General features: G+C 54.1%; 233 protein-coding genes, 3 tRNA genes, 1 other RNA gene, 5 pseudogenes and 1 other annotated feature (1 of these 243 running past the window's edge). Of the genes and pseudogenes, 126 read left to right on the top strand and 116 right to left on the bottom strand.

Annotation, left to right across the window (positions count from 1 at the left end):
* From thrS to selO, 14 genes are all read left to right on the top strand, one after another.
* On the top strand, positions 1–1,617 hold the 3' portion of the coding sequence (gene thrS, locus N5C09_RS07380; RefSeq protein WP_063448978.1) for a threonine--tRNA ligase. 312 nt of this gene lie to the left of the window's left edge; the window shows 1,617 of its 1,929 coding nt (coding positions 313–1,929); its start codon lies beyond the left edge, outside the window; its stop codon occupies positions 1,615–1,617.
* A 3-nt stretch (positions 1,618–1,620) separates the two neighbouring features.
* Positions 1,621–2,163 (top strand): translation initiation factor IF-3, encoded by a 543-nt coding sequence (gene infC / locus N5C09_RS07375; RefSeq protein WP_059287945.1) that lies wholly within the window; start codon positions 1,621–1,623, stop codon positions 2,161–2,163.
* Positions 2,164–2,260: 97 nt separating this feature from the next.
* Entirely contained in the window at positions 2,261–2,458 is a 198-nt protein-coding gene (gene rpmI, locus N5C09_RS07370) for a 50S ribosomal protein L35 (RefSeq protein WP_001124225.1), read from the top strand.
* Between the two features lie 50 nt (positions 2,459–2,508).
* Positions 2,509–2,865 (top strand): 50S ribosomal protein L20, encoded by a 357-nt coding sequence (gene rplT / locus N5C09_RS07365; RefSeq protein ID WP_000124850.1) that lies wholly within the window; start codon positions 2,509–2,511, stop codon positions 2,863–2,865.
* A gap of 117 nt (positions 2,866–2,982) precedes the next feature.
* Positions 2,983–3,107, top strand: a sequence feature (Phe leader region).
* Positions 2,988–3,032: a pheST operon leader peptide PheM gene (pheM, locus tag N5C09_RS07360; protein ID WP_001386830.1), complete on the top strand. Its 45-nt coding sequence runs from the start codon at positions 2,988–2,990 to the stop codon at positions 3,030–3,032. (Overlaps the previous feature by 45 nt.)
* Positions 3,108–3,169: 62 nt before the next feature.
* A complete protein-coding gene (pheS, locus tag N5C09_RS07355; protein WP_193527163.1) occupies positions 3,170–4,153 on the top strand; it encodes a phenylalanine--tRNA ligase subunit alpha in 984 nt (327 codons plus the stop codon).
* Between the two features lie 15 nt (positions 4,154–4,168).
* On the top strand, positions 4,169–6,556 hold the full coding sequence (gene pheT, locus N5C09_RS07350) for a phenylalanine--tRNA ligase subunit beta (RefSeq protein ID WP_063866466.1): 2,388 nt from the start codon (positions 4,169–4,171) through the stop codon (positions 6,554–6,556).
* 4 nt (positions 6,557–6,560) lie between these two features.
* Positions 6,561–6,860 (top strand): integration host factor subunit alpha, encoded by a 300-nt coding sequence (gene ihfA, locus N5C09_RS07345; protein WP_003857805.1) that lies wholly within the window; start codon positions 6,561–6,563, stop codon positions 6,858–6,860.
* A 103-nt stretch (positions 6,861–6,963) separates the two neighbouring features.
* Positions 6,964–7,944: a vitamin B12 ABC transporter permease BtuC gene (gene btuC, locus N5C09_RS07340; RefSeq protein ID WP_279748757.1), complete on the top strand. Its 981-nt coding sequence runs from the start codon at positions 6,964–6,966 to the stop codon at positions 7,942–7,944.
* 33 nt (positions 7,945–7,977) lie between these two features.
* Positions 7,978–8,529 (top strand): glutathione peroxidase, encoded by a 552-nt coding sequence (locus N5C09_RS07335; protein WP_022650905.1) that lies wholly within the window; start codon positions 7,978–7,980, stop codon positions 8,527–8,529.
* Positions 8,529–9,284, top strand: coding sequence for a vitamin B12 ABC transporter ATP-binding protein BtuD (gene btuD / locus N5C09_RS07330; protein ID WP_279748756.1), 756 nt, complete (start codon positions 8,529–8,531; stop codon positions 9,282–9,284). The genes N5C09_RS07335 and btuD overlap by 1 nt, the downstream gene beginning before the upstream one ends.
* A 72-nt stretch (positions 9,285–9,356) precedes the next feature.
* Positions 9,357–9,821, top strand: a complete 465-nt coding sequence (locus N5C09_RS07325; RefSeq protein WP_279748754.1) for an NlpC/P60 family protein — start codon at positions 9,357–9,359, stop codon at positions 9,819–9,821.
* A gap of 292 nt (positions 9,822–10,113) precedes the next feature.
* The gene (locus N5C09_RS07320; protein WP_063448973.1) at positions 10,114–10,827 is read left to right on the top strand and encodes an EAL domain-containing protein; all 714 of its coding nucleotides are present in this window, start codon (positions 10,114–10,116) and stop codon (positions 10,825–10,827) included.
* Between the two features lie 61 nt (positions 10,828–10,888).
* The gene (gene selO / locus N5C09_RS07315) at positions 10,889–12,331 is read left to right on the top strand and encodes a protein adenylyltransferase SelO (protein WP_279748753.1); all 1,443 of its coding nucleotides are present in this window, start codon (positions 10,889–10,891) and stop codon (positions 12,329–12,331) included.
* Here the strand turns inward: selO and N5C09_RS07310 are convergent.
* The 8 genes from N5C09_RS07310 to ppsR form a co-directional block, all read right to left on the bottom strand.
* Complete coding sequence (locus N5C09_RS07310; protein WP_279748751.1) at positions 12,328–13,107, bottom strand: heme ABC transporter ATP-binding protein; 780 nt, start codon at positions 13,105–13,107, stop codon at positions 12,328–12,330. The genes selO and N5C09_RS07310 overlap by 4 nt on opposite strands.
* Positions 13,100–14,092 (bottom strand): iron ABC transporter permease, encoded by a 993-nt coding sequence (locus N5C09_RS07305; RefSeq protein WP_279748750.1) that lies wholly within the window; start codon positions 14,090–14,092, stop codon positions 13,100–13,102. The genes N5C09_RS07310 and N5C09_RS07305 overlap by 8 nt, the downstream gene beginning before the upstream one ends.
* Positions 14,092–14,910, bottom strand: a complete 819-nt coding sequence (locus tag N5C09_RS07300; protein ID WP_279748749.1) for a hemin ABC transporter substrate-binding protein — start codon at positions 14,908–14,910, stop codon at positions 14,092–14,094. Before N5C09_RS07300 ends, N5C09_RS07305 begins: the two co-directional genes overlap by 1 nt.
* Positions 14,907–15,935 carry a hematinate-forming heme oxygenase ChuS gene (gene chuS, locus N5C09_RS07295; protein WP_279748747.1) on the bottom strand — a complete coding sequence of 343 codons (1,029 nt, stop codon included), beginning with the start codon at positions 15,933–15,935 and terminating at the stop codon, positions 14,907–14,909. The genes N5C09_RS07300 and chuS overlap by 4 nt, the downstream gene beginning before the upstream one ends.
* 35 nt (positions 15,936–15,970) lie before the next feature.
* Entirely contained in the window at positions 15,971–17,953 is a 1,983-nt protein-coding gene (locus tag N5C09_RS07290; protein WP_279748746.1) for a TonB-dependent hemoglobin/transferrin/lactoferrin family receptor, read from the bottom strand.
* 76 nt (positions 17,954–18,029) lie between these two features.
* Entirely contained in the window at positions 18,030–18,218 is a 189-nt protein-coding gene (gene hemP, locus N5C09_RS07285; protein WP_279748745.1) for a hemin uptake protein HemP, read from the bottom strand.
* Between the two features lie 198 nt (positions 18,219–18,416).
* Complete coding sequence (gene aroH / locus N5C09_RS07280; RefSeq protein ID WP_203465994.1) at positions 18,417–19,463, bottom strand: 3-deoxy-7-phosphoheptulonate synthase AroH; 1,047 nt, start codon at positions 19,461–19,463, stop codon at positions 18,417–18,419.
* A gap of 151 nt (positions 19,464–19,614) precedes the next feature.
* A complete protein-coding gene (ppsR, locus tag N5C09_RS07275) occupies positions 19,615–20,448 on the bottom strand; it encodes a posphoenolpyruvate synthetase regulatory kinase/phosphorylase PpsR (RefSeq protein WP_063448964.1) in 834 nt (277 codons plus the stop codon).
* A gap of 335 nt (positions 20,449–20,783) precedes the next feature.
* On the opposite strand from ppsR, the gene ppsA reads away from it, so the two are divergent.
* The 3 genes from ppsA (at position 20,784) to N5C09_RS07260 (ending at position 27,176) form a co-directional block, all read left to right on the top strand.
* On the top strand, positions 20,784–23,162 hold the full coding sequence (ppsA, locus tag N5C09_RS07270; RefSeq protein ID WP_017384643.1) for a phosphoenolpyruvate synthase: 2,379 nt from the start codon (positions 20,784–20,786) through the stop codon (positions 23,160–23,162).
* 234 nt (positions 23,163–23,396) lie between these two features.
* The gene (locus N5C09_RS07265; RefSeq protein ID WP_112792895.1) at positions 23,397–24,797 is read left to right on the top strand and encodes an MFS transporter; all 1,401 of its coding nucleotides are present in this window, start codon (positions 23,397–23,399) and stop codon (positions 24,795–24,797) included.
* Between the two features lie 3 nt (positions 24,798–24,800).
* Positions 24,801–27,176 (top strand): glycoside hydrolase family 3 N-terminal domain-containing protein, encoded by a 2,376-nt coding sequence (locus N5C09_RS07260; RefSeq protein ID WP_279748743.1) that lies wholly within the window; start codon positions 24,801–24,803, stop codon positions 27,174–27,176.
* A 5-nt stretch (positions 27,177–27,181) separates the two neighbouring features.
* Here N5C09_RS07260 and rprA read toward each other — a convergent pair.
* An RNA gene (gene rprA, locus N5C09_RS07255) (antisense sRNA RprA) lies at positions 27,182–27,289 on the bottom strand.
* Between the two features lie 209 nt (positions 27,290–27,498).
* Positions 27,499–28,614 carry an AI-2E family transporter YdiK gene (gene ydiK, locus N5C09_RS07250; RefSeq protein ID WP_063866486.1) on the bottom strand — a complete coding sequence of 372 codons (1,116 nt, stop codon included), beginning with the start codon at positions 28,612–28,614 and terminating at the stop codon, positions 27,499–27,501.
* A gap of 197 nt (positions 28,615–28,811) precedes the next feature.
* Between ydiK and N5C09_RS07245 the strand changes: the two genes are divergently transcribed.
* The 3 genes from N5C09_RS07245 (at position 28,812) to N5C09_RS07235 (ending at position 32,555) form a co-directional block, all read left to right on the top strand.
* Positions 28,812–31,868 carry an FAD-binding and (Fe-S)-binding domain-containing protein gene (locus N5C09_RS07245; protein ID WP_279748742.1) on the top strand — a complete coding sequence of 1,019 codons (3,057 nt, stop codon included), beginning with the start codon at positions 28,812–28,814 and terminating at the stop codon, positions 31,866–31,868.
* Positions 31,865–32,275, top strand: a complete 411-nt coding sequence (gene menI, locus N5C09_RS07240) for a 1,4-dihydroxy-2-naphthoyl-CoA hydrolase (RefSeq protein ID WP_279748741.1) — start codon at positions 31,865–31,867, stop codon at positions 32,273–32,275. The genes N5C09_RS07245 and menI overlap by 4 nt, the downstream gene beginning before the upstream one ends.
* A gap of 85 nt (positions 32,276–32,360) precedes the next feature.
* Complete coding sequence (locus N5C09_RS07235; protein WP_063448958.1) at positions 32,361–32,555, top strand: YdiH family protein; 195 nt, start codon at positions 32,361–32,363, stop codon at positions 32,553–32,555.
* A gap of 46 nt (positions 32,556–32,601) precedes the next feature.
* On the opposite strand, the gene N5C09_RS07230 is transcribed toward N5C09_RS07235, so the two are convergent.
* Entirely contained in the window at positions 32,602–33,231 is a 630-nt protein-coding gene (locus N5C09_RS07230) for a helix-turn-helix domain-containing protein (protein ID WP_279748740.1), read from the bottom strand.
* Between the two features lie 77 nt (positions 33,232–33,308).
* Positions 33,309–33,968 carry a winged helix-turn-helix transcriptional regulator gene (locus N5C09_RS07225; protein ID WP_193035673.1) on the bottom strand — a complete coding sequence of 220 codons (660 nt, stop codon included), beginning with the start codon at positions 33,966–33,968 and terminating at the stop codon, positions 33,309–33,311.
* A 355-nt stretch (positions 33,969–34,323) separates the two neighbouring features.
* Between N5C09_RS07225 and N5C09_RS07220 the strand changes: the two genes are divergently transcribed.
* The 6 genes from N5C09_RS07220 (at position 34,324) to N5C09_RS07195 (ending at position 40,362) form a co-directional block, all read left to right on the top strand.
* Positions 34,324–34,854, top strand: a complete 531-nt coding sequence (locus N5C09_RS07220) for a fimbrial protein (RefSeq protein ID WP_279748739.1) — start codon at positions 34,324–34,326, stop codon at positions 34,852–34,854.
* A 62-nt stretch (positions 34,855–34,916) separates the two neighbouring features.
* The gene (locus tag N5C09_RS07215) at positions 34,917–35,594 is read left to right on the top strand and encodes a molecular chaperone (RefSeq protein ID WP_279748738.1); all 678 of its coding nucleotides are present in this window, start codon (positions 34,917–34,919) and stop codon (positions 35,592–35,594) included.
* A 48-nt stretch (positions 35,595–35,642) separates the two neighbouring features.
* Positions 35,643–38,171: a fimbrial biogenesis outer membrane usher protein gene (locus tag N5C09_RS07210; RefSeq protein ID WP_279748737.1), complete on the top strand. Its 2,529-nt coding sequence runs from the start codon at positions 35,643–35,645 to the stop codon at positions 38,169–38,171.
* Positions 38,172–38,180: 9 nt separating this feature from the next.
* The gene (locus tag N5C09_RS07205) at positions 38,181–39,143 is read left to right on the top strand and encodes a fimbrial protein (RefSeq protein WP_279748736.1); all 963 of its coding nucleotides are present in this window, start codon (positions 38,181–38,183) and stop codon (positions 39,141–39,143) included.
* A gap of 11 nt (positions 39,144–39,154) precedes the next feature.
* Positions 39,155–39,667 carry a fimbrial protein gene (locus N5C09_RS07200; protein ID WP_279748735.1) on the top strand — a complete coding sequence of 171 codons (513 nt, stop codon included), beginning with the start codon at positions 39,155–39,157 and terminating at the stop codon, positions 39,665–39,667.
* Positions 39,668–39,708: 41 nt separating this feature from the next.
* The gene (locus N5C09_RS07195) at positions 39,709–40,362 is read left to right on the top strand and encodes a LuxR C-terminal-related transcriptional regulator (RefSeq protein ID WP_279748734.1); all 654 of its coding nucleotides are present in this window, start codon (positions 39,709–39,711) and stop codon (positions 40,360–40,362) included.
* Positions 40,363–40,419: 57 nt separating this feature from the next.
* Here the strand turns inward: N5C09_RS07195 and N5C09_RS07190 are convergent, their stop codons facing one another.
* The 3 genes from N5C09_RS07190 to ycgZ are packed head-to-tail and all read right to left on the bottom strand — an operon-like array spanning position 40,420 to position 41,292.
* Positions 40,420–40,698: a biofilm/acid-resistance regulator YmgB/AriR gene (locus N5C09_RS07190; RefSeq protein WP_022647868.1), complete on the bottom strand. Its 279-nt coding sequence runs from the start codon at positions 40,696–40,698 to the stop codon at positions 40,420–40,422.
* 29 nt (positions 40,699–40,727) lie between these two features.
* Entirely contained in the window at positions 40,728–41,048 is a 321-nt protein-coding gene (locus N5C09_RS07185; RefSeq protein WP_279748733.1) for a hypothetical protein, read from the bottom strand.
* Positions 41,049–41,052: 4 nt separating this feature from the next.
* The gene (gene ycgZ, locus N5C09_RS07180) at positions 41,053–41,292 is read right to left on the bottom strand and encodes a regulatory protein YcgZ (protein ID WP_063448954.1); all 240 of its coding nucleotides are present in this window, start codon (positions 41,290–41,292) and stop codon (positions 41,053–41,055) included.
* Between the two features lie 339 nt (positions 41,293–41,631).
* On the opposite strand from ycgZ, the gene N5C09_RS07175 reads away from it, so the two are divergent.
* Complete coding sequence (locus N5C09_RS07175; protein WP_279748732.1) at positions 41,632–42,852, top strand: diguanylate phosphodiesterase; 1,221 nt, start codon at positions 41,632–41,634, stop codon at positions 42,850–42,852.
* Between the two features lie 188 nt (positions 42,853–43,040).
* Positions 43,041–43,769 (top strand): MerR family transcriptional regulator, encoded by a 729-nt coding sequence (locus N5C09_RS07170; protein ID WP_063867053.1) that lies wholly within the window; start codon positions 43,041–43,043, stop codon positions 43,767–43,769.
* Positions 43,770–43,879: 110 nt separating this feature from the next.
* On the opposite strand, the gene N5C09_RS07165 is transcribed toward N5C09_RS07170, so the two are convergent.
* Together N5C09_RS07165 and N5C09_RS07160 are read right to left on the bottom strand one after the other, a co-directional pair.
* Positions 43,880–44,332, bottom strand: coding sequence for a DUF3828 domain-containing protein (locus tag N5C09_RS07165; protein WP_279748871.1), 453 nt, complete (start codon positions 44,330–44,332; stop codon positions 43,880–43,882).
* A gap of 1 nt (position 44,333) precedes the next feature.
* On the bottom strand, positions 44,334–44,693 hold the full coding sequence (locus tag N5C09_RS07160; RefSeq protein ID WP_279748731.1) for a CHAP domain-containing protein: 360 nt from the start codon (positions 44,691–44,693) through the stop codon (positions 44,334–44,336).
* Positions 44,694–45,199: 506 nt separating this feature from the next.
* Here N5C09_RS07160 and sufA point away from each other — a divergent pair.
* The 7 genes from sufA to N5C09_RS07125 all read left to right on the top strand — a co-directional run bounded on the left by sufA (position 45,200) and on the right by N5C09_RS07125 (position 51,828).
* Entirely contained in the window at positions 45,200–45,568 is a 369-nt protein-coding gene (sufA, locus tag N5C09_RS07155) for a Fe-S cluster assembly scaffold SufA (RefSeq protein ID WP_003857741.1), read from the top strand.
* A gap of 8 nt (positions 45,569–45,576) precedes the next feature.
* Positions 45,577–47,067, top strand: a complete 1,491-nt coding sequence (sufB, locus tag N5C09_RS07150; protein WP_063448951.1) for a Fe-S cluster assembly protein SufB — start codon at positions 45,577–45,579, stop codon at positions 47,065–47,067.
* A 9-nt stretch (positions 47,068–47,076) separates the two neighbouring features.
* Entirely contained in the window at positions 47,077–47,823 is a 747-nt protein-coding gene (gene sufC, locus N5C09_RS07145) for a Fe-S cluster assembly ATPase SufC (protein WP_063448950.1), read from the top strand.
* Complete coding sequence (gene sufD / locus N5C09_RS07140; protein WP_279748730.1) at positions 47,798–49,069, top strand: Fe-S cluster assembly protein SufD; 1,272 nt, start codon at positions 47,798–47,800, stop codon at positions 49,067–49,069. Before sufC ends, sufD begins: the two co-directional genes overlap by 26 nt.
* Entirely contained in the window at positions 49,066–50,286 is a 1,221-nt protein-coding gene (gene sufS / locus N5C09_RS07135) for a cysteine desulfurase SufS (protein ID WP_279748729.1), read from the top strand. Before sufD ends, sufS begins: the two co-directional genes overlap by 4 nt.
* A 14-nt stretch (positions 50,287–50,300) precedes the next feature.
* Positions 50,301–50,717: a cysteine desulfuration protein SufE gene (gene sufE / locus N5C09_RS07130; protein WP_063448947.1), complete on the top strand. Its 417-nt coding sequence runs from the start codon at positions 50,301–50,303 to the stop codon at positions 50,715–50,717.
* A 97-nt stretch (positions 50,718–50,814) separates the two neighbouring features.
* Positions 50,815–51,828 (top strand): L,D-transpeptidase family protein, encoded by a 1,014-nt coding sequence (locus N5C09_RS07125; RefSeq protein ID WP_279748728.1) that lies wholly within the window; start codon positions 50,815–50,817, stop codon positions 51,826–51,828.
* Between the two features lie 60 nt (positions 51,829–51,888).
* On the opposite strand, the gene lpp is transcribed toward N5C09_RS07125, so the two are convergent.
* The 4 genes from lpp to N5C09_RS07105 all read right to left on the bottom strand — a co-directional run bounded on the left by lpp (position 51,889) and on the right by N5C09_RS07105 (position 56,765).
* The gene (gene lpp, locus N5C09_RS07120) at positions 51,889–52,125 is read right to left on the bottom strand and encodes a murein lipoprotein Lpp (protein WP_001082307.1); all 237 of its coding nucleotides are present in this window, start codon (positions 52,123–52,125) and stop codon (positions 51,889–51,891) included.
* Between the two features lie 312 nt (positions 52,126–52,437).
* Positions 52,438–53,859 carry a pyruvate kinase PykF gene (gene pykF / locus N5C09_RS07115; RefSeq protein ID WP_279748727.1) on the bottom strand — a complete coding sequence of 474 codons (1,422 nt, stop codon included), beginning with the start codon at positions 53,857–53,859 and terminating at the stop codon, positions 52,438–52,440.
* A 377-nt stretch (positions 53,860–54,236) separates the two neighbouring features.
* Positions 54,237–55,382 carry a PLP-dependent aspartate aminotransferase family protein gene (locus tag N5C09_RS07110; RefSeq protein ID WP_279748726.1) on the bottom strand — a complete coding sequence of 382 codons (1,146 nt, stop codon included), beginning with the start codon at positions 55,380–55,382 and terminating at the stop codon, positions 54,237–54,239.
* A 12-nt stretch (positions 55,383–55,394) separates the two neighbouring features.
* Complete coding sequence (locus N5C09_RS07105; protein WP_279748725.1) at positions 55,395–56,765, bottom strand: cystathionine beta-synthase; 1,371 nt, start codon at positions 56,763–56,765, stop codon at positions 55,395–55,397.
* A gap of 399 nt (positions 56,766–57,164) precedes the next feature.
* Between N5C09_RS07105 and N5C09_RS07100 the strand changes: the two genes are divergently transcribed.
* The 6 genes from N5C09_RS07100 to N5C09_RS07075 all read left to right on the top strand — a co-directional run bounded on the left by N5C09_RS07100 (position 57,165) and on the right by N5C09_RS07075 (position 61,839).
* The gene (locus tag N5C09_RS07100) at positions 57,165–58,187 is read left to right on the top strand and encodes an ATP-binding cassette domain-containing protein (RefSeq protein WP_279748723.1); all 1,023 of its coding nucleotides are present in this window, start codon (positions 57,165–57,167) and stop codon (positions 58,185–58,187) included.
* Positions 58,180–58,848, top strand: coding sequence for a methionine ABC transporter permease (locus N5C09_RS07095; RefSeq protein WP_063448943.1), 669 nt, complete (start codon positions 58,180–58,182; stop codon positions 58,846–58,848). Before N5C09_RS07100 ends, N5C09_RS07095 begins: the two co-directional genes overlap by 8 nt.
* Positions 58,849–58,871: 23 nt before the next feature.
* Positions 58,872–59,684: a MetQ/NlpA family ABC transporter substrate-binding protein gene (locus N5C09_RS07090; RefSeq protein ID WP_063448942.1), complete on the top strand. Its 813-nt coding sequence runs from the start codon at positions 58,872–58,874 to the stop codon at positions 59,682–59,684.
* 108 nt (positions 59,685–59,792) lie between these two features.
* Positions 59,793–60,002, top strand: coding sequence for a fumarate hydratase FumD (gene fumD, locus N5C09_RS07085; RefSeq protein ID WP_003857676.1), 210 nt, complete (start codon positions 59,793–59,795; stop codon positions 60,000–60,002).
* Between the two features lie 118 nt (positions 60,003–60,120).
* Positions 60,121–60,288, top strand: coding sequence for a hypothetical protein (locus tag N5C09_RS07080; RefSeq protein WP_063867029.1), 168 nt, complete (start codon positions 60,121–60,123; stop codon positions 60,286–60,288).
* A gap of 144 nt (positions 60,289–60,432) precedes the next feature.
* Positions 60,433–61,839 (top strand): DUF1996 domain-containing protein, encoded by a 1,407-nt coding sequence (locus N5C09_RS07075; protein ID WP_279748722.1) that lies wholly within the window; start codon positions 60,433–60,435, stop codon positions 61,837–61,839.
* 56 nt (positions 61,840–61,895) lie between these two features.
* Here the strand turns inward: N5C09_RS07075 and N5C09_RS07070 are convergent, their stop codons facing one another.
* Positions 61,896–62,036 carry a hypothetical protein gene (locus N5C09_RS07070; RefSeq protein WP_003857665.1) on the bottom strand — a complete coding sequence of 47 codons (141 nt, stop codon included), beginning with the start codon at positions 62,034–62,036 and terminating at the stop codon, positions 61,896–61,898.
* Positions 62,037–62,161: 125 nt separating this feature from the next.
* Between N5C09_RS07070 and N5C09_RS07065 the strand changes: the two genes are divergently transcribed.
* Positions 62,162–62,944 carry an MBL fold metallo-hydrolase gene (locus N5C09_RS07065; RefSeq protein ID WP_279748721.1) on the top strand — a complete coding sequence of 261 codons (783 nt, stop codon included), beginning with the start codon at positions 62,162–62,164 and terminating at the stop codon, positions 62,942–62,944.
* 72 nt (positions 62,945–63,016) lie between these two features.
* Positions 63,017–63,652 carry a carbonic anhydrase gene (locus tag N5C09_RS07060; protein ID WP_193033558.1) on the top strand — a complete coding sequence of 212 codons (636 nt, stop codon included), beginning with the start codon at positions 63,017–63,019 and terminating at the stop codon, positions 63,650–63,652.
* Positions 63,653–63,680: 28 nt separating this feature from the next.
* On the opposite strand, the gene N5C09_RS07055 is transcribed toward N5C09_RS07060, so the two are convergent.
* The 4 genes from N5C09_RS07055 to mdtK form a co-directional block, all read right to left on the bottom strand.
* Positions 63,681–65,276, bottom strand: a complete 1,596-nt coding sequence (locus tag N5C09_RS07055; protein WP_279748720.1) for an FAD-NAD(P)-binding protein — start codon at positions 65,274–65,276, stop codon at positions 63,681–63,683.
* Between the two features lie 122 nt (positions 65,277–65,398).
* Positions 65,399–65,475: transfer RNA gene (locus N5C09_RS07050), tRNA-Val, on the bottom strand.
* 4 nt (positions 65,476–65,479) lie between these two features.
* A tRNA-Val gene (locus N5C09_RS07045) sits at positions 65,480–65,556 on the bottom strand.
* Between the two features lie 153 nt (positions 65,557–65,709).
* Positions 65,710–67,083, bottom strand: coding sequence for an MdtK family multidrug efflux MATE transporter (gene mdtK, locus N5C09_RS07040; protein ID WP_107535207.1), 1,374 nt, complete (start codon positions 67,081–67,083; stop codon positions 65,710–65,712).
* Positions 67,084–67,307: 224 nt separating this feature from the next.
* Between mdtK and N5C09_RS07035 the strand changes: the two genes are divergently transcribed.
* Positions 67,308–67,949, top strand: a complete 642-nt coding sequence (locus tag N5C09_RS07035; protein ID WP_063448935.1) for a riboflavin synthase — start codon at positions 67,308–67,310, stop codon at positions 67,947–67,949.
* A gap of 31 nt (positions 67,950–67,980) precedes the next feature.
* On the opposite strand, the gene cfa is transcribed toward N5C09_RS07035, so the two are convergent.
* Together cfa and punC are read right to left on the bottom strand one after the other, a co-directional pair.
* Complete coding sequence (cfa, locus tag N5C09_RS07030) at positions 67,981–69,129, bottom strand: cyclopropane fatty acyl phospholipid synthase (protein WP_279748718.1); 1,149 nt, start codon at positions 69,127–69,129, stop codon at positions 67,981–67,983.
* Positions 69,130–69,426: 297 nt separating this feature from the next.
* The gene (punC, locus tag N5C09_RS07025; RefSeq protein WP_279748717.1) at positions 69,427–70,626 is read right to left on the bottom strand and encodes a purine nucleoside transporter PunC; all 1,200 of its coding nucleotides are present in this window, start codon (positions 70,624–70,626) and stop codon (positions 69,427–69,429) included.
* 113 nt (positions 70,627–70,739) lie between these two features.
* Between punC and punR the strand changes: the two genes are divergently transcribed.
* Positions 70,740–71,651 (top strand): DNA-binding transcriptional activator PunR, encoded by a 912-nt coding sequence (gene punR, locus N5C09_RS07020; RefSeq protein WP_047353996.1) that lies wholly within the window; start codon positions 70,740–70,742, stop codon positions 71,649–71,651.
* 17 nt (positions 71,652–71,668) lie between these two features.
* Here the strand turns inward: punR and purR are convergent, their stop codons facing one another.
* Positions 71,669–72,694, bottom strand: a complete 1,026-nt coding sequence (gene purR / locus N5C09_RS07015) for an HTH-type transcriptional repressor PurR (RefSeq protein WP_006809011.1) — start codon at positions 72,692–72,694, stop codon at positions 71,669–71,671.
* 297 nt (positions 72,695–72,991) lie between these two features.
* Between purR and N5C09_RS07010 the strand changes: the two genes are divergently transcribed.
* Positions 72,992–73,081 carry a YnhF family membrane protein gene (locus N5C09_RS07010; RefSeq protein WP_003857632.1) on the top strand — a complete coding sequence of 30 codons (90 nt, stop codon included), beginning with the start codon at positions 72,992–72,994 and terminating at the stop codon, positions 73,079–73,081.
* Between the two features lie 161 nt (positions 73,082–73,242).
* Positions 73,243–74,409, top strand: coding sequence for an MFS transporter (locus tag N5C09_RS07005; RefSeq protein ID WP_279748716.1), 1,167 nt, complete (start codon positions 73,243–73,245; stop codon positions 74,407–74,409).
* Positions 74,410–74,446: 37 nt separating this feature from the next.
* Here N5C09_RS07005 and sodB read toward each other — a convergent pair whose 3' ends face one another.
* Together sodB and N5C09_RS06995 are read right to left on the bottom strand one after the other, a co-directional pair.
* Positions 74,447–75,028, bottom strand: coding sequence for a superoxide dismutase [Fe] (gene sodB, locus N5C09_RS07000; protein ID WP_063867005.1), 582 nt, complete (start codon positions 75,026–75,028; stop codon positions 74,447–74,449).
* Positions 75,029–75,150: 122 nt separating this feature from the next.
* Positions 75,151–75,909, bottom strand: a complete 759-nt coding sequence (locus N5C09_RS06995) for a C40 family peptidase (protein WP_279748715.1) — start codon at positions 75,907–75,909, stop codon at positions 75,151–75,153.
* A gap of 339 nt (positions 75,910–76,248) precedes the next feature.
* Here N5C09_RS06995 and grxD point away from each other — a divergent pair, with 339 nt between their 5' ends.
* Positions 76,249–76,596 (top strand): monothiol glutaredoxin 4, encoded by a 348-nt coding sequence (grxD, locus tag N5C09_RS06990; RefSeq protein WP_003832760.1) that lies wholly within the window; start codon positions 76,249–76,251, stop codon positions 76,594–76,596.
* 77 nt (positions 76,597–76,673) lie between these two features.
* Here the strand turns inward: grxD and rnt are convergent, their stop codons facing one another.
* The 5 genes from rnt to eptA form a co-directional block, all read right to left on the bottom strand.
* Entirely contained in the window at positions 76,674–77,333 is a 660-nt protein-coding gene (rnt, locus tag N5C09_RS06985) for a ribonuclease T (RefSeq protein ID WP_279748714.1), read from the bottom strand.
* 96 nt (positions 77,334–77,429) lie between these two features.
* Positions 77,430–77,837: a lactoylglutathione lyase gene (gene gloA / locus N5C09_RS06980; RefSeq protein WP_063448928.1), complete on the bottom strand. Its 408-nt coding sequence runs from the start codon at positions 77,835–77,837 to the stop codon at positions 77,430–77,432.
* A 99-nt stretch (positions 77,838–77,936) separates the two neighbouring features.
* A complete protein-coding gene (locus N5C09_RS06975) occupies positions 77,937–79,034 on the bottom strand; it encodes an alkene reductase (RefSeq protein WP_063867000.1) in 1,098 nt (365 codons plus the stop codon).
* Positions 79,035–79,087: 53 nt separating this feature from the next.
* The gene (locus N5C09_RS06970) at positions 79,088–79,687 is read right to left on the bottom strand and encodes a TetR/AcrR family transcriptional regulator (RefSeq protein ID WP_204642079.1); all 600 of its coding nucleotides are present in this window, start codon (positions 79,685–79,687) and stop codon (positions 79,088–79,090) included.
* A gap of 26 nt (positions 79,688–79,713) precedes the next feature.
* Positions 79,714–81,354 (bottom strand): phosphoethanolamine transferase EptA, encoded by a 1,641-nt coding sequence (gene eptA, locus N5C09_RS06965; RefSeq protein ID WP_279748712.1) that lies wholly within the window; start codon positions 81,352–81,354, stop codon positions 79,714–79,716.
* 147 nt (positions 81,355–81,501) lie between these two features.
* On the opposite strand from eptA, the gene N5C09_RS06960 reads away from it, so the two are divergent.
* From N5C09_RS06960 to sodC, 3 genes are all read left to right on the top strand, one after another.
* On the top strand, positions 81,502–81,741 hold the full coding sequence (locus tag N5C09_RS06960; protein WP_063866994.1) for a DUF1289 domain-containing protein: 240 nt from the start codon (positions 81,502–81,504) through the stop codon (positions 81,739–81,741).
* Positions 81,742–81,789: 48 nt separating this feature from the next.
* On the top strand, positions 81,790–82,686 hold the full coding sequence (locus tag N5C09_RS06955; RefSeq protein WP_107535215.1) for an aldo/keto reductase family oxidoreductase: 897 nt from the start codon (positions 81,790–81,792) through the stop codon (positions 82,684–82,686).
* 80 nt (positions 82,687–82,766) lie between these two features.
* Positions 82,767–83,285, top strand: a complete 519-nt coding sequence (gene sodC, locus N5C09_RS06950; RefSeq protein WP_107535216.1) for a superoxide dismutase [Cu-Zn] SodC — start codon at positions 82,767–82,769, stop codon at positions 83,283–83,285.
* Here sodC and N5C09_RS06945 read toward each other — a convergent pair.
* Genes N5C09_RS06945 through N5C09_RS06935 form a run of 3 tightly spaced genes read right to left on the bottom strand, consistent with a single transcriptional unit; the run spans position 83,264 to position 86,396 of the window.
* Complete coding sequence (locus N5C09_RS06945) at positions 83,264–85,297, bottom strand: FUSC family protein (RefSeq protein WP_063448922.1); 2,034 nt, start codon at positions 85,295–85,297, stop codon at positions 83,264–83,266. The genes sodC and N5C09_RS06945 overlap by 22 nt on opposite strands.
* Positions 85,297–86,157, bottom strand: coding sequence for an HlyD family secretion protein (locus N5C09_RS06940; protein WP_063866986.1), 861 nt, complete (start codon positions 86,155–86,157; stop codon positions 85,297–85,299). Before N5C09_RS06940 ends, N5C09_RS06945 begins: the two co-directional genes overlap by 1 nt.
* A 2-nt stretch (positions 86,158–86,159) precedes the next feature.
* Complete coding sequence (locus tag N5C09_RS06935) at positions 86,160–86,396, bottom strand: DUF1656 domain-containing protein (protein WP_279748711.1); 237 nt, start codon at positions 86,394–86,396, stop codon at positions 86,160–86,162.
* Between the two features lie 187 nt (positions 86,397–86,583).
* On the opposite strand from N5C09_RS06935, the gene slyA reads away from it, so the two are divergent.
* On the top strand, positions 86,584–87,024 hold the full coding sequence (gene slyA, locus N5C09_RS06930) for a transcriptional regulator SlyA (protein ID WP_063448919.1): 441 nt from the start codon (positions 86,584–86,586) through the stop codon (positions 87,022–87,024).
* 38 nt (positions 87,025–87,062) lie between these two features.
* Here the strand turns inward: slyA and N5C09_RS06925 are convergent, their stop codons facing one another.
* Both N5C09_RS06925 and slyB read right to left on the bottom strand, forming a co-directional pair.
* Positions 87,063–88,424 (bottom strand): GGDEF domain-containing protein, encoded by a 1,362-nt coding sequence (locus tag N5C09_RS06925; protein WP_279748710.1) that lies wholly within the window; start codon positions 88,422–88,424, stop codon positions 87,063–87,065.
* A 198-nt stretch (positions 88,425–88,622) separates the two neighbouring features.
* Complete coding sequence (gene slyB / locus N5C09_RS06920) at positions 88,623–89,090, bottom strand: outer membrane lipoprotein SlyB (protein ID WP_063448917.1); 468 nt, start codon at positions 89,088–89,090, stop codon at positions 88,623–88,625.
* A 255-nt stretch (positions 89,091–89,345) separates the two neighbouring features.
* Between slyB and anmK the strand changes: the two genes are divergently transcribed.
* The 5 genes from anmK to pdxY all read left to right on the top strand — a co-directional run bounded on the left by anmK (position 89,346) and on the right by pdxY (position 93,928).
* Entirely contained in the window at positions 89,346–90,470 is a 1,125-nt protein-coding gene (anmK, locus tag N5C09_RS06915; RefSeq protein ID WP_063866979.1) for an anhydro-N-acetylmuramic acid kinase, read from the top strand.
* Between the two features lie 87 nt (positions 90,471–90,557).
* On the top strand, positions 90,558–90,887 hold the full coding sequence (mliC, locus tag N5C09_RS06910) for a C-type lysozyme inhibitor (RefSeq protein ID WP_107535221.1): 330 nt from the start codon (positions 90,558–90,560) through the stop codon (positions 90,885–90,887).
* A 57-nt stretch (positions 90,888–90,944) separates the two neighbouring features.
* Entirely contained in the window at positions 90,945–91,601 is a 657-nt protein-coding gene (gene pdxH, locus N5C09_RS06905; protein ID WP_107535222.1) for a pyridoxamine 5'-phosphate oxidase, read from the top strand.
* Positions 91,602–91,726: 125 nt separating this feature from the next.
* On the top strand, positions 91,727–93,001 hold the full coding sequence (gene tyrS, locus N5C09_RS06900) for a tyrosine--tRNA ligase (protein ID WP_193527203.1): 1,275 nt from the start codon (positions 91,727–91,729) through the stop codon (positions 92,999–93,001).
* 66 nt (positions 93,002–93,067) lie between these two features.
* A complete protein-coding gene (pdxY, locus tag N5C09_RS06895; protein ID WP_279748709.1) occupies positions 93,068–93,928 on the top strand; it encodes a pyridoxal kinase PdxY in 861 nt (286 codons plus the stop codon).
* Between the two features lie 60 nt (positions 93,929–93,988).
* Here the strand turns inward: pdxY and gstA are convergent, their stop codons facing one another.
* The 12 genes from gstA to blr form a co-directional block, all read right to left on the bottom strand.
* A complete protein-coding gene (gene gstA / locus N5C09_RS06890; protein ID WP_063448912.1) occupies positions 93,989–94,594 on the bottom strand; it encodes a glutathione transferase GstA in 606 nt (201 codons plus the stop codon).
* Between the two features lie 105 nt (positions 94,595–94,699).
* The gene (gene dtpA / locus N5C09_RS06885) at positions 94,700–96,208 is read right to left on the bottom strand and encodes a dipeptide/tripeptide permease DtpA (RefSeq protein ID WP_193033566.1); all 1,509 of its coding nucleotides are present in this window, start codon (positions 96,206–96,208) and stop codon (positions 94,700–94,702) included.
* Positions 96,209–96,815: 607 nt separating this feature from the next.
* Positions 96,816–97,451: an endonuclease III gene (nth, locus tag N5C09_RS06880; protein WP_279748708.1), complete on the bottom strand. Its 636-nt coding sequence runs from the start codon at positions 97,449–97,451 to the stop codon at positions 96,816–96,818.
* On the bottom strand, positions 97,448–98,134 hold the full coding sequence (locus N5C09_RS06875) for an electron transport complex subunit E (protein WP_063448911.1): 687 nt from the start codon (positions 98,132–98,134) through the stop codon (positions 97,448–97,450). The genes nth and N5C09_RS06875 overlap by 4 nt, the downstream gene beginning before the upstream one ends.
* A 2-nt stretch (positions 98,135–98,136) precedes the next feature.
* A complete protein-coding gene (rsxG, locus tag N5C09_RS06870) occupies positions 98,137–98,757 on the bottom strand; it encodes an electron transport complex subunit RsxG (protein WP_131636783.1) in 621 nt (206 codons plus the stop codon).
* Positions 98,758–98,767: 10 nt separating this feature from the next.
* Positions 98,768–99,820 (bottom strand): electron transport complex subunit RsxD, encoded by a 1,053-nt coding sequence (rsxD, locus tag N5C09_RS06865; RefSeq protein WP_279748707.1) that lies wholly within the window; start codon positions 99,818–99,820, stop codon positions 98,768–98,770.
* Complete coding sequence (rsxC, locus tag N5C09_RS06860; protein WP_279748706.1) at positions 99,821–101,842, bottom strand: electron transport complex subunit RsxC; 2,022 nt, start codon at positions 101,840–101,842, stop codon at positions 99,821–99,823.
* On the bottom strand, positions 101,835–102,413 hold the full coding sequence (gene rsxB / locus N5C09_RS06855; protein WP_193035726.1) for an electron transport complex subunit RsxB: 579 nt from the start codon (positions 102,411–102,413) through the stop codon (positions 101,835–101,837). The genes rsxC and rsxB overlap by 8 nt, the downstream gene beginning before the upstream one ends.
* Positions 102,413–102,994 (bottom strand): electron transport complex subunit RsxA, encoded by a 582-nt coding sequence (rsxA, locus tag N5C09_RS06850; protein ID WP_022647920.1) that lies wholly within the window; start codon positions 102,992–102,994, stop codon positions 102,413–102,415. Before rsxA ends, rsxB begins: the two co-directional genes overlap by 1 nt.
* 76 nt (positions 102,995–103,070) lie before the next feature.
* Positions 103,071–103,511, bottom strand: coding sequence for a DUF2569 domain-containing protein (locus N5C09_RS06845; RefSeq protein ID WP_017693547.1), 441 nt, complete (start codon positions 103,509–103,511; stop codon positions 103,071–103,073).
* Between the two features lie 85 nt (positions 103,512–103,596).
* Positions 103,597–103,812: a transcription modulator YdgT gene (gene ydgT / locus N5C09_RS06840; RefSeq protein ID WP_000217941.1), complete on the bottom strand. Its 216-nt coding sequence runs from the start codon at positions 103,810–103,812 to the stop codon at positions 103,597–103,599.
* Positions 103,813–104,041: 229 nt separating this feature from the next.
* Positions 104,042–104,167, bottom strand: a complete 126-nt coding sequence (gene blr, locus N5C09_RS06835; RefSeq protein WP_151884424.1) for a division septum protein Blr — start codon at positions 104,165–104,167, stop codon at positions 104,042–104,044.
* Between the two features lie 240 nt (positions 104,168–104,407).
* Here blr and N5C09_RS06830 point away from each other — a divergent pair, with 240 nt between their 5' ends.
* On the top strand, positions 104,408–105,448 hold the full coding sequence (locus N5C09_RS06830) for an oxidoreductase (RefSeq protein WP_279748705.1): 1,041 nt from the start codon (positions 104,408–104,410) through the stop codon (positions 105,446–105,448).
* Positions 105,449–105,502: 54 nt separating this feature from the next.
* On the opposite strand, the gene add is transcribed toward N5C09_RS06830, so the two are convergent.
* The 3 genes from add to malX all read right to left on the bottom strand — a co-directional run bounded on the left by add (position 105,503) and on the right by malX (position 109,415).
* A complete protein-coding gene (gene add / locus N5C09_RS06825; RefSeq protein WP_279748704.1) occupies positions 105,503–106,504 on the bottom strand; it encodes an adenosine deaminase in 1,002 nt (333 codons plus the stop codon).
* A gap of 96 nt (positions 106,505–106,600) precedes the next feature.
* Entirely contained in the window at positions 106,601–107,773 is a 1,173-nt protein-coding gene (locus tag N5C09_RS06820; RefSeq protein ID WP_279748703.1) for a pyridoxal phosphate-dependent aminotransferase, read from the bottom strand.
* Positions 107,774–107,822: 49 nt separating this feature from the next.
* Entirely contained in the window at positions 107,823–109,415 is a 1,593-nt protein-coding gene (gene malX / locus N5C09_RS06815) for a maltose/glucose-specific PTS transporter subunit IIBC (RefSeq protein ID WP_063866957.1), read from the bottom strand.
* A 179-nt stretch (positions 109,416–109,594) separates the two neighbouring features.
* Here malX and N5C09_RS06810 point away from each other — a divergent pair, with 179 nt between their 5' ends.
* Complete coding sequence (locus N5C09_RS06810) at positions 109,595–110,623, top strand: Mal regulon transcriptional regulator MalI (RefSeq protein WP_112792992.1); 1,029 nt, start codon at positions 109,595–109,597, stop codon at positions 110,621–110,623.
* An 81-nt stretch (positions 110,624–110,704) separates the two neighbouring features.
* Here the strand turns inward: N5C09_RS06810 and N5C09_RS06805 are convergent, their stop codons facing one another.
* On the bottom strand, positions 110,705–112,231 hold the full coding sequence (locus N5C09_RS06805; RefSeq protein ID WP_064910707.1) for a YdgA family protein: 1,527 nt from the start codon (positions 112,229–112,231) through the stop codon (positions 110,705–110,707).
* A 99-nt stretch (positions 112,232–112,330) separates the two neighbouring features.
* Positions 112,331–113,506, bottom strand: a complete 1,176-nt coding sequence (manA, locus tag N5C09_RS06800; RefSeq protein ID WP_279748702.1) for a mannose-6-phosphate isomerase — start codon at positions 113,504–113,506, stop codon at positions 112,331–112,333.
* 199 nt (positions 113,507–113,705) lie between these two features.
* Here manA and fumA point away from each other — a divergent pair, with 199 nt between their 5' ends.
* Both fumA and fumC read left to right on the top strand, forming a co-directional pair.
* Entirely contained in the window at positions 113,706–115,352 is a 1,647-nt protein-coding gene (fumA, locus tag N5C09_RS06795) for a class I fumarate hydratase FumA (protein WP_063448897.1), read from the top strand.
* A gap of 176 nt (positions 115,353–115,528) precedes the next feature.
* Positions 115,529–116,923: a class II fumarate hydratase gene (gene fumC, locus N5C09_RS06790; protein WP_279748701.1), complete on the top strand. Its 1,395-nt coding sequence runs from the start codon at positions 115,529–115,531 to the stop codon at positions 116,921–116,923.
* Here the strand turns inward: fumC and tus are convergent, their stop codons facing one another.
* The 10 genes and pseudogenes from tus to N5C09_RS06740 all read right to left on the bottom strand — a co-directional run bounded on the left by tus (position 116,924) and on the right by N5C09_RS06740 (position 126,600).
* Positions 116,924–117,853 (bottom strand): DNA replication terminus site-binding protein, encoded by a 930-nt coding sequence (tus, locus tag N5C09_RS06785; protein ID WP_279748700.1) that lies wholly within the window; start codon positions 117,851–117,853, stop codon positions 116,924–116,926. It lies immediately after the preceding gene.
* 74 nt (positions 117,854–117,927) lie between these two features.
* Positions 117,928–119,226 carry a two-component system sensor histidine kinase RstB gene (gene rstB, locus N5C09_RS06780; RefSeq protein WP_279748699.1) on the bottom strand — a complete coding sequence of 433 codons (1,299 nt, stop codon included), beginning with the start codon at positions 119,224–119,226 and terminating at the stop codon, positions 117,928–117,930.
* A gap of 29 nt (positions 119,227–119,255) precedes the next feature.
* Complete coding sequence (locus N5C09_RS06775) at positions 119,256–120,536, bottom strand: site-specific integrase (protein ID WP_074160881.1); 1,281 nt, start codon at positions 120,534–120,536, stop codon at positions 119,256–119,258.
* On the bottom strand, positions 120,536–120,751 hold the full coding sequence (gene xisR / locus N5C09_RS06770) for an excisionase family protein (RefSeq protein ID WP_023296467.1): 216 nt from the start codon (positions 120,749–120,751) through the stop codon (positions 120,536–120,538). The genes N5C09_RS06775 and xisR overlap by 1 nt, the downstream gene beginning before the upstream one ends.
* Before the next feature lie 64 nt (positions 120,752–120,815).
* A complete protein-coding gene (locus tag N5C09_RS06765) occupies positions 120,816–121,058 on the bottom strand; it encodes a DUF4060 family protein (RefSeq protein WP_047365628.1) in 243 nt (80 codons plus the stop codon).
* Positions 121,059–121,096: 38 nt separating this feature from the next.
* The gene (locus tag N5C09_RS06760; RefSeq protein WP_063448892.1) at positions 121,097–122,182 is read right to left on the bottom strand and encodes a RecT family recombinase; all 1,086 of its coding nucleotides are present in this window, start codon (positions 122,180–122,182) and stop codon (positions 121,097–121,099) included.
* 9 nt (positions 122,183–122,191) lie between these two features.
* Positions 122,192–125,389 (bottom strand): RecE family exodeoxyribonuclease, encoded by a 3,198-nt coding sequence (locus N5C09_RS06755; protein WP_279748698.1) that lies wholly within the window; start codon positions 125,387–125,389, stop codon positions 122,192–122,194.
* 140 nt (positions 125,390–125,529) lie between these two features.
* Complete coding sequence (locus N5C09_RS06750) at positions 125,530–125,694, bottom strand: YdaE family protein (protein ID WP_023296471.1); 165 nt, start codon at positions 125,692–125,694, stop codon at positions 125,530–125,532.
* A pseudogene (locus N5C09_RS06745) lies at positions 125,687–125,842 on the bottom strand (hypothetical protein); the annotation flags it as partial. The pseudogene N5C09_RS06745 and the gene N5C09_RS06750, both read right to left, overlap by 8 nt.
* Positions 125,843–126,207: 365 nt before the next feature.
* Entirely contained in the window at positions 126,208–126,600 is a 393-nt protein-coding gene (locus tag N5C09_RS06740) for a helix-turn-helix domain-containing protein (protein WP_063448890.1), read from the bottom strand.
* A gap of 99 nt (positions 126,601–126,699) precedes the next feature.
* On the opposite strand from N5C09_RS06740, the gene N5C09_RS06735 reads away from it, so the two are divergent.
* From N5C09_RS06735 to N5C09_RS06720, 4 genes are all read left to right on the top strand, one after another.
* Entirely contained in the window at positions 126,700–126,927 is a 228-nt protein-coding gene (locus N5C09_RS06735) for a YdaS family helix-turn-helix protein (RefSeq protein WP_022651300.1), read from the top strand.
* Between the two features lie 2 nt (positions 126,928–126,929).
* A complete protein-coding gene (locus N5C09_RS06730; protein WP_063448889.1) occupies positions 126,930–127,481 on the top strand; it encodes a toxin YdaT family protein in 552 nt (183 codons plus the stop codon).
* 84 nt (positions 127,482–127,565) lie between these two features.
* Positions 127,566–128,483, top strand: a complete 918-nt coding sequence (locus N5C09_RS06725; protein ID WP_063448888.1) for a replication protein — start codon at positions 127,566–127,568, stop codon at positions 128,481–128,483.
* Positions 128,480–129,166: a replication protein P gene (locus N5C09_RS06720; RefSeq protein WP_063448887.1), complete on the top strand. Its 687-nt coding sequence runs from the start codon at positions 128,480–128,482 to the stop codon at positions 129,164–129,166. The genes N5C09_RS06725 and N5C09_RS06720 overlap by 4 nt, the downstream gene beginning before the upstream one ends.
* Before the next feature lie 193 nt (positions 129,167–129,359).
* Here the strand turns inward: N5C09_RS06720 and N5C09_RS06715 are convergent, their stop codons facing one another.
* From N5C09_RS06715 to N5C09_RS06705, 3 genes and pseudogenes are all read right to left on the bottom strand, one after another.
* Positions 129,360–129,713: a DUF1304 domain-containing protein gene (locus N5C09_RS06715; RefSeq protein ID WP_063448886.1), complete on the bottom strand. Its 354-nt coding sequence runs from the start codon at positions 129,711–129,713 to the stop codon at positions 129,360–129,362.
* A gap of 67 nt (positions 129,714–129,780) precedes the next feature.
* A pseudogene (locus N5C09_RS06710) lies at positions 129,781–130,976 on the bottom strand (MFS transporter).
* 1,043 nt (positions 130,977–132,019) lie between these two features.
* The gene (locus tag N5C09_RS06705; protein WP_063448884.1) at positions 132,020–133,201 is read right to left on the bottom strand and encodes a diguanylate phosphodiesterase; all 1,182 of its coding nucleotides are present in this window, start codon (positions 133,199–133,201) and stop codon (positions 132,020–132,022) included.
* Between the two features lie 487 nt (positions 133,202–133,688).
* Between N5C09_RS06705 and N5C09_RS06700 the strand changes: the two genes are divergently transcribed.
* From N5C09_RS06700 to N5C09_RS06635, 13 genes are all read left to right on the top strand, one after another.
* Positions 133,689–134,138: a VOC family protein gene (locus N5C09_RS06700; RefSeq protein WP_063448883.1), complete on the top strand. Its 450-nt coding sequence runs from the start codon at positions 133,689–133,691 to the stop codon at positions 134,136–134,138.
* 368 nt (positions 134,139–134,506) lie between these two features.
* On the top strand, positions 134,507–134,731 hold the full coding sequence (locus N5C09_RS06695) for a DinI-like family protein (RefSeq protein WP_063448882.1): 225 nt from the start codon (positions 134,507–134,509) through the stop codon (positions 134,729–134,731).
* 388 nt (positions 134,732–135,119) lie between these two features.
* On the top strand, positions 135,120–135,722 hold the full coding sequence (locus N5C09_RS06685; protein WP_063448881.1) for a DUF1367 family protein: 603 nt from the start codon (positions 135,120–135,122) through the stop codon (positions 135,720–135,722).
* Entirely contained in the window at positions 135,722–135,928 is a 207-nt protein-coding gene (locus tag N5C09_RS06680) for a hypothetical protein (RefSeq protein WP_074160880.1), read from the top strand. The genes N5C09_RS06685 and N5C09_RS06680 overlap by 1 nt, the downstream gene beginning before the upstream one ends.
* Before the next feature lie 2 nt (positions 135,929–135,930).
* Complete coding sequence (rusA, locus tag N5C09_RS06675) at positions 135,931–136,293, top strand: crossover junction endodeoxyribonuclease RusA (RefSeq protein WP_063449446.1); 363 nt, start codon at positions 135,931–135,933, stop codon at positions 136,291–136,293.
* Positions 136,290–137,123 (top strand): antitermination protein, encoded by an 834-nt coding sequence (locus N5C09_RS06670; protein ID WP_063448880.1) that lies wholly within the window; start codon positions 136,290–136,292, stop codon positions 137,121–137,123. The genes rusA and N5C09_RS06670 overlap by 4 nt, the downstream gene beginning before the upstream one ends.
* Positions 137,124–137,699: 576 nt before the next feature.
* Positions 137,700–137,776, top strand: a tRNA-Arg gene (locus N5C09_RS06665).
* Between the two features lie 89 nt (positions 137,777–137,865).
* Complete coding sequence (locus tag N5C09_RS06660) at positions 137,866–138,057, top strand: hypothetical protein (protein WP_063448879.1); 192 nt, start codon at positions 137,866–137,868, stop codon at positions 138,055–138,057.
* Positions 138,058–138,561: 504 nt separating this feature from the next.
* Positions 138,562–138,750: a hypothetical protein gene (locus tag N5C09_RS06655; protein ID WP_074160879.1), complete on the top strand. Its 189-nt coding sequence runs from the start codon at positions 138,562–138,564 to the stop codon at positions 138,748–138,750.
* A gap of 94 nt (positions 138,751–138,844) precedes the next feature.
* Positions 138,845–139,231, top strand: a complete 387-nt coding sequence (locus tag N5C09_RS06650; protein ID WP_063448877.1) for a phage holin family protein — start codon at positions 138,845–138,847, stop codon at positions 139,229–139,231.
* Positions 139,218–139,499, top strand: coding sequence for a phage holin family protein (locus N5C09_RS06645; protein WP_063448876.1), 282 nt, complete (start codon positions 139,218–139,220; stop codon positions 139,497–139,499). Before N5C09_RS06650 ends, N5C09_RS06645 begins: the two co-directional genes overlap by 14 nt.
* Complete coding sequence (locus tag N5C09_RS06640) at positions 139,499–140,128, top strand: glycoside hydrolase family 19 protein (protein WP_063448875.1); 630 nt, start codon at positions 139,499–139,501, stop codon at positions 140,126–140,128. The genes N5C09_RS06645 and N5C09_RS06640 overlap by 1 nt, the downstream gene beginning before the upstream one ends.
* A gap of 7 nt (positions 140,129–140,135) precedes the next feature.
* Positions 140,136–140,411: a hypothetical protein gene (locus tag N5C09_RS06635; RefSeq protein ID WP_063449445.1), complete on the top strand. Its 276-nt coding sequence runs from the start codon at positions 140,136–140,138 to the stop codon at positions 140,409–140,411.
* Positions 140,412–142,010: 1,599 nt separating this feature from the next.
* On the opposite strand, the gene N5C09_RS06630 is transcribed toward N5C09_RS06635, so the two are convergent.
* A complete protein-coding gene (locus N5C09_RS06630; RefSeq protein ID WP_165498405.1) occupies positions 142,011–142,226 on the bottom strand; it encodes a hypothetical protein in 216 nt (71 codons plus the stop codon).
* A gap of 580 nt (positions 142,227–142,806) precedes the next feature.
* Between N5C09_RS06630 and N5C09_RS06625 the strand changes: the two genes are divergently transcribed.
* The 24 genes from N5C09_RS06625 to N5C09_RS06510 all read left to right on the top strand — a co-directional run bounded on the left by N5C09_RS06625 (position 142,807) and on the right by N5C09_RS06510 (position 164,562).
* The gene (locus N5C09_RS06625; RefSeq protein ID WP_063451533.1) at positions 142,807–143,220 is read left to right on the top strand and encodes an Ivy family c-type lysozyme inhibitor; all 414 of its coding nucleotides are present in this window, start codon (positions 142,807–142,809) and stop codon (positions 143,218–143,220) included.
* Positions 143,221–143,671: 451 nt separating this feature from the next.
* Positions 143,672–144,661, top strand: coding sequence for a terminase small subunit (locus N5C09_RS06620; RefSeq protein WP_063451531.1), 990 nt, complete (start codon positions 143,672–143,674; stop codon positions 144,659–144,661).
* Positions 144,639–145,946 carry a terminase family protein gene (locus N5C09_RS06615; RefSeq protein ID WP_063451530.1) on the top strand — a complete coding sequence of 436 codons (1,308 nt, stop codon included), beginning with the start codon at positions 144,639–144,641 and terminating at the stop codon, positions 145,944–145,946. Before N5C09_RS06620 ends, N5C09_RS06615 begins: the two co-directional genes overlap by 23 nt.
* Before the next feature lies 1 nt (position 145,947).
* Positions 145,948–147,336 carry a DUF4055 domain-containing protein gene (locus N5C09_RS06610; protein WP_063451529.1) on the top strand — a complete coding sequence of 463 codons (1,389 nt, stop codon included), beginning with the start codon at positions 145,948–145,950 and terminating at the stop codon, positions 147,334–147,336.
* 1 nt (position 147,337) lies between these two features.
* Positions 147,338–148,429, top strand: coding sequence for a hypothetical protein (locus tag N5C09_RS06605; protein WP_063451528.1), 1,092 nt, complete (start codon positions 147,338–147,340; stop codon positions 148,427–148,429).
* Positions 148,430–148,515: 86 nt separating this feature from the next.
* The gene (locus tag N5C09_RS06600; protein ID WP_017693495.1) at positions 148,516–149,286 is read left to right on the top strand and encodes a hypothetical protein; all 771 of its coding nucleotides are present in this window, start codon (positions 148,516–148,518) and stop codon (positions 149,284–149,286) included.
* A 12-nt stretch (positions 149,287–149,298) separates the two neighbouring features.
* Positions 149,299–150,252 carry a major capsid protein gene (locus N5C09_RS06595; protein WP_015570929.1) on the top strand — a complete coding sequence of 318 codons (954 nt, stop codon included), beginning with the start codon at positions 149,299–149,301 and terminating at the stop codon, positions 150,250–150,252.
* The gene (locus tag N5C09_RS06590) at positions 150,234–150,533 is read left to right on the top strand and encodes an Ig-like domain-containing protein (RefSeq protein ID WP_165602760.1); all 300 of its coding nucleotides are present in this window, start codon (positions 150,234–150,236) and stop codon (positions 150,531–150,533) included. Before N5C09_RS06595 ends, N5C09_RS06590 begins: the two co-directional genes overlap by 19 nt.
* Positions 150,534–150,569: 36 nt before the next feature.
* Positions 150,570–151,052 carry a DnaT-like ssDNA-binding protein gene (locus tag N5C09_RS06585; RefSeq protein ID WP_063451527.1) on the top strand — a complete coding sequence of 161 codons (483 nt, stop codon included), beginning with the start codon at positions 150,570–150,572 and terminating at the stop codon, positions 151,050–151,052.
* Position 151,053: 1 nt separating this feature from the next.
* Positions 151,054–151,314 (top strand): hypothetical protein, encoded by a 261-nt coding sequence (locus N5C09_RS06580; protein WP_032654540.1) that lies wholly within the window; start codon positions 151,054–151,056, stop codon positions 151,312–151,314.
* 3 nt (positions 151,315–151,317) lie between these two features.
* Complete coding sequence (locus tag N5C09_RS06575) at positions 151,318–151,668, top strand: hypothetical protein (protein ID WP_063451526.1); 351 nt, start codon at positions 151,318–151,320, stop codon at positions 151,666–151,668.
* A 1-nt stretch (position 151,669) separates the two neighbouring features.
* Positions 151,670–152,254, top strand: coding sequence for a hypothetical protein (locus N5C09_RS06570; protein WP_063451525.1), 585 nt, complete (start codon positions 151,670–151,672; stop codon positions 152,252–152,254).
* Entirely contained in the window at positions 152,251–152,661 is a 411-nt protein-coding gene (locus N5C09_RS06565) for a DUF4128 domain-containing protein (RefSeq protein ID WP_063451524.1), read from the top strand. The genes N5C09_RS06570 and N5C09_RS06565 overlap by 4 nt, the downstream gene beginning before the upstream one ends.
* Positions 152,662–152,730: 69 nt before the next feature.
* On the top strand, positions 152,731–153,666 hold the full coding sequence (locus tag N5C09_RS06560) for a phage tail tube protein (protein WP_047056312.1): 936 nt from the start codon (positions 152,731–152,733) through the stop codon (positions 153,664–153,666).
* Positions 153,667–153,705: 39 nt separating this feature from the next.
* Positions 153,706–154,017, top strand: coding sequence for a phage tail assembly chaperone (locus N5C09_RS06555; RefSeq protein WP_038419624.1), 312 nt, complete (start codon positions 153,706–153,708; stop codon positions 154,015–154,017).
* Positions 154,014–154,328, top strand: coding sequence for a DUF1799 domain-containing protein (locus N5C09_RS06550; RefSeq protein ID WP_211054515.1), 315 nt, complete (start codon positions 154,014–154,016; stop codon positions 154,326–154,328). Before N5C09_RS06555 ends, N5C09_RS06550 begins: the two co-directional genes overlap by 4 nt.
* A complete protein-coding gene (locus N5C09_RS06545; RefSeq protein ID WP_063451522.1) occupies positions 154,325–157,237 on the top strand; it encodes a phage tail tape measure protein in 2,913 nt (970 codons plus the stop codon). The genes N5C09_RS06550 and N5C09_RS06545 overlap by 4 nt, the downstream gene beginning before the upstream one ends.
* Before the next feature lie 334 nt (positions 157,238–157,571).
* On the top strand, positions 157,572–157,919 hold the full coding sequence (locus N5C09_RS06540) for a phage tail protein (protein WP_017694307.1): 348 nt from the start codon (positions 157,572–157,574) through the stop codon (positions 157,917–157,919).
* Complete coding sequence (locus tag N5C09_RS06535) at positions 157,916–158,671, top strand: phage minor tail protein L (protein WP_063451521.1); 756 nt, start codon at positions 157,916–157,918, stop codon at positions 158,669–158,671. Before N5C09_RS06540 ends, N5C09_RS06535 begins: the two co-directional genes overlap by 4 nt.
* Position 158,672: 1 nt before the next feature.
* Positions 158,673–159,383 carry a C40 family peptidase gene (locus tag N5C09_RS06530; RefSeq protein WP_063132094.1) on the top strand — a complete coding sequence of 237 codons (711 nt, stop codon included), beginning with the start codon at positions 158,673–158,675 and terminating at the stop codon, positions 159,381–159,383.
* Positions 159,384–159,416: 33 nt separating this feature from the next.
* Entirely contained in the window at positions 159,417–160,046 is a 630-nt protein-coding gene (locus N5C09_RS06525) for a tail assembly protein (protein WP_086626444.1), read from the top strand.
* A 51-nt stretch (positions 160,047–160,097) separates the two neighbouring features.
* A complete protein-coding gene (locus tag N5C09_RS06520; RefSeq protein ID WP_279748697.1) occupies positions 160,098–163,628 on the top strand; it encodes a phage tail protein in 3,531 nt (1,176 codons plus the stop codon).
* Positions 163,622–163,924, top strand: coding sequence for a hypothetical protein (locus N5C09_RS06515; protein ID WP_245167763.1), 303 nt, complete (start codon positions 163,622–163,624; stop codon positions 163,922–163,924). The genes N5C09_RS06520 and N5C09_RS06515 overlap by 7 nt, the downstream gene beginning before the upstream one ends.
* Positions 163,921–164,562, top strand: a complete 642-nt coding sequence (locus tag N5C09_RS06510) for a hypothetical protein (RefSeq protein WP_058676442.1) — start codon at positions 163,921–163,923, stop codon at positions 164,560–164,562. Before N5C09_RS06515 ends, N5C09_RS06510 begins: the two co-directional genes overlap by 4 nt.
* On the opposite strand, the gene N5C09_RS06505 is transcribed toward N5C09_RS06510, so the two are convergent.
* The gene (locus N5C09_RS06505) at positions 164,527–164,889 is read right to left on the bottom strand and encodes a hypothetical protein (protein ID WP_165602759.1); all 363 of its coding nucleotides are present in this window, start codon (positions 164,887–164,889) and stop codon (positions 164,527–164,529) included. The genes N5C09_RS06510 and N5C09_RS06505 overlap by 36 nt on opposite strands.
* A 126-nt stretch (positions 164,890–165,015) precedes the next feature.
* Here N5C09_RS06505 and N5C09_RS06500 point away from each other — a divergent pair, with 126 nt between their 5' ends.
* Positions 165,016–166,296 carry a hypothetical protein gene (locus N5C09_RS06500; protein WP_063451519.1) on the top strand — a complete coding sequence of 427 codons (1,281 nt, stop codon included), beginning with the start codon at positions 165,016–165,018 and terminating at the stop codon, positions 166,294–166,296.
* Here the strand turns inward: N5C09_RS06500 and N5C09_RS06495 are convergent.
* On the bottom strand, positions 166,262–167,005 hold the full coding sequence (locus N5C09_RS06495) for a hypothetical protein (RefSeq protein WP_063451518.1): 744 nt from the start codon (positions 167,003–167,005) through the stop codon (positions 166,262–166,264). The two genes, N5C09_RS06500 and N5C09_RS06495, sit on opposite strands and share 35 nt — an antisense overlap.
* Before the next feature lie 130 nt (positions 167,006–167,135).
* Between N5C09_RS06495 and N5C09_RS06490 the strand changes: the two are divergent.
* Positions 167,136–167,703 (top strand): annotated as a pseudogene (locus N5C09_RS06490) (recombinase family protein).
* Between the two features lie 414 nt (positions 167,704–168,117).
* On the opposite strand, the gene N5C09_RS06485 reads toward N5C09_RS06490, so the two are convergent.
* Positions 168,118–168,456, bottom strand: a complete 339-nt coding sequence (locus N5C09_RS06485; RefSeq protein WP_063451517.1) for a hypothetical protein — start codon at positions 168,454–168,456, stop codon at positions 168,118–168,120.
* A 204-nt stretch (positions 168,457–168,660) separates the two neighbouring features.
* The gene (locus N5C09_RS06480; protein ID WP_063451516.1) at positions 168,661–168,888 is read right to left on the bottom strand and encodes a hypothetical protein; all 228 of its coding nucleotides are present in this window, start codon (positions 168,886–168,888) and stop codon (positions 168,661–168,663) included.
* Positions 168,889–169,000: 112 nt separating this feature from the next.
* On the opposite strand from N5C09_RS06480, the gene N5C09_RS06475 reads away from it, so the two are divergent.
* Entirely contained in the window at positions 169,001–169,201 is a 201-nt protein-coding gene (locus N5C09_RS06475) for a YnfU family zinc-binding protein (RefSeq protein ID WP_308464266.1), read from the top strand.
* Positions 169,202–169,446: 245 nt separating this feature from the next.
* Here the strand turns inward: N5C09_RS06475 and N5C09_RS06470 are convergent, their stop codons facing one another.
* Complete coding sequence (locus tag N5C09_RS06470; protein ID WP_063451515.1) at positions 169,447–169,665, bottom strand: cold shock domain-containing protein; 219 nt, start codon at positions 169,663–169,665, stop codon at positions 169,447–169,449.
* A 282-nt stretch (positions 169,666–169,947) separates the two neighbouring features.
* On the opposite strand from N5C09_RS06470, the pseudogene cspF reads away from it, so the two are divergent.
* Positions 169,948–170,159 (top strand): annotated as a pseudogene (gene cspF / locus N5C09_RS06465) (cold shock-like protein CspF).
* Positions 170,160–170,196: 37 nt separating this feature from the next.
* Here the strand turns inward: cspF and N5C09_RS06460 are convergent.
* The 4 genes from N5C09_RS06460 to rstA form a co-directional block, all read right to left on the bottom strand.
* Positions 170,197–170,886, bottom strand: coding sequence for an SOS response-associated peptidase (locus N5C09_RS06460; protein ID WP_279748696.1), 690 nt, complete (start codon positions 170,884–170,886; stop codon positions 170,197–170,199).
* Positions 170,887–171,460: 574 nt separating this feature from the next.
* Complete coding sequence (gene iraM / locus N5C09_RS06455; RefSeq protein ID WP_074161062.1) at positions 171,461–171,829, bottom strand: anti-adapter protein IraM; 369 nt, start codon at positions 171,827–171,829, stop codon at positions 171,461–171,463.
* 311 nt (positions 171,830–172,140) lie between these two features.
* Complete coding sequence (locus tag N5C09_RS06450) at positions 172,141–172,401, bottom strand: hypothetical protein (RefSeq protein WP_193032538.1); 261 nt, start codon at positions 172,399–172,401, stop codon at positions 172,141–172,143.
* Between the two features lie 247 nt (positions 172,402–172,648).
* A complete protein-coding gene (gene rstA, locus N5C09_RS06445) occupies positions 172,649–173,365 on the bottom strand; it encodes a two-component system response regulator RstA (protein ID WP_279748695.1) in 717 nt (238 codons plus the stop codon).
* 127 nt (positions 173,366–173,492) lie between these two features.
* Here rstA and N5C09_RS06440 point away from each other — a divergent pair, with 127 nt between their 5' ends.
* On the top strand, positions 173,493–173,828 hold the full coding sequence (locus N5C09_RS06440; RefSeq protein ID WP_063451511.1) for a GlpM family protein: 336 nt from the start codon (positions 173,493–173,495) through the stop codon (positions 173,826–173,828).
* Here the strand turns inward: N5C09_RS06440 and folM are convergent.
* The 3 genes from folM to ydgH form a co-directional block, all read right to left on the bottom strand.
* Complete coding sequence (gene folM, locus N5C09_RS06435; protein ID WP_064910642.1) at positions 173,825–174,547, bottom strand: dihydromonapterin reductase; 723 nt, start codon at positions 174,545–174,547, stop codon at positions 173,825–173,827. The two genes, N5C09_RS06440 and folM, sit on opposite strands and share 4 nt — an antisense overlap.
* A 39-nt stretch (positions 174,548–174,586) precedes the next feature.
* Positions 174,587–175,969: an amino acid permease gene (locus N5C09_RS06430; RefSeq protein WP_279748694.1), complete on the bottom strand. Its 1,383-nt coding sequence runs from the start codon at positions 175,967–175,969 to the stop codon at positions 174,587–174,589.
* Between the two features lie 185 nt (positions 175,970–176,154).
* On the bottom strand, positions 176,155–177,099 hold the full coding sequence (gene ydgH, locus N5C09_RS06425; protein ID WP_063451508.1) for a DUF1471 family protein YdgH: 945 nt from the start codon (positions 177,097–177,099) through the stop codon (positions 176,155–176,157).
* Between the two features lie 535 nt (positions 177,100–177,634).
* Here ydgH and pntA point away from each other — a divergent pair.
* From pntA to N5C09_RS06410, 3 genes are all read left to right on the top strand, one after another.
* The gene (gene pntA, locus N5C09_RS06420) at positions 177,635–179,164 is read left to right on the top strand and encodes a Re/Si-specific NAD(P)(+) transhydrogenase subunit alpha (RefSeq protein ID WP_279748692.1); all 1,530 of its coding nucleotides are present in this window, start codon (positions 177,635–177,637) and stop codon (positions 179,162–179,164) included.
* A 10-nt stretch (positions 179,165–179,174) separates the two neighbouring features.
* Positions 179,175–180,563 carry a Re/Si-specific NAD(P)(+) transhydrogenase subunit beta gene (gene pntB / locus N5C09_RS06415; protein WP_279748691.1) on the top strand — a complete coding sequence of 463 codons (1,389 nt, stop codon included), beginning with the start codon at positions 179,175–179,177 and terminating at the stop codon, positions 180,561–180,563.
* 107 nt (positions 180,564–180,670) lie between these two features.
* Positions 180,671–181,780, top strand: a complete 1,110-nt coding sequence (locus N5C09_RS06410; protein WP_279748689.1) for a mechanosensitive ion channel family protein — start codon at positions 180,671–180,673, stop codon at positions 181,778–181,780.
* A gap of 40 nt (positions 181,781–181,820) precedes the next feature.
* Here the strand turns inward: N5C09_RS06410 and uspE are convergent, their stop codons facing one another.
* The 3 genes from uspE to ogt form a co-directional block, all read right to left on the bottom strand.
* Positions 181,821–182,771 (bottom strand): universal stress protein UspE, encoded by a 951-nt coding sequence (gene uspE, locus N5C09_RS06405; RefSeq protein WP_003857535.1) that lies wholly within the window; start codon positions 182,769–182,771, stop codon positions 181,821–181,823.
* Between the two features lie 138 nt (positions 182,772–182,909).
* A complete protein-coding gene (gene fnr, locus N5C09_RS06400; RefSeq protein ID WP_000611906.1) occupies positions 182,910–183,662 on the bottom strand; it encodes a fumarate/nitrate reduction transcriptional regulator Fnr in 753 nt (250 codons plus the stop codon).
* Positions 183,663–183,845: 183 nt separating this feature from the next.
* Positions 183,846–184,361, bottom strand: a complete 516-nt coding sequence (gene ogt / locus N5C09_RS06395) for a methylated-DNA--[protein]-cysteine S-methyltransferase (RefSeq protein WP_193527218.1) — start codon at positions 184,359–184,361, stop codon at positions 183,846–183,848.
* A gap of 174 nt (positions 184,362–184,535) precedes the next feature.
* Here ogt and N5C09_RS06390 point away from each other — a divergent pair, with 174 nt between their 5' ends.
* The 4 genes from N5C09_RS06390 (at position 184,536) to smrA (ending at position 188,243) form a co-directional block, all read left to right on the top strand.
* On the top strand, positions 184,536–184,901 hold the full coding sequence (locus N5C09_RS06390) for a GtrA family protein (protein WP_154817052.1): 366 nt from the start codon (positions 184,536–184,538) through the stop codon (positions 184,899–184,901).
* 2 nt (positions 184,902–184,903) lie between these two features.
* The gene (locus tag N5C09_RS06385) at positions 184,904–185,842 is read left to right on the top strand and encodes a glycosyltransferase family 2 protein (protein WP_193032533.1); all 939 of its coding nucleotides are present in this window, start codon (positions 184,904–184,906) and stop codon (positions 185,840–185,842) included.
* Positions 185,829–187,340 (top strand): glucosyltransferase domain-containing protein, encoded by a 1,512-nt coding sequence (locus N5C09_RS06380; protein WP_279748688.1) that lies wholly within the window; start codon positions 185,829–185,831, stop codon positions 187,338–187,340. Before N5C09_RS06385 ends, N5C09_RS06380 begins: the two co-directional genes overlap by 14 nt.
* 339 nt (positions 187,341–187,679) lie before the next feature.
* Positions 187,680–188,243, top strand: coding sequence for a DNA endonuclease SmrA (smrA, locus tag N5C09_RS06375; RefSeq protein WP_063866853.1), 564 nt, complete (start codon positions 187,680–187,682; stop codon positions 188,241–188,243).
* Positions 188,244–188,279: 36 nt separating this feature from the next.
* On the opposite strand, the gene N5C09_RS06370 is transcribed toward smrA, so the two are convergent.
* A complete protein-coding gene (locus N5C09_RS06370) occupies positions 188,280–189,941 on the bottom strand; it encodes a methyl-accepting chemotaxis protein (RefSeq protein ID WP_279748687.1) in 1,662 nt (553 codons plus the stop codon).
* 144 nt (positions 189,942–190,085) lie between these two features.
* On the opposite strand from N5C09_RS06370, the gene N5C09_RS06365 reads away from it, so the two are divergent.
* Entirely contained in the window at positions 190,086–190,952 is an 867-nt protein-coding gene (locus tag N5C09_RS06365) for an aldo/keto reductase family oxidoreductase (RefSeq protein WP_279748686.1), read from the top strand.
* A 46-nt stretch (positions 190,953–190,998) separates the two neighbouring features.
* Here the strand turns inward: N5C09_RS06365 and N5C09_RS06360 are convergent, their stop codons facing one another.
* On the bottom strand, positions 190,999–191,199 hold the full coding sequence (locus tag N5C09_RS06360; RefSeq protein ID WP_102751249.1) for a hypothetical protein: 201 nt from the start codon (positions 191,197–191,199) through the stop codon (positions 190,999–191,001).
* Between the two features lie 622 nt (positions 191,200–191,821).
* Between N5C09_RS06360 and N5C09_RS06355 the strand changes: the two genes are divergently transcribed.
* A complete protein-coding gene (locus tag N5C09_RS06355; protein WP_279748685.1) occupies positions 191,822–194,251 on the top strand; it encodes a glucose/quinate/shikimate family membrane-bound PQQ-dependent dehydrogenase in 2,430 nt (809 codons plus the stop codon).
* An 87-nt stretch (positions 194,252–194,338) separates the two neighbouring features.
* Here N5C09_RS06355 and pqqF read toward each other — a convergent pair whose 3' ends face one another.
* The 8 genes from pqqF to yajD form a co-directional block, all read right to left on the bottom strand.
* Positions 194,339–196,615 (bottom strand): pyrroloquinoline quinone biosynthesis protein PqqF, encoded by a 2,277-nt coding sequence (gene pqqF, locus N5C09_RS06350; protein ID WP_279748683.1) that lies wholly within the window; start codon positions 196,613–196,615, stop codon positions 194,339–194,341.
* A 5-nt stretch (positions 196,616–196,620) separates the two neighbouring features.
* Entirely contained in the window at positions 196,621–197,763 is a 1,143-nt protein-coding gene (gene pqqE / locus N5C09_RS06345) for a pyrroloquinoline quinone biosynthesis protein PqqE (RefSeq protein ID WP_063866848.1), read from the bottom strand.
* The gene (gene pqqD, locus N5C09_RS06340) at positions 197,750–198,028 is read right to left on the bottom strand and encodes a pyrroloquinoline quinone biosynthesis peptide chaperone PqqD (protein WP_063451496.1); all 279 of its coding nucleotides are present in this window, start codon (positions 198,026–198,028) and stop codon (positions 197,750–197,752) included. Before pqqD ends, pqqE begins: the two co-directional genes overlap by 14 nt.
* 2 nt (positions 198,029–198,030) lie before the next feature.
* Entirely contained in the window at positions 198,031–198,786 is a 756-nt protein-coding gene (gene pqqC / locus N5C09_RS06335) for a pyrroloquinoline-quinone synthase PqqC (RefSeq protein ID WP_023306095.1), read from the bottom strand.
* A gap of 2 nt (positions 198,787–198,788) precedes the next feature.
* Positions 198,789–199,706 carry a pyrroloquinoline quinone biosynthesis protein PqqB gene (pqqB, locus tag N5C09_RS06330; protein ID WP_063451494.1) on the bottom strand — a complete coding sequence of 306 codons (918 nt, stop codon included), beginning with the start codon at positions 199,704–199,706 and terminating at the stop codon, positions 198,789–198,791.
* 55 nt (positions 199,707–199,761) lie between these two features.
* Entirely contained in the window at positions 199,762–199,833 is a 72-nt protein-coding gene (gene pqqA, locus N5C09_RS06325; RefSeq protein ID WP_002905689.1) for a pyrroloquinoline quinone precursor peptide PqqA, read from the bottom strand.
* A gap of 137 nt (positions 199,834–199,970) precedes the next feature.
* Entirely contained in the window at positions 199,971–200,990 is a 1,020-nt protein-coding gene (locus N5C09_RS06320) for a dipeptidase (protein WP_279748682.1), read from the bottom strand.
* Positions 200,991–201,157: 167 nt separating this feature from the next.
* A complete protein-coding gene (gene yajD, locus N5C09_RS06315; protein ID WP_006808895.1) occupies positions 201,158–201,505 on the bottom strand; it encodes an HNH nuclease YajD in 348 nt (115 codons plus the stop codon).
* Between the two features lie 205 nt (positions 201,506–201,710).
* Here yajD and N5C09_RS06310 point away from each other — a divergent pair, with 205 nt between their 5' ends.
* Together N5C09_RS06310 and N5C09_RS06305 are read left to right on the top strand one after the other, a co-directional pair.
* A complete protein-coding gene (locus tag N5C09_RS06310; RefSeq protein WP_279748681.1) occupies positions 201,711–202,745 on the top strand; it encodes an LLM class flavin-dependent oxidoreductase in 1,035 nt (344 codons plus the stop codon).
* Positions 202,738–203,685 (top strand): zinc-dependent alcohol dehydrogenase family protein, encoded by a 948-nt coding sequence (locus N5C09_RS06305; RefSeq protein ID WP_279748679.1) that lies wholly within the window; start codon positions 202,738–202,740, stop codon positions 203,683–203,685. Before N5C09_RS06310 ends, N5C09_RS06305 begins: the two co-directional genes overlap by 8 nt.
* Here the strand turns inward: N5C09_RS06305 and N5C09_RS06300 are convergent.
* Positions 203,682–204,722, bottom strand: a complete 1,041-nt coding sequence (locus tag N5C09_RS06300; protein ID WP_063451487.1) for an AI-2E family transporter — start codon at positions 204,720–204,722, stop codon at positions 203,682–203,684. The two genes, N5C09_RS06305 and N5C09_RS06300, sit on opposite strands and share 4 nt — an antisense overlap.
* 420 nt (positions 204,723–205,142) lie before the next feature.
* On the opposite strand from N5C09_RS06300, the gene mdtJ reads away from it, so the two are divergent.
* Together mdtJ and mdtI are read left to right on the top strand one after the other, a co-directional pair.
* Positions 205,143–205,505: a multidrug/spermidine efflux SMR transporter subunit MdtJ gene (gene mdtJ / locus N5C09_RS06295; protein WP_112793265.1), complete on the top strand. Its 363-nt coding sequence runs from the start codon at positions 205,143–205,145 to the stop codon at positions 205,503–205,505.
* Positions 205,492–205,821 (top strand): multidrug/spermidine efflux SMR transporter subunit MdtI, encoded by a 330-nt coding sequence (gene mdtI, locus N5C09_RS06290; protein WP_279748678.1) that lies wholly within the window; start codon positions 205,492–205,494, stop codon positions 205,819–205,821. Before mdtJ ends, mdtI begins: the two co-directional genes overlap by 14 nt.
* Before the next feature lie 5 nt (positions 205,822–205,826).
* Here mdtI and N5C09_RS06285 read toward each other — a convergent pair whose 3' ends face one another.
* The 7 genes and pseudogenes from N5C09_RS06285 to N5C09_RS06255 all read right to left on the bottom strand — a co-directional run bounded on the left by N5C09_RS06285 (position 205,827) and on the right by N5C09_RS06255 (position 211,675).
* Positions 205,827–206,648, bottom strand: coding sequence for a serine protease (locus tag N5C09_RS06285; protein ID WP_063451484.1), 822 nt, complete (start codon positions 206,646–206,648; stop codon positions 205,827–205,829).
* A 278-nt stretch (positions 206,649–206,926) separates the two neighbouring features.
* A complete protein-coding gene (gene asr, locus N5C09_RS06280; RefSeq protein WP_279748677.1) occupies positions 206,927–207,232 on the bottom strand; it encodes an acid resistance repetitive basic protein Asr in 306 nt (101 codons plus the stop codon).
* Between the two features lie 149 nt (positions 207,233–207,381).
* Positions 207,382–208,869 carry a carboxypeptidase M32 gene (locus N5C09_RS06275; protein ID WP_279748676.1) on the bottom strand — a complete coding sequence of 496 codons (1,488 nt, stop codon included), beginning with the start codon at positions 208,867–208,869 and terminating at the stop codon, positions 207,382–207,384.
* A gap of 101 nt (positions 208,870–208,970) precedes the next feature.
* Positions 208,971–209,324: a DUF1493 family protein gene (locus tag N5C09_RS06270; RefSeq protein WP_279748675.1), complete on the bottom strand. Its 354-nt coding sequence runs from the start codon at positions 209,322–209,324 to the stop codon at positions 208,971–208,973.
* A pseudogene (locus N5C09_RS06265) lies at positions 209,309–209,758 on the bottom strand (STM2901 family protein). Before N5C09_RS06265 ends, N5C09_RS06270 begins: the two are co-directional and overlap by 16 nt.
* Positions 209,759–209,769: 11 nt before the next feature.
* A complete protein-coding gene (gene tssD, locus N5C09_RS06260) occupies positions 209,770–210,252 on the bottom strand; it encodes a type VI secretion system tube protein TssD (RefSeq protein ID WP_279748673.1) in 483 nt (160 codons plus the stop codon).
* Positions 210,253–210,421: 169 nt separating this feature from the next.
* Positions 210,422–211,675, bottom strand: coding sequence for an MFS transporter (locus tag N5C09_RS06255; protein WP_279748672.1), 1,254 nt, complete (start codon positions 211,673–211,675; stop codon positions 210,422–210,424).
* 121 nt (positions 211,676–211,796) lie between these two features.
* On the opposite strand from N5C09_RS06255, the gene N5C09_RS06250 reads away from it, so the two are divergent.
* From N5C09_RS06250 to bioD, 3 genes are all read left to right on the top strand, one after another.
* Positions 211,797–212,702, top strand: a complete 906-nt coding sequence (locus tag N5C09_RS06250) for a LysR family transcriptional regulator (protein WP_193032521.1) — start codon at positions 211,797–211,799, stop codon at positions 212,700–212,702.
* 121 nt (positions 212,703–212,823) lie between these two features.
* Entirely contained in the window at positions 212,824–214,044 is a 1,221-nt protein-coding gene (gene mlc, locus N5C09_RS06245) for a sugar metabolism global transcriptional regulator Mlc (RefSeq protein ID WP_193032520.1), read from the top strand.
* A gap of 131 nt (positions 214,045–214,175) precedes the next feature.
* Entirely contained in the window at positions 214,176–214,871 is a 696-nt protein-coding gene (bioD, locus tag N5C09_RS06240) for a dethiobiotin synthase (protein ID WP_063451476.1), read from the top strand.
* On the opposite strand, the gene clcB is transcribed toward bioD, so the two are convergent.
* From clcB to N5C09_RS06205, 7 genes are all read right to left on the bottom strand, one after another.
* Positions 214,806–216,116, bottom strand: a complete 1,311-nt coding sequence (gene clcB / locus N5C09_RS06235; RefSeq protein WP_279748671.1) for a voltage-gated ClC-type chloride channel ClcB — start codon at positions 216,114–216,116, stop codon at positions 214,806–214,808. The genes bioD and clcB overlap by 66 nt on opposite strands.
* Before the next feature lie 104 nt (positions 216,117–216,220).
* The gene (gene osmV, locus N5C09_RS06230) at positions 216,221–217,369 is read right to left on the bottom strand and encodes an osmoprotectant ABC transporter ATP-binding protein OsmV (protein WP_063451474.1); all 1,149 of its coding nucleotides are present in this window, start codon (positions 217,367–217,369) and stop codon (positions 216,221–216,223) included.
* Complete coding sequence (gene osmW, locus N5C09_RS06225) at positions 217,369–218,016, bottom strand: osmoprotectant ABC transporter permease OsmW (RefSeq protein WP_063451473.1); 648 nt, start codon at positions 218,014–218,016, stop codon at positions 217,369–217,371. Before osmW ends, osmV begins: the two co-directional genes overlap by 1 nt.
* 8 nt (positions 218,017–218,024) lie before the next feature.
* Positions 218,025–218,924 (bottom strand): osmoprotectant ABC transporter substrate-binding protein OsmX, encoded by a 900-nt coding sequence (osmX, locus tag N5C09_RS06220; RefSeq protein WP_063866836.1) that lies wholly within the window; start codon positions 218,922–218,924, stop codon positions 218,025–218,027.
* Positions 218,925–218,942: 18 nt separating this feature from the next.
* Positions 218,943–219,653, bottom strand: coding sequence for an osmoprotectant ABC transporter permease OsmY (gene osmY / locus N5C09_RS06215; protein WP_063451471.1), 711 nt, complete (start codon positions 219,651–219,653; stop codon positions 218,943–218,945).
* A 261-nt stretch (positions 219,654–219,914) separates the two neighbouring features.
* Positions 219,915–220,658, bottom strand: coding sequence for a YoaK family protein (locus tag N5C09_RS06210; protein ID WP_279748670.1), 744 nt, complete (start codon positions 220,656–220,658; stop codon positions 219,915–219,917).
* 215 nt (positions 220,659–220,873) lie between these two features.
* A complete protein-coding gene (locus N5C09_RS06205) occupies positions 220,874–222,001 on the bottom strand; it encodes an alpha/beta hydrolase (protein ID WP_279748669.1) in 1,128 nt (375 codons plus the stop codon).
* A gap of 114 nt (positions 222,002–222,115) precedes the next feature.
* Between N5C09_RS06205 and N5C09_RS06200 the strand changes: the two genes are divergently transcribed.
* The 3 genes from N5C09_RS06200 (at position 222,116) to N5C09_RS06190 (ending at position 224,117) form a co-directional block, all read left to right on the top strand.
* The gene (locus N5C09_RS06200) at positions 222,116–223,000 is read left to right on the top strand and encodes a LysR family transcriptional regulator (RefSeq protein ID WP_063866833.1); all 885 of its coding nucleotides are present in this window, start codon (positions 222,116–222,118) and stop codon (positions 222,998–223,000) included.
* Positions 223,001–223,086: 86 nt separating this feature from the next.
* Positions 223,087–223,764, top strand: coding sequence for a type A chloramphenicol O-acetyltransferase (catA, locus tag N5C09_RS06195; protein WP_063866832.1), 678 nt, complete (start codon positions 223,087–223,089; stop codon positions 223,762–223,764).
* Positions 223,765–223,802: 38 nt separating this feature from the next.
* Positions 223,803–224,117: a hypothetical protein gene (locus tag N5C09_RS06190; protein ID WP_063866831.1), complete on the top strand. Its 315-nt coding sequence runs from the start codon at positions 223,803–223,805 to the stop codon at positions 224,115–224,117.
* A gap of 134 nt (positions 224,118–224,251) precedes the next feature.
* Here N5C09_RS06190 and N5C09_RS06185 read toward each other — a convergent pair whose 3' ends face one another.
* The 4 genes from N5C09_RS06185 to N5C09_RS06170 form a co-directional block, all read right to left on the bottom strand.
* Entirely contained in the window at positions 224,252–224,563 is a 312-nt protein-coding gene (locus tag N5C09_RS06185; RefSeq protein WP_063866830.1) for a YebG family protein, read from the bottom strand.
* 108 nt (positions 224,564–224,671) lie between these two features.
* On the bottom strand, positions 224,672–225,286 hold the full coding sequence (gene dmsD, locus N5C09_RS06180) for a Tat proofreading chaperone DmsD (protein ID WP_063866829.1): 615 nt from the start codon (positions 225,284–225,286) through the stop codon (positions 224,672–224,674).
* 44 nt (positions 225,287–225,330) lie between these two features.
* Positions 225,331–226,185 carry a dimethyl sulfoxide reductase anchor subunit family protein gene (locus tag N5C09_RS06175; RefSeq protein ID WP_193527244.1) on the bottom strand — a complete coding sequence of 285 codons (855 nt, stop codon included), beginning with the start codon at positions 226,183–226,185 and terminating at the stop codon, positions 225,331–225,333.
* A gap of 1 nt (position 226,186) precedes the next feature.
* Positions 226,187–226,448 (bottom strand): 4Fe-4S dicluster domain-containing protein (locus tag N5C09_RS06170; RefSeq protein WP_316087670.1); only part of this gene is annotated, 262 nt, incomplete at its 5' end.

The following is a 226,448-nucleotide window of genomic DNA, read 5'->3' as shown; positions in this document are numbered from 1 at the left end:
GACGTTGACCTTGACCACACCCTGACCCAGGAAGATATCGACGCGCTCGAAAAACGTATGCACGAGCTCGCCGAAACTAACTATGACGTCATCAAGAAGAAAGTCAGCTGGCACGAAGCGCGTGAAACCTTCGTGAAGCGCGGCGAGAGCTATAAAGTCTCGATTCTTGACGAAAACATTTCGCATGATGACAAGCCTGGCTTGTACCATCACGAAGAATACGTCGACATGTGCCGTGGACCGCACGTGCCGAATATGCGCTTCTGTCATCACTTTAAACTGATGAAAATCGCAGGCGCCTACTGGCGTGGCGACAGCAACAACAAGATGTTGCAGCGCATCTATGGTACCGCGTGGGCCGATAAAAAAGCCCTGAACGCGTACCTGCAACGCCTGGAAGAGGCGGCTAAACGTGACCACCGTAAAATCGGTAAGCAGCTTGACCTGTATCATATGCAGGAAGAAGCGCCGGGGATGGTGTTCTGGCATAACGACGGCTGGACTATCTTCCGTGAACTGGAAACGTTCGTACGTTCCAAGCTGAAAGAGTACCAGTATCAGGAAGTGAAAGGCCCGTTCATGATGGACCGTGTGCTGTGGGAAAAAACCGGCCACTGGGACAACTATAAAGATGCGATGTTCACCACCTCGTCTGAGAACCGTGAATACTGCATCAAGCCAATGAACTGCCCGGGCCACGTTCAGATCTTTAACCAGGGTCTGAAATCCTACCGCGATCTGCCGCTGCGTATGGCAGAGTTCGGTAGCTGCCACCGTAACGAACCATCGGGTGCGCTGCACGGTCTGATGCGCGTTCGTGGCTTTACTCAGGATGATGCGCATATCTTCTGTACTGAAGATCAGGTACGTGATGAAGTTAACGCCTGTATTCGTATGGTCTACGATATGTACAGCACCTTTGGCTTCGAGAAGATCGTGGTCAAACTCTCAACGCGTCCGGAAAAACGTATCGGCAGCGATGAGACATGGGATCGCGCAGAAGCGGATCTCGCCGTGGCGCTGGAAGAGAATGGGATTCCATTCGAATACCAGTTGGGCGAGGGCGCATTCTACGGTCCGAAAATTGAATTTACCCTGTATGACTGCCTCGATCGCGCATGGCAGTGCGGAACGGTACAGCTGGACTTCTCCCTGCCGCAGCGTTTAAGCGCCTCTTATGTTGGCGAAGACAACGAGCGTCAGGTGCCGGTCATGATTCACCGTGCTATTCTCGGTTCACTGGAGCGCTTCATCGGCATCCTGACCGAAGAGTTCGCGGGCTTCTTCCCGACCTGGCTTGCGCCAGTGCAGGTGGTGGTGATGAACATTACCGATTCTCAGGCGGATTACGTTAAAGAATTGACGCAGAAACTACAAAATGCGGGCATTCGCGTAAAAGCAGACTTGAGAAATGAGAAGATTGGCTTTAAAATCCGCGAGCACACTTTACGTCGTGTCCCGTATATGTTGGTCTGTGGTGATAAAGAGGTGGAAGCAGGCAAAGTTGCCGTTCGCACCCGCCGTGGTAAAGACCTGGGGAGCCTGGACGTAAGTGAAGTGATTGAGAAGCTGCAACAAGAGATTCGCAGCCGCAGTCTTCAACAACTGGAGGAATAAGGTATTAAAGGCGGAAAACGAGTTCAAACGGCACGTCCGAATCGTATCAATGGCGAGATTCGCGCCCAGGAAGTTCGCTTAACAGGTCTGGAAGGCGAGCAGCTGGGGATTGTGAGTCTGAGAGAAGCGATCGAAAAGGCTGAAGAAGCTGGAGTAGATTTAGTTGAAATCAGCCCTAACGCCGAACCGCCAGTTTGTCGTATCATGGACTACGGCAAGTTCCTTTATGAAAAGAGTAAGTCTTCTAAGGAACAGAAGAAGAAGCAAAAAGTTATCCAGGTTAAGGAAATTAAATTCCGTCCTGGTACCGACGATGGCGATTATCAGGTAAAACTCCGCAGCCTGATTCGCTTTCTGGAAGATGGCGATAAGGCCAAAATCACGCTGCGTTTCCGCGGTCGTGAGATGGCCCACCAACAGATTGGTATGGAAGTGCTTAACCGCGTCCGTGAAGATCTGAGTGAACTGGCAGTAGTCGAATCCTTCCCTACGAAGATCGAAGGCCGCCAGATGATCATGGTGCTCGCTCCTAAGAAGAAACAGTAAGGCCTTCAAGCAGCAGAATCTGTGGAGCCTTCGGGCCCCATAGGTTTTGTTCGCCTATGTTTCGTTTATTTAACAATGCGAAGTGGAAGTTATTAAAATGCCAAAAATTAAGACCGTACGCGGTGCTGCTAAGCGCTTCAAAAAAACCGGTAAAGGTGGTTTTAAGCACAAGCACGCTAACCTGCGTCACATTCTGACTAAGAAAGCTACCAAGCGTAAACGTCACCTGCGTCCAAAAGCCATGGTTTCTAAAGGCGATCTGGGCCTGGTCATCGCGTGCCTGCCGTACGCATAAGTCGTTAACGTTTAACTTTTTTAACTTAGAATAGATACAGGAGAGCACACATGGCTCGCGTAAAACGTGGTGTAATTGCACGTGCACGTCACAAGAAAATTTTGAAACAAGCTAAAGGCTACTACGGTGCGCGTTCACGCGTATACCGCGTTGCCTTCCAGGCTGTTATCAAAGCAGGTCAGTACGCTTACCGTGACCGTCGTCAGCGTAAGCGTCAGTTCCGTCAACTGTGGATTGCGCGTATCAACGCAGCAGCACGTCAGAACGGTATTTCTTACAGCAAATTCATCAACGGCCTGAAAAAAGCCTCTGTTGAAATCGACCGTAAGATCCTGGCTGACATCGCAGTATTCGACAAAGTAGCGTTCACCGCTCTGGTCGAAAAAGCGAAAGCAGCACTGGCATAAGCCAGTTGAAAGAGGAGGCTTTGCCTCCTCTTTTCATTCAACACCATCAGAAGATTGACATTTATCCGTGCAGGCTTTTCAATAAGGTCTTAACGGTTTTTACCCTACAAGGTAACGCAAGCATGAATGCTGCTATTTTCCGCTTCTTCTTTTACTTTAGCACCTGACATCAGGAGGCTAGCGCGTGAAAGATGAAACGAAAAACAGCGCCAGATAAGCCTCCCGATGGAGGCTTTTTTTGTGCCTGAATTTGAGAGAATACGTCCAACAATTCGGTGTCTGCACCGACATAATGAGGAAAACCATGTCACATCTCGCAGAGCTGGTTGCCAGTGCAACGGCCGCCATTAACCAGGCCTCAGATGTTGCCGCGTTAGACAATGTCCGCGTCGAATATCTGGGCAAGAAAGGGCATTTGACCCTTCAGATGACTACCCTGCGTGAACTGCCAGCAGAGGAACGCCCGGCAGCAGGTGCAGTGATTAACGAAGCCAAAGAGCAGGTGCAGCAGGCGCTGAACGCCCGTAAAGCCGAGCTGGAAAGCGCCGTACTGAATGCGCGTCTGGCAGCAGAAACCATCGACGTTTCTCTGCCGGGGCGTCGTACTGAAAACGGCGGCCTGCATCCGGTGACCCGCACCATCGATCGTATTGAAAGTTTCTTCGGTGAGCTCGGCTTTACCGTGGCGACTGGCCCGGAAATCGAAGATGATTACCACAACTTCGATGCCCTGAACATTCCTGGCCATCATCCGGCACGCGCTGACCACGACACTTTCTGGTTCGACGCCACCCGTCTGCTGCGTACCCAGACCTCCGGCGTTCAGATCCGCACCATGAAGGAACAGGAACCGCCTATCCGCATCATCGCGCCGGGCCGCGTATACCGTAACGACTACGATCAGACGCACACCCCAATGTTCCACCAGATGGAAGGTCTGATTGTTGATAAAAACATCAGCTTTACCAACCTGAAAGGCACGCTGCACGATTTCCTGAACAACTTCTTTGAGGAAGATTTGCAGGTTCGCTTCCGTCCGTCCTACTTCCCGTTCACCGAACCGTCTGCGGAAGTGGACGTGATGGGTAAAAACGGCAAATGGCTGGAAGTGCTGGGCTGCGGCATGGTGCATCCAAACGTGCTGCGCAACGTGGGTATCGATCCGGAAGTGTATTCCGGCTTTGCGTTCGGTATGGGTATGGAGCGTCTGACCATGCTGCGCTACGGCGTAACCGATTTACGTGCGTTCTTCGAAAACGATCTGCGTTTCCTCAAACAGTTTAAATAAGGGCAGGACAGAACAATGAAATTCAGTGAACTGTGGTTACGCGAATGGGTTAACACCACGCTGGACAGCGAAGCGCTTTCCAACCAGATCACCATGGCGGGCCTGGAAGTTGATGGCGTAGAGCCCGTATCTGGCGCTTTCACCGGCGTAGTAGTAGGTGAAGTGGTGGAGTGCGGCCAGCATCCTAACGCCGACAAACTGCGCGTAACAAAAGTGAACGTGGGCGGTGACCGTCTGCTGGATATCGTCTGCGGCGCACCAAACTGCCGTCAGGGGCTGAAGGTGGCCGTGGCGACCGTGGGCGCGGTACTGCCGGGCGATTTCAAAATCAAAGCCGCTAAACTGCGCGGTGAGCCGTCTGAAGGCATGCTGTGCTCCTTCTCCGAGCTGGGGATTTCCGACGATCACAACGGCATCATCGAGCTGCCGCTGGATGCGCCGATTGGCACTGACATCCGCGAATACCTGAAGCTTGATGATAACACCATCGAAATCAGCGTGACGCCTAACCGTGCCGACTGCCTGGGCATCATCGGCGTGGCCCGCGACGTGGCCGTGCTGAACCAGACCGAGCTGAACGTGCCGGAGATCGCGCCGGTTGAGGCAACCATCAGCGACACGCTGCCAATTCAGGTTGACGCCGTTGACGCTTGTCCGCGCTACCTGGGCCGCGTGGTGAAAGGCATTAACGTTAAAGCGCCAACCCCACTGTGGATGAAAGAGAAACTGCGTCGCTGCGGTATCCGTTCTATCGACGCGGTGGTTGACGTTACTAACTACGTTCTGCTGGAGCTGGGCCAGCCAATGCACGCGTTCGATAAAGATCGTATCGAAGGCGGTATTGTGGTGCGCATGGCGAAAGAGGGCGAAACCCTGGTGCTGCTGGACGGCAGCGAAGCGAAGCTGAACGCCGACACCCTGGTGATTGCTGACCACAGCAAAGCGCTGGCAATGGGCGGTATCTTCGGCGGCGAGCACTCTGGCGTCAATGACGAGACGCAAAACGTCCTGCTGGAATGCGCGTTCTTCAGCCCGCTCTCCATTACCGGTCGCGCGCGTCGTCACGGCCTGCACACTGACGCCTCTCACCGCTATGAGCGTGGCGTAGATCCTGCGCTGCAATACAAAGCGATGGAGCGTGCGACCCGCCTGCTGATCGACATCTGCGGCGGCGAAGCCGGTCCGGTTATCGATGTGACCAACGACGCGACGCTGCCGAAGCGTGCGACCATTACCCTGCGCCGCAGCAAGCTGGATCGCCTGATTGGTCATCACGTTGCCGATGCGCAGGTGACCGACATTCTGACGCGTCTGGGCTGTGAAGTGACAGAAGGTCAGGACGAGTGGAAAGCCGTTGCGCCATCCTGGCGTTTCGACATGGAGATCGAAGAAGATCTGGTGGAAGAAGTGGCCCGCGTTTACGGCTACAACAACATCCCTGACGAGCCGGTGCAGGCGGGTCTGGTGATGGGCAGCCATCGTGAAGCCGACCTGTCTCTGAAGCGTGTGAAAACCATGCTGAACGACAAAGGCTACCAGGAAGTGATCACCTACAGCTTCGTTGATCCTAAGCTGCAACAGCTGATCCACCCGGGTCAGGAAGCCCTGATCCTGCCAAGCCCGATTTCCAGCGAGATGTCAGCGATGCGTCTGTCCCTGTGGACCGGCCTGCTGGGCACTGTCGTTTATAACCAGAACCGTCAGCAAAACCGCGTGCGTATTTTCGAAAGCGGCTTGCGCTTTGTACCGGATACTCAGGCGAATTTAGGCATCCGTCAGGATCTCATGCTGGCGGGCGCCATCAGCGGTAACCGCTATGAAGAGCACTGGGACCTGGCAAAAGGGACGGTTGATTTCTACGATATGAAGGGCGATCTGGAAGCTATTCTCGATCTGACCGGTAAATTATCCGAAATTGAATTCCGTGCAGAAGCGATTCCGGCCCTGCATCCGGGCCAGAGTGCGGCGATTTATTTAGACGGCAAACGCGTTGGTTTCATTGGCGTTGTTCACCCAGAGCTGGAACGTAAGCTGGACCTGAATGGCCGTACCATCGTGTTCGAGCTGGAGTGGAGCCCGGTTGCAGACCGCGTGATTCCTCAGGCGCAGGACATCTCTCGCTTCCCTGCAAACCGCCGTGATATCGCGGTTGTGGTCGCCGAAAATGTGCCCGCAGCAGATATTTTGGCCGAATGTAAGAAAGTTGGCGTAAATCAGGTAGTTGGCGTAAACTTATTTGACGTGTACCGCGGCAAGGGCGTAGCAGAAGGTTTCAAGAGCCTCGCTATTAGCCTTATCCTTCAGGATACCAGCCGTACACTCGAAGAAGAGGAGATTGCCGCTACCGTCGCCAAATGTGTAGAGGCATTAAAAGAGCGATTCCAGGCATCATTGAGGGATTGAACCTATGGCGCTTACAAAAGCTGAAATGTCAGAATATCTGTTTGATAAGCTTGGGCTTAGCAAACGGGATGCCAAAGAGCTGGTAGAGCTGTTTTTCGAAGAGATCCGTCGTGCTCTGGAAAATGGTGAGCAGGTAAAACTCTCCGGCTTTGGCAATTTTGATTTGCGAGACAAAAACCAACGTCCGGGCCGTAACCCGAAGACGGGGGAAGATATTCCCATTACAGCCCGCCGCGTGGTGACCTTCAGACCCGGTCAGAAGTTAAAAAGCCGTGTCGAAAACGCAACGCCCAAAGCAGAGTAATATGAACTAACTAAAAAGGCCGCTCACGCGGCCTTTTTTCTTTGCGCTATTTGCCAAACCCGCCGTAAAATCAATGATATCTCAACCGGATAACCTATCGTCTATGCTTGATCTTGCCCGTCGCCAGCACCGCTCCGATCTCCGCCGCCTGTGTCTGCTCGGGGTGCTGTTGTTTGTCGCCACCACGGTCAGTCTGTGTGCGGGCGATCGGTGGCTGGGGCCGGCAAGCTGGTTTACGCCGGAGGGACAGATCTTTGTCTGGCAGATCCGTCTGCCGCGGACGCTGGCGGTCCTTTTAGTCGGCGCTGCCCTGGCGCTGTGCGGCACGATCATGCAGGCACTGTTTGAAAACCCGCTGGCGGAACCCGGGCTTCTGGGGGTGTCGAATGGCGCAGGCGTCGGGCTAATCGCCGCTGTGATGCTGGGAGGAGGCGAGCTCTCCGCCTGGGGGATTAGCCTCAGCGCCATTCTTGGCGCGCTGTTGATAACCCTCATCCTGCTGCGCTTTGCCCGACGCCACTTATCCACCAGCCGTCTGCTGCTTGCCGGGGTGGCATTAGGGATCATCTGTAGTGCGTTGATGACCTGGGCCGTCTACTTCTCCACCTCTTTTGATCTGCGCCAGCTGATGTACTGGATGATGGGGGGCTTTGGGGGCGTTGACTGGCGTCAGGGATGGCTGATGCTGCTCCTGCTCCCGGTCATTCTGTGGACGGCATTCCAGGCGCAGCCGCTGAACATGCTCGCGCTGGGTGAAATGTCTGCTCGTCAGCTTGGGATGCCGATTGGGTTCTGGCGCAACGTGCTGGTTATCGCTATCGGCTGGATGGTGGGCGTAAGCGTGGCGCTGGCGGGTGCGATTGGCTTTATTGGGCTGGTGATCCCGCATATGCTGCGTCTGTGCGGCATTACGGACCATCGAACCCTGCTCCCGGCCACGGCGATTGCCGGGGCGGCAACGCTGCTGATTGCCGATATCATCGCCCGGCTCGCTCTGTCCGCCGCAGAGCTGCCCATTGGCGTGGTGACCGCGACGCTGGGCGCGCCGGTCTTTATCTGGCTATTATTGAAAGCTGGACGTTAACACACTACCCGTAAGTCAACCTGAGGGAATGCTATGCAGTCTGATATTCTGAATACCGAAGTGACCACCATTGACGGCGAGAAAACCACGCTGGAAGGCTACAAGGGCAAGGTGCTGCTCATCGTGAACGTGGCGTCGAAATGCGGCCTGACGCCGCAGTATGAACAGCTGGAAAATATTCATAAAGCCTGGGAAAAAGACGGCTTTACCGTGCTCGGCTTCCCGTGCAACCAGTTCCTGGGGCAGGAGCCGGGCAGCGAAGAGGAGATTAAGACCTTTTGCAGCACGACCTATGGCGTGACGTTCCCGATGTTCAGCAAAATTGATGTGAACGGGGAAAATCGTCATCCGCTGTATGCCAAGCTGGTGGCTGCGGCGCCGACAGCGGTTGCGCCTGAAGAGAGTGGTTTCTACGAGCGCATGGCAAGCAAAGGCCGGGCGCCGCTCTATCCGGACGATATTCTGTGGAACTTCGAAAAATTCCTGATTGGCCGTGACGGTCAGGTCGTACAGCGTTTTTCCCCGGACATGACGCCTGAAGATCCTATCGTGATGGAATCTATCAAGCTGGCGCTGGCGAAATAATGTCGCTGCTGATGCAGCTCACAGACGTTGCCGGGAAGGGACGTCTTGAGCCTGTAAGCGCCACCGTCAACGCAGGGGAAATGCTTCACCTGGTTGGGCCAAACGGTGCCGGGAAGAGCACGCTGCTGGCGCGCATGGCGGGGCTGACCGCCGGGGAAGGGGAGATTACCTTTCTAGGGCAATCTCTTGACGAATGGCTACCCGCTACGCTCGCCTCCCGTCGAAGCTATCTGGTTCAGCAGCAGGTGCCGCCCTTTGCGATGCCGGTCTGGCACTACCTGACGCTGCACCTGCCTGATAAAAATCAGGTTGCATTGCTCCACGACGTTGCCGCGGCGCTCGGGTTAGACGATAAGCTCACCCGACAGGCCAGCCAGCTTTCCGGCGGCGAGTGGCAGCGCGTGCGTCTGGCCGCCGTCATTCTTCAGATCCATCCGTCCGGAAATCCTCACGGGCGGTTGCTGCTGCTGGACGAGCCAATGAGCGGGCTGGACGTTGCCCAGCAGGCCGCGCTGGATGCCCTGCTCAGCGCGCTCTGCCGCAAGGGCATTACCATTGTGATGAGCAGTCATGATTTAAACCATACGTTGCGCCACGCCCATCGGGTGTGGTTGCTGGCCCGTGGCAAGCTGATTGCCAGCGGACCGCGCGACAGCGTGCTGACGGCCCCCAATCTTGCGAGTGCTTACCACATGTCGTTCCGGAGGCTGGATATTGAAGGCCACAAGATGCTCATCTCCACGGCGCAGGAATAACCTTTCTTGCACAGCCGCGTAGATGCACGCTAAATTACCGAAAGAACAAAAAAAGCAGAGGATTCGTCTGAAATGCGATTCTGGTTTCTCCTTGTTGCGGCGCTCTTTCTTGCAGGATGCAGTAGCCATCGTGCACCTCCGCCCAACCCACGGCTTTCCGATTCCATTACGGTCATTGCCAGCCTGAACGATCAGCTCAGCAACTGGCGCGGCACCCCCTATCGCTACGGTGGCATGAGCCGGGGCGGGGTGGATTGCTCGGGATTCGTGCTGATGACCTTCCGCGATAAATTTGAACTACAGCTTCCGCGTGAAACGCGTATGCAGGCGGAGATCGGCACTGAGATTGATAAAGACGAGCTCCTGCCCGGCGACCTGGTCTTTTTTAAAACAGGCTCCGGTGAAAGCGGCCTTCATGTCGGCATTTATGACACCGATAATCAGTTCATTCATGCCTCGACCAGCCGTGGCGTGATGCGCTCCTCTCTCGATAATGTTTACTGGCGTAAAAACTTCTGGCAGGCCAGACGTATTTAACCGATGCATAAAGATGCAGTGCGGGGAGCCTGGCGGTGAATATAGCCGTCAGGCTTTTCTTACGGGTTGATTAAAGTTAAATTTTTGCCCAATTATTTATGTCGGCATGTGCCTGTTTTATCTAAAACTGGCTATTATTCAATAACCAGGATAAAATTATTAAAGATTCAGGGAAAAATCTGAAAATTAATACGGAAAGAATGAAATTAAACTTATTAAAATCAAGACAGTGGAATTGTGCCTGCAATTGCTCCAGGATGTTCTCTCTCATCTTTAATGCAGGACAAGCGCGATGATTATTACGCTAGATAATGCTTACCAGTCTGAACTTTTACTGCTTCCGGCGCGTGATAGTGCAGGTTTGCTTAAAGGTTTAGAGATTTTGGTTAACTTTACTGGCGTGGGTACGGACGTACGAATCCCGACGGAACTGGTTATCCCGCATCTTTCCCGGGAAGATGAATTAGCGCTGTTTCAGGAGAAACTGCAATTACTCGATACCTGTAAGCTATTTTTTATTCAGCATCAGTTAATTGCATGGATCAATATTACACCCGCAATTGTTGAGTTTTTATTAACTAATGAGAACGCTGTTTCAATCCTTGAGCGTTATCCGTTTCTTGAGTTTACTGTTAATGAGAACTATCCAGGTTTAAATAACGGAAAAGACGATCTGACGCTGGCAAGAATGGCGATCCATTTCCCATTAGTGCTGGCTAACTTTGGTGCAGGGGCCGCGTCCCTTAAGCCGGTTTATGATGGTTTGTTCAAACGGGTCATTCTGGATAAAAACTTCATCCAGCAGCGCGTTTCGGCGCTCTCCTTTGAGCCTTTTATGCGCGCTATTCTCTGGCAAATCACGCCGCACTGTCAGTCGGTCATGGTCTCAGGAATTGACGATCACGGCATCCTGCAACGCGTGCTGCCCTTCAATTTTGGTGCAATGCAGGGAACCCTGTGGCCTGCCGTCCCGGCTGAACGCGTCACGACCCTCGTTCAGCAATAACCCCTTTCTTCGCCCGTGTTTACGTTCAGGGAAACCCTCTACACTTAAAGCAGGAGGACTTATGACCCTGTCTTTTACTGCCCACTGGCATGATGAACTACCCGGCTTTTACACCGCGCTTAAGCCAACGCCTTTACAGAATGCACGTCTGATCTGGCATAACGATGCGTTAGCGGATTCGCTTGGCATCCCTTCGTCTCTTTTTCAGCCAGAAAAAGGCGCCGGCGTCTGGGGGGGCGAAACGCTGCTTCCGGGCATGAAGCCGCTGGCTCAGGTTTACAGCGGACATCAGTTTGGCGTCTGGGCGGGACAGCTCGGCGATGGTCGCGGCATCCTGCTGGGTGAACAGGTGTTGCCGAATGGCGAAACGCGCGACTGGCACCTGAAAGGGGCAGGGCTGACCCCATACTCTCGCATGGGTGATGGCCGCGCGGTGCTGCGCTCAACCATCCGTGAAGGTCTGGCTTCGGAAGCCATGCATGCGCTGGGGATCCCCACCTCACGCGCGCTATCGATTGTCACCAGCGACACGCCGGTTGCCCGCGAGACGATGGAGCAGGGGGCGATGCTGATCCGCGTGGCCGAAAGCCATCTGCGTTTCGGCCATTTTGAACACTTCTATTATCGCCGCGAGCCGGATAAGGTCCGCCAGCTTGCCGATTACGCCCTTCGTCGTCACTGGCCGCATCTGCAAAACGAAGCGGACCGCTATGTTCTCTGGTTCCGCGATATCGTCGCGCGCACCGCCTCCATGATTGCCCGCTGGCAGGCCGTCGGCTTTGCGCACGGCGTGATGAATACCGACAACATGTCCCTGTTGGGGCTGACGTTTGACTACGGTCCGTACGGCTTCCTTGATGACTATCAGCCGGGTTACATCTGTAACCATTCGGACTATCAGGGGCGTTACCGGTTCGACAACCAGCCTGCGGTGGGGCTGTGGAACCTCCAGCGTCTTGCACAAAGCCTGTCGCCGTTTATCGACGTCGATGCCCTGAACGATGCGCTCGACAGCTATCAGGAGGTGTTGCTGCGGGAATACGGCGCGTTAATGCGCAACAAGCTGGGCCTCATGACGCAGGAAAAAGGCGATAACGCGCTGCTGAACGGGCTGTTTGCGATCATGGCGCGGGAAGGCAGCGACTATACCCGAACCTTCCGTATGCTGAGCCAGACCATGCAGCAGAGCGCCGCGTCACCGCTGCGCGACGAGTTTATTGACCGACAGGCGTTTGATGACTGGTTTGCCGCTTACCGCGCGCGTTTGCAGCAGGAGCAGATTGACGATGATACCCGTCAGGCGCAGATGAAGGCGGTTAACCCGGCGATGGTGTTGCGCAACTGGCTGGCGCAGCGGGCCATTGAACAGGCAGAGCAGGGGGATTATACCGAGCTGCACCGGCTGCATATCGCCCTGCGTACGCCGTTTGCCGATCGGGACGATGAATATGTCAGCCGCCCGCCGGACTGGGGCAAGCGGCTGGAAGTGAGCTGCTCAAGCTAAGGGGCGAGAAAAACCTGCGGCGCGGCATGCGCCGGATGCGTGCCGACGTGCACCTGCGCACCGTACCAGCGGGCCAGCGCGTCGGCCTGCAAAACTGTCTCCGGCATGCCCTCAGAAACAATCCTCCCGTTGTGGAGCAGCAGGATCCTGTCTGACCATAACGCGGCAAGGTTGAGATCGTGCAGCACCACGCACACGTGAAGATGGCCCTGACGGGTCAGGGATTTCAGCAGACGCAGCAGATGCTGCTGGTGATAGAGATCCAGCGCGGAAGTGGGTTCGTCGAGAAACAGCCAGCCGCGCGGCGTTCCGTCACGCCACAGCTGCGCCAGCGCACGGGCGAGCTGAACGCGCTGCTGCTCGCCGCCCGAGAGGGCATGATAGCGCCTGCCGGCCAGCGGCAGGCAACCGGTCAGCTGCAACACCTCACGCACAATCAACGGTTCCGGGTGCCGCGTCCAGGGCGCACGCCCCATTCCAACGATCTCCTCCACCTCCCAGTCAAATCCTGGCTGAGTATGCTGGCGCATCACCGCCCGATAGCGGGACAGCGTTTCCGGCGGCCATTCGCCCAGGGTTTTCCCCGCCAGCGAACAGCTGCCGCTGTCGGGCTTCAGGTAGCCTGTCAGCAGCCGCAGCAGCGTCGATTTCCCCGCACCGTTGGGGCCGATAAGCGTGACCAGCTCTCCCTGCGACAGTGACAGCGAGATATTATCCGTCAGCGTGCGGCCAGACCGGGTAAGGGTAAGATTTTCAGCCGTATAGCGTTCAGCCATGCTGTTCTCCACGCCGAAAGATAAGCCATAAGAACCAGGGGGCACCAAGGATGCTGGTGAGCAGGCCGACCGGCATTTCTGCCGGGGCGACCAGGGTGCGCGCCACCGTATCCGCCACCAGCAGCAGAAGCGCGCCCGCAAGTATCGCGCCGGGGAGCGTTGCGCGGTGATCGGCACCCAGCCACATGCGCATCAGGTGCGGCACCACGAGCCCGACAAAGCCAATCACGCCGCTGACGGCGACAGCCGCCGCGACCAGCAGGGCGCTGCACAACAGTAAGATTCGCTGTACCAGGGCAACGTCCACGCCAAGGTAATGCGCTTCCTCTTCACCCAGTTGCAGTAAATTTAACGCGCTGGCACAACGCCAGATCGCCAGAATGGCAGGCACCATCAGCGAGGTCACGGCCAACAGCGTTGACCACTGCGCCTGACCGAGACTTCCCATTCCCCAGAGCGAAAGCTGACGAAGCTGCGCGTCATTGCTGACCCACGAAAGTACGCCCACGGCAGCACCGCACAGGGCATTGATGGCGATCCCCACCAGCAAAAGGCGTGACAGCGAGCCGTTACGCTGTCGGCTGAGCAGAAAGATCGCGGCTGTGGCCGCCAGCGCCCCAATGAATGCCGCCAGCATCGGGGCGTAGAGCATCACCAGCGCGGGCAAAGAGAGCGGAAGCACCACCCACAGGGCGACGGCCAGCGCCGCGCCGCTGCTGATCCCGAGCAGGCCCGGGTCGGCCAGCGGATTGCGGAACAGTCCCTGCATGACGCAGCCGGCAAGCGCCAGCGATCCGCCAATCACCAGCGCCAGCAGTACGCGGGGCAGACGGATGGTCAGCCAGATCTGGCGCAGCGTCTCATCGCTGCTGTTCCACAGCACGTTCACCGGCAGGCGTAACGCCCCAACACCGGTGGCCGTGAACGTTATGACGGTGAGCGCCCCCGCCAGAAGCCACAGCGAGAGCGTGATGCGCCGGGACATCAGGGCAGTTGCTCCGCTCTGGTTCGCAGCTGCTGAATGGCTTTCGGCGTACGGACGCTAAAGCCCAGCAGGGCCATGTCGTCAATGGCCAGCACCTGCCTGTTTCGTCCCGCTGGCGTTTGCGCCAGGCCGGGCAGTTTCCACAGATTTTCTTCACCGCCCAGCGCGGTGAGGCCGTCCTGCGAAATCACCACCAGATCCGGCTGGCTGGCCACCACTCCCTCCTGCGAGAGCGGCTGATAGCGGGTAAAGCCCTGCATGGCGTTCTGCAACCCGGCAGCGCGGATTGCCGCATCCGCGCCGGTCTGTTGACCGGCCGCCATTGCGGTCATCCCGCCGTGGCTGAGGATAAACAGCACCCGCTTGTTGAGCGGTGACGAGGGCAGCGCCGCCAGCGCCTGACGCAGCGAGCTGCGCAGGGTTTCCCCTTGCGCCTCATGATGCGTCGCCTGGGCTATCACCCGTACTTTTTCGTCAATCGCGCGCAGGTCCGGGGTACCGGGAACGGTCACCACCCTGACGTGGCTCTGTTCAACCTGCTTCAGCGCCAGTGATGGCTGTGCCTGGTCGCTTGCCAGCACCAGCGTCGGGCGCACGGACAAAATCCCCTCCGCGTTGAGCTGGCGCAGGTATCCCACGTCAGGCAGCGCTGTCGTTGCCTGCGGCCACTGGCTGGTACTGTCGCGCGCAACCAGAGAGGACTCCGCGCCGAGGGCGTAGACGATCTCCGTCACGTCGCCGCCGAGGGCGACAATTCTCTCCGGCGCGGCGGAGGCGACCAGCGGCAGGGCGCAGAGCAGGGCAAACCAGTTTTTCATGCGGCCAGTCCTTCCGGCGTCAGGGCGTCAATCTGGCGACGCCACAGGCTCTGCTCCGGCTCGCCTTCAGTACGCTGACCGTAGAGCTGGGCGATTTGGGTGCCATCCGCCGCAAACAGCTCCAGGCTGGTGACGTGACCGTCCGCCGTCGGCTTGCGCGTTACCCACGTCTCCGCGACGGCCTCCTCCAGCAGGTGCAGGGTAAAGGTCGGGTTGAAGATGTTCAGCCAGCCCTTCATTGGCGTCAGTTTTTCCACCGCACCGGTGAAGATCTGCACGCAGCCGCGGTTGCCGACAAAGATCATGATTTCGTTTCCGTCCCGTCGCGCCGTCTCCAGCAACTGCGCCAGCGCGCTGTTTTCAACCTTACAGGCCAGATCGTCACTGACCAGACGAAACGCCTGCTGGCGGCTGAGGTTGTGGCGCTTGAGCAGGCTAAAGAACTGGTGCACGTCGGTCATGGCGCGCCACTCGTTCTCTACCGTACTGGCGTCTGCGCGTTCGGCATGCGTGGGCGCATCGGCCGCTTCCAGTACCAGAGAGGGGTTATCAGCAATGATAAAACGGGTCAGCACGTCGCCCCAGGCGGCGACGTCGGTGCTATCCGTGGCGTAGACCTTCAGCAGCGCATCGCCCTGACGATCGAAGAACTGTATGCTCTGGCGTTCACCGCGCGGGGTCGCCTCGCTGATGTGAAACGCGCTCGCCCACTGGTTGAGGAACAGACGCAGATCCAGCGCGCGCGGGTTCAGCACCAGCCCGGCGTGGCCGCCGAGGTGCTGGTTAGTAAACGCCCCGACCTGTTCATGAACGGCGTACTCGTTACGGCAGATGCATTTGGTTTCGCCCACGGACTCCAGCGCCGCCAGAATGTCGCGGATCTCGCCGCGCAGCCGCCAGGCGTCGTGGCCGACGCGTGCATAAGCCAGCTCCGCCTCACTGATGTTCATTAAGCCGGCGATATCACGCGCGTACTTACCCGGATTTTCTTCTTTAAGCTCAAGCCAGCGTGTGTAGTGACGCATAATCTTATCCTTCTGAATCGTTGCCCCGACGGGGATTACCACTGATAACTGACGAAAATTTTACCGTTGCGACCGTCCTGCGGAATGCCCTGCGGTGACCAGTAGGCTTTATCAAACGCGTTCCCCAGTACGAGGGTGGTGGTGATGCCTTTGAACTGCTGCTGGCCTTTGTAGCTGACGTAGAAGTCGTTAACCGCATAGCCCGGCTGCTCGCTGTAGCTGCTACTAATGTGCGTTGAACGTTCGACGAAGGTGCCGATCCAACCCACGGAGAAGCCGCTTTGCGCCACCGGGATATCCAGCTTGCTGGTGACGGTGTCCGGATTAATGCTGGAGATATATTCGCCCGTGTCGGTATCTTTCCCGCGCGTGCGGTTGTAGGCCACGTCGAGGTTGAACAGACTGGTCGAATAGGTCGCCATCATGTCCCAGCCCCAGATTTTGGCGTTTGGCACGTTGTAGGACATGGTGGTGGCCGCCGCAAAATCGACGGTGGTGGAGATGTAATCTTTCGCTTTGGTGTCGAAGTAGCTGGCTTTGAACTCCAGCGCGTCGTTGGCGAGCATGAGATCGTCAAAACGCAGCCCAAAACCGAACTCCTGGGTTTCGTTAGTTTCCGGACGCAGGTTCGGGTTCGGCACCCAGTAGTTGGTGTAGAAACTGCCGATGGAAAAGTGCTTCGAGTCGTTATACATCTCGCCCATCGTTGGCGCGCGGAAGGCCTGAGCGTAAGAGCCGAACAGCATCAGCCAGTCGGCTGGACTCACGGTTAACCCGGCGCGTGATGACCACTTATCCGCATCCACGTCGTCGTAACCGCTGCTGCTGCCGCGGTAGTTGTCGTAACGCGTCCCGCCGAGAAGCGTTACCGGCAGGTCGCGCAGGGTGATCTCATCCTGCAACCAGCCGGAGCTAAAGTCGATCTTCGCGTCCGGGAAGCCGGTGGTCGCGCCGCCAGGGTGTTGCTCCTGACGATAGTATTCCCCGCCGTAGGTCAGCAGGTGCGAGGCAAAAGAGTCGCTGAACAGGCGGGTGCGGTTTTCCACTTTGCCGCCTTTGGTGGTCTGCTTACGGAACTCGCCGCTGGCGTCAATGTTCTGGGCGTTGATCCGCGCTTCGGACCAGTAAATTTTCGCGTCGGCGTTTAGCCAGTCGTTTCCGGCGGGCGCTATGCGGTAGCCAAGCTGGGCATCGCGCTGAATGGTGGAACGGTCGGTCATCGGGTTACTGCTGTTGGCATCCGTGGTCTGCGGATTTTTTGGCTCCTGCGCGTCGTTGTTGTAGTAGCGCAGGGAGCCGCTCAGGGTCTGAGCCGGGTCGATTTTCCAGCTGCCTTTCGCCAGCATATTGTTGATGGACTCGTCGTTTGGTGCCCTCGCGCCGTCGCTCTGGCGAATGTCGCCGCGATCGCGGCTGGACCAGGAGACCAGGCCATCAAGGGTATCGGTGCGGCCATAGGCGCTGGCGCCCATACCGATGCTGCGATCGCCCGTCGCGCCGGTAGCAAACACGCGATAGCCGCTGTTTTTACCTGCGTCCAGCAGATCGCTGGCGTCGACGGTATCATACGAAATCACGCCACCCAGCGCGCCGCTGCCGTACAGCAGGGCGGAAGGACCGCGCACCACTTCAATACGTTTGATCAGCGCCGGGTCGAGGAACGTGCTGTTCAGGTGTCCGGTATCGGTACCCTGGCGTACGCCATCCACCAGCACCAGCACGCCACGGCGGTCGTAACCGCGCAGGTTAACGTCCTGGCCGTTGGTGCGACCGGTGCCGTCCAGCATCAGGCCAGGCACCTTGCGCAGCAGGTCGGCGGCGGAGCTGGCGGTCTGGTTTTCCGGGGCGGTGGCGTCAATCACGCTCACCATCATGGGGGCTTCAAAGGCGCTGCGGGCATTGCCGGTGGCGGTAACGGTCATATCGTCTGCGGCGGCAAACGCAACGCCCGGCAGGGTGCTGACAATCGCCAGCGCCAGAAGGGACGGGCGTAAAGACGCGGATTGCAGGTGTGGCATAGCAACTCTCCATAAGAATTGAAAAGCGCTGGCTGCCTGGGGATCACCTGGGTGGCTGGCGAAGGTTTTGTCTGGTTTATTTTGTCAGGATCAGTTTTCCGGCATTGGTCTGGCGCAGCAGATAGTGCTGGCCGTCATGCTCGATAATCACCCGGCCTTCCTCACCCAACAGGCTTTTGCTGTTGATGCGGCGATCGGTGGAAGCAGGGGATGGCGCTGTGTGTGTTTTTACTGGCGTTGCTGCGCTGTTATCGGTCGGTGACATAATGTTTATAAATAACAATCAATGTAACAATGATAATCATTATCAATAAACTGCATTTTCACAGCAAGCGTTTTTGTGAAAATTGTGTGACGGGATCAAATTTGTGCAATGAAACGCCCGGTGGCGGCTACGCCTTACCGGGCCTACAACGGCACGAACCGTAGGCCGGGTAAGGCGTAGCCGCCACCCGGCAAGGGTTTAAAATCGAGAATCAACCGCCGCAGCCAGCTTCTCCAGCAGCCGTTCGCTGTCCTCCCAGCTCAGGCAGGGGTCGGTAATCGACTGGCCGTACACCATTTGCTGTCCGGCTACGATCTTCTGGGTGCCTTCTTTGATAAAGCTCTCCGCCATTATCCCCGCAATGGCGGTCGAGCCGCTGCGGATCTGCTGGCAGACTTCATCGCAGACGTCCAGCTGGCGGCGGTGCTGTTTCTGGCAGTTGCCGTGGCTGAAATCCACCACCAGATGCTCCGGCAGGTCAAACTCCGCCAGTGTTTCGCAGGCGGCGGCAATATCTTCCGCGTGGTAGTTCGGCTTTTTACCGCCGCGCATAATGATGTGGCCGTAAGGGTTGCCGCTGGTCTGGTAGATGGTCATCTGGCCGTTTTTATCCGGAGAGAGGAACATATGGCTGGCGCGCGACGCGCGGATGGCATCGACGGCAATTCGGGTATTGCCGTCAGTTCCGTTTTTAAAGCCCACCGGGCAGGAGAGCGCTGACGCCATTTCACGGTGGATCTGGCTTTCGGTGGTGCGCGCGCCAATCGCGCCCCAGCTAATGAGGTCGGCAATAAACTGTCCGGTCACCATATCCAGAAATTCGGTGGCGGTCGGCACGCCCAGCTCGTTAACCTGTAGCAGCAGCTTGCGCGCCAGGGCAATACCGTGATTCACCCGGTAGCTGCCGTTCAGATCGGGATCGGAAATCAGACCTTTCCAGCCCACCACGGTGCGCGGCTTTTCAAAGTAGGTACGCATCACGATCTCCAGCCGATCCTGATACGTTTCGCGCAGCGTCTGAAGGCGTTTCGCATAATCCATCGCCGCGTCCAGGTCGTGAATGGAGCAGGGGCCAATCACCACCAGAAGACGTTTGTCTTCACCATTGAGAATTTTTTCGATGCGACGACGGGAGGCCGTCACATGGTCCGCCACCTCGGGGGAAACGGGGTGCAGCTGTGCCAGTTCAGCCGGTGTGACCAGGCTATCAATGCGCGCAGTGCGAAGTTCGTCGGTTTTGTTCATGGAATGTCTCAGAAATTTTTTGCTTCATCGGCAGACTACCGGGAAGTGATGGGCATCACCTTAAACCAATCCCTGCTGATTTCAAGTTCGGGGCGCGTCGCCCCGAGGATGAGCGTAATCATAACTGAAACTGGATTAATGTACTAGCATATTAGTACATGCGGCGATTCAGCCCCATGATGTCGAGGATTTTGGTGGCAATTTCTTCTACCGAATAGTTGGTGCTGTTCAGCCAGGGGATCTGGTTTTTTCGGTACAGCGCTTCGACTTCGGCGACTTCCATTCGACACTGGCGCATCGAGGCGTAGCGGCTGTTCTCGCGACGTTCTTCGCGGATCGCCGCCAGACGTTCCGGGTTGATGGTCAGCCCAAACAGCTTATGCTGGAGCGGCTTGAGCGCGGCAGGCAGCACCAGGTTATCCATATCATCGGCAATAAAGGGGTAGTTGGCGGCGCGAATGCCAAACTGCATCGCCAGGTAAAGGCTGGTGGGGGTTTTACCGCAGCGCGACACGCCGAGCAAAATGACCTGCGCCTGATCCAGATTGCGCAGCGAGATCCCGTCGTCATGGGCCAGGGTATAGTCAATGGCGGCAATACGCGCATCGTATTTGGTCAGGTTGCCGGGGTTTAGCCCGTGGGTACGGTGGGCGATGGGCGTCGGGTCGAGCTTCAGCTCGCTTTGCAGCGGTGCGACCAGCGCCTGCACGATGTCCTGACAGAACCCTTCGCTTTGCAGAATGATGTTGCGGATCTCGGGGATCACGATGGAATAGAACACCAGCGGACGAACGCCGGTCTGCTGATAAATGGCGTCGATCTGGTCCTTGACCGCTTTGGCCCGGCTCTCGTTTTCCACAAACGGCAGCGTGATGCTGTTTATCGACACGGGAAACTGCGACATCACCGCGTGGCCCAGCACCTCGGCGGTGATCGCCGTCCCATCAGAAATATAAAAAACGTGGCGATCGACAGCATTATCCATTTTATTCACCCTGAATAGCGTACGTAATTGCCTGAAAGCATAAATTAAAAAAGTTAATTTCACAGCTAAGAACTTATCTGAATTTAAAATGAAATGGTGTTTTTGATTTTCCTGAAAACCGGATTTCATTTTCCGAATAGCGGCTTTATTTTTATGGTTTCTGGCGGAATCTATAGGAATCATCGGGTTAGCAAGCGTATGGAAAGTGTCCGAAAAGTTGAAAATTAAAATTGCTTACACGATTCACCGTTTTTTTAGCGGAAATAAATATGCCAGTATAAATACGTAGTCAGGTGTTTCTTACTCCGATCAAATATCACAAAAGGATTGTTTCGATGTCCAACAATGGCTCGTCACCGCTGGTGCTTTGGTATAACCAACTCGGCATGAATGATGTAGACAGAGTTGGGGGCAAAAATGCCTCCCTGGGTGAAATGATTACAAATCTGTCCGGTATGGGTGTCTCCGTACCAAACGGGTTTGCCACAACCGCCGATGCGTTTAACCTGTTTTTAGACCAGAGCGGTGTAAACCAGCGCATTTACGACCTGCTGGATAAAACGGATATTGATGACGTGACCGAGCTTGCCAAAGCCGGCGCGCAAATCCGCCAGTGGATTATCGACACACCTTTCCAGCCGGAACTGGAAAAAGCCATTCACGACGCGTACAACCAGCTCTCCGCTGACGACGCGCAGGCCTCCTTTGCCGTGCGCTCCTCCGCCACCGCAGAAGACATGCCGGACGCCTCTTTCGCCGGTCAGCAGGAAACGTTCCTGAACGTTCAGGGCTATGACGCGGTGCTGGTGGCGGTGAAGCACGTCTTCGCCTCCCTGTTCAACGACCGCGCCATTTCCTATCGCGTGCATCAGGGCTACGACCATCGCGGCGTCGCGCTTTCTGCTGGCGTGCAGCGCATGGTGCGATCCGACGTAGGATCGTCCGGCGTGATGTTCTCGATTGATACCGAATCCGGATTCGACCAGGTGGTGTTTATCACCTCCGCGTGGGGCCTGGGTGAGATGGTGGTGCAGGGGGCAGTGAACCCTGACGAATTTTACGTTCACAAGCCAACGCTTGCGGCAAACCGCCCGGCGGTAGTGCGCCGTACCATGGGCTCGAAAAAAATCCGCATGATCTATGCCCCGACGCAAGAGCACGGCAAGCAGGTCACGATTGAAGATGTGCCGCAGGAGCAGCGCGACCGCTTCTCCCTGACCGACGCCGAGGTAGAAGAGCTGGCGAAGCAGGCGGTACAGATTGAAAAACACTATGGCCGCCCGATGGACATCGAGTGGGCGAAAGACGGCCACACCGGCAAGCTGTTTATCGTGCAGGCGCGTCCGGAAACCGTCCGTTCTCGCGGTCAAGTCATGGAGCGCTACACCCTGCACGCTCAGGGCAAAATTGTAGCGGAAGGCCGCGCGATTGGTCACCGCATCGGTGCCGGTCCGGTGAAGGTGATCCACGACATCAGCGAAATGAACCGCATTCAGCCCGGCGACGTGCTGGTGACCGACATGACCGACCCGGACTGGGAACCGATCATGAAGAAAGCGGCCGCCATCGTCACCAACCGCGGTGGACGCACCTGTCACGCGGCAATCATCGCCCGTGAGCTGGGGATCCCGGCGGTCGTCGGCTGCGGTGACGCGACCGAACGCATGAAGGACGACCAGAAGGTGACGGTCTCCTGCGCTGAAGGCGATACCGGGTACGTGTATGCCGATATCCTCGACTTCAGCGTGAAAAGCTCCAGCGTGGATACCATGCCGGACCTGCCGCTGAAGATCATGATGAACGTCGGTAACCCGGACCGCGCGTTTGACTTCGCCTGCCTGCCGAACGAAGGCGTGGGCCTGGCGCGTCTGGAATTCATCATCAACCGCATGATCGGCGTTCACCCGCGCGCGCTGCTGGAGTTCGACGACCAGGACGCGAAGCTGCAAAACGAAATTCGCGAGATGATGAAGGGTTACGACTCGCCGAGAGAGTTCTATGTTGGCCGCCTGACGGAAGGGATCGCCACGCTCGGCGCGGCCTTCTACCCGAAACGCGTGATCGTGCGCCTGTCGGACTTTAAGTCCAACGAATACGCCAACCTGGTGGGCGGCGAGCGCTACGAGCCGGAAGAAGAGAACCCGATGCTGGGCTTCCGCGGCGCAGGCCGCTACGTATCAGAAAGCTTCCGCGACTGCTTCGCGCTGGAGTGCGAGGCGGTGAAACGCGTGCGCAACGACATGGGGCTGACCAACGTGGAGATCATGATCCCGTTCGTCCGTACCGTGGATCAGGCGAAAGCGGTGGTGGACGAGCTGGCGCGTCAGGGGCTGAAGCGCGGCGAGAACGGGCTGAAGATCATCATGATGTGTGAAATTCCGTCCAACGCCCTGCTGGCAGAGCAGTTCCTGGAGCACTTCGACGGCTTCTCCATCGGCTCGAACGACATGACGCAGCTGGCGCTTGGTCTCGACCGCGACTCCGGCGTCGTCTCTGAGCTGTTCGATGAGCGTAACGAGGCGGTGAAAGCGCTGCTCTCCATGGCCATTCGCGCGGCGAAGAAACAGGGTAAATACGTTGGCATTTGCGGTCAGGGTCCGTCTGACCACGAAGACTTTGCGGCCTGGCTGATGGACGAGGGGATTGATAGCCTTTCCCTGAACCCGGACACCGTGGTGCAAACCTGGCTGAGTCTGGCGGAACTGAACAAGTAAAACCGGTATAACCTGAAAAAGGCGAGGATATCTGTCCTCGCCTTTTTTATTTTCCTGCGAATATGCTCACCATCACAAATAAAGCAAAAAACCAAATATCATAATTTACCTGTTAATTTAGACAATTGTTAGCGGGCAAGGCGTTGCTAATACTTGAGCCTTACCGCGTGCATCCTTCGGGATGATGCGCGACTGGTTGAAATACGTTTTAACCTGATAAAAAGGCAAATAACAATGACAATCTCCTCTGTATTACGCACCAAAGATAAAATAGGTTATGGCCTGGGTGATATGGCCAGCGCGCTGGTCTGGCAAACGGCAACGTTATTTCTCGCTTATTTCTATACGGACGTATTCGGTTTGCCAGCGGCCATTATGGGCACCATGTTTTTAGTGGTGCGCGTGGTCGATGCGTTTGTCGACCCGTGCATTGGCGCGCTGGTGGATCGCACTCAGACGCGTCACGGTCGTTTTCGCCCCTGGCTGCTCTGGTTTGCCATTCCGTTTGGCGTGAGCTGCCTCATTACCTTCTACGTGCCGGATGCCGGGGCGACGGCGAAAATTGTCTATGCCTGCGTGACGTATGCCATCCTGAGCCTGATCTACTCCGCCATTAACGTGCCTTACTGCGCCATGCCCGGCGCGCTGACGCTCGACCCGCGCGAGCGCCACTCGCTGCAATCCTGGCGCTTTGGCCTGTCGTTTATCGGCGGGTTGATTGTGACGGTTATTGCGCTGCCGCTGGTCTCATTATTAGGTCAGGGTAATGTGCAGAAAGGCTATTTCTATGCCATGAGCCTGATGGGGCTGCTGGGGATTGTTTTATTCTTCTGCTGCTTCTTTATGACCCGGGAGCGCTACTCTCCGCGCAATGACACCTCCGGCTCGATGCTGACGGATTTAAAACTGCTGGCCGGCAACAGCCAGTGGCGAATTGTTTTTCTGTTTAATATTTTACTGTTAACCGCCGTCGTGACGCGCGGCTCGGCGACCATGTATTACGTTAACTATGTTCTGTTACGTCCCGATCTGGTCTTTGCCTTTATTGTTTCCGGTATGGTCGCATCCCTGAGCGGCGCATTATTATCAGAACGCCTGCTGGGGAAATTCGACCGCGTGCGTGCCTATCAGTGGACCATTATTTCCTTCGTTATTTTTGGCGCGCTGATTTTCTTCATTCCCCCTTCGCAGGTGTGGCTGATATTCGGTCTGAATATTGTGTTTAGTTTTATTCAGAACCTGACCACGCCGCTGCAATGGACCATGTTCTCAGACGTGGTGGACTACGAAGAGCACCGCAGCGGCCGCCGCCTGGACGGTCTGGTCTTCTCTACCGCCCTGTTTGCCATCAAGTTTGGGCTGGCGCTGGGTGGGGCAGTGGTCGGTTGGGTGCTTGGCATGGTGGATTACGCTCCCGGACAGGCAAACCAGGCCCCTCACGTACTCGCAACGATCAACGCGCTGTTCACCCTGATCCCCTGCGCGCTGTTCCTGTGCATGGTGGCGCTCCTTGCCATCTACAAACTCAACAGCCGGCTGGTGGACGCCATCGCCCGGGAGCTGGCCAGCAAACGCGATATTCGAAACGATGCGGGGCAGCTTAGCCCGGCAGCGCAATCCGCACTACAGGAGTAAACCATGACTGCGATCTACAGGGACGCGGGACGTCCCGTACACGAGCGTGTCGCCGATCTACTGGCGCGTATGACCCCCGAAGAGAAATTTGCCCAGATGCACGCGTACTGGCTGATCCTCGATGAAAACGGCAACCATCGCGAGCGCAGCGATCTGAGCGATGAATTCGCCGGTGTAAGCGAACAGGCGTCCCTCAGCGAAAGGCTGAAGCTGGGCGTCGGGCAGATCACCCGTCCGCTCGGTACGCACATTGTCGATGCGAAGACCGGCGTGCGTGCCGCCAACCGCCTGCAACGCCTGATGATGGAGGAGACCCGGCTCGGCATTCCGGCGCTGTTCCATGAGGAGTGTCTGGTCGGCTTGCTGTGTAAAGACGCCACGCTCTTCCCGTCGTCGCTGAACTACGGTTCCACCTGGGACCCGGCGCTGGTGCAGCGCGCGGCGGAGCAGATTGGCAAAGAGGCCCGCTCAGTCGGGTGCCAGCAGGGGCTGGCACCGGTGCTGGACGTCTCGCGAGACGTACGCTGGGGGCGTACGGAAGAGACCTTTGGCGAAGATCCGTGGCTGGTGGGGGTGATGGCCACGGCGTACGTGAAGGGGTTGCAGGGTGACAAGCGCGATCTGCTGGCGACCCTGAAGCATTACGTGGGCCACTCGTTCAGCGAAGGGGCGCGCAACCATGCTCCGGTCCATCTCGGCTTCAGCGAGCTAAACGATACTTTCCTGCTGCCGTTTGAGATGGCGGTCAAGCTGGCCAACGCCGGTTCGGTGATGCCAGCCTATCACGACATCGATAATCAGCCGGGCCACAGCGACCATTTCCTGCTCACCACCGTTTTGCGCGAGCAGTGGGGCTTCGACGGCATTATCGTGGCGGACTACGGCGGCGTCAGCCTGCTGCACCAGCACCACGGAATTTCTCACGATCCAGCGGAATCGGCTGCGCTGGCGTTTAACGCCGGGCTGGACGTGGAATTGCCGAAGGATGACTGCGCGCGCCACCTGGCGGAAGCGGTAGAGCGTGGGCTCATCTCCATGGCGAAGGTGGATGAGATTGTGGCGCGCGTGCTGGGTGAAAAGTTCCGCCTCGGGCTGTTTGAAAACCCGTACGTCAATGAAGACGGTATCGATTTGCAAAGCGAGGCGACCCGACAGGCGGCGCGCGAGGTAGCAACCACATCGATAACGCTGCTGGAAAATAACGGCATTTTGCCTCTCGGCGGCAAACCGCGTGTAGCGGTAGTCGGGCCGACGGCAGACGATCCGCTGGCGCTACTGAGCGGCTACAGCTTCCCGGTTCACCTGATCATCAGCGATATGGTTGAAGAGACCTCGCAGGTGACCACTTCGCGCGCGGCGCTGGAACAGTACCTTGGCGCATCGCAAATACGTTACGCGAAAGGGTGTCATATTATTGAAAAACGGATGGCGGGCGCGCCGGTTTTCCCGGGCGACAGCGGCGGTAAGCCGATGCAGCAGTCGCCGGTGTCACAACGCACGGATCTGATCCCCGACGCCGTGAGCGCTGCACAAGCGAGTGACGTAGTAGTGGCCTGCGTTGGCGACCTTGCCGGGCTATTCCAGAGCGGCACCGTGGGGGAAGGCTCGGATACCGATTCGCTGGATCTGCCGGGCGTGCAGCAACAGCTGCTGGACGCGCTGGTGGCAACCGGCAAGCCGGTGATTGTCGTCATGACGGGCGGGCGTCCTTATAACCTTCAGGGGCTGGAAGAGAAGGTGGCCGCGCTGATAATGGCCTGGGCGCCCGGGCAGGAAGGCGGTTGGGCAATTGCCGATGTGTTAATCGGCCGCGCCGAACCGCAGGGCAGGCTGGTGGTGAGCGTGCCGAAAAGCGCCGGGGCGATGCCGTACTACTACAATCACAAGCTGAAAAGCGGGGGCACGCCGTTTGCCTTCCATTTCGGCGCGCGTTACCCGTTTGGTTACGGGCTCGGCTGGACGCAATTTAGCTGGGGAGCGGCACGGCTGGCTGAAAGCCGCGTCCCGATCGCTGGAGAGGTGACATTCAGCATCGATATCACCAACGCCGGCGAGCGCAGCGGTAGTGAAGTGGTGCAGGTCTACGTGCGCGACAAGGTCGCGACGCAGGTTCGTCCGCTTCAGGAGCTGAAAGCGTTCCAGCGCGTTACGCTTGCACCGGGAGAAACCGCCACGCTGACCTTTACCCTGCCGGTGGAAATGTTCAATTTCACCCGCCGGGAAGGGAAGCGAATTGTCGAGCCAGGGGAGTTTGAGCTACAGGTTGGCGCTTCCTCGGCGGATATTCGCGAGGTTGTAACGGTGCAGGTGACCGGGGAGACGCGGGTGCTGGCGGGTGACTGGCAGATGCTCAGCCGCTGTGACATTACGCGGACGTAAAAAGGATAAAAAAAAGCCCATCGTGGGAGATGGGCAAAGACTACACACAGCAATTCGTTGTTTCACTCAGGGGATTTCCATGCTTATAAATCAAGGTGTTGATTTATAACCGTGTCTTAATAGTAGGCATGCCAGGATTTTGAGTCGATCGGATTCGTCTCAATAGTTAAAGGTAGGTAAAGATTTCTTGAAGAGAATGACGGTTTTAGGCTGGAAAAGGCGGGTCTGACCAGTGTGCAGAGAATAAATAGTTTAGCAACGTTTAAGTATTGCTGCGAAGAGTGTAGGCCGGGTAAGCGCTGGGGCTACCCGGCATAAAACCTTACTGCGCGTTCTTGTCTTCCAGCTCTTCTAGTTCCCTTAACATGACGTCCGGATCGGTTCCCGGCGGCGGCACTTCATGCACCCAGGCGGAGAAGAGACGCCAGGTTACCGCAAGCAGCACCGGACCGATGAACAGACCAATCATGCCGAAGGCAATCAACCCCCCGATCACCCCGGACAGGATCAGGATCAGCGGCAGGTCAGCGCCCATGCGAATGAGCAGCGGGCGAATCACGTTATCCATGGTGCCCACCACGCAGCTCCAGACCAGCAGCACCGTGCCCCAGGTCGTATCACCCGTCCAGTAAAGCCAGATAATGCAGGGGACCAGTACCAGCAACGGACCAAGCTGCGCCAGACAGGTCATCAGCATGACGACGGTGAAAATAGTGGCATAAGGGACGCCGGAGATCGCCAGCCCGATACCGCCAAGCACGGCCTGCACCAGCGCCGTCACCACCACGCCAAGCGCCACCGCGCGAACGGCCTGGGCTGCCAGCAGTACGGCCGCATCGCCGCGTTTCCCTGCCAGCCGGGTGGCGAAATGACGTACGCCCAGCGCAACCTGTTCGCCGCGCCAGTAGAGCAGGGCGCTGAAGAGCAGCATCAGCGCACAGTGCATCATAAAGCGGCCAACGTGGGCGGCCTGACCCACAAACCAGGTGGTGGTCGTGCCGATGTACGGACGCACTTTCGCCATCAGTGCGCTGCCGCCCATCTCCAGCAGGCTGTGCCAGCCGCTGTACAGTTTAGCGCCCACGACCGGAATGCTGTTCAGCCACGCGAGATCCGGCAGCGTCATGTCACCGCTGGTGACCGCGCGAATAACCGGGCCGCTGCTGTCTACCAGGCTATTCACCAGCAGTGCAATGGGAATAATAAACAGCAGGAACAGCAGCAGCGTCATCACCATTACGGCGAGGCCGCGACGACCAAACAGCAGTTTCTGCAAGCGTAAGAGTAAAGGCCAGGTGGCGACAACAACGGTAGCGGCCCAGGCAAAGCCGAGCACGAAAGGCCGAACAATCCACAGACACGCAATAATCATGAGGGCCAGGAACAGCACCGACAGTAAAATTTGCGCAACATCCCTGGGCTGGCGAAGGTTGACCATAAATAAAACTTTCCTTAAAAGAACGCCAGTCTGACTGGCGAGAACGTAAACCGCATCTCTTTAATCATTAATGATCTCAGCGATTTTTGACAGGCGAATTCTGCCTGTAATTCTGCTGAGCGTATAAGAAAAAAATGTGATAAAAAGTTGTGATACAACGCAAACGATTCCCACCACTCTCATTAGGGACGATAGTCATGATCCCACAGATTTCTCAGGCACCTGGCGTCGTTCAGCTGGTGCTTAATTTTTTGCAGGCACTGGAGCAACAGGGTTTTACAGGTGATACCGCCACCGATTATGCCGACAGGCTGACGATGGCGACCGATAACAGTATCTACCAGCTTCTTCCCGATGCCGTCGTTTTCCCGCGCTCTACCGCGGACGTGGCGCTTATCGCCCGCCTGGCATCGCAGGAGCGCTTCACCTCTCTGGTCTTTACCCCGCGCGGCGGCGGTACGGGCACCAACGGGCAGGCGCTGAACCAGGGCATCATCATTGATATGTCTCGCTATATGAACCGCATCATTGAGATCAACCCGGAAGAGGGGTGGGTGCGCGTGGAAGCGGGGGTGATCAAGGACCAGCTCAATCAGTTTTTAAAACCGTACGGCTATTTTTTTGCGCCAGAACTGTCCACCAGCAACCGCGCGACCCTTGGCGGGATGATCAATACCGATGCCTCCGGGCAGGGCTCGCTGGTCTACGGTAAAACCTCCGATCACGTGATGGGGGTGCGGGCGGTGCTGCTGGGGGGCGATATTCTCGACACCCAGCCGATGCCGGTCGAACTGGCCGAAACGCTGGCAAAGGAGAGCACCACCAGCGGACGGATTTATCGCACCGTGCTGGAGCGCTGTCGCGAAAATCGCGAACTGATCCTCGACAAATTCCCGAAGCTAAACCGCTTCCTGACGGGTTACGATCTGCGACATGTCTTCAACGACGACATGAGCCAGTTCGATCTTACCCGCGTACTGACCGGATCAGAAGGTACGCTGGCCTTTATCACCGAAGCGCGTCTGGATATCACCCCGCTGCCGAAGGTGCGCCGTCTGGTGAACGTCAAATACAACTCCTTTGACTCCGCGCTGCGTAATGCCCCGTTTATGGTGGAAGCGCGGGCGCTGTCGGTGGAAACCGTCGACTCTAAGGTGCTGAATCTGGCCCGGGAAGATATCGTCTGGCACTCGGTGAGCGAGCTGATTACCGACGTGCCGGATAAAGAGATGCTCGGCCTGAACATCGTTGAGTTTGCCGGGGACGACGCAGAGCTCATTGAGAGCCAGGTGAGCACACTCTGCCTGCGGCTGGACGAGCTGATTGCGCAGGGAAAGGGCGGCGTCATTGGCTGGCAGCTGTGTAACGATCTCTCCGGCATCGAGCGCATCTACGCGATGCGTAAAAAGGCGGTGGGGCTGCTCGGCAACGCAAAAGGGGCGGCGAAGCCAATTCCCTTTGCGGAAGATACCTGCGTGCCGCCGGAGCATCTGGCTGACTACATCGTTGAGTTTCGCGCGCTGCTCGACGGTCATGGCCTGAGCTATGGCATGTTCGGGCACGTTGACGCGGGCGTGCTGCACGTGCGCCCGGCGCTGGACATGTGCGATCCGCAGCAGGAGATCCTGATGAAGGAGATCTCCGACGAGGTTGTGGCCCTGACGGCCAAATACGGCGGTTTGCTGTGGGGCGAGCACGGCAAGGGGTTCCGCGCCGAGTACAGCCCGGCCTTTTTTGGCGAACAGCTCTACGCCGAGCTGCGTAAGGTGAAGGCCGCGTTCGATCCTGATAACCGCCTCAACCCGGGAAAAATCTGCCCGCCGGAGGGCGTAGATGCGCCGATGTTGCAGGTGGATGCCGTTAAGCGCGGCACCTATGATCGCCAAATTCCGATTGCGGTGCGCGCTTCCTGGCGCGGCGCGATGGAGTGTAACGGCAACGGGCTGTGCTTCAACTTCGATGTGAAAAGCCCGATGTGTCCGTCGATGAAAATTACCAGCAACCGCATCCACTCCCCGAAGGGACGCGCGACGCTGGTGCGAGAATGGCTGCGCCTGCTGGCCGATCGCGGCGTTGACCCGCTCAAGCTGGAGCAGGAGCTGCCGGAAAAACGCGCCAGCCTGCGCGGGCTTATCGAACGCACCCGCAACAGCTGGCATGCGAATAAAGGCGAATATGATTTCTCCCACGAGGTGAAGGAGGCGATGTCCGGCTGCCTGGCGTGCAAGGCGTGTTCAACCCAGTGCCCGATTAAAATCGACGTGCCGGAGTTCCGTTCACGCTTCCTCCAGCTGTACCACACGCGTTATCTGCGCCCAATGCGCGACCATCTGGTGGCGACGGTCGAGAGCTACGCGCCGCTGATGGCCCGTGCGCCAAAAACCTTTAACTTCTTTATCAACCAGCCGCTGGTGCGCAAGCTTTCCGAAAAACATATCGGGATGGTCGATCTGCCGCTGCTCTCTGTTCCCTCGTTGCAGCGTCGGCTGGTGGGGCACCGCTCGGCGAATATGACCCTGGAACAGCTGGAGGCACTTTCGCCGGAGCAGAAAGCGAAGACGGTGCTGGTGGTGCAGGATCCGTTTACCAGCTACTACGATGCGCAGGTGGTGGCGGATTTTGTGCGTCTGGCGGAGAAAATGGGCTACCAGCCGGTGGTGCTGCCGTTCTCGCCGAACGGTAAAGCGCAGCATATCAAAGGCTTCCTGACCCGCTTTGCGAAAACCGCGCAGAAAACTTCAGACTTCCTGAACCGCGTGGCGCAGCTCGGCATGCCGATGGTTGGCGTCGATCCGGCGCTGGTGCTCTGCTATCGCGACGAATATAAGCAGACGCTCGGCGATAAGCGCGGTGATTTTCAGGTCTTACTGGTCCATGAGTGGCTGCCTGCGGTGCTGAAGCAAACGGACGCTCAGGAGGCCAGTGGAGAATCCTGGTATCTGTTTGGGCACTGCACTGAAGTGACCGCGCTGCCGACGGCGCCTGCCCAGTGGGCGTCTATCTTCGCCCGCTTTGGTGCGAAGCTGGAAAGCGTCAACGTGGGCTGCTGCGGTATGGCTGGCACCTACGGTCATGAAGTCAAAAACCACGCCAATTCCCTCGGCATTTATGAGCTGTCGTGGCATCAGGCAATGCAGCGCCTGCCGCGCAACCGCTGTCTGGCAACGGGGTACTCCTGTCGCAGCCAGGTGAAGCGGGTGGAAGGTAACGGTGTGCGCCATCCATTGCAGGCTTTACTGGAGATTATGGGATGATCTGGAAACGTGCGGTCACGCTGGAGGCATTAAATGCCATGGGTGAAGGAAACATGGTCGGCTTACTGGATATCCAGTTCACGCGCATTGGCGATAACGAACTGGAGGCGACGATGCCGGTAGACAGCCGTACGCATCAGCCGTTTGGCCTGTTGCACGGCGGCGCGTCCGTCGTGCTGGCTGAAACGCTCGGCTCAGTCGCAGGCTACCTGTGCACGGAAGGGGAGCAGAAGGTGGTCGGGCTGGAGGTTAATGCCAACCACATCCGCGCCGTTCGCAGCGGGCGCGTGCGCGGCGTTTGCCGCGCGCTGCACGCCGGAGGCCGTCATCAGGTGTGGCAGATCGATATTCTGGACGAGCAGGCTCGCCTGTGCTGTTCGTCCAGGCTGACGACGGCCGTTGTGTAAAGTTTCCAGATGTCTTGTTTTTGGTCAAAAAATAGCCGTCCGGTTGTGATATACTGGTCACGTTTTGAACATAAGCGAGGACATCATGGATACTGAAATAACCCCAACACGACTGGCAATCGAATATTTACGTCGCGATAAAAGCAATCTGTCTCCAGCGCAGTACCTGAAGAAGCTGAAACAGCTTGAGCTGGAATTTACGGATTTGCTGGCGCTCTCTTCAAACGAGCTGAAAGAAGAGATCTACTTTGCCTGGCGGTTGGGCGTTCACGTCCATTAAGCAGTGAAGAAAAGGCCGCAAGCGCGGCCTTTTTTGTGCCCGAAACTCAGTATTTAGCCGGTAGTTTGTTAATTTTAATGAGCCGGCCTTCTTCCATTACGATAAACCCGCCCGTTTTCAGGTCAGCAAGTATCCGCATTACGCCGCTTCGGGAAAGCTGGGTTTTATCCCTGATATACTTTTCCGCCGTCACGCTGCACCGGTAGCTGTCATCTTCCTGCATGAGCAGCATGAGCTGCTGTCGAATCATCTCGTAGGCCGTTGGCGCGCCTTTCGGCATGACGTTGTGATAGAGGCGGTTATAGACAAACATAAGATGTTGAGAAAGCAGCCCCCACAGCGCCTTCTCTTTGATAATGTCAGCCACGCGGTCGGTTGTGAGCACACCGATCAGGCAAGGCGTCACCGTTCTGAGATAATCGTTAAAATAAATGTCCGACAGGTTAGCGAGGCCAAACAGGGCGGGACTGCGCGCCGTCGTAAGCATCATGTCGTCGCTTCTTCTGTAGATGGCGATCGTGCCCTCAAGAATTAAATAACACATGCTCTGCCCGTTAACCTGGAGATCGAGCTGCTCGCCAGACTCGGATTTGCGCATTGTGCAGTGCGGCTGTAAATGAGAAATGAGCTCCTGGGCGTAGGGAGAGCCGCGATGCGATGGTTTGTCAGAAAACATAGCGTTAACCTGGAAAGAGACTGTACTTACTATAGTGTCGCTCTTCTTTTCCACCTTCTCCAGAGATAAATACGGCCTCAGTACTTACGGGGTAAGTGATGGATCTCGATAAGCACGCCGCGCTCCATGGTGATGTATTTCCCCGTCCGCAACTCCGCCAGGATCCGCATAATACCGCTGCGTGAAAGGTAGGTGCGGCTTTTGATGTAGGCCGCGGCGGTTATGTTTTGTCTTATGGCTTCCGGCTCCTGCATCAGTTCTACCAGCTGAAAGCGGATGATGTCATAAGCCGACATTTGCGATATCTGGGCACAATGCTCGTAGACGCGCGATGCGGTATAGATCAGCAGGTTTGAGAAATGCTCCCATAAATTCTGCTGGGCAATAACATGATTGAAACACGCCAGCGAAACGCGAGCCACTTCTGAGGTTTCCAGTGCTCTGACGTACAGATGTTCAGAAGAAAACTGGCTGCTCACGCCGAGTATAAACGGCGCGGATTCAGAATTTAAAACAATGCCGTCACCACGGCGGTGCAAGGCCACGCTGCCGTGTAACAGTAAAAAACACAGACGGGTATCCCCTGAGTAATAATGGATAACTTCCCCTTTAGCCATAATGCATCTCTCCGCATGCGGCAGAACATTATCGATTATTTTTTCAATGTGCTTAAAAGGCTTAGCACCAAGTGCTGTTGACTTATCAATTTCTGACTCGGGTGCGAATCGGGTATTCATTTGAGACCTCACTCACTGATGCGGTTATTTTTTTCATCGGCATACAGAATTATCTTAAAAAACAGTAAGTCAGGGAACATTTGCGACGTGTCTAATTATAGACTTAACTATTTCCATGCGTTAATTAATTGAATTCCAAACTTTTTTAACTCAGGTCTAAAAGTAGACCACGGCCATTATTCTTAAGGTATTTCCAGATGAATATGTTTTGTATTTGTTAAAAGAGGGTCTACAGCTAGACCATGAAATTGATTGTGTGCATAAAAGGAATTGTATAAATTTTGTCTTGTCGGAAGGGGTTTTATTTCTGCAACTGAATTTCGGTAATAAATAAAGTAATACAGGACATAAAATTATGAATAAAAAATTGATGATTGCAATGTTAGCGGCAAGTTCAGCATTAACCATGACGAATGCATTCGCAGCGGCCGGTACCGTTAATTTTAACGGTAATATTCTGGATTCTGCCTGCGACGTCGATGTGGCATCTCAGAATCAGGTCGTGGTATTGGGCGATTATAATAAAACGGAATTTTCGGCAGCGGGTGACAGAACGGCTGCGACACAATTCAATATTATTTTGAAAAACTGCCCAGTATCGGTTACCAATGCCAGAGTCCGTTTTGACGGCACGCCGGATTCAATCAATACCAGACTGCTGGCGGTGGATACGTCAGTGGCAGGCGCGGCCACAGGGGTGGCGATTAACCTGATGACGGCAGATAAAGCCGACCTGCCTCTGCACGGCAGCAACGCCTATACCTACGCGCTCAGCAGTACGATGGATAATACACTTGAATTTTATGCGCAGTATATTTCAACGGCATCAGCGGTAACAGCTGGCCCTGCAAATTCTGTGGCTAATTTCTCCGTCGTCTACAACTGATTTTTTCTGACGGAAACCTTTGGGGGCCTGTCTGGTCGGCCCCTTTGTTATTGAGGAATAAAATGCATTTTCTGAGTAAAAGTTTCATTGCTTGCGTGTTTCTTTTTGTCGGTGTTTCAGAGGTAAATGCCGGCGTGATTATTGGAGGAACGCGTGTTATTTATGATGGCAATAAAAAAGAATCTTCTATCAGCGTCACTAACCCTGACTCATCGCCATATTTAATTCAGTCGTGGGTGGAATCGCAAAATGGAATTACTGAGAAAACGCCTTTTATTATTACACCGCCGTTATATCGCCTGGATAAAGGGCAGCAGAACGTGGAACGTATCGTATTAGCTGGTTCAGTTGCGCAGGATAAAGAGTCACTTTATTGGCTAAACATTAAATCTATTCCAGCGGCGTCGCGAAAAAATAACACTCTGCAAATAGCGGTGAAAACCCGCATTAAATTGATTTACCGTCCGGCTGCGCTGAAAGGTGTCATTCCTGAGGAACTGGCAGATAACTTAACCTGGCAGCGTAGCGGGAATCAGATCCAGGTAGTTAACCCAACGAAAGTCGTAATGAATTTCAATGAAATCAGCGTCAATGGTAAAAAACTTGAGGACGTAACCTATGTACTTCCAGGGGCAAGCGCGCGGTTTGATTTGCCGAAAGGGATTACCGGTGGGGCGGTAACTTTCAAAATTATAAACGATTACGGCGGTGTCGGAAAGGTACATAACGCCAACCTCTGACAGGCACCGAGACAGAGCACATTTATTTAGTCCGGATGGAGCAACGTTGTGAATATTATTAATAAGCAGGCGGTTTTATTTAAACTGGCGACCCTTGCTTGTTTAATCGCTACTGCGCTCACTCCAACTGCTTATGCAAATGAATATTTTAACCCGGAATTGATTGAACTTGATAATCCAGGCATGAAGGGTGCTGACCTCTCTGCGTTTGAGTCCGGTTCCCAGCTGCCCGGCACCTATCGGGTTGATGTTATTATCGGCGGGCAGAATGTCGATACGCGTGAGATCAAATTCGACGCGGTAAAAAATGCAGAAGGCGAGACGACTTTGCAACCCTGCCTGAGCGTGGCACAGCTGACAAGCTGGGGAATCAAAACCGGGCTATTCCCCGAACTGGCTTCGGGGGGGGATTGTGCGAATCTATCGGCGATCCCTCAGGCTTCCACCGAGCTCGTTTTCAGTGCACAGCAGCTGGTGATCAGTATTCCACAGGCGGCGCTGTCAGCGCAGGCACGCGGATACGTGCCGCCAGAAATGTGGGATGAAGGGATCACCGCGGCGCTGCTTAACTACAGCCTAAGCGGTTCGAATTACCGGGGACATGACAGCAACAGCAGTAACGCTAACAGCCTGTACGCCAACCTGCGTTCCGGAATTAACGTCGGTCCATGGCGGCTCCGCAACTATGCCACCTGGACCCGCGATAGTACCGGTAACGGAAAATGGGCTAATGTCTACATCTACGGTCAGCGGGCGATCATTCCACTAAAAGCGCAGCTCACTACCGGTGACAGTGCCTCTCAGGCTGACGTGTACGACAGTATTCCCTTCCGCGGCGTGCAACTTGCCTCTGACGACGACATGATGCCGGACTCATTAAAAGGTTACGCCCCAGTGGTGCGTGGTATTGCGCGTACCAACGCACAGGTGATCATTCGCCAAAATGGCTACCAGATTTACCAGAGCGACGTGGCTCCGGGGGCCTTCGAAGTTACTGACATCTATCCAACTGGAAGTGCGGGCGATCTCGATGTCACCGTAAAAGAGAGTGACGGCAGCGAGCAGCACTTTAGCGTGGCCTTTGCTTCCTTGCCCGTATTACAGCGAGAAGGGCGCTTTAAGTTTGCCATAACCGGAGGCCAGTACCGCTCGTATAACAACGACGCAGATAAATCCCTCTTCACTCAGTTAACTGGGATCTACGGCTTGCCGTATGGCCTGACCCTGTACGGCGGTTTCCAGGAGTCGAGTAAATATCATTCTCTGGCTGCCGGTATTGGTAAAAACCTGGGTGACATTGGTGCCTTGTCTGCGGATGTTACCCAGGCGTGGTCAACGCCACGGAACATGCAGAGAAACAGCGGGCAGTCCTGGCGTATTCGCTACAGCAAGAACTTTATTGAGACGGGAACCAGTTTCGCCATTGCAGGCTACCGTTATTCTACCAGCGGCTACTACGGCATGCAGGAAGTACTGGATTCCTATAGTGACAGTAGCGCATTACAGAATCGCCGTCGCAACCGCGCTGAGCTGACGATGAGCCAGAATATCGGTCAGAACCTGGGTGCGCTTACGTTAAGCGCCGTGCGTGAAGATTACTGGAATTCAGATAAAACCATTGCGTCTTATAGCGCTGGCTATAACAACGCCTGGCAGAGCGTGAACTACGGCATCACCTATACCTACAGTAAAAATGGCAGTACCGACAGCTATAGCCGTACGACCCGCTACGATAAGGATCAGCAGATCGCATTAAACGTAAGCATTCCATTAGAGGCTTTCTTACCGCGTACGTGGGTTAACTACAGCATAAACGCCAGCAAGGCCAACGGTACAACGCACAGTATTGGATTGAACGGCACGGCACTTGAGAACAATGCTTTTAGCTGGAATGTGCAGCAAGGCCATGGAAACAATGCCGTGGGTTATACCGGAAACGCCAGCGTTGATTTTAAAGGCACGTATGGTGAAGTCTATGCTGGTTACGGTTATGACAAAGGCAGCGATCGTCTGAACTATGGATTACAGGGTGGAATAATTGCCCACGCCGACGGGGTGACCTTCTCGCAACCATTGGGCGAGACCAATGTGCTGGTCAAAGCACCCGGGGCGGCAGGGGTGAGTATCCAGAATCAGAGCGGGGCAAAAACCGACTGGCGGGGTTACACAACGGTGAGCAACCTGACGCCGTACCGTAAGAACGACGTGGCGCTGATGACCGATACGCTTCCTGATAACGTGGAACTGGAACTGACCAATAAAACAGTGATACCGACCCGGGGTGCGGTGGTAAGAGTGGATTATGTAGCAAATGTGGGGATGCGGGTGTTGATGACGCTTCAACACCGCGGTGGACAGCCTGTACCGTTTGGCGCTATCGCTACTGCCAAAGGGAATAGCGAGAACAGCTTTATCGTTGGGGATAAAGGGCAGGTCTATTTGACTGGATTAAACCCAAACGGAACGTTGTTAGTTAAATGGGGTAGTGATGATTCAGAGCAATGTCGGGTTAACTATAGAATTAATGAACAAGATAAACTTACTACTATCCCTGTCGTTGCCTTTAATTGCAGTTGAGGAGTAATTATGTGCTATGAAAATAAACACAGGCTGCATTGGCAATTTATAATTATTTCACTGTTATGGTTATGTTCTGCACCTGCTGAAGCAGATTGTGTCTATCAGGGAGATGGTTTTGAACCCGCGCAACCGTTTAATATACAGCAGCCTGCGGTACACGTTCAACGTGATGCGCCAGTCGGAACCGTTATAAGTAGTTTTATCACAAATGGAACGGGTGATATTGATTATTGCATAGGGACAGGGTCGATTGTTTATGAAATGAGTATGTTCAGTACTCCTTCGACAATAACCAACTATTATAATACGAATGTTCCTGGTGTAGGGATAAGCCTGAGGTTTACGTCTACAAATTGGTACTTCCCAAAGGTTAGGCAGTATTCAGTAATATCGCCGACAAAAACGGTTGTTGCTCCGCTGGAAGTGACTTTAATTAAGACTGGCGACATTACTTCAGGAGTTATCGGCTCTGGAGTACTGGGTAAGGCCTATGGAGATGATAGAATACAATCATTAACGGTTAACTATACTGGTAATCAGGTTACCCAATTAGCGTGTTCCATCACAACCCCTAATTTAAGTTTTCCTTTAGGCGATATTTCAGCATCGAATTTTGGAAGTACAGTAGGTACTGTTCCATCAGGCGCTCAAAATACGCAGAATTTAGGCCTTGATTGCGATAAAAACGCTAATATAAACGTCATGTTACAAGGCGCGCAAAACCCTGACGTAGGTGCTACAAGCGTATTAGCTCTGACTGGCCAGGGGAATTCGGATGTGGCAAAAGGTGTCGGTGTACAATTATTATATAATGGGGCTCCGCTAGAGTTAAATAACCGAATTGTTCTGAAACAATCTGCTGGTGGTCAGGAAACCTTTCCAATAACCGCCCGTTATTATCAAACCCAGCCCACGGTGTCGACAGGTAAAGCCAACGCATCAGCAATCCTTGATTTAACGTACCAGTAATGGATATAACGATGAATACTCTGCGCACGGTAGCACTCGCCGCCACCTTAATCAGCTGTAAATTATTTGCGGCAGACAGTGTTAACGTCAGCGTTACCGGAAATATTGTTGCTTCCCCTTGTATCTTTAATGGAGGTAATAACAATCTGGATATTAACCTTGGTAATATTCAGGCATCCAATATGGCCACGCCGGGGTCTATCTCCGATCCCGTGCCTTTTAGCCTGCTGTTTACACAGTGTCCGCCAGGCACGAGCAGCGTTACGGTCTCCTTTACTGGAAACGCCGATCCCGTTGCTGGCGCGGATTACTATATGAACAGCGGCTCGGCGACCCGCGTGGCGATAGCCATGAGCGAGACTGAAACGGGTACGCTAAAGGGAACTGGCACCAGCATTACGCAAACTGTTGCCGCCGACAGAACCGCGACAATGGCTATGAAGGCTTGGGTGAAATCCGTGACGGGTGGCGCCACGCCGGGAAGCATCAGTGCAGTTGTGGTGATGACGATGCAGTACAACTGAACTCCGGTGATAAGCATTTATTAACGACGTGGGGATGAACGATGTTGAATATTCTGATTCAGGAAACGGATCTGTTTTTTCAGGCTGGGCTTCAGTACTTTTTCGAGAATTTTTTTAAGTATAACTTTCATCGCTCCATCACGTTTAATCTTGACCTCACCCATGAAAACGTCAGTCAGGCCGATATCATTGTGCTTTCATTATGTCAGGGTGAAACGCTGACCTGTTTTCCCGAGTTACTGGCCCGGCAAAAAGGGATTGTGATAGGCCTCGTCGAGGATGATCTGCGTTTTTCGGCATTACCCTCCTGCTTTCAGGACATCATTTTTCTGCCTCGCCGTGCATCGCTCGATCATATTAGCGGCGTACTGTTTATCGCGTGGTTCAGGACGCAATTACCGGGTTACACGTGGAATAAAAAGAGCTGTTTCGACTGCCAGCATAAGGGGTTATCCCGACAGCAGGTGCGTATTATGGTCAATTTCTACAGAGGGCTGTCGGTTGTGCAGACCGCTCACGCGCTGAATATGAGCGAGAAAACGGTTTTTACCCATAAGTATATGATGATGCAGAAATTTAATCTGCGTAGCGATTACGAGTTGATCGTCTTGCTGAGAAAGTTAATAGAGAAAAAGAGCCGGCCCAACCTGCTTCGGGACTACCTGGATAACAGTTATGCACAACCAGTAACCTGAAAGGGCAGCGGATAGCGCGCCTGGCACGCTATCCGTTTATGGGGGAAGGGGGAGGCCTTAAAGATCGTCCATGGTATAACCGACAACAATCTCCAGCGTCTTGCGGATCACATCCGCCTTGACGACGTCGTCGGTGGTTTCCAGCGTCTGGATCAGCCAGAGAATGATCGCTTTGTTGGTCAGATGACCTTCGGAAGCGAGAACACAACGAACCGCAGTCGAAAAAATGGCAGACTCTTCAGCAAAGCGATCGCCCGCATGACGGAAATACTCCGACAGCGCGCTATCTAAAAAGGCAGAGTGGTATTCGGGTTGAAGCTGAATATTTTGTCTCATTTGTTCTCACCGTAGCTGTGAAGTTGTAGTCAATGTATCTTCTTGGGACTGGAAGGTTTTCCATGACCAAATAACGGCACTACATTGTCTCGATTATTCTTAAGAGATCCCTCTCTCTGTGTTCGTCCTTGTGCGGTTCTGCGACCTGTAAAAGCGACCATGCCAGAGCTGATTTCAGCTATCACCGTCGCCAGTGTCTCCCGCCGCTGGGGATCCGTTTCACGTGCTTGCATGTTACGCAGATGCTGAACCAACCCCTCGGTCGTCACGGGAGCGCGCCCCTTCAAGAGTGAAAGCGCGGCTTCTCCAATAAGCTGGTCGATCAGGCTATCTGCATCACTGCCTTTCATAACATTAACGTTCGAAGAGCAGACCAAGAAGCAGGTGATAATGGCGTTCCTCTTCCGGGCCTTTAGCCTTTTCGAGGCGACTTAACAGTTTTGTGCAGAGCGATTTGCGATTCAGATTTCGCCCATCGCTAAGAATTTCAACAACAACCTGGCCCAGGGTTTCCTGCTGGGTTGGAAGCGCGGCTTTTTCGAAGTACTGCGCAATGGCGGTTGCTGAGTCTGCGACGTAACCTTTCTGCTGCATGTTTCGCTCCTGTAAAATTCTGTAATCAGTAACGTTACATTTAAGGTATACATAATTTTCAAATCTGTACATTTAAAATGTACAATTTTTTAAGAATTTTATACTATATTTTATAAAAATCTTATTTATCATATTGTTACGCATGTTAAATTTTATGCGGAATTTACAGAATATATTGTACAATCCGAAGCGGCGTCGCAGAGTTGTACAAGCCAGCAAATAGCGTAAAGACGCCGCGTAAATCGTTGAGATGTAAATTATTTGTTGGGCAATAAATGTGCTATAACAGAGTTCTCCCCACGCGTTTTCGTGGTCACCCCTTCAATCTCCAGGATTAGCATGCTCACAACCATTATTTACCGCAGTCATATCTGCGAGGACGTTCCAGTTAAAGCGCTGGAAGACATGGTCGATGCTGCAAATTGTAGAAATCGCCAGTTAGATGTAACGGGGATTTTGCTGTTTAACGGCACACACTTTTTTCAATTACTTGAAGGGCCCGCTGAGAACGTAAATGAGATCTATCAGCTCATCTGCCGCGACCCACGGCATCACAACGTGGTTGAATTATTGAGCGATCACGGTCCTTCCCGGCGCTTTGGCAACGCCGGGATGGAGCTTTTTGACCTTCGTCAGTACGACACGGACGAAGTGCTGCAACAGGTTCTCGATAAAGGCACCACCCGCTATCAGCTGACGTATAACGATCGCGCCCTGCAATTTTTCCGCACGTTCGTTGAAGCCACTGAAAAAGCGAACTATTTTGAGCTGCCTTCGGCAGATTCCTGGGAATTTGTCACCGAAAACACGCCGTTATCTTCGCAGCCGACGGTTGTGGCAAAGGGGGCTGACTGTAGTTTCGCATTTCAACCTATCGTCGATCCGTTTATGCAGCAGGTGGTCTCATGGGAAGCCCTGCTCCGCACGCCGTCCGGGGAGTCGCCGGAAGAGTATTTTGCTAACCAGCCGCGTGAGGCGCTGTACGAATCGGATTTAAAGAGCAAGCAGGTGGCTCTGTCGATGGCCTGCGCGCTGGGCCTGGGGAATCAAACGTTGTCCATCAATCTGCTGCCGATGACGCTGGTCAATGTTCCCGGTGCCGTCGATTTTTTACTTACGGCAATAGAGGCGAACGGTTTTGTGCCGGAGCAAATTGTGGTCGAGTTCACCGAGAGCGAGGCGATCTCGCGCTTTGAGGAGTTCACCAGCGCGGTCAGACAGCTCAAAAGCGCCGGCATTAGCGTGGCTATCGATCACTTTGGGGCCGGATTCGCCGGTCTGCAACTGCTGGCCCAGTTCCAGCCGGACAGAATTAAGATTAATCGTGATTTGATTGCCAACGTGCACAAAAGCGGCCCGCGTCAGGCTATCATTCAGGCGATCATCAAATGCTGCGCGTCCCTGGAAATTCTGTTCTGCGCAGTCGGCGTAGAGCTGGCCGAAGAGTGGATGTGGCTGGAATCTGCCGGGATTTCTCAGTTCCAGGGAAACCTGTTCGCCAGCCCGCGTCTGGGGGGCATTCCAGCGATTGCCTGGCCAGAGAAAAAGTACGATTTATAGAAATCCTGTACGTAACTCTTAAGAGTTACCTGTACGTTTGGCTAAATTTATACAACAATACATTAATGAGTGAGGGGTTCTCTGGGCATTCACTTGCCTCCGAACCCGGAGTTAGTTATACAAATATATTGTACAATCTGATAAGGTTGGTTTGGTTAGGTATGGAAGTATTGTGCGTGAGGGAGTTAATGGCCTATTACAGTATCGGCGAAGTGGCCGAACGATGCGGTATCAACCCCGTTACGCTGCGTGCCTGGCAGCGCCGTTATGGATTGTTGAAGCCGCAGCGCAGCGAAGGGGGTCATCGTCAGTTTGACGATGAAGATATCCTGCGTATCGAAGAGATCAAACGCCTGATGAAAACGGGTGTTTCGGTCGGCAAAGTAAAAGCGCTTCTTGAAAATACAGAAGTGATGACTCAGGGGAACTGGGCATCGTTTCAGGAAGAGATGTTAACCGTTCTGCGCTACGCCAATCCGGCAAAGCTGCGCGCCAAAATCGGTGAGTTCCGTCGCGATCATGCGATGGATGTTCTGATTGATAACATCATCACCCCTGTACGACAGCGAATGAACCAGGACCAGAATACGGTGCGCCATATGGCGAGCCTGCTTGATGGCGTCCTGATTGAGTTTGCCGTTACAAGCCTGGTGGAATCGCGCAAAAAAGCCGGTAAAGACGCGCTGCTGATAGGGTGGGAGTGCGACGACCGTACGCATTTGTGGCTGGAAGCGGCCCGTCTGGCCTACAAGGGCTGGCATATCGACGTGCTGGCCGAGCCGATTGATTCTCCGCGTCCGGAACTCTTCCCGGGGCAAAAAATTTTCGTCTGGACCGGTAAAGAGCCAACGCCTCGCCAGCAGCAACAGCTCGACCACTGGCGTGAACAGGGCTTTGCCGTCGCGTTCCATCACTGAAGTTAAGGGGTCCGACGGTAAACCACCAGCGCGGATTTTTTGCTTTCTGGCGATACGACAGGGGTATCCGCGAAGATGCATGGCATCAGTACCTCTGTCATATCGTCGGTTTACTCCATCGTCAGGTTGTCTGAAATATTCATGCTGGCCACGGATTCAACTTTCCACTCGCCATCTTCCTTGACCATGCAGTCAATCACGGTGTGATCCCGCTTTTTGCCGAATGAAATGTAGACCTGCATGCAGGCGGCATCGTAATCCAGCGCCCGCGCACTGACTACGCCCCAGTCATCTTCATATCCCTGAGCTTTAATGAACATATCGACGTCAGGCACGTCGTATTCATCTGGATCAAGCTTATCCATCGCTTTGAGTTTGCTGATGGTTTCGCGGGTGACATAGGGTCTTAGCGCGTCATAGTTTTTCTGAGGCTCTTTCCCGCTAATAATTTGCGAGATGTACCACTTATTAAACTGAAGGGCAGCGGATGCTTCAGGAGGTAACGTCTGTGCACCTGATACGAGAGTGGGCAGAAGCAGGCCCGCCAGAATTATTTTTTTCATATCAGTCATGTCTGTAAATTGCATACGCTGGCTTTACTTCCCGGTATTCTTTTCCCGGATACATTGTTCTCTGAACAAAATCAGAGTACCAGACGCCGTTCCCGCCATAGATGCATGCGTGGCCATAGGGATGGTGGGCTGTGGGCTGGATCACCGCCACATCACCCTCAACAGGCTCACCGTAAACCTGGTGGAAGCCCGCCAGAATTAAATTGCTTTTCATATCCTTAGCATAATGCGTGTTCTGTAGATTAGCACCGCCGGCGCGAATGGCTTTTGAAACGAATTCTGCGCATCTTTTCTGGCTATGCTGGCCAGCATGCTGACGAGCATATCCTGCGGCTTTATGGGCGCTCGACATAATGTAATCCCTTACTGATTAATAGGTTAATAAGGGAAACATTACGCCGAAAAGTGACGAGTTTATGTAATTAATCGTGATCGGAGTTTAACCACTATCAGTTTGATAAATAATGATTAATTTATCCATTAAACATCTTTATGCCCGGTACGTACGAACATTTTTTATTCCCGCTATTGTCTTTCGCTATGATGAATTAAGCGGCTGATTTTTTAATAATCGACTGCATTCATGAAAATAAAAAATCTATCTCAAAAATAGGTATTTTCAATGCAATTTTTATCATTGCCCCACGCTTTACCGTCTTTCCTCTGAAATGCATTATTTATCAATGTATTGAACAAATATCACCATCCCATCCGCATCCCGTCACAGGGTCTATGCTTAAAGAAAGTAGCCAAAAAGGGCGGTTTAGCCCAAAGCCCCTGCTGTCAGGGGGTTGAAGTGATAATCGTTATCACTAACATGGTGTTATGCCCTGGTGGCTTATCAGATGAGGTGGACCTATGGAATTGCATTCAGAAACCTTCAATCCGGCCGATTTTGCCTGGCGTGGCTTAACGCTTACGCCCGCGGCGGCGGCGCACATTCATGAGCTGGTGGCTAAAAATCCCGACATCCTCGGCGTACGTTTAGGCGTTAAGCAGACGGGCTGCGCGGGCTTTGGCTACGTGCTGGACACCGTTACCGAACCTGAAAAGGATGACCTGGTCTTTGAAACCGACGGCGCTAAGCTCTACGTCGCGCTACAGGCTATGCCGTTTATCGATGGAACCGAAGTCGACTACGTTCGTGAAGGTTTAAACCAGTTATTCAAATTTCATAACCCGAAAGCCCAGAACGAATGTGGCTGCGGCGAAAGCTTTGGGGTATAGGCGGCACTATGTCTCGTAATACTGAAGCAACGAGTGATGTAAACACCTGGAGCGGCGGAAACCTCAACTACAAAGAGGGGTTCTTCACGCAGCTGCAAACCGATGAGCTGGCGAAAGGCATCAGTGAAGATGTCGTGCGCGCCATTTCGGCCAAACGTAACGAGCCTGAATGGATGCTGGCGTTTCGCCTGAGCGCGTTTCGTGCGTGGCAGGAGATGGAAGAGCCCCACTGGCTGAAAGCGCACTACGATAAGCTGAACTATCAGGATTACAGCTACTACTCCGCGCCGTCCTGCGGCAGCTGTGATGACACCTGTGCCTCGCAGCCCGGCGCGGTACAGCAAACCGGTGCAGAGAACAGCTTCCTGAGCAAAGAGGTGGAAGAGGCGTTCAATCAGCTCGGCGTGCCCGTGCGCGAGGGTAAAGAGGTGGCGGTAGACGCCATTTTTGACTCCGTCTCGGTGGCGACCACCTACCGTGAAAAGCTGGCGGAGCAGGGAATTATTTTCTGCTCCTTTGGTGAAGCCATTCACGATCACCCTGAGCTGGTGAAAAAATACATCGGCACCGTGGTACCCAGTAACGATAACTTTTTTGCGGCACTGAATGCGGCGGTGGCGTCAGACGGCACCTTTATCTACGTGCCGAAAGGCGTACGCTGCCCGATGGAGCTCTCGACCTATTTCCGCATCAACGCAGAAAAAACCGGGCAGTTTGAACGCACCATTCTGGTGGCGGATGAGGGCAGCTACGTCAGCTATATCGAAGGCTGTTCCGCGCCGGTGCGCGACAGCTACCAGCTGCACGCGGCGGTGGTTGAGGTGATCATCCACAAAGACGCGGAAGTGAAATACTCCACGGTGCAGAACTGGTTCCCGGGCGACGGCAATACCGGCGGTATTCTGAACTTCGTCACCAAGCGCGCGCTGTGCGAAGGCGAAAACAGCAAAATGTCCTGGACGCAGTCAGAAACCGGCTCCGCCATTACCTGGAAATACCCGAGCTGCATCCTGCGCGGGGATAACTCCATCGGGGAATTTTACTCCGTGGCGCTGACCAGCGGTCATCAGCAGGCCGATACCGGCACCAAGATGATCCACATCGGTAAAAACACCAAATCGACCATCATCTCGAAAGGGATCTCCGCCGGACACAGCCAGAACAGCTATCGCGGGCTGGTGAAAATCATGCCGACGGCCACCAACGCGCGTAACTTCACCCAGTGCGATTCCATGCTGATTGGCGCCGACTGCGGGGCACATACCTTCCCGTACGTCGAGTGCCGCAATAACAGCGCCCAGCTGGAGCACGAGGCGACCACGTCACGCATCGGTGAAGATCAGCTTTTCTACTGCCTGCAACGCGGGATCAGTGAAGAAGATGCGATTTCAATGATTGTTAACGGCTTCTGTAAGGACGTGTTCTCCGAACTGCCGCTGGAATTTGCCGTTGAAGCCCAGAAACTCCTCGCCATTAGTCTTGAACACAGCGTCGGTTAAGGAAAGCACATGTTAAGCATTAAAGATTTACAGGTCAGCGTGGAAGAGAAAGCGATCCTGCGTGGCCTCAATTTTGACGTCAAGCCGGGTGAAGTTCACGCCATCATGGGGCCAAACGGCTCCGGGAAAAGTACGCTTTCAGCGACGCTGGCAGGACGCGAGGACTATGAAGTCATAAGCGGCTCCGTTGAGTTTAACGGCAAAGATCTGCTGGAGATGTCGCCGGAAGAGCGTGCCGGTGAGGGCATCTTTATGGCCTTCCAGTATCCGGTGGAAATTCCGGGCGTCAGCAACCAGTTCTTCCTGCAAACCGCGCTGAACGCGGTGCGCAAGTATCGCGGACTTGAGGCGCTGGATCGCTTTGACTTCCAGGATTTGATGGAAGAGAAAATCAAGCTGCTGAAAATGCCGGAAGATCTGCTCACCCGCTCGGTAAACGTGGGTTTCTCCGGCGGTGAGAAAAAACGTAACGATATTCTGCAAATGGCGGTGCTTGAGCCTGAGCTGTGCATTCTCGACGAGACCGACTCCGGTCTGGATATCGACGCCCTGAAGATCGTCGCTGACGGGGTGAACTCCCTGCGTGACGGGAACCGCTCATTTATTATCGTGACGCACTACCAGCGAATTCTGGACTACATCAAACCGGACTATGTCCACGTGCTTTACCAGGGACGCATTGTGAAATCCGGTGATTTTACCCTGGTTAAACAACTGGAGGAGCAGGGTTATGGCTGGCTTACCGAACAGCAGTAATGCACTCCAGCAGTGGCACCGGCTGTTTGAAGCGCAGGGTGATTCGCGTTCAGAACAGGCTCAGCACCATCTCCAGCAGCTGCTGCGTCTCGGTTTACCGACGCGTAAGCATGAGAACTGGAAGTATACCCCGCTGGACGGTCTGCTTAACGGCGAGTTTGTCACGCGCCTGGCCCAGGTTAGCCCTGGCCAGCGCGATGCGCTGGCGCTGAGTGTGGATGCCGTGCGTCTGGTGTTTGTTGACGGGCAGTTCCGGGAGGAACTCAGCGACAGCGTGGAGGAGAGCGGGTTCGATATCGCCATTAACGACGAGCGCCAGTCGTTGAGCGCTCCGGTCCAGCCTGAAGTCTTTCTGCACCTCACGGAGAGCCTGTCGCAGTCTGTCACCCATATTCGTGTTAAGCGTAACCAGCGCCCGGCGAAACCGCTGCTGCTGATGCATATCACGCAGGGCGTTGAGGGCGACGAGATCAACACCGCCCACTATCGCCACCATCTCGAGCTGGCAGAAGGGGCGGAAGCGACGATGATTGAGCATTACGTTAGTCTGAACGACACCCGTCATTTTACCGGCTCGCGTCTGACGATGAACGTGGCGGCCAACGCCCAGCTGCACCATATCAAGCTGGCGTTTGAGAATCCGCTCAGTCACCACTTCGCCCACAACGATATTCTGCTGGGCCAGGATGCCGCGGCGTACAGCCACAGCTTCCTGCTTGGCGGCGCGGTGTTACGCCACAACACCAGTACCCAGCTGAACGGTGAGAACACCACGCTGCGCATGAACAGTCTGGCGATGCCGGTGAAGGCAGAAGTGTGCGACACGCGCACCTGGCTTGAGCACAACAAAGGCTACTGCAACAGCCGTCAGCTGCATAAAACTATCGTCAGCGACAAAGGTCGTGCGGTGTTTAACGGCCAGATCAAGGTGGCGCAGCACGCCATCAAAACTGACGGGCAGATGACCAACAACAACCTTCTGCTGGGACGTCTGGCAGAGGTGGACACCAAGCCGCAGCTGGAAATCTACGCGGACGACGTGAAGTGCAGCCACGGCGCGACGGTCGGGCGTATTGACGACGAGCAGATGTTCTACCTGCGCTCGCGCGGGATAGACCAGCAGGCCGCGCAGAAGATGATTATTTACGCCTTTGCGGCTGAGCTGACGGAAGCGCTGCCCGACGGCGGACTTAAACAGCAGGTGCTGGCCCGTATCGGTCAGCGGCTGCCTGGAGGCGAAGCATGACATTTCCCGTAGAGAAAGTCCGGGCCGATTTTCCAGTACTGACCCGTGAAGTGAACGGTCTGCCGCTGGCCTATCTCGACAGCGCGGCCAGCGCGCAAAAACCGAATCAGGTGGTGGATGCGGAAGCTGAATTTTACCGCCACGGCTACGCGGCGGTACATCGCGGGATCCACACCTTGAGCGCCGAGGCGACCCAGCGCATGGAAAACGTGCGTACCCAGGTCGCGGGCTTCCTCAACGCGCGTTTGCCGGAAGAGCTGGTGTTCGTGCGTGGAACCACCGAAGGGATCAACCTGGTGGCCAACAGCTGGGGCAATGCACAGGTGCACGCGGGGGATAACATCATCATCACCCAGATGGAGCACCATGCCAACATCGTGCCCTGGCAGATGCTCTGTGAGCGCGCAGGGGCCCAGCTGCGGGTTGTTCCCCTGAATGAAGACGGCACGCTCCAGCTTGAACAGCTGGACGCCCTGCTGGACGACAGGACGCGGCTGGTGGCCGTTACCCACGTTTCAAACGTGCTGGGGACGGAAAATCCGGTGGCGCTGATTATCGACAAAGCCCATCAGGCCGGTGCAAAAGTGCTGATTGATGGCGCCCAGGCAGTCATGCACCATGCGGTTGACGTTCAGGCCCTGGACTGCGATTTTTACGTTTTCTCCGGGCACAAGCTTTATGGCCCGACGGGCATCGGCGTGCTGTATGTGAAGGAGGATATTCTTCAGGCCATGCCGCCGTGGGAAGGGGGCGGCTCGATGATCGCCACCGTCAGCCTGACGGAAGGAACCACGTACGCCCGGGCCCCGTGGCGCTTCGAGGCGGGTACGCCAAACACCGGCGGGATCATCGGGCTGGGCGCCGCCATTAGCTACGTCTCTGAAACGGGGCTGGCGGCGATTCAGGCGTACGAACAGCTGCTGATGCAGTACGCCTTGCAGGAGCTTGCCAGCGTCCCGGAACTGACCTTATACGGCCCTGCTGACCGTCTGGGTGTGATAGCCTTTAACCTCGGCAAGCATCACGCCTATGATGTGGGCAGTTTCCTGGATAATTACGGCGTCGCCGTACGTACCGGGCATCACTGCGCGATGCCGCTGATGGCGTATTATCAGGTACCGGCCATGTGCCGCGCATCGCTGGTGATGTACAACACAACGGAAGAGGTCGACAGACTGGTGGCGGGACTAAAACGTATTCACCAGCTGCTTGGCTAACGGAGAGGCGAGAGATGGCAGATTTGCCGGACAGAGATAAACTGCTGCGCAACTTTGGACGTTGCGCAAACTGGGAAGAGAAATACCTTTATATTATCGAGCTGGGGCAGCGCCTGCCGCCGCTCAGCGAAGAGGCGCATAACCCGAACAACATCATTCAGGGCTGCCAGAGCCAGGTCTGGATCCTGATGCAGCAGACGGATGATGGCGTAATCGAATTGCAGGGCGACAGCGATGCCGCCATTGTGAAGGGGCTTATTGCCGTCGTATTTATTCTCTATCACCGGATGTCGGCGCAGGATATTGTCGCCTTTGACGTCCGTCCGTGGTTTGAAAAAATGGCCTTAACCCAACACCTCACCCCGTCCCGATCCCAGGGGCTGGAAGCGATGATCCGCGCCATTCGCGCCAAAGCCGCAATCCTTAGCTAAACTAACTGAACAGCATTCATTCTGTTTCGCGGGGTGGTTTCCACCTCGCTGGTTTTTCAGCTTTCTGACGTTCAGTCAGTGAATAAGGAATCTCAGCATGAAGCGCGCGTCTCTAATAACTCTATTACTCCTTGGTTCGCTCAGTGCTGTTAATTCAGCCAGGGCGGTTGATTACCCTTTACCGCCCGCAGGCAGCCGCCTGATTGGGCAAAACCAGACATACACCATTCAGGAAGGCGACAATAAGCTCCAGGCTATCGCTCGTCGGTTTAATACCGCAGCACAGCTTATTCTTGAAACCAATAATACCATTGCACCGGTGAACCCTGCGCCAGGAACGGTCATTACCATTCCTTCCCAGATGCTGCTGCCGGACACCGATCGTGAAGGCATTGTGGTGAATCTGGCGGAGCTGCGTCTTTACTTCTATCCGCCAGGTGAAAATATCGTTCAGGTCTATCCGCTGGGTATCGGTCAGCTTGGGCTGGAAACGCCGGTCAGCACCACCCGTGTGAGCCAGAAGATTCCTAATCCCACCTGGACCCCGCCAGCGGGCATCAGAGCGCGCTCACTGGCCCAGGGCATAAAACTGCCGGCTGTGGTACCCGCCGGGCCTAATAACCCGCTGGGGCGCTATGCGCTGCGTCTGGGCATCGGCAATGGGGAATATCTTATCCACGGAACCAGCGCACCGGACAGCGTGGGGCTGCGGGTCAGCTCGGGCTGTATGCGGATGAACGCGCCGGATATCAAAGCGTTGTTTGAAAAAGCGCGCGTCGGCACGCGGGTTCAGATTATCAATGAGCCGGTGAAGTTCTCTGTGGAGCCGGACGGCAAACGCTATATCGAGGTACACAGGCCGCTGGCGCAGGCTGAGGGCGAAAACCCACAGACGGTGCCATTTGCGCACTCTGCGGCGTTTACCGCCTTTGCAGCGGAATCAGGCAGCGATAAAACGCTCATTGATAAAGCGCTGGCGCGCAGGGCGGGGATCCCGGTTGCCGTTTCAGCAGGCAACGGTTCGGCAGCCAGCAGTTCTGTCCTGTCTGTTCAAAACAGTCGTGTCTCAGCGGCGGTGGCGGAAGGCGAGGGAGAGAAGGTGATTCAGTAAGGGTTTGACGCCGGCAAAAAAAATGGCGCACAATGTGCGCCATTTTATTAACAGGTACTATTACTTACGGTATTTAGTAGCCTGGTTGTCCAGACGCTGGTTAGCGCGAGCTGCGTCGTCTTTAGCAGCCTGAACGTCGGAACGCATTGCGTTCACGTCGTTGCTCAGCTGGTCAACTTTAGCGTTCAGAGTCTGAACGTCAGAAGACAGCTGATCGATTTTAGCGTTGCTGGAGCAACCTGCCAGCAGAGTAGAACCCAGGATTACCGCGCCCAGTACCAGTTTAGTACGATTCATTATTAATACCCTCTAGATTGAGTTAATCTCCATGTAGCGTTACAAGTATTACACAAAGTTTTTTGGGTTGAGAATATTTTTTTGATGGGATTACGCCTATTTTTGATCGTTCGCTCAAAGAAGCAACGAAATCGGCAATTTTGACGAAAAAGCTATGTTAAAAAAGGCATTTTTCATCGGATTCATCTTAGATAAATCGCGATTAAATAGAAAAACCCGATTTGCTTTTTGAATAGTTCTGGTTAAAGGCGGGAATAAAAAAAGCGCCCCGAAGGACGCTTTTTAACAAAAATATAATTTGTTCGGGAATTATTACAGCACGTGAACAGATGCGGTGTTGGTTGTGCCGCTTGGTACCAGCGCGCCAGAAACCATAACCACAACGTCGCCTTTCTGTGCCAGACCACAATCAACCAGTTCCAGCGCCACTTCTTTACCCAGACGATAGAAATCATCGGTAGACGCAATCTCTTTGACCAGGTGTGGGATCACGCCTTTGCTCAGCACCAGCTGACGCGCGGTGGTTTCGTTCGTGGTCAGGGCCAGGATGGTTGCATCCGGGAAGTATTTACGCACGGCACGCGCAGATTTACCGCCCTGGGTTGCCACAACAATCAGCGGGGCTTCCAGTTTTTCAGCGGTTTCTACCGCACCACGGCACACGGCTTCGGTGATGCGCAGTTTACGGCTGTCGTTGTTGTAATCCAGACGGCTTTTCATCACGCGGTCGGTACGTTCGCAGATGGTCGCCATGATGCTGACCGCTTCCAGAGGGTATTTCCCTTTCGCAGATTCGCCAGACAGCATAACGGCATCGGTACCGTCGAGGATGGCGTTCGCCACGTCGCCCGCTTCCGCGCGGGTAGGACGTGGGTTTTTGATCATGGAGTCCAGCATCTGCGTTGCGGTGATAACCACTTTACGCGCGCGAACGCATTTCTCGATCATCATCTTCTGCGCGAAGATCACTTCTTCAACCGGGATTTCAACGCCCAGGTCGCCACGCGCAACCATGATGCCGTCAGACACTTCGAGGATTTCGTCGAAGTTGTTCAGGCCTTCCTGGTTTTCGATTTTGGAGATGATCTGAATGTTCTCGCCGCCGTGCGCTTTCAGGTGCTCACGGATCTCAACCACGTCAGAACGTTTACGGATAAAGGACGCAGCAACGAAGTCAACGCCTTGTTCGCAACCGAAGATCAGGTCTTGTTTGTCTTTTTCAGCCAGCGCTGGCAGAGCAATGGACACACCCGGCAGGTTAACGCCTTTGTTTTCGCCCAGGTCGCCGTTGTTCAGAACTTTACAGATAACTTTGTTACCTTCGATCGCGGTTACTTCCATGCCGATCAGGCCGTCATCCACCAGCACGGTGTTGCCAACGGACAGATCGCTGGTGAAACCTTCGTAGGTCACGGCAACAATTTCGTTGTTACCCACAACGGATTTGTCGGTGGTGAAGGTGAAGGTCTGGCCCGCTTTCAGAGAAACGTCGTTACCGCCTTCCAGTTTGATGGTACGGATTTCAGGACCTTTGGTGTCGAGCAGGATCGCGGCTTTTTTACCGGTTTTGCTCATCACGTTGCGCAAGTTCTGGATACGCTGACCGTGTTCAGCATAGTCACCGTGGGAGAAGTTCAGACGCATCACGTTCATGCCGGCATCCAGCATTTTGCTCAGCATCTCTTCGGATTCGGTTTTCGGGCCGATAGTACAAACAATTTTCGTCTTTTTCATGACAGTCTTAGTCTTTAAGTTGGGAAGGATATGGAAATCTCGCTCCGGGGGCGCACCGCCGCGGAGTCAAACCTGTGTTGCGAAAGAGTATATGACACGCACTAAGAATAGGTGACATCAAATGAGCGTGCAGAAGAAAGTGTTCCTGAGTGCCAGCCCAACGGAGGAGAGGAGAAGTTGTACGTTGTTTTTTGTATTCCAAGCGCTGAAACCATTCACCAGGGATTTGGCGCGCATTATACGCTGATTTGCAGCAAAAAGGAAAATGGAAACAGTGTTTCAAAAACAATCTGTGCAGATTCACATAAGTTTGTTATCAATGCGTTAAGGCCTAATGTCATCTTATGACGGCAGGCGCAACGCCCGCCGTTTTTTGCTCATTTTTCCAGCGCCTGCTGAAGGTCGGCGATCAGATCGCTCGCATCTTCAATGCCCACCGACAGGCGGATCAGCTGCGGCACAATGCCGTTGGCAAGGCGCTGCGTCAGCGGGATCGAGGCGTGGGTCATGCTGTAGGGCTGGCTCACCAGACTCTCCACGCCGCCCAGGCTCTCGGCCAGGGTAAAAAGCGTAAGGTGGCGGATAACGTCAGTCGCGCGTTGCGCATCGCCTTTTAAGACGACGGAGATCATGCCGCCCGGCAGCGCCATCTGGCGACGGGCAAGCGCATGCTGCGGATGCGACGCCAGCCCGGGATAGTACACGCTTTCAACCTGCGGATGCGCCTCCAGCCATTGCGCAATCGCCAGCGCGTTGGCGCTGTGCTTTTCTACGCGCAGTGAGAGGGTGCGAATACCCCGCAGGGTCAGAAAGCTGCTGAACGGATCCAGAACGCCTCCAACTGCGTTTTGCAGATAGCCCAGGCGATCCGCCAGGTCCTTGTTTGCCCCGACAACAGCCAGCCCGGCAACCACGTCTGAATGACCGTTGAGATATTTGGTGGCGGAGTGCACCACGATGTCAAACCCTGCCTCCAGCGGCCGGTGAATGACCGGAGAGGCGAAGGTATTGTCCGCCACGCTGATCGCATTATGACGCCGGGCAATTTCCGCGATGGCCGCCAGATCGGCCAGCTTCAGCAGCGGATTTGTCGGCGTCTCCACCCAGATCATGCGGGTGTCCGGGCGAATGGCGGCCTCAAGACCGGCTACATCGTCCGGCTTAACCCAGCTCACCTGTAGCCCGGTGCTGCGCTTACGCACGTTTTCGATCAGGCGATACGTACCGCCGTACACGTCGTCAATGGCGACGATATGGCTGTCTTTATCCAGCAATTCGAGCACGGTGGAAATGGCCGCCAGCCCTGATGCGAAGGCGTACCCGCGCATGCCGCCCTCCAGCTCGGCTATCGCGGTCTCCAGCGCGTGGCGGGTGGGGTTGCCGCTTCGGGAATATTCATAGCCGGTATGCTCACCCGGAGACGGTTGCGCAAACGTCGAGGTGGCGTAAATCGGCGGCATGACGGCGCCGTGCGGGTCGTTAAACTCGCCGCTGTGAACGCTGAGGGTTGCCAGGTTTTTCATCTTTTGCTCCTTTTATTTCTCCAGGCGGTTACGCCAGGCGGTGAGAACGTCGCTGCGGGTGATCAGACCCAGAAAACGGTCGTTGTCATAGATAATGGCTACCAGGCCACGGTCAAAGATGGCGTGCAGGGCGCTCTCCGGGGCCTGCCTGTCCAGGTATTCCACCTGACGCGTCATGGCCGCCGTCACGGGGAGTGAGAAGCGATCGGCATCCCCCCCGATGTGTCGCAGCAGGTCCCATTCGTCGATGATGCCGACGACCTTATCGTTATCGAGCACCGGCAGCTGGGAGATGTCGTACAGCCGCATGCGGGCCAGCACGGTGGAAAGCGTGTCGTCCGGGGCGGCAGTCACCGTAGCGCCTTCATCGTGGCGCAGGGCAATGTAGTCGGAGAGATCCCCTGCCTGTGGACGCGCGATCAGCCCCTGCTGGCGCATCCAGTCGTCGTTGAACATCTTCGAGAGGTATTTATTGCCGCTGTCGCAGGCGAAGGTGACCACGCGTTTTGGCGTGGTCTGCGCCTGACAATATTTCAGCGCCGCCGCCAGCAGCGTGCCGCTGGAGGAGCCCGCCAGGATCCCTTCCGTTTTAAGCAGCTCGCGGGCGGTGGTGAAGGCTTCGCGATCGGTAATGCGCCAGGCGCGTTTAACCCCTTCGATGTGAGCCAGAGGAGGAATAAAGTCTTCGCCAATCCCCTCAACCAGCCACGATCCGGCATCGTGATAGCGTCCGGTCTCAACCTGATCCGCCAGCACTGACCCGGCCGGATCGGCAAGCACGAATTCCGTCTGCGGTGAGTGCTCGGCGAACCACGCCTGTAATCCGCCCAGCGTACCGCCGGATCCGACGCCGACGACGATGGCATCGATCTGGCCGTCAAGCTGCTCAAACAGTTCCGGCGCGGTGGTCGTGCGGTGCGCCAGCGGGTTAGCCTCATTGTTGAACTGGTCGATGTAAAACGCGCCGGGCAGTTTGTTCGCCAGCCGCCGGGCGTAATCCTGGTAATAGGCCGGATGCCCCTTATTGACATCGGAACGGGTCAACACCACCTGCGCACCCAGCGCCCGGAGGTGGAAAATCTTTTCGCGGCTCATTTTGTCCGGCACCACCAGAATCAGCGAATAGCCTTTCTGCGCGGCGATCAGCGCCAGCCCCAGCCCAGTGTTCCCCGCCGTGGCTTCGATAATGGTCCCGCCGGGCCGCAGTTGCCCCGAGCGTTCGGCTTCGTTAATCATCGACAGCGCGACGCGGTCTTTGATCGAACCGCCGGGATTTTGATTTTCCAGCTTCAGAAACAGCGAGCAGGGACCGGTATCCAGTTTGTGCAGCTGGATCAGCGGCGTGCGGCCAATCAGTTCGGTGACGGAGTGGTAAAGCATCATGGTCATGTCCTGTAAAAGGGGAATGACCGGATAATAGGATCCTGAAATTTTCTCAATAAAGAACGTTTCACTGGGTATTAGAACGGAAAGGAATATTCGTCGTGTTTTCAGATGGAAAGACAGCGAGACGTAAAGTTGTCCGGAAGTGAGGATGTCTATATGCGCGCAAAATGCTGAAAAAACAACCCATTCAGGCGGGTGAGAAGGCGCTGATATGCAGCTGTCGGATATGTATTGCTGATATTCATCTAAGCGCTTTTCTGCCGCCAGGTCGCGACTTATTTCATCGCGTTATAAGACATTCCTTTTTGGTCATTTAAAAGCTGATAACGGCTGTTTACTATCTTTTGGACATCCATACTGCTAAACCGCTATATGCGGCACGGATAACGAATAAGAATGATTGTACTCAGCAATATTTCGAAAGTTTTTGACAATGGAAAGGTGGCGCTGACAGCCGTTGATAACGTTAATTTGACGATCGAGCAGGGACAGATTTACGGGATTATCGGTTACAGCGGAGCCGGGAAAAGCACCCTGATCCGTCTGCTGAACGGCCTGGAAAAGCCCAGCGCCGGACGCGTCACCATTAACGGACAGGATATCTCCGCCGCAAAAGGAGAAGCGCTGCGTCAGGCACGCCTGAAAATCAGCATGGTGTTCCAGCACTTCAATCTGCTCTGGTCGCGCACGGTGAAGGAAAACATCGCCTTTTCAATGCAAATTGCCGGTGTACCGAAAGCGAAAATTGAGGCACGCGTCGCCGAGCTGGTGGATCTGGTCGGCCTGAGGGGGCGCGAGAATGCTTTTCCGTCGCAGCTGAGCGGCGGGCAAAAACAGCGTGTGGGCATCGCCCGCGCGCTGGCCAATCATCCCGACGTGCTGCTGTGTGACGAAGCCACCTCCGCGCTGGATCCGCAAACGACCGATCAGATCCTCGATCTGCTCCTGGACATTAACCGTCGCTTTAACCTGACCATCGTGCTGATCACGCACGAAATGCACGTGGTGCGCAAAATCTGCGACCGCGTGGCGGTAATGGAGAACGGGAAAGTGGTGGAGGAGGGGGACGTGCTGAGCGTCTTTACGCATCCGCAGCAGCCGATCACCCAGCAGTTTGTCCGACAGGTGAGCCAGTACGCCGAAGATGAAACCTTCAATACGGAACTGGCAACCGGGCTGGAGGGCACGGTCATCAAACTCACCTTTACCGGGCACAGCACGCACAGGCCGATCGTCGGGGAACTGACCCTGCGCTACGGCCTGCCGTTTAATATCCTGCACGGCAAAATGACGCAAACCGCCCACGGTGTTTTCGGGCAGCTCTGGGTACAGGTGGTGGCATCGGATGAACAACTGAACAATATCCTCGCCGATCTGAAGCAAAGCGATATTGAAGGCGAGGTTATTAAGCATGGCTGAAGAACTTTTTCCGCACCTGAAGTGGGATCAGCTGTGGGCTGCAACTCAGGAGACGCTCTACATGACCGCGCTTTCGGGCGTGGCGACGTTTGTTCTGGGAATCGGGCTTGGTCTGGCGCTGTTTTTAACCGCCCGCGGCGGGTTATTTCAAAACCGCACGGTCTACAGCGTGATGTCAATTGTGGTGAACGTGTTCCGCTCCATTCCGTTCATCATTCTCATCGTGCTGCTGATCCCGTTCACCAAGACCGTCGTCGGGACCATTCTTGGCGCTAACGCCGCGCTCCCCGCGCTGATTGTAGGCGCCGCACCGTTTTACGCCCGTCTGGTCGAGATCGCCCTGCGTGAAGTGGACAAAGGGGTTATCGAAGCCACGCGTTCGATGGGCGCACGGCTGAGCACGTTAGTGTTTCGGGTTTTACTGCCGGAATCCTCACCCGCACTGGTTTCAGGCATGACGGTAACGCTGATTGCGCTGGTGAGCTACAGCGCAATGGCGGGGGTGATAGGCGCCGGCGGTTTGGGAAATCTGGCTTATCTGGAAGGATTCCAGCGCAACCATGGTGACGTCACGCTGGTGGCAACGGTGACCATTCTGATCATCGTGTTCATTATCCAGTTCTGCGGCGATGTCATTACTTCACTGTTAGATAAACGCTAATAAATAAACACAGGAACCACATCATGAAAAAGACACTGACACTGATCGCCGCAGCCACCCTGAGCGCCCTGAGCTTTGCCGCCTGGGCGGATACGCTGACCGTGGGGGCGTCCAACACGCCGCACGCGGAAATTCTGGAGCAGGCTAAGCCGATTCTGGCAAAGCAGGGTATCGATCTGGAGATTAAGCCGTTCCAGGACTACATTCTGCCCAACACCGCGCTGGCGGGGCGTGACATCGACGCCAACTACTTCCAGCACATCCCTTATCTGAACAGCGTGCTGAAAGATCACGCGGGCGATAAGGATTATGATTTTGTCAGTGCGGGCGCTATCCACATTGAGCCGATCGGTATCTATTCGAAAAAATACAAATCCCTGAAGGATCTGCCGGAAGGCGGCAAAATCATCATGCGTGATGCGGTTTCCGAGGAAGGACGTATTCTCTCCATCTTCGAAAAGGAGGGGGTGATCAAGCTGAAGCCTGGCATCGATAAAGTGACCGCGCGCATCAGCGATATCGTGGAAAACCCGAAAAAGCTGGAATTTACCCCGAATGTGGAAGCGTCCCTGCTGCCGCAGATGTACAACAACGACGAAGGTGCCGCGGTGGTGATTAACGCTAACTACGCCATCGACGCGGGCCTGGATCCGGTGCACGATCCGATTGCGGTTGAAAGCGGTGAGAATAACCCGTACGCCAACATCATTACCGTCCATCGCGGTGACGAGAAGAAGAAAGATATCGTCGCGCTGGTGAACGTGCTGCATTCTAAAGAGATTCAGGACTGGATCCGTACCAAATACAAAGGTGCGGTCATCCCGGTAAACAACTAATCGCCTGATTTTCCAGACGAAGCCCGGCGAGCAATACGCCGGGCTTCTTTTTTGTATCCAGCCGACGAATGCTTTAAGCTGACGGTTTAAGGCATCGGAGTGATGGCAATGGGCAATGTGACCAAAGACGAAGCGCTGTACCAGGAGATGTGTCGGGTGGTAGGCAAGGTCGTTCTCGAAATGCGTGATTTAGGGCAAGAGCCGAAACATATTGTCATTGCGGGCGTACTGCGTACCGCGCTGGCGAACCAGCGCGTTAAGCGCAGCGAGTTGACCACCAAAGCGATGGAAACGGTCGTTAAAGCGCTGGCCGGCTAGCGCGCCGGCGCCTTGGGAGTTTCTCAAATCCTGCATATCAACAGTCAGTATTGTTATTTCCTCTTCATGATGAAGGCGTGTTTAACTGAGTTCAGGTTAAGCGAGAGGGGTAATGACGATGAAAAAATGGATCGGCACGTTACGGCGGTTTTTTGCCACCCAACCAGCGAATGCGGAGAACAGCGCGCAACGTGTTCTTGAGTCAATACTGCCTGTCGCCAGCCTGTACGGCGTGGACGTAGCCAACATTGATCCGGAGTGGTTCTATGTTAAAACGACACGCTGAACTGCGCCGGACGCGTGAAATGTACTGGAATGAGCTGTGCCTGCCTGCTGTAAAGCGGGGATGAGCGGAAAAGTACGCAGGTAAATCCTCGGTAATTGATAGCCGTTTTGTTACCACTATCTCCTTTCTCAGATGGAGATAATAATGAAACGGACAGTACTCACCCCCACACTCTCTGCCACCGCGCTACTGCTTGCCATGCAGGCGGCGCACGCTGCGCCACAGGCGCACGTGGTTTGCGGCTATTCCCACACCCTTGGCGATGATGCCATTATGATGTACGGCATGCCCAACGAGGCCATGCTGCACGATTTTTTTGGTAACGTGCAAACGGACGCTTACTCCAGCCGCGAATCGCTGCGTACGCAAGAAAAGACGACCTGCGATAATAAAGCAGACAGCTCGGCCTACTGGGCGCCGTCGCTGAGGTTGCCGGACGGAACGGTGGTGAAACCCGCCTACCAAAAAACCTATTATCAGGCATCGAACGTTGACGCCTGGCCGCTGCACCCGTTCCCGGCGGGGCTGTCGCTGCTGGCCGGCGATCATCACGGCACCGCGCCCAATCCCCATATCACCTTTTTATGCGCCAACGGCAAGGGCTACACCAGCAAAACGGGTGAAGTCTGCGGCTTACGTAAGGCGAAGGATGCCGTGCAGTTTAATATCGGCATTCAGTTCCCCAACTGCTGGGATGGGGTACACCTGAAGCCTGCCCACGGTCTGGTTAACGCCACCTACGACACGAAAGGGCAGTGTCCGTCCGCCTTCCCGATTAAGATCCCGACGGTGAACATGAATATCGCGTACGTGCTCCCGACGATTAGCACTCTGGACACCAGCAAAGCGCAGCTTTCACTCGACCCCATCATGCACGGTAATGAGCGCGAGGAGCTGTGGGGAAGCCTCTATACAGCGCATGCTGACTTCATGAACGGCTGGACGGAAGATGCCGCGCGCTTTATGACCGACCTGTGTATGAACCGCGGGCTGGATTGCGGCACCACCGTCCCGTACGGATATTCAAAAGCGAAGGCCAACGTCTGGCTAAGCAGCCTGGAACCCACACTGTCACAGCCCGATCCTCAGGCCTTACTGGTGCAGGATAACTGGCAGAACGGCGGAAGGACGAAAAACAGCGAAACCTTGTCGCTGGTGAAGTTCAACATTCCTCCGCTGCCTGCCGGACAGGATCCTGCCCAGTTTAAGTACCGCGTACGTATCTATGGCGGGAAAGTGGAAACCAACGGCGGGGATCAAATCTTTTTCTATCCGGCGAGCAACGACTGGGATCCGGCCAGCGTGAACTGGCACGCGCGACCGTCCTGCAACTACCGATCGGATGCGGTGCTGTACCTGAACCACGCCCGCGAATACCGGATGGTGGATGTCGATAAAGCGGTACGCAAGGCGCTGGCAGAAGGGAAAACCGAAATTTCGTGGTATATCGGCGGCGATCGTCAGGGAAACCACTATCAGTTTGAGACGGCATCATCTCCGCAAAGTCTGATCCTGATGCTCACCGGGTTTAGCAAAACGCCGGAGAACTGATAGCGGGTGAAAACCTCATGCTTAAAAAAAGCACCGGGGCTTCCGGTGCTTTCTCGTCAGATCTTGCAGGCATCGCCGCAGTCGTCATCGGCGACAATCGCCTGGGCTTTTTTATCCGCGTCGTCGAGGCGTTCCGCGTTGCGCTCTTCTGCTTCATCCAGCCCGTTAAAGACTAAGTTATCGAGATCAATTTCCATGTGCCACCTGCGTTATTCAGTTTTTGATACTGGCACAGTATAAGTCAAAAAAAGCGGGCGATGCACCCCGCAGCACATATGGATAATCCCTGCCATACTCAGTGCTTTATTGCTGAGGAACGCTGATGATTACGCTGTGTAAAACCTGCGGTACCGCTTACGATGAACACCCCAAACGCTGCCCGATTTGCGACGATGAACGCCAGTATGTTCCGGTAACGGGCCAGGCGTGGACGGATTTCGACAGTCTTACGGCCACGCATACCAACAAATGGCAACAGCTGGAGCCGCAGCTGTTCAGCATCAAAACCGTCCCCTCTTTTGCCATTAACCAGCGCGCCATCCTGCTGCGCACGCCGCAGGGCAATATCCTGTGGGACTGCATCGCGAACCTTGACCCGGCCACCAGAGCGTTAATTGACGCGCTCGGCGGGATCGGCGCGATTGCGATTTCGCACCCTCATTACTACACCACCATGCAGGAGTGGGCCGCCGCGTTTAACGCGCCGATCTACCTGCACGCCAGCGATCGGCAGTGGGTAATGCGTGACAGTCCGGCGATACGCTTCTGGGAGGAGGACACTCTGGAAATTATGCCGTCGGTAACGCTGTTGCGACTGGGCGGGCATTTCGCAGGCGGCACGGCGCTGCACTGGCAGTCAGGCGACGGGGTACTGCTGGCCGGTGATATTTTGCAGGTCACGCCCGGTAAAGACGCCGTGTCGTTTATGTGGAGTTATCCGAATATGCTCCCGCTGCCTGCCCGCACCGTCGAGTCGGTGACTGGCCGACTGGCGGGGAAAAAGTACCAGCGCCTGTACGGGGCCTTTGAAGGGCAGAACATCCTGACGAACGCGGATGAGATCGTACAGCGGTCGGGCCAGAAATATATTGCTTGTCTCCGATAAGGCACGGTGGTTAAATTTTACGAGTGTGATCGCGATCATACCTAAACTAAAACAGATAAAAGAGAAATGGCTATGCAACATATCATTGAAGGTTTTCTCAGCTTTCAAAAAGAGATTTTCCCGCAACGTAAAGAGCTTTTTCGTAGTTTAGCGTCCAGTCAGAATCCCAAAGCGCTGTTCATCTCCTGCTCCGACAGCCGTCTGGTTCCGGAACTGGTTACGCAACAGGAGCCAGGACAGCTCTTTGTCATTCGAAACGCTGGCAACATTGTGCCACCGTTCGGGCCGGAGCCTGGCGGCGTCTCAGCGACCATCGAATACGCGGTGGTGGCCCTCGGCGTGACCGATATCGTAATCTGCGGTCACTCAAACTGCGGCGCGATGAAGGCGATTGCCGACAACGCGGATCTGGAGCCCATGCCGGCCGTTTCACACTGGCTGCGCTATTCTGATGCGGCGAAAGCGGTGGTGGAGAAGAAAACCTGGGATACGCCAGTCGATAAAGTGAATGCGATGGTGCAGGAGAACGTCTTTGCGCAGCTGAGCAACATCAAGACCCATCCGTCGGTGGCGGTAGGCCTGCGCAACAACGCCATCCGCCTGCACGGCTGGGTGTATGATATTGAAAGCGGCAAAATCCTTGCCCTGGATAAGAACACCAAAAGCTTTGTATCGCTGTCGGAAAACCCGGAAGTCTTCTTCGAGTAATCCGACACCGTAGGGCAGGGAAGCCCGGTTAAAACTCCATGAAAGGTAATTTCCGCCGCACGCCCGACGCAGGATTTCCCGCCGCTTTCGCCATCGCCTTACCAATTTCAGCGCACTCTGACAAACCCTGAACAAACGGATGGTCGTGCATCAGCCAGGGGATCGCCCCAAACGCGATACGTCCGCGCAGAGATGCAGGTGACAGCAACGTGTAGTCTTCCCCCACGTCCGGTATCTCATCGCCCGTTTCCTCAAGCTGTTTGCGCAGCGTCGGGAAGGGAATATCCTTATTTTTGAGCGGTTTTTGCCCGCGCGCATCAATAAAGACATCGAAGCGATAACTCTTTTCTTGCGTGGTGATGACGGTTTGATCGCTGCCGATATCCAGGTCGTAATCATCACCGAGGGCGACCACGCTGATGATCCCTGCCTCTCGGAGCGCCAGTAACCGGCGGATAGACTGCGGTGGAATAGCGGCATAGTTATCGATAAATACGCGCTCCAGCCCCGACTTAAACCGCTCTCTGTCCTGTTCGTTAAGTGAAGGGACAATCACCTGAACCACCTCATGCAGACGAAGCACGGTATAGCGCCAGGCAACGGTGCGTTTGTCGCGCTTGTTGTGCTCCACTTCTTTCAAATTCGCTTCGGCCCAGGTGAAAGGACCATGATTTTTACGATCCTCAAACCAGACCTCACGAAGGGTGTCGGCATTCAGCGTGCTGAGCGATATCGCCTGGCACCACTGCGGATCGGCCAGCTCAAGCTCTTTCACCATCAGCGCAAAAATGCGGTCAAGCAGCCCGTCCGGGCCTTTAGCGATCTCGCTTTCCGCCACAGATGCCGTTAACACCGACAGCGGTTCATAAGGAATAGGGCAGTAAAAGTCGGCTTCCGGGAGAACGCCCGTGCGGGACATCAGCGTGATTTTTAACCCCTCGCTGCCTTTATTGACAACGAACTGCTCGCCGGTAAACCGACCGTGCTGCATCACAACCGCCATCGCGGCGTCCAGCCCGCTGAGGGACGTCCCCATGATCCCCACCTCGTAGGCTCGGATCTCTGCGTCCATCAGCCCCGACCATGGGCTCGGGTACCAGGCGCGGGTGGCTTCATCTTCATCAGGCCAGACGTGACCGGTGGCGACCACGGCAAGGTCAAATCTTCTGGAGAAAGGCGCATCGTTCACTGACAGGGCCACGCCGTCTGCATCTGCTTTGATATCCGTTACTTCTGCGTTGGGATGAACTTCGACCTGAAATCCTGCCTTTTTTGCCTCGGCAACGACGGCGAGAAAACGGTCGTGGAAATATTCACCCAGCAGAATACGGGGCAAAAACTGCCGGTCGTGCAGTTTGTCTTTGTCGACGCTATAGCGGGCAAGATGGGCTGCATTTTGCTGCTTAAGCCAGTCGAGATAGGTGATAAAAATGGGCGGGATTTCAATACTGGCGATGTTCGCCAGCATCAGTCGGGAGTTATCTTCATCGCTGTAAGGCATACCGACGCCGGGCTGATCTGCTTTCTCAAACACGGTGATCGAAAGGGGCGCTGCGTTGGTAAGAAGTGAGTAGAAGGTGTAAATCCCTGTTGGGCCTGAGCCGATAATGGCAATTTTTTTCATCGAAAGCGTTCCTGCGTTTCTGAACCATAGAATAAGCGTAGCAGGAGAAAGGTTAAGTCATTCAATGAAGGGAAAAATTAAGACGTTAAGAAGAGGATTTTTGCACCATTTCAGGACTGAAATGGTGCGTCCGAGTGGACTCGAACCACCGACCCCCACCATGTCAAGGTGGTGCTCTAACCAACTGAGCTACGGACGCAGAATGGTGCGTTCAATTGGACTCGAACCAACGACCCCCACCATGTCAAGGTGGTGCTCTAACCAACTGAGCTATGAACGCATTGTGTTGTCGGTGACAACGGGGACGAATATTAGCGGCACAGCACCAAGGTGGCAAGAGGGAAAATGCATTTTTCTCTCTGATTTCACGCGATTGCTTCATTACCGCGCAAAGTGAAGAGAAAGTAGCCGCCAGCCGGCGGCTACAGGGTCATCAACGTGCAGCGCGCTGCAAAATAACCGTAGAGGGCTGACGTTGCAGGAAGCGCATGCGCAGCATCATCATAATGGCCGCAGACGTTAAGCCGATGATAAAGCCCATCCAGAACCCGGCTGGCCCCATGCGATCCACCACCAAATCCGTGAGCGCCAGAATGTAACCACTCGGCAGGCCCAGCACCCAGTAGGCAATGAAGGTGATAAAGAAGATGGAACGCGTATCTTTATACCCACGCAGCACGCCGCTGCCAATCACCTGGATGGAGTCAGAGATCTGATAAATGGCCGCCAGCAGCATCAGGTGCGAGGCCAGAGTCACTACCTCCGGATTGTCGTTATAGAGCAGGGCAATTTGCTCACGCAACAGCACGGTAAAGAGGGCGGTACAGACCGCCATGCAGACGCCGACGCCCAGCCCGGTGCGGGCAGCCGTTTGCGCATCCAGCGTAGAGCCTTGCCCCAGACGGAAGCCCACGCGAATCGTCACCGCAGCCGCCAGCGACATCGGCAGAACAAACATCAAAGAGCTGAAGTTCAGGGCGATCTGGTGGCCTGCCACATCAATAATCCCTAGCGGCGAAACCAGCAGGGCGACAACGGCAAACAGCGTCACTTCAAAGAACAGCGCCAGCGCAATGGGCAGACCCAGCTGGGTCAGGCGGGTCAACATCGACCAGTCAGGCGTGCTAAAGGCAGTGTCGTTGCGAATGTCGCGCATGGATCGCGCATGCTTAATGTAGGTGAGCATGCTTCCGAACATCACCCAGTACACCGCTGCCGTCGCAACGCCGCAGCCCACGCCACCGAGCTCCGGCATGCCAAAATGACCGTAAATGAAGATATAGTTCACGGGAATATTCACCAGCAAGCCGATAAAGCCCATCACCATGCCCGGTTTGGTTTTTGCCAGCCCTTCACACTGGTTACGTGCTACCTGAAAGAACAAATAGCCGGGGGCGCCCCAGAGCAGGGCGCGCAGATAACCGACCGCCTTATCTGCCAGCGCCGGATCGATATTATGCATGGCGCGGATAATATACCCGGCGTTCCACAGGACGATCATAATCAGGACGGAGACGCCTCCGGCCAGCCAGAAGCCCTGGCGAACCTGATGGGCCACGCGGTCACGTCGACCGGAGCCGTTAAGCTGTGCGATAACGGGCGTCAGCGCCAGCAGCAGGCCGTGACCAAACAGAATGGCCGGGAGCCAGATTGAGGTTCCGATCGCCACGGCGGCCATATCGGTGGCGCTGTAACCACCGGCCATTACCGTATCCACAAATCCCATTGCGGTTTGGGCTACCTGCGCGACGATCACCGGTATTGCCAGTGCCAATAACTGACGCGCTTCGATCATATACTTCTGCACGTGAACACCTTTGTATTGTAGTTATTTGAGAGACTAAAAAGGCCGCCGTAACTGGCAGCAAGAAGAAAAAACAGAGGGATGCCAGCTATTGTAGCGGGGTTTAACTAATTATCTAGTGAAAAAATCGCCAGAAATTGCGCATCACTGGCAACCTGTTTTTTCAACTGTTATTGTGGTGGGATTATACGGTGTCATCGCCGTTCGGAATGAACAGGAGCTGTAGCATGTTTACTGGTATTGTGCAGGGCACTGCCAAAGTGGTGTCCATTGATGAAAAACCGAATTTCCGCACTCACGTGGTCGAGCTGCCTGAATATATGCTCGACGGCATTGAAACCGGGGCGTCGATAGCGCATAACGGCTGCTGCCTGACGGTGACCGAAATTAACGGTAACCAGATCGCTTTTGATTTAATGAAAGAGACGCTGCGCATCACTAACCTGGGCGAGCTGGAAGTGGGGGATACCGTCAACGTTGAGCGGGCGGCGAAATTCAGCGATGAGATTGGCGGGCACCTCATGTCGGGCCATATTATGACCACCGCCGAAGTGGCGAAAATCGTGACTTCGGAAAATAACCGTCAAATCTGGTTTAAGGTGCAGGATCCCACCTTAATGAAATACATCCTTTATAAAGGATTTATTGGCATTGATGGGATTAGCCTGACCGTAGGTGAAGTGACGCCAACCCGTTTTTGCGTGCATTTAATTCCAGAAACGTTGCAACGTACCACGCTTGGTTCAAAAAAACTGGGGCAGCGGGTGAATATCGAAATTGATCCGCAAACCCAGGCGGTCGTGGATACCGTTGAGCGCGTGCTGGCGGCGAAAGAGGCGGCGATAATAAAGGCCGTGGAAGAAGAATAAAAAATAACCCCGGGCAACCGGGGTTATTTTTTTAGCGGGCCACGCGCAGGCCGTGCTCAATCCCGCGACTAAACACCACCTGCCATAGCTGTATATCCCGCGCGCGAAAAGCCCCGGCACAGGCATTGAGATAATAGCTGAACATACGTTTGAATCGTTCCGAATAGTTGTCGGCGATTTCAGGCCATGCGGCATGGAAACGTTCGTGCCACGCCATCAGCGTGGTGTCGTAATCTGCGCCAAAATTATGCCAGTCTTCCACAATGAAATGCGGTTCGCTGGCGTTGGCAATCTGGCGAACAGAGGGTAAACAGCCATTCGGGAAGATATATTTATTAATCCAGGGATCCACGTTGTTGTCGGTGCGCTTAGAGCCGATGGTGTGTAGCAGGAAAATACCGTCAGGCTTCAGGTTCCGGTCAGCGACCTCGAAATAGGTCCTGTAGTTCTTGGGCCCGACGTGCTCGAACATGCCAACGGAAACAATGCGGTCGAACTGCTCGTTCAGGTCGCGGTAATCCTGAAGCCGAATATCGACATCCAGCCCCAGGCAACGCGCCTGCGCCATCTTCTGCTGTTCAGCCGAAATCGTGACCCCGACGACGCTCACGCCGTAATGCTTCGCCATAAACCAGGCAAGGCCGCCCCAGCCACAGCCGATATCCAGCACGCGCATGCCGGGCTGCAACTGCAATTTATCGCAGATCAGCTGTAGCTTATCCTGCTGCGCCTCTTCCAGGGTCGTCGCTTTTTTCCAGTATCCGCAGGAGTACTGCATTAACGGGTCGAGCATGCGGCTGAAAAGGTCGTTGCCCAGATCGTAATGCTCTTTGCCGACGATCCACGCGCGCTTTTTACTTTGCAGATTGAACAGGCGGGCGGAGGCGATACGTAGCGTATCTTTAAAGTGACGGGGGAGCTGATTTTCCAGACCGGCGCGTAATACGCTGGAGAAGAACATATCCAGCCGTTCACACTCCCACCAGCCGTCCATATAGCTTTCACCCAGCCCTAACGATCCCTCCTGCAAAACGCGTTTGAAAAAATCGGGATGTTTAATCTGGGGATCGGAGGGCGATGAGCCATTAATCGTAATGCCCGCACGTCCCAACAGTTCACTGACGATCCGGGACCAGTTATCGTCCGGAACGCTGACTTCTTCTATACACGATGAACTCATAGCTTCTCCATCACCTTGCTGTGATCAGAACCTTAAAACAGCGTAGACGCTTTTTTGGTTTGTGAGAAATCTCACGGTAAATGCCCGCGAGGCTAATATCCGACGTAGAACAGAGGAAGGGAGATAACCCTTGCCGAAATGCCTTCCATGGTAAAACGGGAGCGCTCCGGCTCCCGTTAACGCTTAATATTTATCGTATTTATCGAACCAATTTCAGTATAGGCCTCAAAAATGGGTGATTCAACAGAAAATTGTTAGCAACCTAATCACTGGTTTTTAACATAATTTCCCGCGCAATCAGGCATGAGACGTTTCGGTTTGCGCGTTGTCATTCTGCTCGCGACGCGCGGAGGACTGCATGCGATACCCCAGACCTGCCAGCGCAACGGTGACCAGCATTACGCTGGTGGTGGTGAGCAGCGGGGTGGCAATCAGCGCTGAGACCACGAGGCTTGCCAGGAAGCAGAGGCCAAGTTGCAGGGTATTTTGCAGCGCAGCAGCGCGGCCCGTCGCCTGCGGGAACGGACGTAACGCCTGCGCCACAACGATAGGGTAAATGGCCCCGTTAGCGATCGCCATAACGCAGAACGGAATCAAAATTTCAGCAAGCCCGGCGCCGGGAATAAAGCCTACGGCCCAGGTCGCAATCACGCTTAACGCATACAACACCAGCAGCCAGGGCAGCATCTGTTGGCCTTCCCATTTTTGCAGTGCGGCGCGACAGCCATAGCCACCCACCAGGAAGGCGATGGTCTGTGGAACGTAGCTCAGGCCGATAGCCGCCGGGCTGTAGCCCATGTCATGCAGAATGAACGGCGAACCGGTCAGCCAGGCAAAGAAGCTGGCAGAGCAGGCGGCATAAATCAGCACGTTACCGCGATAGGCTTTTGCCCGCAGTAAAGAGGTAAAGGTCACTGGCTGCGCGTCTGGATGCGTCTCTTTGTTACGCGCAGGCTTGAGCCCGAACGCGGGCAGCATCAGCACCAGCGTGATGGCAAACAGCGTGGCGAAAATGGCCTGCCAGTCGAAATGCGCCAGGATCCAGCTGCCCAGCAGCGGGGCGAGCGCCGGCGACAGGCCGACCAGCGGCATAATGGTGGCGAAAATGCGGTTAGTGCGTGAAGCCGGATAATAATCGGTTACCAGCGCCTGCCAGGTGACCGCTGCGGCACAGACGCCGACGGCCTGGATGAAGCGCAGCACGAGGAGCCAGGCGGCATCGCGGACCCACAGCATGCCCAGACAGCCTACGGCAAAAATTGCCAGTCCCAGTAACAGGACGGGTTTACGGCCAAAACGATCCGAGAGCGGCCCCCAGAGCAGTTGCGCAAAAGCAAAGCCTGCGAGGAACAAACTCAGGCTGGCGCTGATGGCGGCGGCAGGGGTTTGCAAATCTTCCTGCATCGCGGCGAACGCGGGCAGATACATATCGGTCGCCAAAAAGCCCAGCACGCTTAAGCCGCCGAGCCAGACTAAAAATCCTTTCCTGGGTTGCACTGTTTATTCTCCTGAGGAGGCAGGTGTACGTTGGCGCAGAGTGTAGGAGGTGCAAAGCGGCTTGTGAAACGCTAATATTTGGCGGGTGAATTCAAAAATTTTGCAGGCAAAAGATGTGGTCAGATTATTCTCTTGAAGTGGTCGATGCCGTGGCGCGTAACGGCAGCTTTACCGGTGCCGCCCAGGAGCTGCATCGCGTTCCCTCGGCCATCAGCTATACGGTGCGTCAGCTGGAAGCGTGGCTGGCGGTCCCGCTGTTTGAGCGGCGCCATCGCGATGTGGAGCTCACGCCTGCCGGCGCGTGGTTTTTGAAAGAGGGGCGGTCTGTTATCAAAAAAATGCAGATCACCCGCGAGCAGTGCCAGCAGATCGCCAACGGCTGGCGCGGGCATCTTTCCATCGCGGTGGATAACATTGTTAAGCCGGAACGCACCCGGCAGATGATCGTCGATTTCTATCGTCATTTTTCCGACGTCGAACTGCGCGTTTCTCAGGAGGTGTTTAACGGCGTCTGGGATGCGCTGGCAGACGGCAGGGCAGAGATGGCGATTGGCGCCACCCAGGCGATCCCGGTTGGGGGGCGCTACGCGTTTCGCGACATGGGCATGCTGAGCTGGACCTGCGTGGTCGCGCGCGATCACCCGCTGGCGGCGCTGGAAGGGCCGCTGAGCGATGACACCTTGCGCAACTGGCCCTCGCTGGTGCTGGAAGATACGTCCCGTTCGCTGCCGAAGCGCATTACCTGGCTGCTGGATAATCAGCGCCGCGTGGTCGCGCCGGACTGGGAGTCGTCAGCCACCTGCCTGAGCGCGGGGCTGTGCGTTGGCATGGTGCCGGTGCATTTTGCGCGTCCGCGCATCGACGCGGGGGAGTGGGTGGCCCTGACGCTGGAAAACCCCTTCCCGGACGCCGCGTGCTGTCTGACGTGGCAGCAAAACGACGTATCGCCGGCCATGGCCTGGCTGCTGGATTATCTGGGAGACAGCGAAACGCTGAACCGGGAGTGGTTACGGGGACCAGCGTAGCTGGCCCCGTAAAAGGATTAACGACGGTAGTCGCGGAACGGACCGTCCGCAACGGAACGGCGTTCAATCAGGCGCGGGTGCACTTCAATGGACTGGGACTGTTCACGCTTGTTGACGATCCTGTCCATCAGCATATTGAAGGCGGTTTCACCCAGCGAATCTTTCGGCTGGTGAATGGTAGTCAGCGCCGGCGTAAAGAAGCGGGCGTTGCGCACGTTATCATAGCCGATCACCGAGATATCCTGCGGGACGCGCAGGCCGAGTTCATCCGCCGCACAGAGGGCGCCCATGGCCATGATATCGCCGCCGCAGAACACAGCGGTAGGGCGATGCGGCTGGGAGACGATCTGCTGCATGGCGCGATAGCCCGACTCCGGCTCGAAATCGCCCTGAACAATCCAGTTTTCCGGCACGGTAATCAGCGCCTCTTCCATCGCCTTCATGAAACCGGCCAGGCGGCCAGCACCGGTATTTCGCTCCAGCGGGCCCGGGATCACGCCAATTTCACGGTGACCGCGTTCCACCAGGTAACGCCCCGCCATGTAGCCGCCTTCAAAGGCGTTATCGATAACGGAGTCGGTGAAGTCGGCGCGCGCTTCGCCCCAGTCCATCACCACCATCGGAATGTGGCGATACTCTTCGAGCATGGAAAGGACCGACTCTGGGTATTCAGAACACATCACCAGCAGGCCGTCGACGCGCTTTTGCGCCATCATCGACAGATAAGCGCGCTGTTTCTCAATGTTGTTCCACGCGTTACCCAGAATCAGGGTATAGCCCTTCTGGAAGCAGTTTTTTTCAACGGCTTCGATAATTTCAGCAAAGTAGGCCGCTTCACTGCTGGTGGCCAGCAGGCCAATCGATTTGGTGTGATTAACCTTCAGGCTACGCGCGACCGCACTTGGCGAGTAGTGCAGTTCTTTGATCGCTGCCCAGACGGCATTACGCGTCTCTTCAGCGACAAAACGCGTTTTGTTAATAACATGTGATACGGTTGTAGTGGAAACGTTTGCGCGTTTTGCTACGTCTTTAATTGTTGCCATTAAATGTCACTCCAGACCATATCCTAAGCTCCTGAAACCATTGAAGGTAAACGTTTGCCTTCTCTCACCCTTATTACGCAATCTTGAGTTGCGACACGCCGGGAAAACGACACAGGACGTCAGGAGGGGGTCAGTGGCCGGTACGCTAATAAATTTAGCGTGGAATTTTGTCCTATCTTGATGAAAAGGGGAAGAGGTAAAGTGGATATCCGCTTAAATCCTGGAAGATTTTTGACCTGAACTGTGTAAAAATGAGCAGGCTCACTTTTCGTAGGGTGAATAAAAGGAGAAAAATTGATGAGTACCGATCTGAAGTTTTCGCTGTTTACCACCATTGTTGTTCTTGCCCTGATTGTTGCGGGTGGTTTAACCGCTGCGCTGCACTGATTTAGGTGGAGGGAGAATTTTCTCCCTCGCTTGCCGCTATTGTTATCTTTCCGGCAAAAATCTTTTGCCAAAATGTTAACTTCTCATTTTTTGTGATTGATGTCATGCTTTTGACTTCTTAGTTCTGTGCCGGATAACGGCACGGTATCCGGAGTTTATTCATGAAAATCAATTTTCCCCTGCTGGCCCTGGCGATTGGCGCCTTTGGGATTGGCACCACTGAATTCTCCCCGATGGGGTTATTGCCTGTTATCGCCCGGGGCGTGGACGTCTCTATCCCTGCGGCCGGTATGTTGATTAGCGCCTACGCGATCGGCGTGATGGTGGGTGCGCCGCTGATGACGCTGCTGCTTTCGCACCGCGCGCGCCGCAATGCGCTGATTTTCCTGATGGCGATTTTCACCCTGGGCAACGTGCTTTCCGCGATTTCACCGGATTACACCACCCTGATGCTTTCCCGTATTCTGACCAGCCTGAACCATGGCGCCTTCTTCGGGCTGGGCTCGGTTGTTGCCGCCAGCGTGGTGCCAAAACATAAGCAGGCCAGCGCGGTAGCCACCATGTTTATGGGTCTCACCATCGCCAATATCGGCGGTGTTCCCGCCGCCACCTGGCTGGGAGAAGCTATCGGCTGGCGTATGTCTTTCCTCGCCACGGCGATGCTGGGCGTGGTCGCGATGGTCGCGCTGTTCTTCTCACTGCCGAAAGGAAGTGCGGGTGAACGTCCGGAAGTACGTAAAGAGCTGGCGGTGCTGATGCGTCCCCAGGTGCTTTCCGCGCTGCTCACCACGGTACTGGGGGCGGGGGCGATGTTTACGCTCTACACCTATATCTCCCCGGTGCTGCACGACATTACCCACGCAACGCCACTCTTTGTTACCGCGATGCTGGTGCTGATTGGTGTCGGGTTCTCGATTGGCAACTATCTCGGCGGGAAATTTGCCGACCGCTCCGTGAGTGGGACGCTGAAAGGCTTCTTAACGCTGCTGATCGTCATCATGGTGGCGATCCCGTGGCTGGCGCGTAACGAAGTGGGTGCCGCGGTTGCCATGGTGGTGTGGGGCGCCGCAACCTTTGCCGTGGTGCCGCCGTTGCAGATGCGCGTGATGCGTGTTGCGCATGAGGCGCCGGGGCTCTCATCATCCGTGAATATCGGTGCGTTTAACCTGGGCAATGCGCTGGGAGCCGCAGCGGGCGGGGCGGTGATTTCCGGTGGTTTAGGTTACAGCTTTGTGCCGGTGATGGGGGCGATCATTGCCGCACTCGGCCTGCTGCTGGTGCTGATGTCCGGGCGTAAACAGCCAGAAGCGGTGTGTACGGCGGAATAAACAAAAACGCAGAAGGGTTTCCCCTTCTGCGTGTCCCTTACGCGGCGAAGTTCTTCGCAACAAATTCCCAGTTAACCAGTGCCCAGAAGTGCTCCAGGTAGTTCGGGCGCGCATTACGATAATCAATGTAATAGGCGTGTTCCCATACGTCCACGGTCATCAGCGGCGTTGCGCTGGTGGTCAGCGGGGTACCCGCATTAGAGGTGGAAACGATAGCCAGTTTGCCATCGGCCTCTTTCACCAGCCAGGTCCAGCCGGAGCCAAAGTTTTTAACGGCGGCGTCAGTAAACTTCGCTTTGAAATCCGCGAAGCTGCCGAACGCGGCGTTAATCGCTGCGGCCAGGTCACCGGTAGGTTCCCCGCCTGCATTCGGTGCCAGGCAGTGCCAGTAGAAGGTGTGGTTCCACACCTGAGCAGCATTGTTGAAAACGCCGCCGTCTGAATTGCGCACGATCTCTTCCAGCGTTTTGCCTTCAAAATCGGTGCCTTTAATCAGGTTGTTCAGGTTGGTGACATAGGTCTGGTGATGTTTGCCGTAATGGTACTCCAGGGTTTCCGCGGAAATGTGCGGGGCCAGGGCGTCTTTTGCATACGGTAGTGCAGGTAATTCGAACGACATTGCTTCTCTCCTTATTGTTTTATACGTTGCCAATAACCCTACAGACAACAAGGACAGAATAGCAAATTGAAAGGGTATGCAAAAGAGGAACTTACCCTGCCGCACGGGCGACAGGGCAGAGTTTAGCGGACGGTTTTTGGCGTCATCACGCGGCGCGCACCCACATAGTGGCGCACCCAGTAATCTTCGCTGAGGGAGGTGATCTGAATGTCCCGTCCGCTACGCGGTGACTGGATAAACTTACCGTTACCCACGTACACCCCAACGTGATCGGCCGTGCCGCGTCCCTGAGTGCGGAAGAACACCAGGTCGCCATTTTGCAGTTCGCCCCGGTTTACAGGCGCGGCGTCGCGCAGGTGGTACATTTCATTGGCGGTACGAGGAATGCGGAACTTCACCAAATCTTTATAGGCATAATAGACCAGCCCGCTACAGTCAAAACCGGTGCGGGGAGAGGTGCCCCCCCAGCGATACGGTTTACCAATTTGCCCCATCAGCTTATTCATCGCCGTTTTTTGCGCTTTCTGCATACGCGCTTTATGCCCGTCAGCCAGCTTCGTCACTTTAGCGCATTTTGTTTTATGCCCTTTGCGCACGGTGCATTTTTCACTCACAAGGCTGGCGGTTTTACGGGTGGTTATGTGCGTGCCGGAACGGAGGGTTTTGGTTTTGCTGGAGGCGGTCTTTTTGGTCTGAGCGGTGGTTTTCTTTTTAACGGTTTTGCTGGTGGTTTTTTTCTTACGTTCTGTGGCTTTTGCCAGATGCGTTTTTTGTACAGCAGAATGCCGCGCCTGTTCGGAGGCGTTCGCCGCTGGCGTCAATGAGAGTGTGGTAAACAGTAAAGCACAGAGCGTCATCGAGATTTTAGTTATCCGCGCCACTGGGCAGTCCCCTGATAAGTGCAGGCCAATAAAGCATACCCGCGTGAGATTTACAAAACCTGTCGATTCTAATCCATAAAATCAGAATAAGTTAATAGCATTTTTCATTCAAAAATTGTGTTTCGTTAGCAAGTGCAAAAAAATTCACCATTCTGTTGCACGCGTGTTCGCTCCTTAAGCAAAACCGCACGGTGCGTGGCGTTAAGCGTCATTTGCAATGCAACTTTATGCGATAAGCGATAAAATAATGAGACGTGACAAAAATGTTATTTTCCGATGTCGGCCTGAACCGCTACAATGTCAGACTGATGCCGTAACAGAAGTTAAAGGAAGCAAGACATGAGCACCACTATTGAAAAAATTCAGCGCCAGATCGCTGAAAACCCGATTCTCCTGTACATGAAAGGTTCCCCGAAGCTGCCAAGCTGCGGCTTCTCCGCGCAAGCTGTTCAGGCGCTGTCTGCCTGTGGTGAGCGTTTTGCTTACGTTGATATCCTGCAAAACCCGGATATTCGCGCCGAGCTGCCAAAATACGCAAACTGGCCGACCTTCCCACAGCTGTGGGTTGACGGTGAACTGGTTGGCGGATGCGACATCCTGATTGAAATGTATCAGCGTGGCGAATTGCAGCAGCTGATCAAAGAGACTGCGGCGAAGTATAAAACCGAAGAGCCGGACGCAGAGTAAGTTTTCTGCGGATATAAAAAAGCGACCACATTATGCTGGTCGCTTTTTTTTTCGCGTGGCGCTGTCGCTTACCCGTCTTATGACTGAATATCGGCCTCGTCGCCCATCGGCAGGGGCCAGCCGCCCAGTCGTTTCCAGCGGTTGACGATCTCGCAGAACAGCTCCGCCGTGCGCTCTGTATCGTACAGCGCGGAATGGGCCTGAATGCCGTCAAACGCGATACCCGCTGTGATGCAGGCTTTGGACAGCACGGTTTGCCCCAGCGCCAGGCCGCTCAGCGCAGCGGTGTCGAAGGTCACAAACGGATGGAATGGGTTGCGTTTCAGCGAGGCGCGCTCGGCGGCAGCCATGGTGAAGCTGTGATCGAACGTCGCGTTGTGGGCCACCATGATGGCGCGGCTACAGTCATTTTCTTTCATGCCTTTACGCACCATTTTGAAAATGGCGTGCAGCGCCTCGTACTCGCTTACCGCCCCGCGCAGCGGGTTTGTCGGGTCGATTCCGTTAAAGGCCAGCGCCTCTGGCTGTAAGTTTGCCCCTTCAAAGGGTTCAACGTGGAAATGCAGCGTGGTGTCCGGTACAAGCCAGCCCTGTTCATCCATCTTCAGCGTGATGGCGGCAATCTCAAGCAGCGCATCGGTTTTAGCGTTAAATCCGGCTGTTTCTACATCAATGACAACGGGATAAAAACCACGAAAACGGTCGCACAGACCGGTAAATTGAGCGTTATCGGACATCAGGGTCTCTTACAAGGGGGAAAAAGCAGTGCGCATTATGGCAAATTTTGAGAGGGGATGCAGCAAAACAACGGGCGCATAGTGCGCCCTGTGGGATCAGTTGCCCAGACCGCGACCAGCGTCTTTGGCTTCGATCAGCTCGATTTTATAACCGTCCGGATCTTCAACAAACGCAATCACGGTGGTGCCGCCTTTAACCGGACCGGCTTCGCGGGTGACGTTACCGCCGTTGCTGCGGATACGTTCGCAGGCTTCCGCCGCGTTATCCACTTCCAGTGCGATGTGGCCGTAAGCCGTGCCCAGCTCGTAGCTGTCCACGCCCCAGTTATAGGTCAGCTCAATGACCGCTTCATCTGACTCCGGGCCATAACCCACAAAAGCCAGAGAGTATTTATATTCCGGGTTTTCGCTGGTGCGCAGCAGCTTCATGCCCAGAACGTTAGTGTAGAAATCGACAGAACGTTGCAGGTCGCCAACGCGCAGCATGGTGTGAAGTAGGCGCATAATTTCCTCATTAACCAATGAAATGGATTATCTTTTTGAACAGAAACGATGTTTTAGTATAGCGGCGAAATGTCGCCGCTATCAACGTACAAAGCGGGATTAGAGTGAAGGGTAGTCGGTATAACCTTCCGCGCCGCCACCGTAGAAGCTTTCAGGGCGCTGCGGGTTCAGTTCGGCTTTCTTCTGCAAACGGGTCACCAGATCCGGGTTTGCAATGTAATCGCGGCCAAAGGCCACGGCGTCGATCAGGCCTTTCCCGATCAGGTCTTCGGCTTTTTCTGCCGTATAGGCACCCGCCCCGATAATCACGCCGTGGAAGCGCTCGCGCACTTTCTGGCGGAAGGCTTCGGTGTAAGGCTTACCGCCAGCCCAGTCCGGCTCGGACATGTGCAGATATGCGATACCGCGTTTCGCCAGCTCTTCAATCAGATACAGCGCGTCCGCTTCTTCGTTCGGACCGTTGTCGACGTTCTGGAAGGTACCGATCGGGGAGACACGAATACCAATACGGTCAGCGCTCCACTCGTTACAAACGGCGTCTACCACTTCAAGCACCAGACGCGCACGGTTTTCGACGCTGCCGCCGTACTGGTCGGTACGCTGGTTGGAGGACGGTGACAGGAACTGATGCAGCAGGTAACCGTGCGCAGAGTGCAGCTCGACCAGGTCAAAGCCTGCTTCACGGGCGTTGGCAACGGCCTGGCGGAAATCGTTCACGATACCCGGGATCTCGTCCAGCTCCAGCGCGCGCGGCGTGGTAGTGTCGACGCGGATCGCGTTACCGTTTTCATCGCGCAGGGAAGTACGGGTATTCGCGTTCAGGGCAGAGGCAGAAACCGGCGCCTGACCGCCAGGCTGGATGCTGCTGTGCGAGATACGACCGGTGTGCCACAGCTGAACCGCGATACGGCCATCTTCAGCGTGCACGCCTGCGGTGATTTTTTTCCACGCGGCGATCTGTTCCGGGCTGTGCAGACCCGGCGCACCGGCGTAGCCTTTGGCCTGGGCAGAAATCTGCGTGGCTTCGGAGATGATCAGGCCAGAGCTGGCGCGCTGACGGTAATATTCACCCATCAATGGCGTTGGGATGTCGCCCGGCTCGATGCTGCGCAGACGGGTGAGTGGGGCCATAAACACGCGGTTTGGGGCGGTAACGGCACCGACTTTCAGTGGGGTAAATAGCTTTTCAGCGGACATAACGGCTCCTGAGTAGACCAGTCGACTAGTAAAAGGGTAAATAAAAACGCCGGCTACGCGCCGGGCGCCGTAATACAACGTTTCACATGCGCCAGCGCGCTTTCGAGCGGCACGGCACTGCGAGAAATTTTTGCTTGCAGGTTGGCGCCTAGCCAGAGGGAATAGAGCACCTGTGCCTGCGTGAGCGGATCGCCGGAAAAGCCGAGCGTTTGTTCATCGCGGCCTTTATCCAGCGCCTGAGCCAGCAGAGCGATAACGCCGCTGGCCCCTTTATCCATGGCGGTGCGCATGTCTTCGGAAAGATCGCACACTTCGGCAGACAGTTTTACCGTCAGGCAACCGCTGATGATGCCCTGCTGACAGAACTGCGTCAGCGTTTCCTGATAGTAGTTCAGAATACGATCCCGGTAATTCCCTTCACCGCAGGCGAAGTGGGTTGCCAGGCGCTGATGATAGCTGGTGTAGTGCCGCTCCAGCATGGCCACGCCAAACGCTTCTTTGGATCGAAAATAGTGATAAAACGATCCCTTAGGGACTTCAGCGGTTTTTAACAACTCGCTCAGCCCCATACCGGTAAACCCGCGATGCATGCAAAGGCGCTCGCCGGTAGCCAGTAAATGTTCGCGCGTATCGTGTTCTGTGTGTCTGCTCATGCCTTCACTCTAATAGACCGTTCGGTCTAATGCAAGTCAGCCTGGCGTCGACATTGCGACAAAATATCCAGCTGTGGTTGGTAAACCGTTGATTTCACGTCCATCATGCCCAGCACGGTAGCGAACAAATTATCCTGCGAAACCGCATCTTTTGCAGCATGGATGCGCAGGCAGTCCGGGTTTACGCCAAAGTTTTTCACGTAATCCGGGGAGAGCCAGAACATGAACGGAATATGCGTTTGCTGCTCCGGGGCCAGCATATACGGCGTGCCGTGCAGATAAATACCGCTTTCGCCGAGGGACTCACCGTGATCGGAGAGGTAAATCAGCGCCGTATTCATACTGGCCTGCCGGGCTTTCAGCGCGTCGATGGTTCGGCTGAGGACGCTGTCGGTATACAGAATCGAGTTGTCATAGGTATTGATCAGCGACTGATGATCGCAATCCTGAATTTCATTGGTATCGCACGTCGGCGTGAATTTCCGGAAGCTGTCCGGGTAACGGTTGTAATAGGCCGGGCCATGGCTTCCCATCAGGTGAATAACTAGAACCGTGTCCTGCTTCAGACCATCCAGCACGTTATCCAGACGGTACAGGTTGACATCGTCCAGACAGGATTTGTCCTTACAGAACCGATCCAGTTTCCACTGCGTCATGTCCGTATGCGGCACGCGGTTACAGGCACCTTTGCACCCGCCGTCATTGTCGCGCCATAGCAGGTTGAATCCGGCGTGGTTAAGCACGTCAAGCAGACCTTCCTGATGGTGGGCGAGGTCAGCATCATATTTTTTTCGCGTCATGCCGGAGAACATGCAGGGGACGGAAACGGCGGTTTCCGTGCCGCAGGAGGTTGCCTGTGGGAAGTTGATGACATCCTGCTTTTTCAGCTCGGGGTTGGTTTCACGCGGGTAACCATTTAACGAGTAGTTTGCGGCGCGGGAGGCTTCGCCCACCACCAGAACCAGCACGGTTTTCTTGTGCTGGCCGGAAATCAGCGCGCCTTTATGGGCATCCTCGCCGATGCGGACCAGCGTCTGGTCGCCGGCAAACCAGCGCATTTCGCTGTACTTCACTATGGCGCTGACGTAATTCGCCGGCGTGACCATTTTCACGATGCTTTTATTATTGCGGAACAGCGAAGCGTAGTCTTTATAGAATACCGCCGCGACCAGGATAATCACCAGCAGCGCGCCGAGCATGGCGGGGAAACGCGTCAGCAGGGCATACCACCATTTTCCGCTTCGAATGCGCGTCAGGGCTAACACGATGGAAGGAACCAGACCCGCCACGACCAGCCACAGGAGCATCTGCGGCGTCACCAGGGCTGTCGCTTCCTGAGAGTTAGTCTCGAATACGCTCACCATCATGTTCTGATCGATAACCGCGCCATAGGTATACATAAAATACGTCGCGGCGGCGCATCCTATGGTCAGGACAATCATGAGCGGCTTGCGAATGTAGGGAATATTCAGCAGGCTAAAAATAATGACCCAGCCGCAGAACAGTACCAGCGGCACGCTGGCGGCAAAAAGCACGTCGTGCAGACGGGCAGGTGCGATAATCGACCAGCTACGCTGAATAAACAGCGCATTTAACACGGTGAAAAAAAGCGCACAGGCCAGGGTAAATTTTATATCGTTACAGCGTAACTTTTTAGCAAGCCACATGATGATTCAACCATTCGTTATATCAATGCGACGAGTATAAGAAGCGAAGATTAGCGAAACCTTAATGCCCCGTTTGTGGGGAACACCCTTGCATGCAGGCCAATTAGGGTCTTCACTGTAGGGAATGATGGCGTTGTGGAGGTGGGTGTGGCAGAGCAACTGGAATTTTTCCCTGTCCAGAGCCCGTGCCGGGGTATTTGTCAGGTTGATGAAAAAGGGTACTGCCGCGGGTGCATGCGCACGCGCGATGAACGTTTTAACTGGCAAAACTTCAGCGACGCGCAAAAGCAGGAGGTCTTACGACTCTGTCGACAGCGACTGCTGCGTAAAATTCGCGCAAACAAAGCGGTAGAAACCGAAGAACCTCAGCAACCCTCACTGTTTTAGCAAGGTAATTGCGTATACTGGTGACATGACTTCCTTGAGGAAAATGTTATGGTTCAGCGTATTACCCTTGCCCCGCAGGGCCCGGAATTCTCCCGATTTGTAATGGGCTACTGGCGCCTGATGGACTGGAATATGTCTCCCGTCCAGCTGGCGAACTTTATTGAAGAGCATCTCGATCTCGGGATCACTACCGTCGATCACGCTGATATTTATGGCGGCTATCAGTGCGAGGCTGCCTTTGGCGAAGCGCTGAAGCGGGTGCCGGCGCTGCGTGAACGTATGGAGATTGTGACCAAATGCGGTATTGCCACCACGGCAAAACCGGAGCATGCCCTCGGACATTACATCACCGACAGCGCGCATATCGTTAAAAGCGCCGAGCAGTCGCTGGTCAACCTCGCCACCGATCGTATCGACCTGCTGCTGATCCACCGTCCCGATCCGTTGATGGATGCGGATGAGGTTGCGGAAGCGTTCCTGACGCTGCACCAGAGCGGTAAAGTGCGTCATTTCGGCGTGTCTAACTTCACACCGGCACAGTTTACGCTGTTGCAGTCTCGTCTGCCGTTTACGCTGGCGACGAACCAGGTGGAGATCTCGCCTGTTCACCAGCCGCTGCTGCTGGACGGAACGCTCGATCAGCTGCAACAGTTACGCATTCGTCCGATGGCCTGGTCTTGTCTCGGCGGCGGTCGCCTGTTTAACGATGAGGCCTTCCAGCCGTTGCGTAACGAGCTTGAAACCGTGGCCCGCGAACTGAATGCGGAAAGCATTGAGCAGGTGGTTTACGCCTGGATCCTGCGCCTGCCGTCTAAACCGCTGCCCATTATCGGCTCCGGCAAAATTGAGCGCGTACGCGCGGCGCTGGTGGCTGAAGAGCTGGATATGTCGCGTCAGCAGTGGTTCCGCATCCGCAAGGCGGCTCTGGGCTACGACGTACCCTGAGCACGCGGAGTCTGACTTTCCGGTGAAATCTGCGCCTCTGGTATAGACTTAAGGTGCAAAAAATAACCCGTGGAGGTCATATGAAGCGTTTTGCTCTGGCAGTGGTCACGCTGGTTGTTTGCGCAGGAGCGCAGGCAGCCAGCGAAGAAGTTGAAATGAATCTCGTCACTTCTCAGGGAGTAGGCCAGTCCATCGGGACGGTGAAAATCACCGAAACCGATAAAGGGCTGGAATTTGCACCCGATCTCAAGGCTCTTCCACCCGGTGAGCACGGTTATCACGTCCATGCCAAAGGCAGCTGTCAACCCGCAATGAAAGAGGGCAAACCAACTGCGGCGGAAGCCGCAGGGGGACATCTGGATCCGCATAACTCCGGCAAGCATGAAGGTCCTGAAGGCATGGGGCACCTCGGCGATCTGCCGGTGCTGGTGGTGAATAACGACGGTAAAGCTACCGATCCCGTTGTTGCGCCACGGCTGAAAAAGATTGATGAGGTCAAAGGCAAAGCGCTGATGATCCACGTGGGCGGCGATAACATGTCCGATCAGCCTAAACCGCTGGGCGGCGGCGGGGCGCGCTATGCCTGTGGCGTGATCTGATCGCCAATCGTTCCGGGTGGCGGCGCCTGTTCAAGCTGTGACAGGGAGCAGTGCAGCCGCCAGATAATGGACGCCAGGTCGCGGGCCGCTGGCAGATGATGGCGCGCCAGCACGTCGCAAATACGCTGAAGCTCGACCAGCGTGACGCTAAGGGGGCGTTGCTGAACCCCGCGCTCGCTCATCACATCGCGGAGCATGGAAATACAATTATCACGAACCTGCGCCAGCGGGTCGGAACGCGTCTCCCAGGCGCGTAACTGCCATACCACGTGCGAACAATTCAGCAGCACCACGCCCCAGCGCAGTAGCCAGCGTCGGGAGAGGGAATCCTTGCTGTTGTTCAGCTGGCTGACGTGATGGTAAACCAGCGATTCATACTCGCTTTCGCGCAGGTGCGGCCTGCGGCTCAGCTGATCCACGAAACCTCTGCGTAACTCCCGGATATGCCTGCGGCTTTTACGCGCGTCAGAGCCCGGGCGTAACACGGCGAAGGCCAGCCACGCCAGCCCCACGCCGAGGATCTTCGCCAGGTTGTCATTGAGGAACTCGGCGTAATCGTACACCGGCGGATTTGTCACCGAAATAAAGGAGCCCATAAAGACAATCAGCTGTCCCCACAGGCCGGCCAGTTTAGGCATTTGCAGCTTAAGCAGCTGCATGGTGGTTAACAGCGGAAACAGGAACAGCAGGAACTGCCACAGGTCGCTTATCTGCACCATCAAACCGAACTTAACTACAAAGCTGAACAGCGAGAGCAGCACCAGGGTGCGCATCAGGAGCGTCAGGGAGTTGAACGGGGAGGCCGCCACGGAATAGAGCACGCAGCTGATGGCGGCGAGGGTGAGCGCCGCGCTCCCCGCTTCCCACTGGGTGGTAATGGCCCATGCGCCAACCAGCATCAGCGCGCAAAAGGTGCGAAATCCGCTCCACAGCGCTTCCATCGCGTCCGTATGGCGTGCCAGAGCAGGGCTACCGGGAACGGAAAATTCGGTGACGGGGGTAGCATTTTCGACGGCTTTTAACCAGCGGCTGCTGCGCAAATACAGGCGGCAAAAATAGTTCAGACGCTGCCAGAAGGCGCGGTGCCGGTAGTCATATTCATCCGTTGGGGCGAGCGGGGCGATAATGCGGGCCACGGTATAGATATCGGCATCCGGACGCGCAAGGGTGGCGAGCAGCGCCTCGATAACCTCCCGGGTATGCGCGGGCGGTGCAGGCCAGTTCAGCAACATCCGGCGCAGGCTTGAGATCGCACTCGTCATCCGCAATTGCTGATGCAGCAAATAGTTAAGCAGCGTGTTCTGACGGCGAAAACGGTAGTGGCTCCAGAAAGCCTGGATGCGCAGCAGGTTCATGGTCAGGATCTGGCCGATAACTTTTTCATGCGCGATACGGATATCATCGTTAGTATCAGGCTGCCAGAGCAGGCTGGCATGTTCCAGCAAACGCGCGTGCATCGTTTTAAGGGCGGTGATGAGCGCGGTGCCATCTGAGGTGCTGGGCAGGATCATCATCATGACGCCCCCGCACAGAATGCCGACCATTACTTCACACACGCGTGCCTGGGCGATATCCCACAGCTCGGTGGTATCCAGCACGTTAACGACGGGAAAGGCGATAATGGCCGCGGTGTAACCCGCCAGCTGAAAGGCGTAGGCAACGTTATTGGTAAAATGGGCGCAGGCCCAGGTGCACAGCCCCAGCCATGCCGACATGCTTAACAGAAACAGCCAGGGATCGTTCAGGGTATGGCCGGCAAGGAGCAACGCGGCGGTCGCTCCCAGCAGGCTACCCGCCACGCGCCCGAGGCTTTTACTGATAACGCCACCGACGGTCGGGAAGCTGACGACCGCCGCAGAGGTCATCGCCCAGTAGGGCTCATCCAGATTCAGGTAATAGGCAACCGTAAGCGCAAGGCACATGGCGATGCCGTTGCGCAGCGCGTAGCGCCACTGCGGGCGCGTCGCTTTTATCCAGGGCGTATTGCGCCAGGAGAAAGCCCCCAGGTTCATCACCGCGACCCGATGGAGACGGTGCAGGTTGTGCCTGAGACCAGGGTGATGTCTTTCGGCAGTTGATCAAACTCGACGCGAACAGGGACTCGCTGAGCCAGACGCACCCACGGCACGTTGGGTTTGATGTCGGGCACCAGGCCAGAGTCGGTTTCGACGCTCTGATCGTAAATCGCCCGGCCTATGCTGCCAACGTGACCCTGTAACGTCTCTGCGCCGCTGTAGAGTGTGATCCGGGCAGGTGCGCCCTCGCGAATATGGCGCAGCTTGGTCTCTTCAAAATAACCCACAACATAGAAAGAGTGGCTATCGACGAGGGCGAAGACCGGCTGTCCTGTGGTGGCGTAATCACCTACGCGGGTTGACAGGCTCGTTACCCATCCATCCACCGGGGCTTTAACCACCGTCTGGGTCAGCTGCCACTCGGCCTGTTTCAGGGTTGCCTCTGCAACCTTCAGGCTGGCCTGCATGGTTTTAACATTGATATTGGCGGTGTCGAGATCTTCCGCAGAAATGTAGTTTCTCGACAGGTGTCGGCGACGGTCGGCTTCGTTATTGGCTTTTGCCAGATCGGACTGAGCTTTAGCGAGCTGCGCCTGGGCATTAAGAACCGCAATGTGGAAAGGGGTCTCATCGATGCGGAATAACACATCGCCTGCGTGAACGAACTGATTATCCTTCACCAGTAGCGCGCTGATACTGCCGGATACCTGAGGCGTGATGCTGACCTGTTCTGCACGAACCTTACCATCGCGCGTCCAGGGAGACTGCATGTAATAATTCCAGAGCCACCAGCCGGCCAGCAGCGCCAGGACTAAAACGAAAAGAGTGGAAAAGTATTTTAACGTTTTCAATGACATTCTCACCACACGGTTAACACGGCAAGGCCAAGACAGACGGAGAGGGTAAACAGGGAGAGATCCATCAACATCGGGTGCCAGATTTCACCGGAATACATCCAGTCGCGCAGCAGGCGATGCGCAATGAGCCAGATCACAAAACCAACCATCACGGCTTTAAAGAGTGGCGGAAAGTAGACCGATGCGCCAACAATCAGATCCTGAAGGGGCAACCCTACGGAGGGGGAAAAGAACGTCACAAGCAGCGATCCTTTGCAGTGGGGTACGGGCCACAATGGCATGTTTCAATGCGATGGCGCATTACAGTACAGTGTAAATCATCGTTTCAGGAATGATGAACACCGTGATTGCATTTGTTTTGGCAATACAAATACTGCAAACTATTCTAAAATCACTATAATCACTTAGCAAGCTAATTATAAGGAGATGAAATTGGAATCGCCATTAGGTTCTGATCTGGCAAGGTTGGTACGCATCTGGCGTGCTCTGATTGACCATCGCCTGAAACCTCTGGAACTCACGCAGACGCACTGGGTTACGCTGCATAATATTCATCAGCTCCCGCCCGACCAGTCACAGATCCAACTGGCAAAAGCGATTGGCATTGAGCAGCCGTCACTGGTGCGTACCCTTGACCAGCTGGAAGAGAAGGGACTCATCTCCCGACAAACCTGCGCCAGCGACCGTCGCGCCAAGCGGATCAAATTGACGGAAAAAGCGGCCCCGATTATTACTGAGATGGAAACCGTCATCAGTAAGACGCGAGGGGAGATCCTGTCCGGTATTTCCCCCGCAGAGCTGGAGATGCTGATCGGACTCATCGCCCGTCTTGAGCAGAATATCCACGATCTGCAATCCCGCGACTGACCGAAAGAAAAGGCCTTGTGAATCCAGGGCCTTTCTTATTATCTGAATACCACCACCCGGTTTCGCCCCGTCTCTTTTGCCTCGTACATGGCTTTATCCGCGCTCTCCACGCAGGTTTCCGCACTGGTTTCTGGCGACGTTGCGGTGAATACGCCCATGCTGATGGTAATGGGCTCCGGCAGATGACCACCGCTGCTGGCTTTATCAAACCCGCTCAGCTTGAGGCGAATGCGCTCGGCCACCTGCCGCGCGGCGTCTGAAGGGGTATTGGTCAGCATCAGCACAAACTCTTCACCGCCGATTCGGGCCGCGATATCCTGGGGGCGCACAGAATCCGTCAGCAGATTAGAGACAAACTGTAAAACCTTATCCCCCTGCAAATGCCCGTAACAGTCGTTGATGCGCTTGAAACGGTCAAGGTCGCTTACCACCACCGATACAGGATGTGCCTCCGTTGCCGAGCTGAGGGCGTAATTTAATGAATCATAAAAATAGCTGCGATTATAAAGACGGGTAAGCGGGTCGCGGATTGAATTTTGATAAGACTGCTGATATTTGACGTGCGAATCACGATACAAATTAAAGACGTCGGAAAGTAAAATGAAAATAATCATTAACGTCGCGACGGTTTCGAATAACCGTGCACGATACCATGAAACATCTTCCGCGTGTCCGCCTAACAACAGCATTAACAGCGTGACGACATAACAGACGCATAAAAAATTGCCGCCGATCCAGAACAAATTTCTTATCCGGGTTACGGCCATCAGGGTGATTAAGGTGATAACCCAAAGAATGACCAAAATGATATTGATGGTCTGGCTCCAGAGAACCATAAACTTCCGGGTTTCATTATCCACAAGATCCAGGGTTAGCATCGTGGAATGGCTGGAATAGAACCACGCCAGCCCGAGCATGCAGCCCGTAAAGAGCGTCGACCCGGCGACAATGCCGATGTGGGCGCTTCGTGAAAGGGGGGAAGCGCGCAGCGTATACAGCAATACTGAGGCCATCATCAGCACCGCCATTAAGAGGTGGCGGAACATATAAAAGATCATCGCGTCATTATAGTTCGCCTCGTTGAACTGATAGAGATCCAGCCAGGCCGGAAAGCTGGACAGTGTACCCACCATCAGCAGTGCAGAACCGGCAAAGGCCAACGCAATCGGAACGAGATATAACCGTTTTTTATCGCACCAGTATTTCATTGCCATAAAACAGGCGATAAACAGATGGAATACCAGGAGAAATATCGTGAGCGTAGGGAAAAATAGCGGAGAGAATGAAGGAACCCATTCAACAAGCTTTATAAAAAAACCTTGTAATAGAGCAATGATAACAATGCACCCAAGTGCGAAGGCAACAAAGCGGTTCTTTACAAATCGACAGATCGCAAGCATAGAATTTTAAAAAAAGTAAAAAGAGGAAAAAAGAGAATCAGACGAGTCTAAAGGAGAGAAATAAAAGATACTTTGCGCAGGAACAATTTCAGATGAAATTAACCATTCACCGTGTGAATGTGTTTTTAGAAATATATTTTTTAAAATGATATTTTTTGTAAAAGGATGCGGCCCGAGGGGACCGCATCCAGCGGGATATTAACGCGGGGAGACGGTGACCTGGCTGCCGTTGCTTGCCAGAACCACGCGCTGGCCAGCAGAGAAGCGGGTGTTACCCTGTTTCTGCACAACCATAATGGTGCTGCCATCGTCTTTACGGATTTCCAGCTCAACGCCCTGGGTTTTGTTCATTGCACCCTGAACGCCCTGACCCGCTACACCGCCGGCCACTGCGCCCGCTGCGGTAGCCAGAGAGCGACCGGTGCCGCCGCCAATGGTGTTACCCAGGAAACCACCCAGTACAGCACCACCAATAGCGCCCACAACGTTCGTGTCATCGCCACCCTGAATCTGAACAGGACGGGCATTAACGATAGTACCGTATGTCACGTTCTGTACCTGTTTAGCTTCAGAAGCACTATATACGTCGCCGGAGAGTGAATTGTCGTTCACACAACCCGCCAGTGTTAAACCAATCAGCGAAACGCCCATTACACGTAAAATCATTTGACTCTCCTGTTCACCAAAAAACGCCCGGACGGGGCATCCGTTATGGCTAAATTATATGGCATTCCTGACCACACTTCCTATCTTTGCATGCCGAATAAATAAATTTTACTGGAACGTGGCTTAACGGAACATAAACAAAAGCCGCCTGCGTTACAGGCCTGAGATTGTTAAAAATTATTATCGCCGCATAGCAAAGCAGCGTTATTTATGGTGGAGTGGTTGCACTTAGCCCACGTAACGTAAGGAAAGCGCATGAAATCGGGTCGCTATATCGGTGTGATGTCTGGTACCAGTCTCGACGGTGTGGATGTCGTTCTGGCTGCCATTGATGAAAACATGGTGGCGCAGCAGGCAAGCCTGAGCTGGCCTATTCCGGTCTCGTTAAAAGAAGAGATTCTGAATATCTGCCAGGGGCAACAGCTGACGCTTTCCCAGCTGGGCCAGCTGGATGTGCGTCTGGGGGCGCTGTTTGCTGATGCGGTCCTGGCCCTGATGCAGCAAGAAAGACTCCACCCGCAGGATATCGTGGCGATAGGCTGCCATGGGCAGACCGTCTGGCATGAACCGGTCGGCGAGGCGCCGCACACGATGCAAATTGGCGATAACAACCAGATTGTGGCAAAAACCGGCGTGACGGTCGTGGGCGATTTCCGTCGCAGGGATATGGCCCTTGGCGGGCAGGGCGCGCCGCTGGTGCCGGCCTTTCACCAGGCGCTGCTGGCGCACCCGGTGGAGCGCAGAATGGTCCTGAACATTGGCGGGATCGCCAACCTGTCGATGCTCATTCCCGGGCAGCCCGTACGTGGATACGATACCGGACCCGGCAATATGCTGATGGATGCCTGGATCTGGCGTCAGAGCGGTAAACCCTACGACAAAGACGCGCAGTGGGCCAGCCAGGGTAAAGTGATCCTTCCGTTGCTGCAAACCCTGTTAAGCGATCCTTTCTTTGCCCTGCCAGCGCCGAAAAGCACGGGGCGAGAGTATTTCAACTACGGCTGGCTTGAACGTCAGCTGGCGCGCTTCCCTGGCCTGGCGCCTCAGGATGTTCAGGCCACGCTGACCGAGCTTACCGCCGTGTCGATTTCTGAACAGGTGTTGCTCAGCGGCGGGTGCGAGCGTCTGCTGGTATGCGGGGGCGGAAGCCGCAACCCGCTCCTGATGGCGCGCCTCGCCGCCCTGCTGCCGGGCACTGAAGTCACCACCACTGATGAAGCCGGGATCAGCGGAGACGATATGGAAGCCCTGGCCTTCGCCTGGCTTGCCTGGCGCACGGTTGCCGGTCTGCCGGGGAATTTACCGTCCGTCACCGGTGCGCGGGAGGCGAGCGTCCTCGGGGCCATTTTCCCCGCAAACCCGCGCCATAATCAGAGTTAACTGAAATTCAGCGCCAGACGTAACCCGTAAAATAGGGAAAAACAGGAGGGCGGCTACGCCCTCCAGGACCAGGATAGTCTTCGGAATTTGCCCATGAAAAAACTTCTTCTCATTGCTGTGCCTTTTCTTATGACCGGATGCAGCGTCTATAACCAGTTCGTCGAGCGTATGCAGACCGATACGCTGGAATACCGTTGTGATGAAAAACCGCTGACGGTGAAGCTTAACAACACGCGTCAGGAAGCCAGCTTTATTTATGACAATAAACTGTTGACGCTGAAGCAGGGAATGTCGGCCTCCGGTGCGCGCTACTCTGACGGGATCTATGTCTTCTGGTCGAAAGGTGACAGCGCCACCGTCTACAAGCGAGACCGCATTGTGCTGAACAATTGTCAGCTTGAAAATCCGAAGCGTTGAGATTTTTAAAGGGGGCGCGCACAATAGCGCCACCTAATCTCACTTTCAGCTAACGCCATGTCAGATAACGACGAACTACAGCAAATTGCGCATCTGCGCCGTGAATACACCAAAGGCGGGCTGCGCCGCCAGGATCTTCCCGCTGAACCGCTGGTGCTTTTTGAACGCTGGCTGAAGCAGGCCTGCGAAGCGAAACTGGCCGACCCGACGGCGATGGTGGTTGCGACGGTTGATGAAAATGGTCAGCCGTATCAACGCATCGTACTGCTCAAGCATTATGACGAGAAAGGGCTGGTGTTCTACACCAACCTTGGCAGTCGTAAAGCTCACCATCTGGAAAATAATCCACGTATTAGCCTGCTTTTCCCGTGGCATATGCTGGAGCGTCAGGTAATGGTCACCGGCAAGGCGGAGCGCCTCTCTACGCTCGACGTGGTGAAATATTTCCACAGCCGCCCGCGTGACAGTCAGATCGGCGCCTGGGTCTCTAAACAGTCCAGCCGAATCTCGGCCCGCGGCGTACTGGAGAGTAAATTCCTCGAACTCAAACAGAAGTTTCAGCAGGGTGAAGTGCCGCTGCCGAGTTTCTGGGGCGGGTTCCGCATTCCTGTTGAGCAAATGGAGTTCTGGCAGGGCGGTGAACACCGTCTCCACGACCGCTTTTTATACCAGCGCGACAACGGTGGCTGGAAAATAGACCGACTGGCGCCGTAAACCCTGAAATTTGTTGTGTTAAGCGCTAGCGCACACCGCGCTGGCGCTTTATTCTATGTACCTTTCGCACCAGGCGAAAAGTCGTGTACCGGCAAAGGTGCAGTCGTTTATACATGGAGAATTTGATGGCAAGCAGTAACTTGATTAAACAATTGCAAGAGCGGGGCCTCGTGGCTCAGGTGACGGACGAAGAAGCGTTAGCAGAGCGACTGGCGCAAGGCCCGATCGCGCTCTATTGCGGCTTCGATCCTACCGCTGACAGCTTGCATTTGGGGCATCTTGTTCCGTTGTTATGCCTGAAACGCTTCCAGATGGCCGGCCACAAGCCTGTCGCGCTGGTTGGCGGCGCGACCGGTCTGATTGGCGACCCCAGTTTCAAAGCCGCTGAGCGTAAGCTGAATACTGAAGACACCGTTCAGGAGTGGGTGGACAAGATCCGTAAACAGGTTGCACCGTTCCTCGATTTCGACTGTGGTGACAACGCTGCGATTGCGGCGAACAACTACGACTGGTTTGGTGGCATGAACGTGCTGACGTTCCTGCGCGACATCGGTAAACACTTCTCTGTTAACCAGATGATTAACAAAGAAGCGGTCAAGCAGCGTCTTAACCGTGACGATCAGGGCATCTCTTTCACCGAGTTCTCCTACAACCTGTTGCAGGGCTATGACTTCGCCTGCCTGAACAAGCTGCACGGCGTCTCTCTGCAAATTGGCGGTTCCGACCAGTGGGGAAACATCACCTCCGGTATCGATCTGACCCGTCGCCTTCATCAGAATCAGGTGTTTGGTCTGACCGTGCCGCTGATCACCAAAGCAGACGGTACCAAGTTCGGTAAGACCGAAGGCGGTGCGGTATGGCTCGATCCGAAGAAAACCAGCCCGTACAAATTCTACCAGTTCTGGATCAACACGGCGGATGCCGATGTCTATCGCTTCCTGAAGTTCTTCACCTTTATGGATATCGAAGAGATCAATGCGCTGGAAGAAGAAGACAAGAACAGCGGTAAAGCACCGCGCGCCCAGTACGTGCTGGCGGACGAAGTGACCAAACTGGTTCACGGTGAAGAAGGTCTGGCGGCGGCGAAACGCATCACGGCGAGCCTGTTCAACGGCACCCTGAGCGATTTAAGCGAAGAGGACTTCGAACAGCTGGCGCAGGATGGTGTGCCGATGGTGGAGATGGAAAAAGGCGCCGATCTGATGCAGGCGCTGGTCGATTCCGAGCTCCAGCCGTCTCGCGGTCAGGCGCGTAAAACCATCGCCTCTAACGCGATCACCATCAACGGTGAGAAACAGGCCGATCCGGAATACACCTTTACCGACAACGACCGTCTGTATGGTCGCTACACGCTGCTGCGTCGCGGTAAGAAAAACTACTGCCTGGTCTGCTGGAAGTAATTAAAAGTATGCAGGGGCGTGGGAAACCACGCCCCTTTTGTTTTGACAGGGTTTGGTAAGTACAAGATGAAGAACATCCTCGCCATTCAGTCCCACGTTGTTTTTGGACATGCTGGCAACAGCGCTGCGGAATTCCCGATGCGCCGCCTCGGGGCCAACGTCTGGCCACTCAATACCGTCCAGTTCTCTAATCATACCCAGTACGGTAAATGGACCGGCTGCGTGATGCCGCCGTCGCATCTGACGGAAATCGTTCAGGGCATTGCGGATATCGACCAGCTTAAACGCTGCGATGCTGTACTGAGCGGCTATCTGGGCTCGGCGGAGCAGGGGGAGCATATCCTCGGCATCGTGCGCCAGGTGAAAGCGGCTAACCCTGCGGCGAAATATTTCTGCGATCCGGTGATGGGCCATCCTGAAAAGGGCTGCATCGTAGCGCCGGGCGTTGCGGAGTTTCATGTCCGTCATGCGTTGCCCGCCAGCGATATTATTGCGCCCAACCTGATTGAACTGGAGATCCTGAGCGAGCATCCGGTTAACAGCGTAGAAGAGGCTGTAAGCGCTTCTCGCGAGCTGATCGCGCAGGGGCCAGAGATTGTACTGGTTAAACACCTGGCACGCGCAGGATTGAGCCAGGACCGTTTTGAGATGCTGCTGGTGACGAAGGACGAAGCCTGGCACATCAGTCGACCGCTGGTGGATTTCGGTACACGTCAGCCCGTCGGGGTCGGTGATGTGACCAGCGGTTTACTGCTGGTGAAGCTTTTGCAGGGCGCGAGCATGCGCGACGCGCTGGAGCACGTGACGGCAGCCGTTTATGAAATCATGATTGCGACGAAGACGATGCAGGAATATGAGCTACAGGTGGTTGCGGCACAGGATCGTATCGCGAAGCCGGAGCACTATTTCAGCGCCACACGGTTATAACCGTCCAGAGTTCGTAGGCCGGGTAAGCGTCAGCGCCACCCGGCAACACAGGCAACTCGGTTAATTCAGTCCTTCCGCTTTCAGCGCCGCAGCCACCGCAGGACGCTCCGCCACGCGCGCCATATATGACGCAATATGATCTAACCCGTCCATGTTCAGCTTAACCGCGCGCGCCCAGCGCAGAACGGTAAACAGATAGGCATCGGCGATGGTGAAACGCGAGCCCCCGATCCACTGGTCGTCTTTCAGCGCGTCGTTGATGTACTGTAATTTTTTCTCCAGCAGCATGCGTACGGTGGGTTTGTACTCTTCCGGCGTGTCCGGGCGGAACAGAGGCGTAAAGCCTTTGTGCAGTTCGGTGGCAATATAGTTCAGCCACTCCAGCGTCTTATAGCGCGCAATGCTGCCGGTGGGGGCAAGGAGCTGACGATCCGGTACGTTGTCCGCCAGGAATTGCATAATTGCCACGCCTTCGGTCAGCAGGGTGCCATCATCCAGCAGCAGGGCCGGAACCTGCCCTTTTGGGTTAATCGCAAAAAAGTCATCCCCGTTTTCCAGGCGCTTTTTCATCAGGTCAACGCCGTCCAGCGTGAAATCCTTACCGCTCTCGCGAAGGGTGATATGCGAAGCAAGAGAGCAGGCGCCCGGTTTATAGAACAGTTTCATCGGTAACTCCTTTTTGCTGAGGTTCCCGCTATGTTAGTGCGCGTTCGGATAAAAAAAAAGCCGCTAATCAATTAGCGGCTTCTGTTCAGTCGTTTCCCGATGACATTACGCGTTCGCGGTGTTGGTCGCTTTAGCGGGTTTGTCGTCGTCCTGCGTCATACGATTGAGTTTAGGTGCGGTCAGCAGCATCAGCACGGCAATCACGGCTGTCGCGATACCAATTTGCATGAACACGGTGCCGTAGACGTTCAGGGAGACCAGCGGGTCGGTAACGTTGTCCGGTACCGCCATCAGGTTCGCAATCTTACCTGCAATGATCGCTGCACCCGCGGTAGTCAGGAACCAGCTACCCATGATGAAGCCCATCAGACGCTGAGGAACCAGCTGTGCAACCATTGCCAGGCCCAGACCGGAGATCATCAGCTCACCGATAGACTGCAACGCATAGCTCAGGATCAGCCAGTTAACAGAAACGATACCCGCATCGGTCGCGAATTTCGTCCCCAGCGGCAGCACAAGGAACGCGCCTGAGCACAGCACCATACCGATAGCGAACTTGTGCGGCATCGGCAGACGGTCGCCCATCTTGTTATAGATAGCAGCCAGAATCGGGCTACCAATCATGATCCAGAACGGGTTCAGTGCCTGATACTGCTCCGGCTCGAACGCGATACCCAGGATGGAGTGTTCAACGTTGCGGATAGCGAAGAAGTTCAGAGACGTTGGCATCTGGCTGTACAGAACGAAGAAGATAATCGCTTCCAGCATCAGGATGAACGCCACAATCATCTTACGACGTGCCGCACCCTGCATCGCGAAGGCTTCTTTAGCGAAGATGATCACGATACCCAGCGCAACCACGGCCAGTACGGCACGTGCAATACCCTGGTTGTGCAGCAGCCAGGTGGCAACAGCGGCCAGGATCACAATGCCGACGATGGTTGCCAGCAGTTTGCCCATATGCACGGGTTCGAAGTCTGGTTTAGAACCATAATCTTTAACCCAGCTACGGCAGAACAGGAAGTTCACAACGGTGATCAGCATACCCACGAAGCTCAGCGCAAACGCTACGCTCCAGCCAAATTTCGCGGCCAGCCATGGGGTTGCCAGCATAGAGAAGAATGAACCGATGTTGATGGACATGTAGTACATGGTGAATGCACCGTCCAGACGCGGATCATCTTTGTTGTAGCAGGTAGAAAGCAGGGAGGACGGGTTAGCCTTAAAGAGGCCGTTACCTACCGCGATGGTGGCCATGCCCATATATACCACGCCCGCATCGTGCCCGGACCATGCAACCAGACCATAGCCAATCGCCAGAACCACGGCGCCCAGCATAATCACGCGTTTCGTACCGAGGACTTTATCGCCTAACCAGCCGCCGATAGCGACCAGGCCATAGACCAGAGCACTGAAGGACGAGAACAGCGTGATGGAATCGGCTTCGGACATACCCAGTTGCTTCACCAGGTAAACGGCCATAATCCCTTGCAGGCCGTAGTAGCCAAAACGCTCCCATAATTCGATAGAGAAAATGAGATAGAACGCTTTAGGCTGTTTGAAAGCGTTCAGACTTACGCTTTCCTCTGTTGGTTTATTGTTTGCAGTCGACACATATACCTCTTTTTTTACATCCCATATTAACGGGGGTGTTCATAGCGTGATGACCGTAGTCCATCCGCTTTATAGTTATATTGGGAGGGGAAACGGCGGGTAATGTTCACTATCCAGCCCCATCTGGCAATACGTTTGTAATAATCTGTTACATATAACTGCGGCGGTATATTCAGCGGTTCACGCAAATGTTATGCAGCGTTAAATTTCATCCGTTGAGAATTGTTGGTTTTTTTCACTGTAAATGGCCCTATTAAATGGCTGTATGGCGATATGTTCTGCTATTTTGGGTAAATGGCAGTGATATAGCCCATATTCTGAAAAATGACTGGTCTTATGTGCGGTGTGGAGCCGATGAGATCTTGTCTGGCTAAGGGATAGGAAGGGTTTTAACAACAAAAATCCAACATCAGGTTATCAGAGTGATCGCGATCACAGATGTATAGAAATTTTTGGTGATGAAAAAACTATTAACCTGTTTGAGTGTTAAATGACCGAAGAATCGACAACGCTTAACGTAATAAGAGAGGGCAATTTACGGTCAACGGAAACGATACCAGAACCCTTATTACAATTAAGGGCTTAGGCATGTAAAAAGGCTGACCGCTCAGGGATAGACTTTTTCTTTGTACTCACACAGATCTTCGATGATGCAGGAGCCGCAGCGTGGTTTACGTGCAGTGCAGGTATAACGCCCGTGAAGGATGAGCCAGTGGTGGCAGTCCACCTTAAACTCCGCAGGGACCACCTTTAACAGCTTCTCTTCAACCTCTTCAACGTTCTTGCCCGGCGCGAACCGGGTGCGGTTAGAGACGCGGAAGATATGGGTGTCCACGGCGATCGTCGGCCAGCCAAATGCCGTGTTCAGCACCACATTTGCCGTTTTCCGCCCGACGCCCGGCAACGCTTCCAGCGCAGCGCGATCTTCCGGTACTTCACCGCCGTGCTGCTCCAGCAGGATCCGGCAGGTCTTAATGACGTTTTCGGCCTTGCTGTTAAACAGGCCGATGGTCTTGATATAGGATTTCACCCCTTCAACGCCCAACTCCAGCATGGCCTGGGGCGTATTGGCGACAGGGTAGAGCAGGGCCGTTGCTTTGTTGACGCTCACGTCAGTGGCCTGCGCGGAGAGCAGCACCGCGATCAGCAATTCAAACGGCGAGTTAAAATTCAGCTCCGTCGTTGGATGAGGGTTCTCATCGCGCAGGCGCGTGAGGATCGCTATGCGTTTCTCTTTATTCATGCTGCTTTCTCGGGGATCCCTTCCTGTACGCTGCGTTCAGCGGCGCGGCGCTTACGTTTTTCATCAATCAGGTATTTTAACGCCAGCATCATCCCAAGGCCAATGAAGGCTCCCGGGGGCAGCATCGCCAGCAGGAACGGGGTGTCCGTATGGAACACCTCAATACGCAGCGACTTCGCCCAGCCGCCAAGCAGCGCGTCAGCACCGTCAAAGAGCGTGCCGTTGCCCAAAATTTCACGCACGGAGCCGAGAACAAACATGGCGGCAGTGGCGCCCATGCCGATCGAAAACCCATCCAGCGCGGAGATGGCCGGGTTGTTTTTCACCGCGAAGGCCTCAGCGCGGCCAACGACAATACAGTTGGTCACGATAAGGGGAATGAAGATCCCGAGAGACTGGTACAGGCCAAATGCGTAGGCGTTAATCAGCATTTGCACGACGCTGACTACCGACGCAATGATCATGACATAAATCGGAATACGGATTTCCGACGGCGTCCAGCGGCGCAAAACAGAAATTGAGAAGTTGGTCAGGGTCAGCACCAGCGTAGTCGCCAGCCCCAGTCCGAGCGCATTGGTGGCGGTAGACGTCACCGCCAGCAGCGGGCACAACCCGAGCAGCTGTACGAGTGCCGAGTTGTTTTTCCAGAGTCCCTGGACGATAACCTCTTTAACCTGGCTCATGGTCACTCCTCACAGGCGGAAAGGTGATTGATCTGCGCGGGCAGCGTTTCGGCATACAGCCCGGCGCGTTTGACGGCGTTAACCACCGCGCGAGGCGTAATCGTGGCGCCGGTGAACTGGTCAAACTCGCCGCCATCTTTTTTCACCGCGAAAGCGGGATCGTCCTCGCCGTGAATCATCTTCCCGGCGAAGTGTAAAATCCAGTCGCTTAAGCGGGTTTCAATTTTGTCGCCAAGGCCCGGCGTTTCGTGATGTTCCGTCACGCGCGTGCCCAGCACGGTGCCGGAAAAATCGCTGCCCACAAGCAGCTGAATCGCGCCGGAGTAACCGTCCGGCGCGGTGGCTTCCATGACGGCACCCACCGGGCTATCGCCCTTACGGGCAATATAAACGCGGTGCGCCCCTTTACCGAGCTGGGGGGCCTGCACAACAAAGCAGCTTTTTTGCAGATCGTTATCATAAAGATCTGATGGGATCACCTGATCGAACAGCGCTTTTTGCTGCTTGATTGCCTGCTCTTCAATGGTGTTTTTCGTCAGTTCATTCACCAGCGCGGTCATTCCGGTGAGGGCGGCGGCGAAGATCGCCAGCGTGACGCCGTGTTTTTGCATTGTCTTTAGCATGGCGTGACCCTTAGCGATGGCCGTACACGCGCGGACGCGTGTAGTAGTCGATGAGCGGAACGGTAATATTCGCCAGCAGCACGGCAAAAGCCACGCCGTCCGGATAGCCGCCAAAGCTGCGAATGAGCCAGACCATCAGGCCCGCCAGCGCGCCGAAAATCAGACGGCCACGGTTTGTGGTGGAGGCGGTGACCGGATCGGTCAGAATGAAGAATGCCCCGAGCATGGTCGCGCCGGAGAGCAGATGGAGCTGCGGGCTGGCCAGTGAATCCGGTGAAATAACCCAGCCGAGCGTCGAGCAGACGGCCAGCGTTACCAGGAAGCTCACCGGAATATGCCAGCGGATCGCTTTTTGTTGCAGCAGGAAGGCGCCGCCCAGGAGGTAGGCCAGATTGACCCACTGCCAGCCAGCGCCCGCCAGCACGCCGCTGAAAATGGAGGATTTCATCACCTGCTCAACGCTGTGACCAGCGCGCAGGGAGGTTTTGAAGGTATCGAGTGGGGTGGCCTGGCTGATACCGTCCACGCCCATGCGAAGCGCGTTCATATCCGCGCCCAGCGCGGTATGGCCGGTAAAGATAACGTGCAGGGCATCCATAAAGCCGGGCACGGTGGCGGCGATCCCATGCGGCGGCAGCCAGCTGGTCATCTGTACCGGGAAGGAGATCAGCAGCACCACGTAGCCAATCATCGCCGGGTTAAACGGATTATGGCCCAGCCCGCCGTACAGCTGTTTAGCGATAATCACCGCAAATACCGTCCCCAGCACCACCATCCACCACGGGGCGAACGGCGGAATGCTGATGGCCAGCAGCAGACCCGTCAACAGGGCAGAGTTATCGCTAAGGATGCGCGTGACGTCCATTTTGCGCAGCTTCAGGATCGCGGCTTCTGCTGCAACGGCGCTGGCACAACCCAGAATCAACTGGAAAAGCGTACCCCAGCCGAAAAACCAACACTGAACGGCAATACCTGGCAGCGCGGCCAGGCACACCAGCATCATAATACGCGAGGTCTGGCGTTGGTTATGGGTATACGGGGAACTTGCAATTCTGAAAACCATTTAATCCTCGTTAACGGCTTGCTGCGCGGCTTTCTTTGCCTGAACGCGCGCAATCGCGGCGGCGACTGCGGCTTTGCGTGGATCGTCGTTAGCGGCCGCAGGCAGGTCGTCCTGCTGCGCCGCTTTTCGTGCTTTCGCGCGGGCGATGGCTGCTTCAACGGCGGCTTTACGCGGGTCGACGGGCGCTTCACCCTCTTCGGCAGGCTGACTCTGCGCTGCTTTACGTGCTTTGGCGCGGGCAATAGCCGCTTCCACGGCCGCCTTGCGCGGATCCGTCGCTTCCTGTTCAACCACTACCGACTGCTGTCCGGCTTTGCGGGCTTTTGCACGGGCGATAGCCGCCTCCACCGCCGCTTTACGCGGGTCGATGTCGGCTTCCGGTTTGGCGTTTTGCGCTTTCTCCGCCTGACGCGCGCGCGCTTCGGCTTTACGCGCTTCGCGGGCCGCAATCGCTTCGCTGTTGTCCGGCTTCTGTCCCGCCACGATCGCTACCGCCTGGGCGGCAGTGGCTTTTTTCTCGCGCACGCGGGCCAGGGCTGCGTTAATGGCGTCCTGATCTTTGGCCGCAGGCTGCACGGCGGCCTGCTTATGCCGTTCCTGACGGGCTTGTTTCTCGCGCTCCAGTCGCGCCTGGCGCGCTTCAAATCGGGCCTTCGCTTCAGCGGCACGTTTTTCTTCCATGGAGATCGCGTAGATTTCGGCTTTCTCCTGACGGAAGTACTGCACCAGCGGAATATTGCTTGGGCAGACCCAGGCGCAGGCACCGCATTCAATGCAGTCAGCCAGGTTGTGCGCCTGAGCTTTATCGTGCAGCTGGCCTTTGCTGTACCAGTACAGCTGCTGCGGCAGCAAATCTGCCGGACACGCGTCCGCGCAGGCGCTACAGCGGATGCAGCCTTTCTCTTCCTGCGTTTCGCCCATCTCCGATGGGGAAGGGGCCAGCAGGCAGTTGGTAATCTTGACTACCGGCACGTCGAGCCACGGCAGGGTAAAGCCCATCAGCGGGCCGCCCATAATGACCATCTGATCGCTTCCCGGGCAGAAGTCCGCCTGTTCAAGCAGATGACGTACCGGCGTACCCAGACGCGCCCAGACGTTACCGGGACGGGAGACGGACTCGCCGGTCAGCGTGACGACGCGTTCGGTCAACGGCTCACCGTCGATGACCGCACGCTTCACCGCGTAAGCGGTACCCACGTTTTGCATCAGCACGCCGATGTCGGACGAACGGCCCCCGTGGGGTACCTGTTTACCGGTCAGGATCTGCGTCAGCTGCTTTGCCCCGCCGGACGGGTATTTCGTCGGGATCACGCGCAGACCAATATCATGGCTGTCGGCCAGCACCGCGCGCAGCATCGAAATGGCCTGCGGTTTATTGTCCTCAATACCGATCAGCACGTCACGGGGTTGCAGAATATGCGCAAGGATGCGAATACCTTCAACCACCTGCGCCGCGCAGTCCTGCATCAGACGGTCATCGGCGGTAATGTACGGTTCGCACTCGGCGGCGTTGATAATCAGCGTTTCGATTTTATCGCCGCCGCCGTGCAGCTTGACGCCGGTCGGGAAGCCAGCGCCCCCGAGACCCGCCACGCCGAACTGATGGATGCGTGCAATCAGCTCTTCACGGCTGCGGGCGCGGTAGTCGCTCCAGCCGTCACGATCGATCCAGCGGTCTTCGCCATCGGCTTCAATGATGACGCTCAGCTCAGACAACGCCGACGGATGGGCAACGGTATGGGGGGCAATGGACACCACTTTACCGGAAGTCGGGGCATGTATCGGCAGCATCCGTCCGCGACCAAAGGTCAGCGGCTGACCGCGAAGAACGCTATCGCCTTCCTTCACGCACAGTTCACCCTCAGCGCCGATGTGCTGTTTGAGTGGCATAACGTAACGGGTCGCCAGCGGGATCTGGCGCAGCGGCGTGCCGTTAGACTGCGATTTCATTTCCGGCGGATGAATACCGCCATCGAAATCCCAGATCTTCTCTTTTCTGAAAGCAGAAAATAACTTAAGCATGTTGTTCCACAGGAATATTGCGAACCGGAATGGTCTGAAGATCCCACTTCCAGTTTTCGGTAGTCGTTTCAACCGGGCGTAGTTCTATACACTGCGTCGGGCAGGGCGCCACGCAGAGATTACAGCCGGTGCACAGATCCGCCACAACGGTGTGCATCGCGCGCGTAGCGCCCACAATGGCGTCTACGGGACACGCCTGAATACATTTGGTGCAGCCGATGCAGTTGGCTTCGTCGATCACAGCAAGAGCACGGACGGGCTCCTGCGCCTGTTCATCGCCGTCGACAGGCTGCGGATCGACGTTAAGCAGCGCGGCAATTTTAAGCATGACGGCTTCGCCACCCGGCGCGCAGCGGTTGATCTTTTCTCCCTGCACGCCCACCGCCTCAGCGTAAGGGCGACAGCCAGGGTAGCCGCACTGCCCGCACTGGCTTTGCGGTAAAAGTTCATCAATTTTTTCAACAACCGGATCGTCCTCCACCGCGAAACGGCGGGAGGCATAACCCAGAATGACGCCAAAGACGAGTCCCAGTACGCTGATGGACGCGATGGCAATCCAGATAGCACTCATTACAACTTCACCAGACCACTAAAGCCCATAAAGGCCAGAGACATTAAACCGGCGGTCACCAGGGCGATGGCGTTACCGCGAAACGGCGCGGGAATATCCGCCGCTGCCAGACGTTCGCGAATCGACGCGAACAGGACCATAACAAAGGAGAAACCGACCGCCGCGGAAAAACCGTACAGCGCCGACTGCATGAAATTATGCCCAAGGTTGATGTTGAGCAGCGCCACGCCCAGCACCGCACAGTTAGTGGTGATGAGCGGCAGAAAGATGCCCAGCAGACGATACAGGGCAGGGCTGGTTTTTCGCACAACCATTTCGGTAAACTGCACCACGACCGCGATGACCAGGATAAAGGACAAGGTGCGCAGGTAGAGCATGTCCAGTGGGATCAGGATCCAGGTGTCAATCAGCCATGCGCAAATGGAGGCCATCGTCATCACGAAGGTGGTGGCCAACCCCATGCCCATTGCCGTCTCCAGCTTTTTGGAGACGCCCATAAACGGGCACAGGCCAAGGAACTTCACCAGTACGAAGTTATTAACCAGCACAGTTCCGACAAAGAGCAGTAAGTAATCGGTCATTATTTAGCCTGAAATAAAATAGCCGCCTATTATCGGATAAACGACAACAGGCCACAACAGGTTAACTGTAAGGTTATTACGGGTTAACGAAGGTCTTCTTAACGCGCGTCGAACGCTTGAAATAGGGCACCAGAAGCGCCGTTGCCAGCAGCGGAAACAGGAGCTGGCGAACCGCCAGCGCGTCAGACACTGGCGAAAAAGCGAACGCTTTAACGGCCAGCAGCACGGAGACAAGCAGCCAGATAATATAATGTTTCGGCACGTTTTTGCGGCGCTTAAAGAAGGCGATGGTCAGCCACAGCGTGTAGTACCACATCGCGATCGCGAAAACGAACGACACAAACCACGTTGCAATATTAAGCGCACTCTGGGACATCAGCGTCTGAATAGCATGAGGCGTAACCAGTGCGGTGGTGTAAAGCAACAGCGCCAGCGATGCGCTTAATAGTGCCACCAGCAGCCATGCCAGCGGGGCGATTAACCAGCCCCCAATTCGTTCTCCAGGCAATGCGGTCATACGCTCTCCCATAGTCTGCGCGAAATGTTATACAGAAATTTGCAGGGCGGAGAGTATATAACATTTCGCGCCGAAGGCTACTTTCTTATACAACGTAACGCCAGACGGACTTAGGCACTTCCCCCACGTTGAACAGACGACCGCCGGAGACGAGTTCGGCGCGACGATGGTCAGCAGCGCGGTACATATTGATGATGTCCTGATTATCCGACAGCGTGTAGTTCAGATGGTCAAACAGTTTTTCCAGGCTTTCAAGGGAATTGATCTTGCGAAATTTTAATAAATAGTCCTGAACTGTCATATTAATAAGTTTCCATATAAAAGGGTAATACCCATAAAGGTAATGCGTTCGAATAATAAACGGATTAATAAAGACGTAAACTGTCCACTCGGGTAACGCGACGAAATTAGGAGTTTTCTTTGCGAAGAATCAGGCATCAGCAGATGCCTGGAAGAGAAGGGTAACCCCGTTCATTACGGCTGGCAATACGTACCATAACGTAATGTGTCACGCTTTATGACGGTATGGCTTACTTTTGTTGTGCGACAGTGACGGGCTCCGGCGGCTGGTAGTTATCGATATGGCTGGCAATGCCAAGCAACACGACCGAAACCCCAAGGACAATCCATCCCGCTAATTCAATGATTCGATTAATTATTGACGTCATAATTTGTGTTTGTAATTTATCCATAAATACAGATTACAAATGTTACAGCGCCCTTTTCTCCAGAGCAAGCGCTTTGGGAACGATTCCCGGTGGCAATATGTCTCCTTTAATGCGGCGTTACAAAAAAACGTTTCCGCGGGATGCTATTTTAACGTTCAGGGCACATTATTAATCTGTGCGATAAGCACAGGGCCAGTGATAAATAAGCGCACAGCGAGGGGGCACACGATGAGTGAAAACATCCGCGTCGGTCTTATTGGCTACGGGTACGCAAGTAAAACCTTTCATGCACCTCTGATTGCCGGCACGCCGGGCATGGCGCTGGCGGCTATTTCAAGCAGCGATGAAGCCAAAGTCCACGCCGACTGGCCCAACGTGCCGGTGATGACGGAACCTAAGCATCTGTTTAACGATCCTAATATTGACCTTATTGTTATCCCTACCCCTAACGACACCCACTTCCCGCTGGCGAAAGCGGCGCTGGAGGCGGGTAAACACGTTGTCGTCGATAAGCCCTTTACCGTGACGTTGTCACAGGCGCGCGAGCTGGACGCGCTGGCGCGAAGCCTGGGGCGGTTATTGTCGGTCTTTCACAACCGGCGCTGGGACAGCGATTTCCTGACGGTCAAAGCGCTGCTGAGCGAAGGCACGCTCGGCGAAATTGCCTATTTTGAATCGCACTTCGATCGTTATCGTCCGCAGGTGCGTGACCGCTGGCGCGAGCAGGCGGGGCCGGGCAGCGGCATCTGGTATGACTTAGCGCCGCATCTGCTCGATCAGGCCGTCCATCTGTTTGGTCTGCCCGTGAGCATGACGGTCGATTTAGCGCAGCTCAGGCCGGGCGCGGAGACAACCGACTATTTTCACGCCATTTTAAGCTATCCGCAGCGCCGCATCGTGCTGCACGGCACAATGCTTGCGGCTGCGGAATCGGCCCGCTATATCCTTCACGGGGCGCGCGGCAGCTACGTGAAGTTCGGCCTGGATCCCCAGGAAGAGCGCCTCAAAAATGGCGAACGCTTGCCGCAGGAGGACTGGGGCTACGACATGCGGGACGGGGTGGTGACGCGTGCGGAGGGCGAGACGCTGGTTGAGGAAACGGTGTTGACCCTGCCGGGGAATTACCCGGCCTATTACGCTGCAATCCGTGACGCGCTGAACGGTTCAGGTGAAAATCCGGTTCCGGCGAGCCAGGCCATCCAGATTATGGAGCTCATCGAGCTGGGGATCGAATCTGCCAGACATCGCGCCACGCTCTGTCTGGCATAGGTGTTAAATACGTTTGTAGGCCGGGTAAGGCGTAGCCGCCACCCGGCAAAGGGTTTATGCGGTCGCCACCTTATCCCGAAGCGCCTGTTTCTCTTCTGGCGTCAGGAAGGCAATTTCCAGCCCGTTGATTTGTGCCTGACGGATCTGCTCGCGGCTCAGTCCGGCCTGCGGTGCGGCGACAGTGTATTCGTGAATAATATCCACGCCCTGAACGGCCGGATCGTCCGTGTTCAGTGAAGCGAGAACCCCGTATTCCAGGAAGGTTTTCAGCGGGTGTTGCGCCAGAGATGCGACCGTACTGGTCTGAATATTGGAGGTCAGGCAGGATTCAACCCCGATACGTTGCTCTGCGAGGAAATCCATCAGCGCACGATCTTCAATCGCCTTCACGCCGTGACCGATACGTTCTGCACCCAGTTCACGAATGGCCTGCCAGATGCTTTCCGGCCCCGCGGCTTCTCCCGCATGAACGGTAATGTGCCAGCCGGCATCACGTGCGCGGTTGAAATGAGACAGGAACAGGCTGCCCGGGAAGCCCAGCTCGTCACCGGCGAGGTCGATGGCGGTGATCTGGTCGCGATGCGCCAGTAACGCCTCCAGCTCCTGAAGACAGGCCGCTTCACCGAAGGTACGGCTCATAATGCCGATTAAACGCGCCTGAACGTCAAAGGTTTTGCAGCCTTCACGCACGCCTTCAATGACCGCTTCAACCACGCCCGCCACTGGCAGGTTGTGGGTCATCGCCATATAGCCCGGGGAGAAACGCAGCTCGACATAATGCAGGCCGTTGCGTGCGGCATCTTCGATGTTTTCAAAGGCGACACGGCGACAGGCATCGAGCGAGGCCAGCATCTTCACGCCCCAGTCGAGCTTGCTCAGGAAACTCACTAGATCCGGCTCGTTCGACGTGACCTGGACATGGGGGATCAGGGTTTCAAGCGTTTCAGCAGGAAGCGTCAAATTGAACTGGCGGCCAAGATCGAGAATGGTTTGGGCACGAATGTTGCCGTCAAGATGGCGGTGAATATCGGTTAAAGGCAGGCGTGTATCAATCATGGTCGCACTCTTTGCTGGTTAAAGTGCGCCATATTATAAAAACAAAACGGGGTAAAAAGCTATTTGCGCAAGGGAATATTCCGTTGCGCAAATAATTTACAGCAGCGTGTTGATGCCCGCGATGAGGCGCTGAACGCCCTGTTCAAGCTTACTACGGGGGCAACCCGCGTTCAGACGAACGTAGCCTTTTCCTTCTGCTCCATAGGTATATCCCGGCATGATGGCCACTTTTTGCTGCTCAATCAGCACCTTTTGCAGCGTATTGTCGTCAATACCGAGCGGGCTAAGGTCGATCCAGGCCAGATAGGTGGCCTCAGGCGGTTGCCAGCTGAGTGCCGGAAAGGCGGTATTCAGTTCGTCAGCAATATAGCGCAGATTTTCTTCAAGATATGCCCGCAGCGCATCCAGCCAGGGTTCGCCCTGCCGATAAGCCGCAATGTGTGCGGTCAGTGCCAGCACGGAAGGGGAAGAGAGCCCGTCCCGGCCTTTTAATGCATTCAGATAGGCGTTACGGCTGTCGTTATCGGCGATAAGCCCGTAGGCGCCCGTCAGCGCCGGAATGTTGAAGCTTTTGGATCCCGAGGTCAGCAGCGCCCATTTGCCACTCGCCACCTCATTCCAGGGCGTATGGCGATGCGTTCCCCATACCATATCCATATGAATTTCGTCGCTGATTACCGCCACATCGTATCGTCTGCAAAGCGCCGCCATTGTGGCCAGCTCGTCCCGCGTCCAGACTTTGCCGGTCGGGTTTTGCGGACTACACAGCAGCAAAATCGTGTTTTCCGGTTTTGCCAGCGCCGCCTCCAGCGCGGCCATATTGCCGTCCCAGCCATGCGCCGTTTTCTGCATCGGCACGGAAACAGCGTTACGCTGGTTGCCGTCGACCGCTTTATAAAACGCATCATAAGCCGGAGTATGAACCACCACGCCGTCGCCAGGCGAGGACCAGATGCGGATCAGCTCAGAGACCATATAAATGACCGACGGTCCATACACCACGGCTTCGGTATCAATCTGACTGTTAAAGCGTTGCCGGAACCAGTGCGCCACGGCGGTCAGGAAGTCGTCATTTTTCCAGCGACTGTAGCCAAACACCCCGTGGTTAATTCGCTGGTGCAGCGCTTCGGTAATGCAGGGGGCGGTGGCAAAATCCATATCAGAGATGGTGAAGGGCAGCAGGTCGGCAGCGCCAAAACGGTCGGCGACATAATCCCACTGGGTACACCAGGTGCCGTGTCGATCCACGACGGTAGAAAAATCAAACATGACGGTGCTCCGTAAAGTAAAACCCCCTCATGACGAGGGGGGCGAGGCATCAGGCTTCGACGGTTCGCATCAGGGTTGCCAGTTCATCCTTCACTGACTGAACCTGCGGGCCAATGACGACCTGCAAATTGTGTTGATTTAACTGTACCACGCCGATAGCCCGGTTAGCTTTAAGCGCATTGGTGTCCACTTTTGACATGTCTGCCACCGACAGGCGCAGGCGGGTGATGCAGTTATCCAGAGAGGTGATGTTATCCGCACCGCCCAGCGCCGCCAGAATAGCCGGTGTGTTATACCCGGATTTACCCACGGTTCCGGCTACCGCCTGTTCAACACTGGTGGCCGTATCGGCATCGCGGCCTGGCGTTTTCAGGTTAAAGCGGGTGATGGCGAAGCGGAAGATCCCGTAGTACACCGCAAACCAGATGGCCGCCACTACCGGCACCAGATACCACTTGGTGGACAGGCCGTGCAGGATACCGAACACCACGAAGTCGATCACGTTGCCGTCGGTATTGCCGATGGTGACGCCCAGCACCGCCATCACGGTGAAGCCCAGGCCGGTCAGCACGGCGTGAATGAGGTACAGCACCGGGGCAACGAACAGGAACAGGAATTCGATAGGCTCGGTAGTGCCGCCTACGACGCAGGCGATCACGCCGGAAATCAGCAGGCCTTTAATTTTATGACGGTTTTCCGGACGGGCGCAGTGGTACATCGCCAGCGCCGCGCCGGGCAGACCGCCGAGGAAGGCAGGCATTTTACCCTGTGACAGGAAACGGGTCGCGCTTTCAGAGAAGCCGTGCGTGGTCGGGCAGCTCAGCTGCGCCTGGAAGATGGTCAGCGCGCCGCTCACGGAGTGGCCGCAGACGTCCATGGTACCGCCCGCTTCGGTAAAGCGGATCAGGGCAACCAGAATGTGCTGTAGGCCGAACGGCAGCAGCAGACGTTCGCCCGTGCCGAAAATCATCGGTCCGAAATCACCCGCGCCGTTGATAATGCGGCCAATACCGGCAATCCCCATCGCAAAAACGGGCCAAATCAGGGGGATGATCAGGCCAAACAGCCCCATCACAACCAGCGTAATAATTGGCACAAAGCGGGTGCCGCCGAAGAAGGCCAGCGCATCGGGCAGACGGATGTTGTGAAAGCGCTCGTGCAGCATCCAGATGATCACCCCGGCGATCACGGCTCCCAGGATCCCGGTGTCGATGGACTGAATGCCGATCACGCTCTGAATGTTATTGGCTTTCAGTACGGCCGCGTCGGTCGTCGGCAGTATGCCTTTCGCGGTCAGCCAGAAGTTAACCGCAAGGTTCATGACCGCATAGCCCACGAAGCCCGCAAAGGCCGCCACGCCTTTATTTTCGCGCGCCAGGCCCAGAGGGATGGCGATACAGAACATCACCGGCAGGAAACTGAAGGCAAACGATCCGACCTTGCTCATCCAGATGAAGATCGCCTGAAGTACCGGATTTCCCAGGAAAGGGATCAGGGTAATGACATCGTGGCTGCTTAACGAACTGCCGATCCCCAGCATGATCCCGCAAAAGGAGAGAAGTGCCACGGGCAGCATAAAGGTCTTACCCAGTTGCTGGAAAAACTCCCACAGCGATATTTTTTGTGCTGCTTTCGTCGTCATAAAACGACTCCTTAAATGGTAGAAAGAGATTTAACGGCCTCGATGCAGCGAGAAGATAAAACGTTTTATCAAACTTTAGTGCGCGCTAAATCACATTCTCAGGCTTTTACTGGTAGTATAAAGATAACGTATTGATAAAACGTTTTAGCGTTCTCATTATCAGGGAGTCACGCCACCACATGGCTGTAGCGAAAAAGATCACCATCAACGATGTCGCGCTGGCGGCGGGGGTTTCCGTCAGCACCGTTTCGCTGGTACTGAGCGGAAAGGGGCGCATCTCTCCTGCAACGGGTCAGCGCGTCAACGAGGCCGTTGAGCAGCTGGGCTTTGTGCGAAATCGCCAGGCGTCGGCGCTGCGCGGCGGACAAAGCGGGGTGATAGGGCTGATCGTTCGCGACCTCACGTCGCCGTTTTATGCAGAACTGACCGCGGGGCTTACCGAGGCGCTTGAAGCGCAGGGGCGAATGGTGTTTCTGCTCCACGGTGGGCGCGAACCGGAGCAACTGCTCTCCAGGCTGGATATGCTACTGACGCAAGGGGTGGATGGTGTGATAGTGGCCGGCGCGTCCGGCGTGGGCAGCGAACTCTGTGAGCGCGCCGCGCAGAAAGGCGTACCGCTGGTGTTTGCGTCGCGCGCCAGCTATCTCGACGAAGCCGATACTCTTCGCCCGGATAACATGCAGGCCGCGCAAATGCTGACCGAACATCTTATTCATCGCGGCCATCAGCGTATCGCCTGGCTCGGTGGTAAAAGCTCGTCTCTCACGCGTGCCGAGCGGGTGGGCGGTTACTGCTCCACGCTCATCAAATACGGCCTACCGTTTCACAGCGAATGGGTGGTGGAGTGCGAATCCAGCCAGAAGAAAGCCGCAGAAGCCATCGGCACGTTGCTCCGCACCAGCCCGACAATCAGCGCGGTGATTTGCTATAACGATGTGATTGCGATGGGGGCGTGGTTCGGCTTGATCCGCGCCGGACGCCAGAGCGGTGAGGGCGGGGTAGAAACCTTCTTCGGTCACCAGGTGGCGCTGGGGGCGTTTGCCGATGTGGGTGAAAATGCGCTGGACGATCTCCCCATCGTCTGGGCGACGACGCCGGCTCGGGAAATGGGGTACACCCTGGCGGACAGGATCATGCAGCGGATCGAGAAGGCGGACGTCCAGGCTGGGCATCAGATTGTGGCGGCGCGGTTAGTGACGGTGAAGTGACGCAGGCTCAGAATCGTAGGCCGGGTAAGGCGCAGCCGCCACCCGGCAATAAAAAACCCCTCGTGCGAGGGGTTTTGTCGTTTACTGCTGCGGTACTGCCGGCGGCGCTGCCGGTTCAGCCGGTGCCGGAATGCCCAGCGTCGGCATACCAAACATGCCGACAAAATCTTCCAGCGGCATTTTGTCGCCGTTGAGCGTTACCTGACCATTAGCATATTGCAGGCTGGTGGAAATGGTGTTGTCTTCCACTTTCGTGATGCGGAACATCTGGCCCATCGCCGCCAGGCCTTTCACCTGCTGGTTCGCCAGTTTGCCTGCATCCTCTTCACCATAACCTTCAAGCTTCGCAATCTGCGTCATGAACTCGGTCGCCATATCCATCGGGATAGTCAGCTTGCTGTCGAGCGACTTCACGCTGCGGTCAACTTCCTGCGCCAGGGTCTGCGGCTCGCCGGTAGCGGCTGCCGGATCCTTCAGGAACAGCGACAGGTTGAAGTTGGTTTCGCCCTTGTCGTTTTTCCAGCTCAGTGGCGCAACGGTAATTACCGGCTCGCCTTTCAGCAGGATCGGCAGGTTATTAAACAGCACACTCATCGCCTGCTGCTGGTACGCCTGCGGGTTCTGTTGCAGGGCGGCATCGGTCAGCAGAGCCTGGCTCTCTTTGCTGTATTTCTGGCTAAATGCGTGCCACGCCTGGCCGTCAATGTTGCCGATTTTCAGTGACAGCTTGCCGGTACCCAGGTCCTGATTTTGAACCTTCAGGCTTTTCAGGCTGTAATCCAGCTGGGTGTTGATGCTTTTACCGTCTTTGGACACGTCCGACTTGCCGTCCAGATCCATGCCTTCCAGCACCGCCATCTCCTTGCCTTCAATCGCAATGGCGATTTTATCGAGGCTCAGCTTCTGGTCGCCAATACGCTCGTCAAAATCGGTCATGCGGCTGTTGCCGCTGGCCTTCAGGTTGTTAAAGGTGAGCTGAACCTTCTGGTTATATTCATTAACTGAATTCACCAGGCCGCTTTCAGCATCGCCTGTCAGGGAAACATTCTTACCGTCACGATCGGCGTCAAGCTTGAAATTACCGCCGCTGAAGGCGACTTTATCGGTGCCTTGTTCGTAATTTAGCGCTTTCAGGTCGATGTCGGAATGCGTATCGCCGGCATAGCTGATGCGGGTATTGATCTCAAACGGCGATGTGTTTTTTGCCATATCGAACAGCGGCTTCGTCACCTCATTATTGACCAGTACGGTTCTGGCTGATGCCATGGAGGGGATCAGGTTAAATTTCTTCAACTGCGCCAGCGGGAACGGACCGTGGCTGACCACCTCATCCAGCACCACGCTCTGGCCTGGTTTCAGCCAGGCGTTCTGATTACCCGCAACCGGCTTCACCACCACCTGCATATGGCTGGTAAACACGCCGCGCTGGTAATTCTGGTAGCTCAGCTCCAGGCCTGCTTCAGGCGCGCTGCGCTTAATCTCGCTGTTTGCCTGCGCCATCATCTCTGCCAGACGGCTTTCCAGCTGTTTCCCGGTATACCAGGAGGCACCCGTCCAGATCACGCCTAAAGCAACAATCACTCCTACCGCTACGACCGATTTTTTCATTGCGATTATCCCTAAAATGAAACCAGGCGGTCAAAACCGCCTGGTGTTACAACGCCTGTTACTAGCTTAGCAAGAGTTGTTAAAAAATTCAGTAAGTCCCTAAAGCTTATTAAAAACGCGCGCCAGACGGCCAGTGCCGCTTACCAAGACAGGCGACTCGTTTGCCGGAACAAAAGCGGATTCCCCCGGCTTGAGCACCAGACGCTCGCTACCGTTATGCAAGGTCGCTTCACCTTCCACGCATAACAGGATCGCCGCGCTCTCCTGCGCAATGGCGGTTTCGCCTGCGCTGAGGTCGTGCAGGGAAAAGGCAAAATCGTCAACCGGGATCGGGAAGTCCAGCTCTGCGCCATTTTTCACCGGCTGAGTAAGCAGCTCCGCAGCAGGTTTCGCCTCGAACTTCACGTTGGCTACCAGCTCAGGGATGTCGATGTATTTAGGCGTCAGGCCCGCGCGCAGCACGTTATCGGAGTTAGCCATCACCTCCAGCGCCACGCCGTTCAGGTAGGCGTGCGGGGTTTCAGCGAACAGGAACATCGCTTCGCCCGGATTGAGCTTCACCACGTTCAGCAGCAGCGGAGAGAAGAGGCCGCTGTCGTCCGGGTAAAACGCGGAAATCACGCGAATGGTCTCCCATGGCTCACCCTGCTGGCCGTTCAGCGCGGCTTTCAGCACCGCCAGCGCGTGGGATTTTTCCTCGCCCTGCATATTCAGCAGGCTGGCAAACAGCGCGCTCAGGGCTTCCGCGGTAGGGTTCTCCAGGAAGTGGGCGATAGCCTTGTGCGCCCCGGCGACCGGTTGCAGCAGAGAAATAATCTCGGAAAACTCGCGGAAGGCATTCATCGCCAGGAAAGGAGTGAGGGCGAACACCAGTTCCGGCTTGTGGTTAGGATCTTTGTAGTTACGTTCTGCCGCGTCTAACGGAATACCAGCGGCATTTTCTTTGGCAAACCCGATTTCAGATGCTTTTTTGTTTGGATGAACCTGAATGGAGAGCGGCTGATCGGCGCACAGTACCTTGAACAGAAACGGCAATTCACCAAAACGATTTGCCACTTTTTCGCCGAGCAGCGCGGCCTTGTCGGCGTCGATGACGTCACGCAGGCTGCGAACCTGGCCGCTGGCATCTTCTATTTTTGAGCTGCTCTTCGGGTGCGCGCCCATCCACAGCTCTGCCATCGGCAGATTGTCCGGGTTGGCGATACCGTAGAGATCCGTTAACGCAGTTTTACTTCCCCAGGCGTAGTTTTGCACTGAGTTGATGAGTTTTTGCATTATCAAGCCCTGATTCAAATGTGGAATTAACTCCGGGTATTAAAGCAATAAACCGGATGGAAGTAACCTGCGGATGTAAAAAGTCGTACTAGTCTCAGTTTTTGTTAAAAAATTGTGTAGGATAAGCTGACTCGCTTTTAAGCCGGGCAGCGGAACATCTGCCCTGAATAAACAGACCGACGCAGTAAGTGAGAGAACAATGTCGAATAAACCCTTCCATTATCAGGATCCTTTCCCCCTCAGTCAGGATCGGACCGAGTATTACCTGTTAACCCGCGATTACGTTTCTGTCTCTGAGTTTGAAGGGCAGGAGATCCTCAAAGTTGACCCCCAGGCGCTGACGCTGCTGGCGCAGCAGGCCTTCCACGATGCTTCCTTTATGCTTCGTCCGGCGCATCAGCAGCAGGTTGCCGATATCCTGAGCGACCCGGAAGCCAGCGAGAACGACAAATACGTCGCGCTGCAATTCCTGCGTAACTCGGATATCGCGGCGAAAGGCATTCTGCCGACCTGCCAGGACACCGGTACGGCCATTATCACCGGTAAAAAAGGCCAGCGCGTCTGGACCGGCGGCGGTGACGAAGCGGCGCTGGCGCACGGCGTCTACAACACCTACACCGAAGATAACCTGCGCTACTCGCAAAACGCGGCGCTGGATATGTACAAAGAGGTGAACACCGGCACTAACCTGCCGGCGCAGATTGACCTCTACAGCGTCGACGGTGACGAATATAAATTCCTCTGCATCGCCAAAGGCGGCGGTTCAGCCAACAAAACCTATCTTTACCAGGAAACCAAAGCGCTGCTGACTCCGGGCAAGCTGAAGAACTATCTGGTCGAGAAGATGCGCACCCTCGGCACCGCGGCCTGTCCGCCGTACCATATCGCGTTTGTGATTGGCGGTACGTCCGCTGAAAGCACCCTGAAAACCGTCAAGCTGGCTTCCACCAAATACTACGATGGGCTGCCAACCGAAGGTAACGAGCATGGCCAGGCGTTCCGCGACGTGCAGCTTGAGCAGGAACTGCTGACCGAAGCGCAGAATCTGGGGCTGGGCGCGCAGTTTGGCGGGAAATACTTCGCGCATGACATTCGCGTGATCCGACTCCCGCGTCACGGCGCATCCTGCCCGGTGGGCATGGGCGTGTCGTGCTCTGCGGATCGTAACATCAAGGCCAAGATCAACCGCGACGGCATCTGGATCGAAAAGCTGGAGAACAACCCGGGTAAATATATCCCGGAAGCGCTGCGTAAAGCGGGTGAGGGCGAAGCGGTACGCGTTGACCTCAACCGCCCAATGAAGGAGATCCTGGCCCAGCTTTCACAGTATCCAGTTTCAACGCGCCTTTCCCTGAATGGGACAATTATCGTGGGCCGCGACATCGCCCATGCGAAGCTGAAAGAGCGCCTGGACAACGGTGAAGGGCTGCCGCAGTACATTAAAGATCACCCGATCTATTACGCAGGGCCGGCAAAAACGCCTGAGGGGTATGCTTCCGGTTCGTTAGGCCCCACCACGGCGGGCCGTATGGACTCTTACGTTGACCAGTTGCAGGCCAACGGGGGCAGCATGATCATGCTGGCGAAAGGCAACCGCAGCCAGCAGGTGACGGACGCGTGCCACAAGCACGGCGGCTTCTACCTCGGCAGCATCGGCGGCCCGGCCGCGGTGCTGGCGCAGGGCAGTATCAAGAGCCTGGAGTGCGTGGAGTACCCGGAGCTGGGTATGGAAGCGATCTGGAAAATTGAGGTGGAAGACTTCCCGGCGTTCATCCTCGTGGATGACAAAGGTAACGACTTCTTCAAACAGATCCAGTCGTCTCAGTGTTCGGCATGTGTGAAGTAATTCTGTAAATTGCCGGGTGGCGCTTACCCGGCCTACATTCTCGTAGGTCGGGTAAGGCGTCAGCGCCACCCGACGTCAAAAAGAGCGCACAAAGCGCCATAACGTTTCTCAGAAGTCATCAATACTTATCTCTTAAGCATGTGAGCAATCCCATCTTTGTTATCAAGGAGTAAGTAATGACAATGCATCGCCGCGAGAAAGACTCTATGGGCGCCATCGACGTCCCGGCCGACAAGCTATGGGGCGCGCAAACCCAGCGTTCGCTGGAGCATTTCCGCATTTCGACAGAAAAAATGCCTGTCTCGCTCATCCAGGCGCTGGCGTTGACCAAACGCGCAGCCGCCAAAGTAAACCAGGATTTGGGCCTGCTGGATGCCGATAAGGCCAGCGCCATCATTAACGCCGCCGACGAAGTGCTGGCGGGCAAGCATCCCGACGAATTCCCCCTCGCCATCTGGCAGACCGGTTCAGGCACCCAGAGCAACATGAACATGAACGAGGTGCTGGCGAACCGCGCGAGCGAGCTGCTTGGCGGCGCGCGCGGCATGGAGCGTAAGGTTCACCCGAACGATGACGTGAACAAAAGCCAGAGTTCCAACGACGTGTTCCCGACGGCCATGCACGTGGCGGCTGTCATTGCTGTCCGCGAGCAGCTTATTCCGCAGCTCAACGTGCTCAAATCGACGCTTAATGAGAAAGCGCAGGCTTTCCGCGACATCGTTAAAATTGGTCGTACGCATCTTCAGGACGCTACGCCGCTGACGCTCGGCCAGGAAATTTCCGGCTGGGTGGCGATGCTGAAGCACAACCTTAAGCATATCGAACACAGCCTGCCGCACCTGGCGGAGCTGGCGCTTGGCGGAACGGCGGTTGGCACCGGGTTAAATACCCATCCCGAGTACGCGGTGCGCGTGGCCGACGAGCTGGCGAAGATCACCGGGCAGGCGTTTGTTACCGCCCCGAATAAGTTCGAAGCGCTGGCGACCTGCGATGCGCTGGTTCACACCCATGGCGCGCTGAAAGGGCTGGCAGCCTCGCTGATGAAAATCGCCAACGACGTCCGCTGGCTGGCCTCCGGCCCGCGCTGCGGCATCGGCGAGATCAGCATTCCGGAAAACGAGCCGGGCAGCTCCATTATGCCGGGTAAAGTGAACCCAACGCAGTGCGAAGCCATGACCATGCTGTGCTGCCAGGTGATGGGTAATGACGTGGCGGTGAACATGGGCGGCGCGTCGGGTAACTTCGAGCTTAACGTCTATCGCCCGATGGTGATCCACAACGTACTGCAATCGATTCGTCTGCTGGCCGACGGCATGGAGAGCTTTAACGAGCACTGCGCGGTGGGCATTGAGCCAAATCGTGAGCGAATCAGCCAGCTGCTGAATGAGTCCTTAATGCTGGTAACGGCGTTGAACACCCATATCGGCTATGACAAAGCGGCCGAAATCGCGAAAAAAGCGCACAAAGAGGGGCTTACCCTGAAAGCCTCTGCGCTGGCGCTGGGCTACCTGACGGACGCCGAGTTTGACGCCTGGGTCCGCCCGGAAGCGATGGTGGGCAGCTTTAAGTAATCACTGCGCCACATACAGGTGCAGCCGCGGAATAATCAGCTGTAGCGGCTGCGCCTGGGGTTTATAGCGATGCTGAACGTTTTCGGCATCGTAGTTCAGCAGTTCCCCGATATCCGGCACTACCGCACCCCGATCCGCATCGTAGAGCGCAATCAGCGGCGTTGGGCAGGCATACTGCACCTGCTTTTGCTGCCCGGCATACCAGACGCGGGCGATAGGCTGCACCTTCACCGGACGCTTTATCTTAAGACGCGACTCAGCCGGCAGGGAGGCAATGCTGTGGTACTCCTGCTCCAGCCGTTCAATCCACTGTTCCCGCGACCACGGGGCGACCGTCCGCGGCGATTTCAGGCTTTTCTCCAGCTGCGCCAGGATCTCATCGCGCGTGAAGTTTTTAATGATGTGCTTGTTGGCCCAGCCGAAGCGCAGCGTGGCGGGGTGGCGCAGTACCGTCAGCGAGCGGTAAGCGTTCAGGGTGATCAGCCCCGGAAGCTGGCGATGCACCCATTCAAAGCGGGCTGCGGGCGCCAGCCCGGACTCAACGGTCACGATCTTCTCGAAGGCGGCTTTCAGCGCATTAATATGCGTAATCTGCGCCTCAATCTCTTCACGCGTTGCGGTATCCGTTTGCAGACAGATGACGCCGGGCAGGCGAACGGCGGCCTTACTGCTGCGATTTTCGGACTGCTGCTGGATGAACAGGCGGCGATAGTGCTGCAACGTCAGCTCCAGGGCAGCCTTACCAATATGCTGCGTCACTTCAATGGTGTTCAGCGGATCGTGTTCCGCGCCTTTCGCCACGTCGGGCAGGGAAAAGACGCGGGCGGCCAGCAGGCGGCAGCCCTGTAGTTGCCCCGTCAGGGTCAACAACGCCTGCTCTATTTCCCGAAACGTGGTGTTCAGCCTTTCGATGAGATCGTAAGTCGCCATGATCGCCCCTAATTAGTTACAACATACTAGAGGTATAGCACAACACGCCGGGCCATGCCAGCGTGCGGTTTAGGTCAGGCAGGTACGGGAAGGGGAATGTTGTGATAGATCGGCCAGCTAAAGACGAAACGGGCCCCTCCCAGCTCGCTCGCTTCGCAGCGAACCGTGCCGCCCATCGCCTGGGCAATGGATCGGACAATCGCCAGCCCCAGGCCACAGCCGCCGGTAGCGCGGTCGCGGCTGGGGTCGAGGCGCACAAACGGCTCGAACACCTTTTCACGCTCGGCTGGCTCAATGCCGGGACCATCGTCTTCCACATGCAGAATCGCCTGGCTCCCGTGTAAATCTAAACCTATGCGCAGTGTAGTTTCGCTGTAGCGCATGGCGTTGTTCATCAGATTATCCAGCACGCGTTCCATCAGGCGCATGTCCAGCGCGCCGTACGCCCCGGGAGTAATAGCCGTCAGCAGTTTTCGCTGAGGATTAACGCTCTGCACATCGTTAATGTGCGTCTGTAACCAGGCGGGGAGATCCGGCGTACTCAGGTGCAACTCTGTCTGAGGCCGATCGAGGCGGGCATAGGTCAGCAGCTCTTCAATCAGCGCTTCTAGCTGGCCAATATCCCGATTGAGCGCCTGGGATTCCGCATCGGTCAGGTTTTCGCTCATCTCCAGACGATACCGCAGGCGTACCAGCGGCGTGCGCAGTTCATGCGCAATGCCGTCGATCAGCTGTTTCTTACTGGCAATCAGGGCGTTGATGTTATCGGCCATCTGGTTAAAGGCAATGCCGAGGCGGTCAAAGCTGGAGCCGCTGTCGAAGTGTATGCGTTCAGTGAAATGACCTTCCCCAAAACGCTGCGCGGCGGATTCCAGTTTCAGCATGTCCTGCCAGTGCGGGCGCATCCAGATGAAAACAGGGAAAGCGAGCGAGATGGCAATGAAGCCCAGCAGGGCGAGATCCAGCAGGCGCATCTGGTGCAGGTAATAGAGGTAGGGTACCGGCCCAACGGCCAGGACATAATGGCTGCGGGGAATACGCTGAATAAAGGTGTATTTTTCGTCCAGCGCCACGATGTCTCCGTCGCGCAGGCGCTGCATCGCGGGCGGCGCTAAATCAAAATCCTTCATCGGCTCGATGCGCAGGTCAAACGACAGATTCAGATCCAGCTCTTTTAAGGTGCGTGCCCAGTCATGCGGGGGAATTTCACGCAGCTCGCTGCGCATCAGATAGAGGGAGCTTTTCATCAGGTCGTCCAGAGATTGTCTGCCCGCGCGCTCTGCGGTGAATTTATAGACCAACCCGACCAGCATCGTCATTACCAGGAAGCAGACAAACAGCAGAAGGTAAAACTGTACAAACAGCTTTTTCATTAAATATCACCGGAAAATCAACAAATTAACTACATTGTTTTTAGCTTCAGGGGCACTATAGGGGCATTAGCATATCCGCCAAAGCGCTGATTCAAAAATGATACCTGATCGCTATCGAGAGCATTTATCCACGCAGAGTATACATGGAAGACCATCTCTGCATTCTCATGACCCATCTGATTCGCTATAAAAGCAGGATTAGCACCTGCCGACAACATCCAGCACGCGTATGTATGACGCAACTGATAGGGGCGTCTGCGGCGAATGCCCGATCGTCTTACCGTAATATCCCATAGTGACACAATAGAACTAACTGAATAGTAGGCTGCCTGCTTGCCTTTCTGAGGTCGAGGCATAAACACAAAATGCAGTTTCTGCGTTTCTGTTTTTCCGAACTCCCGGTGGTGAAAAGTGATTGGTACCTTTGGGGAACCTCCCGTTAGCACCTTTTGAGCTCGCAAAGCCTCCAGAGCCGGCTCAAGTAACTTTATCCTCCGGTATCCAGCTTCAGTTTTGGGTGGTCCAAACAAGCCTTCCTGAGTTAGATTGCGCGCTATGTTAGCTTCGCCGGAATTAAGATCGATATCCTCCCAGGCAAGAGCGCAAAGCTCACCGGGCCGAACGCCGGTGTAAGCAAAAAATTGCCACATGTTTTTTTGCTGAGGCGGAGCAGTCTCTTTCAACTGCTCAAACTCATGTCTCAGAAGTGGGTCTGGTTTTGTTTGCCCTTTACGAAGCCTTTTTATCCCGACATATGGTTGATATGAAATGACTTTATTTTTAACCGCATAGTCGAGGATTTGTCGCAGGATGGCCAGATAATAATCTACTGTTCTAACGGCGCGGCCGGTTTTATTTCTCCTCTTTTCGGGTGCATAGTTAGTCTCGCCAGTCAGTAATTCTTTTCTCCAGCCCAGAATGTCGCTGTTGGTGATGGATGCAACCAGTGTTTCAGGGCCAATTAGTTTTGTTAACGTTCTTACAGCTATCCCATAGCTTCTTGTGGCATTGGGGGAGAGATCGATTTTATGGTTTTCGTGCCAGGTTGCTGCAAGTTCTGCGAACGTCGTAATATTTTTAGATGCATAAAACTTTGCTGCTACCTTTGACTCCGGAAACACGCCCCGGTAGTCAAAAGTGCCCAGCTGAATCTCGCTTACAATTTTGGCCCTTAGATTCCCGGCTTTTTTGAGATTCGAAGCATTTACGATCCATCCTTTCAATGTTTCTCGGCATCTAACGCCCTGAAAGTTGAAACTTATTCGTATCTTATTGTTGTGGATCTCAACACCCGTTGGCATTGCAGCCATTATGCCTCCTTCACAAACCTGTTAATGTTTGGGATGTTGTACCAGACAAGTCCTCGCTCTTCGGAGCAGCTTCCATCCAATGGGATTCTCTTAAAATGAACACCTTCTACCCAGGAGGTTTGGCGATAGCTTTTAATCTGACGATCTGTAAGGCCTGTCTTCTCTTTTAGTTTTGAAGCAACGCCCCATTCTGAATCGTAAATTACCTGCGACATTGTTCACCTCAGGTAACCGGCATGAGTATAGATATGCCGGTCTTTAATCGTTGATATTTCAGTTTCAGTTTGCCTGGCCGGGCAGGGAACGCAGTCGGCGCATGCCGGTCATTGCTGTGGCCACGTAGCTTGCCTTGCAGTTGACCACTTCAACCCAGACCTTCACGCCTTCCACTCTCACCGTATAGGTCTCTTTCATCTTGCTGCGCCCATAGTCACCATATCTTCGCTGGTGGGCTGCGAGTGCGATTTCACATGCCTGGCGAGCCAAAGGGGATTGCTTACTGCCTCGATTAATCAGTCGCATTTCTTCTCCTTGAGGGAGGGATTCCCCTCCCGATCTCGTTAGCCCACATATTCCGGTTTCATATCCGCCAGGGTGATTCTGAACTGACCATGCAGCTCGTCGCCCAGATGGCGTTTCGACGATGCAAGAACGCGCTCTACTTCTGCGAACCGCGCAGCTGCATCAGGATCATCTGATGGTGGCAAGGAATTGATTGCGGCCTCAACCTTGTTGCGTGCGTCTACCAGGTAATAACGCTTCACGGCCTTGTTTTTCAGCTCAGTGAACAGGGCAGAACCCAGCGTTGCTTTCACGGTTTCAATATCTGCGCGCAGAGCTTTAGCGCTATCCACATCCTGAGCCGCCTCGATGCGGTCACGGAAATCATCAGCAAGTGCATCGATGTTTTGAGCTGATTCCTGAGCCGTTTGCGTTGTAGTGACGTTGTCACCTGAAATGTCTGCAAGGCTTACGTGCTGCGCTGAGGCAGGGTTTACCTCTCGTTCTTCACGGCGATCATCCAATTCATCGGGGGTATAAACGCCCAGAATCACATCCGGACAGAACAGTCTCGCCCAACGTTTGACAGCCAGGTACGCCAGCTGCTGGCGAGGGTCGTCAGCCCACAGGGTAGAGTTTCGGGTACGGGCCTGAGCCAGCAGTAAATCCAGTTCTCTCGGCTGGTCTTCGCCTTTCAGGGTTGCGCGGATAATGATGCCGATCCCGGCTTCGTCAGCCAAGGTCCAGCCCGGGACGCGGTACTCGCCTTTATCGCCTTTACGGATGTGGAATTTTCCTACAACCTTTTCCCATGGACCGTACCACTCATAATCAAAACGACTGGCAAGCACGCCGCTGCGTGAAATGACGGCATTAACCAGTTGAGCTTCATACCCGAGCACACCGTTAATCAGGTGCGTCTTCTGCGCCACGGCAAAGGGATTCATCTGCCACTGTGCCGCTTGCATTGCTACCGCCATGCAGTCGGCCTGATTACCCTGTAAGTGTTTAGGAACAGTCGCGGTGCCTTGCGCCATGATCTGCGCGAACGTGCTGATGGCGTTCAGATACTGGGAATCGAACAAAGCCACGTTTGAGTTAACAACGGTGTTTTGGTCAGTAACCGTAACATTAGTATTTTGCATAAATCCCCCTTAAGCCTGAGCGCGCAGCGCTTCAAGGCGGCGCAGGTCGAAGTCGTTCAGTTCGTCGGTGTAATTGTCGATGATTGGCGCTGGCCATTCCCCTGTGTCGAAGCCGGTTGCTATAGCGCGCATTGCTTTTCGATACTCGAGCATGCCCAGTTCCAGAAGGTCTGCGGATGCCTCGATGATGGCGATCCAGTGATAGTTCTCGTCTTTGTTGACGAAAATCCAGAAGAACTGGTCCAGCGCCGCGGTTTCGCAGTACATAGCCGCGCTCAGGTGATAATCACGTTCAATGATTTCCCGGTGTAGCCTGGCGCGCAGGCTTTCCTGCTTAACGTTCCACATGCTGATGGTTTTCAGGTCAGCACCAATACGCACGCCGTCCAAGTCGATCTCAAGGTCAGGGCGCACACGAACTTCCAGGCCCGTCTCCTCATCAAAGCCGAAGTAACTCACCTCGACGGCGCGGCTCGGGTGGGTCAGCAGCATGCCAGCGGTCGGGTGTGCCAGAAGAGCTTTTTGAATATCCAGCGCGGTGCTGAGTTGCTGGCGTGTGACCAGTACTTTCCCTTCCGGGTTGTCGCGCCAGGCATCTAGCAACTCGTCGGCAAACACGGCATCTGGTTTGGCTGCCTTCACGGCCTGGATCATGTCTGCTTTGGTACCGGACACTTTCAGTGGCGCCGGTTTCTGTGCTTCCTGAGCCACAAGGTCAGGGTTGATGATTGCCAATTGCTCCAGCAACGCGTCACGGCTGCCGCTGGTTTTAACCGGCGTCGGCAGGGTCGCGTTGTACTCTTTGATGCAAGCCTTCATTGCCGTCGCCGTCTGCTTCTGGTCACCATCAATACGCTGGAAGTCAGCTGGCAGCGCCATATAGTTCTGCGCCGTTTCTTCCAGGTTAGCGCCAAGCGGAACCTGCGGCGGCAGGGTGGCGTTGTACTCTTCCAGTAACACCTTAATGTCGTCGGCAGACAGCAGCGCCGGCAGGCTGGCATTGTACTCATCGATAAAGGCGCGCAGGGTCGCGGCCGTTGTGAATGCGCCTTCCGGGATTACCGGTTCAACGCTGAATTCTGCGTCCAGTTGTTCAGGCTGCAACGCCAGCGCATGTACCAAGTTGCCCATGTCCAGCACCGCAGAGCGCTCTTTGACGATGGTTTTCTCAACGTGGCGCGCATTGAAGTACATCAGCGACACACGGGCATCTTTCACCTGAGTTGAGCTGATGCCGTTTGCTGCGTGATAAACATCATTCGGCAGACCTTCGTAGCGGCCAGGTTCGAAGTATGCAGGGAACTCCACTTCTGGGTTCGATTCCTGAACGTCAATTGTTGTTTCGTGCAACTGGTCTGCTTCTACGGAATCTGTCTGCGAATTAGCTGCATCAGTGCTTTCGCTCGGTGGTACCGAACCAACATCTTCGTCTTTTTCTGGCTTAGCCGTTTCCATCTGCACATCGCTGGTGGTCTCCGCTGTGTTTTCCGTTTTTTCGACTTCATTTGAGTTGGTATTGATGACCGGTTCGGTATTTCCATCCATCAGGCCATCGATGAAGAACACGCCGCTTCCAAGGCTTGCGACCTTTGTCTGGCTTGGAGTACTTGGTTCTTCCACTGTGGAATGACGAACCTCGCGGGAGTCTTCGTTCCATTCTGGATAGCCTTTAGAGCGCTCACCGCTTTCATAGATGCCGTTCGCCGTGAACCACTCACGCACCTGGCTACGCAGTTTGGTTGTGCTTTCTTCTCCAGACCATGAAATAGCGCGGGTAACTCCAAAAATACTGTTGGCGTCGTAGTCGAGGATGTCGGTGGTTTTACTAAGAACCTTGAGCGCCTTGGCGTGCGACTCATCTTTTTTGTCAGCGAGTTCTTTGGCGGCCAGGAGTTGCGTACGGTTGATTTGCCCCGGTACTGCATCTGGGTAAAGCTGAGCAATCGCGATCTCAATGCTCAAGTTCGCCATGTTCTGGGCAACAGCGCGTTTATAGGATTCGGTTGTTTCTGGTTTTTCTGGTTCTAAAGGTGCAGGAGAACCTACTTCAGAAATTCGATTACCCTCAACCCATTCGCGCACCAGGGTGCCGCGGTCAATGTAATCAGTCGCAGCCCAGATTCTGGTGAATCGGAGAACCAAAGCGAGTTGGTGACGCTTCTCCTGGCTGAACACTTTGCGAATGGCGTCGGTGTAGCGCCACAGGTCTTTGGTATCGTAACCCTTCAACTCTTCGCAGTTTTCTGCCGCCAGCAGCAGGTTCTGGACATAGCTGTTGTCTGTGTCCATTTCCAGCGCGCTGATACCTTCGTATTCTTCGCGGGTTAAGTGGTGGCGCAGTTCATCGGCGGTGAACTGAGCGAGTAGCTGCTTGCGAAATGGCATACGAACGACCGGATAACGTGTGGTTTCGTCATCATTCTCGTCAATCTGAATACCGTTTTCAGGTTCTGGAACCTGATCGGTTGTAAAATCGGCGTCGCTGGTTCTTTCTGATTTGAGCAGAGTAAGCTTTCCGTTCCTCCACTCTCTCACTACCTCATTACGGTCGCCGGCATCTACTCTCAACCAGTCGGCCATGAAAGCAGTAAGTAGCTTTACTTCGTGCTCTTCATCTGGCGCGAAGACCTGCTTAATCGCCTGAACCAGTTTCCACTCAGCGTTCAGGCTGAGTTCGGCAACTTCAGGGATGTCGTTCTTCGCCAGCAGCAGATTCTGGAGATAGGTGTTGCCTTCATCCAGAGACATTTCGCTTGCAGCCAGCTGCTGCTCTTTAGTGATGTTTGACTGGTATTTGTCGCTGATCAGGTGGACAGCAAAACGGACCGCTGGAGTGCGGTTTTCAAGCGGGACACTCTCGACGATAGTTTCGACTTTAACGGTCGTTTCCGGTGCGGCAGTTTCGTCCACGGCACCAGTCGACTCAGTACCAGCCTTTGGCAGCCAGGAGCGTCCATCGTCCTGGAGGGCGTAGCGTTTGCACCAGGTGTAATCCACTGTGCTTTCTTCCGGCAGGTCGTTGTAAACAGGGAAATCGGTGCGAACCGGTTTGGCATAATCCTTACCGCGGCCGGTTTCAATACCGGCATCTTCCAGCTCAACATCGAGCTGTAGGTTTGCACGGGCTTCTGATTTAGCAGTGAACCAAATCACTGCGTCTTCTTTGCCAGATTTCTGCGTAGCCTTAACTACATAGAAAAATTCCATGTGAGATCCTCTTTTTTGGATGTAAGATCCCCGGGCCAGAGATAGCGCCCATTGGGTGAACTTTGGTTGTTTAAGTAGTTTTCCGGTGTAACTTTGGTCGGGAGCACCGGACGTACGGGCCGCCTTGCGCGGCTTTTACGTTATGCCTCGTGGGCCATCTGGTCGTACGAAGCACAACGTTCAGAGCAGTATTCTTTTTCTTTGCGCGCCAGCTGTGAGCCGTTGCGATAGAGAAGGGTGCTTTTAACTACTTCCTCCGGTTCAACCGGCTTGCCGCAGTACCCGCATTTCGTCGAGTTACACATCTGGATCCCCCTTTTGCGCCAGCAGGTAGCATAAGCGGCGAAGAATCACTTCGAAGAAGTTCAGCTTTACAGCCTGTTGCCGTCCTGGTTTGCGTGCGAAATCAATCATTCTCACCCTCGTTTGCCTTAACGCCGGCCAGCGGAACGTTTACACCTGATGCGCTTTAATCTCTCCACCTCATCCGACTGTTCATATGCCGTCGGCGGCTACTTCGTGGGCATCCTGCCTTGGTGGAACGTGATGCGTCTTGATGAGTTAGATTAAACACAAAGTTTAAGTGCAGGTCAACAAAATGAGTAATTTTAAATAAACAAAATGTTTATTCGGTGCTTATTGAGAGTGAAATTTTGTTCTTTGGAGGCAAAAAATTCGACGGAATGATACAGGCTGGAAGTCCGGGAAATGGGCGCTTAGTACAAGGGATGTGCTAGTTATTAGAGGGGCATAAAAAAAGGCCACTTTATGGCCATTTCTTATAGTAGATCTTTACGAATCATTGCTGAAAGGATTACTCAATCATCCTGCGAACGAATCCGGCCTTTCATATACTTATCATATAGTTCGTCTAGCTCTTTCAGGCGAAGCGCGAAGATGCGAAGCATGTTCTGTTGTTCTTCTTCGGGAAGCTGACGGTAAAGTTCCAGCAGGCGTTGTTCGTCCGGCTTCAGTCCATCTTTCTCGCCAACATCTTGGCCAAGCAGCCACTCAAGGCTCACCCCAAGCGCATCCGCCAGCTTAATCGCTGAGCTTTTACCAATCGTCCCACGTACGAACCAGTTATTGACCGACTGAGCACTGACGCCACAAATACGGGCCATGTCTGATTTGGTCAACTTCTTGAGCTCAAGAATCTCGTTAAGCCGCTGAACTTGTGGGTGGTTAATCTGATGAGTTTTTTTTTTCATGGACGAATTCTAAACCAAATGTTTATTAGCTCAATATTCAAAATGTTGACACTAACATAAACAATATGTTTAATTGCGTGGTTATTACAGGAGCTATTTATGAAAGCAATTGATAAAGCAATTACCAAAGCAGGAACTGCTACGCGCTTAGCGCAACTGCTAACCGTAAGCGCCATGACTGTTAGTCATTGGCGAAATCGATATCAGGGCGTCGTCCCGGCAGATCGAGTTCTGCAAATTTATGGGGTTACCGGCGTAACTCCGCACGAGTTGCGCCCAGATCTCTACCCAAACCCAACAGACGGTTTACCTAAACAGGAGCCCTAACAATGCAAACTGTTTCATTTCAACAGAGTAGCAGAGCTTCGTCTAATTCACTGATATTCCAGTGTCATCAAAGCGAACCGGCAGCGCAGGATGTTGATCATCGAGATATTTGTTCTGCTGTCCGGGCGTGGGCTGCGGCAGAAGGGCGCGTAGCTGTTGCGCTTCAAATCCAAGAAGCGGCGGAAGAACTCCAACTTGATGGCGTGGATTTCTCTGGCCAGGCAGATGTCTGGAACGTGAAGCTGTTCCGCTGGCTCGACAACAAAGAAGATTCCGCTTCGTACCGAAAGAACGTCGAACAACTCGTGCCCGCGATCATGTCTGTCTTACCGCTTCGATACCGCGACCGTGTCGTTAAAAACGACTCGTTTGCCTACCGCATGGCCAGGTTGGAAAAAGAGGTGAGTGAGGCGAAGCAAGCTTTGATGCTCGATGCACCGAAGAAGGAAAAGCTGAGGGAGTTAGGCGAGGGGATTTTCGAAATGTTCAGAGTCGATCCTGACCTTACAGCGCCGCTGCTGGCGATGGTCACAACCATGCTGGGGGCAATGTGAAGACTTCAGAAAAGGCGAAAGCCGCGGTGCTCGAACACCAACGGCTTTCAGGTGCAAAAACGGAGTGTAATTGCGGAGCTAAGTATGTCAAACACAGCTGAAATTATCAATTTCCCCCACAGAACCGAACAACCGGGAGGTCGTATGGCCGACCTGTCGAACGGGTATACCAAGGTCGCTAACGAGATCCAACAGCTCAAGCCTCGTCTGAGAATGTCAGGCCGGGAGTGGCAGTGTTTTGAAGCAGTGATCTGGCTTACCTACGGCTGGAACAAGAAGCAGGACCGTGTGACGAACACGGTGATAGCCGAACTTACAGGGCTGAGTGATTCCCACGTTTCGGATGCGCTCAAATCACTTGCTGAACGCAAAATTATCTTCAGTCAGAAGCAGGGTGTGATGAAAACGGTCGGTATAAATACTGACCTTTCCGCCTGGATTTTAGACAAACCGAAAACGGGAAAAGTCTTCCCGAAATCGGGAAAAGTGTTACCGAAAACGGGAAAAACCTTCCCGGAAACGGTAGACACCCAAGACTATAACAAGAACAATATTAAAAGATCCTCGTCTCGGAATTCTGACGAATCCCGAAACCAGAAAACTCAAAAGTTTCTCTCGCGCCATCCAGAAGCTGCCGCCGGGATATACACCCCGGCAGGTAAATCATGGGGATCCGCTGACGACCTCAAGGCCGCTCGCTGGATTTACGACAGGCTTCTCACCGTCAACGCTTCGCTATCCGAACCAAACTGGGCTGAATGGGCAAACACCATCAGGCTGATGCGCGTCCAGGACAAGCGCACGCACTACGAAATCTGCGATTTGTTCCAGTGGGCCAACAGGGACGAGTTCTGGAAAGACAACATCCTGAGCCCTTCGAGTCTGCGCAAACAGTGGGATCAGCTCACCACCAAACGGCTGCGCGCAACCGGGGCGGTAAAACCTTTCCGGAGCGGTATCGACCTGCATAACACCGACTGGATTGACGGGGTACTGGAATGAAAAACCTTGCCGAGAGCATTCGCAATTTTGACAGGGAACAGGCTCGCCGTGTGGCCCATAACTTGCCTGAGCAGTACACCGAGCGCGAACAAACGCAGCAGGTGGCGCAGATTATCAATGGGCTATTCGTACAGCTGGCCGCCGCGTTCCCGGCAAGCCTGGTTAATCGCAGCCAGGAAGACGTGAACGAGATTCGCCGGCAATGGGTGCTGGCGTTCAAAGAAAACGGGATAACCACAATGGAGCAGGTTGAAGCAGGCATGCGCATGGTGCGTCGTCAGGAGCGTCCATTCCTGCCGCCACCTGGCCAGTTCATCAAGTGGTGCAGGGAAGGGCGCTGCGTGCTGGGAATCACCACCGGTGACGTCATGGCTGAATACTGGAAGTGGCGTAAGCTGGTGTTCCGGTACCCGAGCAGCGAGCTGTATCCGTGGCCTAAGCCGGTTTATTACCACATTTGCCTCGAACTACGGCGCCGCGGAACTGATGGGCAACTCAGTCATAAAGAGCTCGAGCGTGAAGCCGGAGATATTCTGGATAAGTGGGAAAAGCGGGTGCTGGCTGGGAAGCCGATTCCGCCTGTTCGACGGGCTCTGGCTGCGCCACTGACGCAGAAGGGGCCAACGCCAGCTGAGTTGCTCAAAGCCAAGTATGAGCGGATGAAAGCCGATGGGAGGGCGTAGGGATTAAATGGTCTGCTTTGAGCGAGGAACGGACATTGCTAACAGCCTTCTGTGTGAATTATCAGGGAACACGTCAGATTAATCGACCCTTCCCGCAAAGAGCCAAGGCTCTGGCATCTCGTGCTGTTCTCCTGGTAGAACAGCCAGTCGCAGGTAAGTATTATTGAATGAGGCACATGCGCGGCCTGCGCCGTTATAGTCCCATCCACAGCGCAATTAACGCCAGCAGTGCGGGCAGCACCTGCACATAAAGAATTATCCTGCTGGCGGTGATTGCGCCAAACAGACCCGCAATCAGCACGCATACTAGAAAAAACAATTTAAACTGGAGACCACCGTCGCCCAGCCACAGCCCCCAGAACAATCCCGCCGCTAAAAAACCGTTATACAGCCCCTGATTGGCGGCTAGCACCCGGCTGTCTCGGGCGAAATCAGCGCTGAGATTAAAAGCCTTGCGGCCTGTTTTCGTGTCCCACAAAAATATCTCAAGCACGAGAATATGTATGTGTATGACGGCGACAAGCGCGATAAGAACGGAAGCGATCATGAGCCATTCTCACAAAGAAGAACGCAATATCAACAGTATATACTGAGCAGCTGGTTTGCGGCGGTCATTATGCCGTAGCCGATACCCGTCCGGCCGCGCGCCACCAGACAATTAATGCCGCAAGCGCCCCCCCCCCCCAAGCGTCGCAAATGCCATGCGCCATGACGAATGCGCGACGATGCTGCCCGCCAGCGCCGGGCTAAACGCGGCACCCGCGCCCTGCATCAGCATAATCACGCTCTGCCCCGCGTTGATGTGCCCGGACCCGCGTAGCGCGTTAACAATATAGCCCGGCACCGCCACGCCCAGGATCCCAGCGGCAACGCCATCCAGAATTTGCACCGGAATAACGGATAACGGCCCGGCAAAACTGGCGGCCAGGGCGGCGCGCACCGGCAGCACAATAAGCGCAATCAGAATAAGCCGCCGGTAGCCATAGCGCTGCGCCTGCGCGGAGGTCAGAAGGGCGACCGGGATCATCACGCATTGCGAAATCACTACCGTCGTCGCCGCGTAGATTCCAGGGCTCCACAGGCTGCTGCCGGTAGCAGCCACGCGCATGCTGAGCATTGGCAGCAGCGCAGCGTTTCCGAGGTGAAACAGCAGCAGCGTGATCCCGGTCGTCAGCAACACAGGATGACGCATCAGCACTGACAGCTGCGGCACCACCTGCGCCTTATCGCCGGTTTCAAGGCCGCGCGCCGCGTCATGATCAATATCCTGCTCGCGGATCGCCAGTACGCTAAGCGCGGTGAAAACCGCCATGCCCGTCATCATGACAAAGACAGCGCCGATGCCCCACAGCCACATCGCGCCGCCTGCCAGCACGGCCGCCAGCATATTGCCGCCGTGGTTGAACGCCTCGTTGCGGCCCATCTGCCGCGTGAAGCCGCGCTGGCCGGTCAGGCCCAGCGTGATCCCCGCTACCAACGGGCCAATCAGCGCGGCGACCAGCCCGGACACAATCTGCGAAAACATCGCAATGCTGTAACGGGTGCTGTACCAGAGCATGAGCGTCGCCAGCGTGACCAGCGCGCAGCAGGCGAGCAGCAGCAGGCGCTTTTTGCGCGTGGCATCGATCATAATCCCTGCGGGTACCGTCGCCAGCAGCGCCGCAATCCCGCCTGCGGTCATCACAAATCCAATATCATCCGGTCGCCAGTGCTGTTCAGTGAGATAAATGCCGAGAAAGGGGCCGAGCCCATCGCGCACATCCGCCAGAAAAAAGCTCATCAGGCAGAGCGCCTGTAGCGATCGCAACATCTTCATTCTTCTCCCTGCAAAAGGTGGTGACCCGAGATGATGTTATTATATTGTTATCAATGCATTATGGCAGTATTGAAAAAAGGCTAGCAAGATAAAAATAACCAAATGAAACGGGCAAGCGGTTGTGCCCGACGTCAATAAACCTGCATCGAGCAACGCTTTATTTGAGAGGTTGTAGTGATCCTTTCCCCGTTAAACAACACTGATGGTTGTTAACTACTTTCGCTACTGGCACAAAGCTGACATTCCAGCCTGTGTATGACCGTAAAAACTACCTTCGCGTGATAAGCCGCTTCGGGTAATGACGAGGCGCTTTTGTGACATGCTGGAAAACCAATTTAGATGTTCACTGAAAGCCCGGTTACCCTGGCTAAACGACCCTTAGAAATTTCTAAGGCGAAATAGTCACATAAGTCTTCTTCACGTGTGTTATAACCGAGTTACAAATCGCCACCACTGGCGGTAAAGAGGCATCTCATGAAACAGCGCATTACAAGAGCAATCGGCCTCAGCAAGTTCTCGCCACGTTGGGTTAAGGTTATCTGTTTACGATTGACTAAAAACGATATTGAGCGCTCCCTCAACGCACTTCTAGCCACAATTGATGAATCTGAGCTATCTTCGGAGCAAGTCAAAGCATTAAGAGAATGCGTTGAGAGAATTAACATCGCAAGGGGAAAGAGGATGAAAGCGTGAGCACTTCAGATAAAAGGTAAGCCAATACTGTATAGGCGCGGCAGCGTTTGCTGCCCAAGTATCGCTTACCGGTCGGTACCAGCTGAGCTATAAAAGCCAAATATGACTGGATGAAAACTGGTAGGAGGGTATAGGGATGAACTGGTTCTTCGTAAACGAAATTGAGGCCAAATATCTAAGCCTGCGCCGTTTACCGCATTTTAGCTGAGTACTGAAGCATTGCTTGTGCATCCGCCGGGCCCGCTGACTTTTCACTATATATTAGTTTATCCGCTTCCAGCTTGACACCCATCGATTATGACTGCGTTAAGCCTATGAAAAAGTAATAAGTCTACAAGTTTTTTTTAACATTCTATGAATTCATTAGATTCTGGCCAGAAGATCTTCAAATATCCATTTTTATCATATTTTGAAAAAAGATTGCCCTGGAAGCAAAATATACCAGCGGATTCTAGCCACATCCATTCTTCTGGTTGTTCGACACCTGTTGCACAAATCCTTATCTCTAAAAGTTCGCCGCAACGTATTAAACTTTGCAGTATCGCCTGCTTAGAGCCGTCCTTATGTATATTATGGATTAGTTGAGGGTGTATTTTGAGCTTCTCAGGCTGAAATTTCGAAAGAAACAATAAACCTGCATTTCCCACACCAAAGTCATTAATAGCAACACTTAAACCGCAGCTTTTGAGAATCTGCACGGAATGCGCGAACTCATCAATTTCAGGGATTATTTCGCTCTCAGAAAACTCAACTATAACTTGTTCTGGGTGTAAGTTACTTTCTCTGATGTAATCGAGCAAAATCTCAATCGCATTCGGTACCCTCAGTAAGGTTAAAGGCAAGAGTGTTATTGATACTCGTTGTGAAGAGGTAATGAAACCCCCTGCAATTTTTAACAAATCTTTCTTCGATTCCAAATCAAAAAGTAAATTATTGGCTTTTATAACGTCATTATCTGATTTAGCATTCAAGACAAAAGAATGGATCTGGGCAGCGAGAGGGTCTATAACTGCATACATATCTTCGATAATGGCGGGATCAACTGATGATACATCTATTTGATCGGATGAAAAAAACCAACTGAACCTATCAGGAAGTTCATAATAGCTATCTGTCTCAGCAGAATCTATAAATGTACGGAAAAACCTTAAGGCTCTGTCGTTGTAAAGCATTTTATGTTGGGTTGTTCCACGTTGAAGAACCCTGTCCAGACACTCTTCTTTACTGAATAGTCTTATATCAATTAATTCCATGCCTGAGCGGCCAAATCGTCGATAGGGGGCATAATCGGATAAGAGTTCTACAATGTTGAAGTGAAGTGTATCCAGGCAAATCTTTTCATAGATTTGCATTACAGCTGCTTCATCACCTTCCAGAAGCTGTAAGAAATGAATCCCATTGAAAAGTAAAACACCAGTTACCCCCGCACATTCATTTCGGGAATTTGCTTCACTGACCATGTCAATAATGGATTGAATTGGTGTATCAGCTCGCAGGTGGCTTCGATAGATGAGAGTGGTAAGCATAGTTGCACACTTTAAAGGATTTTCTTCTAAAGTAGCATAAGAAAGATCAGTTTGGGCTATTTAACTGAAAAATTTACAAATTCGAGTACGGTACCGTTAAAATTGTCCATGAAGAGTAAAATGCTTCACAAAAAAACCAGTAAATTAATGTGGTTTAATCCTGCAAGAAATGCACGATTCTGCAACGTAAATTTGCTTGGTATGCACACGTGACAAAGTAAAAATTGATTCTAAGATTGTGATAGTAAAAATTATCACATGGAGGTTCTAATGGTTTTCATTGTGGCTTTAACTTTATCTCTTCTTCTTTGCGTAGCGGGCCTTATCTTCATTTTGCTGGAGCTAGTTAGCATAGGCTGCAACCCTGAACGACATTGAACGATACGTGCAAGAAATCCAGCAAAAGCATTGAATGAAAGGCACTTGACCTCAAGTTAGCTTGAGTTTTTAAGATGGCGATTCTCGATATAGTCAAAGGATTAGCCTAATGAAAGAGATTGATGTCGGTTTTACGCACGTTGCGTTTGTTGTTAGAGATTTGGAAAAAAGTATTGATTTCTACAGCCGTTATGCTGGTATGGAAGTCGTACATAGGCGAGAGCCTGATCTTCCGGAGGCACGTAAAGTCGCGTGGTTAAGTGACCGAGCTCGCCCTTTTGCGCTTGTCCTTGTCCAGGTTGATGCTGTGACTGACACCCCTTTAGGTAATTTTGGTCACTTGGGAGTAGCTTGTTCAAGCATTGAAGAAATCGACAATAAGGTAGCGATGGCTAGAATGGAGGGCATCTTGCGAAAAGAACCGGCTCAGGCAGGCGAACCGGTAGGTTATTATGTCTTCTTCGCTGATCCTGATGGCAATACACTTGAACTTTCTTATGGTCAGAAAGTCGGGATCGAGGCTTTACGTCAGGATGATAGAGTGCCTGCATCTCAGTGAATTTCGATAATCGGTTGGATCACATTACGCTTTGGTAATGCTTCATGTCGTTTCAGAGCTTGCTGACTAATTTTTTTCTCAATAACAGCAAGCTCCATAATAGCCTTTCCGAATTTTCATTCTATTAATTTCACCTCAAAACCAAAATCTTGTAGCGAAACTGCACAAAACTCCACTTAAAGCTATTCAACATAACTATTGATTTTTGACGGCCAAATCCGAGATTCCTACTATATCGTCCATAAAACAGATACCTACAAGCCTGCAAGCGCTCCGTCGTCCTAACACTCATTAATCGTTGCAAAATCCGTGAGATACGTTTATAAATGCACTGTATATGCATACAGTTGTTCATTGCGGAGGGGAAAATGAAAATCGAGTTATCCATTGATCGCATGAAGAAACTTCCTGATAGGGCTATACCTGCACTTGAGTCAAAACTGCTCGAAAGACTCAGTAAGCAGTTCGATGATTACCAGCTTACGATTAAGCGTGCCGGCAATGATGGGTTGGCTGATTTCGGGGGCGACAAGAAAGAGGTCGAACACAACGTGCAGAAGAACTGGAAAAGCGCGGACGAGTGGTTTTATTAATCGCGTGAATTTCACTGGAGCAGTTTCAAAGAGTATCGCTGTTTGCGTTCCCCTGGCTGTTCCCGGTTACTGTTTATTGCGTCAATACGTCGCTCTGGGGGAAATAGTGTGTAGTGCAGAAGCCTTTAATGCAGATGATCAATGGTACGACGTGGTCAGAAGGGCCGATAAAGCAGTTATTTATAGCTTCCCGGCGGAAGGGAGATATCTGGTTTATCGAGTAAATGGAATAGTTTCATTACGACCGTTACTCGACGAGGAAAAAATCTTTACTCTCAACGGGTTTATGCAATTTGCAAAACGACTGGGGTACCGAGTTACACCACCGTCTGATATTATTCTTTCATAGGCCTGAACAACCTATACCTGATGCGCCACGGAGATAACCATGGCGCTAGAATTACAACTTATAAAACACCACTCAGGAATACTGATCCCGGCTACGCCCGAGACCAGCGATATCCTGCAAACCAAAACCCGTCTTGGCGATGTTCTTGTTGCCGAGTTCAGGCGGGTACGAAACCCTGTATTTCACCGGCGCTTTTTCGCGCTTCTCAGCCTCGGTTTTGAATACTGGGAACCAGCCGGCGGGGCTATCTCGAGTAACGAGCGGAAGCTGATAACCGGCTACGCCAAGTTCCTGGCTTCGTATGGCGGGAATGAGGGCGCGCTGATCGACGCTGCCGAGAAGTATCTTGAGCAGGTTGCTTACCGGCGCGTCACAAATGGCATTAGCTTGTGCAAATCCTTCGATGCTTACCGCTCATGGGTAATCGTCGAGGCAGGGCACTTTGATGCTATTCAGCTACCTGACGGCACACTAAAAAAGCATCCACGTAGCATCTCATTCGCCAACATGGACGAACTCGAGTTCCAGCAACTTTATAAAGCTGCGCTCGATGTTCTTTGGCGCTGGGTCCTGTCTCGTTCATTCCGCAGTCGCGATGAGGCCGAAAATGTCGCCGCGCAGCTGCTTGGCTTTGCGGGGTGATGGGCATGCAACATTCTTGGTTCCATCATACCGAATGCAGCACCGAACAGGCCGACGAACTGGTTAAGCGTTACAGAGCGCGCGGTGTGAGAGTGGAGCGCAGCCTTAACCAGGATTACGTGACCTGGACTGTCAGTGCATTCCTTCCGACCTCAAATACACCAGCACGCCCGGATATACGCTGGCGAAACCGGATGTGGGGGTGAATGTGAAGACATATCAATTCACTTTGCCCTGGCCGCCGAGCAACAACCGGTATTACCGGCACAACCGCGGGCGCACGCACATTAGCGCTGAAGGCGTCGCGTATCGCTACGCGGTTGCCAGTGCCATTCGAAGCGCCCGGCTTAATATCCGGACGGCCGCACCACTCAAAATCCGAATTGAATGTCATATGCCCGACCGCCGGCGCCGCGATCTGGATAACCTCCAAAAAGCTGCATTCGACGCTTTAACCAAGGCGGAATTCTGGCTGGATGACTGCCAGGTAGTCGACTATCGCGTTGTGAAGATGCCTGTCGTTAAGGGCGGGAAATTAGAACTCACCATTACCGAGCTGGAGACCGCATGAATCTTAAAAATACCCTCAAATACCACTTCGCCAAATCGACAATGATTAGCGACTCTCCGCGTGCTACTGCGTCAGACTCATTAACCGGAACGGATATTATGGCCGCTATAGGCATGACGCAGGAACGGGCCGCCATGGGTTATAGCGCTTTTCTCGGGAAGATGGGGATCAGCAATAATGACCGGGAGAGGGCAATTGAATTGTTGGCCCAGTACGCGCTGACCAAATGTGACCGGGTTGCGGCATTGCGGAAGCTTGATGCAGAGATTAAACCGATGGTGATGCACCAGCTGGCCACCATCGCGTTCGAGGACTATTCCCGCAGCGCCGCCAGCGTGAAGCAGTGCGATGGCTGCAATGGGGAAGGGTTTGTTGATGCGGAGGTTTTCAGCACGAAGTCTCACACTCCGGCAAAAGAGAAGAAGTTCGTGAGGTTGTCCCTGAATATGGGCGTCGAAAATATTCGACCTTCTGAATACGAGGTACGCAGACATGTCAGGGAGATAGCTCGCGTTCTCTGCCCTCAGTGTAAGGGTAAGAAGGTTGTAAGTTGTGCCTGTAGAGATTGCCATGGACGCGGGAAAGCCATCAATCAGGCTCTTACAGAACACCAGGGCATCCCGGTTCTGGCTGATTGCAAACGCTGTAGTGGCCGTGGATATGAACGAATCCCATCTACCGAGGCATACGCAGCGGTGTGTCAGATAACTGATGCAATCAGCCTCGATTCCTGGAAGAAGTCTGTTAAACCATTTTACGATCATCTAATCACCAAGTTTGACATAGAAGAGGCTTGGGCTGATGCGCAGTTCAAGAAGATAACAAAATAGGGCGTGAATTTATCGTGAGCTATTTACTTTTCCCTAAACTGTGGTAATTTTAGTCTAACGATGGGCTTTATATATCCATAGTTAAAAATTCTGAACCTCGCTACGGCGGGATTTTTGTTTCTTTGTAAATAGTAAATAAAATGTATCTTTTAAGCGTTATGCCGCGTAAAGTGCTCAGGTGGTGAATCCCCCTAAGCGGTGGGGCGGCTAGGCAAAACCAGTCGGGTTTATGGAACGCGGTTCTGTGGTCTAGCGCAGAGTCACCGGGAGGCACCCGGCACCACAACTTTAATTTCTTTATCTTTAGGCTGCCCAAAGGCAGCTTTTTTGCTTTATGACCTACCTCTTGCACAAACAGCTCACTCTAGAAGGTGTTTGTGTTTATGGTTGGGCCAAGAATTTTCTTAGAAATTTCGGGAAGCACAACTATTTGGCATATGTTTCATCAAAGGAACTATCTTTTAATAGGCATTTGATAATGTTCTCGATACTGAAAACACTTGGTGGGGATACACCTACATCGCAGAGAAAACTGCATGACCCATGACCAGCATCTCATTGCTGGTCTTTTTTTTTCCGCCATTAGCTCAACTGGAAAGAGCACGGAGCTTCTACCTCTGTGGTTCGGGGTTCGAATCCTCGATGGCGGACCAGAGAATTACTTAATTAACGATTTAGTATTTCTAACATCATCACTCACACCGCTGCCATATAATCAAATCCTCACTATGAGGAGATATCAATGAAAGAAGGTTTCTACTGGATACAGCACAACGGCATAGTGCAGGTCGCTTACTACACCGCCGGTGTCACCGAGGACCTTGAAACGGGCCAGACAATAACTGGTGTCTGGCATCTGACACGAGGTGATGATATTTGCCACAACGGTGAGGCTGAAGTGATTGAAGGCCCACTGTCTGTGCCAATGAAATGAATATATTCATCTGATTATGTGGCAGATTTTTCATACTGCACATATGCTTCTTAAGCATCCTGCGTAATGGATGTTTCTGAAAGCGTTTTTGTGGTGGATCCCCCTAAGCGGAGGGGCGGTTCAGCAGGACATTTCTCCAGAGTGTCCAACCAGCGCGCGGAGATGAACTCTGTAAGCATTTCCACCGGGAGGCACCCGGCACCACACCCTCAGTTATTGCCAACTTAGCTATTTATGCCTGCTATTTGAGCAGGCTTTTTTTTGCATGATTTACTTGTCTATTGATCATATGAATGTACCTGTTTAGTTATGAATGTTGTGAATCCCACCTAAGCGGTGGAACGTCTTGTTAATTGCTATGTGCAGGTATGTACGCGACTTTGACGAGCAGAGATAAGTCTCCAGGAAGCACCCGGCATCTCATCCTCAAATAAACGTTTTGTCGACCACCAGGTTCTGAATCGTCATATACACTTCTAAATGAAACAATTTAAGAGGTGAATTATGAAAGAGGGATATTATTGGATTAGACACAATGACTGTGTCCAGATCGCCTACTTTTCGCACGGTAAAACCGAAGATATGGTTACAGGAAAAATAATCAGAGGCGTCTGGCATCTAACTCGTGGCTACGATCTTTGCCATAACGGTGAAGCGGTCGTTCTGGAAGGACCCATACCCCCACCTTTATGAACATAATTCGAAGAACACAGGCTGCCTCAGGGCGGCCTTTTTTATTTCCCCTCAAATTTACTGAGAGGATTCACAGCAATATGAGGGGGGGCCGATGTCCGATCCATTTTCCGGCACGGGGCTGGCCGGTTTAGCTTTGACCGGAGCCAGTGTCTACGGTTTATTGACCGGGACAGACTACGGTGTTGTTTTTGGTGCATTTGCAGGCGCCGTATTTTACATCGCGACAGCAGCTGACCTGAGTGTGTTGCGCCGGCTGGCCTACTTCGTCGTGTCGTATATCGTCGGCATTCTTGGCTCTGGTCTGGTTGGTTCTAAACTCGCGTCCTGGACGGAATATAGCGATAAACCACTGGATGCCATCGGTGCCGTGATTGTTTCTGCGCTGGCCGTTCAAATCCTTACGTTCCTGAACAAACAGGACATCGGCTCGCTGGTGGCGCTGATAACGCGCCGGGGAGGTTCAGGTGGTACTAAATGATCCATCGGCAACTATCAACGCGCTGCTCTGCGCCGGTGTGGTGTTTACCCTGATGTTTTATCGCCGAGGTGATTCTCGGCATCGGCCATGGATTTCGCGTTTAGCCTGGCTGATTACCGTCACCTACAGCGCTGTACCGCTGGCGTACCTGTGTGGGATTTACCCGCATTCATCATGGGCCACCATTGCGGCAAACATCATATTCCTTTCCGTGCTGGTGGCCGTCAAAGGCAACGTTGCACGTCTGGTTGATCATCTGAGGGACTAATGAACCAAACACAATTTCAGAAGGCGGCTGGTATCAGCGCCGGGTTAGCTGCGCGCTGGTTTCCGCATATCGACGCCGCTATGAAGGAATACGGCATAACCACACAGCTTGATCAGGCGATGTTTATTGCCCAGATGGGGCATGAAAGCTCAAGATTTACCCGTGTGGTGGAAAATCTTAATTATGCGGCAGAAAACTTGGTGCCGACGTTCGGCAGCCACCGCATCACATCACAGCAAGCCGCTGCACTTGGCAGAACGGCAACGCAACCGGCAAACCAGAAAGCGATCGCTAATCTGGTATACGGTGGTGAGTGGGGAAAAGAACACCTGGGCAATCAGGTTGCCGGTGATGGATGGAAATATCGCGGTCGCGGGCTGAAACAGGTTACTGGTCTGAGTAACTATCGCAGTTGTGGCCAGGCGTTGAAACTGGACCTTGTAACCCACCCGGAACTGCTTGAAGAGGATGAATACGCCGCGCGCTCAGCCGCATGGTTCTATGCCTCCCGCGGTTGCCTTCTTCATTCCGGCGACGTTGAGCGCGTGACACTATTAATCAATGGTGGCCGCAACGGGCTGGAAAAACGCCGTGCGTTGTTTAACCTGGCGAAATCAGTTCTGGTATGAGGTGAGTGTGGGTATCGAGACAATAATCGGGCTGGCCGCACTGGTCATTTCTGCTATCGCCGGCGCTTTTGGCCTGGGCCATATTCGCGGTACCAGCAAAGCAGAAGTTAAAGCCGACCAGCAACGAACCGAAGATAACGCAGCGGCAATGGTCGCAGCAGCCGAACGCAGGGTAGAAACAACGAAAGAGGCCAGCAATGTACAGCAGACTGTTAATCATATGCCTGGCGACGATGTTGATCGCGAGCTGCGTAACGAATGGAAGCGTCCCGGTGGTGGTTGATACCGCCTGTGATTGGGTGAAGCCAATCTTTTTGACGGATCAAGACATCAACGTTCTGGACCGCCAGACGAAGAAAGACATCCTGGCGCATAACAAAGCATGGAAAGCAAATTGCGGGAAAAATTGAGCCTCATCCCTGAGGTTCGGACACAGTCTCTCCTCTGGACTTTAACCGTAGCAAACATTGAGTACTCCATAATACGAATGGACAATTCTTTGGGGGGAGATAATTAAATGGCAGGGAAAAGCTTGAACAAATCAGGGTGGCTCATCCTTGAGCACACGGGTAGTCCTGAACGACGACTTTACCTGACATAGCAAAGTCTGTGTAAGAGTCTAGAAAACAATGAGTATTTATCAAGGCGGGAAAGTAAAAAAGTCCCTTCCGAAATGAAATCCTGCAATTCGGAAGGGAGACCAAAGGGGTCATCATTACAAGAGAATGTAAATGTAATCCATTTCTCAAAAGTAAAAAGGTGTATTAAATAAATAACTCAAAAGAACGAAAATCTACTTTCTTCTAATGCCTGATGGGTATACGGAATGAATGATTAGCGAAGAATTTTAACAATGCTCACAACTTTATTTTGTCTGTCAGCTACATTTTAATGGCACGAGTGATTCGATATCTCTGCCATACAGATGAATCCCCCTGAGCGGAGGGGCAACCAGTCACTGCTGGACGTAACGTTGCGGGTTTGCAAAGTGATGCAAGTCCACCGGGAGGCACCCGGCATCTGAATGCTTGACTAAAGGAATAGGGTACACGTCGAAATGAGTGCGAAGTAATACCTACTTACTGCTAGACCCAGCCAGTTCTGTCCGAGCTGGCTTTTTTTTGAAAAAAAAGCCCTCTCAGCGAGGGCTACAGGAGTCTCAGTTTCGTTGCTCTTTTTATTGATGTTCCCCGGAGTTGGCATTCTCCGCATCAGAGTCATGTATAGCCTGGCAGCCAGGCAGATAACAACAAACGTAAGCGTGGGATATTAAGAATTTCCTCAGATTGTTTTCACTAGTAGATGGGCTAAAGACCTTGAAGCAGTAAGCGGGTTGACCGCAGCCATAAGGCCATGCAGCAGCCATGATGCTGCCCCGAGTCGCGTATTGGCGAGCAGGTATAGCATACCGATGTGAGGGTTAATAATGGGAAATGCTCCGATAGGGCAGCGCGAACGCCAGACGCGTACCGATTTTAAGTGTCGATGAAACGACAGCAGCTCAAGGGGAGGAGTGTGGTCACTCCGGGAAGTGGCAGCAATTACAAAGCTCAGCTGCTGGTGGGCTTAATAAGCTTTTTCTACAACTATCTGAGATGCGGCCTTAGCATATTTAGATAATTTTTATGATGGTTCCGGCATCTTTTAATTTTGTGTAAGTAAAACCCACCGCTCCGTAAAATGATACGCAAAGGAATATCAAAGCGAAGAGCATTACGTAGAAGCTAACGTCACCCTTAACAGAAAACTGATAAATTGCAAAAAAGCATAGTAAGACGAATGCTGTCAGGGAGGAGAGTGCAATAAAAGAATAAAGGAAAATCATGAGCAGGTCGTCCTGACGTTAACATATGTCAAACCATTGTATCTACAGCTTGGCGGATTACCAACCTGCTTCAATACAACGCGCTTCAAAAAGGTTACCTACGCATCGTTTATCGCGAGCAGCGTAAAATGTGGAAGCATCCCAGTGGTGGTTAAAACCTCCTGTGACTGGGTAAAACCAATCTACCTGACTGATCACGACATCGACGTTCTGGATCGGCAGACAAAGCGCGACATCTTGACGCATAACAAAGCGTGGCATGCGAATTGCCATACAAGATAGAACCTCATCCATGAGGCTCTGACACAGTCTCTCCTCTGGACTTTAACCGTAGCAAAGTCTCACAACTCCGCACTCGATCGGCATTCATGTGTTACAGTTAGACCGTGGTGAATCCCCCTCAGCGGCGGGGCTAATTAACCTGACGACTCTTCTTCATGAGGGCATCGTGAATTTCTGAAGCAAGCGGGTCATGGTTGGTTAACCAAAAGGCTCACCGGGAGGCACCCGGCACCACATCTATACGAACCGCAGGTCATCAACTGGTAGGCTGGGTAATACTTATCGCGAATAAGTGATAAAAAATGCCCCCCAACCAGGAGGGCAAGAGGAGTCTCAGTTTTACTTGCTCTTTTTTATCGATGGTTCCCTGGAGTTGGCAATCTCCTCATCAGAGTCTTGAAGAGCTTGGCAGTCAGCCAGTAATCAACAAGCATAAGCGCTAGTGATTAAGATAATCCTTACCTAACCATTTGTGCTGGGCAGTATCATTAAATACTCTGATTATGCATAAGGCTGACATAGCGACGGCAAAGGTATAGAGTTGAAGTGTTTTTATGGAACGAGGAATAACATGAAGGTTAAATTGATTATCGCTGCTATAGCTTTGGTTTCGTTCAGTGCTGTTGCTGACGAGGGGCAGTATCTCTCTGACTTCGCCAGTGCAAAAAGCACCTCTAAAAGCTACTCCCAGCTTATTAGTAAAAACAAATTACCTGAATGGGTAAAAAGCGGTGGCACAAGCACGCCATCAACCGAAGTTACAGTTGCAGGCAAAAAGTATATTGCACTGTCAGGGTGTAAACCTCATAGTTGTCCAGAACAGAATATTGCTGTTCTCTACTCACCTGATAACGGTGATATCCATGGTGTGTTTTCTGATTTCAATGCAGAAAAGAACCAAGAGACATTGACCTGGTTAAACCTGGGTCCGATTGATTCTGATGCGATGAAAAATGCGCTTTTCAATCGGATGTACGGCAATTAAATAGCCCAAGCTTCAAACGGCAATCCACCAGTTTGAAGCTTCAAAACACAAATCAATCGCCTCACAATGTGTTGGTCGCTCACATCGCACCCTCATTCCGCTTAACTTTAGCAATGAATTCTTCTGTGATTGATAGACCCGCTATGATTTCCGAATTTAAGGCGGAAGCACCAAATTTGCTTACAAGGTCCAGAAGAGTTTCATAAGTCTGGATGAGTTCCATTAGATCGGAAATCACTAATTGGTCATGCTCAGTGCGCAAATGTGACCGGGCAGAGGCATGATGCACTATCCACTCGAGATTGGCCTTGATTTTGTGAACATCATCATAGTTATACATATTTCATAAGCTTAAATCCTCATTTCAAGATTTCTTTGAGAAAAATACTTCCTTGCTTCAAACACTGAAGCTGTGAGTGACGTCTAAAGTTCATTTAGTTTAGAGGTGACAATGGCTAAGCCGGACTGGGGCGAGCTGCAGAAGCGGTTCCTGTCTGATCACGCTGCTACTGGCATATCCCCTAAGGAATGGTGCGAGACACATAATCTTAATTATGTAACTGCTCGCCGCTATATCAAGAAAACTGCTGCGCAAAATACAAAAATTTACCCGCAAAAGATAGTGCGCACTGCGCAGAATGATAAAAGCGCAGATGAGCTGGTGGCTATAAAGCTAAGCGCGAAGGTAAAGCACTTTATTGCTGAATACCTGAAGGATAATAACGCCACGGCAGCCGCTGCACGTGCTGGCTATAGTGACCCAAACTATGGTCGTCAGCTAATAGCGAATCCTAACGTTGCGCAGGCAATTGCGCAGCAGCAAAAAGCCTCCATTGAGCGCACGCTTGGCAGTGCCGATGAAGTCCTCGCACAGATGTGGCAGCTTGCCACCTTCGATGCAAACCAACTTTCGCAGTATCGCCGCGGTGCGTGTCGTTACTGCTGGGGCTTCGGCCACCACTATCAGTGGCGTGACGCTGTAGAGTTCGAAGAGGAAACAGCAAAGGCGGAGGGAAGGGAAGGGGCAAGGCTGCCGCAAGATACAGGCGGCTATGGCTACGATCACACCAGAGAGCCTAACCCTGGCTGTCCGCGCTGTAACGGTGACGGCATCGGCCAGCCTTATTTCCCGGATACACGCAAGCTCCCGGCAACTTCTCGGCTCGCTTACTCCGGCGTAAAGATCGGCAAGAATGGCGTCGAGATAACCACTATCAGCCGTGAGCGAATGTTCGAAGCGGTAATGAAGCGGCTTGGCCTGGCGGATAGCGAATTCGCGCAGCGTCTCCAGCAAATCGAAATCGACCGCCGGCAGCTGGAGGTCGAAAAACTCCGCAAAGAGCTGGCCGGTGATGGTGATGATGACGAACCGACTCCAGTGCAGATCAATATCAACGTAGTGGACGCGAGGGCGGAAGATGGGGATCAGCCCGACACTTAACATTCCTCAGGCGCGTTTCCTCGCGATGCAGCACAAATTCAAAGCCTACGTTGCTGGGTTCGGTTCCGGTAAGACGTGGGTGGGTTGTGGCGGCATCTGTAAGGGGATGTGGGAGCACCCTAAAATTAACCAGGGTTATTTCGCGCCGACGTACCCGCAGATCCGTGACATCTTCTACCCGACGATTGAAGAGGTGGCCTTTGACTGGGGGCTGAGCGTGATAATCAATGAGGGGAACAAAGAGGTTCACTTCTACGAGGGGCGACGATACCGCGGGACCACAATCTGCCGTTCAATGGAGAAGCCCGGCTCGATAGTCGGTTTCAAAATCGGTAACGCGATGGTTGATGAGCTGGACGTCATGGCGGCAGCCAAAGCGCAACAGGCATGGCGAAAAATCATAGCCCGTATGCGTTACAAGGTTGATGGGTTGCGTAACGGCATCGATGTCACCACAACGCCGGAAGGTTTCAAATTCGTCTACCAGCAGTTCGTGAAGGCGGTGCGTAAAAAGCCCGAGCTTTCTGCTCTGTACGGCCTGATACAGGCCAGTACGTTCGACAACGCGAAGAACCTGCCCCCGGATTACATCCCGTCGCTGCTGAGTTCTTATCCTGATGAACTGATTCAGGCCTACCTGCGCGGGAAATTTACGAACCTCAACAGCGGGACCATTTACCACACCTTTAACCGTAAGCTGAACAACTGTTCTGACGAGATTCAGGATGGGGATCCGCTGTTTATCGGTATGGACTTCAACGTTGGAAAAATGGCCGCGATTGTTCACGTAAAGCGTAACGGGCTACCTCGTGCGGTTCGTGAACTTGTGAAGGTCTTCGACACGCCGGCGATGATTAAGCGCATCCAGGAAGAGTTCTGGCGATATGAGGATGGTTGTTATGTGAAGAGCCGGGAGATTTACATCTATCCGGATGCCTCTGGCGACTCCCGCAAATCGCAGAACGCCAGCAAGACCGATATTGCCCAGCTCAACGATGCCGGATTCAGCGTCATCGTTGATGATGCCAACCCGCCGGTTAAAGACCGCATCAACTCAATGAACGCCATGTTCTGCAACGCCAACGGCGAACGCCGCTATCTGGTCAACGTCCAGAACTGCCCGGTTTATACCGAAAGCCTCGAGCAGCAAATCTGGGCGGCCAATGGCGAACCGGATAAATCAGCGGATAACGATCACCCCAATGATGCTGGTGGGTACTTCATTGTGAAGGATTACCCCATCGTGAAACCGGCATACTCAATCACCATGGACACCACTTTCTGATATGGCAAACGACGACATCACCTGGGTTCGACCAGAACACCGGGCGGCTTCTGCTGCCTGGCGGAAATACAGAGACTTTTGCAAAGGCGCTGAGGCCGTAAAAGCGGCGGGCAATAAATATCTGCCTTATCTCGATCCAACCGATAAATCCACGCGCAACCGTAAACGTAATGAGGACTATCTGAGCCGCGCGGTGTTCTATGCCATTGCCGGCAATACGAAGATCGGCATGCTTGGGATGGCGTATCGCAAGGATCCCACCTTCAACGGTCCGGAGAAGCTGAAATACCTGTTGGACAATGCTGACGGGGCCGGTACCAGCATCTATCAGCAGTCACAGCTGGTGGCTGAGAACGTACTGGAAGTTGCACGGGAGGGGCTTTATGTCGATTACGCAGAAGCCTCCGATGAGGCGATCATCCTCCGCTACCCGGCAGAGAACATCATTAATTGGCGGACGAAGCGTATCAATGGGCGCGATCAACTGGTGCTGGTGGTCCTGCGCGAATGCGTAGAAGAGCCGGATGGTTACGCTTACAAGGACGAAATTCAGTACCGCGAGCTGGCGCTGGAAGAAGGGAAGTTTATCTGCCGCGTATGGCGCCGGGCAGGTGGCACTGCAAGCGGAACCTATGTCGTCGACAGCGAATATCATCCGAAGCCTAAAGGGAAGGAATACTGGGATGAAATCCCGTTCACTTTTGTCGGCGCCCAGAACAACGATCCCACTATCGATGACTCGCCGCTGGCTGCGCTGGTGGAAATTAACCACGGCCATTATCGAAATAGCGCTGACTATGAGGACAGCGTGTGGTTCTGTGGCCAGGTGCAGCCGTATATGACTGGCCTTGATACCGGCTGGCGAGATCACCTTGAGAAGACCGGAGTAAAAATTGGTTCCCGTTCACCGCTAATGCTTCCCAAAGATGGCTCGTTTGGCTATGCCCAGGCGCAGCCGAACATGCTGGCTAAAGAGGCCATGGACAGCAAACGCGATTACATGGTGCAGTTGGGCGCCCGACTGATTGAGCAGAACGCCACGGCGAAGACTGCAACGCAGGCAAGCGGTGAGCAGACATCATCAACATCGGTGCTAGGTATCTGCGTTTCGAACGTTTCCGAGGCTTACACGCTGGCGCTGGGCTGGTGTGCAAAATACCTGGGTATTAATGGGGGTGAACCAGCCTACATCATCAACCAGGAATTTATCGCGAAGGTTGCCGAATCCGGGATGGTCACCGCTATTGTGAACGCCTGGCAGTCCGGCGCGCTGCGCGATACTGACATGATTAGGGCTCTTCAGAAACTCGACCTCATCAACCCGGCAGACAGTCCGGATGATGTGATTGATTCGCTCCGCAATCAGGCTCCTTCATTGACCGGGGGCTGATATGGCAACAGTCAACGAAAGTTTGCGGGATGAGGCCATTGCTCATTCCGTCTGGATTAGCCGCTATGCGACTGGTGTCGCTAACCGGATGGTGAAGCTGCTTAACGAGACGGACGCAGAACTATCTGCCCGTCTGCTGGATGCACTAGATCGGCTTCCGGCTGATAGCTTCACGGTTAGACATCTGGAAAGCTTGCTCGGCAGCGTACGCGAACTTAACCATCAGGCTGTCGCTTCAATGCAGTCCGGGCTGGAAGGGGAACTTCTTGCGCTTTCCAGGAACGAGGTCAGTTACCAGCTGAGCCTGTTCGATTCCCTTCTTCCCTCACAGGTGCTGGCACGCTATCCGCTACAGGGAATTAGCGCCGATATGGTTTATGCCGCGGCGATGGCTCAGCCATTTCAGGGGCGCCTGCTGAGTGAGTGGGCGGAGAATCTGGAATCGGACAGGCTAGCGCGGATCGTAAATGCTGTACGCCGTGGCTATCTTGCTGGCGACACGGTTGAAACCATCGCCCGAAGCGTGCGCGGCCATGCCAATAAAGACTATCGCGACGGCGCGCTTCAGATGAGCAGGGCAAACGCCGCCAGCATCGCTAAAACAGCCGTTAATCATCTGGCTGCCACCGCACGCAACAGCTTCACCAGCGCCCACAGCGACATCGTGAAGGGTAAACAGTGGCTGTCTACGCTGGACAATAAAACCAGTCACGACTGCATCATTCGCGACCTGCTGCGCTACACCTTGGATAATAAACCGATCGGGCACAAAGTACCTTACCTGCAAGGGCCCGGGAAAATTCATTTCTGTTGCCGTTCTACTGAAACCCTGATTATCAAGTCCTGGCGCGAACTCGGCATTGATATTAATGAGATGGACGAGGGCACTCGTGCCAGCATGGATGGTCAGGTACCTGCTAAAACCACCTATCTTGAATGGCTCGCGCGTCAGCCAGCTCAAAGGCAGGATCAGGTTCTGGGTGCCGAGCGTGGCCGTCTGTTCCGCGCGGGTGAAATCGACCTGGCTGATATGTTCACTGACAAAGGCGAGTGGATCAGCCTGGAACGTCTTAAGCAGCTATCAGGTCCTTGAACCTGACAACCATCACTTTCTACACGCCCTGGCATCCGCCGGGGCTTTTTTATGGGCGAGGCCCGACTAAATCCCGAGGGGAAATTATGTTAATTCGAAACATGCTTCTGAAATATTACGCACCTGAAAGCGGCGGTGAGGGCAGTGGTGGTGGCGGTATCGAAATCACCCCCGAAATACAGAAGCTGATTGATGAGCGTGTGACCAATGAAGTTACAGGTCTGAAAACAAAAAACTCTGAGCTGCTGGGCACCATCAAGCAGCAAAAAGAAAACCTGTCACGTTTTGACGGTATCGACCCAGACGCTGTACGCGGCATTCTCCAGCGTTTTTCTGACGATGAAGAGGCGAAGCTTATCGCCGCCGGAAAAATTGACGAGGTGCTGGATAAGCGTACCGAGCGCATGCGTGCTGACGTTGATAAGCAGATCAAAGCGGCGAACGAGCGCGCGGAAAAAGCTGAAGCGTTCTCCAACAAATTCCGGGATCGGGTCCTCGGGGATGCAATCCGGGCAGCAGCCTCTAAAGCGGGCGCGCTGCCTGAAGCTTCTGACGATCTGATTCTGCGTGCCAAAGGCACATTCCAGCTCAACGACGAAGGCGAGGCCGTAGCGGTTGATGCAAATGGCGATGTTCTGTTCGGCAAAGACGGCAAAACCCCACTAAGCCCGCTTGAGTGGGCGGAGTCACTCAAGGAGACGGCTCCGCATCTGTTCCCTCGCGCAGAAGGCACGGGCGCGGGCGGACACAAGCCAAACGGTGGTGGAAGCCTGAAACGTTCCGAAATGAGCGCCAGCGACAAAGCGGACTACATCCGCAAACACGGTCAGCAGGCCTTCCTCAAACTTCCGAAATAAGGGATTTAAACCATGGCAACGACTGTTAATACCGACCTGGTTATTTATGACGATCTGGCGCAGACCGCGTTTCTTGAGCGTCGCCAGGACAATCTGGAAGTGTTCAACGCTTCCTCCAACGGTGCGATTTTGCTGGATAACGAACTGATTGAAGGCGACTTCCGTAAACGCGCCTTCTACAAAGTTGGTGGTTCCATTGAATCGCGCAATGTGAACTCTGTCGATAAAGTCACAGGTAAAAAAATCGGTGCCGGTGAAGCGGTATCCGTTAAAGCACCGTGGAAATACGGTCCGTATGAAACCACGGAAGAGGCCTTTAAACGCCGTGGCCGCTCCGTTGATGAGTTCTCCGAAGTGATCGGCGTTGATGTCGCAGATGCCACGCTGGAAGGCTATGTGAAATATGGCCTGAAAGCGCTGACTGCGGCGATTGGTGCTAACGCCGACATGGTCGTAACCGCCGACATTGAGACCGACGGTAAAAAGACCCTGACGCGTGGCCTGCGCAAATATGGCGACAAGTTTAACCGAGTGGTTCTGTTCGTGATGCACTCCGCGACCTACTTCGACATTGTGGATGAGGCGATTGCCAACAAAATTTACGAAGAAGCGGGCGTGGTGGTTTACGGCGGGCAGCCGGGCACGCTGGGTAAACCTGTGCTGGTGACCGACACCATGGACGCTGATGCGATCCTTGGGCTGGTAGCTGGTGCGGTTACCGTCACCGAATCTCAGGCGCCGGGCTTCCGTTCCTACGATATCAACGATCAGGAAAACCTTGCGGTTGGCTATCGCGCTGAAGGCGTGGTGAACGTTGACCTGCTGGGCTACAGCTGGGATACCGCCAAAGGTGATAACCCTGACCTGACCGCCATCGGCACTGCGGGCAACTGGAAGAAACACTTCACCAGCAACAAATCTACGGCAGGCGTACTGATTAAACTGGAATCCGCAGTGGGGGAGTAACGCTGTCAGCGGATAAAACCTCCGCAACTGCTGACAGCACAGACGCGGTAACTGTTTCTCTGAAGTACACGCTGAATGGCTCCGGTGTATCCGGTAAAACTGTCGCGTGGACGTCCACAGGCGGCACGCTTAGCACGGCCAGTTCTCAAACCGGCTCTGCTGGTGGTGCAACGGTGAAACTCACATCAGACGTTGCTGGCACCTTCACGGTAACCGGCACGGTTGAAGGAGTGTCAAAAACCACTGATGAGATCAACTTCACTGCGCCTGCCGGAGAATAACGAATGGGGCGAAAGCCCCATAAACAGGATGATTCGATGATCAATACCGATATCACTTCTCCTGATGCCAACAGCTACGCCAGTGAAGAGGATCTTGCCTCATTTGCGGCAATACGCGGCATTGAACTGCCTGACAAGCTCACACCTTTGCTGATTAAGGCAATGGATTACCTGGAGGGGCTGGACTGGGTTGGCTCAAAAGCTGACCCGAAACAGGCTCTGGCATGGCCACGCGTGAATGTCGTTCTGGATGAACATGATTTCCCGCCGGATGAAGTTCCTCGGCAGGTTATGACCGCGCAGTGCATGCTGGCGGTAGAGGCAATCGACGGCGATTTACTCTCCAGCGTGCGCGAAGCCGCTGTGAAAACTGAACGTGTGGAAGGTGCTGTAACCATGACCTACGCGGTCGCGGATGGCGAAGTATTCACGCCGTCTTATCCTGCCGTTATGGCGCTGCTGGGCGATCTTGCTGGTGGTCGTGGCTACGCAATCAATGCATTTGCAGAGAGGGCATGACATGCCGGACCTGAAAGTTATTAACCTGGCGAGCAGAAAAGATGCTGATCTGGAACATAACCGAACAGAGGTTATTAGGCTTCTGGAAGAGGCGCTTCATGCTGCTCGCGAAGGCAATTATCGTAGCATGGCTATTTTGCTTATTGATGAAAGCGGTGCGGTTATGGATGCCTGGCATAGCGGTGGTTTTCCGTACGTTATGGTTGGCGCCATCGAATCACTCAAAACTGATTTTATCAATCTGCAAATCGAGAGGCGCTGACGAATGCCCATTGATTACCTACGTATGCAGGCCAGAACAACGCGCATGCTCAGGCAGAACGGAGCGTTATACAACGTCACCCGTAAAGGCTCGGTAACGGTTATCGGCGGCGTTGAGCATAAAACTGAAGAGGTCCGTTTTACTGCTGTGGGCGTGAAGACCGAATACGCGCCAGGCGAAATAGATGGAACGGTCATCGTTAACGGCGACGTGCAGATCGTTTTTACGGCAGAGCAGGAAATTAAAATCGGCGACGTAGTCGATATTGATGGCACAGTCCACCGGGTTATCAAACCCAACCCGGCAAAACCTGCCTCGCTGGTACTCTGCTACAAAGCACAGTTGAGGGCATAGCATGGGAGAGAACACGGCATTCCTCGCTGAAATTACAGCATTCGTCAATAAGGCCAAAGCGAATCAAGAAGCTGTGGTGCGCACGGTGGGTATTAAAATACTCAACCAGCTTGTAATGATGTCGCCCGTGGGTAACCCGGAGTTGTGGGAAATCAACAAGACGGCGGTTTCTTACAATCAGGCCGTATACGACCACAACGAGGACCAACGAGCGGATCCTGCCAACCTGACCAAAACCGGGCGACTGAAGAAAAAAGCCCGGGTGGTGGATGGGATGGATATCAAAGCACCGCCGGGGTATACGGGCGGACGCTTTCGCGGTAACTGGCAGGTATCGTTTGATGCTCCGACAGCTGATGAAACAGGGCGAATAGACAAGACCGGCGACCTGACAAAAGCAGCCGGGAACTACACGCTGTCACTGTTCAAAGTCGGGATGAAGGCCATTTATTTCTGCAACAACGTCCCGTATGCATACCCGCTTGAAATGGGGCATTCCACACAGGCACCGGGCGGAATGGTCCGTATAACCGCTGCTGAGTTTCAACGCTTCTTTGAGGAAGCTGTCAAGGAGGTGTCCAGGTGATTCCTGATATTGCATCTGCACTGGCCGCCAGACTGGGTATCTGGGCCGATGCCGAGGGCATTTCGGTTGCATGGGAGAACGTGCCGTTTACACCTCCTGCTAACGAAATGTACCTGGCCGTTCACGATATGCCTGTTACGCCGAGAACTATCGATCTCGGATTGCGCTGCCGGACTTATTCAGGCGTGTACCAGATTAATGTCGTGGCGCCAGCCGGCTCCGGCCGTACCTCCGTCGTTGCCCTGGCTGGCAGAGTAGCGGAATTATTCCCCGAGGGGCTGGAAATTGCAGGCAAAGATTTTACCTGCTGGATTGGCAGCGCGCCTGGCATATTCCGCGGGATCCCTACACCTGTGTCCTACTCCGTTCCTGTCAGCCTGAATTATAGGGCAGACATCACCAACTGATTCCCTCAGTGATGTCCCACAACTGACCGGCCTTGAGCCGGTTTTCCCGTTTCTGAAGGAGAAACCATTATGGGCTTTGCACTGCCTAACGGCGCTCATGTTTATCTGGCGTCGGGCTATGGCCCGGCCATTACTTTCACCGGCGCGACGAATGCTGAGCACGCGGTGATCACCGTCAGCGCCGCGGACGATATTGCGGTCGGCGATATCGTTCACGTGAACTGCAACTGGTCGGGTATTGATAACGTTATCGCGAAAATCGACGCGATTGCGGAGAATGCTGTCACTCTTCGCAACATCAATACCACCAACAAAAACAAATACGCGGCGGGTGGCGGTTCCGGCTCTATTCGCAAAATTGAAGAATGGACCGAACTGCCACAAATCACTGAGGTATCGAAATCCGGTGGTGATCAGAACACCACGCAGATTCAGTTCCTCAGCGATGATCGCCAGCGCAACCTGAATACCTATAAATCCGCTGTCTCTCAGACTTACTCGATTGCTCACGACTCAACTCTGCCGGTTTATCCGCTTCTGCGCCAGCTGGACGAAGACGAAGAGACTGTGGCGGCGTACATGTACGTACCGAAGGCGAAGGAGAACCGTTACTGGGCGGCCACGGCATCTTTTGACGACACGCCGGCCACGGCGGTGAACGAAGTCGAAACGGTAAGCGTCGTGCTGAACCTGCAATCGCCTGCAATGACCTTCTACAAGGTCGACTCGGGAAAAACTGAGACAGTAGCGGTAACCGGCGTCAGCCTGGATCGGCCAACCCTGAGCATTAAACAAGGGGCAACCGCCACGCTGATCGCTACTGTCGAACCATCTAACGCCACCAATAAAACGGTGATCTGGACATCTTCAGATGAATCGATCGCAACGGTTGATGCCTCTGGCAAGGTCAGTGGTATTGCGGAAGGCAATGCCACTGTAACAGGTACGACCGCCGATGGTGCGAAAACCGCGACCTGTGATGTCACCGTTACTGCTGCAAATTAATCCCGGCCCCACTCGGGGCCACAACTCTACGGGAAAAATATGGCTACCAAATTCACCCTCCAGCCCAAACCAACTTTTAAGGCCAACGTCTCGATCCCGCGCGCCGGCGATGAGGATGGCGTGCTGACCTTCACGTTTAATCATAAGCCACTCAAAGAGCTGGCTGACCTGGAAAAACTGGAAGGCAAAACCGCCACTGATTTTCTGATGGAAATTATTTCTGGCTGGGCGCTCCCCGATACATTCAACGCGGAAAATCTCTCGGTGCTGCTGGAAAACTATCCGGCTGCAATGAAGGCTATCCCTGAAACCTACTATCGCGAACTGATGGGGCAGCGCGAAAAAAACTGATAGCGGTTGCCTCGGCGTTCTATACGCCTGAGCCCACTGCGGAAGAGCTGGCACCATATGGGCTCACGCCGGATGATTACGACGATCAATACATCGATGTCTGGCCAGATGTCTGGCCTTCATTTCTGGTATTTCAGTCCGTCAGTACGCAGTGGCGCACGGGGATGGGCGGCGCAACAGGGCTTGATTACAACGTCCTTCCCTGGGTAATGCGTCTGCATAACGTACACGACGAGGTAACCGCATTTTCCGATCTCCAGATAATGGAGCGAACCGCGCTAAAAATTATGCATAAAGAGGGTGCTGGATGAGTAACGACATCGCTACTATTTCGCTGCGCGTAAATACCAGTGAACTGGAGCGCGGCAACCAGGCGCTGGATCGCTTTCAGGAGTCTGCGTCCGCCGCGGCAGGTAAAGCGGATGACCTGAACAGTACGTTCCGCACCGGGATCGACAACCAGAAAAAAAACAGCGAAAGCCTGAAACAGCAACGGCAGGAACTGCAAAACTTGCTGAATAAAATCAGCCCCGTTAACAAAGCGTTGGATGAACTCGATACCATTCAGGAGAGCCTGTCTAAGTTTCGCAGTAAAGGGCTGGTGGATGATGAAGATTTTACGCGTTACAAAAGCGTGCTTGAGTCAACCCGCGCGAAACTGGCGCAGGTCATGGAATCTGAAACAGCAGAGGGCCGTGCTCGCATTGAGCAGGCACAGGCAGCGCAACGGGCAGCTGCCGCAGGCAAAAATTTTATCGACTCACTCGAGGACCAGGTTGCAGCTATCGGAAAAACCCGTGCAGAGTTGCTTGAACTGAAAGCGGCCCAGCTCGGCGTTTCGGATCGCGCTGCTCCAATGATTGCCCGACTAAAAGAGCAGGAAGAGTCCTGGAAATCTGGAGCTATCAGTGCGGGGCAGTACCGTAATGCCATGCGTTACCTGCCAATGCAAATGACGGATATTGTGACTTCACTGGCCTCCGGTATGCCGGTTTATATGATCGCTATCCAGCAGGGTGGTCAGCTGCGTGATTCCTTTGGCGGAGTGGGTAACGCGCTAAAAGCTATGTTATCCATGGCCACCCCGGCGCGTGTAGCGATTGGTGGTCTGGCTGGTGCAGTTCTCCTTGCCGCGAAGGCAGGAGCTGATTACTTCACTGCCTATGACGAAATCAATAAAGCTGTCATCCGCACTGGAAACATTGCCGGTACGTCAGCGCTACAGATTATGGCATCCTCCCAGTCAATCTCTGCTTCAACCGGGGCTACGGTGGGCATTGTCCAGAGTCTGATGACAGAGTTGGTTGGTATCGGCTCAATGACTCAGCAACAGCTTGAGAAAGCTACCAAAGCGACGGCGCTGGCAGTTGAAACTGGCATTGTTTCGGCTCAGGACATTACCAAGGCTTATAAGGATATTGAAAAGGATCCGGTTAAGGCTCTTCAGAACCTTAATGAGCAATTCAACTTTCTCACCGTTTCACAGCTTAAGCACATTGACGAGTTAGTTAAGCAGAAAGACCAGACCGCTGCCGTTACTCAAGCTATGGATTTGTTTGGCGACACGATGGCAGAGCGCGGAGAGCAGGCTTACGACTCGCTGACACCATTTGGCCGCCTGTGGCTTGATATCAAGGGATGGGCGTCTGAGGCTATGCAGAGCATCGGTCAGTTGGTTGCTGAACTGGCATCGAACACGCTAAAGGAATTTAACGCAATTTATTACAGCGTCGCGATAGTTTTTCAGAAGCTGAACCATATTATTTCTTCTTCTATCGCGGCTGCGATTAATCTCGTTCCTGACTGGGCGAAAACTGATACTTTGCAGGGATGGCAGGCCTATAACGAACAAATGGCCGCCGCTTATGGTAACAGCGTATCTCAGTTGGAAAAGGACTGGGACGCAGCTGACATTAGCGCAGGCAAGTACCTCGATACATCCCGCAAGATAAGCGCCGCGACCACTCAGAAGGATCGCGAAGCAGTCGCTTCGTTTGGCAAAAAAACGAAAACAGGAAAACAGGGCTCTGTATCTGCTGGCGACCGCAGTACTAACGCTGCTCAGGCCGAATTGCTGGCGCTTCAGGCGCAGTTGCGAGCGCTTCAGCAGCATAAAGGGCTGAACGACACTATCAGCAAGCAGCGCAAAGATCTGTGGACCACTGAGGCGAAATTTCAGGTGCTGGAAGAGGCCTCGCGTTCACGTTCACTGACGAAGCAGGAACAATCCCTGCTGGCGAGTAAAGACCAGGTGCTTCAGTTGGCACGGCAGAAAGCCCTGTTAGGTGATCAGATTACCGCACAGGACCAGCTGAACAAGCGAATGGATACCTCTCAGAAATATGTCACGCAGATGGCTGAGAAACAGGCTGCATTAGTGAAAGGTGCCGGGATGAGTGACCGTCAGGCACAACGTGAACTGGCAAAGAGCCAGCTCTCTTCTGGCTGGATCAACTCCGGCGCTAAGCTTGACGACGAGAGTTATCAAAAGCAGCTTAAAGCGGCGAATGATTACTATGATGCCGAGGACCGGTTACGTGGCGACTGGCTGACTGGCGCGAAAAAGGGCTGGGCTGAATTTGAGGACAGCGCGACCAATGTTTACTCGCAGGTGCAGACTATTACCAGCAATGCGTTCACCGGGATGGCCAGCACGCTAACCGACTTTTTTACTACAGGTAAATCTAACTTCTCAGATTTCCTGTCTACCTTCCTGAAGGGCACCGCCCAAATGCTTACGCAGTTGGCATTGGTCAACGGAATGAAGTCTGCGTTTGGTGGAACCTCATTTGGTTCATTTTTCGGATTTTCTGATGGTGGCGCAGTCCCTGAGTTTGATACTGGCGGCTATACGGGGGATGGAGGTAAGTATCAGCCAAAAGGCGTGGTCCATGGTGGCGAATTCGTATTCACCAAGGAGGCAACCAGTGCGCTGGGTGTTGGCAATCTGTATGCGCTTATGCGTGGAGCTCAGGGGTATGCAAACGGCGGCTATGTTGGCCATGCCCCGATGTATGGGCTGCAATCTTCGGCAATTGGCGGTGTAACCGTTCAAACGTCCGTGGTCGTTCATAATCAGAACACTCAGCAGCAGGCATCTGGTAACAACGACGCCATTTCTCGGGCTTACAAACAGACTATCGATCAGTCTGTTCGTGCTGGAATTGCTAAGGAGTTGCAACCCGGAAGGTTGATATGGAACGCTATGAAAAGCCGTTGAAAAATTGATAGCAGTCCCTTGTTTGAGCCTGCTATCACATGATTAATCATTTACGAGGCAGATACTTATGGGTTGTATATGTGCCACCCTTGTGTGAGGAGCCTTTCCCGTTTGTATAATGACCACGAGAACCTTTTGCATAAGTGATCGAAGGCGCCACAAGGATTAAAGAAAGAACGGCAACTAGTAGTGTTTTCATAAGAACTCGCTGTGTAGTGAAGTAGTGTAAAAGCCATTCAAATATACGTAATGAATAGGCAGTTGGAGAAAAATTCTTTATACCACTAATTAAACTCAACCCGCTTCGGCGGGTTTTTTTATGCCCGGAGAAAGCATGGCAATCGAAACATTCACCTGGCGAACCCAGATACAGGCGGGAATGGAGGGAACGTTTAGCCATAAAACCCGCTCTGCAACCTTTGGCGACGGCTATGAGCAGATTGCCGGGGAAGGCATCAACCCTGAAAAGCAGTCATGGCCTGTAACCCTAACGGGCAAAAAAACGGACATGCTTCGGGCCCTAAAATTCTTTCGTTCTCACGTCACAAAGGCATTTATCTGGACATCTCCAGTTGGCGAAACTGGGCTCTACCGGATTGAGGCCGAATCAATCAAGTCACAGCCCTTATCCAGCAAAGTCATGACCATTTCTGCAACATTTAAACAGGCTTATGCACCATGATCACAGCCGACTATCAAAGCCTTGAGCCCGGCAACAAAGTCCGTCTTATCGAAGTTGATGGTTCTACTTTCGGCGTGGATGATGTACTGCGATTCCACGCGTACAACCTCCCGCACACAGAAGAAGAAATCGCAGCCGCTGGTGGCGATGAATCAAAGCTGAAGGCGAGAAGTATCTGGTGGCAGGGGGAAGAATATGCCGCCTGGCCGTATCAAATTGAAGGGCTTGAAGCCTCCACAGACGGCAACAGCGCCCAGCCAATGCTCACGGTCGCAGATATCGATAGCAAGATTACAGCGCTGTGCCTGGCTTATGACGATATGCTTCAGGCGAAAGTCACTATCCATGACACTTTTTCACATTATCTCGATGCGAAGAACTTCCCAGCAGGTAACGCAACAGCTGATCCGCAACAGGTCAGAAAACGAGTTTTTTACATCGATGGCAAAAGCAGCGAAATTCCGGGCGAAAGTATCGAATTCGTACTCGATAGCCCGATGTCGTTGCAGGGTAAGATGATCCCCACGCGCCAGCTTCATTCCCTGTGCACCTGGTGCATGCGCAATAAGTACCGCACCGGCGACGGCTGCGACTATGCCGGTACCCGCTATTTCGATAAAAACAACAACCCGGTGAGCGATCCGTCGCTGGATGAATGCCCCGGCACGCTTACGGCCTGTAAGCTCCGGCATGGAGACGGCAACGAACTGCCGTTCGGTGGATTCCCGGGCACGTCGTTGATTAGGAGTTGATATGCGCCAGAAAACCATTGATGCGATTATGGCGCACGCTGCCGCTGAATATCCTCGTGAGTGCTGTGGTGTGGTGGCGCAAAAAAGTCGTGTTGAACGTTATTTCCCGTGCCGGAACCTTGCCGCGGCACCGGAGGAAAATTTTGTCCTCTGCCCGGAAGATTACGCAGTTGCTGAGGACTGGGGTACGGTGATCGCCATCGTTCACAGCCACCCTGACGCCACTACGCAGCCGAGCGAACTGGATAAAGCGCAATGCGACTCAACGCTTTTACCCTGGCATATCGTGAGCTGGCCAGAGGGGGATTTACGCACCATTCAGCCGCGCGGAGAGCTGCCGCTGCTGGAGCGTCCTTTTGTGCTTGGTCACTTTGACTGCTGGGGGCTGGTAATGAGCTATTTCCGGCAAACGCATGGTATCGAACTCCACGATTACCGGGTTGATTATCCCTGGTGGGAAAACGACTATCCGGACAACTTCTATCAGGATTGCTGGTACGAGTGCGGATTTCGTGAATTCGACGGGCCGCCGAAACCTGGCGATATGGTGATCATGCAGGTTCAGGCTGATAAGTGGAATCATGCGGGGATTCTGCTGGAAGGTAACATGCTACTGCATCACCTTTATGGGCATCTGAGCCAACGCGTTCCTTATGGCGGTTATTGGCTTGAGCGCACAATGAAAATATTGCGGTTTAAAGACTGTTTCTGATAACCGCCTGTGACAGTTTTTTATGGGGGAAAAATGGCTGCATTACTCAATGTTGAGCCTGTCCGCACAATTCGATTGTACGGCGTGCTAGGTGCCACCTTCGGGCGTGAATATCGTTTATCAGTAGCTTCACCAAAAGAGGCCATCCGTGCCCTGAGCGTTATCGTGCCGGGTTTTGAGCGTTACCTTAATACCAGCAAACAACGGGGTTTAACTTATGCTGTATTCAGCGGGAAACGAAACCTCGTAAACGATGAACTCAGTATGGACAGGAGCACAGAGGAAATCCGTATCGCGCCGGTGATCATCGGCAGTAAGCGGGCCGGGATTTTTCAGACAATCCTCGGGGTTGCCCTTGTCGCCGTTGCTGCATTCGTCACGGGAGGGGCCGCGATCGGGATTGGTGGGACTGCTTTTGCTGGTGGATGGGGAGCTGTGGCGGGGATTGGGGCATCAATGGCGATCGGCGGCGTAGTCCAGATGCTTTCTCCCCAGACTACCGGGCTAGCCAGCAAGCAATCAGCAGATAACCGCGCCAGCTATGCATTTGGTGGCGTGACGAACACAACCTCTCAGGGAAACCCTGTCCCCATTCTCTATGGTAAACGGCGAATCGGCGGCGCTGTTGCCTCTGCCGGGATTTACGTAGAAGACCAGCAATAACAAATATTTGTCAATCAGGCCACCTTCGGGTGGTTTTTTTATGGGCGCGATATGGCTAAAACAATTACCGGACGTAAAGGCGGCAGTTCGAGTTCCCGCACCCCTGTCGAGCAGCCCGATGATCTCCAGTCCGTTGCGAAAGCGAAAATCCTGATGGTTCTCGGTGAAGGGGAGTTTGCTGGTGGGCTGACCGCGAGGGATATCTATCTTGACGGCACACCTTTACAAAACGCTGATGGTTCCGAGAACTTCAGCGGTGTCGTGTGGGAGTTTCGCCCAGGGACACAGGCTCAGGATTACATTCAGGGGATACCTGGCACAGAAAATGAAATCAGCGTCGGTACCGAAGTATCCAGCGAAACAGCCTGGACGCATACCTTCACCAATACGCAGCTTTCAGCGGTTCGCCTGCGCCTGAAGTGGCCATCTCTTTTCAAACAGCAAGATAACGGGGATTTGGTAGGGTATTCCATCAACTATGTGGTGGAGCTTCAGACGGACGGTGGTAGCTGGCAAAAGGTCCTTGATACTAATGTGACCGGGAAAACCACATCCGGTTATGAACGCAGCCATCGCATCGATTTACCGAAAGCTGGCAGCACCTGGACCATCAGACTGCGCAAAATTACCGCTGACGCAAACAGTGCCAAAATTGGCGACACGATGACGCTCCAAAGTTATACAGAGGTCATCGATGCCAAACTGCGCTATCCAAACACAGCTCTGTTGTACATCGAGTTTGATTCCAGCCAGTTCAATGGCTCTATTCCCCAAATTGCCTGTGAACCACGTGGTCGTGTCATCCGCGTACCGGATACTTACGATCCGGAAACAAGAACTTATAGCGGTACGTGGCTTGGGATATTCAAATGGGCCTGGACAGATAACCCTGCGTGGATATTCTACGACCTGGTGGTTAGCGACCGTTTCGGGCTTGGGGATCGTCTCACAACAGCGAACATAGACAAATGGACACTTTACCAGGTTGCACAGTATTGCGATCAGATGGTGCCGGATGGCAAAGGCGGAAGTGGCACCGAACCACGTTATACCTGCAACGTCTACATTCAGGAACGCAACGACGCTTATACGGTCCTGCGTGATTTTGCTGCTATCTTCCGCGGGATGACCTACTGGGGCGACGACCAGATTGTTGCGCTGGCGGACATGCCGAGGGATGTTGATTTTACATACACGCATGCGAACGTTATCGATGGCCGGTTTACCTATTCCAGCAGCACCACAAAGAACCGTTATACCAATGCGCTCGTATCCTGGTCTGATCCTGATAACGCCTATTCTGATGCGATGGAACCTGTTTTTGAACAGGCGCTGGTTTCGCGTTATGGTTTTAATCAACTTGAGATAACAGCTATTGGTTGTACCCGGCAATCGGAGGCGAACCGAAAGGGGCGATGGGGGATCCTCACCAATAACAAAGATCGCGTTGTTACTTTCAATGTAGGGGAAGACGGTAACATTCCACAGCCTGGCTATGTAATTGCTGTAGCCGACCGAAATCTTTCCGGACGTGACCTTGGCGGCCGTGTTTCTGCGGTGAATGGTCGTGTTTTGACGCTGGACAGGGCACCGGATGCATCTTCGGGCGACAGGATGATTGTCAATCTGCCATCAGGGGTTTCGCAGTCACGCACCATCCAGTCGATAAGGGGCAATAAAGTAACCGTCACGACTGCTTACAGCGAAACGCCTGTGGCTGAGGCCGTATGGGTCATTGAGTCTGATGAGCTCTACGCACAGCAGTATCGCGTTATTACGGTAACTGATAATAATGACGGCACGTTCACAATCGTCGGTGCAAATCACGATCCGGATAAATTCGATCGCATTGATACGGGAGCCATCATTGACCAGCGGCCGGTGAGCGTGATCCCGCCGGGCAACCAGTCGCCGCCTGCGAACATCGTGATCAGCTCGTTTTCTGTGGTACAGCAAAATATCAGCGTCGAAACGATGCGCGTGAGCTGGGACCAAGCGCAGAATGCTATCGCCTATGAAGCGCAATGGCGCCGCAATGATGGGAACTGGGTTAACGTGCCGCGCAGCTCCACCACTTCATTCGACGTCCCCGGGATTTATGCCGGGCGCTACCTGGTGCGCGTACGCGCAATCAATGCCGCAGAAATCTCGTCCGGATGGGGCTATTCAGAAGAGAAAACGCTGACGGGGAAAGTGGGCAATCCGCCGAAACCGGTCGGCTTCATCGCTTCTGATAATGTGGTTTTCGGTATCGAGCTGAGCTGGGGATTCCCGGCGAACACCGACGACACGCTGAAGACGGAAATTCAGTACAGCCTGACCGGGACGGAAGACGATGCGATGCTGCTGGCAGACGTACCCTATCCGCAGCGCAAGTATCAGCAGATGGGCCTTAAGGCAGGGCAGACTTTCTGGTACCGGGCGCAGCTGGTAGATCGTAGCGGAAACGAATCAGGGTATACAGACTTTGTGCGCGGGCAGGCCAGCATCGATGTATCCGATATCACCGATGCAATCCTGGAGGACATGAAAGGTTCCGATACGTTCAAAGACCTGATCGAGAACGCGGTAGACAGCAATGAAAAAATTGCTGGCATGGCTGACGACATCAAACAGGCCAACGACGAACTGGAGCAACAGGCGCAGAAAATTGCCCAAAATGCCCGGGATATCGGGAAGGTTCAGACCAGCGTTACAAACCTGTCGAGCAAGGTCGGAGATGTGTCTTCTTCTTTGAGCGAGCTTGAGCAGACAGTGGCAGCGGCTGATACCGCGCTGGGCCAGCGTATCGACAGCATAAGCGTGTCTGTGGACGGTATGACGGGAGGAGTGAAGAACTCCGCCATCGCGATTATTCAGGGCAACCTGGCTCAGGTGGCGGCGCGCAAAACACTGTCTGCGTCGGTCGCCGGTAACAGCGCGCAGCTGGACCACATTGATGAGGTGATCGTCAACGAGAAGGAGGCAACGGCGCGTTCGCTGCTGAGTTTGCAGACTGACGTGAACGGCAACAAGGCATCCATCAACAGCCTTAACCAGACGTTCTCGGATTACCAGCAGGCTATGGCCACGCAGGTAAACAGCATCACGGCAACCGTCAATGGGCACACATCAGCGATCACCACCAACGCGCAGGCCATTGCGAACGTCAACGGAGACCTGAAGGCGATGTACAGCATCAAGGTCGGGATGTCCAGCAATGGTCAGTATTACGCGGCAGGGATGGGGATCGGCGTGGAGAATACGTCGTCCGGCATGCAGTCGCAGGTCATCTTCCTGGCTGACCGCTTCGCAGTCACCACAGCTGCCGGTAACAGCGTAGCTTTGCCGTTCGTGATCCAGAACGGGCAGACATTCATCCGGGCCAGCTTCATTCAGGACGGCACCATCGAGAACGCCAAGATTGGGAACTACATCCAGTCCAATAATTATGTGGCTGGTTCTGCTGGGTGGAAGCTTGATAAAGGGGGAACGTTCGAAATCAACGGCGTGGCCGGGGGCGGGAGAATGCTGATATCCAGCACTCTCATTCGTATCTACGACAGCAATAACGTGCTACGTGTCAGAATGGGGTTATGGTAATGCCACAGGGCTTGCAATGTTGGGACGGCGATGGTCGAATTGCCGTTGATTTAAGTGATTATGCAATCCGTTATATTGGAAGCACCTCTGTAACATTCTCTGCCGGGGAAACGTCTAAAAATGTTTCCTTTGCAGGGGTTACACAGGATGGAACATTCATATCGAACATATCGACTGGTGCGCTTGCGAATGAATACTACTGCCGCGCTTATAATGGAGGCTTCACAGTGCTTTATTTACCAGGTGGACGTAGCCCAGCAAATACTCTGAATGTGGAGGTTTATAATTTCCAATGAGCGGTTTCGAAATCTATAACAGTGCCGGAAAGCTCCTCGTGGACTCGCAAAACAGGTCCACGATATTTCGCGATCAACGTACGCTTGGTGCAGTGGAGAATAAGGGTTATTACCTCATAGATAGTCCATTTGGCAATGGCAGCACTTTAGGAGATCTTCCACAGGCATTTCGTAAGGACGGTACATTAAGATGGTTAAAGCTTAACGCAAATAAATATGGGTTACTCGGCGCCGATTTGATTGAAGAGAATGCCGGAAGCATGATCCGAACTGCACGTAATATAGGTATGGAGAGTGGCTATCTGGATGTGTTCGATAGTTCGGGAAATCTGATTTGGAGTGCAGCTTCAGCATCAAAAATGCCACGAGTCGTTGGGTTTTATGATGTGCCGGCAAACTATGATTTACAGAACAATACCTTCTCAGTAAGTCTCAGCTACACCCCATGGATTTTGTTAAACAACTGTCCAGGAAATCTCAGCGATGACGGTACTGTAGTGGGTTATTCAGGATTGATGCTCAAATGGACTGGCTCACAGTTGCAGGGCAGATATATCGCGCAGAACCAGCGTAACTGGAGCCAGACATTACAGAGTCGGGGTTTAAGAATTCCCCTCGCTCAATTTGTAGGTATTTGATTCAGGTGGTACGCGAGGATATTGCGTAGAAATCATACTTTGCCTTACACCTTTCTTTGAATTAAATCTGTAGACCACGTCGAGTTTATCAGTCTTTTTATAGCAAATATTACTAAGCCGCTTATGAACATGGCGGCTAAAAATTCCATTACTACTATCGGAAAGAACAACCATTTCTCGCATGGCACAGTCGATATTCACATGAATATCTCCACCAAGCGATAAACGTGCTGCTTCCACCGGATAATCCATTTTGAATTTGTAGTCTGTGTGTTTATCAGCGCATCCAACCAGAAGCAAAAAAGCGACGGCAAATAAAAGTTTCATTTCAACAATCCTGTTTATACGGGAATCCCCATTTTATTAGAGTCTAAAAAATAGTCAGATTGATATAAGCGATCAATTTTACAGAATTGATCACTTTAAACGATCGTTATTATCGTGAGGCACTTCATGCTTTATAACACTGGCACCATCGCAGTTAACGGAAACACCGCAACCGGCACTGGCACGAACTGGACGGCACCGGCCAGCCAGATTCGGGTTGGCCAGACGTTGTTTGTTCTTTCCAACCCGGTACAGATGTTTCAGATCACCGCCATCAACAGTGCGACATCACTGACGGTTACGCCTGCCGCGTCTCCGGCGTTGAGCGGCCAGAAGTACGGCATTCTTGTTACTGATAGTCTCTCGGTCGACGGCCTGGCGCAGAGCATGTCTCAGCTCATCAACGAGTATGACGAGAACATCGGCGCGTGGGAGACGTTCGTCACCACCTCAGCAAACCAGAACATCACCGTTACCATCAACGGGACACGTGTAACTATTCCGGCGATCGGTAAACTGGCCCAGAAAGGAAGTAATGGAGCAGTCCCAATTAGCCAGGGTGGGACCGGGGCAACGAATGCCGCTGACGTTCGCACAAACCTCGGTTTAGGAAATAGTGCTTTATTGGATGCACAAAGTTCTTGGGGTGATGCCGCTCAAAGGAAAGTTCTAACTGTGGGTGCCTTCGGCCTGGGCCGTGAAATTACCGAATCAGTTTCACTTAATACAATGAGTGAATCCTACCCCTCATCGTTTATATGGTCAGTTGAGGATGCCAGTTATATGGGCGTACCAGGCAGCCAGAGCATCACATCAATCGTGATTGCTCGGGGAGGTCGACCAACTCGCATACATCAAATCTACACACTAGGGCGGACTTTCTTCAGCTATCGCACACCTACAGGGTGGCTTTATCAGGAAGCATACACGACAGGGAATACTACAAAGGCCAGCGATGGCACCCTGAAAGCAGCTTCTCCGGTTGCTCGTATCAGTGCAAGCGCAGATACCTGCCTGCGCTCAGATATTGCTGAGGATGGTTTTTCATGGTGCGGCTGCGGTACGGCGAATGCAGAGGCTGAAGGAATCGAAATTTCCCGGCTCGATGTTGGTGTTTATGTGCTAACTGGTTCGGCTGGCCTGGCGTCTGAGGGATGGCAGTTACTGCCGCCAATGGACCCTGGCGGCATGGGGGAGCTGGGAGTTGTAGAAGCTGAGCAAACCGAAAGCGGCGGACTGGCTATCCGCCTGTTCAAACGGAAATACATGCTGAGCGATAACGGGGAGATCGTCAAAACGAAAGGGGAACCGATGGACGTGCCGGTGAACAGCTGGATCGATGTTCGCCTTGATATGCCGGCAGATTCACTGTTTATGCAGCGGATGAATCAGGGACTTCAACCATAGCCGCGTGCAGATTCGATATGCTGTTTTGAGGCATCTCTACACGAACGCTGACGTACTGATCGGCGGGGATGTCGGCCGGGTCTCCATCCGCGTAACCTTCCAGTGAGTTCCTCGCAAATGCCGGTGCTGTCGGGTATTCCCGGTGAAATGTTTTTACCAGTACTGACCCGTCGGCACTAACCTCATAGTCCAGCCAGATTAGGGCCTGCCTATTGCGGTCTTTAGGTATATCGAATCCGCCGTCAATCCCTCCCCAGGCCGCATCAGAGTTCAGACCCATGCAGCCCTCGATCAGATACTCACCGGTTTTTATCCGAGTTACAGTGCAACCTTCTGATTCTTCATTCGTTTCAAACGAACCATCTGCAAACAGCTTAACTACTGGAGAGGCTGCTTTAAGCGTTCCGTCGCTGGCACGGGTCGTGTTGGTGGTACCGTAAAGCATGTTAAAGGTTGAGGTTGCGGAGGTTCCTGAGGTGTTTCTTGCCAAGACCCCAACCACCCCTGTTCCGTAAGCAACGCTGATGATCGCGTGAGTATCTTCAGCTGCAAAATATAGCGATGCAGCATAAGCTGTTTGTGAGTTAACAGTTTTGTTGTTGCGAAAAACACGAGAACCTTTATCCATGAGGTTTGCCCATACCTCAGCAACTGTCTCTGCATTGAATGAAGCCCCTTTTCCACCAAAACCAAACGCGCCTACCTCCATTACATTTCCCACTGCCGTTCCGACGTTCTTTGTCGAGCTGCTTCCTAAACCGACGTTTTATAGATTGCCCTCTGGCAGCAGTGCCGATAACTTCACCTGATTTTTTTGCAGAAAATATTGGGTGAAAAGCATGCAAATTGGCTATGTAAGGGTGTCAACAAATGACCAAAACACGGATCTTCAGCGACAAGCTCTCGAACGCGCAGGATGTGAACAAGTTTTTTGAGGAAAAAATGAGCGGGACGGTAGCGAACCGGCCAGCGCTTAAAAAGCTTCTGCGAACGCTGAATGAGGGCGATACGCTGGTGGTGTGGAAGCTGGATCGCCTCGGGCGAAGCATGCGAAACCTGGTACTGTTGGTGGACGAACTCCGGCAGCGCGGCATCCACTTCAAAAGCCTTACGGATAGCATCGACACTTCCAGCCCAATGGGGCGTTTCATATTCCACATTATGTCAGCACTGGCTGAAATGGAGAGGGAGTTAATCGTGGAACGCACCCGGGCAGGACTGGCGGCAGCCCGGGAGAAAGGGCGCATAGGCGGAAGACGGCCGAAGTTAACCCCTGAGCAATGGGCGCAGGCTGGCAGGCTGATTTCAAACGGCGTGGACAGAAAGCAGGTGGCAATTATCTATGATGTGGCCGTATGTACTTTGTATAAGAAATTCACAGCCCTCAAGGGAATCAGCGAAACGTAAATGATTATAGATCATCAGGATTATTAGATGTGCAGATCCCAACTTTAACCAGACAGAATATCATCAATGCCAGAACTATTACGACGATAGTAGAGATTATGAGCGTTATCATAAATGACCCTTATATGATTTTATTTTTTAGACTGTGTGAATCAAAAAAAATTCCAAACAGTTAAAAATATGTGACTTAAGTTAGGATGGTATTAAATGCCGTACTACATAGAATGTAATGAGTGCGGCGGCTGGCTATCCAGCATCAAACTAGCTTACTCAGGTTATTATGATCGGCTGGACAAAATTCATAATGAGCAATTACCCGAGGGATGAAAATATACATACAAAATTGAGAGTCCTTAAATATCAGCGAATTCGCAAAAGTCTGGCCATATCCTTGAAGCTACCTCACCATTTATTTCATTTTTTACCTTTGAGTCTGGGCACAAATGTAAGGGTTTTTTCTTCTGGTGATATCATCAAAAAAATGACCATAGGCGTATGCTCTAAATTTTTAATCCTACGAAGAATGCCATAAAGTCGCTGTTTTAACTTGGCTGCGCCGTCTTTTTCAGACTCCCAATCTAAAACCATTTGTTTTTCAATTCCGATGTAGGTGTTTTGAGGAAATCTCACTCCACTACCAGATTTTTCCAAATATTGACGACTACGTAAGAAATCTACAATCAAGGAGTTATCCATTTGATTGAAGGGCTTGCTTTCGAACATTAGCAACACCGTATAACTTATGATTTTCATAGAAATCTCATGGGTAGGTTCAGGCCATGTGAACGGTATGTTAGTTAAAATAGCGACAATGTGTATTGTTTAACATTAAAGAAATGTATCGTCTGCTATATAAAAAAAAGCCTACACCAGGTAGGCAATGCTGATGATTTCTAATTATTTTTATAATGCTTCTTGTTCAATATCTTCCGCGATGTTGGTAAAAAACACCGAAGCTTATAGATACTTTCGTGCCGCATCAAAAATTTCCTGAGAGGTTAGCTCTCGATCTGATGCAACATAGACAACTTCATTGTCCCCTGTTAAAGAGGGGAAACCGGCTGACATTATCTGAAGATTGATCTCTTCTCCACCAGGGTACTGTTCGAGTATTGATGTTACGCCTTTAAGCACAGTGACAACCTTACTTGGTTTACCATTAAAGAAAATGATTACTTTTTTCATATATCACCATGTATCCAAACGAATTTAGCGGTCGTGGCTGTTCGGTAAGTGTTGCTTTTTTCTATGTATTGTTTGTTTTTCGAAATTAAAACAAGCAATATCCTGCCTTAGCGTGTACTGTAGTAGCCCATTTGAACTGGAGAAGCCTGTGTCTGCACGTAAAAACAATCAATTCCGCCGAAATTATTTAGTCAAATGCCCTTGTCCAAACTGCTCAAAAGATTCGGAGCATAGTTACAATCGTGTACAAAAGGGATCTCAATTAGTATGCCCTTACTGTAATGCTTTGTTCAAAGCCCCTGAACGTTACTAAAAAACTCATACAATAAATAAGATGTGATGCTTTTGGAGGCTGCCTAACCTCTTACGCACTTTAATATTTTATAAGCAGTTAGCTTCTGCTTTGAGACTATTCATGCAGCAGTCCTGCATTTCATCACATCGGTCAGCAAACTTGACGGTGCTGAAATATGCTGGCCTGTTGTAATGATATTCGCAAACGATAAATGACTCTTCTTGTTTTTTAATTCGTATAAGCTTAAACGGCCATTGAGGGGGTTATTTATCGCAGAGCGTAACATTTGCAGCTGTCGGACCTTTAGTACCGGCAATGATAATAAATTTCACTTTTTGTCCTTCAAAAAGAGTTTTGAATGTCTCTCCCTGTAGTGAAGAAGAGTGAACAAGGATATCTTTACTTCCATCGAGTGGGGAGATAAAACCAAAACCTTTATCTTCGTTAAACCACTTAACAAGACCTATCATTTTTGAAGACATAAAAACTCCCCTTGAACACTTAAGAAATTACAACTTCATGAAAAGAAACGCATAATGGCATACGTATGGACTCAAGAGGAGGGATATCAGAGATAGCACCTGGTTATGAGGATTGCTTAGAAAAAGTCAGATTCACATTGCATCGAACTAACCAGATCATTAAGGCACGCGTTAAACTATTTAGCAAGTTTTATTTTAGCCATCTGGGAGGCTATGAAAATTAGATTAGCTAATCCAAATTTTTCCTGTATAGTAAAATTGGATTTCACAAAAGGAAATTATTTGACTCTTAAAATGACAGGCGTTGTCAAAAGTTTTGACTGCAAGAGTGAAAAGGGGTTCATTATACCATCGGATGGGCGTAAAGATGTTTCTTACACATCTCTGCATTAAACAATAGCGAAAACCAAACGTTAAGTCCTGGTGTTCGTGTTGAGTTCTACCGTATAAATGGACTCAGTGGTCCAATGGCGGCAAACATATTTCTTTCTTAAAAATACGCTATTGTGAGACTAGCTAAAAGGTGCAGGTCTAACTGATATTAGATTTGATTGTTATATGCTCTATCAAATTCCTCCCTTGGTTTTTTACATTTCCAACTGTACGCGTTACCGCATGCCAGTTGAACTTATCGGCGGGCACTGCACCGTCTGAAGCTATCTCTAACGCTTTATTCCCTCCAACGTCCAGCCGCATCCACTCTCTTGCAGCTTCTGGCGACAGAACCAGCGGCCGCCGATCGTGTATATCGACCAGGCCATTATCTGCTTCCGATGTCACAATGAAAAAACCTTCTGCATCATCGCCGCGCTCAAACGGTGTGCTGCCGATCGCCGCCATAAAAATCGGTTGACCGTCGGCACGGTGTATGAAGTAGGGCTGTTTCTTATCACCTTCCTTTTTCCATTCGAACCATCCATCCGCGAAGCAGATCGCCCGGCCGTGCTGCCACAGCGGTTTAAACATTCGGCTGGAAGCCGCCGTTTCGATGCGCGCGTTGATCAGAGGCGTTTTATCCCACCATCCTGGCGCGTAACCCCAGAGCACCGGATCGAGATGTAGTTTTTCGTCGCGTTCGCTCATCAGCAGTACTTTGGTACCGGGCGCGACGTTGTAACGTCCAATACGTTCCGGGTCATAAGCGATGTCATGATCGGCTTCATCGGCCAGGTAAGCCAGATATTCTTCACGGGTTTGGGCTTGTGCAAAACGTCCACACATAGAAACCTCCAGTCAGTCAGACTGAAAGTATAGGGCAGGGAGAAAAAGTAGCGTGCGCTGGTTAATGGTGAAGTCTTACAAGCGGAATCGTGGCGATTATGCTGATCAGGTAGAGATGCGTGAAGCGGTGTGTTGCGAAACTGGAAGGAGCTACGCAAGAGAGGGGGATTTTGGGGGCAGATTTGGGGGCATTTTGAAAGAAGGGACATCGATAGGGGCACAAAAAAGACCGTGCACGTCCGTAGATGTCCGTTAAGCGTTTTTAGCTAACTCATTGAAATATATTTATTTATCAGGATTTCAAAGAGTTGCGAACTTTCTGCACACTAAAACTGTACAAACAGCTTTTTCATTAAATATCACCGATACGCAACGCTAGCGTTTCTGTTCACCATCATTAACGCTATCAAAGCAGGGTTTACACCTGCTGACAACATTCATCACGGCGGAGCAGCGCATAATACCAGGCGCGGGCTTTCTGGAACGTAAGGGGTGTGCACAAGAAAGGGCTCCAACTCATTAAGGTTTCTTATCGAATCAGAGCATTGCAGGCATAGGTTATTCGTTAGCGATATTAATGATTACGCCGTAATCCTATTATTAACGGATTAGTGGTAAAGCCGTGCGGGCATTTTCGCGCGTTACAATGCACTGAATAGGAACAGGTTTTTGTTTCGCTTTCTTTATTAAACGGGCACGCCATTTTATTTTTTATCTCTTCCCATAGCGCTTCCCGGTAGGGTGACACGTTATAAAGTGATATCTGGCTAAATTCTCCATTAATGAACACGCCGTTTTTCGTAGGGTGAATTCTGTCTCCCGGCACTAAATATATATCGCTTTCGTACCAGATAATTAATCTGATCAGTTTAAGGCCAACGATGCAGGAGTAAACAATGCCTGTATTAGGACAGATCACAGAACTTAAAACGCGCCATGCCATTATGCTTCCCTCAGGTTAGGATGATAAGTCTGTAATTTTGTTTAGCACGAGATTTCAAGTTAATCAATATCGTAACTTATTGATATTGATCGTTATTTTATTTGGATATAGATTATTCCCTTTCATTTCAATGATATAATCCTCACGGAGGTGAGGGTTTTTTTTATGATTTTTTCTCACGGAAGGAGTGTGTCGGTTAAATTTTGATCGAGAAAAGGATTTAACATTTCGGTGTAATCTTGAGGAATTGTCCGAACGTTTCATTGCCATTACCATGGAAAAACACATCGTAATGGCAATGCGCAAAATAATTAAATGGCGTCTCCCGGACGTTTCACTTTGGCTATCAGCTTTTCGGTAATCGACAGGCCTTCCGCGATACCCTCATCAATGACGGAAATACCGTGCTCGTCAATCAGTTCAAGGAGCGCTTCATAGGTCTGGATCAGTTCCAGAAGATTAAAGAGGGCTTTTTGGTCGTGCCGGGTAGGCAGCATTTGGCTGGCTGTGGTTTGATGAACAATCCATTCAAGGTTGGTTTTAATGTTATCTACATCATCGTAGCTATACATATTTCATGGGCTTAAATCCTCATATCAAGATTTTTTTGGAGAAGTACGGCTTGCAACGTCACTGTCAGAAGCGTGTCACTGCTTAGAAGCTCTGAAGGTTAAGAAGAACTGGGGCAAGCGGCAGAAGCGGTTCCTGGTTTATGTCGCTGCTGCTGGCATGTGCCCTGAAGAAGAAGGAGAAGTGCATACGTACAATTATGCAACATCTTGCTGTAATAGCAAGAAAAGTCTTATGCGCCGGGCACCATCAGGTTTCCCAGGCGTGCGGTGCAAACAGGTAGCCTTTATTGCGCACGGTTTTGATGCGGTAGGGCTCAGTAGCGCTATCCAGCAGTTTCTTACGCAGACGTGAAATCGCCACGTCAACGCTGCGATCCATCCCGTCGTAACTGACGCCGCGCAAATTTTTCAGCAACGCGTCCCGGTCCATAATTTGCCCGGCATGGGTTGCCAGCTCCCACAGCAGGTCAAAATCTGCGGTTGAGAGCGCAATCAGCTCACCGGAAAGCGTAACCTGGCGGTTAACCGGGTCGATAGAAAGCGTGCCGAACCGCATCGCTTTATGCGGCGTTAAAGAAGGCGCAGGCGCATCACGTTCGGCGCTGGCGTGCTGGCGCAGATGCAGGCGTAAGCGGGCAAGCAGGACCGCCGGGGGCGTGGTTTTGAGGATGTAGTCATTCGCGCCCATCTCAAGCGACAGAATATGATTCATATCGCTGTCCAGCGAAGTCAGCAGCACGATCGGGCCGTCCCACTTCGCGCGCAGATCCCGGCAGAGCGTCATGCCATCTTTTCCGGGCAGCATGATATCCAGCAGCACCAGATCCGGATTTTCGCGGGTGACGACGTCCTCAGCGCGATCGCCACGAGGCTCGACAACCACGTCCATATCATGTTTACCCAGATAAGCGGCGATCAATTGCCCCACTTCGGGTTCATCTTCAACATAAACAATCTTATTCATACTACGTCTGTCATCGCGAAAAACGTCAACATACACCGCGCAACCTTAACCTTCCATTAATCTTTCTCAATTAGCCGGAGTTCCGTTATGCTGCGTAGCATTGTTATTTGATTGTTAAGGGAAAAGCATGGGGCTGGTGATAAAAGCCGCGCTGGGTGCGCTGGTGGTGTTACTGATTGGGGTGCTGGCTAAAACGAAGAACTATTACATTGCCGGGCTGATCCCGCTGTTCCCGACCTTTGCGTTAATCGCACACTATATCGTGGCCTCCGAGCGGGGTATTGAGGCGCTGCGCGCCACGATCGTCTTCGGGATGTGGTCAATCATCCCGTATTTTATCTATCTGCTGTCGCTGTGGTACTTCACCGGGTTTCTGCGTCTGCCCGTGGCGCTGGGCGGGGCGGTGGTCTGCTGGAGCCTCAGCGCCTGGGTACTCATATTCTTCTGGAGCCGCTTTCACTAGCGCAGCGGACGGCCACCGTCCACGGCAAACGTTCGGCCCGTGACGTAGCAGCTGGTCAGCAGATAATCGATCAGGTCGATCACTTCTTTCTCGCCGGGCGCGATTTTCATCAGCGACTTGTTGAGCGCCTGCTGGCGATACTCGGCATCATCGCCCTCGTTGAACAAAATCATCGCCGGAGCAATCGCGTTGACCTTCACCTCGGGCGCCAGCTTGCGCGCAAACGAGCGGGTCATATTATCCAGGGCGGCTTTGCTGGCCGCGTAGGCGATGTGTTTGTCGCTTCCTCGCTCCACCACGTAATCGGTGAAATGGATAATGTCGCCTGCGGCATGGCCGTGTCCGCGCAGCAGATCCTGTAGGGCATGGTTAAGCAGATAGGGCGCATTAACGTGGATCTGCATCATGCAGGCAAGCGTTTCGCTGAGCGAATGTCCGGCTTTTTCAGGAAGCCAGGTGCTGGCGTTATGAATAATCGCCCGAAGCCCGTGGGTGGTGGATTTTACGTTTTCCGCAAAGGCGAGGATGCCTTCATCCGTGGAGAAATCCGCCTGAATGCATACCGCACCGGCATTTCGAAGCCCTTCAATGGAGGGATACTCCGTTCGGTAACTGACGATAACCGGATGGCGAAGATTGAGAAAGTGATGGGCGAGGGCGAGGCCGATGCGACGGCCTGCGCCAGTGATCAATATTGGGCGTTGCTGCGAGTGTCCCATCGTAATCTCCTTTTCAGTTGAACAATGGGACAGGCGGCGCTATCCCATTAACATCCACGTTGCCGGCACGGCAGCGACTAACAGCAGACCTATCAACGCCATTTCGCGGCGTTTAAGGGCGTTATCAAGCTGATGCGTACGGCGAGCATAGATAAACACCAGCAGGCCCGGCGCGTAAAGCACCACAGACAGCAGCAGATGCATCGGGCCGGAAGCATACAACAACCATAGACCGTAAATACAGGCACCTACGCCGACCGCATAGTGTGCCGGGCGGGTCGCAATTTTTAACAGATATGCACCCACTAAGAAATAGGGTACCAGAATCATCTCGGAGGCGATGGTCAGCAGCGTGTTATAGTCCGAACCTGTGAGCCAGATCAGCACCAGACAAACCTGCACGCTGATATTGGTGAGCCACAGCGAGGCCGATGGCGCGCTGTTTTTGTTCTGACGGGCAAAGAGGCGCGGGAAGGCTTTATGCGTGGCGGCCAGGAACGGCACTTCCGCGGCCATAATGGTCCAGCTCAGGTACGCGCCGCAGACGGAGACGATTAAACCCGCCGCGATTATCACGTCACCCCAGGGGCCCATCATCTTCACCATCAGCCCGGCCATGGACGGATTACGCATTTCCGCCAGTTCAGGGCGGGCCACCACGCCGAGCGACAGCAGCGTCACCAGCAGATATACGCCCAGCGCCGCCAGGACGGCCAGCAGCGTGGCGCGTCCCACGTCGCGCTTGTTGCGCGCGCGGGCAGAGACCACGACGGCCCCTTCAACACCGATGAACACCCACAGGGTGATCAGCATGGTATTTTTTACCTGTTCCCAGACGGGGACGCCCAGCGCAATGCCGCTGAAATCGAGCGTAAACACATCGAGACGGAAGGCAAGGAAGGCCAGTACGACGAACAGGCCAAGCGGCACCAGCTTGGCCAGCGTCGCCACCATGTTGATGCTGGCTGCGGTCTGGACACCGCGCAAAATCAGCCAGTGGACGATCCACAGCAGCACCGAGGCACCGACGATGGATTGCCAGGTATTGCCGTCACCAAACAGGCGCAGCTCGGGCGTATCGGTAAAGAAACTGAGTGCCGAGAAGACGATAACCAGATAGGAGACGTTAGCGATCACCGCACACAGCCAGTAACCCCAGGCGGAGCAGAAGCCAATCAGCTCGCCGAAACCTTCACGGGCGTAAGTGAATATTCCGCCGTCCAGATCCGGGCGAATACGGGTCAGCAGCAGCATGGCGAACGCCAGCAGCAAAATCCCGACACCGGTAATGCCCCAGCCAATCAGTAATGCGGCAGGGCTGGCAACGGCCGCCATGTTCTGCGGCAAACTGAATACGCCCGCGCCCAGCATTGAGCTCAATACAAGTGCAGTTAAAGCACTCAGGCCAAGTTTCTTTTCCATTGGCTTCCTGTTATGAAAGGTCCAAACCCAGAATAATTATTTCGCTAAGGCGCATAAAAATGGTGGATCACACTAAGGCGCGGGATTTTACGGAGTGTGACGGATGCATGCAATGACGTGGGGCAGAAATCAGAAAAAAAGTAACAAAAAAGGCGGCAGTGTGCCGCCTTTGTGAAACCGTTTTGTTACTTGTACAGATCGGCGCTGATGGTCAGGTTGTTACCACGTTCCTGCCACTGGCGGGTGATGTGGTAGTACTTCGCACCTTTCTTCGCGGCACGCTTCGCCACCTGATAGGAGATTTCCGTCATGTTGCCGTAGTTGCCCGTAAACTTGATGCTGTCGAATGGCACCATCTGCGCGGCGGTGGCTTTGTTCAGCTCTTCAATTTTCGTGCCGTCTGGCAACGTAACGGTATAACGGCCGCCTTTCGTGGATTGGGTTTCAAAGAAACGGCCCACTTCAGCGCTTGGTGCAGCAGACGTTGCTACGCCCGGGATTTCAACTTTCTTCGCTTCTTCACCGCCTTTCGCTAACGCAGCGCGACCGGCGTCTGAATCCGCTGGAATCGCATCCGGGCTTTGCACCACGCGTTTTTTCGCATCTTGCTTATAGATGAAGGCGGTGATGCGCTGGTTTCCACCCTGGTTGGCATCTACCTGACGCACGATGTAAAACGCGTAAGCGCCTTTTTCTCTCGCGGCTTTGGTGATGGCATCGTTAACTTCAGGCTGGCTGCGGTAGAAGCCCTGAACGGTAACGGTATCATACGGTTCCAGCTGAACGGCCTGATCTTTCGGCAGTTCAACAATGCCGTTAATCACGCGGTTTTTCTGTTCATCCGCTTTTGGGGCATTCTCTTTGTACAGCGCAACGGTCACGCGCTGGTTGCCGCTGTTGCCCTGATCGGACTGGTCAACAACGTAAAACGAGGCAGCGCCGTTTTTATCGGCGGCTTTTGATGCAGCGGCGACGGCATCGCCAATGGAGTTATAGCGACCCACAATGACCGTATGGTCAAAAGGTTTTAACGCTGCCGCTTGCTCCGGCGTTAACTCTGTCGCGGCATTCGCAGACAGGGCGGTCGCGGAAAGAAGTGCGGACGCCAGGAGTGTGTTCTTAAGCTTCATAAAAATAATCCTTCGCCTTGCGCAAACCATGTACTGGTGTTGTTGTTAATTTGAGACGGTCCCGATTATGGCATTTAACACCCGTCGCTGTCTGCGGCATTTTTCACAGCCTGTGCTCACCAAAGGGTCTGATTCGATAACATTTAGTGATATGTGGAAAAAACAGACGTTTGACAAGCAAAACTGATAAAGCATATGACTTTTACAAGTTAATTTAATGTTAATGAGTTGTTCTTTTATGGCGCTATATCATGTTTTTACCGCTTCGCTTGCGCGATTTATCGGTCCTGAAGGCGAATTTAAGGTAAATATCTCTGTCAGTGACCCCGATCGCTTATTTTTCACAGATAAAGTAATAAATAGTGTTTTCTGGCGGTAGATCGCGGGCGCTATTTTCAGTAGGTTATAGAAAGTTTGTTACTGTTTTATTTTCCGGGGTTAATCATTCTCCGCCGCTATCACGCTGGCGAAAATTGATACAAACCGCGGGCTATTATCGACAAACCATCATCAAAAACCGATGGAAGGGAAAACTATGCGTATTGGGGTACCAAAAGAACGGTTAGCCAATGAAACCCGCGTAGCGGCAACACCGAAAACGGTGGAGCAACTGCTTAAGCTGGGTTTTACCGTCGCGATTGAAAGCGGCGCGGGCAAACTGGCGAGTTTCGATGACGAGGCCTTTATTCAGGCTGGCGCGGACGTCGTGGACGGTGCTGAAGTCTGGCAATCACCCATTATTCTGAAGGTCAATGCACCGGAAGAGAGTGAAATTGAACTGCTGAACGCGGGCACTACGCTGGTGAGCTTTATCTGGCCAGCCCAAAACCCGGAGCTGATGGAGAAGCTGGCGGCACGCGGCGTCACCGTGATGGCAATGGACTCCGTGCCGCGTATTTCGCGCGCGCAGTCTCTGGATGCGCTGAGCTCTATGGCGAACATTGCCGGTTATCGCGCCATTGTCGAAGCTGCTCATGAGTTTGGTCGCTTCTTTACCGGTCAAATTACGGCGGCAGGTAAAGTACCACCCGCAAAAGTGATGGTGATTGGTGCCGGGGTGGCAGGCCTTGCCGCTATCGGGGCGGCAAACAGCCTGGGCGCTATTGTCCGCGCGTTTGACACCCGGCCGGAAGTGAAGGAGCAGGTGCAGAGTATGGGCGCCGAGTTCCTTGAGCTGGACTTCAAGGAAGAGGCGGGCAGCGGTGATGGTTACGCCAAGGTCATGTCTGAAGCCTTCATCAAAGCGGAAATGGCGCTTTTTGCAGCGCAGGCGAAGGAGGTGGACATTATTGTCACCACCGCGCTTATTCCGGGTAAACCGGCACCGAAGCTGATTACCCGTGAAATGGTAGACTCCATGCAGTCGGGTAGCGTGATTGTCGATCTGGCGGCGCAAAACGGCGGTAACTGTGAATATACCGTGCCAAATCAGGTCACAACGACCGCGAACGGTGTGAAGGTGATCGGCTATACCGATCTGCCGGGGCGTCTGCCAACCCAATCCTCTCAACTGTACGGCACGAACCTCGTTAACCTGCTGAAACTGCTTTGCAAAGAGAAAGACGGCAACATCACCGTTGATTTTGATGATGTGGTGGTGCGCGGCGTGACCGTGGTGCGCGAAGGTGAAATCACCTGGCCTGCACCGCCGATTCAGGTTTCTGCTCAGCCTCAGGCTGCCCCGAAAGCGGCGCCGGAGCCCGTTGAGCCAGCGAAACCGGCATCACCGTGGCGCAAATACGCCATCATGGCGCTGGTCATTATCCTGTTTGGCTGGCTGGCGGACGTCGCGCCAAAAGAGTTCCTTGGCCACTTCACCGTCTTCGCGCTCTCCTGCGTGGTCGGTTACTACGTTGTATGGAACGTCTCCCATGCGCTGCATACGCCGCTGATGTCGGTCACCAATGCCATCTCCGGGATTATCGTGGTTGGGGCATTGCTGCAAATTGGTCACGGCGGCTGGATCAGCTTCCTGAGCTTTATTGCGGTACTGATCGCCAGCATCAATATTTTCGGTGGTTTCACCGTGACTCAGCGCATGCTGAAAATGTTTCGTAAAGGCTAAGGGGTAGCATATGTCTGGAGGATTAGTCACAGCCGCATACATTGTTGCTGCAATCCTGTTTATTTTCAGTCTGGCGGGGCTTTCCAAACACGAAACGTCTCAGCAGGGAAATAACTTTGGTATCGCCGGGATGGCGATTGCGCTGATTGCCACCATCTTCGGGCCGGACACCGGCAACGTGGCGTGGATCATGGTGGCGATGATCATCGGCGGCGCGATTGGTATTCGTCTGGCGAAACGCGTTGAAATGACCGAGATGCCGGAGCTGGTTGCTATTCTGCACAGCTTCGTGGGTCTGGCTGCGGTGCTGGTGGGCTTTAACAGCTACCTGTACCACGAACCGGGCCTGGAGCCGATTCTGGTTAACATTCACCTGACTGAAGTGTTCCTCGGCATCTTCATCGGTGCAGTGACCTTCACCGGGTCGATTGTGGCGTTCGGCAAGCTGCGCGGTAAGATTTCGTCTAAGCCGCTGATGCTGCCTAACCGCCACAAGCTGAACCTGGCGGCGCTGGTCGTTTCCTTTGTGCTGCTGGTGATCTTCGTGCGCACCGAAAGCGTAGGCTTGCAGGTGCTGGCGTTACTGGTGATGACCATTATCGCGCTGGCGTTCGGCTGGCATCTGGTGGCGTCTATCGGTGGGGCAGATATGCCGGTGGTCGTTTCCATGCTGAACTCCTACTCCGGTTGGGCAGCGGCGGCGGCAGGCTTTATGCTGAGCAACGACCTGCTGATTGTCACCGGTGCGCTGGTCGGTTCTTCCGGTGCGATCCTGTCCTACATCATGTGTAAGGCGATGAACCGTTCGTTTATCAGCGTCATCGCGGGGGGCTTCGGCTCTGACGGTTCTTCTACCGGCTCTGACGAAGAAGTGGGCGAACACAGAGAGATCAGCGCGGAAGACACCGCTGAGATGCTGAAAAACTCGCATTCCGTCATCATTACCCCGGGCTACGGCATGGCGGTGGCGCAGGCGCAGTATCCGGTGGCGGAAATCACGGAAAAACTGCGTGCGCGCGGTATCAAGGTGCGCTTTGGTATTCACCCGGTGGCGGGGCGTCTGCCAGGCCACATGAACGTGCTGCTGGCGGAAGCGAAGGTGCCTTACGACATCGTGCTGGAAATGGACGAGATCAACGATGATTTCGCCGATACCGACACCGTGCTGGTGATTGGCGCCAACGACACCGTTAACCCGGCAGCGCAGGACGATCCGCGCAGCCCGATTGCGGGCATGCCGGTTCTGGAAGTGTGGAAGGCGCAGAACGTCATTGTCCTCAAACGCTCTATGAATACCGGCTACGCTGGCGTGCAGAACCCGCTGTTCTTTAAAGAGAACACCCACATGCTGTTTGGCGACGCCAAGGCCAGCGTGGATGCGATTCTGAAATCGCTTTAATTTCGCTTCATCCTGCCAAACCGCCCCCTGGGGCGGTTTTCTTATTTCTGCGGTCAGCCATTCTCCTCTGTCTATACTTTACCCTTTGTGTAATACGAGGAGGTGTAATGCAATTTCTGTCCCGCTTCGACATCATCGCGCTGATGATGACGCCATCATTCTGGATTGGCGTCGCCACGGTGGTCATTGTGACGCTGCTGGTATACTGGCTGCTGACGCGCCTGATCGCCTTCGTGAAGAAAGGCATCACCACCTGGGGCGACAAGCATCCCACCACCAACCGGATGCGCTTTATCCTGACGGATATGCTTAACCGCACCAGCCGCGTCCTGCTGTTTGTCGTGGCGCTGTTGTTCAGCCTGCGCTTCGTTGACTTACCGGACCATCTCTTTGGCACCGTGAGCCACGCCTGGTTCCTGGTCTTCGCCATTCAGGTGGCGCTGTGGATGGATCAGGGGGTTGTGTCGTGGCTTCGTCACGTCATGCTGGCACCGGGAAGCCATAAAAACCCGGTTACGCTGGTGATCACGGGGCTCATCCTCCGTGCCATTGTCTGGTCAGTGATGCTGCTGTCTATTCTTGCTAACGCGGGCGTCAACATCACTGCTCTGGTTGCCAGCCTTGGGGTAGGGGGTATTGCAATCGCCCTCGCGGTGCAAACGATCCTGAGCGACGTGTTCGCCTCGCTCTCCATCGGTTTTGATAAGCCGTTCGAAATTGGCGATTTTGTGGTGTTTAACGATGTCGCCGGCACGGTCGAGCACATCGGTCTGAAAACCACCCGTATCCGCAGCCTGAGCGGGGAGCAGATTGTCTGCGGGAACGCCATCCTGCTGCAACAGACGCTGCATAACTATAAGCGGATGCAAACGCGCCGAATCGTCTTTACCTTCGGCGTCGCCAGCGACACGGCGCCGGATAAACTGCGTTCTGTGGGTGAGATGGTTAAACAGATCATTACCGACGTCGGGGAAACGAAGTTTGACCGCGCCCATTTCCTGGGCTTCGATCGCGATCGTTTGACCTTCGAGGTGGTTCATATCGTTAATACGGCGGATTACAACAAGTACATGGATATTCAGCAGGAGATCAATATCCGTATTCTGGAAGGGCTGAATCAGCAGGAGATTAAGCTGGCGCTGCCGAGCATGGTTCTTCACGCGCCCTGGATGGACGCCAGCGACGAGGCACCTGCCCAGCGGTTGAGCGAGGCGTAATAAAAAAAGCCCGCCGTTACCGGCGGGCTTTCATTTTGGGTCAATCGTCTTCTTCATCGTCCAGTTCAACCGGCGTCTGATACTGATCCGGCTTGATAACCAGCAGGTCGCAGCGCAGATGGTCGATCACCTGCTCGGCGGTGTTCCCCAGAAACGCGGCAGAAATCCCGGTGCGGCCAATGGTGCCCAGCACCACAATACCGGCCTGCAAATGCTCTGCCAGGTCCGGAATAACCTCCTCCGGTAATCCTTTTTCTACGTGCGTCATGTTCTCATCGATGCTGAATTTCTGGCGCAACGCTTTCATTGCCAGCAGATGCTGGCCGCGAATCGCGTCGTTATACACGCTCGGGTCAAATTCAGGCAGCTCAATGGCGATATTGATTGGCGTAACCGGATACGCTCCCACCAGATGGACTTCGGTGTGGTTAACCTGGTCGGCAAGCTGAAGTGTCTCCTTCACCAGCTTCTCGTTCAGCGAATTATGATAATCCTCTTCGCTGGCCAGATTGACCGCCACGACCGCTTTCCCGCCTTCAGGCCACGGCTGATCTTTCACCATCCATACCGGGCAAGGGCATTTGCGCAGCAGGTGCCAGTCGGTCGGCGTGAAAATCACGGATTCCAGTTTGTCGTGCTGGTGCGCCATTTTCAGCAGCAGGTCATGCCCACCGGCCACCACTTCCTGAATAATGGCTTCGAAAGGGCGGTTGTGCCAGACCACTTTAATATCGATAGGTACGCCCGCTTCCAGGTAATATTTCGCCTGCTCGCGGATCCACGCGGTACGTTGGCTGATCACTCCCTGACGCATAGCGGTACGCTCGTCAGGCGACAGAAGGGTGGTCATCTCGTATGAGAAGTCATAAATCGGCAAAAAGGCTTTAATTTTGCCACCAATCCGTTGATGTAAATACACAGCACGTCGTAATGCTGGCTGATCGTCCTGATTCGGATCGATAGCCACCAGCATGTTTTGATACTTTGCCATACAGGTCTCCTTACAACTGTCACCACAGTCTGTAAGTAAAAGAGTAACCTATATATCTTGAATGAAACAGGGGGGAAGTTTTTGCCAGATCAATAAATCATGAAAATTTATCGACCTGGCATTCGTTATCCGGGCGGGTTATGCGACGTTGCGGGAGTGTCCGGCCAGAATCGCCAGCGCTTCACCGTTTTCGATGGTGATGTACTTACCTTTAACCGCCAGCATTCCGCTCTTCTGGAAACGACCCAGCAGACGACTGATGGTTTCCACGGTCAGGCCCAGATAGTTACCAATATCGCCACGCGTCATGGTCAGACGGAACTCGCGCGGAGAGAATCCGCGTTCCGCGAAACGACGGGAGAGGTTGTAGATAAACGCGGCCAGACGCTCTTCCGCATTCTTTTTGGAAAGCAGCAGGATCATATCCTGGTCGCCTTTGATCTCACCGCTCATCAGACGCATCATCTGCTGGCGCAGGTTCGGCATCTTACCGGACAGATCGTCCAGCGTTTCAAACGGGATTTCGCAGACCATAGAGGTTTCCAGCGCCTGAGCAAAGCTCGGGTGATGGCCACTGCCGATGGCGTCAAAGCCGACTAAATCGCCTGCCAGATGGAAGCCGGTGATCTGCTCGTCGCCCTGTTCGGTAATGGTGTAGCTTTTGATGGTGCCAGAACGGATAGCATAGAGCGATTTCAGTTCGTCTCCCGCCTTAAACAGCGTCTGCCCTTTCTGAATAGGCTTTTTGCGCTCGATAATGTTGTCAAGCTGATCGAGTTCATGCTCATTCAGGGTAAACGGGATACAGAGCTGGCTGATGCTGCAATCCTGGCAATGGATAGCACAACCGCCAGACTGAATGCGTCGTATAATTCGCTTTTCCGGGATCATAGGTTTGCTCAAGCCTTAATTGATATTGGTCAATTTTAACATCTTTTTGGTAAGGACGTAAGCCTGGCAATCCTTCAATAAAGGCAAGAGATGGCAGCTTATTGCCATCTCCTTGAAAATCCACAGATTGATTAAGGATTATGAGCCTAAGGGGAAGAAAATTAGGCACAAATAGCCTGGGAATTACAGCAAAAAATACCCTTCGTGGCGCAGTAGCCACTCTTTGCGCTGAACGCCTCCGGCATAGCCGGTCAGGGTGCCGTTACGTCCAATCACGCGATGGCAAGGCACCACAATGCTGACGGGGTTAGATCCATTTGCCGCACCGACGGCGCGCGCCGCACCGGCACGGCCAAGCTGCTCTGCCAGCTGACCGTAGTGCATCACCTGCCCGCAGGGAATATTACGCAGCGCCTGCCACACCTCGCGCTGGAAAGGGGTGCCCGCCGTGGCGGTTGGCAGAGTATCAATGATGGCAAGATCGCCTTCGAAGTAGGCCGTAAGCTTTTCGCAAAGACCACCCGGGTTAACGGTATCTCTGCGCTGATAGCCTTCTTTTTGGTAATGAATGTCCAGCAGCGCTACCATACGGTCACTGTGTTCCTGCCACTCGACCGCGCGTAAGCGATACTGCTCATCACATATTACCCACAGAGGTCCCAGAGGCGTGGGAATCAATTCCTGTAACAGCGTAAGCATAAGAGATACCTGCAAAGCTAAAAACATTATCATGTCGGGAAATGTGCCGTTGTTCAAGATCCTGCCCTGGAACAAGAGGGGTAGATTTTTCAGATTATATTTAAGCGGGATCAGAATATTTTCTGAGAGCGGCACCCTATACTCTGCACGTTACTGTTGGGGATACCTTAAAACGTGCGTGCTTCTTTATTTATATTCATGCGATATATCTCTGTCGGCGTGGCGAACACGATTATTCATGCGCTGGTCTTCCTGTTAACCTGTTTTTTATTTTCATTTCCGCAAAGTCTCGCTAACGTTACGGCCTTCTTTTTTGCAGCATCGTTTAGCTTTGTGGTGAACGCCGTCTGGACCTTTAAAAAAAAGCGGGCGTTGCATAAGTATCTTTTATTTATGGCCGTAATGTCCTGCCTGGCATGGTCTACGGGGAAAGTTTCGGAAATTGTTGATCTACCTGCGGTATTTACGCTGTGCCTTTTCTCCTTCATCAGCATGGTGTTAGGTTTTGTATTTTCTCGCTGTGTAATATTCAAGGATTGAATATGGTTATTTCTCTGGTTGTTCCCGTGTTTAATGAGGAGCAGGCCATACCGCTGTTTTTTAACGCGCTGCGGCGCGATCTGGACGGCGTAAATCATACGTTTGAGCTGATATTTGTCGACGATGGCAGTGGCGATAATACCGTCGCGGCTATCCGTAGCCAGGCCTTTTCTGGCCGCGTTCGCATCGTCGAGTTTAGCCGTAACTTTGGTAAAGAACCGGCACTGCTGGCGGGGCTGCGGGCGGCCACGGGTGACGCGGTGATCCCTATTGATGTGGATTTACAGGATCCCATTCATGTTATTCCTGCCCTTGTTGCACGCTGGCAGGACGGGTTCGATACCGTGCTTGCCCAGCGCATCGACCGTCGGTGCGATACTTGGCTGAAACGGCAAACGGCCCGGTGGTTTTACCGCGCGCACAATAAAATCAGCTCGCCGGGTATCGTCGAGAATGTCGGTGATTTCAGATTACTGTCGCGGGAAACCGTAAACGCCATCCTTCAGCTACCGGAAAGGACGCTGTTTATGAAGGGGCTGCTCTCATGGGCAGGGGGCAAAACGGCGGTCGTCACCTATACTCGTGAACCTCGTCAGGCTGGCGCCAGTAAATTTAACGGCTGGACGTTATGGAAACTGGCGGTGGAAGGCATCACCTCATTTTCTATTTTCCCCCTTCAGCTCTGGACCTACCTGGGCTTTTTCATCGCCAGCCTGTCGTTAACGTATGCGCTATGGATGATTATCGACAAACTTATCTGGGGAAATGATGTTCCCGGTTACCCCTCATTAATGGTTGCGATTTTATTTATCGGCGGCGTTCAGTTAATCAGCATCGGCGTGCTGGGCGAATATATCGGCAGAATATTTATTGAGGTGAAAGGGCGTCCGCGCTACATCCTCAAACAGGACAGTGAGGGCAGTGACGATGTTAAAAAATAATGCGGCCGTATTGGGTTTATTTGCGCTGTGCGCGTTTATCTATTTTTTCCCTGCGTTAACTCAGACCTATCTGTTTAACGACGATATTGGGCGAAATGCTGTTGGCTACGGGCTTTACGATGGCATCGGCTGGGGAGAGTACGCTGACAGCGGTCGACCGGCGGCGGAAATCGTTATCAGGCTGCTTTCGGGCTGGTTTGGCCGGCCGACAGATATCAACGCCGTCAACGTTGCGCCGTTGACCAAGCTTATCAGTGCGCTGTGCGTGGCGGTGACTGCCTGGGTCGTGTATATGAAGGTCATTAACCAACCTTCATGGAACGGTTTCCTGGTCTCCTTGACGGTTGTTTTTTCTCCCTGGTTTATTCACTGCATCCAGTACAGCTTCGATTCCGTGACCATGGGCGCGGCGCTTGTGCTCACGGTGCTGCCCTTTATGGGCGGCAGAGGCTGGCGCGGCTACGTGCTGTTTTTCGGCTGCTATTTTGCCTCTCTCTGCTTTTATCAGCTATTTCTGGTGGCGCCATTTTTGATAATTGCGGTGCTCTTGTTCAAGTCTTTCTTTGATACGGGATCGTTAAGTCACGATCTCCGGGAGCACTATGGCCGAGTGATGGTTGCGCTTTTTGCCGGATTTAGCGCTTATAAGCTGTTTATTCTGCTCCTGCCGTTGAGACCCTATGCCTTAATTCATAGCAAACTTCTGACGCTAAGCATTGTTTTTCCGGCGCAAATGTTCACCCGGCTGCGTAACCTGGCGGACATCTTTTTCTCGCCGTTTTATGGCACTGCCGGGGTGGTGCTGATTGGGCTGTTTCTGTGTTCTCTGTGTGGCGTGGCTATGCGTGCCAGAGTCATCCAGCGCAGCGTCTGGCTCTGTCTGTCGCTCTTCTTACTTCTCAGCGGGCTTGGCCTGCTGATGGCACTGCTGCCTCAGGCATTATTACGCGATCCGCTCTACGCCGGAAGGGCGATGGCGGGCAATCAGTTCGTCATGCTTATCTGGTTTTTCCCGCTGGTTTATCTGCGTAAAGCCGCCTTTAAATACCTTTGCACAGGCTGGATCCTTTTCTTTACCTTAATGGCAAGCCTCAACGCGGCGATTACCGGTGCTATTCGGGCGCAGTATGATTATGAAGATCGGCTGCTTGACGTTATTTTAAACTATCCTGTAAACAACACGCTGCCCACAAAAGTCTTTATAGTTCCACCTTATTATTCTATAAACCGCCTCTGGTTGCGCCAGGTGCGCAACGTGCGCGATAATTTCCCGTTCACAAAATATATTTTACATAACACGTATATGTTAAACTCCAGCATCTGGCCCACCCGCCAGGCACAGTTATATAATCGTGATGTCGAAATCAAAGTGGCAATAAACGTTAATGAATTTTGCGAATGGCCAAATAAGCTGGTCAGGAAGGAGTTTATCATGTACGCCAAAGATGACTTGCGCTATGTTGATATAAATAAGACAACCTGCGATAAATTACATTAATTAAAAAACAGGGCCTGCCGACATCGTCAGGCCCATGAGTACACAGCAGTGCTTCCCTTCACAGATCCTACGCGTTCTTTCCCTCGGCAGGTTTATTAAGTTATAATAGCTTTTATCTAAAAAAACAGGAAAGAGAGTGATTAATTTCACGAAAATTTAACTTAATTTTTTAAATGTATTAATATTTAAATTTTAGTTAAGTCTCGTTAAACATTCTCCTGTGCCATTTTTAATATATTCACCAAGTTTATATTTCTATCCTGCGGCATACGGTTTGATCGTTGAGACCCGCAACGGGCGCAGGTATAGTACTTACTCAGATGTAGCCGGAGGATTTCCATGAACCCTGACGACAAATCACTTTTCCTTGACGCCATGGAGGATGTCCAGCCGCTCAAACGCTGCACGGATATTCACTGGCAGCAGAGCCGCAACACGCGGGCGCGTCAGGAAATGGATACCGAGCAGCTTGATAACTTTCTGACGCTGGGGTTTCTTGAACTGCTGCCCCTTGAAGAGCCGCTGATGTTCCAGCGGGAAGGGGTACAGCAGGGGGTATTTGACAAGCTGCGTTCCGGCAAATATTCCCGTCAGGCCAGCTTAACGTTGTTACGCCAGCCCGCGGAGCAATGCCGCCAGCAGGTGTATTCCTTTATTCGCCAGGCCGGACGTGACGGGCTGCGCAACCTGATCATTGTGCACGGTAAAGGGCGTGAGCAGCAATCGCACCCTAACGTGGTGCGCAGCTATCTTGCGCGCTGGCTGACCGAGTTTGACGAAGTGCAGGCCTTTTGCGAAGCGCAGCCGTATCACGGCGGCAGTGGAGCATGTTATGTCTCGTTGCGTAAATCTGAAGAAGCGAAGCGAGATAACTGGGAGCGTCACGCCAAGCGTAGCCGCTAATCAGCCAGGCGGGCGACAGGCTCGCCCGCCCGTCACTCAGAAGGTTTCCCAGTTTGCGTCGGAGGAATTTGCGCCTGCCGTTGAAGGGCGCAGCAGTGCGGGCGCTTTCACGTTTTCAGGACGGGATGCCGGAGAACCCTGAGCCTTCAGCCTGAACGCCGCCACGGCCTGCCGCAGCTGTTCTGACTGATCTTCCAGCGCGGCCGCCGCCGTTGCCGATTCCTGTACCAGCGCGGCGTTTTGCTGCGTAACGCTGTCCATCTGCGAGACCGCCAGGCTGACCTGTTCAATACCGCGGCTCTGCTCGTCAGACGCCGACGAGATTTCCCCCATAATATCGGTTACGCGCGTCACGGCCGCGACGATCTCCTTCATGGTCGCACCCGCCTCGCTCACCTGTTCAGAGCCGGTATTCACCCGGCTGACGGAGCTCTCAATAAGCCCTTTGATCTCTTTCGCCGCCTGCGCGCTGCGGCTGGCCAGCGTTCGTACTTCACCTGCCACAACCGCAAAGCCACGACCCTGTTCCCCGGCACGCGCTGCTTCAACCGCGGCGTTGAGCGCCAGAATGTTGGTCTGGAAGGCAATGCTATCGATAACGCCGGTGATGTGCGCAATTTGCTGAGAACTGTCGGCGATGTCATTCATGGTACGCACCACGTTATCCACGACCTGACCGCCGCGAGCGGCGGTTTCAGACGCATTCTTCGCCAGCAGCGTCGCCTGACGGGCATTATCCGAGTTCTGTTTGACGGTGGCCGTCAGCTCTTCCATGCTGGCGGCGGTCTCTTCCAGCGAGGCGGCCTGCTGCTCGGTGCGGGCGGAAAGGTCATTACTCCCGGCGGCAATTTCCCCTGCGCCCGTGTAAATGGAATCCGTGCTGCCGCGCACGGCGCTGACGGTGCTCACCAGCGACTGCTGCATCTCGTGCAGGCCGGCGGCCAGCTGGCCCATTTCGTTGCGCCCGGAAATATCGACGTTTTGCGTCAGATCGCCGCTCGCGATGGTGCGAATATGGTTCATGATGGCGTTGAGTGGTCTCAATAGCAGGTGCTGTAAACCCTGCCAGATCACGACCAGCACGATGATAACGGTCAGGAAAATCGCCGCCAGCGTCCACTGCATCTGGGTAAAGCTGCTCTGGTTCTCGTCGGCGGCGGCTTTCAGCAGAACGTTGTTTTCGGCGCGCCAGCGGGTATAGACCGCCTCCATCTCATCCTGCGCCTGCTGGGCGTCCAGGTCTCCATAGGCCTGATAGTTATCGGCGCGCAGATACGCAATGGACAAGCGCATCACCTCGTGCATGTGCTGCCAGGCCTTCTGCATCTCTTCGGTAAGGGCGGGATCTTGACCGTTAACCTGCGGGATCTCCTGCCAGTTCTTATAATAGCTTTCGGCTTTGGTCAGCGAACCGTTCGCGGTACCCAGCAGCGTGTTGATCGCCGCGAGAGAAGCCGGGTCACGCTGGTTTTTCAGGTAGCGGATCGCCACGCGGGTGACGGTGACGCGCGTTTTAATCAGCGTGTTAACGCTGTCGCTCAGGCTCTCCTGTTGGGCATTGAGCAACCCGGAGTTCTGAAAGTTGTGACGATCGTTGTTAACGGCAGAGTAGAACAACCCTCCCGTGACAACTTGCAGCAGACAGAATATGGTGAGGGCAAAGAGAATACCGGTAATCACGTGCAGATTTTTCAGCATAGCGGTCGTCCGTAAGAGAAGAGGCAGGGTTACATCAATACTATCGTCGTAGCGAATTTAAACTTTAATTTTACTATTGCTTAACTAATGGTTTCGTTGCGGAACCTGTTGTTAATCCGGATCATTTTTATGAGGAAGGTCAGCATGAGCAGCATTGATAAAAGCGGCACGTTCACGCTCGGAACGCGTACGGTTAAACGGTTTGGCTATGGTGCAATGCAGCTTGCCGGACCGGGGGTTTTTGGTCCGCCAAAAGACAAAAATGCCGCGCTGGCGGTGCTGCGTGAAGCGGTGGCGGCGGGCGTGAATCACATCGATACCAGCGATTTTTACGGCCCCCATGTAACCAACCAGCTTATCTGCGAGGCGCTTCATCCATACCGGGACGACCTCACGATTGTGACCAAGATCGGTGCCCGACGCGGTGAAGATGCCTCCTGGCTACCGGCGTTTTCCGCGCAGGAGCTGACGCAGGCGGTGCATGACAACCTGCGTAACCTGAAGCGGGATGTGCTGGACGTGGTTAACCTGCGGATTATGTTTAGCGCCCACGGGCCGGCGGAGGGATCGATTGCCGAGCCGCTAAGCACCCTCGCGGAGCTGCAACAGCAGGGGCTGGTTCGCCATATAGGGCTGAGCAACGTCACCGCTTCACAGGTTGCTGAGGCGCAGAAAATGGTTTCCGTTGTGTGTGTACAGAACATGTACAACGTGGTGAATCGTGGTGACGATGCGCTGGTCGATTCGCTGGCGGAGCAGGGGATTGCCTGGGTGCCGTTTTTCCCGCTGGGGGGCTTCACGCCTCTGCAATCTTCCGGGCTACAGGCGGTGGCGGATTCACTGGGTGCGACGCCGATGCAGGTGGCGCTGGCATGGCTGCTGCAACGCTCGCCAAATATCCTTTTGATCCCGGGAACCTCTTCGGTGGCGCATCTGCATCAAAACCTGGCGGCAGCCGATCTGGTGTTACCGCCTGAGGCGCTGGAGACGTTAAATTCGCTGGTGAAGTAATCCCGACGGCAACGGAAGCCCGGAGAATGTTTCGGGCTTTTGTTGTTTACGATCCAGTCTGACTCTGTTGACGGTGAAGCGCTAACGCTTCCGCCACGATTTCCTGCTTACTTTTCCGTGTTTCATACGCAGTGATGCGGATGTACTCCATCAGCGCGGGATCGATGCGGGCGCTTAACATCCTGAGATCGGCCTCCTTTGCTAAACCGCGAGCGACACGCTTATCGGGATAATCACGGGCGGGCATTGAAAACGTCCTCCAAAAATTGTCTTGCTGTTTTGTGCTGTAAAATATGCGCTAGTCTCAATGTAAAGTCAATGAATAGTGATCGCGTAGTGATTGTGATTTGGGGTCGTTATGGTTGAAGTCTTAATTAAGTGTTCATATAGTGTCTGCGTTATCCACGCTGTGAATCCGCATTTATGCAGAAAGTATCATTTACAGTTCTGTTAATGACTGAATGTTTAACACACCCATGAATAATTTCTGCCTGAAACTTAATTCAGGTTAATCTCTCTGCTTATTAATGGGTATTGCGTAATTAAATCTATTGTCTGAGGGCTCAGCTGTAAAAATCTGAGGTTATAAGAACGGCCTTGCCGGGAAATCCTGATATTCATCCTTTAAGCAACGCCTGGCTGGTCATATATTCCAGCGATGGCGAGGGAGTTAGCGATATTCACTTATTGCACCCAGCTAAACCCATGCAATTACGCTGGTTTTCATTTCTTACCACATAATAGCTTTTGTCTACGTTCTCTTTTTAATTTATGCTTCGCATACGAACAATTAGCGTTGTGCAGGGTTTTAGCATCGTGGCAGTTAATAAAACCCTGCTTTATATAAAGAAATCAGGAGATTCATTTTTATGTCAGACAATAATCCCCGCCCGTTCGGCTGGTTAGGCCTGTGGTGCCTGCTGGTGGGTGTGGTACTTCTTGTGACGGGGCTGTTCTTTGCCATCGGCGGTTTTAAACTGGTTACCCTGGGAGGGAGTTGGTACTTTCTCATTGCCGGGGTTTTCACGCTGCTCTCTGCAATCCAGTTCTTCCGCCGCAAGTCTTCCGCCGTGGGGCTGTTTGCCCTCGTGTTTCTTGGCACCCTGATTTGGGCATTTTATGATGCCGGACTCGACTTCTGGCCGCTGGTTTCCCGTTTGATGGTACCCGCCGGGCTGATGGTGCTGGCAGCAGCCAGCTGGCCTGCACTGCGCAAGCGTGAAGGAAAACCGTCCTCCACAAAAGGGGCGATGGGGGTCTGTGCAGTCCTTATTATCGGCATGGGCGTCACGTTTGTTCAGATGTTTCAACCCCATCCGACCGTGCCGTTTAGCGGCGACAAGCGCCCGCTGGTGCCGGTAAAAGACGAGGCGAAACAGCAGAACTGGGATCACTACGGTAATACGGCCGGCGGCAGTCGCTTTGTGGCGCTGGACCAGATAACCCGTGACAACGTGAAAGATCTGAAACCGGTCTGGACCTACCATACCGGTGACATTCCGCTAAGCCCGGATGGCAATGGCGCAGAAGATCAGCAAACGCCGTTACAGGTAGGCGATCGTGTCTTCCTGTGTACGCCGCATAACAACGTGATCGCCGTGGATGCCGACAGCGGTAAAGAGATCTGGAAAGCGGAAATCAACGCCAAGTCTGCCATCTGGATGCGCTGCCGTGGTCTGGCATACTTCGATGCCACCAAACCGCTGGTGCAGCCAACGGTAGCCGGCTCCACGCCGGTTCTGCCTGCGCAGGTCGCACCGGGCGCAGCATGCCAGCGTCGTATTCTGATGAATACCATTGACGGTAAGCTGATCGCGTTAGACGCCGATAACGGCAAATTCTGTCCGGACTTCGGCACTAACGGCAGCGTTAACCTGCATGAAGGGATGGGCGATGTGTCAGATCCCACCTACGTGTTGACGTCGGCCCCAACCCTGGCGGGCACCACGGTCGTGGTAGGCGGTCGCGTTGCGGATAACGTAAGCACCGATATGCCGGGCGGCGTGCTGCGCGGCTATGACGTGATCACCGGCCAGCTGCGCTGGGCGTTCGATCCACGTAATCCGGATCCGAACTATGTTCTGAAGCCGGGCGAACACTACAAACGTAGCTCCGCAAACTCCTGGGCCCCTATGTCCTGGGATGCGTCGATGAATACCGTGTTTATCCCGATGGGAAGTTCCTCTGTTGACCTGTGGGGCGCTGACCGTATTCCGGAAGACCACAAGTACGCCACCTCAATCCTGGCGCTGGATGCGACAACCGGGAAAGAGAAGTGGGTATACCAGACCGTGCATAACGACCTCTGGGATTTCGACATTCCGATGCAGCCGAGCCTGGTTGATTTCCCAACCAAAGAAGGCAACAAGCCAGCGGTCGTGGTGGGCACCAAGGCGGGGCAGATTTACGTTCTCGATCGCCTGACCGGTAAACCGCTCACCGAAGTGAAAGAGGTTCCGGTAAAACCAGCGGATATTCCGCGTGAGCAGTATCCCGCAACGCAGCCACGTTCCGTGGGCATGCCGCAGATTGGCGCGGAGACCCTGAAAGAGTCTGATATGTGGGGAGCGACGCCGTTTGACCAGCTGGCCTGTCGTATCAGCTTCAAATCAATGCGTTACGACGGTCTGTACACGATGCCGGGCACCGATATTTCCCTGAGTTTCCCGGGCTCGCTGGGAGGAATGAACTGGGGCAGTCTGTCCACGGATCCGAACAACCAGTACATTTTCGTCAACGACATGCGTCTGGGTCTGTGGGTTCAGCTGATTAAGCAAGATCCGCAAAGCGCAGTGGCAAACACGGGCGGTGAAGCCGTGAACGCCGGAATGGGCGCCGTTCCTATGAAAGGGACGCCATATTCGGTCAACAAAAACCGCTTCATGTCACCGCTGGGCATTCCGTGCCAGAAACCCCCGTTTGGCACCCTGTCCGCCATTGACCTGAAAACGCAGAAAATCGTCTGGCAGGTGCCGGTCGGTACCGTTCAGGATACCGGTCCGTTTGGGGTAAAAATGCGCATGCCAATGCCTGTCGGTATGCCGACGCTGGGCGGTACGCTCGCCACTCAGGGCGGTCTGGTCTTTATTGCCGGAACCCAGGATTACTACCTGCGTGCCTTTGATTCCTCTACGGGGGAAGAAGTATGGAAAGCGCGTCTCCCGGTGGGTAGCCAGGGCGGTCCTATCAGCTATGTATCACCGAAAACCGGCAAACAGTACATTCTGATTTCTGCCGGCGGTGCACGCCAGTCGCCGGATCGTGGTGACTACGTGATTGCCTACGCGCTGGATAAGTAACAGCGAAATAAGCAGCCAGGCCCCGTCTTAGTACGGGGCTTTTTTTATGGCTAAAAATCACGCATACCGGGAAAGCGGCGGTTCCGGTCAGCCAGCGAAAAGCACCCGCCAGCGACGGCGGCGGCGAGTCATTTCGCGCCACAGCGCGATGATCTCATCATGTTGCAGGGCATCGATAGCCTGCGGGGTTAACACCGGCAAACCATAGCGCTGGCGAAGGGCGGCCACTGCCGTGGTGCTGGCATCCCTCGGTGACCGGATCTGCGTCGCCAGCTGCTGTAGCAATAGGCTGAACCCGGATTCATCGCACGGCGTCAGCTCGCGCAAAAAGCGTTTACAGAAGCCCAGCAGCTCCACGGGAGAACGGTCAGGCGACTGTAGCGCCAGCAGCAGGCCATCGCGATCGGCAATACGCTGATAACGACAGCTGACCACGTAGCCAATTTGCTGTTCCACGCGCAGGCGCTGGAAAAATTGCGGTTCGCAGTATAGCGCCAGCAGCCGCAGCGCGGCGAGCGAAGCGCCCGGCGGCAGCGGAATAAACACCAGCAGTGCCGAGTCCGCGCTGACGTGCGGGATACGTTCGATTCCGCCGGGACAATCGCTGAACGGCGACGACCAAGCGTTAACCGGCACCCGGAGCAGGCCAAGCTGCCGGGCTAACCCGTGCGCGAGTTCGTCGCTGCCGCCAGCTAACGCCGCCAGCCAGCCGTCCCGGGGCGGTTCCGATGCCAGCCGTTCAGGCAATTGCTTAAGCAGCTGACGGATCGCGATGCCTTCTGGCGCTGGCGTAACAGCCGGTGTGGGGCGTGAGAGGCGATCGGCAATCGCCCTGAGGATGGGTTCCGCCGTCACCACTGCGTCAGGCAGCCGCAGGGTTAGCTGCCAGCTACCCTCCACCGTTTGCCACTCGCCGCTGCCGCCGATATGGCGCAGTTCAGCCAGAAGAGGGCGTAATTGTTTGCCTGCCGCCACACCCTGTGACTCGCTTACGCGCGAATAAAAAGGCCTGCGGAGGATCAGCGTCGGTGGTTGTGCCTGCGCCGATAAATGCAGCAGCGGAACGGCTTCTGGCGTCAGGGCTGGGGCAGAATATTGGGTAGCCTGTGGGTAGAAGGAAAACGCAATGGGGCTCTCATCCGCAACCGGCTGGCGACGCCAGTGGCTAAGCGGCAGGGCAAATCCCTGGCTGGAAATTGTCCCGGCGGCGTCCATTTTTTTGCAGGCCAGATACGAGGTAGGCGCCGCCAGTAAGTCGGCACAGAAGGCGGAAAAATCAACCGGCGCCGCGCCGGGTGCAAAACCAAACGCCCGCTGGCGAAGCTGATCAAGGGTCGACAGGGCGCTAAAGCGCTGCTGTGCCAGACGATAATAATGCCGCTGTTGCTCTTGCGTCGTTTGCTGTAGGGCCCGCAGCCAGCGCGTGATATGCGGATCTATGGCCTCGGGCCGTTCGCCGTCAACCGTTAGCGCCAGCCAGCCGTAATCGTCATCCTGATAAAGCCAGTCCAGCGATACGTCTTCTGCCAGCCCGCGCGCCCGCAGCCCGTCAATCAGGCTTCCGGGGGCCTCGTCCAGCAAGAATTCCCGAAGTAAGGTGACGTTGTCACTTTTTCGGATTAACGGACAACGCCACAGCGCGGGTCGCTCCGTCACTGCCAGCTGATAATCTGCTTCAGCGCTAAGGCGTAACAGGGGGGCGGCTTCAGGCACGCCACCTGAAGCAAAACCTGCCGCAAACGTATGGGCAAGCTCGGCTAACGCATCCAGCGTTTGCGGTCCCTGTAGCCACAATTGCAGGTGTCCGGCGACATAATAGCGGCGATGAAATCCGCGCAACGCGGCGTGCAGCGATCCCGTGTCTTGCCCCAGAGAATCATGGCTACCCACCTGAAAACGGCGAAAAACCCCCGGTTGTTCCATCGCGTGGCGCGCCGCGGCTTCGCGCCGGGCGGCATCATGCTGCTGGATGAGCCTGTTTTCCGCATCAATGACCGCCACTTCGCGTTGGATGTCCTGCCGGGAAAGCAGCGGCGCCTGCACCATATCCCGCAGTCGTGCGACGCCGTCGGACAGGTTATCGGCGGCAACGTCGAAGAAAAACGCGCTGTGGCGAGCCAGTGTGGTGGCGTTGACGCTGCCGCCCTGACGCTGGATCCAGGCCATGAGCCGATCGTCGCCCCGATAGTGCTCGCTACCGCGGAACAGCAGGTGCTCAAGCAAATGCGCGAGGCCGGCGAAGCGCGGTGGCTCATGGTGGCTTCCGGCGTTCACGCGCACCAGCGCCGCCGCGCGCGCCGCCTGCGGCTGATGAACCAGCGTTGCGCGTAAACCGCCCGCCAGCTCAACGATGCGGATGGTCATTGTCGCTACAGTTCCCGGGTTTTATAGATAAGCTGAGAACGGGTTCGGTTGCGGAACTGAAGCTGGCCAATTTTCATATCGCTACAGGCTGCTTCGCGTCGCGCGTCCAGAATTTTATGATGATGCGGCGATTTGCTGCACACCGGATCGGCGTTATCAGCATTCCCGGTAAGCATAAAGGCCTGGCAGCGGCAGCCGCCGAAGTCTTTCTCTTTTTCATCGCAGGAGCGGCACGGCTCCGGCATCCAGTCAAACCCGCGATAGCGGTTGAAGCCGAAAGAGTCATACCAGATGGATTCCAGGCTCTGCTCAAGCACCGAGGGGAATTCCACCGGCAGCTGGCGCGCGCTGTGGCAGGGCAGCGCCGTGCCTTCCGGGGTTACGCTGAGAAAAATCGACCCCCAGCCGCCCATACAGCCTTTTGGCCGCTCTTCGTAATAATCGGGAGTGACGAACAGCAGGTTGGTCAGATTGCCGCTGGCGGCCATTTTTTGCCGGTAGTCAGCGACCACGCGCTCAGCGCGGGCGATCTGTTCCCGCGTCGGCAGAAGCCCCTGACGGTTGAGGAACGCCCAACCGTAGAACTGGCAGGTGGCAAGTTCGACGTCATCGGCGTCCAGTTCGATGCACAGTTCGATGATCTTATCGATCTGATCGATATTGTGCCGGTGCAGGACGAAATTCAGCACCATCGGGTAATCGCGCGCTTTAACCGCTTTGGCCATCGCCAGCTTCTGCTGGAAGGCTTTTTTATTCCCCGCCAGCGCAGCGTTAAGCACTTCATCGCTGGCCTGGAAGCTTATCTGGATATGGTCCAGACCCGCCTCGCTGAACGCGTCGAGCTTGCTCTCCGTCAGGCCAATTCCCGAGGTGATCAGGTTGGTATAAAAACCGAGATCGCGGGCGGCGCGAATCAGCTCCGGCAGGTCTTTACGCGTCAACGGTTCGCCGCCGGAAAAGCCTATCTGCACGCTGCCCATCGCCCGCGCCTGGCGGAAAACGTCGATCCACTGTTCGGTGGTGAGCTCCTGGTCCTGCCGGGCGAAGTCCAGCGGGTTAGAGCAGTAAGGACACTGTAGCGGACAGCGATAGGTCAGCTCCGCCAGCAGCCACAGCGGTGGATTGACGGCGGGTTTATTCTGGCTCACGGAAAATAATCCACTTCTGTTGATAAGCGATTTGCAGGAATTCAACGACGTCGTCATCCACGCCGCCGGCTTCCGGGAAGCGTTCGTTGAGTACGGCAATAATGGCTGCCGCATCGCGTTGGCCATCGACCAGTTCAAGGATGGCGGCCGCAGTGTCATTGAGTTTAGCCATGCCTTCCGGATAGAGGATCACATGGCTGTCCTGCGCGGCTTCCCATTGCAGGCGATAGCCGCGACGAAAGGCGACAATTGAGTTCTTTTGCATGCTTATACCAGTCGGGTTGTGTGCCAGGCCGCTTTGTCGGTGACCGTGTGATAAGGCGGACGCTGTAGCGCGTAGGCCATGGTCATCGCGTCGAGCATTGACCACAGGATATCGAGTTTAAACTGAAGGATCTCCAGCATCCTGTTCTGCTTTTCCGCGCTGTCACAGTAACTCTTCGCCAGCTCCAGACCGTGTTCAACGTCGCGGCTGGCCTGGCTGAGGCGGCTACGGAAATAAAAATAGCCTTCCTCTTTGATCCACGGATAGTGCTGTGGCCAGCTGTCGAGACGCGACTGATGAATTTGCGGAGCAAACAGCTCGGTTAGCGAGCTGCATGCCGCTTCCTGCCAGTTGGCGCGGCGGGCGAAGTTAACGTAAGCGTCGACGGCGAAACGGACTCCGGGCAGCACGTGGCGTTCGCTGATTAAGTCGTCGCGGCTAAGCCCCACGGCCTCGCCCAGCTGGAGCCAGGCTTCGATACCACCGTCATGACCGTTGCTGCCATCGTGATCGAGGATGCGCTGCACCCATTTGCGACGCGTGTGCGGATCCGGGCAGTTCGCCATAATTGCCGCGTCCTTCAGCGGGATCGTCGTCTGATAGTAAAAACGGTTCGCCACCCAGCCCTGGATTTGCTCGCGGCTGGCCTCGCCGTTATGCATCGCAATATGGTACGGATGGTGAATATGATAATAGGCGCCTTTCGCCCGGAGGGCGTGTTCAAACTCTTGCGGCGAGAGCGTTTCGCGAATGTGCATAGTTAGTCCTGAAGCGTGATGGTCATCCCGTCCCAGCTCACTTCTATTCCCTGCTGCGTGAGGGCGTGACGCTGCGGCGATTGCTCGTTTAGGATCGGGTTAGTGTTATTAATGTGTATCAGAATCTTGCGCTTTGCCGGCAGTGAGGCCAGCAGCGCCATCATGCCGTGTTCATCGCCGAGCGCCAGATGGCCCATGTCGCGGCCGGTATTGCGCCCGACGCCAGCGGCCTGGAGCTCATCGTCCTGCCAGACGGTGCCGTCAATCAGCAGACAGTCCGCTTTTTTAAGCCACGGCAGAATGGCGTCATCGGGTTCGCCGAGACCCGGCGCGTAGAACAGCGTCTGACCGTTGCGGCGGTTTTCGATAAACAGCGCCACGTTATGTCCCGGCAGCGGGCGGTCGCGCCACGGCGAATAGGGCGGTGCGTTACTGGCGATGGGGACAGCGGTAAACTGCAAATCAGGGCAGGCTTCCACGCTAAAGGCGGTGAGCGGGGCAATCGGATGATGAATCAGGCCGCCGTTCCAGTGCCGTAGCATGGTAAAAATCGGGAAACCGCTGGTAAGATCTTCATGTACCTCGGGCGTACACCATACCTGATGCGGGCAGCCCTCGCGCAGGCTGAGCAGCCCGGTGGTATGGTCAATCTGGCTGTCGGTGAGAATAATGCCGCCAATATGCGTGCCGCGCAGAACCTCTTTCTTGTTCAGTTCTGGCGTGTGGGCAATCTGCTGGCTGATATCGGGCGAGGCGTTACACAGCACCCACTCTTTGCCGTTATCGCTGACGATGATCGACGATTGGGTGCGAGGGGTCGCCTGAAGAGTACCGTTGCGCAAACCCTGACAGTTGGCACAGTTACAGTTCCACTGTGGGAAACCGCCGCCGGCGGCGGAACCGAGGACTTTAATAAACATGAAGATAGGCCAGGTAGTAAAACGAAAATGCCCGCACGGATGGCGGGCTGAGTGATTAGCGGTTGGAAATGTACAGCGTCACTTCCAGGCCAAGACGTAAATCAATAAAAGCAGGTTTCTTCCACATCGTTTTTTCCTCTTTAAAATACAGCACTAACGCCATCGTTTGTGCCAGTTTTGTGATGGTCATCAAATAATGCGCTACAGGGGGGCAAAGCTCAACCCAAAATATGTAAGGAATTAACGTAATGTTTACAACGCAACCTATTGTTGCCAAACATTTTGCAATACCTTTTGCCAGTTGCCCCACAGCAGTTTATTCAGCACAAATTGATCATAGCCGCTATCGCGCAACGCGCCGATCAGCCGCGGTAAACCACTCACATCGTGCAACTCATCCGGCAGCGTAATGCCGTCAAAATCGGAGCCGAGCGCGACGTGATCGTCACCCATGATGTTAATAAGATAGTCGATATGGCGAACGATTGTGCTCAGCGGAGTATCACTATCGCGTTTACCGTCGGCGCGCAGAAAGGCGTTGCCGAAATTAACGCCCACCACGCCGCCGCTGTCGCGGATAGCCAGCAGCTGGCGATCGGTCAGATTGCGCGGTTGCGGGCACAGCGCATGGGCGTTGGAATGGGTGGCGACCAGCGGGGAAGAGGAATGACGAGCGGTATCCCAGAACGCCTTTTCATTCATATGCGAGACGTCAATCACCATGTTCAGGGCGTTAGCCTGCCTGATGAGGGCGATCCCCTCTGCGGTGAGTCCAGGGCCGCTGTCCGGGCTGCCGGGAAACGCCCCGTTAACGCCGGTGCCGAAACGGTTAGCAATGTTCCAGAAAGGCCCAATGCTGCGCACGCCTGCGGCATAAAAGGCCCGTAGATCGTCTCCCTCGCCGTCAAAACCGCCCGCGCCCTCAATATGCGCCACCATTGCCAGCACATTATCCTGACGGCAGCGTTCGATATCCGCCGCGCTCAGGCACAACCGCGCCCGGTTTGCGGAGTGTGCGATAAGCTGCTTAAGGATCGTCAACTGCTGCCAGAGAATGTCGATCGGCTCCCACGGCTCGCTGGCGTATTGCGGCGCCATGCGGGCGATATACGCCTGCGGCGGCACGAACAGCGCGAACAGCCCGCCGGAAAATCCGCCTTGCTGCATACGGGGATAATCGAGATGTCCGTTCTCAATACCGGAAAAGAAAGCCGTTACCGGATCCTGGCGATGGTGAAGCCATAAATTAAGCAACAGGTCATTGTGACCATCAAAAATCGCCATAGCGCATCCCACTGTCTTGTATTGCCGAAAAAGTTGCCTGGCACGATAACCGATTTGTCCCGTCCGGCAAGGGGAAATTTACAACTTAGCAGCAATTGTTAATATCACTTAACAGTAAGACGATCGGCACATCGTATTGTTGCCGATGGGCGGTAAAGCCGTTGATATTATTTCTTCTTGTTCATCATCGCTTTGAGATCGGCAAAAGGATTAAACGTAGCGACACCCACGTCTTTTTGCGCATCCTCACCCGCGACAACGGTGGTGCCATACTGGTCTGCTTCGGTGTACTTTGAGTGTTCGTGGTCGTGGCAAAACAGGCATAACAGCTCCCAGTTACTGCCGTCTTCCGGGTTATTGGTGTGATCGTGGTCGATATGGTGAACCGTGAGTTCACGAAGATTCGAATAAACAAACTCTCGCGAGCAGCGCCCACAGACCCACGGGTAAATTTTTAGCGCTTTTTCACGGTAGCCGCTTTCCAGCCGTGCGTAGTTTTTGGGGATCAGAGCCATTGCTGTTGTTACCTGTTAAAAAAGAATAGTTCACACTATATCCCATTATGAGATGGCAGGAGAATGCCTCCTCGGCGGGAGGGATGCCTGTGGTCTGCATTTTCTGTCAGTTTATTTGAAGCATTCCGTTAAATAATCCCCATTTATTCTCATCCGCGAATGCGTAGAGTAGGGATCACGCAATGCTTCATCAGGATACTCCACTATGAAAAAGATTGGATTTTTGTCGTTTGGTCACTGGACGCCGTCTTCCCAGTCCGGCACGCAGACCGCGGCTGACGCGCTGCTACAGTCCATCGATCTGGCGGTCGCCGCTGAAGAGCTGGGCGCGGACGGCGCTTATTTCCGCGTGCACCACTTTGCCCGCCAGCTCAGTTCGCCATTCCCCTTGCTGGCTGCGATAAGCGCGAAAACCAAACGCATCGAAATCGGTACGGGCGTGATCGACATGCGGTACGAGAATCCGCTGTATATGGCGGAAGATGCTGGCGCGGCAGATCTCATCTCCGGCGGGCGATTACAGCTGGGTATCAGCCGGGGCTCCCCGGAGCAGGTGATTGATGGCTGGCGTTATTTTGGTTACGTGCCGCAGGAAGGGGAAAACGAATCTGATATGGCGCGCCGCCACACCGAGGTACTGCTTGATGTATTACGTGGTGAAGGGTTTGCGAAGCCTAACCCACAGCCGATGTTCCCCAATCCGCCGGGATTGTTGCGTCTGGAGCCGCATTCAGAAGGCTTACGCGATCGTATCTGGTGGGGGGCTGGCTCCAATGCAACGGCAGTATGGGCAGCAAAACTGGGGATGAACCTGCAAAGCTCAACGCTAAAAGACGATGAAACCGGCGAGCCGTTTCATATTCAGCAGGCAAAACAGATCCGTGCCTACCGACAGGCCTGGGCAGAGGCTGGGCATACTCGTCAGCCGCGCGTTTCGGTCAGCCGCAGTATTTTTGCCCTGATGGACGATCGCGACCGGATGTATTTCGGTTCAGGCCGCAACGAGAGCGACAGCGTTGGCTATCTGGATGAGAAAACGCGGGCAATTTTCGGACGCAGTTACGCCGCAGAGCCAGACAAGCTGATTGAACAGCTGAAAAAGGATGAAGCCATCGCTGAAGCGGATACGCTATTGCTTACCGTGCCGAATCAGCTGGGCGTGGCATACAACGCGCATGTCATCGAGTCCATACTGAAACATGTCGCACCGGAAATGGGATGGCGCGATCGTAATGCTTAATCTGGCCCTCTGGTATCGCCGGTTTGGTGAGCCTGAATCGGTACTGCAACCGGAAACCGCCCCCATGCCGCCGCGCCAGCCGGGAGAGATACGTGTGCGCATGCTTTTTTCGCCGGTGAACGCCTCCGATCTTATCCCCATAACCGGGGCGTATCGCCATCGCACGCCGCTGCCTGCGATAGCCGGTTATGAAGGGGTCGGAATAGTAACCGAAACGCCCGCCGCTTACCCGACGCTGCTGGGCAAGCGGGTGCTGCCGTTACGGGGGAAGGGGACGTGGCAGCGTTATGTCGATTGCCCGGCAGGGTACGCGGTTCCTGTCCCGGACGACGTCGACTCGCTGCTTGCCGCGCGGGCGTATATCAACCCGCTTGCCGCACAGATGATGCTGGACCGCTATCCTCCGGCAGGTAAAACGGTGCTGCTCACCGCTGCCGGTTCTGACTGCGCCGTTCTGCTCGGGCAATGGGCTCGTCAGGCGGGTGCAGAGGCGGTTTATGGGATCCACCGCTCGCCCGTGCACGCTCAACGTTTGGCCGAATTAGGGATCGTCCCCATTGCGCAACATGATATGGCCGCAGTCAACGCTGCCGCCGCGCGCGCAGACGTGGTGTACGACGCCACGGGCGGCAGCCTGGCGGAGACGATCCTGGGCGTGATGCCTGAAAGCGGCACGTTTGTCTGCTACGGGCTGCTCTCCGGTCAGACGTTCCGGCAGCAGCGGGCGCTGCCGCGCGTGGCGTGGTTTCACATTCGTAACTACCTGGACGCGCTCAGCACGGAGGCGTGGCAGGCGGAGTTTCAGCGCATCTGGCCGAAACTGCGGGACAGCCAGTGCAGCGATGTCACCCTTTACCCTCTGTCGGAATGGCAGCGGGCATTGGGCAACTATCGCGAAGCGGGTAGAACGCGCAAACCCGTGCTGTCGATGGAGAATTAATCGGCCTTATGGCTCATGTCGCTCAGCAGTACAGCGATACTTTGTCCACCGGCGGTCTGCTCCAGGCCAATTTTCACAATAATCGTCAGCGGAACGGAGAGCAGCATGCCGACAGGCCCAAGCAGCCAGCCCCAGAAGATCAGGGACAGGAACACAACGAGGGTTGAAAGCCCCAGCCCGCGTCCCATGATGCGTGGCTCAAGAATGTTCCCGAAGACAAGGTTAATCACCAGATAGCCTGCCAGCAGAATCAGCGCATCATACAAACCGCTGAAAACCAGCACCTGAAGGATAGGGGGGATCGCCGCCAGCACGGAGCCGATGTTAGGAATGTAGTTAAGGGCAAAGGCCAGCAGCCCCCAGACAAAGGCGAAACGCACGTCCAGCGCGGCGAGCATCCCCCAGACCACGAATCCCGTCACCAGACTGATGGCCGTTTTCAGCACCAGATAGCGTGAAACGCTGTCGAGCGCGCGCTGAATGGCGCCCATTCCTTCCACCGGACGCACCATGATGTGCTGTAGCTTTGCAGGCAGTTGAGGGACTTCCAGCAGCATAAACACGACCGTCAGGAACAGCAGGAAAATGGAGGTCATGGCGTTGGAAAGCTGTGCCAGCAGGCTGGTGACAATCGTCATGGCAGCATTCGGATCGATGTATTTAAGCAACTCCTCAACCGAGACTTCAATGCCGGCGCGTTGCAGCCAGGGTTCAATTTGCAGCAGCGGGGTCGCCAGGGAAGAACGGTATGTCGGTAGGGTTCGCGCCAGCTCGTTCAGGGACGTTCCCAGATAGGCAACTAGCAGCACCATCGCAACGATAATAATACTGATAAGCAGGCTGATCGCCAGCACGCGCGGTATGCGCATCCGCACCATCCGCTGCACCAGCGGGTTGAGGATCACCGCGATAAAAAGCGCCAGGATAAAGGGCACGATGATATCGGCCGCAAAACGAACGCCGGTCAAAATGATCACCAGCATGCCCAGCATGATGACTATCTTAAGCCCGTTGAGGGTGATAATGGGTTTGGCCATGGACGTTCCTGAAAAGTTTTTTATTTATAATAGAGGGGAAAGCGGATTAAAAAAACTAACCAAAATCAAACAGACTGGGTAAAGAAATGAAAAGGCTTTGAGTAAATTCCTGGCTTATGATACAAATCAGGCGTGTTCAACTACTGAGGACAATTTTCATCCGCAAAGACGAGAAGCAACACCGCGGATAATTGTAATTTTATGGACAATTTGTTCAGGACGTATTTTTCAAACAACACTGCTCTGTTTTCAACCTCCCTCTGCATGCTTTCCGGTGAACAACACTGGCGTTCCGCGCTATAGTCACGTCTTCTGCCTGAGCTGGCGCTATGCGCTTAGCTATCTGATTTAATTCCCAATTTTTTGGTTTGCTGTCCGCAGCGAGCCTCGATGGATTATATTCTCAAGCAGGAGAAAAACATGTTTTACTGGATTTTATTAGCGCTGGCTATCGTAGCTGAAATTACCGGCACCCTGTCGATGAAATGGGCGAGCGTGAGTGATGGCAGCACCGGATTTATTTTGATGCTGGTCATGATTACGCTTTCCTATATTTTCCTCTCCTTCGCGGTTAAAAAAATCGCGCTGGGCGTGGCATACGCCCTGTGGGAAGGTATTGGTATTTTATTGATCACGCTGTTCAGCGTCATGATATTTGATGAAACCCTGACGACAATGAAAATTGCCGGGTTGACGACCCTGGTGGCAGGTATCGTGCTGATTAAATCGGGTACGCGCAAGCCGGCAAAACAGCAGAAGGAGCAGACCCATGCAGCAGTTTGAATGGATCCACGCGGCCTGGCTGGGTTTAGCGATCGTTCTGGAAATTATTGCGAACGTCTTTCTGAAGTTCTCCGACGGTTTTCGTCGTAAAACTTACGGCCTGCTATCGATTGCCGCGGTGCTGGGGGCGTTTAGCGCCCTGTCACAGGCGGTAAAAGGCATCGATCTTTCCGTGGCCTATGCGCTGTGGGGCGGCTTCGGTATTGCCGCCACCCTGGCGGCAGGCTGGATTATGTTCGGGCAGCGTTTAAACAATAAAGGCTGGATAGGGCTGGTATTACTGCTCGCCGGCATGATCATGATTAAACTGGCCTGAGTAACCTACTGCTGCGCCAGGGCTTCCAGCCTGTCACGAAAACCGGTCACCGCCAACGCCCGGTTATCGGCGCGCCAGCGGTCTTTCGCCGCCGGAGCAGAACTCTGAACGCCAATCAGTTGCCAGCCGTTAGCGGTTTTTAACATCAGGGGCGATCCGCTATCACCCGGTAGCGTATCGCACTGATGCGAAAGCACGCTGTTTTGCGCCCAGCCCGTCACCACACAGTCCGTATGGGTGTAAAGCGAATCGAGGTGATCAACAGGGTAGCCTGACTGCGTCACTTTGCGGTCGGCGGCCTTAAGGGCGGCGGTGAGCGCGTCTTTGTCGCCATCAAAAAGCGGTAGGGGAGCGATCCCGGACGGCGGATAACGTAAAACGATCAGACCGAAATCCCAGGATGCCGCCCCGGGCGGCACAATCCAGCCATCGCCATCCGGTTTTAAGCGTTTACCGAGCGATGGATCCACCCGCCCCTCAATACCGTGGATTTCGTAGCGCCATATTCCTTTTTGCGACACAAAGCGCAGGGCGATCGCTTTATCCGGTTTGCCCTCGGGCGGCATTAGCAGGCAATGACCCGCCGTCAGCGCAAGGCGTGGTGTAATGAGCGTTGCGGTACATAAATTGCCGCTGGCGGTTTCCAGTTGCCCGATGGCATCCCAGGGCGCTTCGGTAGGATCGGTGACACGCGTACGATCGTCATGACCAAAAAACAGCGTCTTTACCTCTTTGGCGCTAATGGCGACATCGTCACCATCATCCGCATGTGAAAAGCCAGCAAAAAGGCTAAACGTTCCCAGTAACAACACAACAGATTTACGCATATCACACTCTGGTGGGGGTAATTATGATTATTAAAAGTGAACCCTATGAAAATACTATAGACGCGACAGCGAGAAAGTGGGAGTAAAATCAGCGTGCTACATTCAGGAAAGATAAAAGTGGCTGGCGATGAGCGCGCACAAGATTAGCAGGATAAGAATGAACTCAAACCGATAGCGCCGCAGCATACGCCCTCCGGATAAAAAAACGGCGCTGACCTCAAACCCGTTCAGCGCCGGTTTACCAACGTGCCCCGAAGGGCACGGTTAAGCTTGTACTCTTACGCTGCTGGCTGTGCAGCAGGTTTAGCCGCTTCGTGTTTTGCCGCTTTTTTGTGATGCTTTTTAGCCGCCTGTGCTTTCTGCTCTACCGCGGATTTTGCCGCTTTTTTGTGGTGCTTTTTAGCCGCCTGGGCTTTCTGTTCTGCCGCAGGTTTAGCCGCTTTGTGATGTTTTTTATGGTGAACCGTTTTGGCCGGAGCAGAAGTGGTCGCCGCAGGCGCTGCGGTGGCGGTAGTTTCAGCCGCGAATGCAGCAGAAGACAGACCCATAGCAGCGGCAACAACCAGAGCTAATACTTTTTTCATTTTCATACCCTCGAATTTGGTTTTTCATTTAACCCCACTGCGGGGCCGTTGAAAGAACTATATCCCTGTAAATTCGAGGTTTCCGTGAGTGATTGGTATCGGCGTGTAACCGTATGTACAACGCCGGGGCGTCACCCCGGCGCGTTCGGTTACAGGTAGCGGGAAGTCAGGTGTTCGCGGAAGTAGCGGATGTTCAAATCATCACCCGTTGCCTGAGTGATTAACTGCGACGTGCTGAAGCGGCTGCCGTGCTGCCAGATGTTCTGACGCAGCCAGTCAAACAGCGCCGAGAAATCGCCTCCGGCAATGGATGCCTGCAACCCAGGCAATGCATTTTTGGCGGCATGGAAGAGCTGTGCCGCATACATTGCTCCCAGCGTGTAAGACGGGAAGTAGCCAAAACCGCCGTCGGTCCAGTGGATATCCTGCATACAGCCGTTGCGATAATTATCCTTGGTGGATAACCCAAGCCAGGCCTGCATTTTCTCATCCCACAGGGTAGGAATATCGTCGACTTCGATTTCGCCGTTGATCAGCGCGCGCTCGATCTCATAGCGCAGCACCACGTGCGCCGGATAACTCACTTCATCCGCATCCACGCGAATGTATCCCGGCTTCACGCGCTGGTTCCAGGCAATGAAATTCTCTTCACTGAACGCCGCCTGACTGCCGAAACGGGCATGGACCGCCGGAAGCAGATGCTTGAGGAATGCCTCGCTGCGGCCCAGCTGCATCTCAAAGAACAGACTCTGGGATTCGTGGATCGCCGTAGAGCGCGCCAGCGCAACGGGCTGCCCGGCCCACGCTCGGGGAAGGTTTTGCTCGTAGCGGGCATGTCCGGTTTCGTGGATCACGCCGAAAAGCGCGCTGAGCAACTCGTCTTCATCGTAACGCGTGGTGATACGCACATCTTCCGGCACGCCGCCGCAGAACGGGTGGGCGCTAACGTCCAGACGACCGCCGTTAAAATCGAAGCCCAGCATTTTCATCGCTTCCAGGCCCAGCTCGCGCTGCGTGGCGGTCGGGAAGGGACCCTGTGGCGGAACGAACGATCGCTGAGCCTGTTTTTCCACAACCTTTGCCAGCAGATCCGGCAGCCACGTCTTCATATCGCCAAACAGCACATCCAGGCGGGCGCTGGTCATGTCGGGTTCAAAAATATCCAGCAGCGCGTCGTAAGGCGTGCAGCCTTTGGCCTCGGCGCGCAGGCGAGCTTCTTCACGACTGAGCTTCACCACCTCTTTCAGGTTGGCTGAAAAGCCCAGCCAGTCGTTGGCCGGACGCTGAGTGCGCCAGGCGTGTTCACACTTGCTGCCCGCCAGCGATTTTGCCTCTACCAGCGATTCCGGCAGTAAGGTGGCCTGCTGGTAGTGGCGCGTCATTTCACGCAGGTTGGCCTGCTCTACGTCGTTCAGATCTTCTTCAGCCGCCGCAGCCAGCCATTCACCCACTTTTTTATCGGTCAGGATCTGATGTTGCAGGACGCTCATCTCCGCCAGCGCTTCACCGCGCGCGGCGCTGCCGCCGGGCGGCATCATGGTAAACATGTCCCAGCTGGCGATGGAGGAGAGGTGAGAGAAGCGGGAGAGACGCTGGAAGGTGCGGGTGAGTTGTTGATAAGAAACGTTTTTCTGCATAATTATTGTTCTCGTTCTGTTGGAGGTGTTCTGGGGAGTGTAACGCGAATCAGGGAGGAACCGTGCACTTTTGATAACAGGGGCGTGAAGCCCCTGTCAACTCAGTCGTAGAGCCATTTTCCTGCTTTTGCAGATTCAGCAAACATTCTTACGGTTAACGGAATGCGGGTTGATTCCACCTCTTCTCGCTTCAGCTTAAACCAGCGCTTTAATAATGGGGTGTTCTGCCAGGGAAAATAACGAGACCATTTAACAGCAGATAAATCCACGTTAAATTCTTTCTCGTACCGGTTTAACGCGTCGTGAAGGTCATCGCCTGGTGAACCGAATAAATCAGAATCGAGTTCAAGCAATATCTCGTTCCAGTTTTCGTCAAGTTCGCGTGAAATTTCATCGTTGAACATATCAAGGACTTTAGAGCTAATTTCGTCTGTCAGCATTAGAACGATGTCCACTGTATACGGTCTTTAGGTCGTGCGATCAGGTTATATTTCTCCTGAGTGCGCGACGAAATTCTGTAAAGGGTGGTAACTTATGACCCCCAACCTAACCAGGGACAATAGCGGGCAATAACAGCGGCAAGGCTTGTTGTTGTTCTCATCCGTACACCCACCGGTGTTTTGACTCGAATTCCGAATGGGGTTTTCACATCCTTCAAAATCATTCGCGCATACTTTGAAATAACGCTAGTTCCTTCAATGGCATTCCCTGGCTTCGTTCGCGTACCTAACCACGGTTGCCCGCCCAAAATAGCCGCACCTGAAACGGCATCTATCCCCAACTCTATACAGAACTCCTCCAGAAAAATGATCTCAAGTAACTCGCCCGGGGTGACGTTTGAATGGCCTCTGTAAAAGTAGGTGCCGTTAACTTCTTCGATTGTATCCATATCGATCCCAGTTACGCTGACGCCCGCTCATTCCATGCGTCAGAGAAAATAATATTTCCATCGTTATGCTTCCATGTAATTTTCTCGTAGCGCAGTTCAACCGTTTCGAGGTGGTTGTTATTGTTGTCGCCCGGCGCGGCCATGGCAGGTAATACCGAAACAATCCGCACCCCCACCAGAAGAATATTGAAGTACTCCGCTTCCAGGCCTGCATCATTAATCTTGTAGAACTTGAGTTCGGCTTTTTGCAGAGCCTGACCAGTGGCGACTGCCTTATAGAGATAGGGTGATGAGTAATCGAATTCCTTAACAATCATCATCGGGGAGTGGATGCGCTTACCCGTGGGTTTGCCTGTCAGATTATCGGTCGGCGTGGAAAGATTATGGTGAAAACCCTTAAATTCAATGCTGTACTCCCTCTGCTGCACGTCGCAACCGCCTTTGATCAGTGCACCACCGTCATCGTACAACCACATGTTGCCTGGAATAGCCATGTAAAACCCTCTTTTTATAGAATGGAGTCAATGAGCTTACAGAGGGAGGGAAGGGTGATAAATACACGAAATGGTAATAAGTCGTTGATTTTTCTTAATTATGAAGTAAGCATAACTAACGTCAGAAATGAGCCCCGCACAATTACGTTCATGCGGGGATAACGTTAACCTATTGCAGACGTTGATGCAGACTTCCGCCCACCAGCAGCGCCGCGCACAGCATCAGGGCGATAAACCCGCCCACGCCGTTCCAGCCGTAATGATGCCAGAACACGCCGCCGAGGGTCCCGGCGATGCTGGAACCCAGGTAATAGCTAAACAGATACAGCGACGACGCCTGACCTTTGGCGCGGCGCGCGCGCGGGCCAATCCAGCTGCTGGCAACGGAGTGCGCGGCAAAGAAGCCGGCAGAGAAGAGCAGCATTCCGGCAAAAATCAGCCACAGGGAGGAGAACAGCGTCATCAGCAGCCCGAACAGCATCACGGCGGTGGAAACCAGCATCACCGGCCCGCGGCCAAAGCGAGCGGTCATGGCGCCGGCTTTTGGTGAACTCCACGTCCCGGTGAGATACGCCACAGAGAGCAAACCCACCAATGCCTGGCTGAGATGCCACGGCGAGAGCATCAGCCGGTAGCCAATATAGTTAAACAGCGTGACGAATGACCCCATCAGCAGGAATCCCATCAGAAACAGTCGCGGCAAACCTTTGTCGCGCCAGTGCAGACGAAAGTTGATAAACAGCGTCTTCGGACGCAGGGAGGTCGGGCGGAAATGGCGCGATTCCGGCAAAATTTTCCAGAACATCAGCGCCGAGGCGAGCGCGAAGCAGCCGATAACGGCCACCGCAATGCGCCAGCTAAAGAAATCCGTAAACACACCGCTCAGCAGGCGTCCACTCATCCCGCCGATAGAGTTCCCGCTAATGTACAGCCCCATTGAGAAGGCCACGAAACTCGGGTGGATCTCTTCGCTGAGATAGGTCATCCCGACCGCCGCCACGCCGCTGAGAGAGAGCCCAATCAGCGCGCGCATGACCAGAATACCGTGCCAGCTGGTCATCATGGTAGAAAGCAAGGTACACACGGAGGCCAGCATTAACGCCGTTACCATGACCTGCTTACGCCCGATAGCATCCGAAAGTGGACCGGTAAACAGCAGACCAATCGCCAGCATTCCGGTGGAAATGGAAAGGGAAATACTGCTGCTGGCTGGCGACACGCCAAACTCATGCGACAGAACCGGCAGGATCGGCTGAACGCAGTAGAGCAGAGCAAAGGTAGCGAGACCCGCTGAGAAGAGCGCCAGCGTGACGCGCATAAACTGGGGGGTACCACGCTTAATAAACTGAACCGGCTGCGGTGCTGCGGGTAAATCATCAATGTCGCTGGCCGGCGCGATATCAATAGTCGTTGTACGGCTCACACATAATCCTTGCTTAAACATCCCCGTGATTTCTGGTGACGGGTATGACCACAAGAGCAGAGTAGGAAAATGTAAATATTCTGTCTAATATATTAATAATCTCAAATGATACTTTAAAAATATGAATATCGAACTGCGTCACCTCCGCTATTTTGTCGCCGTCGCTGAAGAGCTGCATTTTGGCCGCGCGGCGGCAAGGCTGAATATCTCTCAGCCACCGCTAAGCCAGCAGATCCAGATCCTGGAGCAGCAGGTGGGGGCGCGTCTGCTGGCGCGAACCAACCGTAGCGTGAGCCTGACGGCAGCGGGAAAACAATTTCTCACCGATAGCCGACAGATCCTGAGCATGGTGGAAGACGCCGCCGCCAGAGCGGAACGGCTTTATCTCGGTGAGACGGGGGAGCTGCGCATCGGGTTTACCTCCTCGGCCCCCTTTATCAGCGCCGTTTCACAAACGCTCTCATCGTTTCGCCGTCACTTTCCGGATGTGCATATTCAGACGCGTGAAATAAATACCCGGGAGCAAATCGCGCCGCTGAACGAAGGATCGCTCGACCTGGGGTTGATGCGGAACACGCAGTTGCCTGATACCCTGGCGTGGCAGGTGATCCTGCGAGAACCACTTATGGCGATGATCCCCAGTGACCATCCTCTTGCCGCCCGGCCTGGCGTCACGTTGGCTGAACTGGCGAAAGAGCCGTTCGTCTTTTTTGACCCCCAGGTGGGAACCGGGCTGTACGACGATATTCTGGGTCTGATGCGGCGATATGGCCTTGTTCCGACTATCGCGCAGGAGGTTGGGGAAGCCATGACGATCATTGGGCTCGTTGCCGCAGGGCTTGGCGTGTCGATTCTCCCGGCCTCGTTTAAACGGGTGCAGCTGCCGGAGATGCGTTGGGTGAAGATTGTCGAGCAGGATGCGGTCTCGGAGATGTGGCTGGTGTGGTCTAAACATCATGAACAGAGCCATGCGGCACAGCGTTTCAAAGCACAATTAATTACCGCTTCTCACGGGCAATATTTATAGGGAAAAGTGGGCAAAAATGTGCAGTAAATCACATGGCTAAGTAAAAATTTGACGTCGGCCATTGAAGTGCTTCACCATAGCCCTCAGTTTATTTCGAAGCTCGAAAATAAGGGAGTACGAGGTGGTTGCTGATAGTCAGCCAGGGCATATCGATCAGATCAAGCAGACCAACGCGGGCGCCGTTTATCGCCTGATTGATCAGCTTGGTCCGGTTTCGCGTATCGATCTTTCGCGCCTGGCACAACTGGCACCCGCCAGTATTACCAAGATTGTCCGCGAAATGCTGGAAGCCCATCTGGTTCAGGAGACGGAAATTCAGGAGCCGGGCAGCCGTGGCCGTCCGGCGGTAGGGCTGGTGGTGGAAACGGAAGCCTGGCACTACCTGTCGATGCGCATTAGCCGCGGGGAAATCTTCCTCGCGCTGCGCGACCTCAGCAGCAAGATGGTGGTGGAAGACCGGCTGGACCTTCCGCTCGATGCAGAGCAACCTCTTCTTGATGCCATTCTGTCCCATATCGACCAGTTCTTTATTCGTCACCAGCAGCGTCTTGAACGCTTAACGGCGATTGCGATCACCCTGCCGGGAATTATTGATACCGAAAATGGCATTGTGCACCGCATGCCCTTTTACGAGAACGTTAAAGAGATGCCGCTGGGTGAAGTGCTGGAAAGCCATACCGGTGTGCCGGTCTACATTCAGCATGATATCAGCGCCTGGACAATGGCGGAGGCGCTGTTTGGCGCCTCGCGCGGCGCGCGCGACGTCATTCAGGTCGTAATTGATCACAACGTTGGCGCGGGAGTGATCACCGACGGGCGTCTTTTACACGCCGGCAGCAGTAGCCTGGTGGAGATCGGCCATACGCAGGTCGATCCGTACGGAAAACGCTGCTACTGCGGTAACCATGGCTGCCTGGAGACGATTGCCAGCGTGGAAAGCGTGCTGGAGCTGGCGCAGGTGCGGCTTAGCCAGTCGATGAGCTCCACGCTGCACGGACAGCCGCTGAGCGTCGACGCACTGTGCACCGCGGCAAGGCAGGGCGATCTGCTGGCGAAGGACATTATTACCGGCGTAGGCAATAATGTCGGGCGCATCCTGGCGATTATGGTGAACCTGTTTAATCCGCAAAAAATATTGATTGGCTCTCCGCTCAGCCAGGCGGCGGATATTCTCTTCCCGGCGATTTCCGCCTGTATCAACCAGCAGTCGCTTCCCGCCTACAGCAAAAATATTGTGGTCGAAAGTACGCAATTTTCCAACCAGGGCACGATGGCCGGTGCCGCACTGGTTAAAGATGCTATGTACAACGGCTCATTACTGATTCGTTTGCTTCAGGGCTAACTCTTTTCCAGAGATGTACGAAAAATTGCGCTATCTCAAGCCGGGTAGCGCACGCTTCCCGTAGACTTTCTCCACTGAATTATTTACCTGGTTTATATTTTTTGAAGCATACCCAAGAGGTGGAATGAGTCATGCTTAAGCGTTTCTTTATTACTGGTACGGATACGTCTGTCGGGAAGACCGTCGTATCCCGCGCGTTACTCCAGGCCCTGGCGGCGAGCGGTAAACGCGTTGCAGGATACAAGCCGGTTGCAAAAGGCAGTAAAGAGACGCCAGAAGGGCTGCGTAATAAGGACGCCCTGGTTCTGCAAAGCGTCTCGTCTCTGGAACTGCCTTATGATGCCGTCAATCCTATCGCATTGAGCGAGGAGGAAAGCAGCGTCGCTCATAGCGGGCCGATCAACTACAGCCTGCTTTCAGATGGTCTGGCGAATCTGAGCGAAAAGGTTGACCACGTTGTCGTTGAAGGGACCGGCGGCTGGCGCAGCCTGATGAACGATTTACGTCCCCTTTCCGAGTGGGTGGTGCAGGAGCAGTTGCCGGTGATTATGGTCGTGGGCATTCAGGAAGGGTGCATCAACCATGCCCTGCTGACGGCGCAGGCTATCGCCAATGACGGCCTGCCGCTGATTGGCTGGGTGGCGAACCGGATCAATCCGGGCCTTGCACACTACGCTGAAATCATCGACGTACTGAGCAAAAAACTGCCTGGCCCGCTGGTGGGCGAACTGCCTTATCTGCCACGCGCCGAGCAGCGCGAACTAGCGCACTACATCGATCTCTCGGCTTTCGGCGGTATGCTGTCCGTAGATCGAGTCGTGGCGTAACGTTCTCGACAATACCGACGCCACAACACAGGCAACCAGCAAACCGGGGAGTAAAAAATACTGCCCGGTCATTTCACATACCATCAATGCCGACATGATTGGCGCATGCGTGGTGGCGGCGAGCAGCGTCGCCATACCCGCCAGCCCAAGCAGGGTCGCCGTCTCAGCCCCAGGAATCCACAGCGCAACTATCTGCGCAAACAGCATTCCCGTTGCCATACCGACGAACAGGGTTGGCGTAAACACCCCTCCCGGCGCGCCGGACCCGCTGCTTGCCAGCACCGCCAGCAGCTTGCAGATAAAGACGCCAGCAATCACTGACAGCAGCGGCGGCGACTGCAAAAATGCCTGAACCACGCTGTAGCCATTCCCCCATACCTTTGGCGTCAGCAGCGACAGCAGCCCGACGATCAGCCCGCCCAGCGCAAGCTGCCACGGCGGTGAGAGCTTAAGACGCAGAAACAGCGCGTGGCTAAACCCCATCAGCCACATCAGCAGCGGACCGCAAACGCCCGCCAGCAGACCCACGCCAACTATCAACGCATAATCTGCCGCCGTTAATGTCTCACTCAGGTGCACCGCATAAAGCGTATTTGCGCCGGGGCTTAACAGACGTGTGGTGAGCAGGCCCACCACGGCGGCAATCACTACCGGGCCGAGGGAAGCCAGCATCAGCGTGCCAAACAGGATCTCTGCGATAAACAGGCTGCCCGCCAGCGGCGCATGATAGGCGCTGGCCATCCCGGCGGCGGCGCCGCAGGCGATCCACAGTTTCCATTCAGATTTCGGCGTACAGCGTTGTGCAAAAAAGGAGGCGGCGAGGGCGGCGAGCAGGATCATGGCACCTTCCCGGCCAATGGCGCTTCCGCTGGCGACCACCAGCAACGAGGCGAACGATTTCACCAGACTGGCGCCGTAATCAAACTGGCCATCACCCGTTTCCAGCGCCTCCATATAATCGGTCGGGGCGTGGGGACGTTGTGCCGTCATGCGCTGCCATCCCCACAGCAGCATTCCTGCGGCCAGACCACCCAGCGCAGGCGTGAGCGCGCGACGCCAGGGCGATAACGCGGCTGCGGCGTTCACCAGACTTCCGCTTTCGTTGCTCAGAAACAGCCACTCCAGCAGATACATGCTGTGGCGAAACGCCGCAACGGCCAGCGCCGCCAGCACGCCGGTGACGGTAGCGATCAGGAGTCGGCGAAACATCGCGCGGATGTCGGGGTAAGCGTGAAGACGTTGCATGGGCCGCAATTACGTGAGGACAAAACAATATTGTGATGGGAAAACGTGAGGTTAGCAAAAGGTATGCGTGCGAAAAAAAGCCGGGCATTGCCCGGCATACAGGATTAAGTGTCGCTATGAATATTCAACGCCCGGCGCGTACGTCCTGAACTCAAATACTCCGCAATATAATCCTGGGATATTTCGCCGTTATAGCGCCCGTCTTCGTCCACAATCGGCATCCAGCTGGTGTTGCTTTCATACAGGCGAGAAAGCACCACGCGCAGGTTGTCTTCGGCTTTCCCGGTCATGCGGAACGGGTGCAGAATGTCCGCGCAGGCACCGCTGGCGTGACGCGCTTCGCGGCGCTTCACAAAGCCCAGCGGTTTTCCGTGCTCATCAACCACGGTAATGGCGCGAATATCGTTGTCATCCATGGTGGCGAAGGCCTCCGACAGCGGCGTTGATTCGCGTACCGTAATGGTCGGCTGCTGATCGGTGACGTCACCCGCTGATACCAGCAGCAAGCGTTTCAACGTCCGGTCCTGGCCCACAAACGAGCCGACAAACTCATTCGCCGGCTTCGCCAGCAGTTCGTCCGGGCTGGCGCACTGCACGATACGTCCCTGACGGAAAACGGCGATACGGTCGCCCAGCTTCAGCGCTTCGTCAATATCGTGACTCACCAGCATCACGGTCTTTTTCAGCTTGCGCTGCATCTCCAGGAACTGGTTCTGGATCACCTCGCGGTTGATCGGGTCGACCGCACCGAACGGTTCATCCATCAGCAGGACCGGCGGATCCGCTGCCAGCGCGCGGATGACGCCGATGCGCTGCTGCTGGCCGCCGGACATTTCACGCGGATAGCGGTGAAGGAATTTATGCGGATCCATTGCCACCATATCCATCAGCTCCTCGGCACGGGATTTACAGCGCGCCTTGTCCCAGCCCAGCATTCGCGGCACAACGGTAATGTTCTCTTCGATGGTCATGTTCGGGAACAGGCCAATCTGCTGGATCACGTAGCCAATGTTGCGGCGCAACGTCACGGTGTCCATCCCGCTGGTGTCTTCGCCGTTAATGAGGATCGTCCCGCTGCTGGGCGTAATAAGACGGTTAATCATCTTCAGGGTCGTGGTTTTGCCGCAGCCGGACGGGCCGAGCAGCACGCACATTTCCCCTTCAGGCACGTTCAGGTTGACGTTGTCGACGGCCTTAAACGTCTGGCCGTGTTTCTGTGAAAATTGTTTGGTGAGGTTTTCCAGTTTTATCATTATCGAATCCCCTTCGGAGTCAGTACCACCTGCAAACGGTGCAGCAACCAGTCGAGCACAATCGCTAAAAGACAAATCATCAGCGCGCCCGCAATCAACATACGAATATCACTCCCGCCAATACCGTTAAGCAGCAGCAGGCCCAGACCGCCCGCGCCAATCACGGCGGCAATCGCCATGACGCCAATGTTCATCACCACGGCGGTGCGGATGCCACCAAAAATGACCGGCAGCGCCATCGGGATTTCCACCCAGCGCAGACGCTGCCAGAAGGTCATGCCAATGCCGCGTCCCGCTTCACGCAGGCCGGGGGGCAGGCTGTCGAGCGCCGTGTGGGTGTTACGCACAATCGGCAGCAGCGAGTAGAGAAACACCGCCGTTATTGCGGGCAGGGCGCCAATGCCCTGACCGACAAGCGAAAAGAGCGGGATCATCAGGCCGAAAAGCGCAATAGACGGGATGGTGAGCACGATGGTGGCGATCCCCAGCACGGGAGTTGCCAGCCATTTGTGGCGAACAATCAAAATGCCCAGCGGCACGCCGATGATAATCGCCAGGCCCACGGCCAGCGCGACCAGCCACAGGTGTTGCAGCGTCAGGGTTAAGAGATAGTCCCAGTTGTCGAAAATATAGTGAATCGTCTCCATAGCGCCTCCTACAGCAACTGTTTGCTACGCAGGAAATCTCGGGCGACCTGCTGCGGTGACTGATGGTCGATATCCACCTTCTTGTTCAGTTCGGTGATAACGTCGTTATTCAGCTGGGCTGAGAGGGTGTTCAGCGCCTCCTCCAGCCCCGGGTTCGCCTCCAGCGTGTCTTTACGTACAACCGGCGTCACGGCGTAACTCGGGAAGAAGCCTTTATCGTCTTCCAGCACTTTGAGATCGAAGCCCTTCACGCGCCCGTCGGTGGTGTAGATCAGCCCCGCATCGACAAACCCGTCGCGCACCGCGTTATAGACCAGTCCCGGATCCATCTGGCGGATCTGCGGGCGGTCCAGCGTCATGTTGTAGGCCGCCTGTAACGGTTTCATCCCGTCGCTACGCCCGGCAAACTCCAGGTCAAGACCCAGCAGCCAGTTGTTATCCGGATCGGTTTTACGGATCTGCTCAATCTTCGCCACCATTTCAGACATGGTGTTGATATGTTCAGCCTCGGCGCGCTTGCGCTGCATGGCAAAAGCATAGGTGTTGTTCATGTCGGCAGGTTTGAGCCACACCAGACCGTGCTTCGCGTCAAGACGTTTCACCGTCTCGTAAGACTCCTGCGGCGACATGCGTTTGTTGATGTGGTTGAAGATGATCAGTGACGTACCGGTGTACTCCCAGGTCATATCGATTTGTTTGTTGATCATCGCGTTTCGGGATATCACCGTCGCAATATTGGTCTGCGGCTGCACCTGAAACCCTTTCTTTTGCAGATACTGCACGGTCATGGCCGAGAGAATGTGCTGCTCGGTAAAGCTCTTGGTCGCCAGGATCAGCGGCGCGGCGAGCGCCTGGCTGGTGAAGAGCGCGGCGGCGCACAGCGCCGTCAGGCCGGAAAACAGTCTCATAGAAGCTCCTTGTTATAATTATCGCGCGAGATGTGGGCTCAGCAGTCGACCCAGTGCCGCCAGCAGCGTATCCAGAATCAGGGCGAACAGGGCGGTGGCCGCCGCGCCCAGGATCAGCGTCGGGAAGTCATTCAGATAAATACCCGGGAAAATCAGCTCGCCGTAGCTGCTGGCACCGATCAGGAATGCCAGCGGCGCGGTACCAACGTTAATCGCCGTAGCAATACGAATACCTGAAAGCATCACCGGCCAGGCGTTAGGGATTTCGACCTGACGCAGGCGCTGCCACCTGGTCATGCCGATGCCGTTTGCCGCTTCCAATAGTGACGCGGGAACAGAGCACAGCCCGGCATAGGTGTTACGCACAATCGGCAGCAGAGAGGCCAGAAAGAGGGCGATAATGGCCGGTTTATCGCCGATGCCAATCACCACCATCGCCAGCGCCAGAACAGCCAGCGGCGGCAGGGTGTTGCCCACGTTAAAGATTTGCATCACGTATTCGGCGATACCCCGTGCCGCCGGACGGCTCAGCAGGATGCCGCTTGGAATACCGACCAGCAGGGCAAAGAACATTGAGGAGAAAACCAAAATTAAATGCTGTTGCCCGAGGTAGATCAGGTCAACCTGGCGCGCCTTGATCGTCTCCAGCCCAATTCCCCAGGTGAGGAGAGCGAGAACCACGATTATGGCGCCGACAAAAAGCAGCGAACGTTTGAGTAGTGGATGCATTGCGGTGTGTCTCCCTGTGCGCATGCGTTATAGCAACCACCGGTTGCGGTTGCCTGTTGTTATGCCATGTTTCGGCAGGGGTACTTCACCTATAGCAAGCGAAGCGGAAGGGTTCCAGCGAAGGGGGTAAAACAGTAACCCTATGAAATTAGTGACAACCTGGGTTAAGCCTTATGGCATAAGGGCTGTCAGCGGGCAGGCAGAATAGTCTTAAAGAAGCGAGTCTTAAGTGACAATGTCACTAAGACTCATTAATAAACCCTAACGACCGAGGGCGGCGCGTACCTTTCGCACGCGCCAGGAGATGCGTACGATCGAAAAGGCGGCGATGAATACCAGCATTAGCCCCAGCGCCAGCATCGCGTGGAATCCAAACTCTCTGAACAGGATCAGCCCGGCGATCCCTCCGGTAATAAACGAGAAAAGGGTGGTTAAATGGGTCTTGAGCTGGCTCTTTTGCGCAGCCGTGTCTTTAGAATAATCCCGGCGCAGCATGGCGACCATAACGGAGGCCAGCGAAATGCCCGCATCGGTCAGCGTGCCGGTAATGTGCGTGGATCTCACCCGACCGCTGGATAGCTGAGTGGAAGTAGAATTATGGATGCCCATCAGCCCGCACAGGAAAATAATAATCTCCTGATTCGTGGCGAAGGAGTGAAAATACATTTCGTACAGAGATACCCCGGCCAGTAATAGCCCTTCAACAAAAAGAACCTGGCTGAATACCAGCCTGACGTTATGGATAATCCCCCAGATAACAATCATCCGCGCAACGATGGCACCCGAGACGAATGACAGAATAATGGCGCCAAAAAAAAGAATATCGTTGAGGTCGGTGGAGGAGACTTCGCTGGAGAGTTGTGAGGTATTGCCGGTCATGTGTGAGGGAAAAAAGCCAAACGCGCCCAGCGCAATGGCATTCAGCAGTCCTGCGGAGGTGGCCAGCCAGAGAGCAAGACGGCGATCCTCCTGATGCGTTCGTTCTTTCTTAAACTTAATCAGCAAAGAATACCTCCGGTTTGAGCTTTGCCTGATTCCTCAAGCTAACAAAGCGATATCGCTGGCTGACCAGGATATTGCTTAATTATTAATTCAACGGGAGGTATTCGCGGTTTTGTAATTAAATAAAATAACCCTGTTAATATAATGCCTTACTGCCGATGTCGCGAGCAGACTGACGGGCAAAAATACCGCCCCCGTGATTGCCGGGGGCTGAGAGCTTATTTCAGACTGGTTTTGAAGAACTGCTCAAACTGCGCGAACGGGATTTTTCCTGCGACGTTATCGTAGAGATCAACATGGTTTGCACCCGGAACAATCACCAGCTCTTTCTGTTTGCTGCCGACGGCCTTAAACGCATCTTCCGCAAAATAGCGAGAATGCGCGTTTTCACCGGTCACGATCAGCGTCGGGATGGCGATCTCCCCGGCATAGCTCAGCAGCGGCATATTCATAAAGGACAACGGCATGGTCGCGGTCCATGCGCCGGTGGAGTTTACGGAACGGGCATGGAAGCCGCGCGGCATATGGTAGTAGTCGTAGAACTCTTTCAGTACCGGCTGCGGATCGGCGGGCAATGCTTCCGGCAGAATACGCTCGGCTGCCGTCACCTTACCGTTCTCATCGACATTAATATCATGACCGCCATGGGCGAAAGTGCCGCTCTCGGCATCTTTCCAGCGCTGGGCGTTCAGATACTCCAACACGGCCCGACGGTCAGCCGCTGAATAGCGATCTTTCCCGTCGCCCACGCCGTGACCCATCGCGCGGCTCATATCGTACATTACGCTGGTGGCGACCGCCTTCACGCGGGTATCCATGGATGCCGCGTTTAGCGCCATACCGCCCCAGCCGCAAATGCCGAGAATGCCGATACGATTACGGTCGACTTCTTTCTGGAGCCCCAGGAAATCCACTGCGGCGCTAAAGTCTTCGGTGTTGATATCAGGGGAGGCAACGTTACGCGGCTGGCCGCCACTTTCACCCGTATAGGATGGGTCGAAGGCCAGGGTTACGAACCCCTGTTCAGCCAGGGTCTGGGCGTACAGACCGCTGGATTGCTCTTTAACCGCACCGAATGGCCCGCTGACGGCAATCGCCGCCAGCTTCTGGTCGCCGCGGTTCTTAGGAAGGTACAGATCGCCCACCAGAGTGATCCCGTATCGGGTCTGGAACGTCACCTTGCGGTGAATGACTTTATCGCTCTCGGCGAAGGTTTTATCCCAGGCAGTCACCATGGAAATGGGGGCGTTTGGATTTAGCGTTTCTGCATAACTCATTGTCGTCACTCCACTTAATGATGCGCACAGCAGCAGCGCAACGGATAGGTTTTGGGTGAATGTTTTCATAAGAGATACCGTGTGTTGTTGTTATGCGGTCATTATAATTAGCAGTAATAGTGCTGATTAGAGGCCAATGGCTGCTAGAATTAATATCATTTTGTTATAGGTTCGCGAGGCGTAATGGCAAAGCGGGAGAACTACAATGAGTTGTATCTGTTTATCCAGGTGGTGCGGGAGGGGAGCTTCACGGCAGCCGCACAGCGGCTCGGGCTGGCACAATCCGGGATCAGCCGATCGGTTCGGGAGCTGGAAGAGCGGCTGGGCGTTCAGCTTCTGGTGCGTACCACGCGCAAGCTGTCGCTGACTCACGCCGGAGAACAGCTTTACCAGACTGCCGGCTCCGCCTTTGATGCGCTCGATACCGGGCTGACCAGACTGGCACATTACCGCCAGACGCCGTCCGGCACGGTGCGCATTAATGCCAGCCAGCACGCCATTGAAAAATGTCTGCTGCCAAAGCTCGCTATATTCAAACAGCGTTACCCGGATATTCGTCTGGAATTAATGAATGAAAGCCGGTTCGTGGACATTATTGCCGAACGGTTCGATGCGGGCGTCCGGCTGGGGCCGGAGGTGGGGCAAGGTATGATTGCCGTGCGCATTACGCCCGATATGGAGATGGCCGTGGTTGCCGCCCCGGCGCATTTCCGGCGCTATGGTTTCCCGCAGGTGCCTGCTGATCTGACTTCGCATCCCTGCATTGCCTATCAGTTCGCCGACGGTCGCCACTATCAATGGGAGCTCATTCAGGACGGAAAGAGTATTGCTCACCGCCCGGAAGGACAATGGGCCTTTTCGGACAGCTATATGGAAGCCGAAGCCGCGCGGCTGGGACTCGGGCTGGCCTATGTCCCGGTAGAGCTGGTGGCTGACGATCTGGAGCGCGGGACGCTGATACGGGTCTTGCAGCGCTACAGTCTGCGGATGGACGGGCTTTACCTCTATTACCCGCACCGCAACGTCTCCCCGGCGCTGAGAGCGGTAATCGATACGCTGAAAATTTAGGGGTGCCTCTGCGCTGCCGTCTATACAGCTCCTGGGTTTGTGTTACGCTACTCTTTTATATAGCGCTGCTCAATTAAGGCTAAGAAATGACAAAATTAACGCCAGAATATACGGCTGTAGATTTATCAAGTTGGGCAAGGAAAGAGCATTTTGAAGTCTTTCAGAGCTTTGCTCAATGCACGATTAACCAAACGGTTCAGCTGGATATTACGGCGCTGTTGAAACATATCAAACAGGTTGGCTGGAAATTTTATCCTTCGATTATTTCTATTATTGCCACAGTCGTTAACCGCCATTCTGAGTTCCGTATGGCTATGAAGGATAATGAACTTGTAATATGGAAGGAAGTGCATCCAAGCTATACCCTTTTCCATAAAGAGACGGAGACGTTTTCATCGTTGTGGAGTCACTTCGACGGGAATATTCATCACTTTCAGAACGTTTATGCAGAAGACGTTTCTCGCTATGGTGATAATCTTGCCTACTGGCCTAAGGAAGAGTCCCGGGAAAATATATTCTTCATATCGGATATTCCATGGGCGAGTTTTACCAGTTTTAATATCAACGTGGCTAACATGCAGAACTTTTTTGCACCCATGTTCACCTTTGGAAAATACTATAACCAGGATGGAAAAGTCTTGTTGCCTTTCGCCGTTCAGGTCCATCACTCCGTGTGCGATGGTTTCCATCTGGCAAGGCTGATCAATGAGTTGCAAGAGTTATGTGATAATTTACCGCGCCATTCCGAAGCGCTCACCGTGTGATGCACGTGTTTTTAACCTACGCCTGACGAGGGGAATTGATGGAACCGAATTTTACGCCAGAACAGATTGAAATGATTAACGGCATTGTTTTTGAGCAGATCGACATCATGCATGAGAAAGTAGCTGAAATAATTGCAGAGACAGAGACGGTTGCGCATCAACGCCTGAAGGATAACGGAATCACTATGACAGATTTCTGTCCCGCGAATAAACATTTCCTGATGATGACCCTTGTACAAAATCTTATAGATAAAGTGCACGGGGGTGATATGGCTTTGGCCCAAAAAATGTTAACCATTGAAGCCAAAAGGCTGAACGTTAGCGTAAATGTTGAGGCGGACAAATCGAGATAACAGGCCATTCTCATAGTGACGCTGGACGAATTAAAGGCAGAATATCCAGCGCGACGTTCTGTAAGCCGACAATGTTAAAGCCGTGAGCCGTTTCCAGCTCACGGTGGCAGGACAAGTGATGGGGATTCTGACGATCAGGCGGCTTTAACGGCACGGATTTTTTTACTGCCATCCGCATCCGACGCTGTTTTATCCGTTGCAGCATCGCGCTCGGGAAGCTTGCTGGTACGCAGAATATGCTGAACAGCTTCTTTCTGCTCGGCGAGATACAGCCCAAGGTTCTCCGCCTGCGTTTCATCCAACTGCATTTCGCTTTGCAACAGCCAGTCGGTGAACGCTTCTGCCATATCGAGCAGTTTGTCGTGAGCGTCAGCCTCTTTCTTACTGGCAAATGTCATTTTCTCTTCACCCTTTCTTACGACAACAAATTTTGTTTCAACAGCCATTTTGCGCCTCCGGTACTGTAATTATATACAGTATAACAGTTGCGAAGTGGTGTTGCAGCAAAAATGTGCGAACCTGGCTTGCACAACGGATGTGCAAGCCAGGCGCTGTTATCGGTACAGCGTTTTTTCTGCAATCGGGATCAGCAAAGTGGACTGCCAGTCTGCCAGGGTCAGTTGAGCCAGTTTACCCAGCGCCGCGTAGAAAGGATGGGCCGCGTTTTCAACAAATACGGTCAGGAAACGCGTGCTCCACGGCAGCAGATGCCAGGCCAGAAGCTGGTCGCGTTCTGTGTCGCGACCGTTCTCGGCAAGCCACGCCGCCAGCATCAGCAGCGTGCCGAAGTGATCTTCCGGCTCATTCTGCTGCATTTCAAAGGCGATATTGTTTTCACGCATCCACTGACGCAACGCGAGGGTCGAATCGCCAAACAGCACGGACTCGCGATCGAGCCAGACGGAGCCCCACGGAGGAGCGGGCAGGGCATATGGACCAATAAACAGACGCTGCCACGCGTTTTTCAACGCTTCGTCCGACGGGGCTTTAAACGCAGCGGCGACGGGCAGCAGGCTTTCTTCCGGCAGCGGCCAGTCCTGCACCCAGTCACCGGCGGTCAGGGCGCTCACCAGCGGCGCAGTCTGTTCGCTGTCCGGGGCAAAATAAAACAGCGCGCCCAGTACCCGGGCGCTGAACGCGAACGATTCGCGATGTGAGACGTCATTCATTACATCTTTCCTTACTTGCGCGCGGGCGGTCCCGCGCGCCTGTGTTAACCTGCAATCGCTAACCCTGCGGTCATATGCAGACCATAAAATAGCCCACGGCCAATAAGTTCACCCAGCGCCACCAGCACAAAACCTGCCAACAGGCCGAGCGTGTTCGGCTCCTGACGCCGAATCAGCGGGCAGATCCAGCAGCCTAAGCCCGCCGCCAGCAGCGCGATGCGCCAGACCTGAAGCGAACCATAATCCGGCAGCAGGGCGCTGGCCTGCTGGATGGAACTCTGGATCGTCGCCAGCGCATTGCTTTGCAACACGACGACCGCCACGCAGACGAGCAGCGCCAGCACGCTGACGGAGGCGGCAACGGTACCTTTATATGTCACGTTTGCGACCCGCAGCAGCAGCGCGGCCAGCAGCGGACCAGCAAGCGCCATCGTCAGGAAGAAGGCCAGCGTGGTGTAGCCCGTATACCAGGTCGGAACGGTATCAATCTGATAGACCCGGGTCATCGCCCAGACAAAAACGACCCCCAGGAGTTGACTGACCACCAGCCAGATTTTGCCTAAAGCAGGAGGCATTTTACCGATAACCGACACCAGCCACCAGAAACCGCCCACGGCAAAGAAGATCGAACCCGCTGCGATCTCATTACTCAGCGCTGACGCTCCCACGCGGTTAAGCGAGTTGAAGGCGCGCAGCGGGGAGCCGAGGTGCAGTACCGAGGCCATAAACCCAATACCCATCACTACCCAGAGAAAAAACATGCTGCGAACGATGCGCCGTTTAGCCGCTTCCTCTTTTTCATTCAGCCAGGCGAAACCCATCACGATTAGCGCGCCGGCCACGCACTGCCCGAAAACGGTGAAGATCACCAGCGGCCATTCATGCCATCCACTTCCCATCTCACACCTCCTTCGGGTTGGCCAGGTAGCCGGTGGTGTCACCCGTCGGACGGCTGTTGGCGTTAGGTTTGATCACAATACTCGGCTTCGTGAAGTGCGCAGACGGCAGCGGCGCGACGGCGGCAAGCTGGCCGTGTTTTTTGCGCAGCTCCTCAATCGGGCCAAAATCCAGCGCGCGCAGCGGGCAGGACTCGACGCAGATGGGCTTTTTGCCGTCCGCGACGCGGCTGTGGCAGCCGTCGCACTTGGTCATGTGGCCTTTA

Source organism: Enterobacter sp. GD03975 (genome assembly GCF_029838645.1).
Classification (GTDB): Bacteria; Pseudomonadota; Gammaproteobacteria; order Enterobacterales; family Enterobacteriaceae; genus Enterobacter; species Enterobacter quasihormaechei.
The sequence above is the reverse complement of the archived record's forward strand: the minus strand, read 5'-3'. Positions and strand labels throughout refer to the sequence as shown.

Excerpts from the sequence above, each read along its gene's own strand:
- N5C09_RS07060 (WP_193033558.1), top strand. The coding sequence starts at position 63,017 with ATGCAACATATCATTGAAGGTTTTCTCAGCTTTCAAAAAGAGATTTTC.
- N5C09_RS06925 (WP_279748710.1), bottom strand. The coding sequence starts at position 88,424 with ATGCTTGCGATCTGTCGATTTGTAAAGAACCGCTTTGTTGCCTTCGCA.
- N5C09_RS07105 (WP_279748725.1), bottom strand. The coding sequence starts at position 56,765 with ATGATGCTTTACCACTCCGTCACCGAACTGATTGGCCGCACGCCGCTG.
- pqqD (WP_063451496.1), bottom strand. The coding sequence starts at position 198,028 with ATGCAAAAGAACTCAATTGTCGCCTTTCGTCGCGGCTATCGCCTGCAA.
- bioD (WP_063451476.1), top strand. The coding sequence starts at position 214,176 with ATGCTTAAGCGTTTCTTTATTACTGGTACGGATACGTCTGTCGGGAAG.
- ydgH (WP_063451508.1), bottom strand. The coding sequence starts at position 177,099 with ATGAAGCTTAAGAACACACTCCTGGCGTCCGCACTTCTTTCCGCGACC.
- sufE (WP_063448947.1), top strand. The coding sequence starts at position 50,301 with ATGGCAGATTTGCCGGACAGAGATAAACTGCTGCGCAACTTTGGACGT.
- N5C09_RS06810 (WP_112792992.1), top strand. The coding sequence starts at position 109,595 with ATGGCTGTAGCGAAAAAGATCACCATCAACGATGTCGCGCTGGCGGCG.
- gloA (WP_063448928.1), bottom strand. The coding sequence starts at position 77,837 with ATGCGCCTACTTCACACCATGCTGCGCGTTGGCGACCTGCAACGTTCT.
- dmsD (WP_063866829.1), bottom strand. The coding sequence starts at position 225,286 with ATGAATGACGTCTCACATCGCGAATCGTTCGCGTTCAGCGCCCGGGTA.
- smrA (WP_063866853.1), top strand. The coding sequence starts at position 187,680 with ATGAACCCTGACGACAAATCACTTTTCCTTGACGCCATGGAGGATGTC.
- lpp (WP_001082307.1), bottom strand. The coding sequence starts at position 52,125 with ATGAATCGTACTAAACTGGTACTGGGCGCGGTAATCCTGGGTTCTACT.
- N5C09_RS07195 (WP_279748734.1), top strand. The coding sequence starts at position 39,709 with ATGTTGAATATTCTGATTCAGGAAACGGATCTGTTTTTTCAGGCTGGG.
- rpmI (WP_001124225.1), top strand. The coding sequence starts at position 2,261 with ATGCCAAAAATTAAGACCGTACGCGGTGCTGCTAAGCGCTTCAAAAAA.
- fumD (WP_003857676.1), top strand. The coding sequence starts at position 59,793 with ATGGGCAATGTGACCAAAGACGAAGCGCTGTACCAGGAGATGTGTCGG.
- N5C09_RS07095 (WP_063448943.1), top strand. The coding sequence starts at position 58,180 with ATGGCTGAAGAACTTTTTCCGCACCTGAAGTGGGATCAGCTGTGGGCT.
- N5C09_RS06200 (WP_063866833.1), top strand. The coding sequence starts at position 222,116 with ATGGCAAAGCGGGAGAACTACAATGAGTTGTATCTGTTTATCCAGGTG.
- osmY (WP_063451471.1), bottom strand. The coding sequence starts at position 219,653 with ATGCATCCACTACTCAAACGTTCGCTGCTTTTTGTCGGCGCCATAATC.
- iraM (WP_074161062.1), bottom strand. The coding sequence starts at position 171,829 with ATGGCATGGCGCGTTTTAAGTTCTGTGATCTGTCCTAATACAGGCATT.
- N5C09_RS07090 (WP_063448942.1), top strand. The coding sequence starts at position 58,872 with ATGAAAAAGACACTGACACTGATCGCCGCAGCCACCCTGAGCGCCCTG.
- N5C09_RS07070 (WP_003857665.1), bottom strand. The coding sequence starts at position 62,036 with ATGGAAATTGATCTCGATAACTTAGTCTTTAACGGGCTGGATGAAGCA.
- N5C09_RS06695 (WP_063448882.1), top strand. The coding sequence starts at position 134,507 with ATGAAAATCGAGTTATCCATTGATCGCATGAAGAAACTTCCTGATAGG.
- N5C09_RS07065 (WP_279748721.1), top strand. The coding sequence starts at position 62,162 with ATGATTACGCTGTGTAAAACCTGCGGTACCGCTTACGATGAACACCCC.
- N5C09_RS06380 (WP_279748688.1), top strand. The coding sequence starts at position 185,829 with ATGTTAAAAAATAATGCGGCCGTATTGGGTTTATTTGCGCTGTGCGCG.
- eptA (WP_279748712.1), bottom strand. The coding sequence starts at position 81,354 with ATGTGGCTTGCTAAAAAGTTACGCTGTAACGATATAAAATTTACCCTG.
- N5C09_RS06750 (WP_023296471.1), bottom strand. The coding sequence starts at position 125,694 with ATGTGTAACTCGACGAAATGCGGGTACTGCGGCAAGCCGGTTGAACCG.
- N5C09_RS06955 (WP_107535215.1), top strand. The coding sequence starts at position 81,790 with ATGGTTCAGCGTATTACCCTTGCCCCGCAGGGCCCGGAATTCTCCCGA.
- N5C09_RS06940 (WP_063866986.1), bottom strand. The coding sequence starts at position 86,157 with ATGTCATTGAAAACGTTAAAATACTTTTCCACTCTTTTCGTTTTAGTC.
- rsxB (WP_193035726.1), bottom strand. The coding sequence starts at position 102,413 with ATGAGTGCTATCTGGATTGCCATCGCGTCCATCAGCGTACTGGGACTC.
- ycgZ (WP_063448954.1), bottom strand. The coding sequence starts at position 41,292 with ATGCAGCAGAAAGGTTACGTCGCAGACTCAGCAACCGCCATTGCGCAG.
- yajD (WP_006808895.1), bottom strand. The coding sequence starts at position 201,505 with ATGGCTCTGATCCCCAAAAACTACGCACGGCTGGAAAGCGGCTACCGT.
- N5C09_RS07190 (WP_022647868.1), bottom strand. The coding sequence starts at position 40,698 with ATGAGACAAAATATTCAGCTTCAACCCGAATACCACTCTGCCTTTTTA.
- N5C09_RS06545 (WP_063451522.1), top strand. The coding sequence starts at position 154,325 with ATGAGTAACGACATCGCTACTATTTCGCTGCGCGTAAATACCAGTGAA.
- N5C09_RS06370 (WP_279748687.1), bottom strand. The coding sequence starts at position 189,941 with ATGCTGAAAAATCTGCACGTGATTACCGGTATTCTCTTTGCCCTCACC.
- anmK (WP_063866979.1), top strand. The coding sequence starts at position 89,346 with ATGAAATCGGGTCGCTATATCGGTGTGATGTCTGGTACCAGTCTCGAC.
- pdxH (WP_107535222.1), top strand. The coding sequence starts at position 90,945 with ATGTCAGATAACGACGAACTACAGCAAATTGCGCATCTGCGCCGTGAA.
- N5C09_RS06740 (WP_063448890.1), bottom strand. The coding sequence starts at position 126,600 with ATGAAAAAAAAAACTCATCAGATTAACCACCCACAAGTTCAGCGGCTT.
- sufD (WP_279748730.1), top strand. The coding sequence starts at position 47,798 with ATGGCTGGCTTACCGAACAGCAGTAATGCACTCCAGCAGTGGCACCGG.
- rstA (WP_279748695.1), bottom strand. The coding sequence starts at position 173,365 with ATGAATAAGATTGTTTATGTTGAAGATGAACCCGAAGTGGGGCAATTG.
- pykF (WP_279748727.1), bottom strand. The coding sequence starts at position 53,859 with ATGAAAAAGACGAAAATTGTTTGTACTATCGGCCCGAAAACCGAATCC.
- tyrS (WP_193527203.1), top strand. The coding sequence starts at position 91,727 with ATGGCAAGCAGTAACTTGATTAAACAATTGCAAGAGCGGGGCCTCGTG.
- N5C09_RS07110 (WP_279748726.1), bottom strand. The coding sequence starts at position 55,382 with ATGAAAAACCTGGCAACCCTCAGCGTTCACAGCGGCGAGTTTAACGAC.
- xisR (WP_023296467.1), bottom strand. The coding sequence starts at position 120,751 with ATGTCGCAGGTAATTTACGATTCAGAATGGGGCGTTGCTTCAAAACTA.
- N5C09_RS06385 (WP_193032533.1), top strand. The coding sequence starts at position 184,904 with ATGGTTATTTCTCTGGTTGTTCCCGTGTTTAATGAGGAGCAGGCCATA.
- grxD (WP_003832760.1), top strand. The coding sequence starts at position 76,249 with ATGAGCACCACTATTGAAAAAATTCAGCGCCAGATCGCTGAAAACCCG.
- N5C09_RS06765 (WP_047365628.1), bottom strand. The coding sequence starts at position 121,058 with ATGCGACTGATTAATCGAGGCAGTAAGCAATCCCCTTTGGCTCGCCAG.
- N5C09_RS06320 (WP_279748682.1), bottom strand. The coding sequence starts at position 200,990 with ATGGCGATTTTTGATGGTCACAATGACCTGTTGCTTAATTTATGGCTT.
- N5C09_RS07265 (WP_112792895.1), top strand. The coding sequence starts at position 23,397 with ATGACAATCTCCTCTGTATTACGCACCAAAGATAAAATAGGTTATGGC.
- N5C09_RS06970 (WP_204642079.1), bottom strand. The coding sequence starts at position 79,687 with ATGAGCAGACACACAGAACACGATACGCGCGAACATTTACTGGCTACC.
- N5C09_RS06310 (WP_279748681.1), top strand. The coding sequence starts at position 201,711 with ATGAAAAAGATTGGATTTTTGTCGTTTGGTCACTGGACGCCGTCTTCC.
- N5C09_RS06365 (WP_279748686.1), top strand. The coding sequence starts at position 190,086 with ATGAGCAGCATTGATAAAAGCGGCACGTTCACGCTCGGAACGCGTACG.
- N5C09_RS06450 (WP_193032538.1), bottom strand. The coding sequence starts at position 172,401 with ATGTATAGCTACGATGATGTAGATAACATTAAAACCAACCTTGAATGG.
- N5C09_RS06520 (WP_279748697.1), top strand. The coding sequence starts at position 160,098 with ATGGCTAAAACAATTACCGGACGTAAAGGCGGCAGTTCGAGTTCCCGC.
- sodC (WP_107535216.1), top strand. The coding sequence starts at position 82,767 with ATGAAGCGTTTTGCTCTGGCAGTGGTCACGCTGGTTGTTTGCGCAGGA.
- ppsA (WP_017384643.1), top strand. The coding sequence starts at position 20,784 with ATGTCCAACAATGGCTCGTCACCGCTGGTGCTTTGGTATAACCAACTC.
- N5C09_RS06300 (WP_063451487.1), bottom strand. The coding sequence starts at position 204,722 with ATGGCCAAACCCATTATCACCCTCAACGGGCTTAAGATAGTCATCATG.
- N5C09_RS07125 (WP_279748728.1), top strand. The coding sequence starts at position 50,815 with ATGAAGCGCGCGTCTCTAATAACTCTATTACTCCTTGGTTCGCTCAGT.
- N5C09_RS07185 (WP_279748733.1), bottom strand. The coding sequence starts at position 41,048 with ATGAAAGGCAGTGATGCAGATAGCCTGATCGACCAGCTTATTGGAGAA.
- fnr (WP_000611906.1), bottom strand. The coding sequence starts at position 183,662 with ATGATCCCGGAAAAGCGAATTATACGACGCATTCAGTCTGGCGGTTGT.
- N5C09_RS06705 (WP_063448884.1), bottom strand. The coding sequence starts at position 133,201 with ATGCTTACCACTCTCATCTATCGAAGCCACCTGCGAGCTGATACACCA.
- N5C09_RS06185 (WP_063866830.1), bottom strand. The coding sequence starts at position 224,563 with ATGGCTGTTGAAACAAAATTTGTTGTCGTAAGAAAGGGTGAAGAGAAA.
- fumA (WP_063448897.1), top strand. The coding sequence starts at position 113,706 with ATGTCGAATAAACCCTTCCATTATCAGGATCCTTTCCCCCTCAGTCAG.
- N5C09_RS06360 (WP_102751249.1), bottom strand. The coding sequence starts at position 191,199 with ATGCCCGCCCGTGATTATCCCGATAAGCGTGTCGCTCGCGGTTTAGCA.
- N5C09_RS06470 (WP_063451515.1), bottom strand. The coding sequence starts at position 169,665 with ATGTCTTCAAAAATGATAGGTCTTGTTAAGTGGTTTAACGAAGATAAA.
- fumC (WP_279748701.1), top strand. The coding sequence starts at position 115,529 with ATGACAATGCATCGCCGCGAGAAAGACTCTATGGGCGCCATCGACGTC.
- N5C09_RS06485 (WP_063451517.1), bottom strand. The coding sequence starts at position 168,456 with ATGAAAATCATAAGTTATACGGTGTTGCTAATGTTCGAAAGCAAGCCC.
- N5C09_RS07290 (WP_279748746.1), bottom strand. The coding sequence starts at position 17,953 with ATGCCACACCTGCAATCCGCGTCTTTACGCCCGTCCCTTCTGGCGCTG.
- rsxD (WP_279748707.1), bottom strand. The coding sequence starts at position 99,820 with ATGGTTTTCAGAATTGCAAGTTCCCCGTATACCCATAACCAACGCCAG.
- sufB (WP_063448951.1), top strand. The coding sequence starts at position 45,577 with ATGTCTCGTAATACTGAAGCAACGAGTGATGTAAACACCTGGAGCGGC.
- N5C09_RS06305 (WP_279748679.1), top strand. The coding sequence starts at position 202,738 with ATGCTTAATCTGGCCCTCTGGTATCGCCGGTTTGGTGAGCCTGAATCG.
- N5C09_RS07300 (WP_279748749.1), bottom strand. The coding sequence starts at position 14,910 with ATGAAAAACTGGTTTGCCCTGCTCTGCGCCCTGCCGCTGGTCGCCTCC.
- rsxC (WP_279748706.1), bottom strand. The coding sequence starts at position 101,842 with ATGCTTAAGTTATTTTCTGCTTTCAGAAAAGAGAAGATCTGGGATTTC.
- N5C09_RS06585 (WP_063451527.1), top strand. The coding sequence starts at position 150,570 with ATGATCAATACCGATATCACTTCTCCTGATGCCAACAGCTACGCCAGT.
- N5C09_RS06355 (WP_279748685.1), top strand. The coding sequence starts at position 191,822 with ATGTCAGACAATAATCCCCGCCCGTTCGGCTGGTTAGGCCTGTGGTGC.
- mdtJ (WP_112793265.1), top strand. The coding sequence starts at position 205,143 with ATGTTTTACTGGATTTTATTAGCGCTGGCTATCGTAGCTGAAATTACC.
- N5C09_RS07215 (WP_279748738.1), top strand. The coding sequence starts at position 34,917 with ATGCATTTTCTGAGTAAAAGTTTCATTGCTTGCGTGTTTCTTTTTGTC.
- osmW (WP_063451473.1), bottom strand. The coding sequence starts at position 218,016 with ATGGAGACGATTCACTATATTTTCGACAACTGGGACTATCTCTTAACC.
- N5C09_RS06495 (WP_063451518.1), bottom strand. The coding sequence starts at position 167,005 with ATGGAGGTAGGCGCGTTTGGTTTTGGTGGAAAAGGGGCTTCATTCAAT.
- slyA (WP_063448919.1), top strand. The coding sequence starts at position 86,584 with ATGAAATTGGAATCGCCATTAGGTTCTGATCTGGCAAGGTTGGTACGC.
- rplT (WP_000124850.1), top strand. The coding sequence starts at position 2,509 with ATGGCTCGCGTAAAACGTGGTGTAATTGCACGTGCACGTCACAAGAAA.
- N5C09_RS06820 (WP_279748703.1), bottom strand. The coding sequence starts at position 107,773 with ATGTTTGATTTTTCTACCGTCGTGGATCGACACGGCACCTGGTGTACC.
- manA (WP_279748702.1), bottom strand. The coding sequence starts at position 113,506 with ATGCAAAAACTCATCAACTCAGTGCAAAACTACGCCTGGGGAAGTAAA.
- btuC (WP_279748757.1), top strand. The coding sequence starts at position 6,964 with ATGCTTGATCTTGCCCGTCGCCAGCACCGCTCCGATCTCCGCCGCCTG.
- N5C09_RS06640 (WP_063448875.1), top strand. The coding sequence starts at position 139,499 with ATGAACCAAACACAATTTCAGAAGGCGGCTGGTATCAGCGCCGGGTTA.
- N5C09_RS06975 (WP_063867000.1), bottom strand. The coding sequence starts at position 79,034 with ATGTCCGCTGAAAAGCTATTTACCCCACTGAAAGTCGGTGCCGTTACC.
- N5C09_RS07305 (WP_279748750.1), bottom strand. The coding sequence starts at position 14,092 with ATGTCCCGGCGCATCACGCTCTCGCTGTGGCTTCTGGCGGGGGCGCTC.
- btuD (WP_279748756.1), top strand. The coding sequence starts at position 8,529 with ATGTCGCTGCTGATGCAGCTCACAGACGTTGCCGGGAAGGGACGTCTT.
- N5C09_RS06460 (WP_279748696.1), bottom strand. The coding sequence starts at position 170,886 with ATGTGTGGACGTTTTGCACAAGCCCAAACCCGTGAAGAATATCTGGCT.
- N5C09_RS07325 (WP_279748754.1), top strand. The coding sequence starts at position 9,357 with ATGCGATTCTGGTTTCTCCTTGTTGCGGCGCTCTTTCTTGCAGGATGC.
- tus (WP_279748700.1), bottom strand. The coding sequence starts at position 117,853 with ATGGCGACTTACGATCTCATCGAAAGGCTGAACACCACGTTTCGGGAA.
- N5C09_RS06730 (WP_063448889.1), top strand. The coding sequence starts at position 126,930 with ATGCAAACTGTTTCATTTCAACAGAGTAGCAGAGCTTCGTCTAATTCA.
- N5C09_RS06505 (WP_165602759.1), bottom strand. The coding sequence starts at position 164,889 with ATGAAACTTTTATTTGCCGTCGCTTTTTTGCTTCTGGTTGGATGCGCT.
- selO (WP_279748753.1), top strand. The coding sequence starts at position 10,889 with ATGACCCTGTCTTTTACTGCCCACTGGCATGATGAACTACCCGGCTTT.
- rstB (WP_279748699.1), bottom strand. The coding sequence starts at position 119,226 with ATGAAAAAGCTGTTTGTACAGTTTTACCTTCTGCTGTTTGTCTGCTTC.
- slyB (WP_063448917.1), bottom strand. The coding sequence starts at position 89,090 with ATGATTTTACGTGTAATGGGCGTTTCGCTGATTGGTTTAACACTGGCG.
- N5C09_RS06560 (WP_047056312.1), top strand. The coding sequence starts at position 152,731 with ATGGGCTTTGCACTGCCTAACGGCGCTCATGTTTATCTGGCGTCGGGC.
- N5C09_RS06845 (WP_017693547.1), bottom strand. The coding sequence starts at position 103,511 with ATGACCGCATTGCCTGGAGAACGAATTGGGGGCTGGTTAATCGCCCCG.
- pheS (WP_193527163.1), top strand. The coding sequence starts at position 3,170 with ATGTCACATCTCGCAGAGCTGGTTGCCAGTGCAACGGCCGCCATTAAC.
- N5C09_RS06480 (WP_063451516.1), bottom strand. The coding sequence starts at position 168,888 with ATGAAAAAAGTAATCATTTTCTTTAATGGTAAACCAAGTAAGGTTGTC.
- N5C09_RS06615 (WP_063451530.1), top strand. The coding sequence starts at position 144,639 with ATGGGGATCAGCCCGACACTTAACATTCCTCAGGCGCGTTTCCTCGCG.
- hemP (WP_279748745.1), bottom strand. The coding sequence starts at position 18,218 with ATGTCACCGACCGATAACAGCGCAGCAACGCCAGTAAAAACACACACA.
- N5C09_RS06655 (WP_074160879.1), top strand. The coding sequence starts at position 138,562 with ATGAAAGAGGGATATTATTGGATTAGACACAATGACTGTGTCCAGATC.
- N5C09_RS06190 (WP_063866831.1), top strand. The coding sequence starts at position 223,803 with ATGGAACCGAATTTTACGCCAGAACAGATTGAAATGATTAACGGCATT.
- rsxA (WP_022647920.1), bottom strand. The coding sequence starts at position 102,994 with ATGACCGATTACTTACTGCTCTTTGTCGGAACTGTGCTGGTTAATAAC.
- aroH (WP_203465994.1), bottom strand. The coding sequence starts at position 19,463 with ATGAACAAAACCGACGAACTTCGCACTGCGCGCATTGATAGCCTGGTC.
- N5C09_RS06430 (WP_279748694.1), bottom strand. The coding sequence starts at position 175,969 with ATGGAAAAGAAACTTGGCCTGAGTGCTTTAACTGCACTTGTATTGAGC.
- N5C09_RS07245 (WP_279748742.1), top strand. The coding sequence starts at position 28,812 with ATGATCCCACAGATTTCTCAGGCACCTGGCGTCGTTCAGCTGGTGCTT.
- N5C09_RS06875 (WP_063448911.1), bottom strand. The coding sequence starts at position 98,134 with ATGAGCCAGGTTAAAGAGGTTATCGTCCAGGGACTCTGGAAAAACAAC.
- N5C09_RS06410 (WP_279748689.1), top strand. The coding sequence starts at position 180,671 with ATGCAATTTCTGTCCCGCTTCGACATCATCGCGCTGATGATGACGCCA.
- N5C09_RS06275 (WP_279748676.1), bottom strand. The coding sequence starts at position 208,869 with ATGCAGAAAAACGTTTCTTATCAACAACTCACCCGCACCTTCCAGCGT.
- rsxG (WP_131636783.1), bottom strand. The coding sequence starts at position 98,757 with ATGCTAAAGACAATGCAAAAACACGGCGTCACGCTGGCGATCTTCGCC.
- ogt (WP_193527218.1), bottom strand. The coding sequence starts at position 184,361 with ATGCTTACGCTGTTACAGGAATTGATTCCCACGCCTCTGGGACCTCTG.
- N5C09_RS06555 (WP_038419624.1), top strand. The coding sequence starts at position 153,706 with ATGGCTACCAAATTCACCCTCCAGCCCAAACCAACTTTTAAGGCCAAC.
- uspE (WP_003857535.1), bottom strand. The coding sequence starts at position 182,771 with ATGGCAAAGTATCAAAACATGCTGGTGGCTATCGATCCGAATCAGGAC.
- gstA (WP_063448912.1), bottom strand. The coding sequence starts at position 94,594 with ATGAAACTGTTCTATAAACCGGGCGCCTGCTCTCTTGCTTCGCATATC.
- pqqC (WP_023306095.1), bottom strand. The coding sequence starts at position 198,786 with ATGCACATTCGCGAAACGCTCTCGCCGCAAGAGTTTGAACACGCCCTC.
- pqqB (WP_063451494.1), bottom strand. The coding sequence starts at position 199,706 with ATGTTTATTAAAGTCCTCGGTTCCGCCGCCGGCGGCGGTTTCCCACAG.
- N5C09_RS06510 (WP_058676442.1), top strand. The coding sequence starts at position 163,921 with ATGAGCGGTTTCGAAATCTATAACAGTGCCGGAAAGCTCCTCGTGGAC.
- N5C09_RS06580 (WP_032654540.1), top strand. The coding sequence starts at position 151,054 with ATGCCGGACCTGAAAGTTATTAACCTGGCGAGCAGAAAAGATGCTGAT.
- N5C09_RS07220 (WP_279748739.1), top strand. The coding sequence starts at position 34,324 with ATGAATAAAAAATTGATGATTGCAATGTTAGCGGCAAGTTCAGCATTA.
- N5C09_RS07005 (WP_279748716.1), top strand. The coding sequence starts at position 73,243 with ATGAAAATCAATTTTCCCCTGCTGGCCCTGGCGATTGGCGCCTTTGGG.
- N5C09_RS06610 (WP_063451529.1), top strand. The coding sequence starts at position 145,948 with ATGGCAAACGACGACATCACCTGGGTTCGACCAGAACACCGGGCGGCT.
- N5C09_RS07205 (WP_279748736.1), top strand. The coding sequence starts at position 38,181 with ATGTGCTATGAAAATAAACACAGGCTGCATTGGCAATTTATAATTATT.
- mdtI (WP_279748678.1), top strand. The coding sequence starts at position 205,492 with ATGCAGCAGTTTGAATGGATCCACGCGGCCTGGCTGGGTTTAGCGATC.
- N5C09_RS07080 (WP_063867029.1), top strand. The coding sequence starts at position 60,121 with ATGAAAAAATGGATCGGCACGTTACGGCGGTTTTTTGCCACCCAACCA.
- malX (WP_063866957.1), bottom strand. The coding sequence starts at position 109,415 with ATGACGACGAAAGCAGCACAAAAAATATCGCTGTGGGAGTTTTTCCAG.
- N5C09_RS06570 (WP_063451525.1), top strand. The coding sequence starts at position 151,670 with ATGGGAGAGAACACGGCATTCCTCGCTGAAATTACAGCATTCGTCAAT.
- N5C09_RS06775 (WP_074160881.1), bottom strand. The coding sequence starts at position 120,536 with ATGGCTGCAATGCCAACGGGTGTTGAGATCCACAACAATAAGATACGA.
- rnt (WP_279748714.1), bottom strand. The coding sequence starts at position 77,333 with ATGTCCGATAACGCTCAATTTACCGGTCTGTGCGACCGTTTTCGTGGT.
- chuS (WP_279748747.1), bottom strand. The coding sequence starts at position 15,935 with ATGCGTCACTACACACGCTGGCTTGAGCTTAAAGAAGAAAATCCGGGT.
- pheT (WP_063866466.1), top strand. The coding sequence starts at position 4,169 with ATGAAATTCAGTGAACTGTGGTTACGCGAATGGGTTAACACCACGCTG.
- sufA (WP_003857741.1), top strand. The coding sequence starts at position 45,200 with ATGGAATTGCATTCAGAAACCTTCAATCCGGCCGATTTTGCCTGGCGT.
- osmX (WP_063866836.1), bottom strand. The coding sequence starts at position 218,924 with ATGAGACTGTTTTCCGGCCTGACGGCGCTGTGCGCCGCCGCGCTCTTC.
- N5C09_RS06680 (WP_074160880.1), top strand. The coding sequence starts at position 135,722 with ATGGGCATGCAACATTCTTGGTTCCATCATACCGAATGCAGCACCGAA.
- N5C09_RS07075 (WP_279748722.1), top strand. The coding sequence starts at position 60,433 with ATGAAACGGACAGTACTCACCCCCACACTCTCTGCCACCGCGCTACTG.
- N5C09_RS06805 (WP_064910707.1), bottom strand. The coding sequence starts at position 112,231 with ATGAAAAAATCGGTCGTAGCGGTAGGAGTGATTGTTGCTTTAGGCGTG.
- catA (WP_063866832.1), top strand. The coding sequence starts at position 223,087 with ATGACAAAATTAACGCCAGAATATACGGCTGTAGATTTATCAAGTTGG.
- ydgT (WP_000217941.1), bottom strand. The coding sequence starts at position 103,812 with ATGACAGTTCAGGACTATTTATTAAAATTTCGCAAGATCAATTCCCTT.
- N5C09_RS07335 (WP_022650905.1), top strand. The coding sequence starts at position 7,978 with ATGCAGTCTGATATTCTGAATACCGAAGTGACCACCATTGACGGCGAG.
- menI (WP_279748741.1), top strand. The coding sequence starts at position 31,865 with ATGATCTGGAAACGTGCGGTCACGCTGGAGGCATTAAATGCCATGGGT.
- clcB (WP_279748671.1), bottom strand. The coding sequence starts at position 216,116 with ATGCAACGTCTTCACGCTTACCCCGACATCCGCGCGATGTTTCGCCGA.
- N5C09_RS06620 (WP_063451531.1), top strand. The coding sequence starts at position 143,672 with ATGGCTAAGCCGGACTGGGGCGAGCTGCAGAAGCGGTTCCTGTCTGAT.
- osmV (WP_063451474.1), bottom strand. The coding sequence starts at position 217,369 with ATGATAAAACTGGAAAACCTCACCAAACAATTTTCACAGAAACACGGC.
- N5C09_RS07160 (WP_279748731.1), bottom strand. The coding sequence starts at position 44,693 with ATGTCGAGCGCCCATAAAGCCGCAGGATATGCTCGTCAGCATGCTGGC.
- N5C09_RS07235 (WP_063448958.1), top strand. The coding sequence starts at position 32,361 with ATGGATACTGAAATAACCCCAACACGACTGGCAATCGAATATTTACGT.
- sufS (WP_279748729.1), top strand. The coding sequence starts at position 49,066 with ATGACATTTCCCGTAGAGAAAGTCCGGGCCGATTTTCCAGTACTGACC.
- N5C09_RS07055 (WP_279748720.1), bottom strand. The coding sequence starts at position 65,276 with ATGAAAAAAATTGCCATTATCGGCTCAGGCCCAACAGGGATTTACACC.
- N5C09_RS06540 (WP_017694307.1), top strand. The coding sequence starts at position 157,572 with ATGGCAATCGAAACATTCACCTGGCGAACCCAGATACAGGCGGGAATG.
- N5C09_RS06735 (WP_022651300.1), top strand. The coding sequence starts at position 126,700 with ATGAAAGCAATTGATAAAGCAATTACCAAAGCAGGAACTGCTACGCGC.
- sufC (WP_063448950.1), top strand. The coding sequence starts at position 47,077 with ATGTTAAGCATTAAAGATTTACAGGTCAGCGTGGAAGAGAAAGCGATC.
- N5C09_RS06715 (WP_063448886.1), bottom strand. The coding sequence starts at position 129,713 with ATGATCGCTTCCGTTCTTATCGCGCTTGTCGCCGTCATACACATACAT.
- N5C09_RS06670 (WP_063448880.1), top strand. The coding sequence starts at position 136,290 with ATGAATCTTAAAAATACCCTCAAATACCACTTCGCCAAATCGACAATG.
- N5C09_RS06755 (WP_279748698.1), bottom strand. The coding sequence starts at position 125,389 with ATGGAATTTTTCTATGTAGTTAAGGCTACGCAGAAATCTGGCAAAGAA.
- N5C09_RS06685 (WP_063448881.1), top strand. The coding sequence starts at position 135,120 with ATGGCGCTAGAATTACAACTTATAAAACACCACTCAGGAATACTGATC.
- N5C09_RS07035 (WP_063448935.1), top strand. The coding sequence starts at position 67,308 with ATGTTTACTGGTATTGTGCAGGGCACTGCCAAAGTGGTGTCCATTGAT.
- folM (WP_064910642.1), bottom strand. The coding sequence starts at position 174,547 with ATGGGACACTCGCAGCAACGCCCAATATTGATCACTGGCGCAGGCCGT.
- N5C09_RS06830 (WP_279748705.1), top strand. The coding sequence starts at position 104,408 with ATGAGTGAAAACATCCGCGTCGGTCTTATTGGCTACGGGTACGCAAGT.
- N5C09_RS06440 (WP_063451511.1), top strand. The coding sequence starts at position 173,493 with ATGGGGCTGGTGATAAAAGCCGCGCTGGGTGCGCTGGTGGTGTTACTG.
- N5C09_RS06515 (WP_245167763.1), top strand. The coding sequence starts at position 163,622 with ATGGTAATGCCACAGGGCTTGCAATGTTGGGACGGCGATGGTCGAATT.
- N5C09_RS07200 (WP_279748735.1), top strand. The coding sequence starts at position 39,155 with ATGAATACTCTGCGCACGGTAGCACTCGCCGCCACCTTAATCAGCTGT.
- N5C09_RS07100 (WP_279748723.1), top strand. The coding sequence starts at position 57,165 with ATGATTGTACTCAGCAATATTTCGAAAGTTTTTGACAATGGAAAGGTG.
- N5C09_RS06500 (WP_063451519.1), top strand. The coding sequence starts at position 165,016 with ATGCTTTATAACACTGGCACCATCGCAGTTAACGGAAACACCGCAACC.
- N5C09_RS07170 (WP_063867053.1), top strand. The coding sequence starts at position 43,041 with ATGGCCTATTACAGTATCGGCGAAGTGGCCGAACGATGCGGTATCAAC.
- ihfA (WP_003857805.1), top strand. The coding sequence starts at position 6,561 with ATGGCGCTTACAAAAGCTGAAATGTCAGAATATCTGTTTGATAAGCTT.
- add (WP_279748704.1), bottom strand. The coding sequence starts at position 106,504 with ATGATTGATACACGCCTGCCTTTAACCGATATTCACCGCCATCTTGAC.
- purR (WP_006809011.1), bottom strand. The coding sequence starts at position 72,694 with ATGGCAACAATTAAAGACGTAGCAAAACGCGCAAACGTTTCCACTACA.
- N5C09_RS07320 (WP_063448973.1), top strand. The coding sequence starts at position 10,114 with ATGATTATTACGCTAGATAATGCTTACCAGTCTGAACTTTTACTGCTT.
- N5C09_RS06535 (WP_063451521.1), top strand. The coding sequence starts at position 157,916 with ATGATCACAGCCGACTATCAAAGCCTTGAGCCCGGCAACAAAGTCCGT.
- cfa (WP_279748718.1), bottom strand. The coding sequence starts at position 69,129 with ATGAGTTCATCGTGTATAGAAGAAGTCAGCGTTCCGGACGATAACTGG.
- pdxY (WP_279748709.1), top strand. The coding sequence starts at position 93,068 with ATGAAGAACATCCTCGCCATTCAGTCCCACGTTGTTTTTGGACATGCT.
- ydiK (WP_063866486.1), bottom strand. The coding sequence starts at position 28,614 with ATGGTCAACCTTCGCCAGCCCAGGGATGTTGCGCAAATTTTACTGTCG.
- N5C09_RS06285 (WP_063451484.1), bottom strand. The coding sequence starts at position 206,648 with ATGCGTAAATCTGTTGTGTTGTTACTGGGAACGTTTAGCCTTTTTGCT.
- pntA (WP_279748692.1), top strand. The coding sequence starts at position 177,635 with ATGCGTATTGGGGTACCAAAAGAACGGTTAGCCAATGAAACCCGCGTA.
- N5C09_RS07260 (WP_279748743.1), top strand. The coding sequence starts at position 24,801 with ATGACTGCGATCTACAGGGACGCGGGACGTCCCGTACACGAGCGTGTC.
- N5C09_RS07165 (WP_279748871.1), bottom strand. The coding sequence starts at position 44,332 with ATGAAAAAAATAATTCTGGCGGGCCTGCTTCTGCCCACTCTCGTATCA.
- N5C09_RS06945 (WP_063448922.1), bottom strand. The coding sequence starts at position 85,297 with ATGAACCTGGGGGCTTTCTCCTGGCGCAATACGCCCTGGATAAAAGCG.
- N5C09_RS06630 (WP_165498405.1), bottom strand. The coding sequence starts at position 142,226 with ATGGCAATTCGCATGCCACGCTTTGTTATGCGTCAAGATGTCGCGCTT.
- N5C09_RS07230 (WP_279748740.1), bottom strand. The coding sequence starts at position 33,231 with ATGTTTTCTGACAAACCATCGCATCGCGGCTCTCCCTACGCCCAGGAG.
- sodB (WP_063867005.1), bottom strand. The coding sequence starts at position 75,028 with ATGTCGTTCGAATTACCTGCACTACCGTATGCAAAAGACGCCCTGGCC.
- pqqF (WP_279748683.1), bottom strand. The coding sequence starts at position 196,615 with ATGACCATCCGCATCGTTGAGCTGGCGGGCGGTTTACGCGCAACGCTG.
- N5C09_RS07175 (WP_279748732.1), top strand. The coding sequence starts at position 41,632 with ATGCTCACAACCATTATTTACCGCAGTCATATCTGCGAGGACGTTCCA.
- N5C09_RS06660 (WP_063448879.1), top strand. The coding sequence starts at position 137,866 with ATGAAAGAAGGTTTCTACTGGATACAGCACAACGGCATAGTGCAGGTC.
- N5C09_RS06725 (WP_063448888.1), top strand. The coding sequence starts at position 127,566 with ATGTCAAACACAGCTGAAATTATCAATTTCCCCCACAGAACCGAACAA.
- asr (WP_279748677.1), bottom strand. The coding sequence starts at position 207,232 with ATGAAAAAAGTATTAGCTCTGGTTGTTGCCGCTGCTATGGGTCTGTCT.
- N5C09_RS06625 (WP_063451533.1), top strand. The coding sequence starts at position 142,807 with ATGAAGGTTAAATTGATTATCGCTGCTATAGCTTTGGTTTCGTTCAGT.
- N5C09_RS06525 (WP_086626444.1), top strand. The coding sequence starts at position 159,417 with ATGGCTGCATTACTCAATGTTGAGCCTGTCCGCACAATTCGATTGTAC.
- N5C09_RS06760 (WP_063448892.1), bottom strand. The coding sequence starts at position 122,182 with ATGCAAAATACTAATGTTACGGTTACTGACCAAAACACCGTTGTTAAC.
- N5C09_RS06250 (WP_193032521.1), top strand. The coding sequence starts at position 211,797 with ATGAATATCGAACTGCGTCACCTCCGCTATTTTGTCGCCGTCGCTGAA.
- N5C09_RS06600 (WP_017693495.1), top strand. The coding sequence starts at position 148,516 with ATGTTAATTCGAAACATGCTTCTGAAATATTACGCACCTGAAAGCGGC.
- N5C09_RS06605 (WP_063451528.1), top strand. The coding sequence starts at position 147,338 with ATGGCAACAGTCAACGAAAGTTTGCGGGATGAGGCCATTGCTCATTCC.
- tssD (WP_279748673.1), bottom strand. The coding sequence starts at position 210,252 with ATGGCTATTCCAGGCAACATGTGGTTGTACGATGACGGTGGTGCACTG.
- nth (WP_279748708.1), bottom strand. The coding sequence starts at position 97,451 with ATGAATAAAGAGAAACGCATAGCGATCCTCACGCGCCTGCGCGATGAG.
- punR (WP_047353996.1), top strand. The coding sequence starts at position 70,740 with ATGTGGTCAGATTATTCTCTTGAAGTGGTCGATGCCGTGGCGCGTAAC.
- N5C09_RS06530 (WP_063132094.1), top strand. The coding sequence starts at position 158,673 with ATGCGCCAGAAAACCATTGATGCGATTATGGCGCACGCTGCCGCTGAA.
- N5C09_RS06650 (WP_063448877.1), top strand. The coding sequence starts at position 138,845 with ATGTCCGATCCATTTTCCGGCACGGGGCTGGCCGGTTTAGCTTTGACC.
- N5C09_RS06720 (WP_063448887.1), top strand. The coding sequence starts at position 128,480 with ATGAAAAACCTTGCCGAGAGCATTCGCAATTTTGACAGGGAACAGGCT.
- N5C09_RS07010 (WP_003857632.1), top strand. The coding sequence starts at position 72,992 with ATGAGTACCGATCTGAAGTTTTCGCTGTTTACCACCATTGTTGTTCTT.
- N5C09_RS06575 (WP_063451526.1), top strand. The coding sequence starts at position 151,318 with ATGCCCATTGATTACCTACGTATGCAGGCCAGAACAACGCGCATGCTC.
- N5C09_RS06175 (WP_193527244.1), bottom strand. The coding sequence starts at position 226,185 with ATGGGAAGTGGATGGCATGAATGGCCGCTGGTGATCTTCACCGTTTTC.
- N5C09_RS06205 (WP_279748669.1), bottom strand. The coding sequence starts at position 222,001 with ATGAAAACATTCACCCAAAACCTATCCGTTGCGCTGCTGCTGTGCGCA.
- N5C09_RS06700 (WP_063448883.1), top strand. The coding sequence starts at position 133,689 with ATGAAAGAGATTGATGTCGGTTTTACGCACGTTGCGTTTGTTGTTAGA.
- N5C09_RS07225 (WP_193035673.1), bottom strand. The coding sequence starts at position 33,968 with ATGAATACCCGATTCGCACCCGAGTCAGAAATTGATAAGTCAACAGCA.
- ppsR (WP_063448964.1), bottom strand. The coding sequence starts at position 20,448 with ATGGATAATGCTGTCGATCGCCACGTTTTTTATATTTCTGATGGGACG.
- pntB (WP_279748691.1), top strand. The coding sequence starts at position 179,175 with ATGTCTGGAGGATTAGTCACAGCCGCATACATTGTTGCTGCAATCCTG.
- N5C09_RS06595 (WP_015570929.1), top strand. The coding sequence starts at position 149,299 with ATGGCAACGACTGTTAATACCGACCTGGTTATTTATGACGATCTGGCG.
- N5C09_RS07310 (WP_279748751.1), bottom strand. The coding sequence starts at position 13,107 with ATGGCTGAACGCTATACGGCTGAAAATCTTACCCTTACCCGGTCTGGC.